Raw genomic sequence first — 226,412 nt, 5'->3', positions numbered from 1 at the left:
GTGGCGTTTGAGCAGTTACGTGAGAGTCGGGCGAGTATCAGCGACATTGCCGAGCAGCTGGGTTTTCAGGAGCCGAGTGCGTTTCATCGGGCGTTCAAGAAGTGGACGGGGGAGAGTCCGGGGCGGTATCGGGCGCGGTTTCAGAGGGGCGTGGGGGAGGCTTTCGAAAGTTGAGTCAGTCAGCGGACATCATGGCTTCGCTTCCCCTTAGCGAGGAGCAAGTCCTCGCTAAGGGGAGCAGTGATTACTTAGGTGGAACGAAGTTGTCCAGCATTCGGTTCGCCGCCAGTTCCCCCAGCATGATGACCTGCTGAAGTGCCAACAGGGTATGCCGATGGGGACCTTCTACCAATGCCGCCACGTCACCGGCCATGACACTGGCCGATGCCAAGTTCTCACACGTTTGAACCAGCAAGGTTTCATGGTCGATGTCTGGCGCGATCATAAAAATAGTGCTCGGTTTGCGTGGAGTGTTGTTCATGAGCGCTGCCGGATTGAGATAGAAATCGAGGGCGCGCTCGGCGGCCTCATTGAGTTTTTTTGAGTCGACAGACTCGTACGGCGATGCCGGATTGGTGTCCGGCGGATTGGGTGTAACTTTGAACATAGATGAAGCTCCTACTGCAGATTTTAAGGAGCCATCACCCTTGCTACCAAACGAGGGTGGCGGCCATACGCGGGTTGGTAGACCGGCTGCAATAGGAAACCCGGCGCTCACAAAGGAGCCCCACGCATGACCACCATATAAAGCCGAGCCCAAAAAAAGAGACTGCATAAGGTGTTGCCATACGGCTATTTGCAGACGGGCTACCAAACCCGATCACTGTTTTTTCAGTGACAGGGAAACGATATAGCCCACTCCATAGCCGCACAAGCCGGCGGATTCTGTCTTAACCGTAGGTAACGGCGCAAGGATTTGTAGCCTTCGGGACGTAACACTGAGTGTCTTTAAACACGCGCTGTTAAACGCGTGAAACCCTTCCAATATCTGAGGAAGCGTCCGACATTTTAGGCTGGTGTGTTGCGGCGCGGACGCACCCGCCGCCCGCCTAAATCTTGCAGGGCGCGGGTGGTGCCGAAGTGTTTTTTGAGTCGGGGTTTTTGTTCACGATGCCGGATCGATCACCGGCGGATGCCGGTATGACGTTGGACGTTGCGTCGCTTCACAGTTCAAATTTGCTGCCGGATAGCCTGCCGCACTGTCGTTAGCAAAACCTCTAGCTCTGAAGTCATGGGCTGAGCGCCAGGTAGAACAAGCCCGTTCAGGCCTATCGGGTAACGTAAATTGTATGGGGCCTTGTGAAGTCGGTTCAAACATTGAGCCCACTGCGGCAGTTCCGAAGCGATTGAGAGTCCTCCCTGATTAGACTTTTCCCAGAGCTTCTCGATGTCGTGCCTGATTGAGCGTAACTCGCCCAGAGATGTCCCGTTCTTTGACAGATAGGCTTTAAGCAAACATAAAGAACCCGGCGAAACTGGTCGGTCGATTGGGCTCGCTTGATTTGGCCCAGCCCTTCGATGTTGTGCTACTGGTGTTGCTTGATTCAGATTTCAATGCTTTTGCGATGTACGAAGCGAGTCGCGAGGTGGTGGTTACAGCCCTGACGAAGCCGGGGTCGAAAGCTCGCAATGAGCGTGGGGCCCTCGGGATCAGGCAGTTCATGGCAATAAGTTCGCAGCGCTGGCTGCGTTCGTGAGAATTAGCTCCTTTCCATGTGACATGCCCCAGCACTCAAGGCGTGCAGAACCCCGTATAGGACCTGATCTGTGAGGCGTTATGACAATTGAAAAGCAATGGGAGGATTTACTGACACCTGCTGTGATGCAGGAGCGATTGGTTTCCACATCTCTCTACATAACTGCTTTTGAAATGCTTAAAGAGTCCATCGTTGGTCGGTTGAAAGATTTCTATTGCATCGGCTTTACCGAAGATGGAATCACTACCTCGCCAGATTATGAGCTCAAAGTCCTCTCACTTAATAAAAGTCCCCTTTACGCCTCGTTGAGGTGGCTTGCGGATGCGGAAGCAATTGATCAAAAGGATGTTGACGTCTTTGACCAGCTTAAGCAGCTACGCAACTCGTTAGCGCATGAGTTGCCTGAAATCGTTTTGACGGGAAAAGATGTCGCGCTGATGGAAAAAATGCAGGATGTCATGACTCTGATGCGAAAGATCGAGGTCTGGTGGGTCGTCAACGTCGAAATATCTACGAATCCAGACTTTGATGGCACTGATATCAACCCTGATGAGATCACACCAGGCCCAATACTAATGATGCAGATAATATTTGAGGTTCTCTCTGGCAACGAAGCACTAAAGGATCACTACAAAAACAACAGATCGGCACCGTAGGTTTGAAGGCTGGTAGATAGCAGATGAGCACCGGCCCTGCTTCGAACGAATCGATAGTCTCTGAAAAAATCGGATACTTGACGGCAGTAACGCGCGCGCAATGTTCTAACTCAACCACTCCCACCCTCAAGCCGAAAGGCGCTAGTAATTATGTTGCTCTTGGAATTCGACTGATGATTTTTTTTAGGTCGAAGCCGCGCAAACGACTCTCCTCCAGCAATTCAGTAAATTGTCGCATGTAAATCAGAGCGTCAGCCTCTGAGGGTCTTTCTACGCCCTTCAGAATCAACGAGAGCATTTTCTGCATCACATCTGTCCCGTGCTGAATGAAATGCTCTTCCGTCCAACCCCGCATGTACCTGCTGGCTCGGTACCTGTGCTCTACGAAATCCTGACCTGATTTCGGAGGTGGCGGTAACGGTCGATTAATCTCGAACTTTGTATTGCTTATGTCACGGATCTGAGCATGTCTATGCCCTTGAGAGTGCGCCCAGGACTCAACGAAAAGGCTGATTTCAGCTTCGATTTTATGATGTCGAAAAGCATTAAAGCCGTTGCTGATTATGAAGGCTGGTACCTGCTTTCCTGTAGCTGCCTGTAATCGGTACGTTGTTTGAATCAATATGATGAAATCGATGTGTGAAAATCGTCCAGGATCTTTACCCCCTCCGCTTAGCCAGTAGCTGAATCTGTCTACGAGCTGAGATACAGGTATGCTCTCCAAGGTCTCGTTCAAGACTAGAAGTATCCCGGGTGTCTCTGGGTCCAGCTTGAGAAGCTTTTTGGTTGAACCGATCTGATCTTTAGCCTTCCGGCATATACCTTCGACTACAGTGGTGGCTTTTGCAAAAATCTTATTTAGATGTACCTGGCCACCAGGCATATTTTTGATGGCAGTATTAAGATCATATTCTCCAAACAACAAAGGAAAATCCTCAGATTCCATAGCGGGTGTGGCTTGAACAAAGATCTTTTCCTTGGGGTCAACTTTGAGGGTTTTCAGTTCGGTAATCGCTTTCCTATTGAAAAACAGATAATCAGCTATTTTGACATTGGGAGGTTGTTCGACATGGCCGTCCAAAGGGGTCACATGACTCTGGCTGGCAAGGAAACTGATCATCCGCTGCTCGATATCAAAATCGCTATCCATGTGCCCCTTCCTTGAAAAAATTCCTATAAAAAGATTCTAGTGCATAAAACACGAAATGGCTGGTCAAGTGCTCAACCGTTGTAGGTGGCCGATAGGAATACATGCTCAGGTGGGGTGCGCGTGAAAAGATGGTGGACCACGCGTGTAATAGCTGATATCCGCGAATGATGCAGATGACTTGATGGCAATACGGTAAGGAGAATCACTGAAATGTGATACTTACGGTTCAGCACTAAACCTTATCGGCTCCCCGCCGATAAACTTAGCAAGGACACATACCTTTTACATTCAGTCACAAATCATAGCCACCGATGCGCGCACAGCTCGGAAGGCCATTGCAAGGAGCAAAATGTACATTATAAAGAACAGTATTACAGAGAGTGATGTTCGGCCAATTATCAGTCTTGCATTGGCAAATTATGTAGATCTGGCTAATAAAGTTTTGCGCGTATCCAGTCCAACAAGCTCGCTTTGCAAAACAGTGATGGAAGCCGAAATAAATGCTTATCTACAGGACATATTAACTGGGTGCTATGGTGACCTAGGCGGTTCAATCACTGTCGCTAAAGATCAAAAAACCGGAAGTGTTTTGGGCTTTGCTCTTGGCATGCAGTCGTCGTGCCCTGAGCACTGCGGAATCAACTATACCGCCGTTCGAAGTGACGCACGTAGAAAAGGAATTTTGCGTGCGATGCTCGGCCCTTTTCAACAACGTTACACAACTGTGGATCTCAGCTGTCATCCAAAAACTGTTCCTATTTATCAGGCTTTAGGGTTTCGTGCATATGGCCGGCAGGCTGTTCAGATTTCTATGCGCTGGGGCACTCCAAGGCCTCAGAACTTCATGCCTGTAGTCAACGTCGAGTCATTCGAGCCAGTACAGCTCGCACATGCTGCTGCTTGCAGAAACGTAGCGCCAAAAGATTGGAATTCACTCAATAAGGCTCGGGAACTGCGCGTAAGTGAAATAACAGATTTTCTTGGGCGCCAGCTACCCATTCCGTATATGACTATTACCGATTAATAATGAAGGTCAAGAGTGTCGAGCGTTTTCCCTTGAGTAACTAACCTGTTTAGATTCATCGTTGCTCTGTGGTGCCAATTTTTGATACAGGTTCAGATTTTTAGGAGTTGCAGATGGATAAGAAATACATCATAGATCGGTCTAAGCTCCTACCGGGTGACATCATACTCACCGCCGAGCAAGCCCCAGTGAGCAAAATCGTTAGGATTGCCACGCTTTCTCGCTATTCTCATGCCGCCCTTTGGGTTGGTGGGACAATGATTGAGGCGACTCAAGACGGCGTGTTTTCTAAGAATGCTCAGCGGCTCATTCTCGAAAAAGCGAGCCATGCGGACGTTTATCGAAGCCGAACACCACTCACGGAAAACCGGGCTCAACAAATATGCGATTACGCACGGTCGCAAGTCGGCACCCTTTATGCCCTAGATGAAGCCATGCTAGTGCTCCCGATGCGCGTTAAGAAGCTTGGTCTGAAAGAGACCAAGCGCCAATTCTGTTCAAGGCTCGTAGCCCTCGCGTATCAGCAAAGCGGCTACGATCTAAAAAACCTTCGTCAACCTCTCTTCTGCACACCACGAATGCTTTCTGTGTGCACTGCATTTCAGAAGGTTCCCGACATGATCCGTGCGGCTACATCGGCAGAGCTTGCGTTTGCTGAAACGGATGACCCAGTGAAGAAAAATCAGGAGCATATCTTCGAGTGGCTTAATGCGGTACGCGAACTGGTCAAAGCAGATGAGGCGCTTAGTTCTGAGTTCGATATTCAAGCGGTCAATGATGTTAATGATCTCTTATATGCTCACCCAAATTTAGATGGGGTCATCACCGCACTAATCCGGTCTAATGAATATCTGACGTTTTACAATCACGACACAAAAAACGAACATTTGGCATACAGATATAACAAATTCGCAATGATTCAAATGGTAAATTCTTTTGATAATCCATTTGATTTTTTGCTGGAAGAGTTAAAAAAAGAACCTGAAATGTTTCGCCGGTTTGAAATAATGACCTTGTCGATGATTGAGAAGTACGAGGATACTGGGCTGGCCTATTTTCGCGAACACGTTACCCTATATAAAAACCTTATGACCGGCGTTCATGTGAGACTCACACACATAGCAATAGGCCTAGATTGGATTGATGAAGATGACGCAGCAGAAAGCGTATTGAAGCTAGCAGAAATGGCAGCATCAGTTATCAAAAAGGCGAAAGTTGTATTGGGTGAATAATGGGCGGATCAAATTCACGGTTTGCTAAGCTGCGCTAAAGCCATTTGTGCGGCTTCCAGGTTACCCAAGTAGTGCCCGGTGATTTCGATTTCAAAGATGTCGCGTTCAAAGGGTGGCGGTACGGTAAGTTTGTAGTTGAACAGTGCATGAGCCTGTTCCAGTTCAATTTGGGAGTCGCTCACCGGGTCGTACCAGCACTCACCGCCGAGCAACGCCGTCGCCCATGAGTTTGCACAGGAACAGGATGACGCTTTCGGTGATGCTGGTGATGAGCGAGTGGTGATCGGTTGGTCGACGAGTTCGTGGATTGTCTGGAGGGTGAGTCGCGTTATGCGCTGTTGGGTTTTTCCAACAGCATCAAGACGGCGGAGATCACGGCGAACCGGGTGTTGGATAAGATTGATCTGTCCAGGTAGTCGGTAACTCGTTGAGCTGTGCAGCGGGGCCTTTTTTGGGGCCGCTGCGCAGCCCAGCGGGAGCAAGCTCCCTCGCCACAGGTGTTTCTCGCCTGTGGAATTTCCGGCTGAAGTACCATGACGACATTGTCGCGTTCAGCGACCCTCATCTGCCGAGTCCATCACCCCATGCCTGCGGCACTTTCCCGTTTCACCTCATTGCTCGACCAGGCCCGTCGCGCCTTGCTCCTGGTCTGGGGCACCTCTCGCGGTCTGTTCCTCGGCCTGGTTCTGGCCACCCTGATCGCCGGTGTCCTCCCGGCCCTGGCCGCCTGGCTGGGTCAGCGCATCGTCGATGCAGTGGTCTTCGCCATGCAATTGCACGCGCAGCAGGGCAGTGCGCCGTTGTGGCCAGTGGTTCGTTACGTGTTGTTTGAAGCCGGCGTGCTGGCGTTGCTGTCCGGGACGCAGCGGGCGCTGTCGGTTCAGCAGTCGTTGTTGCGGGTGCAGTTGGGGCAGAAGGTCAACACGATGATTCTGGAGAAGGCCCAGACGTTGTCGCTGGTGCAGTTCGAGAATTCCGAGTTTTACGACAAGTTGGTTCGGGTGCGGCGCGAAGCGTCGACGCGGCCCTTGGCATTGGTGATGAAGTCGTTGGGGCTGATCCAGAACCTGATTGTGTTGATCAGCTTCGGCGTGTTGCTGGTGCATTTTTCGCCGTGGGCGCTGGTGTTGCTGGTGGTGGGCGCGTTGCCGGTGTTTTTCGCCGAAGCGCATTTTTCCGGGGATGCGTTCAGGCTGTTCACGCGTCGGGCGCCGGAGAGTCGGCAGCAGAACTATATCGAGACGCTGCTCTCCCATGAGGGTTACATCAAAGAGGTCAAGCTGTTCGGCTTCGCGCCGTTGCTGTTGCAGCGTTATCGCGAGACGTTCGCCCGTCTGTATACGGAAGACCGGCGGCTGACCTTGCGCCGGGATGGCTGGGGATTTGTGCTGGGGTTGCTGGGCACCGCCGCGTTTTACCTGGCCTATGCGTGGGTGGTGGTCGATACCGTCCATGGCCAAATCAGTCTCGGGCAGATGACCATGTACCTGGTGCTGTTCAAGCAGGGGCAGACGGCGGTAAGCAGCAGTTTGAGCGCCATCAGCGGTCTCTACGAGGATGGGTTGTACCTGTCGAGCCTCTACGAGTACCTGGCCGAACCGGTGGTGGCCGATGCCGGGCATCTCACGGTGGGGGCGGTGCCCGGTGATGGTTTGCGATTCGAGAACGTGGGTTTCCGTTATCCGGGTGCGAGTCGGGCCGCTCTGGAAGGCATCGACTTGCACCTTGTGCCGGGGCGCAGCCTGGCGCTGGTGGGGGAGAACGGCTCGGGCAAGACCACGCTGATCAAGTTGCTGACCCGTTTGTATCGTCCCGATCATGGACGCATTTTGCTCGACGGCAGCGATTTGCAGACGTGGGAAGAAGACGCGCTGCGCCGGCGCATCGGGGTGATTTTTCAGGATTACATCCGCTACCAGTTTTCCGTCGGCGAGAACATCGGTGTCGGCGATACGCTGGCGTTCAGCGATGAGCAACGCTGGAAAGCAGCGGCCACCGAAGGCATGGCTGCGCCGTTCATCGAGGGGCTTGATCGAGGCTACGCCACGCAATTGGGACGTTGGTTTGCCGGTGGCCAGGAGTTATCGGGCGGGCAGTGGCAGAAGATCGCCTTGTCCCGCGCTTACATGCGCCGTAACGCCGATATCCTGATTCTGGACGAGCCGACCTCGGCACTCGACCCTGCCGCGGAAGCGGCGGTGTTCGAGCATTTCAGCGAACACACCGAAGGCCGCATGACGTTGCTGATTTCCCACCGGTTTTCCAGCGTGCGCAATGCGGACCACATCATTGTGCTGGATCAGGGGGCGATCCTTGAGCGCGGCGATCACGACAGTCTGGTGGCGGCGGGCGGGCGCTATGCGCAGTTGTTCAACCTGCAAGCCCGGGGTTATCGCTAGGCCCGGCGATTTGCGGTGGTTTTGCTTTCATCAGGCCTTCGAGTGCCTGGCGATATTGGCTGCCACCCAGGCTCATGCTGTTGTTGTGCGTACCGCCGGGGATAAGCAACAGGCGCTTGGGTTCGCTGGCGGCATTGAACAGCTGCTGGCTGAACCGCGAGGGCATGAACGGATCGGCCAGGCCATGCACCACCAATAACGGCATGTCGATGTCGACGATCTTGTCGATGGAATCGAATTTCTGCGACAGCAGCCAGCGCACCGGCAGCCATTTCACCGGCAGGTTGCTGTCGGCCACTTGCGCCACGGCATCGCCCAGCGACGTGAAGGTTGACTCGATCACCAAACCGCGCACCGGGATCACGCTGTGGTCCTTTTTCGCCTGCGCCGCCAGGTCAGCGGCGAGGTCGATGGCCACCGCGCCGCCGAGGGAATGGCCGTAGATCAGGCGCTTGTTGGCGTCCGGTTGCATCGCCTTGAAGCGCTCCCAAGCGACGCGGGCGTCTTCGTAAACGCTGGCTTCCGACGGCAGGTCACCCTTGCTCTGGCCAAAGCCGCGGTAGTCGATGGCCAGCACCGAATACCCCATCGCGCGCAATTGCTCGATGCGGGACGCCTGTCCGGTCAGGTTCCAGCGCACACCGTGCAAATACAGGATCGAGGGCGCATCGCGACGCGCGGCCGGCCACCACCAGGCATGCAGGTTTTGCCCGGGCTTGAAGCCGGCAGGCTTGATATCGAATTCCTGAACGTCCTTTGGCAAACCGCGATACCAGCCGGCGGTGCCCGGCTCGATGCGGAACAGCAGCTCGCGTTCCTTGTATTTGAGTACGCCGCAACCCACGGGCAAGCCGACGACCAGCGCGGCCATGCACAGCCATGGCAGCCAGCGTCGGCTGATGCGGCTCATCAAGTTTGAAAACATGCAAAGGTCCGGAGGATGAAAAGGAAAGTTCGGGTTTTAACAGATGCGTGGGGGAGATGGGGATTAATTCGACAGTCGTGTATTACCCGATAACTAATGTGGGAGCGGCGGTGCGGCGATCCGACTTGTTCGCGAAAGCGGAGTGTCAGTCACCTCAATGCTGGATGTGCCGACGCCTTCGCGAGCAAGCCCACAATGGAATGCGTCCCCCTGTGGGAGCGAGCTTGCTCCGGGCGGCGTTCCGACGATGGGGCCATTCCTGCCTACGCATCTTCAAAGCTGTGCGCAAAGCCATTCGTCTTTGCTTCAACCTGGAAAACTGCCTGCTCACCGACGCCGAAAAGGTGCAGGCCTGCGAGATCTGCCGTGAACTGAAGGTTGCGTTCGTCAACACATCCACCGGTTTCAGCCGCAGCGGCGCCACCGTGGAAGATGTTGCGCTGATGCGCCGCACCGTCGGACCTGACATCGGCGTCAAGGCCTCCGGTGGCGTGCGCGACTACCCGACCGCCCTGGCGATGATCGAAGCCGGCGCCACACGACTGGCCACCAGCTCAGGCATCGCGATCATCGGCGGCGCACTAGCGGCAGGCGAGGGTTACTGATCAGTCCACCTGCAACACAATCTTGCCGATGTGATCGCCGGCTTCCATCCGCGCATGGGCCTGCGCCGCCTCGGTGTACGGGTAAACCTTGTCGATCATCGGCAGGCAACGCCCGGCGGCGAGTACGGGCCACACGTATTCACGCAGCTGTTCGGCGATCGAGGCTTTTTCTTCCCGTGTGCGTGAGCGCATCAGGGAGCCGGTGATCGTCGCGCGCTTGCCCAGGATTGCCATCAGATCGACGTCTTTGGCGTGGGCGCCGCCGAGAAAGCCCAGCATCACCAGGCGACCTTCCATGCCCAGTGCCGCGATGTTCTGATTCAGGTACGAGCCGCCCATGATGTCGAGGATCACGTTGACGCCTTTGGCGGCGGTTTTTTCCGCGATGACCTGGACGAAATCCTGGTCGCGGTAGTTGATCGCCTCGGCGCCCAACTGACGGATCGCCGCACACTTTTCCTCACTGCCCGCCGTGGCGAACGCCTTGACGCCGAATTCGCGGCAGAGCATCAGCGCGGTGGTGCCGATGCCGCTGGTGCCACCGTGAATCAGCGCGCGCTGGCCTTTGCTGGCGCCGCCCATGTCGAACAGATTGGCCCACACCGTGAAGAAGGTTTCCGGGACTGCCGCTGCGTGCACCCAATCCATGCCATCAGGAATCGGCAGCGTCTGGCTGGCCGGCGCGACGCAATATTGCGCGTAACCGCCGCCATTGGTCAGCGCGCAGACGTTGTCGCCGACGATGAATTCGCTGACGCCAGCGCCGATCGCCACCACTTCACCGGCCACTTCCAGCCCGGGAATCGGGCTCATGCCGGGTTTCATCGGGTACTTGCCAGTGCGTTGAATCACATCGGGACGATTGACCCCGGCGGCGTGCACGCGAATCAACACTTCGCCCGCGCCGGCCGTTGGCACCGGCTCCTGGCGCGGCTTCAACACCTCCGGGCCACCGGGCTCGGTGATTTCAATCAGGGTCATGGTGTGGGGGAGCGTCATGTTGAAGTCCTGTTGAGAAGTGTTCAGTAAGTGGGACCGCGTCTTCATGGGCAGCTCACTGCAATCAGTTGATGGCGACGATTTAGCAAACGCATGGCCTGTTCCAGCAACAGTGCAACCACAATGGCGCCCGCCGCAATCACAAACAACAACCCATGATTACCACCGCTGGCATTGAACAGCGCTGAATTAGGCTGGCGGCGCCGAGGTAAACCACGTCGCTGGCGGAACCAGTGTGCCTGGATCAATGAGGGGATCAGCTGCGTGTAGGCAAACCGCGCCAGGCTGGCGAAGATCGGCAGCCAGATCGCGCTGCGCGGGGTGGGCGATGTGCTGTGCATGGGAAACGTCCTGAGAGGTTTTACGCTTGGCCTCCAGACTATCCCGAACGCTTGATGCAGTAACGCAGCGATTTTGCGTTATGGTGATGCGAATATGCATCGGCAGGTAAACCGTATGAATTGGGATGACGCACGGGTGTTTCTGGCGGTGTGCCGAGAGTCGACGCTCAGGGGTGCGGCGCGTGTGCTGGGAGTTGATCAGGCCACCGTCGGCCGACGGATCACGGCGCTGGAAAAGTCATTGAGTGCGACGCTGTTTCTGCGCACCTCTGAAGGCTATGCGCTGACAGCCGTGGGTGAGGCGGCGCTGACGGCCGTGGAAAAAATGGAGCACTCGGCGCTGGAACTGGAGCGCCAGATTCAGGGGCTCGACGATCGACTGACCGGGCTGGTACGGGTCAGCACCACCGACTCCATGGCCATCGACTTCCTGATCCCGGCCATTGCCCGCTTGCATGCACAGCACCCCAACGTGCGCGTGCAACTGGACGCCTCCACGCAGATTCTCAGCCTGGCGAAACGCGAAGCCGACATCGCCGTGCGCAATACCCGGCCGGACAACCCGGACCTGATTGCCCGCCGCATCGCGCGCTGGCCGGTGGGGCTGTTTGCCGCTCAAGACTATGTGGATGCCCATGGCGTGCCGGCGCAAGGCTCGGCGTTCGAGGGGCATGATCTGGTGGTGTATCAGCCGTATCTGCAGGGCAACAAAGACCTGACGCTGGTTTCGGAACCGTTGGGTTGCGGACGGATCGTGGCCAGTCTGAGTTCCAGTCTGCTGGTGCGCCGATCGATTGCTGCCGGGCTCGGGGTCGGGGAAATTCCGGTGTACATGGGGGAGAGGGACGGGCTGGTCAGGCTGTGGCCGGAGCGCACGCGACCGGTGCCGTATGACGTGTGGCTGGTGACTCATGCGGACTTGCGGCATACCGCCCGGGTTCGTGCGGTCCTCGATGAAATTGTCGCGGTGTTTTCCGGTACCGGCGAATAAAAATGTGGTCGGTCAAGGCGCAGAACCTGTGGGAGCGAGCTTGCTCGCGATTGCTGATTAACATTCAACAAAGATGTTGAATGTCAGGCCGCTATCGCGAGCAAGCTCGCTCCCACAGAAAAGCCCCCTCGCTTCAAGCTTTGTGCACGCCGTCTTATGGCATTTCCGGCAGTTCTTGCGGGCGCAAATCGAACACCAGCACTTCGGCATCCACGCCATTGCTCAACGCCAGCACCTGCTCATCACGAACCCGCACCCCATCGCCTTCCTGCAACTGCACGCCGTTGAGTTCGACGCTGCCACGGACCACATGCACGTAGGCGTAGCGATTGGCGGCCAGTTCCAGCGTGGCGCTTTCCTTGCCGTCGATCAGCGCGGCATACACCCGTGCGTCCTGACGCACCTTCAGCGAACCCTTGGCCCCGTCGGGGGAGATGATCAGGTGCAGGCGCCCGCGTTTTTTCTGGGGGCTGAAGTGCTCTTGCTGATAACGCGGTTTGGCGCCGCTGACTTCCGGCACAATCCAGATTTGCAAAAAGTGCACCGGCCGCGTGGCCGAATGGTTGTATTCGCTGTGCGCCACGCCGCTGCCGGCGCTCATCAATTGCACGTCACCGGGGCGGACACCGAACCGGTGCCCAACGTGTCCTTGTGTTCCAGGGCACCTTCGAGCACATAGGAGAAAATCTCCATGTCGCGGTGCGGGTGCTGGCCGAAACCTTTACCGGCCGCCACGCGGTCATCGTTGATCACCAGCAAGTCGGAAAAACCCTGCTCTTTCGGGTTGCGGTAGTTAGCGAAGGAAAAGGTATGGAACGACTTCAACCAACCGTGATTGGCGGCGCCGCGATCGGAGGCTTTGCGAAGGGTCAGCATGATGAAATCTCCTGTGGGGACGTTGATTCGTCCGAGTGAGGAGAAGGTTAATGGTTACTGATGGATGCAATAAGTAGATGGAAATTGAAATACTGTCTCCTTCGGGTTGACAGTAATCTTCGCGCGATTGCGTATTCTTATCCGACGCCGGCGCCACACTTGGCCATAATGCACAGCACCCCTCTAATGCCGGACACAAAACCCTGTAGGAGCGTAATGCTGCTCACTTAAGCGCGACCCCTCCTACATCTGTGGTGACGGGGCTCTTGTGGCATGGGGGGTTTACCTGTGGCGAGGGGGCTTTTGTGGCGAGGGGATTTAGCGAAACGTCGCACCGCCCCGTGGGGCTGAGAAGCGGCCCCCAGCGTCCATTCTGACAGACCGAGTTGTCCGGATTTACGACTGCTGCGCAGCCGAACGGGGCGGTGCGACGTTTCGCTAAATCCCCTCGCCACAGATAAATCCCCTCACCATAGATAAGCCCCCTCACCACAGGTTTATGCTCGGCTGAACATTGTCTTAAGTGAACAGCATTTTGTAGGAGCGAGGCATGCCCGCGATATAGGTGGGTGATTCAGCAAAATGCTGTCTGACATGACGCCATCGCGAGCAGGCTCGCTCCCACAGGGATTTATAGTGGTCTTGTGATCAGTGACTGTCAGGTCCTTTTGTCATCGCCTGGCTCGCCACCCACATGCACGCCGCGGTCGTCGCCAACTTCACCGGAACGATGCACACCGCGGTCGTCGCCGACTTCTCCCGTACGATGAACGCCGCGGTCGTCACCGATTTCGCCAGCGCGATGCACGCCGTGGTCATCGCCGACTTCACCGGAACGATGCACGCCGTGGTCATCGCCGACTTCACCGGAACGATGCACGCCGTGGTCATCGCCGATTTCACCGGAACGATGAACCCCATGATCGTCACCCGGTTCGGCGTGTGTGCCACTGCGACCGGAGGAGGATGAGGCTGAGTTGCCGGAATGTCCCGAACCATGGTCGCTGCCGCTGTGACCGCTGCCGCTATTGCCGCTATTGCCGCCACTGCCGCTTCCACTGTGGCCGCCGCCATTGCCACCACTGCCGCTTCCACCGTGACCACCACCGTTGCCGCCGCCACCGCTTCCACCACTGCCGCCGCCATTGCCGCCCCCGCCGGATCCACCGCCGCCATTACCGCCACCACCGGATCCACCGCCACCGCCGCCATTGCCGCCACCACCAGATCCGCCCCCACCGCCTCCAGATCCACCGCCGCCCCCACTACCACCATCCTTGGCCTGGGCACTCGACATTCCGGACAGGCTGTCCGGGATCAATACGGTAGACGCCGACAGAACTGCGCCAATAGCTACTGCAAGTAAAAGCTTGTTGATGTGCATGTCGTTCTCCGTCTACTTATTCAGGTTGGAACGTTGATGAACAATGCAACTTGCTGCTCGATTCAATGGGTGAACACCGCAGCGCGCTGATTAATTCAGTTGCAACATGGATGAACGATGAACGGTACGACTCGACCTTGTTCCAGAGGTCAGTGAATACTCGAGGCCAGCTCGAAGATCGGGATGTACATCAGGATCACGATGACCCCGATCAGCAGGCCGATGAAGGTCATGAGCAAGGGTTCGAACAGCCGCACGAACCATTCGATCCAGCGGCTGATTTCCTCGTCGTAGAAGTCGGCGCTGCGTTCCATCATCTGCCCGAGGTTGCCGGACTGTTCGCCGGCGCGCAGCAAGCGCAGGGACACCGGGGTCACCAGGTGATTGAGTTCCAGCGCGGCCGACAGCGATTGCCCCTCGCGCACCCGTTCGCACGCCTGGTCCAGGCGCACGCGGGAGGCAGGGGTGAGCAGGCCGCGAACCATGCCCATGGCGGTGACAAGAGGGATGCCGCCCTGCAGCAGAATCCCCAGGGAGCGATAAAAGCGCGCCAGTTCGTACATGAAGATGCGTTGATGGACCGCAGGGAGTTTTTCGATCACCCGGTCGACGCCCCGGCGAAAGGCCGGTTGGCGCTGAAGGAAGCCGAGGGCGACGATGATCGCCGCCAATGTGCCGAAGAATTCGCCCTGGTGGGCGTGAAGGAACATCCCGCAGCTCATCAGCACTTGCGACAGCCACGGCAGGTTTGACCCCAGCCCTTCGAACACGAGGCTGAAGCGCGGCACCACATAACCCATTAAAAACAACACCACGCCACCGCCCACCACCAGCAACAGCAGGGGGTAGATCGAAGCGCTGACGATTTTTTGCCGGACCTCGTCCATGCGCTGGCGATAGCTGACATAGCGGCCCAGGGCATCGCCCACGGCGCCGGTTTTTTCGCTGGACTGCACCAGTGCGACGTAGAGAGGAGGGAACACCGCCGACAGCTGGGCCAACGCCTGGGAGAACGATTTTCCTTCGTACAGCAGGCGTACCAGTTCGCTCAAGGTTTTACGGGCCTGTGGCGCGTTCTCTTTTTCCGCGAGGCTTTCCAGCGCATCGATCAACGGCAGGCCCGCATTGATCAAGGTGGTCAGTTCCTGGCTGAACAACACCAGGTTGAAGGTCTCGCGCTTTTGTAAACGCAACGCGCGCCAGTGTCGCTCGGCGTGCAGGCTGACCACCCGCAAGCCCTGGTCTTCGACGATGCGCCGGGCTTCGCTGTCCCCTTGGGCCTCGACGGTCATCGAGACCACGCCGGCCTTGCCCACGGCCTTGAGATGAAAGCGCATGGTCGCCACCCCCGTCATTGCCAGCTGGTGACTTCGGCGTTTTCGCCTTCGCCGCCGGGTTGGCCGTCCTTGCCCATGGACAGCAGATCGTATTCGCCGTTTTCGCCGGGGTAGCGGTAGTTGTAGTTACGGCCCCATGGATCCTGCGGCAGTTTCTTCTGCAAATAAGGACCGGTCCATTTGGTTTCATCGCTGGGCGCCGTGACCAGCGCCTGCAAACCCTGTTCGGTCGACGGGTAATGGCCGACCTCCAGACGGTACAGATCCAGCGCCTTGCCCAGGCCTTCGATTTGCGCCTTGGCCACCTTCACTTCGGAGCGGCCCAGTTGGGCGAAATACTTTGGCGCGACGATGCCGGCCAACAGCCCCAGCACCACCAGCACCACCAACAGTTCGAGCAGGGTGAACCCGCTTTGAATACGCGGGGCGGAACGCAAACGCTGATTCATGATGGCCTCACACAGTCGGCAGAAGGGTCGCCCTGAAGGCGTATGCAATTGCCATGCTCACCCCCGGACATCCTGCTGCAACCCCTGTATTACGGGCTTTTGTGCTTTCGGCACAGTGCTTGCGTAAGGCTTGTTTACTACCGGCCATTGGGGCAATACCCCCATTTTTCGGGGCCGGGCAGGGGAGGCAAAATAATGAAAACACTCACCACTGGACTGCTCGGCTGTTTACTGCTGACGAGCGTCGCACAGGCCGATGTGTTCGTTTCCGTGGACGCCAAGGGCAGCTACGTACTGTCCAATGTTCACCGTCCCGGCCGCACCTATGAACGGGTCATTCACGAGCCCCAATCCTCGCTGGTCGGCCTCGATCAGCAGCCCCAGATGATTGCCAGACAGCCTTATGCAGAGCTGGTTTCGGCGGCCGCCACGGCCAACGAATTGCCGGCGGCGTTGTTGCACGCCGTCATCCGGGAAGAGTCGCGCTACAACTCGGACGCGACCTCCCCCAAAGGCGCCGGCGGGCTGATGCAGTTGATGCCCGATACCGCGCGGGAAATGGGCGTGAAGAATGTCTATGACCCGAAAGCCAACATTCAGGGCGGCGCCAAATACCTCAAGCGCCTGATGACCCTGTTCGACAACGACATCACCCTCGCCGTAGCCGCCTACAACGCCGGGCCACAAGCGGTGTTGAGCCGTGGCGGGGTGATCCCGCCGTTCGCCGAAACCCAGCGTTATGTGCCCAGCGTATTGCGTCAGTACCGCCGCTTGCAGGGCCTGGCCATGGATGCCCCGTTGTGATTGGCGAGTGTGGGGCACGTCCCCCAATAGTGGGGCAACAAGGACTGGGCCGAAAAGTGGGGAATAAGTGGGGAATATCCCCCGAGTTATTAAATCGTTGCTGTAAACGGCTGAAAAATAAGTGAAATTTTTATGGCATGCGGATTGCTCAAGGCATTTGTCGAGAGTTATTCCCTGTGAGCGCCCACAGCGAGGCCCGTGATCATGACCGGCAAACCGTACGCTTCGTCCTTGTTTAAAATTGCGCTGTTAGTGGTGTCGATGTTCGGCATCGAGCTGGCCGAGGCGGCCTTGCGTTGCGAGCGCAATCTGGTGGCGAACGTCGTGGCGCTGGATCAGCCGCTGATGTTCAACCGCCTCGGCGCGCAGAACGTCAACGGCATGATGTTCGCCCTGCGCCGCGACGTGGTCGACGACCACAATGTGTCGCTGGCCCAGGGCGGCACGGCAGTGCCGGGCAAAGTCTCGCTGCGGCCCGACAAGCGTCCGCGCCCCTTGGTGTTGCGTGTGGCTGCCGGCGACTGCCTGACCATCAACCTGCAGAACCTGCTGGCGTATCAGGCCAACCCCGGCTCGCACGACAGCGGCGAGGAAGAAGAGGGCGAGATTGAAGGTGAAGTCGAAATCGGTGAGGTAGACGATTTCAAAGTCGATGAGCAGGTCGCTGACCGCCATGTCGGCTTCCAGGTCAACGGCCTGCAAGCGGTCAACAGCATCGACGACATCGCCTCGTACACCGGGCGCAACGCCAATTCGCTGGTCGCCCCCGGCGGCACCCGTTCCTACACCTTGTTCGCCGAGCGCGAAGGTGCGTTCGCCGCCAGCAGCCGTGGCGCGACCTTCGGTGGTGAAGGCGATGCGGGCAACGTTGCCAACGGCCTGTTCGGCCAAGTCGTGGTGGTGCCCAAGGGTGGCCGCAGCTATCGCAACACCGTGACCGAAGAAGAAATGCGCCTGGCCAGCGCGGGTCGCACCCCGGCCGGTCAACCGATCGTCGATTACCAGGCGCGCTACCCGCAGCGCCAGCCGTGGATCCGTGAAGGCAAGGCCGGCACGCCAATCATTAACATGGTCGACGGCAATGAAATCATTTCCAGTGAAAGCGATGCGATTGTGATGGGCAGCAACGCCGATGGCAGCTTCCCGCCGTCGACCTATCCACTGGAAGCCATCGGCAAACGCAACCCGGCGATCCCGAATCGTCTGGAGCCGTTCCGCGATTTCGCCTCGCAATTCCAGGATGAAACCGCCGCGACCCAGGCATTCCCCGCTTATTGGGCGGACCCGGTCATGGCCCACGTGCTGGAGCCGACCAGCGACTCGTTCATGATCAACTATGGCTCAGGCGGCATGGGCGCCGAGGTGGTGGCCAACCGTTTGGGCGTCGGGCCGATGCACGATTGCCTGTCCTGCGCCTATGAAGAATTTTTCCTCAGTTCGCACACCGTCGGCGACGTAGCGATGCTGGTAGACGTACCGGCCAACGCCGGCCTCGAAGGCATTCTTCCAGGGCAGGTACCGCGCGCCGATCAGATCGGGGTCAAGGCGACCATGGCGCTGTATCCGGCCGAACCGTCGAACGTCAACCACAGCTACATCGGCGACTTCGTCAAATTCCGCAACACCCACAACGGCCACGAACAGCACATCTTCCACTTGCACGGCCATCAGTGGCTGTTCAACCCCAACGACGACAATTCCGACTATGTGGATGCCCAGGGCATCGGCCCGGGTGCCGGCTACACCTATGAAATCGCCAACGGTGGGTCGGGCAACCGCAACCGCGTCGCCGGTGATGCGATCTACCACTGCCACTTCTACCCGCACTTCGCCCAAGGCATGTGGAGCATGTGGCGGGTCCACGACGTGTTTGAAGAAGGCACCAAACTCGAAGTCTCTCAACAAGGTACCGACGGTTACCACAGCGAACCTTACGCATTGCGCAGCGGCAAACCGGCGGCGGGCGCCCGGGCCTTGCCCGATGGCGAAATCATTGCCGGTACACCGATTCCTGCGGTCGTGCCGCTGCCGGGCAAAGCCATGGCGCCAATGCCAGGCAAGGTCGCGGTGGTGCCGAAAATCGGCGAAACCCTGGTCGCCGCTAACGATGACGACGATGAAGAAGAGGATGACGACGGCGAACATCACGGCGGCAGCGGCGGCGCTCAAGCCATCGGTTCCCTGGCCCTGGTGGATCGCAGCGAAGCCAACCGCAATGCCGACGGCAGCCTGAAAAACCCTGGCTATCCGTTCTGGATCGGCGGCATGGAAACGTCGGTCGGCCAACGTCCACCGACCCCACCGCTGGACATGCTTGACGCGGCCAAGGCCCAGTCGTTGAAAACCAGTGGTAACGCTTTGTGGGCCAACCTCGACCCGGCGCAGTCCGGTGGTTGGGACGGCGGCCTGGGGCGTCATTCCCTGGACGGTTTCTCTGCCGGTGGCGTGGCGCGGACCATTACCACGTCGCTGGATTTCTCCAAGGCAGTGACCCGCGCCAAACCGATTTACATGCCGGAAGAGGGCACCGAAGTCGAACAGGCGGCCATGGCCTTCCACGCCAAAAAAGACCATCCAAGCTTTGCTGTGCTGCCGGGCAATCAGGTGGTGGCGCGTAACTTCCGTACCAACGGCGCCTTGCCGATTGCCGGCGCGCCGTACTACGAACCGTGCATGGATGACCGGCAAAAACGCCTGACCAGCAGCGCCGGCACCGGCGAGTTTGCCAGCGGCGAACGGATCGACGGCATGTCCTACACCGGCTCCTCGGCTTTCACCGCCGACCGTCCACGGGTCTACAAAGCGGCGAACATCCAGTTCGACGCGGTGTACAACAAGGTCGGTTACCACTTCCCGCAAGCACGCATTCTCGCGCTGTGGGAAGACGCCTGGCCGGTCATCACCAAGCAGCGTCCGCCAGAGCCTTTGGTGATGCGCATGAACACCTTCGACTGTGTGCAATACCAGCAAACCAACCTGGTGCCGGCCACCTATGAAATGGACGACTATCAGGTTCGCACGCCGACCGACGTGATCGGTCAGCACATTCACCTGCCGAAATGGGACCTGACGGCCGCCGATGGTTCGGCCAACGGCTGGAACTACGAAGACGGCGTCCTTTCCCCGGGGGCTGTGCAAGAACGCATCCGCGCGATTCGCGAGTTCAACCAGTGCGAAGGCACTGATCCTCGTGACGGCACCCCGACCTGCCCGAAAGCCAAAAATCACCCGTACTTCGGTCAATTTGGCCGGGCCGACTGGGTGGGGGCGCGCACCGCGATGCAGCGCTGGTTTGTCGACCCGGTGGTGAACGCCAAAGGTGTCGACCGTGGCCTAGGGACCATTTTCACCCACGACCACCTCGGCCCATCGACTCATCAACAGATTGGTCTGTACGCCACCGTGCTGGCTGAACCGGCCGGTTCCACCTGGTTCCACGCTGAAACCGGCGAGCCGTTATACAGCGGCGCACGTCAGGACGGCGGGCCAACTTCGTGGCAAGCGGTGGTGTCCACCGGGGACATCGACGGCGACGGCAAGAACGACAGCTTCCGTGAGTTCTTCCTCGAATACAGCGACTTCCAGCACGCCTATGAAGCCGGTGTGTACGTGGGCGCCGGCCCGAACGGCGTGCCTGATCCGCAAGCCTTCCCGGCCACCGCCGACAGCTTCCGCTACGCGATCAACCCGCCGGTGAGAAACAACGCCAGCACCTTGCTCGACGGCATCATCGAAGTGCAGGGCGGCATGGTGCCGGGTTGTCCGACTCGGCCATGCCCACAGGCGATCTCGGTCGATGACCCCGGCATGTTTGTGGTCAATTACCGCAACGAACCGCTGGCCCTGCGGGTGTACGACCCGAACAAGGTCGGCCCGGACGGCAAGCGCGGCATGCAGGCCGACGGCCTCGGCGGCGACCTGGCGTACGCCATGCAAAGCCGCACCGACCGCGCCATCCCGGCGATGAACCTGGCACCTAACCTGGTCACCGCGGCCACGGGACCAACCGGCGGCACCACGCTGTTCCCACCGCACGTCAACCGTGGCGGCGCGGAACCGGGTGACCCGTTCACCCCGATGTTGCGCACCTACACCGGTGACAACGTGCGGCTGCGGGTGCATGCCGGCGGTCACGAAGAAGAGCACAACGTGACCCTGCACGGCGTGAAATGGCTGCAAAGTGGTTCCGGCTTCGGCAACAGCTCCAACTCCGGCTGGCGCGCGTCGCAGATGGTCGGTATCTCCGAACAGATGGGCTTTAACGCGCCGGTCTCGATGCTCTCCAGTTCGGCGGCGACCACGGGGGATTACCTGTACTCGATGGACGCTTCCATTGAAGGTTACTGGAACGGTATCTGGGGCGTGATGCGCAACTACACGGCCCAGCGCAGCGATCTGTTCGCCGTGCCAAACAACCCCAAGCCAGCGGGCATGCGTAACACCGTGGCATTCGACGGTTCCTGCCCACGGATCAGTGCCAACCCCAATGGCATCGGCACCCGGCCGACCGTGCAACGCAACTATGAAGTGGTTGCGGCGCTGGCCAACGACATCCTGCGCAATCCGTTGAACCTGACCATCGGCGATCCGGCCGGCATCGGGCAACACGTGGGTGGGCCGTTGAATCCGGCGGGAGGCACCCTTGTGTTCAACTCGCGGCCGGTGAATATCCCTCAGGTCACCGTGGTCGATCCTGAAGATGGCGAAACCATCACCGTCGGCGGTCAAAGCGGCCCGTTGCATGATCCGACTGCGATCCTGTACGTGCGCAAATCCGACCTCGATCCGGTCACCGGCAAAATGAAACCAGGTGTACCGGTGGAGCCGCTGGTATTGCGCGCAGCGGCGGGTGACTGCATCAACGTCACCCTGGAAAACCGCTTGCCCGTGATCATGCCCGACCTGACCCAGACGGCCGTGATGCAAGGGCTGGTCAAGCGAGATCGCAACAATGGCCAGGGCTCGACCATCTTCACCAACAACCTGCTGCGGCCGTCGAGCCACGTGGGGCTGCACGCGCAACTGCTGGCGTACGACATTACCAAATCCGACGGCACCAACGTCGGCGCCAACCCGATCCAGACCGTGCCTCCACGCATCGGCAACAGCGGCGCGTACCCGACCCGTACTTATCAGTACTACGCCGGGCACCTGGAGCGCGAAGGCAAACCGGTGACGCAACTGGGCCGCAGTGTCGACAACATCAATGCCACAGCGGTGGAGTTCGGTGGACTGAATATCACCCCGGCGGACCTCATCAAACAACCGCAGAAAGGCTTGGGTGGGGCGATGACCATCCTGCCGGTCGGCGCAACCTGGGTTGAGGATGCGCGTAAAACCAACGCAACGGTCACGGCGCCAGGGCAGACCACTTACCGCGATTTTGCGATGGTCTGGCAGAAAGCGTTGAACATCCGCTGGGCCAACGGTCGGCCGGTGGAAGGCATTGCCGCCGAAGGCTTCGGTGTACCGACCGATCCACAGGACAACTCGAGCATGGCCATCAACTACAAGGCCGAGCCGATTTGGTTCCGCTTCGGGTTGGCGCCGGATGCGCCGTTCGGACACGCCGACGGTGCCGGTTACGGTGATGTGCCTAACGCGCACATGGCGTACAGCAATGCGCTGATCGGGGGCGATCCTCAGACACCGGTGCTGTACGTGAAACCGGGGCAACCGTTCCGCACCCACATCATGATGCCAACCGGTGGCAGCCGCGGTACGACCTTCCAGCTTGACGGTCACGTCTGGTCGGTCAACCCGTTCCAGTCGGAGAAGAGCGATACCGGCGGTTATCCGACGAATACACCAGGGGTGGGTTCGGTGCGGTTCGGTTTCAACCCGATGTCAATGTACATCGGCGCCCGCGAAAGCATCCTGCCGGCGGCGCACTTCAGCTTCATGCACCCGAGCGCCGGGGGCAGCAATGCGATACCGGGCGATTACCTGTACCGCGACTACGGCGCCTACGGCAACACCGCCGGGCTTTGGGGGTTGCTGCGGGTGACCAATGAACCAGAGCCGGCACCGTCACCGTAAAGCCAGGGATGGGGTGGTGGCTGACACCCCCCCATCCCTGTAGGAGCGAGCCTGCTCGCGATGGCGGAGTGTCAGTCACATCAATGCTGGATGTGCCGGCCTCTTCGCGAGCAAGCCCGCTCCCACAGGAACAGCACCAGCCCTGTAGGAGCGAGGCTTGCCCGCGAAGGGTTCACCTCGGTTTTGACTGGTAGCGAATGACGCCTTCGCGGGCAAGTCGGACCGCCGCACCGCTCGCTCCTACAAGGGAAAAGTGGACAAAGATCTGAAGGGGAGAGTGTTATGAACAGGACTATCGGATTCGCCGGTTTTACGCTGGTTGTCGGGGTGGCGCTGATCAGCTTCGGCGTCTGGCGCACCGCGCCGCCCAACCTGCTGAGCGAAGTCGCGCTGCCGGACACCTGGAGCAGTCAGAACCTCTCCCGTGACGGGATTTCGGTGGCGCTTGAGGTCAAGCCATTGGCCGCGGATGGCGTATTGCGTGAAGGCGAGTTTGCCGACGTGCAATTTCGCGTCAGCGACAGTGCCTCGGGCCAGCCGTTGTCGGGCGTCAATCCCGGCGCCTGGCTGGACCCGGAAACCGTCGCCGCCGACAAGGCCCAGGGCCGGGAGCAAAGCTGCAAATCCCGGGTCGGGGTCTTCCTGAAATCGAGCATCGGTGCGCGGCCGATGCTCGATTTGAACAGCTACTTCCTGTTGGTGATGAACCGCGATGCCAGTGTCTCGGTGGTCGATCCGTCGGTGTCGGTGGGCGGCATCACCAGCACCATGGCGCGGATCGACATCAAGCAACCACCGATGGATTGGGTCACGCCCAAGGACAACAAACGGGTGTTTGTCTCCATGCCGACGGCCGATGAAGTGGCGGTGATCGACAGCGAGCAATTCATAATGATCGACTCGGTCGCCGCCGGCAGCAACCCGGTGCGCGTGGCCTTGCAGCCGGACGAGCGTCTGCTGTGGGTCGGCAACAATGCCAAGACCGCCGAGCAGTCCGGCGTCACGGTGATCGACACCCGCAGCCTCAAGACCCTCAAACACCTGGCGACCGGGGCCGGGCATCACGAAATCACCTTCAGCAAAGACAGCCGTTTTGCCTTCGTCAGCAACCGCGACGACGGCACGCTGAGCATCATCGACATCGCCAGCCTGACCATCAGCAAACAACTCAAGACCGGCTCGCACCCGCTCTCGGTGGCGTACTCGCCGCTGTCCCAGGCGGTGTACGTCGCCGACGGCAAGGACGGCACCGTGACCGTGGTCGATACCGCCAGCCTCGCGGTACGGCGGGTGATCAAGATGAAACAGGGCCTGGGCCCGATGGGGTTCAGCGCGGACGGGCGTTTCGGCATCGTCCTCAACACCCTGGAAAACCAGGTCGCAGTGATCGACGCGGCCACCGACTCGATGATCCATGAGCTGGACGTGTCCGCCGAACCGTATCAAGTGGTGTTCACCAAGGCCTACGCCTACGTACGCGGACTGGCCTCGGCCAAGGTCACGATGATCAACCTCTCGTCGTTGGGAACAGGCCGCACGCCGATCAGCCAGGGCTTCGAAGCCGGGCCTCAAGCGCCACGTCTGGCCGGTGATTTACCACTGGCTTCAAGCCTGGCGGTGTCGCGGGACGACAACGCGGTTTTCGTGGTCAACCCGGTGGACAACACCACCTACTTCTACGCCGAAGGCATGAACGCGCCGATGTCCGGTTACCCCAATCGCGGGCAGGTGGCGCGGGCGGCCATGGTCATCGACCGCAGCCTGCGCGAGGTCGAGCCAGGGCTCTACAGTTCGCGGATCAAACTGCCAGTCGCCGGGCGTTTCGACGTGGCGTTCCTGCTCAACCAACCGAACATCATCCATTGCTTCACGGTGCTGGTTGAACCGGACAAGAACCTCGCAAAACTCCCAGGCGTGCCAAAGGTCGAGTTCATGCTCGACAAATCCACCGCAGCCCTCGGTAGCCCCTACACCGTGCGGTTTCGCATCGTCCAGGGCCACCAGAAGGCACAACGCAGCGGGGTCAAGGACGTTCAGGTGCGCTACTTCCGCGCCCCGACTTCCCGCGCCCAACAAGTCGCCGCCCTTGAAGTGGGTAACGGCATCTACGAAGCCCCGGTGACCCTCGACCAGAACGGCGCCTGGTACCTGCACGTGCGCGCGGCGTCCCTTGGCGCGAGTTTCGATGACAAGACCTTTGCCAGCGTTCGGGTGTTGCCCGGCGATGCCCACTGAAGAGGAAACCGACATGAACCGATTCGCACACCATGGACTGCTGACGTTCTGCCTGTTGGCCGTCGGCATCGGCCAAGCCCTGGCACACTCGGCGGATGAGCACGCCGGGCACGACATGCCGGCCAAAAGCGCCAGTTCGGAGAGCGCCCAGGTCAAATTCGCCGACGTGGCGCTGGTGGACCAGAACGGCAAACCGGTGCGACTTGAGAAAGATCTGGTGACCAACAAGATCGTGGTCATGAGTTTCATCTACACCAGTTGCACCACGGTGTGCCCGGTGGTGTCCTCGATCATGGGCAAGGTGCAGAAGCAACTTGGCGCCCGGGTCGGCGACGAGGTGCAACTGGTGTCGATCAGCATCGACCCGCAGCGCGATGATGCCAAGCGCCTCAACGACTACGCCCGCAACTTCCAGAAAGGCCCGGGCTGGAGCTGGCTGACCGGCAGCTCGCAGTCGATCAACGAAACCCTCAAGGGCCTCGGCTCTTTCAGCGGTGATTTCAAAAGCCATCAGCCGCTGATTCTGGTGGGGGACGGCAACAGCCGCCACTGGACGCGCTATTACGGTTTTACCGACCCGGCAGTGCTCACACGTGAAGTCGAGAAACTCAGCGGCCAGCGTAATGCCCACGCCAAACACACAGCCATTGCCATGGAGCACCAGCCATGAAAGCCCTCGTTTTGATCTTCCTGACGATGTGTTTTTGCGTGATCAGTTTTATGGCGTTTTCCCACGAAGGACACCAGGAGCCGGCACCGGCGGTGGCCGCCGCGCAACCGGCCAGCGGCACGCGGGATGCGCAAACCTGGTTCACCGACACACCGTTGCAGGACCAGAACGGCAACACGCTGCGCTTCTACAGTGACGCGCTGCAAAACCGCGTGGTGCTGCTGAACGTGATGTTCACCCGTTGCAACGATGCCTGCCCGCTGATCACCCGCAAGCTCAAGGAAGTCCGTGAGGTGCTGGGCGACAAGGCTGATGGCATTACCTTTATCTCCCTTACCAGTGATCCGCTGCGCGATACGCCAGCGGTACTCAAGGCTTACACCTTGAAGCAGGGCGTCGATGGCCCCCACTGGCTTTTTCTTACTGGTGACAAGGCGCAAATGGACCTTGTGCTGGGGCGCATCGGCCAGATTGTGCCGACCCCCGAGCAGCATTCAACGCAGCTGATTGTCGGTGACGTGGCCAACAAGCGCTGGAGCAAGATCCGTCCCGACGCACCGGCCGCCGCCATTGCCCAGCGCTTGCAGTTGCTGACAATGCCCGTGGCCGGTCGTTGAGCCCGCGCCATGAAAACCGCCCTCGTCCTCGGCCTGCTACTGCTTGGCGGCATCAGCCTCACCGCCAATGCGTTGCCGCTGAGCCCCAGCGAAAGCGCCGGTAAACGGCTGTACCGCGAGGGTGTGTCCGGGAGCGGTGAGCCGATCATGGCCAGGGTCGGCGCGGCGGACATGCTGCTGCCGGCCACCAGCCTGCCGTGTGCCAATTGCCATGGCGCCGATGCTCAAGGGCGGCCCGAAGGCGGGGTACGGCCGCCAGGTATCAGCTGGTCGCGCCTTTCCAGTGGTTACGGTCAGCAGCAGGTCAATGGTCGCAATTACCCGGCCTACACCGAGGGCACACTCGCCCGGGCGATCCAGGAAGGGCGTGATCCGGCGAACAATCGACTGGACCCGGCGATGCCGCGGTTCGTGCTGTCGATGAATGATCAGCGCAACCTCACGGCCTACCTCAAGCGCGTGGCCGAGGACCGTGATCCGGGGTTGACCGCCGACAGTTTGCACCTGGGCACCTTGTTACCGAGTCACGGACCGTTGAGCGAGGAGGGTGCCACGGTAGCGGCGGTGCTCAAGGGCAGCGTGGCGCGGATCAACGAGGCAGGCGGAATTCATGGCCGGCAACTGCGCCTGACCATCCTCGATCCGGGCCCGGACCGCGCCAGTGCCGAACAGGCGCTGGACCGCTTGATCGAGCAGGAACAGGTGTTCGCCCTGATCGCGCCGCTGGCACCTGCACTCGACACGGAACTGGCCACACGGCTGGAACGCGCCGTCATTCCGCTGATCGGGCCGCTCTCGCTGCAGGGCATGGCCCAGGCCAGTCGACAGATTTTCGAACCGCTGTCCGGGCTGCGCGAGCAACTGATCGCCCTGGCCGACTACGGTGCCGCCAATTTGCGCTTGCTCCAGGGGCCGACGCTGATTGTCTACCCGGATGAGCCGAGCCAACGACTGGCGGCGCAGAACCTCGGGCAGTACCTGCAAGATCGCGCCTGGCAGCACGTGCGGCTGCAGGCCTACACCTCGGCGCAGGACGAGCTGCCGCTGGGCTCGCGATCGGTGTTTTACCTGGGCAGCGGCGTCGGTTTCAGTCGCCTCGCCGAGCGCTTGCAATCGGCGGGTCAGGTGCCTTACCTGTTCGCCGCGTCGAATCAGGTGGCAGGCGACCTGTTTCAATTGCCCAGTGGTTTTTCCCGGCGGGTGTTTCTGGCTTATCCGTTCGTGCCCAGTGACTGGACGCTGGCCGGACGCCTCGCCTTGACGCAATTGCGCAAGAACCAGGGGTTGGGCGGTGAGCACGCGGTACTGCAAGTCGGCGCCTACAGTTCGATGCTGCTGCTCAGCGAAGGCATGAAACAGGCCGGGCGCGATGCCAGCCGCGAGAAACTCATCAGCGCCCTTGAAGGGTTGCATGATTTCGACACCGGGCTGACCCCGCTGATCAGCTTCGGTCCGGGCCGCCGACTGGGCTTGAGTGGTGCCCATATCGTCACCGTAGATTTACCCGACCAGCGCTTCTTTCTGGTCGCACCGTACAAACCCATTGCCGCGACACCCTGACGGGAGGCCTGATAATGAAATTCAAGACTCTGCTGATCCTGCTGACGATGTGGGGTCCCATGGCGTTTGCCAGCAATGGCCCGGCCGCCGCGCGAGTCAACGGCGAAGTCATTTCCGAGTTCCGTCTGGAGCGTTTTTTCGCCGAGTACCTGGAGGACCAGGGTCGGGCGGTGGGCAGCATTCGCAACCCCACGGCGTACAAGCAATTGCGCCAGAAAGCGCTGGACGCCCTGATCGACAAAGAGTTGCTGTGGCAAGAGGCGCGCAAGCGCGGGGTGGAGATCAGCGATGAAGTGGTGCAAAGCCAGGTCGAGCAGACGCGGCAAGCGATCGGTGGTGCCGAGGTGTTCGCCCGCAGGCTCGAAGACGCCGGTTTCGACGAAGCCACCTTTATCGAGTACACGCGCCGTGAGCTTGCGGCGCAGCAAATCTTTGCCGACCTCACCAAGGTGGCTGAGCCGGATGAAAATCAGGTCCGCGCGTTCTACGAAGAACATCGCGCTGAAATGAGCACGCCAGAGCAAATCCAGACGCGGCACATCCTGGTCAAAGTGCCTCAGGGGGCCGATGCCGCCACAGTTGAAGCAGCGCGGCTACGCTTAGAGGAGATGCGGGTGAAAATCAGCCAGGGCGAAGACTTTGCCAGCGTTGCCCGGGCCGGCTCCGAAGATGCTTCCGCCACCGAAGGCGGGGATCTGGGCTATTTTCCCCGTGGGCGCATGATGCCGGAATTCGAAGCAGCGGCATTTGCCCTGGCGCCGGGGGCCGTCAGCGCGCCGGTGCGCACACCGCTGGGCTGGCATTTGATCTACTTGCAGAACCACATGGAGGCGGTCGATGTCTCAGAAGTTCAGGGGCTTGAAATGGTTCGGGCGTACCTTGCCCGACAGCAAAAGGATCAGGCTCGTCTACGGGTTCTGGCGCAGTTGCGATCAAGCAATCGAATCGAACGGATCGACGATGATTGAAGGTTCCCCCCCAAATGTGGGGAAAGCTTCAGGGCAAATCCGAGCGCTTCCCCGCCTTTGGGGAACGGGGTTCCTGAACAAAAAGATTTTTTCATGAAAATCATAGAGATGAAGCGGCCAAAAACCGACGCTCAGTCTGGCATGAAGTGTGCGTTAGCCTAATTAAGGCGCGTACTCCCAGGCACGAATTTCGGACCTGCGGTTTCAAGGAGTCCACCTTGTTAAACAAAGTACTGGTTGTCGAAGACGAACAGCTTCTTGCCGAAAACCTCAAGGATTTCCTTCAGGCGCAAAAGCTGGAAGTCCGGATAGCACATGACGGTGCGACAGGTATCGGTGAAGCCGAACAGTTTGCACCCGATGTGATGGTGTTCGATTACCGCTTGCCCGATATGGAAGGCTTTGAGGTGCTCGATGCCGTCCGCCAGAACAGGAAGTGCCATTTTGTGCTGATTACCGGGCACCCAACCGCTGAAGTCTGTGAGCGGGCCCGGCAACTGGGAGTCAGCCATATCCTGTTCAAACCGTTTCCAATGGCGGAATTGGCCCGAGCAGTCTGTGACCTTTTAGGGATGGAGCGTGAAAACCGAACAGGCGCGAGCCCATCCGAAGGATTTGTCGAACGACGCCAGAGCAGGACCGAAAGTTTCCCGCTGCAGTTGTACGACGGCAGTTGGGTGCTGGCAGATCGTCGACGAAGTTCATCGACCTCCAAGGCACCAGACGACGGACAATTGCTCACCGGGGAGTAGTGGCGCGACAAGACGTTCCGGCATACGCCGTAATGGCCTGCCGCGTCGACAGGGCTCAAAGCCCCCGGCGTTGGAGAGCATGCCATGGACCGTCTATCCCTTGCCGTCGAACCGGCGCTGTCGGAATGTGTACCGTCGCGATTTTCCAGTGAACAGCTGGTCCAGGCCCGAGCCCGGGCAACCAGCTCCGGCGAGCGGGTTCTGGAAGCCCTCGGGGCGTTGAGCGAACTGGCCCCCATGCCCTTCATCCAGTGCCTCGGCGCTACCCTGCATTATCCGGTGCTCGACACCGACACCTTGTTTCAAGCCACCCCGGTGTTCGACCGGGTCACCCTGGCCCAATGCCTCAAGCGAGAATTCATCCTGCTGCGTCACGACGATGCGGTGATTGGCGTGTTTGCCGACCCCTTCGATACGTCGCGTCTTGCCTGGATCGATGATTGCCTGCACGGCGCGCCGCTGTACCTGGTGCATGCCGACGACCTGAAAGCCTACTTGGCGCGCCACGAAGAGAGTTTCCACGCGGTGGAATCGCTCAATGCCCAGGCCAACGCCAATATCGAAATCGATACCCTGCAAAGCCTGTCCCTGACCAGCATCAGCGAAGACGCCAGCGTGGTGGTCAAACTGGTCAACTCGACGCTCTACGACGCGCTGAAAATGCACGCCAGCGATATCCACCTGGGCACCACCGGCAGCGGTCTGGTGATCAAGTACCGGATCGACGGCGTGCTGAACAACATCAGCAAAATCCAGGGCAGCGAGTTCGCCGAGCAGGTGATCTCCCGGGTCAAAGTCATGGCCGAACTGGACATCGGCGAAAAACGCGTGCCCCAGGACGGTCGCTTCAAGATCGGCATCAGCGGTCGGCAGATCGACTTCCGGGTGTCGATCATGCCGAGCATTTTTGGTGAAGATGCGGTGCTGCGGGTCCTCGACAAACAGGACCTGGCGGACAAGGTCAGCGGCGTGCAATTGCAGGCCCTGGGCTTTGAAGACGAAACCCTGCGCGCGCTGCGCCGGCTGGCCGCCGAACCTTACGGCATGGTGCTGGTGACCGGCCCGACCGGCAGCGGCAAGACCACCACGCTCTACGCGATGATCACCGAGATCAACCACGGCGTGGACAAGATCATCACCATTGAAGACCCGGTGGAATACCAACTGCCGGGCGTCCTGCAAATCCCCGTCAATGAAAAGAAAGGCCTGACCTTTGCCCGTGGTCTGCGTTCGATCCTGCGCCATGACCCGGACAAGATCATGGTCGGTGAAATCCGCGACCCCGATACGGCGCAGATCGCCGTGCAATCGGCCCTGACCGGGCACCTGGTGTTCACCACCATTCACGCCAACAACGTGTTCGACGTGATCGGCCGTTTTACTCAGATGGAAATCGACCCTTACAGCCTCGTCTCGGCCCTCAACGCCGTGCTGGCTCAACGGCTGATCCGCCTGGTGTGCGCCAGTTGCAGTGCGCCGTGCAACCCGACCGATGAAGAACTGCGACTTTCCGGGCTCGACCCGCAAAAGGTCGATCATTACCACTTCGTCCATGGCAAAGGCTGCGGCCATTGCCGGGGCACCGGTTATCGCGGGCGGACCGCGATTGCCGAGCTGCTGCACCTGGACGACGAACTGCGGCAGATGATCGTCGAGCGCCAACCCGTTTCGAAGATCAAGGCACACGCTTGCAAACGTGGCTTGCGCCTGTTGCGCGAGTCCGCTCTGGAACTGGTGCAGGAAGGGCGGACCACGCTCGAGGAGATCAATCGTGTCACTTTTGTCTCGTGATCGTTATGTCGCCGTGCTCGGCGCCAGTGGTGTCGGCCTGGGCCAGCGCAAGGGTGGCGACACCCTGTGGTTGGGCAGCGTCGGCTTTATCGATGAAGGCTTCCATGCCTGGGCCGTCGCCCTCGAAACCCTCGACCGCTTGCTGGGTGAACACGCGCCTGCCGGTGCGGAATTGAGCGTGGTGGTCTCCGGTCACTTCAGCCGTTTCTGCCTGGTGCCCTGGAGCGAACAAATCACCAGCCCCGACGAATTGCTCGGGTTTGCCCAACTGTGTTTCGAAGACCTCTACGGCGTACCGACTCAGCCCTGGAGCATGGTGTTGTCGGCCGAACCTGCGGGTTTCGACCGGATCGCCACCGCGCTGCCGCAAGACTTGCTGGCGCGTCTGCGCAGCCTGGTCAGCGGTCGCGGCCTGCGCCTGCGGTCGGTGCAGCCGTACCTGATGGCGGCGTTCAATCACTTCGATAAAAGCCTCGATGCCGGCGACTTCCTGTTCGTGGTCGCCGAGCCGGTGCGCAGTGTCTTGCTGCTGGCCAGGGAAGGGCGCTGGACCTCGGTGCGCTCGGTGGGCAGCAGCGACAGCGATGCCGCACTGACCGCGCTGATCGGCCGTGAAAGCCAGTTGCAGGCCTCCACCAGCGAACGGCCGCTGAACGTTTACCTGCACGCTCCCGCTCGCATCGATGTGCAGCCTGACGTACCGGGTGTGCATCTGCGCACCCTCGAAGAGGACCGGACATCCGTACACGATTGTTTGTACGTCATGTCCCGGGCGGTGGCCTGACATGCGCGCCCTGACGCTCGACTTCCAGCCACGCCGCCGCTCGGGCCCATTGGGCTGGAGCCTGCTGGCGGGTGGCGTGGTGCTGGTCGTGACCTGTTTCGTCGCCCAGCAGCATGTCGCCGAACAAGCCTCGCAACAACAGGGCCATCTGCAGCACGCCCAGCGTGAACTCACGGGCGACACCGGCAGCAAAGTCACCCTGAGCCCGGCCGAGACCCGCGAGCAAGCCCAGAACCTGGCGGAAATGCGCAAGGTCTCGCAGCAACTGCGCCGGCCTTGGGAACGCCTGTTCGCCATGCTCGAAGCGATGCCGCGCGACAACATCGCCTTGCTGACCCTGACCCCGGATGCCCGCAAAGGCCAGGTGCGCATCAGCGCCGAGGCACGGGACCTGGAAGCGATGCTCGACTTCCACCGCCGCCTCGAAGCCAGCGACGAGCTCTCCGATGTGTCGCTGCTCAGCCACGAAATTGTCGTGAAATCTGCGGAACAACCGGTGCAATTCAACCTGTCGGCTAGCTGGGAGATCGGCGATGCAAATCTCTAGATTGATCGTCCACGAATACCTGCAAGGCCTTGGTGTGCCTGGCCTGGCAGGGCTGGCGATGTTGCTGCTGACGCTGGCCTGGGCCTTGGGTGGCCTGATGCCGGACTGGAACTCGCTGCAAACCCTCAGCCAGCAGACCCGCGAAGCCGGCGAGTACCTGGCCAAGGTTGAAGACGGCAGTGTTGCCGCCCCGGTGGTGCCGCAACGTCAGCTCGACGACTTCCGCAGCAAGTTGCCGTCGCAGCCGCAAGCCACCGTGGCGATCGACAAGATCTACGCGCTGGCAGCCCAGGAACACATCACCCTGGCACGGGGTGAGTACTCACTGGGCATCGACCCCAAGACGCATCTGGCCCGTTATCAGATTCTGCTGCCGGTGCGTGGCAGCTACCCGCAACTGCGACGCTTCCTGCACGCCTTGCTCGGCCAGTTGCCGGCCGTGGTGGTGGAGGACGTGGAGTTCCAGCGTAAAAAGATCGCCGACACCGACCTGGCCGGGCGGATCCGCATGACCCTTTACCTGTCGAGGTCATGATGAATACCAAACGCGTAGTGGGTTGGGTGGCGTTCTTCGGCGTAGCCGCGGCGCTGACCTGGGGGCCTGATTACTTCTTGCCGTCGGACGAAGCCGATGCGGCGGTCGCGACCGCGACGACGCCCACCAAAAGCAAAACCCGCGGCACTTTGCCGGCCGCCGCAGCCAGTGGCAAACCAGCGGCAATCAAAGACCTGAGCCCGTCCGGCGACCTGTTCGCCGCCCGCAGCTGGAAGGCTGCACCGACACTGGCCAGCGTCACCGAACAACCCGTCAACCCGACTCCGGTGGTGCAAGTCCCCAGCGTACCGCCGATGCCTTTCCAGTTCGTCGGCAAGATGAGTGACCGTTCCGACCTGCAAGTGTTTTTGCAGAACGGCGAAAAAATATACGTCGTACGCAAAGGGGATGTGATCGACGACACCTGGCGGATCGAGGGGATTTCCGACGTGGAACTCAGCTTTGTCTACCTGCCTCTGCATTTGTCCCAGACCTTGTCTGTGGGGAGCACGCAATGATCAGATCATGCCGTAATACGATAGGAGCGCTGATGAGCCTTTGCCTGTGCGCAGCGCTGGCCGCGTGCAGCTCGGCGCAGGTTGCCAAAGAGGAGGGGACCGACCTGATGGCGTCGGGGCAGTATGAAGCCGGCCTGGCCCGTATCGAGGAAGGGCTCAAGGAAAACCCTCGCAACACCGAACTGCACCTCGCCCTGACCAGCGGCCGTGCCCGTGCCGTGACGGCGTTGTTGACCCAAGGCGACATGGATCGCGCCCAGCGTGATTTCGCGTCGGCCCGCATGGCGTATAGCCGGGTGTTGACCATCGAACCCAACAACCGTCGGGCCCAGGATTCCCTGCGCCAACTCGAACACATGCGCAGTCTGGATGACAAACTCGAACTGGCCCGGGGCGACCTGCGTCGCGGCGATATCTACGGCGCCGACCGCCAGGTCAAACAGATCCTCGAGCTGGACCCCAAGAATGAAGGCGCCCTGGCGCTGCAAAGCAATATCCGTCTGGTGCAAAGCCGCAACGTGATTCCTTATCCGCAACTGCGCACCCGTCTCGACCGGCCGGTGACCCTGGAATTTCGCGACGCCAACCTGAAGACCATTTTCGAAGTGCTGTCCCAGGTCGCCGGTTTGAATTTCATCTTCGACAAGGACCTGCGCCCGGACATGAAAGCCACCATCTTCGTGCGTGACGTGCGCATCGAAGACGCCGTGGAACTGCTGCTGCAACAGAACCAGCTGCACCAGAAAGTGGTGAACGAAAACACCTTGCTGATCTACCCCGACTCGCCGCAAAAGCTCAAGGATTACCAGGAACTGGTGATGCGCACCTTTTACCTGACCAGCATCGATGCCAACACCGCGCTGAACATGATCAAAACCATGCTCAAGACCCGTGACGTGTTCGTCGATGAACGCCTCAATACCTTGACCATGCGCGACTCCGAAGACGCCGTGCGCATGGCCGAGAAACTCCTGCAATCCCAAGACCAGTCCAACCCGGAAGTGGTGTTGGAAGTGGAGGTGATGGAAGTCGCCACTCAACGCATTCTGGATCTTGGGCTGCAATGGCCGAACACCTTCGGTGTAGTCAACAGCGACGGTTCGGCCGTGACCCTGCTCGATCAACTCAAAGGCATCAACTCCAGCCGGATCACCATTTCGCCGTCGCCCCAGGCCAAGATCAACGCCCAGGACAACGACATCAATACCCTGGCCAGCCCGGTGATCCGCGTCAGTAACCGTGAGCAGGCGCGTATCCACATCGGTCAGCGTGTGCCGATCATCAGCGCCACTTCGGTGCCATCGACCCAGGGTCCGGTCATCACTGAAAGCGTCACTTACCTGGACGTCGGTCTGAAGCTTGAAGTGCAACCGACCGTGCACCTGAACAATGAAGTGGCAATCAAGATCGCCCTGGAAGTCAGTAACGCCACGCCGCTGGAGCCGACCCGCCAAGGCACGATTCCGGTTCAGGTCGACACCCGAAACGCCCAAACCACCCTGCGTTTGCATGACGGTGAAACTCAAGTGTTGGCCGGTCTGATGCGCGATGACCATGGCGCCACGGGCAACAAGATTCCGGGGCTTGGCGACATCCCCGGTCTTGGCCGTTTGTTCGGCAGCAACAAGGACACCGTCGGCAAGTCGGAACTGGTGCTCTCCATCACCCCACGCATCGTGCGCAACCTGCCGTACCAGAGCCCGTCGGACATGGAATTCCCAACCGGTACCGAAACCAGCATGCACATCCAGGCGCCTGACCGTCGGATGCAACCGCCGATTCAGAATGAGCACATCGATCGGCCGCCGGTAGCGTCCACTTCCACCCCTGTTGTCGTCGAGAAGCCTTGATCATGAACGCCTCGCAACGTGGTTTTACCTTGATCGAAGTCGTGGTGACGCTGGCCCTGATCGGCCTGCTGGCCGGCATGGCCGCGCCGCTGACCGAGACCGTGGTGCGCCGGGGCAAAGAGCAGGAATTGCGCGCAGCGCTGTACCAGATCCGCGACGCCATCGACGCCTACAAACGCGCCTTCGACGCCGGTTACATCGAGAAGTCGCTGAACAGCAGCGGCTATCCACCGAGCCTGCAAGTGCTGGTGGAAGGCGTGCGTGATGTGCGCAGCGCCAAGGGGGCCAAGTTCTACTTTTTACGCCGTGTACCCCATGACCCGCTGACGCCGGTCAAGCGTGACGACGACGGTGGCTGGGGCTTGCGCTCTTACGACAGTACGGCTCAAAACCCGCGGGATGGCGAAGACGTTTTCGACGTTTACTCCCATGCACGCGGCAAGGGTCTCAACGGCATTGCCTACCGGGAGTGGTGAAACATGCGTCGGGAAAAGGGTTTTACCCTGCTGGAACTGATGGTGGTCATGGCAATCATCGCGACCCTGATGACCATCGCCTTGCCACGCTATTTCAACAGCCTCGAAGCCTCGAAAGAAACCACGCTGCGCCAGAGCCTGTCGGCCATGCGCGAAGCACTGGATCACTACTACGGCGACACCGGACGCTATCCCGATTCTCTGGAGCAACTGGTGGAACAGCGTTACCTGCGCAATCCGCCGATGGACCCGATTGCTGAACGCAAGGACCTCTGGGTGCTGGTCGCGCCACCTGACGGCGTACCGGGCGGGGTCGCCGATATCAAAAGCGGATCCACAGGGAGGGCGCGTGATGGCAGCCTTTATTCCGAGTGGTAAGCCCGCCAACGAGGCCGGGTTCACTTACCTGGGCGTGCTGTTTCTGATCATGGTGATGGGCATGGGCCTGGCCAGTGCCGGCGAGTTGTGGTCGACCGCCTCGCGTCGTGATCGCGAACGCCAATTGCTGTGGGTCGGCACTCAATATGCCCAGGCCTTGCGCAGTTATTACCGCAGTTCGCCAGGCCTGGCGCAGTACCCGAAAGAACTTGAAGACCTGTTGCAGGACGAGCGTTTTCCAACGCCAAAACATCATATTCGCCAGCTGTACCCGGACCCGATCGGCGGTGGTGAATGGACCCTGATGCGCGGGTTCGACGGGCGCATCACCGGCCTCAACAGTCCGTCCACGGACCTGCCGCTGAAGCAGTCGGACTTCCCCAGTCAGTGGTCGGACTTCACCGGCATGGCGAGCTACAAGGACTGGCAGTTCGTGGCCGAGAAAGCCTTCCTCGATGGCGCCTCGGGCCCGGCGAACAGCCACTCCGCAGGGTCTCAGGCGGTGACGCCATGAACCGCCAATGGTTGTCGGCCCTGATCCTCGCCTGCGTGGCGATGTTCGCGAACGCTAGCGAGGAAGACGAAATGAAGGGTTTTATCGTCGATGACACGATCTCGCACATCGGCCACGACTTTTACTACTCGTTCAGTGAACGCCTGCGCGCCACCAGCCCAATGGATTTCAACCTGGTGGTGCGCGAGCGACCTTCGGCACGCTGGGGCAGCCTGGTGACCGTGGAATATCAGCAGCGACTGGTTTATCGGCGCTTCCTGCCACCGAACACCGTGGAACTCAAGGACGAGGCCTATGACGCCGCCGACTGGGTTCGCGGGCAGATTGTCCAGCGCAAGCTGGAAGCCTTGTTGCAGGACACTACGGACCTTGAGAGGGACGAATTATGAAAACGAAAACAGTCTCACGGAACCTCGGGCTCTGGTTGATCGGGCTGGGAAGTTGCAGCCTGGTGCACGCCACGGAGCTGGTTTACACGCCCATCAACCCCTCGTTCGGCGGCAATCCGTTGAACGGCACCTGGTTGCTGAACAACGCCCAGGCGCAAAACGATTACGACGATCCCGACCTGAAAAACCGCACCTCGGTGGCCGGGACTTCGGCCCTTGAACGCTTCACCAGCCAGTTGCAATCGCGGTTGCTGGGGCAGTTGCTGGACAACATCTCCACGGGCAATACCGGGAGCCTGTCCACCGACGCTTTTATCGTCAACGTCGTCGACGACTCCGGTGCACTGACCATTGAAGTGACCGACCGAGCGACCGGTGAAATTTCGGAAATCCAGGTGAATGGCCTAGCCCCTTGAAGGGGATTCGGGACGAGGGGGAGAGACGGACATGAAAAAAATAATAGCGCTGGGGTTGATGTTGGCGGCATTGCAAGGGTGCAGTTTGCGCGAGAATGTGGGGGCCGAGCAGGACACCGAGTCGCCGACCCTGACCCCTCGGGCGTCGACCTATTACGACTTGATCAACATGCCACGACCCAAGGGCCGGTTGATGGCGGTGGTGTACGGCTTCCGGGACCAGACCGGGCAGTACAAACCGACCCCGGCCAGTTCGTTCTCGACCAGCGTGACCCAGGGCGCGGCGAGTATGTTGATGGATGCGTTGCAGGCCAGTGGCTGGTTTGTGGTGCTGGAACGTGAAGGGCTGCAGAACCTGCTGACCGAGCGCAAGATCATCCGCGCCTCGCAGAAGAAGCCCAATACGCCGGTGAATATTCAGGGCGAGCTGCCACCGTTGCAGGCGGCGAATCTGATGCTGGAAGGCGGGATCATTGCCTATGACACCAACGTGCGCAGCGGCGGGGAAGGGGCGCGGTATCTGGGGATCGATATTTCCCGGGAGTATCGGGTGGACCAGGTGTCGGTGAACCTTCGTGCGGTGGATGTACGCAGTGGGCAGGTGCTGGCGAATGTGATGACCAGCAAGACGATTTACTCGGTGGGCCGCAGTGCCGGGGTGTTCAAGTTTATCGAGTTCAAGAAGTTGCTTGAGGCTGAGGTCGGGTACACCACGAACGAGCCGGCGCAGTTGTGTGTGTTGTCGGCGATCGAGTCGGCCGTCGGGCACCTGTTGGCCCAGGGGATTGAGCGGAATTTGTGGCAGGTGGCCGGGGATAATTCTTCGCCTGTTAACAATGCGACGCTGGATCGTTACCTGACCCAGAACAAGGTTGTGCCTGAGGGTGAGGAAGAGTGAGCCGAGGCGGCCTTCGGGCCGACCTGGCTTTACCTTCGATCTGAAGCTCTTGACCTTGGCGGCCTTCGGGCCGACCAGGTTCCCCCTGATGCACCCGGTCCCCTGTAGGAGCGAGGCTTGCCCGCGAAGGCGGCCTGACAGCCGGCCGATCTCCCCACAGATGTACCCAGTCCAACTGTGGGAGCTGGCTTGCCTGCGAATGCGGCCTGACAGCCGACCAATCTCCCTCAGATGTGCCCCGTCCAACTGTGGGAGCGAGCCTGCTCGCGATAGCGGCCTAGTAGCCGACCAATCTCTTTCAGGTGTACATATCCATTTCTGCGGTTACGGCCACTTATGGTTTCGCCCTTACGGCGAGTCCCTTTTTCAAACGCCAAAAAGGAACCAAAAGGCTTCGCCCCAGCGTCCGGCCCCTCGCCTAGGCTCGGCGTACCCTCGCTCCGGCATTCATCTGGGGGCATCGCCTCCGGTTGGCTTCGCTTCAACCTCCTCTCGATGTGTGCGGCTTCGCCGCACGGCGCTGCGCGCCCACCCCCCAGATGAACGCCTCCACTCGGCCTCCCGAAGGGGCGGGCAGATCAAAAGCCAGATCAAGATCAAGATCAAGAGCTGCAGGCGAGCTAACGCTCGGCCTGTTGAGTGGTGAGAAGCGCAAGGCGTACGCCGATTTATTGTAGGAGCGAGGCTTGCCCGCGAAGGCGTCCTGATAGCCGACTTGGTTTCGGTGATAGAACTCACTCCAGCAGGCCGATATATTTGCCCCACCCGAATACAATAAACATCCCAACGAACGAACACGCATTCAAGCGATAGGGAATTTCGATCCAGCGTCTTAAATGCAGTGGGAAGCGGCGAATATCCTCAAGCGCACGAGGATCGTCCAGTAAGAGTAAAGAAGGCCGTTTGCTTAGCATGGCCGTAATTAAGTTGAGCCTGTATCTGCGGCTGTAGAAACCGTATCCGTTTTCCCGACGGTAGGCCTGGATGAGGTAACAATTTTTAAGATGTGATTCCATTTCTTTGAGCTTGAAAAGTCCTACAAAAACCATAATCGCCAAGTTGATAATCGCCACAGTGAACAAAGAGATCACGACGGCTGCGTAGAGCAGTCTTGTTTCAGTCATGGGTACTCGATTCGTATAAGACTTCAGCGGTTGAATCAAGGATATGTGACAGCTTTATTTTTACTTGAGCTGCTTCGCTTCGACTTACAGGCGATGTCTTTGAATTTTTCAAACCTGAGTTCGGCTCGCAGTTTCAGGTCGCATAATTCTTTCAAACACAGGAGTCCGTCCGCTTCCTTGACTCGGCTAAACCAGGCCTGTGTATTTGGCCCAACCACACATTGCAAACATCCAGACAACGCAGAACAGATTGATGTGGCCAGGAATTACAATCCAAGGCCGCAGGTGTGCAGGAAACGTCCTCACTTCTTCAATTGCGACGGGATCTAAACGGCGCTGGTATTTGAATACCAATAGGGAATAGACCATCCCCATACTTCCTAGCCGGCTCAAGAAGCTACCGAACGGTTCAAATCGGTATTGCTTGACCAGATTCGATTTCACAAAGTGCGCCTGGCAGTCCTCTGCTTTGAAGTAGGCTGCGTATACCGATATCGCTGTGTTCACCAACATCACTGCCGTCCAAAGTAAACAAGACGCCAAAAATGCCCAGTTATGCTGACTCATGGAGCGGTAACCTGATAAAGCATTTCGCCGGAAACTTCACCGAGAACGGCCCCCCGTCTGCGGTACCGGCGATCACGGCCCCACTCACCACCAACATACAGACGAGTCCACCTAACCCTACCGTTCCAGCGCCGATCGCAGCACAGGTTGCAGGGGCAACCATAGGGGCCAGTCGGCCAGCCGCTATGCCTCCCAAAACATTGCCAGACAATTTCGAGCCCTCCACAAACTTCACTTGACGACACTCCTCTTCGCGCCCACTGCGGCAAGCCTCGCTAATTTTCATTGCCGCTGAACCTGCTCCCAGAGCTATCGCCACGTAACCACCTGTCTTCATATATTTAACGGCTTGAGAAACTGCTGAGATGTTCGTTGCGTAACCTGGTAACTGAGTTGGAGAACCTGCTTTGTTCCAATGATGAATAGTTTTTCGAGACGAAAGCCCCAACGCTCTTTTGAGCTTGGGATGATCGGCGAGTCCGAGTCCCTTGCGCACCAGAGGCCCGAATCCGGCGTCCAGTTTCGCCATCAGGCGTTTGCGTCGAGCAAAAAATTCTGGTGAATGAAGATGACGATGTTGTTGGTACTGCTCTTGATGCAGTCGCTCCAACTCTTTAAGAGTATCGCCGAGGCCTTCCAAATGACGACCGACCATAAACGTCGCCACGCCTAGTCCACCAGAAGAAATTCCCAAAAACGGCTCAATCACCTCATGGTACTCAACCATGAACGAAGCCTCTTCATCACTCAGCTCCTTGAGCGCCTCGTTAACCTTCTGCGCAGCAATCATCATCTGCGCCTCTTCACGCCGGCACATGTAATGTCGTGAATCGCTGAAGATCACCATTTGCCCCGGCTTCACGTGCTCACCCAGATGGCGATTGAGTGAACGGAATTCGCGACGTAACGCATCACTTGGCGAACTCTCATACAGCGAGCGCTCCAGCGACTCAAGGCTCATGGGCTTTTCAACAATGTGAAAACCCGACTCCGCCGGTTTGGGTTGGGTAAAGGCGTGATCTTCGACCAGATGTTGCGCCGGGGGTGGTTCGGGTTGGGTCTTGAATCCATTCCATGAGCCGCCCCCGTTTTCCGGATTGACGCGAGGCGTGACCATTGCCCAATCGCCGCTGCTCACGGCGTTGAGCAGTTTTTGCTGGTGGGCGGCCTGCATGTAGTTGGAGCTGTTGGCGCCCACGGCATTGAGCAGGTCGTCGAACCCTTGTAAGTCGTGCGGGTAGTTCAGGGCCTGGCGAAGGGCGTCGGCAGCCTGATGGCTGTCGAGTACCTGGCCGCGCTCGCCGACGAGTTGGTGTTGGGGGATGAGTTTTGTCACGCTTTGTGCCCGATCCTTGGAAATGGGGCACTTTGGCGATGGGGCTCAAGTGTGAATGCCGGAGGATTCGGTAAAACTTGTAGGGCAAGTCTGAAATCTTGGCGGCGTTTGGGGGAGGGTGGTTAGTCAGCAAGTGATGGGCGGGATTGAGGGGCCAATCGCGGGCAAGCCACGCTCCCACAGGGGATTTTCGTCGTTCACAAAATCGGTGTCCCATGGAGATCAAATGTGGGGGCGAGCTGACTTTAAGGCGACACCTCTGCATAGGCAAAAAAAAACCGCGACCCTCCCCCGAGGGCCGCGGTTTTTAACGCCTCGCGATTATTGCTGCAACACAGTCGCCCGGTTGTCAGAACCGAACTGCTGGACATTCGCCATCTGGGTCACGCCACTCTGGTCAACACTGGCAATGTTCCCGGTACCGCCCTGGGTCACGTACGCCACGTTCATGGTGTCAGCCTGTTTGACGGTGATCATGTTGTCGCTGCCATACAGCTGCGTGGTGAACGCCTGGTTGCCCGTGCCCGACTGGTCGAACTCGGTGGTGTTGCCCGTGCCGTTGGTGGTGCCCTGGGCCAGGTTGGTGGTGCCGCGCTGGTCGGCGATCAGGATGTTGTCGCTGCCGTTCTGGTCGAAGTACAGCTCGTTATAGGAATCGGCCTGGCTGATGGTGGTTTTGTTGCCGCTGCCGGTCTGGTTGGTGGTCATGATGTGGCCAACGCCATCCTGTTTGAAACTGGCGATGTTGCCGTTGCCGGCTTGTGTGACGGTCGCAACCTGGTTGCTGCCGAATTGGCCGCCCTGTTGCGGGCCTTTCCAGTTGCTGGCGTAGACCTTGTTTTCGGTACCCACGGAGGTGGCGGTCAGCACGTGGCTGTCGCCGCTCTGGTAGGTGAAGTGCACGTTGCCGGTGCCTTGCTGGTACAGCGCGAGCACCGAGCCGACGGAGTCGAACTGGTCGGCGTAGATGGCGTTGACGTCACCGACTTGCAAGACCTGGGCATAGTTGTTTTGGCCGAAGCTCTGGTCGACCACGGTTTCGTTGGTTTGCCCGTACTGGTTGACGGTGGCCTCGCTCGCGGTTTGTGCGCCTTGCCAGACCTCACTGCCGTTGAAGTCGCCGAACTGGTTGATGGTCACGATACCGCCGTTGCCATCGCGCTGGTCGCCATAGGCATAGTTGCCTTCGCCGGCCTGGTTGATGCCGATCTCGCCGCCCATGTGCGCGATCTGTTCGGCGGTGCCGTAGTTGGCGGTGCCGTACTGGATGATCGTCGCGTTGTTGGCGATGCCCAGTTGAATCTGCTCGATATTGGCCTCGTTGTTGTCACCGAACTGGAAGGTCTGGCCTTGGGTGGCTTCCTGGGTGTCCTGATAGATGAACGAGAAGTTGCCGCTGCCCGACTGTTGTTGCAGCGCCTGGTTTTCGCCCATGCCGATCGATTGGCTGGCATGGCTGGTGTTGCCGCTGCCGACCTGTTGCTGGGTGATGAGGCCGCCGTTCTCGAACAGTTGCTCACCGTAAGCGGCGTTGAAGTCGCCGACCTGATCCTGGGTGATGGTGCCGGTGGCGTTGTCTTGCACCGCCGCGGCATCGTTACCCTGGCCGAGTTGTTGTTGGGTGGCGGTACTGAACGGGGCCGCGGTCTGTTTCACATCGGCAACGTTGGCGGTACCGAGCTGGGCCTGGGTGGAAACGCTGTCGTCGGCCATCGCCTGGGCACTGACAATGACCAGTATGGCGGCGGTGAGGGGCGTCAGTTTGAACATGATGAAACCTCCAAGGGGTGCAGTGCTTTAGCGATATTGTTTAACCAAAACGCTCATGCCGTTCCCCGACTGGGTTACGGCGCTTGAAAGCCCCGTACCGGCCTGGTCGATGCGGGCGTCGTTGTTATTGCCGTTCTGGGAAATCTGCGCGCGGTTGTGGCTGCCGTTTTGGGTGATTGAGGCGGCGTTGCCAGAACCTTGCTGGGTGATCATTGCCATGAGGTCGCTGCCTTGTTGCAGGATGTAGGCTTCCTGGTTACTGCCCGACTGGACAATGGTGCCGAGCAACGATTGGCCGTTCTGTTGCAGCAGCGCTATGTTGGCCTGGCCGTTCTGGTCGATCAGCGCCTGCTGGCCAACCGGTGGAGGCAACTCACCGAGGTCGGCGGAAGGTGCCAGGTCGTCGTTCTCCATCAAATCGTCGGCGCGCACGCCTGCACTGCTGCAAAGCAGAAGCAGGCAGAGCAGGGCGGCGGTCGGCGTTTTCATGGCGTTGTCCTGTGGGAAAAGACCGGCCCCACCCACCGGATCGGCGGGTGAGGCGAGGGCTCAGTTGGCGATGACCGTCACGGTACGCACGGTGCCTTGGGAGGAGCGGATGGTCGCCGTCGGATTAGCGGACGGGATCACCGTGGTGCTGTTGCTCACCGTCAACCTCCAGCGACCGGTCACCGGCACCGTGGTGGTGCCCAGGGTGACCAGCCCGGTCGGGGTGGTGACCTGTACGGTGATGGTGTTGCCGGTGATCACCGACGAGGTGCCCGCAAAGTCCCAGGTGAAGCGGTTGTTGGAGCGGGCCGACACCGTGGCCGTGGTCACTGCGAAGGTTTCCGCAGCAGGCCGTGGCGAGACTTGCACCGTGACCGTCGCCGGCGTCGACAGGGCGCCGAAGCTGTCCCGGGCGATGTAGGTGAAGGTGGTGGTGAAGGCCGTGGTGACCGTGGCCGGTGGGGTGTAGGTGATGACGGTGCCGTCAGTGGTGACAGTGCCGCGACCTGCTGGCGGTGGGGTCAGGCTGGCGACGGTGAGCGGAACGTTGCCTTCCGGATCGGTGTCGTTGGCCAGCACGTTGATCGGAATTGCCACACCCAGGGTTGCGATGCTGTCGGCGACGGCCACCGGAGACTGGTTAGGCGACACGGTGATGGTCACGGTCGCCGGAGCGGTCGAGGCCAGGCCTTTGACGTCTTGAGCCTTGTAGGTGAAGGTCGTTGTCAGCGGTGCATTGACCACGGCAGGCGGGGTGTAGATCACCGCTGTCGTGCCGCTCAATGCCACGGTGCCTTGCCCGTCAGCCGGTGGGGTCAGCGCGGTGATGCTCAGCGGCGTGTTGCCGTCAGGGTCACTGTCGTTGGCCAGCAGGTTGAGGGTCAGCGGCACGCCGAAGCTGGTGCTGCCGGTGTCGGCGACGGAGAGCGGCGCCTGGTTCTCGCCGGTATCCGGTGCAGCACCGACCACCACGACGAGCTCGGTGTCACTGCCGCCTGCGGCGGATTTGACCGTGACGGTAGCCGGTGGCTGAGTCAGATCTGCGATGGTCAGTCGTTGCAGGGTGCCTGATTTCGACAGACGTCCGTAACCCTGAGCAACCATGTCCGGCACCGCCACTTCATCCGTGGAGGTGGCCTCGATCAGCAGGCTGTGATTGCTCCAGCTGTAACGAGCGGTCTGGATTTTCACCAGGTCAGTGAGCTTGCTCGACACCGCCGTAGGCCGGGTGGTCCCGGCCGGGTTGGTGGCGGTGACCACCACCACCGCAGGCACGGTGGCCCCCGTCAGGCGCTGGCCGAAGAACTGGCCACTGTTGTCGCCGGGCATGTTGGTCAGGCATGGCGTCTGCGGTGGTCCGGGCACAAGGGCCACGGTTTCGCGGAAGCACAGGCTCGAACCGTTGGTCGATTTGCCAAACACTTCTACCCGGGTACTGCTGGTGCCCGGGTCTGAAGCGGTGCGGCGGTAAGTGGCGCGGCCAATTTCCACCGGGGTTTGCGCACGGTTGTCGAGGACTTTGCCAGACACGGTAAAGAGGTTGGTCTGGATGGTCCCGGCAGGCCCCTGCACACGCAGGAAGTTGTTATCGAACGGGCTGCCGGTGACCGCTTCGGTGAGGTTCGGATCGCCGACGAAAGTCTCGGTGGAACCGGTGTCCGGGTTCACTTCGGTGTACGGACCGTTGACGCTGCTCAGGAATGTCCCGACCTGCCCGGCGAGGGCACCCGAGAAGTCGCCCGGTACGCCGATGCCGATGTCGCGGGTGATGTTGATCGCCCGACGGCCCGGCGTGGTGACGGTGACCGTTTCCACGCCGTACGGGTGGGTGATGGTGTAGGTCCCGGCGACAGGCACGTTCACCCGCAGACGAATCCGCGCGAAGCTTGCCTGATCGCCGTCGACAGGGTTTTCGGACGCGAATGCCGCTTCGATCGCGGCCACGTAGGCATCCACGCCATAGCCTCCGACATCGGCGATGGTGGTCTCGGCGAGGTACCAGAACGCTTCCGGTGGCCAGTTATCCGGAAACACCATCGGCTGGGTGTCGTCGAAAACCCCGGGTTCCGGATTCAGGATGCACATGTAGGACGGCGCGCCTGGTGCACCAGGCGACCGCGAGCTGGTAGCCCGCGACTGGCACAGTTCCAGCGACAGCAGATTGTTGTCCTGATACCACATCGGGAATTTCCCGGTGGCAAAGGTGTAGGGGCCGGGGTCGACGGCAGCGAGTTGCGCGAAAGCACTGCCGGACAGCGATAGAGTCAGTCCCAGGGCGTTGAGCGCCAGGCGTGGCAATTTATTCATGATGCCTCCTGATGAGGATCTGGCCATGAGTGCGTTCATTGCACGATGACCACTTCTTCGATATCGCTGCCGCCATTGGATGACGTCACTCGAACCTTGGCCGGTGGAATCGGCGAGATGCCGGTCGCCAGGGATTTCACTGCGCCATCGCCACTCAGGGCGCCGATGGCGACACCGGTGCCGGTGGTGGCGGTGAGTACCGGCGGCGAGGTTTCATCGCTGGTCGAAGCCACTACCGTGATTTGCGCGGTGCTCAAGCTGTACTGGGCGGTCTGGATCACCACCAGGTCCGTCAGTGGCATCGACAACGTGGTCGGCGTGCTGGTGGGAATGGCCAGGTGGTTGTCGGCGGTTACCACCAGGCTGCTTGGCAACGTCGGGTTGGTTGAGGACTGGGCGTACCAGCGGCCGGAGGTATCAGCCTCGGTCAGGTTCAGCGCCGGGCTGTTGCTGTCCAGGGTCACGGTGGCCGGTGGCGGCGGGGCCATGACGAACACATCCTGCTGCGCCACCGGTGCGCTTTCACCGGCCTTGCGCGAGTACGTGCTGCGCTCGGTGATCATCGGGGTTGGCCGGACCACGGTCGACAACTTGCCGGAAATGGCCATGACCGTTGTGCGCAAGTCCAGACCGTTAGGCCCTTCGATGCGGATGTAGTTGGTATTGAAAGGGCTGCCGGTGAAGGCTTCTTCCAGGTTCGGATCGCCAACGAATCGCTCGGCCGACCCGGTGACCGGGTTGGTCTCGGTGTAGGGGCCGTTGACGCTGCGCAGGAACGGGCCGATGTCACTCTTGAGTGCGCCGTCGTAGGTTTTCGGCGTGCCGATGCCGATGTCGCGGGTCATGTTGATGGCGCGAGTCCCTCCGGCGGGAACGTCAAAGATGTCGACGCCGTAGGGGTGGGTGATGGTGTAGACGCCGGCGGTAGGCACGTCCACCCGAATACGGATGCGGCCAAAACTGACCTGGTCGCCTTCTACCGGTTCTTCAGCGGCGAAGGCGGCTTCCACGGCGCTGACATACGTCAGGTCGATGCCCCGTGCGGCATCGACGATTGAGCCGTCACCGATGAACCAGAACGACTCATCGGGAAAGTTGCTCGGGAAAACGATGGGCTGCGCGTCGTCGAAAACCCCGGGGGTCGCGCCCAACAGGCACATGTAGGCCGGGGCGCCGGGTGTACTGGCAACCCGGGAGCTGACTGCCTTGGACAGGCACAGATCGAGGGTTCGGCCATGGCTGTCCTGATACCAGGCGGCGAACGAGCCGTTGGCTGGCACATAGGGACCGGGGTCTACGGCAAACAGCGCTGCCTGGGCAACACTTTGGGCTAAAGCGCTGACGACCAGAGCGGCCGCCGTTTTGGACAGTAAAGGGTGCATGAGTATTCCCTCTATCGAAGTACCTGCCCCGTAGGGATGGGTCAGTCGACAGTGGCTTTGGCAACTTCCATACCAATCTTTGGAAACGGCCGGCAGAGGCCCGCAGCGAGGGCGTGTAGCGCGCAAACGATTTCGCGGCGCCAAGGGCGCGAGCGGGCGACTGTCCCCAGCATTGGGGGTGGATGGGGGCAGTGGGGTATGTGGGGAATCGGTGGGGGGGACAAATCCCGAAGTCGGGCAAACTTTCGACATTGAGCGTAGAAGGTGACCCGATGGAGGTTTTCTAGGGAAACTCTGAAGAAGGCTTCCAAATCTGGTGAAATACCCGCCTGACACGAACACGACGGTTGAGTCACGATGAAACAGATGTCCTTCGCCAATGCCGAGTACGCCGGCAAACGTAAACAGACCCGCCGCGAGCGCTTCCTGATTGAGATGGATCAGGTCGTGCCCTGGAAGGGCTTGATTGCCTTGATCGAACCGCATTATTCGAAGGGCGACGGTGGTCGTCCGGCTTACCCACTGATGGCGATGTTGCGGGTTCATCTGATGCAGAACTGGTTCGGCTACAGCGATCCGGCGATGGAAGAATCACTCTATGAAACGACGATTCTGCGCCAGTTCGCGGGCTTGAATCTGGATCGGATTCCCGATGAAACCACGATCCTCAACTTCCGCCGCTTGTTGGAAAAGCATGAGTTGGCAGGCGGAATTTTGCAGGTCATCAATAGCTATCTGGGCGATCGTGGCCTGTTGTTGCGTCACGGCACGGTGGTCGATGCGACGATCATTCACGCGCCGAGTTCGACCAAGAACAAGGACAGGAAACGCGATCCCGAAATGCACCAAACCAAGAAAGGGAATCAGTACTTTTTTGGTATGAAAGCGCACATCGGCGTCGATGCAGAATCCGGCCTGGTGCATAACCTGGTGGGTACGGCGGCCAATGTGGCGGACGTGACGCAATTCGATCAGTTGCTGCACAGTGAGGAAACCTACGTGTGTGGCGACGCCGGTTACACCGGCGTGGACAAACGTCTCGAGCATCAGGATCGCAAGATGATCTGGTCGATTGCGGCCCGGCCAAGCCGCTATAAAAAACACGCAAAAAAGAGTCTGATCGGGCGCATGCGACGCAAGATCGAATACGCGAAAGCGAAGGTGCGGGCCAAGGTTGAGCATCCGTTTCGCGTGATCAAGCGCCAGTTTGGTTATACGAAAGTGCGGTTTCGTGGCTTGTCTAAAAACATCTCGCAGCAGACAACGTTGTTCGCTTTGTCGAGCTTGTGGATGGTGCGAAAACGGTTGATAGGTATGGGCGAGGTGCATCTGTAATGCCGGCCAATTGTCCTGAAACAGTGCAATTAGAGGAAAGAACCGTAGATTAAGGACAATAAAAGGTCTGATTTTCGCCGACTTATGATTTTTTGAGCCTCAAGTAGTGAGGACATCAAAAATCGCTGACTACTTCAGACCTTCCTTAGATCAATTTAAGAGCACGTTTACCTAAAGCAGAACTCTCATTGGCTTAGCGCCGATATCTTACTCTAAGCCCAGTGCCAACCGGCCCTCCCGTCCCAGCAATATACACCCCATACTCTTCAACATCATCTTGTATGTCAGAGGCAAGATAAGCTTCGCGCGACAAATTAGCTCTATTCTTGAACACCACCACAACCTGGTTCTGTCCATTTACCTGAATATTTTCCAATTTATCAAAAACACCAGTGCACTTTACACCAGCGCTGTTAGTAAATTTGTATAGATACTCTTTCTTCAGTACGCTTGTATTTTCGTTCATCACATAACCCTCAATTTCCATTTATAAAGGCATTAACCACTTCAACCACAGCAAGCAGTGAATACAGCCACTATTCAACATACCCACAGAGCAACTATATGGCGACAACCTATAATACACACCTGTAATTTCTGACAGTTTTTTATAGCAATTAGATATAATTGCCACTTCAAACTGCTAAAAACAAAATAAGTACTGTATTGGCTGCGCTCCTCCCCCCAAAAAATTAATTTTCGCATCTTAAGGAAGGTCTGAAATACCCACCAGCTTTTGATGCCCTCGTTGCCTGAGGCTCAAAAAACCAAGTTTGTCGGTAAATCAGGCCTCTCTTTGCTCTTAATTCATGATTATTTCCAATGTCGAACCTTTCCAGGGTAATTAGTCCGCATTACAGGCGCAGTTCACCCATACCCATCAGCCGTTTTCGAACCATCCACAGATTCGACAAGGCAAATAATGTCGCCTGCTGGACGATGTTTTTTGCTAATCCACGGAAACGCACTTTCGTATAACCAAACTGGCGCTTGATCTTTCGAAACGGATGCTCAACCTTGGCCCGCACCTGCGCTTTCGCGTATTCGATCTTGCGTCGCATGCGTCCGATCAGACTCTTTTTTGCGTGCTTTTTATAGCGGCTTGGCCGGGCCGCAATCGACCAGATCATCTTGCGATCCTGATGCTCGAGACGTTTGTCCACGCCGGTGTAACCGGCGTCGCCACACACGTAGGTTTCCTCGCCGTGCAGCCACTGATCGACCTGCGTCACGTCCGCCACATTGGCCGCTGTGCCCACCAGGCTATGCACCAGGCCGGATTCAGCATCGACGCCGATGTGCGCTTTCATACCAAAAAAATACTGATTCCCTTTCTTGGTTTGGTGCATTTCGGGATCGCGTTTGCCATCTTTGTTCTTGGTCGAACTCGGCGCGTGAATGATCGTCGCATCGACCACCGTGCCGTGACGCAACAGCAGGCCACGGTCGCCCAGATAGCCATTGATGACCTGCAAAATCCCACCCGCCAACTCATGTTTTTCCAACAAGCGGCGAAAGTTGAGGATCGTGGTTTCATCGGGAAGGCGATCCAGACTCAAGCCCGCGAACTGACGCAGAATCGTCGTTTCATAGAGCGATTCCTCCATCGCCGGATCGCTGTAGCCGAACCAGTTCTGCATCAGATGGACCCGCAACATCGCCATCATCGGATACGCCGGACGACCACCGTCGCCCTTCGGATAATGCGGTTCGATCAAGGCAATCAAGCCCCATCTCAATCAGGAAGCGCTGCGGCGGGTCTGCTTACGTTTACCAGCGTATTCGGCCTCGGCGAAGGACATCTGTTTCATCGGGGCTCAACCGTTCTGTTCGTGTGTGGTGGCTATTTCACCAAATCTGGAAGTCTTTTTCAGAGTTTCCTTAGAGGTCCTCAAGGTTAAGTCTTGAAAGCTACAGAACCTATGCCTGTGATCCACTTTTTTGGGCCTATGGGTGGCTCTGCAGGGAGCAAGCAACCTGACCCATGGGTTGTCCAGTTTTACGGCAAGAACCCTTTGCCCTTGACGGGTGCTTAATATGCCGTTGCCCGGAAGACGATTGTGTCCTCTGGACTTGTGTCCGCCTACCCGCCGAGTCATCGGTTGCTCGATGCTTCGTGGCAATAGAGGTTGACCGACTATGGCTTGCTCTGTTTCGGGTTGCAGTGGGCCTGTAGCCTCCATGGGCATGTAAGGTCGAGCCTGAATGTCGCGCCATAGTGTTTCCCACCGAACTGCATCATCGCCGCATGCGGTTTGTTGCTGCCAACGAGCGCCGAGCCCTCGGGCGCGTAGGTGGTGATGGAGGCGGCCAAATCGGCGGCGCTGACTTGTAGGATCTGGCCGGGCCTATTGACCTACCCCTTATCAAGCTTCCGCCGTCGGCGTCCGAACCATGGGCACGTGATTCGTTTGGAAGATCAATTTATAGTTGTCATACCGCTTAGCCTTGTACGTAGCCCGCCCATTTCACTATTGGGAGTAGAAGCTGCGTGTCAGCGTTTTAAACATCTCTGGAGAGCGGTTGTTTAACTGCTCGCACGGTTACGTCCTGAAAGCTACAAAACCTTGCGCCGTTGCCTACGGCTGCGCCAGAATCCCCCGGCTTGTGCGCCTTGGGGCCGCTCGGTAACTTGATACCCGTCACTGCCCTTCAGTGATCGGGTTTAGTCGCCCGCGGTTCTAGTGTGCACATCCTCTATCAGTCAGTCATTTTCCATGCCTGCGCTCGATGGTAGCTGTGCGTAGGGCGTCTTCGGGCGCGCCGGTTTGCTAGATCCCCGGTCGACTAACCTGCGTACAGCTGCCTCCCCTTACGTTTAGTCGCAAGAGGGGTGGCGCTCCACACATGGATCTAGCATATGTTCAAAGTAACGCCCAATCCGCCGGACACCGATCCGGCCTCTCCGTACGAACCCGATTCAAAGAAGCTCAATGAGGCCGCCGAGCGGGCGCTCGACTTTCACTTCCCGTCGAATGCCGACATCAAAGCCACCGCGCGAACACGCAGTACCCTGTTTTCTGTGGACCCAGAGGCTACGGCCGAAACCCTGGCGGTTTATCTGGTTGAAATACTGGCCTCGGTCGATGTGATGGTGCACCAGTTGGTGGATCATCTGGAGGGTGAGTCGCGCTACGCGCTGCTGGGTATTTCCAACAGCATCATGATGGCGGAGATCACCGCGAATCGGGTGTTGGATAAGATTGATCTGCCCAACAAGTAGATGTCGTTTGTTGTGGTGAGTGGGTAACTGATGTTGGGCTGTGAAGCAGTGCCTTTTTTAGGGCTGCTGCGCAGCCCAGCGGGAGCAAGCTCCCTCGCCACGAGTGAGATTGCACACCACCACCACGTCAATTTATTCGCCCCCATCGGTTTATGACTGATCGGGGTGATTTCTTTTGCGTGTGCTGCGACCGTATTGCACACGATGCCAGCCTGTTCCGAAATGCGACCCAAAAAGGGTGGGGGACAAACCCCGAAGTCGGGCAAACACCAGACAGTGGGCTATAACCCTATAGGGAGTTTCCGGGAACAACATCCATGACCAGTCAGTCCACAACCCTCCAGAAAGAAGAGGGCGATGTCCGCTTGAGCTCGCGCAAACAGCCGTTCAATCTGCTGCGCTGGTTCTCGCTCATCAGCATGGCGGTGATCGGCTCGGTGGCGGTCGCGCTGGGCGCGGTGTCCACGCGCTTTGTGATTACCGAAAGTGTGCAGCGCGATGCGTTGCTCACGTCCCAGTTCGTTCAAGCGATTGCCTCGGCCGAGGTTCGGCATGTCTCGATCCCTAACGTGCGGACCATGGGCGAACTGCTGGACCCGCGCAAAGACAAAGACTTTCCCGAAGTCGACCCACTGGCCAGGGCCAGTGCCCGTGGTGAGTTCCTCGACCATATCGAGCACTTGCCCGACGTGATCCTGGCCAACATTTATGCCCCTGACCGCATGGTGATCTGGTCCACCAACCCGGCACTGATGGGCACCACGATCCATGCCGACGATGACCTCGACCAGGCCTTTTCTTCCAGGATGCCGGTGTCGGCCAGTTATCACAGCGTCGACAAAAGCCGCATGGAGCAGAAGTTCGTCACGCCGCCGGACTACATCTTCATTGAGAACTACATTCCGCTGTTCGATGCCGATGGCGATACCGTCACGGCGATGGTCGAGATTTACAAGGAACCCAAAGACCTGATCGACCGCATGGAGCGCGGCCTGGTCCTGATCTGGCTGGCCACGGCCCTGGGCGGCGGACTGATCTACCTGGGTCTGTACTGGATCGTGCGGCGAGCGGCGATCCTCCTGGAGACCCAACAAAAACAACTGATCACCAATGAAACCTTTGTCGCGCTCGGGGAGATGTCATCGGCGGTTGCCCATAGCCTGCGTAATCCGTTGGCGACCATTCGCTCCAGCGCCGAGCTGGCGCTGGAGTTCGACAGTGGCCCGGCCCACAAGAACATCAACGACATCATTGGTCAGGTGGACCGCATGTCGAAGTGGGTCAGGGAATTGCTGCAGTCGTTACGCCCGCTCAACGATGAAGCCGAGCCGGTGAATCTGGTGGCGGCGTTGCATGACAGCCTCATGGCTTTCGAGCATCAGATTGCCAAGGCCGAGGTGCAGGTGGTGTTCGAGCCGAAGGAGACGCCGATGGTGTTGAGTCAGCAGGTGCAGCTCACGCAGATCCTCAACAGTTTGCTGGCCAATGCCGTCGAAGCGATGGACAGGGGCGGCACGCTGACCATCACCCTGGAGCCGACCGATACCCGAGGAATCTGCGTCGTCGTAAGCGACACCGGCAAAGGCATGAACGAAGAACAGCGCAGCATGGCGTTCCGGCCTTTCTTCACCACCAAGCAGGGTGGGCTGGGCGTCGGGCTGGTGCTGGTGAAGCGGATCATGGAGCGTTTTGGCGGAGCGGTGACTCTGGGCAGTCGTGAAGGTGAGGGCACTAGCGTCTGTCTGTCGTTCAAACGGATTCCCTGACAATGGGTATGAACTTTCCCCGTTAGCGGGTGCCAGGCCCCAGTCGTTTCTCCGATCAGGGCGCATTGGTGTTGATAAGCCATTGTTTTGCTTGTGTTATTGCTCTTGTACAAATCTGTTACAGATCTGGCGAGGTCCTTGCAAAACCACCACTACCTCCTTCACGACTTCGAGGCGGCTGGTGATGGACAGAAAAGCGCGGCATTCCTTCCAATGGTTCAGCCTGATAACGCCTCTGAGCGTCCTGCTCACTATGACGCCGGGCACAGCGACTCTGAAGACCCGTTTCAATTACCCCACCAACGCCAAGCCGAGCCCGTTGTTTGGCGCTCAGCCGTTCACTCGGCAGCGGGTGCTGTTTGAAGAATTCGGCCCGGAAAAACTCGACGCCTTTATGCGTCAACCGGAGCTGACCTTCGGCCCACAAGTGGCGGTGAAAAAATGAAACGCAGGGGAGCCGACACACCAGCGCATACGCCGCGCTCCCGCGCCTTGGGCATGCACCTGATTCTGGTCCTGGTCACTTGCCTGTTGGCCAGTCTGGTGCTGCTCGCTCGCGAAGGGGTACTGGCGCCAACGGAATCGGCGACACCCTGGGGCGGCGATTACTTCCCCAACACTCTGCTGACCGATCAGGACGGTCGGCAGGTGCGGTTCTTCGATGACTTGATCAAGGACAAAGTGGTGGTGATCAATTTCATATTTACTTCGTGCAGCGACTCCTGCCCGCTGGAAACCGCGCGCCTGCGTCAGGTGCAAACGTTGCTGGGCGACCGGGTCGGCCAGGACATTTTCTTCTACTCCGTCAGCATCGACCCACTCAGCGACACGCCCGAGGTGCTGAAGGCCTACGCACAACGCTTCAAGGTCGGGCCGGGCTGGAAGTTTCTGACCGGCGAATTCGAAGACGTCACCGATCTGCGCAAAAAACTCGGGCTGTTCATCGAAGGCGTCGACAACGGACGCAGCAAAGACCACAACCTGAGCCTGATCGTCGGCAACCAGTCCACGGGCCGCTGGATGAAAGCCTCGCCGTTCGAGAATCCGTGGATCCTAGCCGATCAGTTGGCCAACACCTTACAGAACTGGAAGAAGCCCAGCGTTGGAGAAAGTTACGCCGATGCGCCCGAGATTCGCCCGCCGAGCAATGGTGAAGAACTGTTTCGCACCCGTTGCGCGTCGTGCCACAGCTTGGGGCCGCTGGACGGGCAGGGCATCGGTCTGCGCAGCATCGGCCCAGACCTGATCGGCGTGACTCGCCAGCGCGCCCCGGCCTGGCTCAGCCGCTGGATTCGTGAACCGGACCGCATGCTCGCTGAAAAGGACCCGATCGCGGTGGAGCTGTTTGAACGTTTCGACAGAATCCCGATGCCCAACCTGCGTCTGGACGAGAACGCGGCGCAGTCAATTATGGGATTTTTGCAGGAAGAAACCGATCGTCAACAACCGCTGCAAGCGGCGCAGGTGCAATAGCGGCGAAATACTATCAGTGGAGCCGTCAACCACGATCAATGCCACCTACACTGATCGCTGACGCGGCTGAAAAGGCTTGATGCAAGTCTCCAGGACACTCTCATGCAGACGCTGGAACAACAAAAAATTCCTGCGCCGGACACACCGGCAGCACGGAAGCCGTGCCGGGGCGGACAGTTCAATCTATTGCGCTGGTTTTCCTTCGTCAGCTTTTTCATCATTGCCGCCGTGGCGGCGGGGCTCGGCTACATTTCCACGCGTTTTGTGGTCACCGAAAGCATCGAACGCGACTCCATGCTCACCGCGCAATTCGTTCAGGCCATCGGCGATGCGGAAATCCGCCATGCCTCGATCAATCCGGTCAGAACCATGGGTGAAATGCTCGACCCGCGCGATGACAACGCTTATCCCGACGTCCTTCCGACAACCCGTGCGTCTTCGCGCGGCGAGTTTCTCGATCATGTGGAGCATCTGCCGGACATTCTGTTAGCCAACGTGTATGCCCTGGATCGCACCGTGGTCTGGTCGACCAACCCGCAGCTGATCGGTGTGCGCATCGAGGACGATGATGAACTCGATGAATCCTTTGAAATGAAGGAAGCGGTGTCCACCAGTTACCACGAGATCGACGACGAGCGTCCAGAGCAGAAACTGCTGCGTGAGCCCGAGCACCTGTTCATCGAAAACTACATCCCGATGTTCAATGCCGACAAAAGCAAAGTCATCGCCATGGTCGAGATCTACAAGGAGCCGGTGGATCTGGTAGAGCGCATTCAGCGTGGCTTCAGGGCAATCTGGCTGGCGACCCTGGTCGGTGGTCTGGTCATCTACCTTGGGTTGTTCTGGATTGTGCGGCGCGCGTCCATGTTGCTGCAGAGCCAGCAGAAACAACTGATCACTAACGAGACCTTTGTCGCCCTGGGTGAAATGTCCTCGGCGGTCGCCCACAGCCTGCGCAATCCGCTGGCGAACATTCGCTCCAGCGCCGAACTGGCCCAGGAAATCGCCAGCCAGAATGCACAAAAGAACATCGGCGACATCATCAACCAGGTCGATCGCATGTCGCGCTGGGTCCGCGAGTTGCTGGTGTCGTTGCGGCCCATGAACGACGACTCCGAAACGGTGGACCTGGTGCTGGCCATCGATGACACCCTGAGTGCTTTCGACGCACTGATCAAACGCTCGAACGTGGAAGTGCGCTTCACACCGCAAACCTGTCCACCGGTCGTTAGCCAACAGGTGCTGCTCACGCAAATTCTTAATAGCCTGTTTGCCAACGCCCTGGAGGCCATGCCCAAGGGCGGCACGCTCAGTATCGAGATTGAACAGCCCCGATCCGGACAGGTGCGGATGACCTTGAGTGATACCGGCAAAGGCATGACCAAGCAGCAGCAACAGATGGTCTTCAAGCCGTTTTTCACCACCAAACAAGGAGGGTTGGGCGTTGGCCTGGCCCTCGTCAAACGAATAATGGAGCGTTTTGACGGCTCGGTCGAACTGACCAGCCAGGAGCAGGAAGGAACCCGCGTCTGTCTCAATTTCAAAGTGGCAACGGGAGGGGAATATGGAGCACAGCATACTGCTGGTCGAGGATGATGAACTCCTGGCCGAGAATATTCAGACCTACCTGGAGCGCAAAGACTTCGAGGTGACGGTCTGCCACTCGGCTGAAGAGGCGTTGAAAAAACTGGGTACGTTCACCCCTGATGTAGTGTTGACCGATAACTCGCTGCCGGGCATGAGCGGTCACGACCTGATCCAGAAGCTGCGCATCAGCGCGCCGGATCTGAAAGTGATCATGATGACCGGCTACGGCAACGTCGAAGACGCCGTGGTGGCGATGAAAGAGGGCGCTTTTCATTACGTCACCAAACCAGTGGCCTTGCCGGAGCTCAAGCTGCTGCTGGACAAGGCCCTGGCCACTGATCGAATGGAGCGCACGCTGTCGTTTTATCAGGAACGCGAGGCGCAAAAGTCAGGAGTACAGGCATTGATCGGCGAATCGGCTCCGATGCAATACCTGAAAAACACCATCGCCCAATTGCTCGACGCCGAGCGACGCATGGCCAATACCGACCTGCCGCCGGTGCTGGTGGAAGGCGAGACCGGTACCGGCAAGGAATTGGTGGCACGGGCGCTTCACTTCGACGGTCCGCGCAGCAAAGGTCCGTTCATCGAATTCAACTGCGCGTCGATCCCGTCCAATCTGGTGGAGTCGGAACTGTTCGGCCACGAGAAGGGCGCCTTTACCGACGCCAAGGACCGTCGTGTTGGCCTGGTGGAAGCGGCTGATGGCGGTACGCTGTTTCTCGACGAAATCGGTGAAATGGATCTGCTGCTGCAAGCCAAGTTGCTGAAGCTGCTGGAAGACCGGACCATCCGCCGGGTCGGCTCGGTGAAGGAGCGCAAGGTCGATTTGCGGGTGATCAGCGCGACCAACTGCAACCTCGAACAAATGGTGCAACAGGGCAAGTTCCGTCGTGACCTGTTCTTCCGTTTGCGCATTATTTCGATCAAGGTTCCCCGCCTGTATGCCCGTGGCGCAGACATCTTGCTGCTGGCCCGGCACTTCCTGGCAATCCACGGCAAACGCTATGGCAAACCGAACCTGCACTTCAGCGATCTGGCTGAAGAATTGCTGCTCAGCTACAGCTGGCCGGGCAACGTGCGTGAGTTGCGCAACATGCTTGAGCAAACCGTGCTGCTGGCTCAGAGCGATACGATTGCGGTCCATCAGTTGAACGTGTGCCTGAGCCTGGTGGATGACCCGATCATCCTGCAGGAAGCACAGCACCACGAGCCGCGTCCGGTGTACAACGGCACCGACTCGATGAACCTGCCGGAAGTCGAGCGCGACATGGTGCGCAAGATGCTCGACAAGACCGATTGGAACGTCACCAAGTCTGCACGGCTGCTGGGCCTGAGCCGCGACATGCTGCGTTACCGGATCGAGAAACTCGGCCTGGCACGCCCGGACAAACGCCAGTGGTGAGCCTTATTGCAACGTTGCCCCCTGACGGCTAAGGCATTCGAGCACGCACCGGGGGTCGAGGACTTCTTCGTTGACGTAGACCCCGCGTTCCGGATCGTAGGAGCGGATGAATACTCGAACGGAGGCATCCGCGACCGTCGGCAAAACTGAGTCGTAGAACTCATGCTGGCTGGCAATCGGGATGAAATCCTGAGGGGCCGTCGGGCTGTACGACCGAGGCGGCACCGTGCTCAGGGAGGGCGGCACCGGGTGGGCGAACGGCTGGTCGGCCCCGTAATAGTTGAAGTTGCTGCTGTAATCGGTGGTGGGTGTCAGCGTGTCGTCTGCCTGGGCGCCGGTGATGGTGGTCAGGCTAAGGGCGAACAGCAGCGTCAAATCAGTTGTTTTCATGGCAACACCTGCGAAATCGGTTTTCCCGCACTTCCCCAAGGCCATTAACTATAGCTGCCGTACGGGCACGCGTTCGCGATGCCCGGATTACAACATTCCAACAAACGCCCGATGGGGTTTCTTAGAGCACTGATCTAGACTCGTGCCGGTCAACAAAGCCCCGAACTCTGGAGTGCGCAATGGAAATGCCGACCAAAGAAAACGCCATCGCCAGCAACCGCGATGCGTGGAACGACTCCGCCCGACACCACAAAGACACCCCCGATTGGCAAGCCCTGGTGAAGGCGGTCAGTCAGCGCGATTTTTGCTGCATCGACGACACACTCCGCGGTGTGCTGGAGCAGGTCGGCGTCGATGGCAAGGACTTGGTGCAACTGGGCTGCAACAACGGGCGGGAAAGTATCTCGCTGTTTGCGCTGGGGGCTCGCAGCGTGGTGGGCGTCGACCAGTCCGAAGCGTTTCTCGATCAGGCGCGAGAGCTGGCGTCCCGCTCGCCGCATGAGCCCGAATTCGTCGAGGCCGACATTCATCACCAGCCGGCTGAACTTCATGAGCGCTTCGACGTGGCGCTGATCACCATTGGCGTATTGAACTGGATGCCGGACATCGGCGAATTCTTCCGCCATGTCGCCCAGACCCTCAAGCCCGGCGGTGCGCTGGTGGTGTACGAAACCCATCCATTCCTGGAAATGGTCGACCCCGAAGCTGCCGATCCTTATCGCCTGGACAGCTCTTACTTTCGCAGCGAGCCGTTCGTGCAGGACCAGCCGATTGTTTATGAAGGCAAAGTCGAGCAGCCGGCCGCTCCGTCCTACTGGTTCGTCCACACCCTGGGCGCAATCGTCACCGGCGCCCTCGAGGCGGGGCTGCAGATCAGCCACTTCAAGGAGTACCCGCATTCCAACCGCGAGGAACTCTATGACCGTTATGAGAAGCAGACGGCGCAGTTGCCGTTGTGTTTTACGTTGGTGGTTGTGAAGCGCTAAGAAAGGTGTCGCTCCCACTGACGCCATCGCGAGCAAGCCCGCTCCCACATTTGATCGTCGTCGAACACAAATCCTGTGTGCGCTGGAGATCTACTGTGGGAGCGGGCTTGCTCGCGAAAGCAATTTTTCAGTCGCATCAATGCTGAATTGTCCACCGTCTTCGCGAGCAAGCCCGCTCCCACATTTGATTGTCGTCGGACACAAATCCCGTGTGCGCTGGAGATCCCCTGTAGGAGCGAGGCTTGCCCGCGAAAGCAATTTTTCAGTCGCATCAATGCTGAATTGTCCACCGTCTTCGCGAGCAAGCCCGCTCCCACATTTGATTGTCGTCGGACACAAATCCCGTGTGCGCTGGAGATCCCCTGTAGGAGCGAGGCTTGCCCGCGAAAGCAATTTTTCAGTCGCATCAATGCTGAATTGTCCACCGTCTTCGCGAGCAAGCCCGCTCCCACATTTGATCGTCGTCGAACACAAATCCTGTGTGCGCTGGAGATCCCCTGTAGGAGCCTTGCCCGCGAAGGCCGCAACTCGGTCTCTCTATCAGAAATCAGGCGTTTGCCGCCGCCGTCACCACCGGCCGTCCCGGTTTGCGCAGCGGGTCCAGGCGCGAGCCTGTGTAGCGGGTTTCGCGGTGAAAGCGCCAGCGGCCGAACAGGCCGTAGACGTGGGTGACGCGACCCTGTTCGTGATAGCCCATGCGGATGTGCAGCTTCAACGCCGGGATGTTGTGGGTTTCGCAGACGTCCACTACCTTGTGGCAGCCTTGGGCGCGCATCGTGTCCCAGAGGGCGACCTGGACATCCACCGACAGGCTGGTGCCGAAATAGGCGCGGATCATTTCGCCGCCGAACTCGAAGAACTCTCCGGGTTTGACCGGGAACCAGCAGCCGTAATAGTGGCGGTCGTGGTAATCGCGCACGCTGCCCCAGATAAACCCGATAGCGTGGCCGTCATCGTCAACGTACATGTGCCCGGTGTGGCCTTCGGTCGCGAGTTCGGCCATGGTTTCGACCCGGTCGCCAAAATGCTTGGCGAAAGCGATGGCGTTTTCCGGGGTAATGGTCACCTGGCGCACACCCGAATAGGGACGCAGTTTGTGCGGCGGTACCGGGCTTATCAGGTCGCGTTCCATCCATAAAAGCTCCCAGTGGAAGAACACGTAGCGTTTCCACAGCGTGTTGAACGTGCGGCTCAGGCCCTTTTGTTTTATGCGTTCGCGAAGCTTTTTGATGATGCTCATGACGCTTTCCTTAGCCTAAGCCACGGTGTGGGTGGAAACGTTTTTTTGATGGGTATAGATCAAGGTTGCTGGTTCATGCCAAAGCGCCGGCTTTGAATATGTTGCAACCTATGTAACTCATTCGAGCGCTGCTTCACCTGTCACCAAATGGGTGTTCGCCCATAGGAAACCCGTGGAACACCTTGAAGACGCCGCTCTAGCACAAGGGTCAGCGACTCTTCTGAATGCAAATAGGCATCGCCGAAATCAGCCCCCAGCTGAGTCGGATGGGCCATGATTTCCAGCACACCGTCGGTCGGCATGGCGTCGTTACGCAGGTCCACCGGGGTGCACACATAATCCGCGGTCACACCGGCCAGACTCTGCAAACGAATATTGAGCATCGTCTTGAATACGCGCTTTGGCAGGCTCAGGTTTTGCCCCAGATTGCGCGCAAGGCGCACGGCCACACCTTGGTTCGCGGCGAAGCGGGCGACGATTTCACCGATAGGCCAAATGTTGTGAACGTGCTGATGGGAATCGATGTGGCTGGGCCGTACGCCGTTGTCCACGCAGCGTTGCCATTGGGCCTTGAGTTCCTCCAGCACCGCGTCGCGGTCCCGGCGGCTAAGCCAGACGCGGTGGCGGGGCAGGTTGAGATCGAATACCCCGTTGCGGTCGCAGAAGTTCGATCGACCCAGAATCGACTGACTCAAGGGGCGCCCGTAGGTGAGGTTGAAATGCAGGCCGATCCGGTCCTTGAGTAACGGGTGCTGGGCCATGACGCACGCCGCTTCGAAGGCCGGCATATTGGCCATGGCCGTGGCGGAACTGATCACCCCCGCCTGGAACGCACCGAGGATCACCGCGTTTTCGCACGGGCTGAGACCGAAATCGTCAGCGTTGACTATGACTTGGCGAGGCATGTTCGCTCTCCCTGTTGTTGTCGGTTGGCGGCGCCGTTTTAACCACCGCGGCGACGGGGGCCGGTGCGGCGGCAACGGCCGCTGCTGCACGTTTGGCTCGCCGTTTCTGCAGCACGGGTTTGAGCCACTGCCAAAGTCTCAGGGCCAGGCCCAACGCAAGGCCGCTGGGGCGCCAGGAATAGAAACTCCAGCGCCAGTGTTCCAGTTGCCCGGTCATGCGTTCGTGCAGTTGATGGTTGGAGTTTTCCAGGCTCACCCGCGAGGCATCGATCCAGCGCCAGTGTTCGTCCAGCCCCCAGCGAATCCATTCATCGAGCAGCACCCGACCGCTGCCCAGATCGGCGTATTGCGGCAGGAACGCCAGGTTGTAATCGTACAGCCGACCTTGCTCCAGCAACCCGAGGCGGTAGCTGATGCAGCGCCCGTCCAGCTCCAACACCACGACCCGCACCAGCCCCTGTTCGGCGAGGGCGGTGAAGGCACGGTCCATCCATTGTCGGTGGCGTTCGTCGGCGAAAATCCCGACGCCTTCATCACCTTTCCAACTGACCGCTTCGACTTCACTGATGGCCTGCAACAACGGGCCCATGGTCGACGCGTCGGGCGTGATCCGCCGAACCTGGGCGCCACACGCCGCGATGCGTTTGCGTGCGCGGCGCAGTTTGTAGCGCGGGTCGCCAGAGACTTCCTGGTGGTCCGCGTCGCTGATCACATGCACCGGCACTCGACAGCTGAGGCGTCGTTCACCGGTCGAACTGTGGGTCATCCACTCGGTCAGTGCGCTTTCTTCGCCAACAGGTTCCGACAACTCGTTGAGTTGCAGCAGGGCATGGGGCAGCTGTCGACGGATCTCGATCAGTGCCTTGCGGATATTCTCCGAGTCCGTTTTTGCGAGGAGCGCGAGGCGGTCGGCGAGGGGATAGCCAAGGTGATGCAGCACGCGAAACGGCAGCCTGCCGAAACGTTCAACGCAGGCCACCAACGGCAGGCACAAGACCAGCTCCTTGCCATGCCAGCCGAGCAACACGTGCAAGCGTTGCCCGGTTGTCAGTGTCTGTTCGGACGCGCGCATCCAGGCCAGGGTGTTGAACGGCGTGTGGTCCGTCACTCGCAGACGCAACGCTTCATAAGCCGTTGCCGGGAAGTCAGCGGCGCACAGTGAAGTGCGCCATTCGAATCGTGCTGCCATAGGGTCAGGTCACCGCTGCCGGGGCAGGTTCACGCGCCGGTTTGCGCAAGGCATCCAGGCGTGAGCCGCTGTAATGGGTTTCGCGGAAGAAGCGCCAGCGGCCAAACAGCTCGTAGACGTTCATGATCCGCCCTTGTTCCTGATACCCCATGCGGATGTGCAGCTTGAGGGCCGGGACATTGTGGAACTCGCAGACATCCACCACTGTGTTGCAGCCTTTTGCCTGCATGGCCTTCCAAAGGTTCAACTGAAGGTCCAGCGACAACAGCGTGCCCCAGTAGGCGCGGATCTGCTCGCCGCCAAATTCAAAGAACTCGCCTTCCTTCACCGGGAACCAGCAGCGGTAGTAATGACGGTCGTGATAGTTGCGCGCGCAGCCCCAGATGAAGGCCACGGTATCGCCGTTTTCATCCAGGTACATGTGCCCGGTATGACCCTCGCGGGCCAGTTCGGCCATGGTTTCCACGCGATCGCCAAAGTGACGGGTGAACGCCACCGCGTTTTGCTCGGTGATGGTCTCCAGGCGCAGCGGCGGGTAGGGCCGCAGTTTATTCGGCGGAACCGGGGTGACCAGGTCGCGCTCCATCCATAACAGTTCTTCGAGGGAAAATACGTAGTGCTTCCAGATTTTTCTGAGGGTGGCGCGCAAGCCTTTTTGTTTGATGTGGCGGCTGAGTTTCTGCAAAACGCTCATGGTATTGACTCCTGACGGCACGGGCCGTAAGTGGAGTAATGCGAGGCCCGGCCAATGACCGGCGTCGCTATTCAATTCGTGGCAATTCATGAGGTGCTCCAGCTAAGGGTAAACAGGGTCCGTCCTGGCAGCTCGAAGCTGACGCGACCGTCCTGGCAATTGAACGGCGCGTCGCGGGCACGGTTGTCGGCACCGAAATAGCGCAATGAACCGTTGGCCAGCGGGCACTGCGCCCCGGTCAGGGCCACACGCTGCAAGCGCGCACCTTTATTGACCCCCAGCAGGCTGCGTTTTACGTCCTCGCCCATGGCCAAAACGTCGACCTCGAAAGCGTCATTCTCCAGGCTCATCACGTCGCGCAGCCAATGCTCGCGGATGAACTGCTGGGCCATGCCCACAGGCTTGAGCTCGAAGGAATTCTCGCCGAGCACGCGCAACATGCCTTTGGGGTAGTTCGGTTCGTCGGCGGCCTGGAACCAGCCCAGCATCTCCAGCAAGCCGTCCTGGGACGAGTTGATAACGACCGAAGCCCACCACAACGACGCGAAGTCGGTTTCCTGATCGTAAGGGCTGAGGCTGGAACCGCTGGACATGTTGGTCTGGTCCAGCAGCAAGGCTTTGCGCGGCCGGCCCTGGGCGTCGAGGCCGACCAGGTCGGCGGCGCGACGCACGCTGTCACGGTAGACCCGTGTCGCCAGCAGGTCGCGAATCATCCATTCGTGCCAGGCCAGGGCATCGATGTTGTCGCCGGATTCGGCCAGCAAACGCTTGGCCCAATCGATGCCGCGCTTGTCGGCGGCGTTGTCGGCAAACGGGCCGTTGACCAGCCGTGAACTGGCGGGCATGGCAATGCGCACGCCGGCCTTGGCGTTGGCGGGATTGCTGCGCACCTGCCGGGCCATGCTGTTGAAGATGCTTTGGTAGCTGGCGTAGTCCGGGTAGTTAAGGTTCGGCTCGTCGGCAAAACCGATGTAGTGCGTGCCTTTGCCACCCAGAGCCCGAGTGGTCGCGAGCCAGGCGTCGAGCCCGGCGTTGCTCATGGTGTCGGCGCGCAGGTCAGCCTGACGCTGGCTCCCGGCCAATAACGTGATGTCTTGGGTAATGCCGAAGCGGTCCTGATACAACTTGCGGAAAGCGTCTTCGTAGTGCGGATTCTTCGCCGTGATGTCGACGAAACTGTAATAAGTCCCCGCCTGTGGCTTGAGTGCATCGAGCACTGCATAACTCGATTCCGGCACCTTGACGTAGGGCAGGGCGATGCCGAGATTCGGGGTCGGCCCCAGCTCTTTGTTGTGCAACGTCAACCGGACTTGGCCATCGTCCTCGCGCAGGGGCTTGAGCTGCTGCGGGTTCTGGGCGAAGAGGTTGGCGGTGCCGTCGAGCCAGAACGCCACTTTGCCGCTGCCTTGCAGGCGCAGGCGCCAGACCTGTGGCTCGGTGGCGACGGGCAACTCGACCTTATCGAATTGCCAATAGCCGCGATACGGTTTCAGCGCCAGCGCTACTTGTTTGCCGTCGCCCACGCGCTGCGCTTGCAGGGCGCTGACGCCACCGTGGAATTTGCCGGCCAGCACCGCGTGTTCACCCGGCGCCACCTTGAAGTACAGTTCATCGCCATTGCGGGTTTCGGCGCTGAAATGCACCTTGGCCGGGGCGAAGAGCGCCACCGTGCTGTCGTCGTGCTCCACCTTGTAACGACGGAAGCTGTAGCCCGGAATTTCCAGTTGATAGCTGGAGGCACTCGGCGCCAGCGGCCAGCTCTGACTGCCGCGCGATTCACTGGCAGCGATCAGGCGCTCGCCCTGAAGTTTGCCTTGGCCATCGAGCAGGTACAGGCGTTCTTCGTTGGCGTCCGCCTGCCACGCCGGTGCCCAGCGAATGGTCAAGGTGTCGGGGCGATCCGGTTGCAGGTACAGGCTGCCGTCGCGAATGTCGGCCCAACGCATGGGCGCCGCCTGAGCGCTCAGCGAGAGTCCCAGACTCAACAGCAGGGCCAGGCGTTTCATGCCGACTTCCTTTGCAGCATTTGCAGCATCGGCGCTACATCGCTGGGCAGAATGATCAGGGTTTGCCAGACCGGCACACCGCTCAACCGGCAGTACATCACCAGCAATGCGAGGGTTACCGCGACGTAGGCGATGGACGATGCCGCCGCCGCGCCGACGATCCCGTAAGCCGGAATCAACACCAGGTTCAGCGCCAAATTGAGCAAGGCGCCGAGGCCCATCAACAGCGAAATCGTGCCGGGGCGGTTTTTACCCAGCAAGTCCAGGCGCAGGATGCTCGCGTAGCACAGGCCCAGCAGACCCGGCAGCAGCGCCAACAAGGCGGGATAGGCCGGCTGATAGGCCACGCCGAACAGCGTCACGATCAGCCATTCGCCGATCACGGCCATGGTCACGCAGGCGCCGAGCATCACCGTGGCGGTCAGGCGCAAGGCCAGCGGCGTGACTTTGTCGATGCCTTCTTCCTGTTGCAGCAGGCGTTTCATCAGCGGCGTGGTCACGGCTTCCGGGACGATCAGCAGCAACTCGGCGGCGGCGCTGGCCATGGCGTAATGACCGAGCGCGGTGCTGCCGAGTAGGGCGCCGATGAACAGGTAATCGGAGCGCAGGATCACTTGCTGGAACAGCAGGTCCGGATGGCTGCGGGCGCTGTAGCGCAGCAGCTCATTCTGACTGGCGCGGTCCCACTGCAATTTCAACGGCTGATCGCGTTTGAGCCAGAACCAGCCCGCCAGCACCACCAGGCTGATGCCGGACAGCCAACTGATCAGCGCCGCTTCCAGCGCGGAGTCTTTCCACATCCAGAACAAGGCGAGAAACAACAGCAGTGGCACCAGCGATTCCATCAGGCGCAACGCATTGAATGCCACCACGCCGCCGGATGCATTGTGCAACGTCAGCAGTCCGCTCTTGAGTACGGTCAATGGCACCGCCAGCAGCAGCAGCCAGGCGAGGAGGCCCAATTGCGTGGTGATGTCGAGTTCGTTGCCGAACTCGCGCATCAGGGCGACCACCAGCAAGGTCAAAAGACCCGCCAGCAGGCAACCGAACACCAGCACCTGACTCAGCAGCAAACCCATGGGCCGCTGCTTGGCCGCCTGAAAACCCACCGCCGAGTTCAGCCCGCCACTGGTGGCAGCGCTGATCAAGTCAGGCAGGGTGCTGAGCAGGGCAAACAAGCCCCGTTCGCTCGGCCCGAGGATTCGGGCGAGCAACACGTTGCGCATCAGCCGCAAACCGATCATTGCCAGTTTGGTGCCCATGCTCAGGGCCAGATGCTTGAGGTAATGGCTGCGGCTCATGCGCGTGCCCCGCGATAAAGGCGCCAGGACAGCAGCTGCGGATTGCGCGCCACCCGTTGGCTGACGCCGAAGCGTGGCAAGTTCAAGGGATCTTCCGTGCCCCGATAAATCCCGGTGCCTGTGCCCAGGGCGAACGGAAAATCATGGTCGGCCACTTGTTCGCGCACCCGCGCATCGTTGTCGCCGTTGGGGTAGCAGTAGACTGGCAGAGGCCAGTTGCAGCTGTTTTGCAAGGCATTGCTGCTGCGGCTCAGCTCCTCATGCAAACGCTGATCATCAAGGCCGGTGAGAATCGAATGGCTGGCGCCGTGCGGGCCGAACCGCACGAGCCCCGAGGCTTCCAGCGCGCGTACCTGATGCCAGTCCAGCGCCTGGGGCAATGACTCGTCCGGGCACTCATCGGTCAGTCGATTCAGGTCAGCAGGGCTGAGGGTTTTCAGGCTGTGCAGAAAGTGCAGCAAGGCCAGGCTGCGACGCTCCACGTCCAGTGCGTCGAAGGGCACCGGCAATGGCCGACCGACCTGTTTAAGGCAATCGATCAATTGCATCCGGGCCCGTTCGCCGTGGCTGCCCCAGAGGGTTTCACCGATGCTTTCCCACCAGAACCGCTGGCGGCTGCCGATGAAGTCGGTGGAGAGAAAAATGCTCGCCGGCACCTGATATTTTTGCAGCAGGGCGAAGGCATTTACAGCGTTGTCGCGCCAACCGTCGTCGAAGGTCAGGGTGATCTTCGGGCGATCCGATCTCACCGTGCCGGGTTGCAAGATGTCCATCAACGACACGCAGTCGAAGTGTTTTTTCAGCCACACCAGCAAGTGTTCGAACGCCTTCGGCCCGACGCACAGTTCATTGCGGTGGGGCAGCTCGGCGGCCTGGTCGCTGGCCAGCACCCGGTGCAGCATCAGGATCACGCCAGCGCCTTGCAGTTGAGTGCGCCCCACCGGCGAGTTGAGGTAAAGCCAGCCACTGGTGCGTTTTAATAATTGTTTGATCGCCATGGCTCAGTCCTCTCAACGGTTTTGCTCAGGGCTCCACTGGGCGTACCGCTGCCCCCGCAGGAACTGCCACAGACCGATACTCATCCCGGCCAGGGTCACCAGAAGGAACGCGGCGAGGCGAAAGAGTTTGGGTAAACGGTGTTGCGAATCCAGCAGGCCGGCGATGGCCACGGCGTAACCGAGCAGTTGCGCGACCAGGCTCAGGCGATAGAAACCGTGTTCTTCCCACAGCCAGAAATTGCTCAGCAACAGCGGCAGCAACAGGATCGGCGCCAGTCGGCGGATCAATTTGTGGCTGATCAAGGCAATCGAATACAGGCCATGCTTCAGCGGATTGAGCAGCTCGCGGCGCTGGGCCAGGCTTTGCAAACCCCCGACGGTGACCCGTTGGCGACGGCGGAACTGTTTGTCCGCTTCATCGACGCCTTGGTCGATCACCTGCGCCTCGGGCACATAGACAATTCGCTTGAATGCCATCGGTGCGCAGGTGCTGATGAAGAAGTCATCGTTGACCTCGGCCGGGATGTCCTGGAACAACTCACGGCGCAGGGCGAGCAGGGCGCCGTCGGCGGAGACCATGCAGCCAGTGCGGTTTTCCACCCTGCGCAGCCAGCCTTCGTAATGCCGATAGAAGCTGTCGCCGATGCTCAGGCCACCGCCGGTGACCGGGATCACCATGTGCCCGGCGCACGCGCCGACCTGCGGGTCGCACAGGGGTGCAAGCAGGTGACCGAGGGTGTTACGGGACCATTGGTTGTCGGCATCGGTGAACACCAGAATATCGCAGGTGCTCAACGCAACGCCGGCATTCAGGGTCGCGGCCTTGCCCTGGCGGGGCAGGTCGAGAATGGTGATGCGTGGGTCCATGACCTTGCGTGCACAGGCCACGGTGTCATCAGTCGAACCATCGCTGGCCAGAATGATCTGCAGCGAGGCTGGCTGATAATCCTGAGCGAGCAAGGTGCGCAGTTTGTGTTCGATGTGCCGCGCTTCGTTGTGCGCGGCAATCACGATGCTGATGTTCATCGGTTCCGGCGGCGCATGGCGCCGCGAAGCAAAAAACGGCGCCAGCAGCGTCAACAGCAGCGGATAACCGAGATAGGCGTAAACCGGCAGCAACAGGCACAACCAGAAAATGAACTCAGCCACGGGCGGGCCTCCTGGCATTCCAATGACAAAGACTGAGGATGAACGCGGCACCGGCCAGTTGCAGACGCACCCAATGCAGGCCCCAGAGTTGCAGCGTCAGGCCCAGGTCACGGTGTTTCATGCTCTGGCGCATGCTCAGGGCGAGCGCGGGCAGACTGGTCACCAGCAAGAAGAACAGTGTCAGATGGACTTGGCCGTTGAGCAGGGCAAAAAGCGCCGCAATGTCCAGCACCCAGGCGGCTATCGACAGCATTGGGAAGCGCAGCAAACGCAGGCTCATGCCGTTGCTGCGCAGTAACTGCAGGTGACTGCCCTGACGCCAGAATTCCTTGCCCATCCATTCGCGCCAGCTGGCTTCATAACCCCAATGCAAGGCAACGCTCTGGTTGACCGACAGCAGGCGCGCACCGGCGTGGGAAAGGCGCATGGTGAAGTCCTTGTCCTCGCCGGTACGCAGGCTTTCATTGAAACCCCCGACCGTGTCGAACCAATGGCGGCGCATCAGCAGGTTGGCGCTGGGCAACCAGCGCACGGTTTGCACCGTTTCCGCACTGGGGCGCAACAGCCGGCGTTGCCAGGCATCGGCATACCAGGGGGCTTGCGCCGGGGTGTGCAAATCCAGTCCGAGGACGTCGACATGAACCGCAGGCTCGATTCTCAATAACAGGGTCAGCCAGTCCTCGGGCACTTCGATATCGGCATCGAGGAAGGCCAGCCATTTACCGGTGGCGACGGCAGCGCCGCGATTGCGCAAGGCGCCGATCAGCAAGCCCGGCAGCACCAGCACTTGCGCGCCCATTTGCCGGGCGATGTGCGGGCCCTGATCCTCGGAGCCGTTGTCGGCCACGATCAGTTCGCATTGCACTCCGGCGGCGATGGCGGCGCGTTGCGCAGCCAGCAGGGTCCGGGCGATGTGTGGGGCTTCGTTGTACATCGGAATGACAATGCTGATGCGGGTCATGCCTTGGCCTCCACGAGTGGGCTTTCTTCGGCTTTCAAACGCAGCACGCTGGTCAGGGCGAGCATGATCCACACGTACTTCTGGTTGGGTGCGCTGAGGAACATCAAAAACAGGGTCAGCGACAGAAAACTCATGCTCAGGTGCGTCAGCAAATCCGCCTGCTCTCGGTTGCGTCGCTGCATCCACACACGACGGGCGCGGACCAGGTTGTACAAGCCGAGGGTGAGCATGCCGACAAACAGCAGGCCGGCGGGAATCCCCAGTTCACTGAAGATTTCCAGGTAGGTGTTGTGGGCGCGGCGGTACAAGTCGCCGATTTTGCGGTTGGCCGAAAACGCCTTGGCATACCCGGTGGTGGCGTAGTGCAGCGGGAACGTCCCGGGGCCGGTGCCCAGCAGCGGGTTCTCGCGGATCATCTGGCTGCCGACCACAATGTACGAGGCGCGACGGCCGAGGGATTGATCCTGACTCTTGGCGCCGGCGCTCAAAATGCTCAAGGACTGTATGCGCTCGATGTAACCCTTCGGCATCGCATAAAGGGCCAGCGGAATCACGATCACCAGACCCAGCATCGCGAACCCGAGATGCCGTGGACGGATGCGTTTCAGCTCGGCGCGGTAGTGCCAGGCGCCAATCATCAGGCTGAGGAACAGCACCACCAGCCCCGAACGGGATTCGGTTTTGGTCATGCCGCCCAGCAGCAAAATGCAGCACCCGACCCAGAACAGCCGATGCAAAAAGTTCGGACTGCGGACCACCAGCAGCAAGGCGAGTGGCACGGCGAAGGCGATCAGCATGGCAAAGGCGTTCGGGTCTTCCAGCAGGCCTGCGGCGCGCCCCTGGTCCTGATACTTGCTGGAGAACACCGCCAGCACGCAGGTCGCCGTGACACTGAGCGTGACCAATCTGGCGAACAGGTCCATGTTCAGCTCGCGGCCGATCAGCAGGGTGATCACAAACAGCACCAGGCCGACACTCAGTTCCCGCAGATGCCCCATCGACATGGCCATGTTATCGGTGTTGATCACGCTCAGCAGGTACAAGACCATGAACCAGATCAGGTAGCGCCAGATGTTGCTGCGCAGGCGCTCGGACGGGAGCTGGTGGATGGCCAGTTGCAGCATCAGGATCACGGCCAGTGAGGCGCCGAGGAACTTGGTGCCCGACAGCGAACTGTCCTTGAAGAAACCTTCGAACGGTATCAGTGCCGCGATCCCGAGCAAGCCCCAGGCCGGTTTGCGGTAAAGCAGCGCGACACCCACCAGGGCCAGCACCGCCCCCGGCGCCAGATACGGATAAGGGCTGGCCAGCAAACCGAGGCAGACCAGGCCAAACAAACTGACGATCGAGAGCGGAAAGATCACGCGCGTGCCTCCCGTGCAGTACGGAGATAAAGTTGCGACCAGCGTTCGGCCAGGGCCTTGAGGTCGTAACGGTCCAATTGCGTACGTTTTGCGTTGTCGATCAGTTCGCGGGCCATGGCCGGTTCAGTCAACAACGAGCCGATCTGGCGGGCGAGGGCGGCGCTGTCGGCAGGTGTCGCCAGCAGGCCGTTGTGCCGGTCTTGCAGCACATCGGGAATCCCGCCGACGCCAAACGCCACCACCGGCACGCCGGCTTGCATCGCTTCGAGCAGAATCATCGGCGTGCCTTCGGTGCGCGAGCTGATCACCAGCGCATCGAGTTGCTGCCACCACTTACCCATGTCGGTCTGGTAACCCGGCAGGGTGATGCGGTTTTGCAAACCTGCTTCGTTGATGCGCGCCAGCAGCGTCTCCCGTTCCGGGCCGTCGCCGAGCATCACGGCGTCCAGTTGCGGGTGTTGCTGACAGAGTGGAATCAGCGCATCGAGAAAAAAGTCCGGGCCTTTTTCACTGCTCAGCCGTCCGACGTAACCGGCCAGCCAACGCTGGCGGTCCACGCTGTGCGGCAGCAGTCCGGTAGCCGCCGGTAAACCATTGGGAATCACTTGCAGCTTTTCCGCACGGACACTGGCCTGGCGGCACAACACGGCAATGCTTTCGGCGACGCAGACCACGCGAGTTACCGACGCGGTGCGGCACAGTTGCAAGCTCAGCCAGGTGTAGAACTTCTGCTTGCGGCTGCGCGGGGTAAAACCGTGTTGCGTAATCACCAGCGGAAGGCGCAACAACGTTGCGCCCACCCAGCCAAACAACAGGCCCTTGAAGTTGTGCGTATTGATCAACGGCCGTTCCGCCCGGCGCTGGCGCAAATGCGCGAGCAATGGCCCCAGCCCCGCGCAGCTCCGGCAGTCGACCCCCGCCTGGCGAAACCGTGCGATCAGGTCTGGCGGCGCATCGAGAAACAGCACCTGGTGCTGCCCCGGCGTCGCCAGGCAATGGTCCAGCAGCATCCGCTCAGCCCCGTAGAAGCCACCGCTGCTGAGCAAATGAATGATCGGCAGGGAAGGGATGAGCGGCGCGTTCAATTGCGCACCCAATGCACGAGGCCAGGCACGGACCAGTTGCTGTGCGGATTGGTCGGTTCCACGTTTTGATCGTTGATCACCAACAGCACCGGCAAGCCCAGTTCGTGGGTGATTTGCGCTGGGTGTTTGAAACGGTGATCAAAGAACTCACGCACATAGACCAGGGCAATCGCCAGCAAGAGACCGGTGAACAAGCCGAACGGAATGATCAGTATCGGTTTCGGGAACGCGGCTTCGGTAGGCTCATACGGCGGGCTGAGTACCCGTGCGTTGGACAGGTCGTTGTCCAGCGAGCGAGAGGTGCTGCTTTCGGCGAAGCGCTGGGCGTAAGTCGAGAACGCCGCGTGCAAGCCGTTGATCTCGGTGTCCATCTGCCGCAGCTTGCTCTGGGTTTTCTGCAACTGGTGGATGCGGTCTTTGAACTCGGCAATGCGCGCGGTTTTCTGGTTGATCACTGAACTGACAACGGCCAGGTCGGTGGTGCGCTCCTGAATCCGGTTGCTGACCACTTTCAGAAACTGCTGACGGGTGCGGGCGATTTGCTCGCGGGTCAGCAACATCGGCTCGCTGCTTGGCTGGAAGATCGCCAGGTCGTTCATGTAGCGGCTGACCTGAGTGGTCAGGGCCTCACCCATCTGTTTGATCTCGCGATCTTCAAACGCCACGTTATCCACGGTGGTGGTGAAGGTGTAGGGGAAGGTGTAGTCGTTGAGTTTGGAGTTGCTGGCAGCGGCCAGGCTGGTTTTCAGGTAGTCGAGCCAGCGTTGGCTTTGCAGCAGGCGGTCGCGGTACAGGTTGAGCGCTTGCTCCTCGGTGTTGATGGCGTTGAGGCGGAAGGTGATTTCTTCCTTTGGATCGGACGAGCCGACTTCTTCAAGCAAGGCCAGCCGAGTGCCTTCCAGGCCATCGAGCCGCACTTGGTACTGCTTCTTTTTGGTTTCGTAGAACGATTGTGGCAAGTCGATGGACTGCAGTTCCTGACGGCTGGTCAGGTAGTTCTGCAGCAAGGTTGCGACAAACTTGGTGCCTTGGGCCGGATTGTCAAAGCTGTAGATGATGGAAATCACGTTGGAGCCTGGCAGGGTCTCGATTTTCAGACTGTCCATCGCCTCTTGGGTCAGTGCATCCAGCACCGTGTCGCGCACCGGATCGGTTTCCAGGCCAAGAGTGGCTTTCACCGGGTTGATCACGTATTCGCGCAGCGGGGTGGTGACGTACTCTTTGATCGGCTGGGTCACCAGTTTGTTGAACACGCCAGGGGTGGGCGTGTACTCACCCTTGTCGCGCAACTCGCTGATGGTCTGCCGAATCAACGCCGGTGAGCGCAGGATATTGCTCTCGGTTTCCATGTCCGCCAGGGACGGTGGAATGAACGAGGCGTTCTCCTGGTTGAGGGACGTCGTGGCGTCTCCCTGGGAAAGTTTTTTGGACTGCACGATCACCTGGGCGGTGATATCGAAGCTCTGTTTGAGCATCAGCGGCAAGACCAGCGCGATCACTGCAAAGAGCAGGAAGACTCGCTTCACCAACTGCTTGTTGGCGAAGAAGATCCTGAAGAACTCGTGCAGGTAGTTTTCCTTTGGATTCATGGTCGGTCACCTGAGAGTTAGTTGCTGTCACTGTCTTTGTTGTCGACGCGGTAGCCGAAGCTGAAGCCCACGCCCTGGAACAACACCACGTCCGCCAGTTGCCGCGCGAGCTCACCGGCGCTGGCCAGTTTGGTCTTGGGCACATAGAGCATGTCGTCCGGTTGCAGGTACGCAATCTGCGACGCATCGCCCGACAAGGCTTTTTCCACGTCATAACGCACGGCCTGAACCTGGTTACCGTTGCGACGCATGATCACCACCGAATCGAGCCGCGCCTTGGTGTTGCTGCCACGGGCCAGGGTCAGTGCTTCGAGCACCGAGACCGGCCGGCGGATCGGGTAGGAACCCGGTTGGCCGACTTCGCCCAGCACGTAGATTTCATTGCCGGCGGTGGACTTGAGCAGCACGTCGACTGTCATCCGCCCCGGCAGTTGTGCGTAGCGTTTGTTGAGGAAGGTTTCCAGTTGATTGACGGTCATGCCTTGCAATGGCACGGCGCCGATTTCCGGGAAGCTTGCGTAGCCGTCGGTGCCCACGGTGATCTCCCGGCTCATGCCGGTACCCGGGTGGTTCAGGGCACTTTTGAGGTTCGCCTCTTCGCTCAGCGGGCTGAGGACCTGCACGGACAGCTGATTGCGGTTAGGCTGGAACAGCTGCTTGCGTTGGTAGACACGCTGGATTTCCTGACGCGCTTCTTCGGACGACAGCCCGGCGATTTTCACCGAGGTGTTGGCGCCCGGCAGTTCAATGGTGCCATCGGGCAGCACCAGTTGATTGCCGTTGAGCTGGCTGGCGGCAGTGAAGTTCAGGCCGACCTGGTCACCGGACTGGATGCGGTAGGCACTCGATCCGGTGGTGCTGATGCGGAAGATCACGTCCAGCACATCCTGTGGCCGCAACGTCTGTTCGACCTTGGGCATGTCGGTGGCCTGGGCATTGGCCGGCGCGGCCGTGAGGATATTCACCGGCATGTGCTGGGTTTCGGAAGTGCTGGAGCAACCTGCAAGCGGCAGCAACAGCAGGACAAGCATTTTGGCGTTCATGTCGTCATCCCTTTCTGGTTGCTTTACAGGTTTTTGTACAGCCACTTCGGCATGTAGTACTTGCGCCGGTTGAAGACGCTGCCGACCAGTTTCGCGCCGGCCTGGGTCAGGCGCTGAACCGCCGCCTGGGCCACTTCCCAGCGCGTGTCTTCAGAGCGCACGACCATGATCACGCCGTCCACCTGGGTGCTGATGATCATGGTGTCGGCGGCGGAATACACCGCGTCACCGTCGATCACCACAAAGCGATACTGACTGCCGAGCTGATCGAGCAACGGGCCCAAGAGTTCGGGTGTCAGGTGTTCGTTGCCGCGCACAAACCGGCCGTTGGGCAGGATGTGGAAGGGCAGGCTGGAGACATTCACCACGCAGTCCTGCAGCAGTGGCGGGCTCTGGGTGTTGAACAGCAGGTCGCGAAAACCGCGCTCTTTAGTCAGCCCCAACTGCTGGGTGAGGTTGGTCGCCGAATGGCTGGCATCGACCAGTAACACTTGGCCGCTGCTCATTTGCGCCAGTTGGCTGGCCAGCGCCAGGGCACTGGTGGTGGTGCCAGCGCCGGGGTTGGCGGCGGTCAGGAACAGGATCCGCAGATCAAGATCGAGCACGGTCGAAGTCAGATTGGACTCGCTCGGGTTGGCAATGCTTAGGCTTTTGGCTGATGAACCGTCCATTTAACTCGCTCCGTGGCCGCTGAACACTTTGAAGGGGGTTTTCAACAGGATCTTCAGATCAAGCAACAGGCTCTGCTCGGCGATATAGCTGAGGTCCAACTCAACGCGCTGGTCGAAGTCGATATTGCTGCGCCCGGAGATTTGCCACAGGCCGGTCATGCCGGGGTAGATGCTCAGGCGTGCAAGGTGATTGTCCTTGTAGCGGTAGGCGTTGAACGAGGTTGGGCGCGGGCCCACCAGGCGCATGTCGCCTAAAACCACATTGATCAGGTTCGGCAGCTCGTCCAGGCTGCTTCGCCGCAGGAAGCCACCGATGCCGGTGATGCGCGGATCCTTGTCGATTTTGAAATCAATCGCGTCGGCACCGTGCTTGTTCAGGTGACGCAGGGACTCCTTAAGCTCCTCGGCGTTGGCCACCATGGTGCGGAACTTGTACATGCCGAACTTGCGACCGCGGTAGCCCGTGCGTTTTTGCACGAACATCACCGGCCCCGGGCTGCTGAATTTGATCGCCAGTGCCAGGCCCAGCAGGATGGGCGAGATCATCACCAAAATCACCAGCGCACCGAAGCAGGCGACAACGCGATTGGTGCGCGACAACGTCCACGGCCGACCGCCGTCACGGCCGGTCATCCAGCCGCGACCCTGCATATGGATCGCGGTATCGAGGCGCATTCGGTGCTCCGGGTCGAGGCGCTTGTCTTGGCGCATCTGTTGCACGGGCACCGTTTTTTCATGTCCAGTCATGGAATCCTCCGCTGAAGTTCAGCCGCTAGCGGCGCGTGGGCGATAGGCAGTGGGTAGTAATCGCGGAACCAGGCGATAAAGCGCCCGAGTCCCTCATCCAGCTCGATACAAGGCTGAAATCCGGTTGCCCGAGCCAGGTCACTGGCATCGGCGCAGGTGTTGAACACATCGCCTGGCTGCAAAGGCAGCAACTCGACGAGGGCTTTTTGTCCTAGGTGTTTTTCCAGCAGCGCCAGGTAATCCTTGAGCTCAACCGGGTGCTGGCCGCCGATGTTGTAGATCCGCCACGGCGCCATGCTGCTGGCCGGGTCCGGTTGTTCGCGGTCCCATTCGGCGTTGGCTTGCGGTGGACGTTCGATCAGGCGCGTGATGCTTTCGATGATGTCGTCGATGTAGGTGAAGTCGCGCTGGTGCTCGCCGTAGTTGAACAACTTCAACGGCTGACCTTCGGCAATCGCCCGGGCAAACTGGATCGGCGACATGTCGGGCCGGCCCCAAGGCCCGTACACGGTGAAAAAACGCAGGCCGGTGCAGGGAATGCCGAACAGATGGCTGTAGCTGTGGGCCATCAGCTCGTTCGCTTTCTTGGTCGCGGCGTACAGCGACAGCGGGTGGTTGACGCCGTCCTTCACCGAGTAGGGCGTGTGCTGGTTGGCGCCGTACACCGAACTGGACGAGGCGTAGATCAGGTGCTTGACCGGGTGGTTGCGGCAGCTTTCGAGGATGTTGAGGAACCCGTTCAAATTGCTGTCGAGGTAAGCCCGAGGGTTTTCCAGGGAGTAACGCACCCCGGCCTGCGCCGCGAGGTGAATCACCACCTCGGGTTTTTCACGGACAAACAGTGCCTCGATGGCCGGACCATCGGCCAGGTCAACCGTCGCGAGCTGGAAAACGCCAACCTGCTCCTGCACCCAATCCACGCGGTCGTGTTTGAGTTGCGGGTCGTAGTAGTCGTTGAAATTATCCAGCCCGCACACGTCGTGCCCGTCGCGCATCAGCCGCAATACGCAGTGGGCACCAATGAAACCGGCCGCTCCGGTGACGAGAATCTTCATGGTCGCGGCGCCTCGGGAACGATGTGCCGCAGGCCGATGCCGCTGTAGTGCAAACCGGCCGCCGCCACTTGTTCCGGGTTGTAGAGGTTGCGACCGTCGACGATCACCCGTGAACGCAATTTGCTCGCCAGCAAGTCAAAGTCGACCACGCGGAAATTCTTCCACTCGGTGCAGATCACCAAGGCGTCGGCGTCTTCCAGGGTGTCGTCGCGGGTGGCGCACAGGTGCAAGTTATTGCGGTAGCCGTAAATGCGCCGGCATTCAGACATGGCTTCCGGGTCATAAGCCTGCACGCTCGCGCCTTCGGCCCACAGCGCTTCCATCAGGTAACGGCTGGGGGCTTCGCGCATGTCATCGGTGTTGGGCTTGAACGCCAGGCCCCAGATTGCGATGGATTTGCCGGCCAGCCCGTTGGGGAATTGCGCTTTCAGTTTGCTGAAGAGGATGTGGCGCTGACTGTCGTTGACGTCAGTGACGCTGCGCAGCAGACGCAACGGCATGCCATTGTGTTCAGCGGTGTGCAGCAGGGCGCGCAGGTCCTTGGGGAAGCACGAGCCACCAAAGCCGCAACCGGGGTAGATGAAGTGGTAACCGATGCGCGGGTCCGAACCGATGCCTTTGCGCACCGCTTCGATGTCCGCGCCCAGCAGTTCGGTGAGGTTGGCCAGTTCGTTCATGAAACTGATGCGCGTGGCGAGCATCGCGTTGGCCGCGTACTTGGTCAGCTCGGCGCTGCGGTTGTCCATGAACATGATTTTTTCATGGTTGCGGCAGAACGGCGCGTAGAGCTCGCTCAGCTGGCCGCGGGCTTCGTCGTCGTCGGTGCCGACGATGATCCGGTCCGGGCGCATGCAATCGGCGAGGGCGCTGCCTTCCTTGAGAAACTCGGGGTTGGACACCACCCGCACGTTCAAGGCGATCTTGCCGCGGCGATGCAGTTCTTCGTTGGCGGTGGCGGCCACCTGGTCCGCGGTGCCGACCGGCACGGTGGACTTGATGATCAGTGTGCGATCGGCCTCCATGTAACTGGCGATCTGGCGGGCCACATTCAGGACGTGGCTCAGGTCGGCCGAACCGTCTTCGTCGGCGGGCGTGCCGACGGCGATGAAAATCAGCTCAGCGTGTTCGACCGCATCGCTGGCCTGGGTCGTGAACAGCAAACGGCCGGCCTTGATGTTCTCTTCCAGCGTGCCGGATAACCCCGGTTCGCTGATCGGTGGCACGGCCTGTTGCAGTTGTTTGATCTTGTTCGGATCAATGTCGACACATAAGACGCGATGCCCGACATCGGCCAGTGCCGCTGCTTGTATCAGGCCGACGTAGCCCGTACCAAATACGCTCACGTCCATATTGGCGTGCCTCGTAAGACGGTTGAAAGAACTGAAATAAGACTGTCAAAAGGGGTATAGCCCAGCGCTGGGAAAACGTGTCAGCAAAATGACATGTTGCTTTGCTAGAACAGCCCCAATTTCGGGGCGATTTGCCATCAAGTGCTTGCCGCAGCTGGATTTGCCGCGGTTTTGGCAGGTTTTTCACATTTCGAAGAAAACGATAAACGGTCGTAAGGCTTGAAATACAAGGGTTACAGCCGGTCAGGTGTGTCAGATTTGAGTCAACGTTTTTTTGACGCTTTGTCGAAAAACCCGACATTTCTTGCGCTTTGATGTCCCGGTGCTAGTGTCAAAAAATGGCCGACAATCTATTGTCCAACGGACGGCCGCGAGCATCGGAAATACTATGATTCGATACCTCAAAGAACTGCTCTTGGTTCTCTATTTAGTTAAGAGCTACGACTATTACCTGGAACGCCTCAGCGCCATGGGCATCGGCTTCCCGGTGCTGCTGTTTGGCGGGATGTTTATCGCGCTGACAGTGGCGCTTTTCATGACTGCCTACATTCGCCAGACACTGCTCCGGCATGTGTTCGCCCTGGCGATGTTTGTCTCGGCGGTGTTTTTCGATGTTTATACGCGCGTCACGGCCGATTACCTGACGTACAGCAGCTTTGTGTCGCTGGTGTACTCCGGCGGGTTCATCCAGGAGGCGGCGTACCAATACCGCGACGCGATCATCAGTGGGGTGGTCGCCGGCTTGCTTCTGCTGTTTGGCATCGGGCTCAAGCCGCGTCGGCGCATGCCGTTGCCCGGTGCGTTGCTGGTGGCGGCGCCGGTGCTCGGGGTGCTGTTGCTCAGCGCGGTATTGTTCGTGCGAGCCGGCGAAGGTGCCCGCGGCCTGCCGATCATGTACACGCCGCTGGCCTATTTGAACCTCTTTACCTACGAAGCCCTGCACAACACCGTCGGCCCGCGCGAATCAGTGAGCCTGGCGCGCAACGACTCACCTCCGGGGCACGACATCGTGCTGATCATCGATGAAAGCATTTCCGGCAACTACCTGGACATCAACGCGCCGTTCGGTGTGCACAGCAACCTCAAGGAACCGCGCCCGGGGGTCGAGATCTTCAATTACGGTTACGCCGCGTCCATTGCCAATTGCAGCGCCGACACCAACATCACCCTGCGCTACGGCGGCACCCGCGCCGACTACATGCGCATCAACAGCACGATGCCGTCGATCTGGCAGTACGCGAAGAAAGCCGGCCTGCGCACCGTCTACATCGATGCCCAGCGTACCGGCGGCAACTTGCAGAACCTGATGAACGATGCCGAGAAAAAGGACATCGACGAGTTTGTGCAATTCGACCAGACCAGCGTGCGCGATCGCGACATGGCGACAGCGGCGAAGCTGATCGACCTGCTCAACGACGGTAAGCCTGAGCTGGTGGTGATCAACAAGGTGGGCGCGCATTTCCCGGTGCACGACAAGTACCCGGATGCGTTCATGGCGTATCGTCCGACGTTGCCCCGGGGGCAATTTGTCGAGATCGTGGACACCGGCAAGCGGGATGGCTTCAACGGTCAGCCGGATGACTGGGTGCTGTACCGCAATGCCTACAAGAACACGTTGCTGTGGAACGTTGGGGAGTTTTTCTCACGGGTGTTTGCCAAGGCGGACATGAGCAATGCGCTGCTGATTTACACCTCGGACCACGGGCAAGACCTGCATGAGCGGGGCAACCCCGGGTTGAATACGCACTGCGGCGGAGATCCGGTGGAGGAAGAGGGCCTGGTGCCGCTGGTGGTGATTCAAGGGGATCAGTTGCGCACACTGGATTGGCAGAAGGCGCTGACCGCGAACAAGAATCGGTCGAGTCACTACAACATCTTTCCGACGCTGTTGCAGTTGATGGGGTATGACCTGGCGGGGATCGAGGCGGTTTATGGCAAGCCGTTGAGCGTGCCGACGGCGGACGACTTTACGTTCAACTACCGGTTCAATGCGCGGCTGGGGGCCAAGCCTGAGTGGAAGTACATTGACCTGAAGAGCATTGTGACGCCGGGGCAGGCGGCTACGAGTGTGGCGGTGGGGCAGTGAGGTTATGAGGTGTCTGGGGCGGCCCCTTCGCGGGCAAGCCTCGCTCCTACAGGATTTGCGGCGTTCACAAAACCCTGTAGGAGCGAGGCTTGCCCGCGAAGAGGCCCTGCCGGTCAGAACAAATCTGAAGATTGTGCCCATCTCGTCCGGTACACCCCCGGCGCACACCCCAACCACCGCAAACACGCGCGGTTGAAACTCTGCACATCGCTGTACCCCAGCCGATCCGATATCTCCACCAACTCCAGATCCGCTGCCTGCAACAGATCCTCGGCCAGGCAACGGCGATACTCGTCCTGCAACTCGGAAAAACTCCAGCCCAAGGCCTTCAAGCGCCGCGCCGCCGTGCGTTCCAGCCAGTGATGGTCGGCGCAAAACTGCTGCCAGTTTGCGCGGGCAAGGTCCGCAATCAGATGGTCGCTGACCTGCTCCAGCAACGTCGGTTCGCTGTTGCGCCGAGTCTGCTCCAGCAGGTCCACCAGCGTTTGTTCCAGCTCATGGTTGCCCGGCGTCAACGCTGTCACAAACAACTGCGGATCGAGGCGGATCGAATGATGTGGCTGTGCCCACTTCACCGGCGCGCGGAATGCCTGTTCATGCGCCTGCGGGTTGGCGGTACGTGGCCACGCCAGACCGATCTCGATAATCGGATCACGCTCCAGCCCACTGGCGAGGAATTTGCGACGCAGCATGCTGCACAGGCTGATCACGATGTAATCGGTGGTCGACGCACAGGCTTTCAAGCTGCCGCAGTCCAGCAGCCGCAACTCGACGCCGTCATCGTCACGCACGATCTGCGCCCGGAAGTGCCCGTTGAAGAACGGAAAGAATCGCTCGAAATAATTGCAGGCGCTTTCCAGTGATGCCGCGACGTCGAACAGGTAAGTCAGGCCATTGGTGGAGGTGGAGACGAAGCGTCGGCCCGCCGCCAGACCGATCAACGGGTCGCCAGTCTGCTCCAGCGCAAACGCCCAGAAGCGACGCGAAAGGAACAACGGAATACGCATGAACGGCGCACGCAGTTCGAACAGGCTGCGGCGAAACAGGCCTTCGAGGGTTTCCCGGGCAATGCCTCGGCCCAGCAGTTCTTCGATGGCCGGCAGCAAGGTCGGCGCATAAAACGCATTGGGCACTGGTTGATGGAGCAGTGGCTGATCGCTTTTTGTCATGTAGGGCTCACAGCTTGTTTCGGGACACTGGTTAGGCTGCCCGACGTTAAGCGATTTGCCGGAGCAAGACCATGCTTGATTTACGCCAGCTCGACCTGAACCTGCTGCTCGCCTTCGACGCGATTTACCAACAACGCAGCGTCACCCGCGCGGCCGAGGTGATGTGCCTGTCGCAGCCGGCCATGAGCAACGCGCTGCGGCGCTTGCGTGAATTGTGCGGCGATCCGCTGTTCATCAAAAGCCGTCTCGGCGTGACGCCGACGCTGGTGGCGCATCGGCTGGCCGACTATGTGCGCGCCGCCCTGGAATCGTTGCGCGATGGTTTGCGCATGATTCCGGCCGCGCGGCAGAACAACCCGTTGCTGCGCATCAGTTGCCTGGACTGCCTGCAACCGGTGCTGCTAGACGCCTTGCTCGAAGCGCCGCATGCCGACTGGCAGGTCCGATACTTCCAGCCTCGCCGTCGCGATGCCTTGCAGGAACTGGCGAGCGGCAAGCTCGACATTCTGATCGACCTCGATCAACCGCTGGCCGGGCTCGCCGGTCTGCACAAGCAGGTGTTGCCGGCCGACCATTACGTGTTTGCCTACGGCGACGCGCTCAAGGAACCGCCGCGCACGCTGCAAGCGTATCTGCAGCAGCCACAGATCCAGATTTCCAGCCGTCGCGATGGCCTAAGCCCGGTGGATTTGTACCTCGGTTTGAAAAGCCTGCGCCGAACGGTGGCGGTGAATACCCAAAGCACACTGGCGGCGAAATTGATCGCCGATCGGCAGCCGTTCGGCATGAGCCTGCCGAGCCGGGTCGCCACCGTGCTGGGGTTGCAGCAAGTGCCGTTGCCGTTGGACGAACCGGTGGAGCTGAAACTGGCGCTGTACATCGAAGCCCGTTACCGCTTCGAGCGCAGCCGGGAGGAAGCGATGCATTGCCTGCTGCGTGCGCTGGGCGCGCCGCGAGCGGTGCAGTCGCTCGCACGTCGCGCCTAGTCCAAAAGCTGCACAGAACCCCTGTAGGAGCGAGCCTGCTCGCGATGGCATTGTGTCAGCCAGTGATGAGTGTGACTGACACACCGTCTTCGCGAGCAAGCTCGCTCCCACAGGGATAGCGGGGATGCGACTTTACTGCGGCCGATCCACCGCCAGCAAACGCTGGTCAACCGCCAGAACCGCATCGACCATCGCCAACGCCGCCGGTGTCAGCGAGTAGCCGGAGCGGCTGACAATGCCGTAGTGCAGTTGCAGGCCGGGGTCATCGCTGGGGACGTCGACAAAATCCAGCAGGCGGATGAGTCCTTGTTCGGCCGGTTCAGCCAGGGCTTCCATGGTCGCGATGCCGACGGCGTCGGAGTGCATCACCACTCGGCGGATCGCGTCGAATTGCGCGCATTCGACGCTGGGGTTGAAGTCCGGTTCGCCCTGCACGTCGGCCAGGATCTTGCGGATCATCGGTGGAATCCGCGTACCGACCACGGCATAGCCGAGCAGGGCACGCAGGGTCAGGTTTTTCCGTGTCGCCAACGGGTGATCGATCCGGCAGAAAAACCGCCCGCGCCGGGGTCGCAGCAGTTGCACCTGATACCGCGGATCGCCGGTGAAATAACGCGAATCGGCCACCAGGAACTCGATCTGTTGCTCGCGCAGCCACAGCGCCAGTTGTTCCCAGTCGCCGAGGTGGAAACTCGTGCGGATCGCCGGATGGGCCTGGATAAACTCTGCCAGCGCCTCGGGCACCAGCAGCTGCGCCGGATACGGGCCGCAGCCGAAATGCAACTCGCCACCCGTCAGGCCATTGTATTGGGTCAATTCGTTGTGCAATGCCTGACTGCCGGCCAGCAGGCGCCGGGCGTGTTGCAACACCAGTTCGCCCTGGCCGGTGAGGCGGAACTCGCGACTGCTGCGTTCCACCAGCGCGCAATCAAGGTCCCGTTCAAGGGTCTGGATACTGCGGCTGAATGCCGGCTGGCTGAGATTGATCGCCTCGGCGGCGCGGCCAAAACTGCGGTAATCGGCGAGGGCCACGAGGTGTCGAAGCTGGCGTAAGTCCATCATGCGTCTCCTGCATTCGGCGGATACTTTTAATGCATTTGATCGATAACACGGCGACTGGCATAAGTACAACCCTGTCTTCTCGCCGTAGCCTGCCATGCCTGATCAATCCTTCGCTTCCAGTGCGTTTACCCGAACCATTCTCAACCATGCCCGGCAGTCCGGCCTGTGCCAGGACCAGTTACTGCAGCGCGCCGGCATCAGCCTGTCGTGGCTCGACGGACAGGGTCAGCACATCCCCGCGCACCTGGTCGAACAGCTGTGGCGCGAATGCGAGCACGCGGGCGTTGCTGCCACGTTCGGTTGCGAATTGGTGAACAGCATGGCGACCACCTGTCTGCAAGGCTTGAACATCCTGCTGGACTCCGCCGCGACATTGCGTGCCAGCCTGGCCTGTTTTACCGGGTTCCTGCCACGGGTGACCAACTACGTGGTGGCCGAACTCGAAGAGGTTGACGGGCAGGCCCGACTGCACCTGCGCGCCGCCCACGGGCAGCCGCACTTTTATGGTCTGGACGCCGCGACGTTGACCTTGGTGCGCAACATCGCCCGGCGCGTCGGGCGGGCGCCGGGGGAGATGTTTGTCGGTGTCAGCCTGACACCGCAGCAAGCGGCCGGCGACTGGTTGCGCAGCGTTGGCATTGAGGTGCAAGAGGGCGCGCATCCGTGCCTGCAACTGCCGTCGGCCAGCCTTGACGAACCCTTGCTCGGTGCGAATCCGTTTCTGCATCAAAGCATGCTCCGCCACTGGCAAACCGAGGCGGCGCAACACGCTCGCAGCGACAGCCTGGACATGGCGCGGCACTGGCTGACGGCCGGTGACCAGCCGATCGAACGCATCGCCGAACGCCTCGGTTACCGCCAGCCGAGCAACTTCATTCGGGCCTTTCGCAAACAGTTCGGCATCACCCCCAAGCAGTTTCGACTGAATCTGTAAGAGCACGGCTTGCTGGCGGAAGCGATTTCACGGCCGTCTTCGCGGGCAAGCCTCGCTCCTACAGAAACTCATCGGTCTGTAGGAGCGAGGCTTGCCCGCGAAGAGGTCATCAAAGACACCGAGATGCACCGTGATGATTATTTTTTGTCGGCCATCGCTTGCGTGTAGCGGTGGATTGTTGGGCACCGTGTCCGGGCTGAGTAATCCTGACCGGAGCCTAATAATGATAAGAACAAGCTCGGCCACAGCCGCAGTCCTCCAGCGACCGCATCGGCTTGGCCACACCCGCCCGCAACCCCTTGCGCTGGCGATTCTTGCTGTCCTGACAAGTCCGAGTTACGCCACCAGTTTCGACATTAACGAAGACTGGAGCTTGTCGACCAAAACCACGTTGTCCGTGGGCAGCAGTTGGTCGACGCAGAACCCCGACAAAAGCCTGATGACCCGCGCCAATGCCCTGCAAGCCCAACGCGTGCGCGCCAACGGCAGCAGCGTCAGCGCCGACGATAATCGGCTGAACTTCGAGAAGGGCGATCCCATTTCGCAGACCTTCAAGGGCCTCACCGATTTCAGTCTCGATGGCCAGGGCCAGGGCGCGTTCATACGCTTCAAATACTGGTACGACCACGCCTATGAAACCCGCAAAGGCCGGTTCAAGGATTTTGACGATTCGGGGTGGGACGACCTGTCGAAGTTCAAGGGCTTCGAGATGCTTGACGCCTATGTCTGGAAGGATTTTCAGGTGGCCGAACGCCCGTTGACGGTGAAGGTCGGCAACCAGGTGTTGTCGTGGGGCGAGTCGCTGTTGATCCAGAACGGCATCAACGTGATCAACCCGCTGGACGTCTCGGCGTTCAACCGCCCGGGCGTGGAAATCAAGGAAGGGCAGTTGCCGGTGGAGATGGTGTCGTTCAGCTTCGGCCTGACCGACAGCCTCAACCTCGAAGGCTTCTACCAATACAACTGGCGCCCCAGCGTACTCGACGGTTGCGGCACGTTCTTCGCCAGCAGCGATGCGATCCAGAAGGGTTGCGGGCCGTTGTATCTGAGCCAGCTGCAGACCGATCAACAAATGCAGGCTGCTGGCTTGTACGCCACTTCACGAGGCAACGAATCGCCGTCCGATAACGGCCAGTTCGGCTTCGCCCTGCGCAACATGATCCACGCGCTGAACGATGCCGAAGCCTCGATCTACTTCATCAACTATCACTCGCGGCTGCCGTATTTCACCCTTGATGCGAGGAACACCAGCCTGTCAGGCACCTTTCCCGGTGGTATTCAGGCGCCGAGCTACGCAGCAGCGTTTCCGGAGAACATTCGCCTGTACGGCATCAGCCTGAATGGCGTCGAACCCAACAGCGGCATTTCCCTGGCCGGTGAGTTGAGCTATCGGCCGAACATGCCACTGGCGATCAACGCACCGGACATCAACGTCGCGGTGATTTCCGGGCCGGGCGGCAGTTCCTGGGTCGACTTGCCACCGGGGTTCAACACCAACGGCGGCAGCCGCTACGACGGCTGGGTGCGCAAAGGCGTGTGGCAGATGACCGGCTCGGCGACCCAGGCCTTCGACCACATCCTGGGCGCGACCCGTTTGAGCCTGTTCGGTGAGGCCGGTGTCGTGCACATCGACGATCTTGGCGACGAGCGTCTGGGGCGCAACGCCGCGTTCGGCCGCAGTGCGCCGCGCAACGGCACGACTTGCAACACCGTGGCCTCTGGCGTGACCAATCAGTACTGCACCGACAAGGGGTTCGCCACCGATTGGTCGTGGGGTTATCGCCTGCGCGCGAGCCTCGAATACAGCGACGTGCTGCCCGGGATCAACCTGATTCCGGCGGTCAACTGGCGGCATGACGTCTCGGGTTATTCCTACGATCCGCAAGGACCGTTTCAGGAAGGTCAGCAAGCCCTGGGCCTGAGCCTGACCGGCATTTACATGAACGATTACAGCGTGGAACTGGCCTACAACGCGTTCTTCGGTTCCAACGACTACAGCACCCTCGACGACCGCGACTTCGCATCCGTCAGCTTCAAGGCAGACTTCTAAGGAGAACCGATATGCGTATGCAATTGTGCGTGCTGGCGCTGGCCTGCACCGTCGGCCTGGCTCAGGCCAAAGGCACCGATTCCGCCGCCCTTGGCAAAACCCTGACCCCCATGGGTTCGGAAATGGCGGCCAACGCCGACGGCAGCATTCCGGCCTGGAGCGGAGGCCTGGCGAGCAACGCCGGCACCGTCGATAGCAAGGGCGGTTACAGCGATCCGTATGCCGCTGAGAAGCCGTTGTTCACCATCGATTCGAAGAACGCCGCGCAGTATCAGAAGTTTCTCAGCCCTGGGCAGATCGCGTTGTTCAAGCGTTTTCCCGACAGCTACAAGATGAACATTTACCCGACGCACCGCAGCGCCAATCTGCCCAAGGATGTGCTGGCGCAGAGCCGCGACAATGTCGCCAAAACAAGCCTGGCCGACGGCGGCAACGGCTTGCACGATTACGCCCGGGGCATTCCATTCCCGCTGCCCACCGAAGGTCTGGAGGTGATGTGGAACCACATGACCCGCTATCGCGGCGGCAGTTACGAGCGCATCAGCAGCTCGGCATTGGTGCGTGAAAACGGCGCCACCAGTTACGTGCGCAACCAGTCGCTGATCAACTTCGCGGACACTGTGGGCGGGCTGGAAACGGGCGCCAATATCCTGTTCATGTTCAAGAGCCGCGTGCTGGAACCGGCGCGTCTGTCCGGCGAAGCGGTGCTGGTGCATGAACCGATCGACCAGGTCGCCGAGCCGCGTTCGGCGTGGCAATACCTGCCGGGCCAGCGTCGGGTGCGTCGCGCACCGATGATTGCGTATGACAACAGCGCCCGTTACAGCAACGGCCTGATCACCGCCGACAACATCGACGGCTACAACGGTGCGCCGGACCGTTTCGACTGGAAACTGATCGGCAAACAGGAGCTGTTCATCCCTTACAACAGCTACAAGATTGGCAGCCACGGGCTCAAGTATGACGAGGTGATCAAACCCAATCACATCAATCAGGATCTGGCGCGTTATGAGAAACACCGGGTGTGGGTGGTGGAAGCCACGCTCAAGCCCAACGCCCGGCACATCTACGCCAAGCGCCGGTTCTATGTGGACGAGGACAGCTGGCAGATCGCGCAGTCGGACCAGTACGACAGTCGCGGAGAACTGTGGCGCAGTGGTGAACTGCACGCGATTCAGCAGTACGACCACGGCTTCACCTACAACGTGCTGGAAACCTCCTACGACCTGATTTCCGGCCGCTACTACGCCGGTGGCCTGGCCAACGAAGAGACCGAACCGATGCGCGTCGGCTTCGCTGCCAAGACCGATGATTACACCCCATCGGATTTGCGCCGCTGGGCCAAGTAACCGCGATTTCAAGCACCCCATAAACCTAATGTGGGAGCGGGCTTGCTCGCGAAGGCGTTGTGTCAGTCACCATCAAAGTTGCCTGACACACCGCCTTCGCGAGCAAGCCCGCTCCCACAGGGAACGGTGTGTGCCGATGTTTATCTACCAGGAGACCTGCCGTGCGCTACTGGATATCCGCTCTCGCCCTGGGCGCAAGCCTGGGCTCTGTTCACGCTGCAACCCTCGATCCAACCCAGGCCAGGGCACTGGCGCAAGAGGCTTACGTTTTCGCCTACGCCACCGTCGAGCACGACAAAGTGCTCACCGCCATCGCCGCCAAATTGCCGTTCAACCGGCTCTACAGCGAACCGCGATTGCTCGGGCCGCAGGACAAAAAAGTGGTGTCGCCGAACAACGACACGTTCTATTCCCGGGCCTTGCTCGACCTGCGCGGCGAGCCCATGGTTCTGCAAGTGCCAGCGGTGGAAGGGCGTTATTACAGCTTCCAACTGGTCGACATGCGCACCGACAACCTCGATTACATCGGTACTCGCGCCACGGGCAACCAGGCGGGACGTTACCTGATCGCCGGACCGGACTGGCAGGGCGACATGCCGGCGGGATTCAGCGGCTTGATTCGCTCGCCGAGTCGGCTGGTGTTCCTGCTCGGGCGCACCGAGGTCAAGGGCGAAGCCGACCAGAAAGATGCGGCAAAAGTGCTGACGGGCTATGCGCTGCAACCGTTATCCAAAACGTTCGGTGGAGCGGCGCCCGAAGCGTTGGCCCCGCTGCAATTGCCGCCGTATCAGGAGACGAAACATGGACCGGCGCAGGCGCTGCTCGGCACCTTCAATGCCTTGGCGCCGCTGCATGAATGGACACCCGGTGAACGCTCGAAGCTGCAGCGTTTCGCTGCCATTGGCGTGAAGCCCGGCGCAGCCTTCCAACCGCCGATGGACTTGATCGAAGCAATCGCTCAAGGCGCAGAGGCCGGCCGCGAACAAGTCCGTGCCGCCTCGAGCCAGCTATCGGTGGAGCAGCAGGGCTGGTTCCGCTCGCCGACCAATGTCGGCAAATTCGGCGACGATGACCTGACCCGAGCGGCGGTGGCGTGGCGCTACATCTACGCCAACGATCCGGTGGAAGCGGTCTACCCGATGGCGTTGCACGATGCGCAGGGCCAGACACTGGACGGCAGCAAAAGCTATCGCCTGCATTTCCCCGCCGGCCAGTTGCCGCCGGTGAATGCCTTCTGGTCATTGACCCTGTACGACAGCAAAACCCAATTGCTCGCGGCCAACCCGATTCAGCGTTACGCCTTGGGCGATCGCAGTCCCGGTTTGCACTACGACGCTGACGGCGGCCTGACCCTGATTCTGCAACCCACCGCGCCAGCGCAAACGCATCAGGGCAACTGGCTGCCGACGCCTGAAGGCCCGTTCAATCTGTTGCTGCGCTTGTACCTGCCCAAACCCGAAGCGCTGGACGGCAGTTATCGGATGCCGACGATCGCGAGGGTCGAGCCATGAACCTGATCTTCAGTCGTCGTCGCGTACTCGGTGGCATGGGTGTGCTGGGAGGAAGTCTGATGTTTCCACGCTGGTTGCTGGCCGCCGACGCGGACGACACTCGGGCCATCACTCGGGAGGCGTGGATCTACGCCTACCCGATGCTGATGCACTATCAGACCTTGGAAAAACAGCTGCTCAACCCTGCCGCACCGGAATACGTCGGCGGGTTCAATCGCTTCCGTCATTACAGCGAGTTGTACACCCCGAAAAACCGCGAAATCGTCACGCCGAACAACGACACGCCGTACTCCTGGGCCTGGCTGGATCTGCGCAGCGAACCGCAAGTGTTGAGCGTGCCGGCGGTCGACGATGATCGTTACTACGTTCACCAATTGGTCGACCAGTACACCCACAATTTTGCCTACATCGGCGTGCTCAGCACCGGGCGCGAGGCGGAGGACTACCTGATCGCCGGGCCTGACTGGCAAGGGCCGACACCGGCCGGTATCAAGGCCGTGCTGCGCAGCGAGACCGAGATTGTCATGGTGCTCGGGCGTACCGGTTTGAAAAATGCTGATGACTTGCCGGCGGTGCGCGCGTTGCAGCAGCACTATCGATTGCGTGCGCTGCATGAGTACACCGGCAGTCCGGCACCTGCCGCGGCGCCCGCGATTGCGTGGCCGGTGTGGGACAGCAAAACCGGGTTGGGGCCGTCGTTCATCACGGCGCTGAACCAGATCCTTACGATGTGTCCGACTCATCCATCCGAAGAGGCTTTGCGTGCACGATTCGCGCGTATCGGCATCGTGCCCGGCCAGGGTTTCGATGTCGCGGCACTACCGGTGGAAACGCGTCAGGCCTTGATCGCCGGGATTCAGGATGTGCAGGCGCAACTGCAAGCAGCGGTGAGTCAGGTTCGCACCACCCTCGGCCTGTTCGGCACCCGCGAAGCGTTGCACGGCAACACCCTCAACCGCGCCGTCGCCGCGCACGTCGGCATCTACGGCAACAGCGTGGAAGAGGCGTTTTACACCGGCACCCGACAGGACAACCAGGGCCAGCCGCTGCTGGGTGGTCGTCAGTACCAATTGCGCTTCACGCCGGGGCAGTTACCGCCGGTCAGCGAGTTTTGGTCGTTGACGCTGTATGACCTGCCAGACCGGCAACTGGTGGCCAATTCGATTGACCGTTATTGCCTGAGCAGTCGCAATCAGTTGCAAGCGGACGCGGATGGCGGGTTGACACTGGTGATGCAGCCTTCGGAACCGCCAGCGCCGAGCAACTGGCTACCTACCCCGGCGAGCGGGGCGTTTACCCTGGTGTTGCGGCTGTATGGACCGGGGCGGGAGGTGATTGAGCAAGTGTGGCGGATGCCGGTGGTTGAAGTGATTGCTGCATAACCCGCTAGACCGCTATCGCGAGCAAGTTCGCTCACACAAGGGATCGCAGCCGTACGCAAATACCAGCTTCACCATCGATCAACTGTGGGAGCGGGCTTGCTCGCGATGGGGCCAGACCAGCCGACATCGACGCCTGCTGACCCACCGCAATCGCGAGCAGGCTCACTCCTACAAGAATCGAAGCCGGACGCAAATACCAGGCTCACCGCAGATCAACTGTGGGAGCGGGCTTGCTCGCGAAGGCGGACTAACATTTAACATCGATGTCGACTAACCCAACGCTTTCGCGAGCAAGCCCGCTCCCACAGTAGATCTGTGGCGTTCACAAATCCCCTGTAAGAGCGAGCCTGCTCGCGAAGGGCGCGACGCGGTTTTCCCGCGTCACCCATTCAAGGCGTCACGATATTGAACTGCGGACTGAAGCTATCCAGGCTCGTCAGCAACTCCCCAAGTTTCTTCCCGTTCCCTTGCAACTTGATCAACCCTTTCTGCATCGCTGTCGGGAAATCCAGCTGTTTGAGGCTGATCTGTTCGAGCGTCGCCTTGCTCAAACTCACACTGGCATCCGCCGCCGGATTAAGCCCTGTACGGTGAGTCAGCACCCCATTGCGCAAGGTCAGGTTGAAATCCTTGTGCTGATCTTCAAACGTCCAGTTCAACGTCAGGTCATGGCCCACGGCCTTATCGCTGTCGAGCCGAATCGCCAGGTAATCGAAAAACATCTCCGGCGTCATCGCCCGCACCATGTCCACCGACACCGAACTGCCGGCATGCTGCGGCACGCCGCTGCGCAATTCCATCGCCCCGGTCAGGTACATGTTGCGCCAGGTCGCGTTCTCGCTTTGATAACCCAACTGCTCCAGCGCATCCGCCTGGGCGCTGCGGCCCGGCACGTTGTCGGGTTCGGCGAACACCAGCTGATTGCCCAACTGCGCCGCCCAGCGATAGTCACCCTTGGCCATCGCCGCACGCATCTTCTCGACAACCGCTGCGCCACCACCCATGGCCTCGACAGTGCGTTTGGCAGTCTCCACGGGCGGCAGCGGATTGAGGTTGGCCGGGTTGCCGTCGTAGAAACCCATGTAACGCTGATACACCGCCCGCGAGTTGTGGCTGAGCGAACCGTAGTAACCACGGGTGTACCACTTCTGGTCGAGAGCGCCGGGCAGTTTCTGCATGTTCTCGGCGATTTCCATCGGCGTCAGGCCCTGGTTCAACAGGTGCAAGGTGCGGTCGTTGAGAAACGCGTACATGTCGCGCTGATCGGCGAGGAACGTGCGAATCCGCTCACCGCCCCAGGTCGGCCAGTTGTGCTGGGCGAACAACACGTCGCTCTTGTCGCCATAACGCGCCAGGCTGCTGTCCAGGTATTGCGCCCAGGCCTTGGCATCGCGCACGGGCGCACCACGCGGAGTGAGGATGTTGTGCATCATTTGCGTGGCGTTTTCGGCCATGCACAAGGCGCGCAACTGCGGCAGGTAGAGGTTCATCTCCGACGGCGCTTCGGTGCCCGGCGTGAGCTGGAATTCCACCTCGATGCCGGCGATGGTGCGGGTTTCCAGTTCCTTGCTGATCAGGTCGGTCGGCTCGATCAAGGTGATGGTGCCGCCGGTGGGCAGGCTCTTGCCCATGCCCGAATCCACCTGGCCTTTTTCACCCCGAGGCAACAGGCTGCCGAACTGATACTGCGCGCGGCGGCTCATGGCGTTGCCGGCGTACACGTTCTCGCTCATCACGTGTTCCATGAAACCGGACGGCGCGAACACCTTGACCTTGCCGGCCTTGACGTCGGCCTCGTCGATCACCCCGCGCACGCCACCGAAATGGTCGGCATGGGTGTGGCTGTAGATCACCGCCACCACCGGTTTCTGTGGGCGGTTCTGGTAATACAGCGCCAGGGCGGCCTTGGCGGTTTCGGCCATGGTCAGCGGGTCGATGATGATCAGCCCGTCGTCACCTTCGATGATGGTCATGTTGGCCACATCGAGGCCGCGCACCTGATAGATTTTCGGGCTGACTTCGAACAACCCGGCGTGAGCGCTGAGCTGGGCCAGGCGCCAAAGGCTCGGGTTGACCGAAGACGGTGCCTGAGCCTTGTCGAGGAAATCGTAAGCCGCAATATCCCAGATGACCTTGTCGGCCGCGTCCTTGACCTGACCCTTGAACGGCGCGATCAAACCGCGACTGACCGATTCAAAATCGGTGCGGTCACTGAAAGGCAGGTGCTGCAGCACGGCGGCGTTGTTGGATGAGGTGATCGAACTGGCATCGGCCGGTACATCGGCGGCGTACACCGCTTGCGTCAGGCAAGCCGTGATCAGGCAGGCCAGCAGGCCACGAGGGCTTAAAGTGAAACGAGGCATGGCGTCTCCGTTTTTTATCGTTATGGTTAGACCAGTCTCGAGGTTAGGGCGGCGGCCGATCAGGGCAGCAATCCGCAACGGACAAAAACCATGCAAGGCCGCTATCCTTGCCCCACGCTCATCAAACAGGCTTGCCCATGCTTCAGGTCCAAGGCGTTTTCAAAAGCTACGCCACTCCGCAAGGTCCACTGCCGGTGCTGCAAGGTGTCGACCTGACATTGAAACCCGGCAGCAGCCTGGCGCTGATGGGCGAGTCGGGCAGCGGTAAAAGCACCTTGCTGCACTTGATCGCCGGGCTGGACAAGGTCGATCAGGGCAGCATCCGCAGTGGCGAGCATCGGCTGGAGCAGATGAACGAAGGGCAACTGGCGAACTGGCGCCGGACCGAAATCGGCCTGGTGTTCCAGCAGTTCAACCTGATCGGCAGCTTGCGTGTGGAGGACAATCTGGCGTTTCAAGCGCGGCTGGCGGGGCGGCATGATCCGCGCTGGCAAGCGCATCTGGTGCGGCGATTGGGGTTGAGTGATTTGCTGCGGCGTTATCCGGAGCAGCTCTCCGGCGGGCAACAGCAGCGAGTCGCGTTGGGCCGCGCCCTGGCGTCGAAGCCGAAATTGCTCTTGGCCGACGAGCCTACCGGCAGCCTCGATGAAGCCACCAGCGATGAGGTATTGAAGTTACTGCTGGAATTGCTCGACGACAGCCCGACCAGCTTGTTGATGGTCACGCATAGCCATCGAGTTGCAGCACGCCTGGCGGAAAAAGTAGTGCTGCACCGCGGCCGTCTGGCTGGCGCGGGCGAGCGCTGAGGTGCGAGTCTTTCGCGAAACGCTGCGGGCGCTGCTCAGCCATTGGCGTCTGCACCCGGTGCAATTTTTCAGTGTGCTGACCGGGCTCTGGCTCGCCACCAGCTTGCTGACCGGCGTGGAAGCGCTGAACAGTCAGGCGCGGGAAAGCTATGCCCGAGCCAGTCAGTTGATCGGCGGTGAACCCCAGGCCAGCCTCAGCGCGCCGAGCGGCGCGACCTTCTCCCAGCAAGTGTTTGTTGACCTGCGCCGCGCGGGCTGGCCGGTATCACCCGTGCTGCAAGGGCGGGTGACGCTCAAGGGCCATGAAGACCAGCGTTTGCAGCTGATGGGCATCGAGCCGGTGTCGCTGCCGGCCGGCTCGGCGGTGGCGGGGCGAACGTTGGTGATCGAGCAGATTGTCGAGTTTTTCACCCCGCCGGGCCGCACCTGGATTTCGCCGCAGACCCAGCAGACATTGGGTCTGCATGAAGGTGAACAGCCGCTGAGCGCAAGCGGCGTGGCATTGCCGCCGCTGCAGGTTCAAACCGACATGGCCCCCGGCCTGTTGCTGGTGGACATCGGCTTCGCCCAGCAGATTCTTGGTCTGCCGGAGCAACTGTCGCGCCTGCTGTTGCCCAAGGATTTCAGCGCAGCACTGCCCGATCAATACAAAGGCCAGTTGCAGCTCAAGACCAGCGGTGAAGAAAACAATCTGTCGCGGCTGACTGAAAGTTTTCATCTGAACCTCGATGCCTTGGGCTTTCTGTCCTTCGTGGTGGGTTTGTTCATCGTTCACGCCGCGATCGGGTTGGCGCTGGAGCAACGCCGGGGATTGCTCAGAACCCTGCGTGCTTGCGGGGTCAGCGCACGCATGCTGATTACCTGTCTGGTGGTTGAGCTCGGTGCGCTGGCGCTGATCGGCGGCATTGCCGGTGTCGCCAGCGGCTACCTGCTGGCCAGCGTGCTGTTGCCGGATGTGGCCGCCAGTCTGCGCGGTTTGTATGGCGCCGAAGTGGCGGGGCAGTTGAGCCTCAGTCCGTGGTGGTGGTTCAGCGGCGTGGGCCTGAGTCTGTTCGGCGCGCTGCTGGCCGGAGCCAGCAGTTTGTTGCGGGCGGCGCGTTTGCCCTTGCTGGCGCTGGCCGATCCGCAAGCCTGGCATCAGTCTCACGCACGCTGGTTACGACGCCAGGGTTGGGTCGCGGCACTGGCCGCTGTCATTGCGCTCATCGCCTTGTTCTGGGGGGACAGCCTGGCCAGTGGTTTTGTGCTGATGGCGGCGCTGTTGATCGGTGCCGCACTGGCCTTGCCGGTGGTGCTGAATATCGTCTTGAACCTGGCGTTGAGCCGCAGTCATTCGGTGCTTGGCCAATGGTTTCTCGCCGACTGCCGTCAGCAACTGCCGGCGCTCAGCCTGGCGCTGATGGCGCTGCTGTTGGCACTGGCGGCGAACATCGGCGCCGGCAGCATGACCGCCGGTTTCCGCCAGACCTTCAGTGACTGGCTCGAACAACGCCTGACCGCCGAGCTCTACATCAATCCGCAAAACCCGGCCCAGTCCCGAGAATTGCACACGTGGCTCAAACAGCAGCCTTCATTGACCGCCGTGCTGCCCAACTGGCAGGTATCGATCCAGCTACAAGGCTGGCCGGCGGATATCTTCGGCGTGATCGATCACCCGACCTATCGCCAGCATTGGCCGCTGCTGGAAGCCTTGGGCGACAACCCCTGGGACCGTTTGGCCAAGGACGATGCGCTGATGCTCAGCGAACAACTGGCCCGGCGCTTGAACGTGCGGCTCGGCGATCACTTGACCCTCCCCACGCCGGGCGGCCCGTGGTCGCCACGGATCGTCGGGATCTACGCCGACTACGGCAACCCCAAGGGCCACATTCTGGTGAACGGCAACCATCTGCTGCGCGGGTGGCCGCAGCTCACGCCCAATCGTTTCAACCTGCGCATCGACCCGGCATTGATTCCGCCATTCCTGAAAACGCTGCAAGCACGCTTCACCCTGGACGACAGCCGAATCGTCGATCAGGCGCGGCTCAAGGGATGGTCCACGCAAGTGTTCGAACGCACCTTCGCCGCCACCGCCGCGCTCAACAGCCTGACCCTGGCCGTTGCCGGTGTGGCGCTGTTCATCAGCCTGCTGACACAGAGCCAGAGCCGCCTCGGGCAGCTCGCCCCACTGTGGGCGCTGGGCGTGACGCGACGGCAATTGATGCTGCTCAACCTTGGGCAAACCTGGTTGCTGGCGGTGCTGACGCTGGTGCTGGCGTTGCCGTTGGGGATCGCCTTGGCATGGTGCCTGGACGCGGTGATCAACGTGCAAGCGTTTGGCTGGCGATTGCCACTGCGGGTGTTTCCGCTGCAGCTGTTGCAGTTGATGGGGCTGGCGTTGCTCGCGACCTTGCTGGCGTCGGCGTGGCCGCTGTATTCGCTGTATCGCACGCAACCGGCCGACCTGTTGAGGACGTTTGCGCATGAGGATTAAGGTCGCTGTCTTGTTTTTGGCGTTGTTGAGCGGCTGCGACAACTCGGCGCCTGACGATAAAGGCTTCGCCGGGCTCGGCGGTGAGGCCGCCGCGTTTACCCCGGTGGTGCCCGGTCGGGTGTTCAGCTTCCCGGTCGATCATGGGCCGCATGACGGTTTTCGCATCGAATGGTGGTACGTCACGGCCAATCTCAAGGACGATCAGGGCCGCGAGTTTGGCGTGCAATGGACGTTGTTTCGCAGTGCCTTGAAAGCTGTTTCGGAGCAACCGGGCTGGGGCAATCAGACCATTTGGCTGGGGCACGCAGCCGTGACATCGGCAACGGCCCATCACGCGGCCGAACGCTACGCCCGTGGCGGCGTGGGTCAGGCGGGTGTGAGTCTCGCGCCGTTCAATGCCTGGATCGATGATTGGCGCTTTAGCAGTCAGGGCTCCGAAGCCTTGGCGGATCTTCAACTCAGCGCTCGGGACAAGGGCTTTAGCTACCAATTGCGGCTGACGTCCACACGTCCGCTGGTGCTTCAGGGCGACAAGGGTTTCAGCCAAAAATCCGAACAAGGGCAGGCGTCGTATTACTACAGCCAACCGTTTTTCCAGGCCAGCGGCGCGTTGGAAATAGACGGCAAAACGTATCAAGTGAGCGGTCCGGCTTGGCTTGATCGGGAGTGGAGCAGCCAGCCACTGACCGCCAATCAAAGCGGTTGGGACTGGTTTTCGCTGCACCTGGACAGCGGCGAACAGGTCATGCTTTACCGCATGCGGCAAAAGGATGGCGCGCCTTACCTCACGGGCACGTGGATCGATGCCCAGGGCCAGACTCAGTTATTGCACGCCACCGACATCAGCCTCACACCGCAAGACACCACCACAGTCGCCGGGCGTGACATGCCGGTGCGCTGGTCGATCAAAATCCCCGCCAAGCACCTCGACATCACCATCACCGCGCTCAACCCCAATGCCTGGATGGATTTGCGCATTCCTTACTGGGAAGGCCCCGTGCAATTCAACGGCGGCACGGGCTACCTCGAAATGACCGGCTACTAACCCCTGTAGCAGCTGTCGAGTGAAACGAGGCTGCGAGCTCTTGATCTTGCTCCCCGCCAAATCCCCCGGAACTCCAAACGCCGGCCAAGCCTCTACCGTACGAACGCCTCGCAGGAGCTCACTCATGAGCGAAGACCTAAAACCACCCGACCTCGATGCCTGGCAGCGCCTGTTCGAAGACAAGGCCTACTGGCAGCAATCCCCCGACGCCCATTACAGCGAACTGCTGCGGGTGGCCGACGACTTGCTGGGGCAGGGCGCCATCGACCTGGAGCAATGGCAGGCCTTGAAGGCCAAGGCCGAGCAATCCCACAAAGACTCGCCCGCGGTGAACGTCGCCCAGGAAGTCAATGATCCCGAGGCCTGAGGAGAACCATCATGAAATCCCCATCACCCGACACCACAAAACACCCCGACGAACCGCGACCCCCCGGCGAAGTCGAGCGCGACAACGACGCCCTGCGCCCCACAGACCCGACCCGGCGCAAAGAAAGCGGCAAGGGCACTGAAAGAGGCGAATCCACCGCGCAAGAAACTGCAAAAACTCCCTGAACTGCGTCTATGCTGATTTGCACAGCCGGCGCTGACCCACGGGCCAGAGCCGTCTGCTGCCACCAATCACAGGGAAAGTATTGCTTATGAAACTCCACGCACTGACTAAAGCCATCACCCTCGCTACCTTGCTGTCCGCCACCAGCCTTGGCGCCATGGCTGCGGACATTCCGCTGTCTGCCGTTGTGGAAGCGGATCAGGTCACGACCAAAGTTGTCTCGGTCGATGCGGCGAATCACCGGGTCGTCCTTGAAGGGCCGGAAGGTCGTCAGGTTCATGTGCAACTGACCGACAAGGCGAAAAACCTCGCCAACCTGAAAGTCGGCGATCAAGTCGACGTCAAGGTCACCAGCGCCGTCGCCGCCTACCTCGACACGGATGTCGACAAAGGCCTGCCAGGCACTGTCGAGCGCGCTGGCGAAGTCCGTGCCGCTCCCGGCAGCGACAACCCTGGCGGCGAAGCCTACCGTCAGGTGCAGGTTCAGCTGAAAATCACCAAAATCGATTTGAAGAAAAACCAGGTGACCTTCGAAAACCCTGCCGGCCAATCCAAGACCATTGATGTCGTAAGGCCCGAAGTTCAAGCAAAACTGAAAGACCTGAAAGTTGGACAGAGTGTCGTAGTGACCTACACCGACATCCTCAAAGTGACCAGCAAACACGAAAGCTGAGTATTAGCTCTATATATTGATTGTTCTTGTACAACTTTTTTGTATAAGAGCAATCAGTTTTAACGGTCTAACTGGTGAGTTTTTTGTTGTCGTACAAATCATATTTGAAATGACATTTAATTCATGTGGTATCGATAAATTTCATGATTATGTATACGGACAACTTCCCCGACTTCAATTAAAATACTTCCCGTTCGCCCAGTGGCAGGGCTCTTTACCAGTGCAGGGATTGCCGAGGCCATTACACTGGGCGAACACCTCCTCGGGGCAATACGCACCTGCGGCAATACGTTAAGATGCGCGGCACTTTACACATCAAGGATGAAAACGGCCGCCGCCGTTCTGACACGGATGAAACCACTCTCCCTTTATCACCCGGCCCTCTACTGGCTGCGCGTGTGGCAAAAAAGACTGTTTCGGCAAATAGCCTGGCGCTTCTCCAGCCGGCAATACGCCGTTTCGATCAACGCCGAATCCCGCTTGCCCTTTCGCTACCTCAAACACACCTCCAAGCTGATTCGTAAACTCGGCAACTCCGATATTGCGCTGCAACACAACAAAGTCATCAACCTCAAACGGGCCGTGTCATCAATAAACGGCATAGTCATCGCGCCCGGCGAATACTTTTCCTTCTGTCGCTTGGTCGGCCGACCGACCCGCAAACGCGGTTACGTCGAAGGCATGGAACTGTCATTTGGTGAAGCTCGCAGCGGCATCGGCGGCGGCATCTGCCAACTGAGCAACCTGATTCACTGGATGGCCATTCACTCGCCGCTGGTGGTGGTTGAGCGTTCGAACCACAGCTTCGATCCGTTTCCTGATGAAGGGCGAGTGTTGCCGTTCGGGTCCGGGGCGGCGATTTTTTACAACTACATAGATTTGGTTCTGCATAACCCGACGGATCGGCATTTTCAGTTGAAGTTGAAGGTTGGGGAGCAGCAGCTGGAAGGGGAGTTGTTGTGTGACCGGGTGAGGGAGTATCGGTATCACGTTTATCAGGTTGGGCATCGGTTTTTGCGTGAGGGTGGGCGGGTGTTTCGGGAGAATGAGATATGGCGGGAGGTGAGGAGCAAGGGGCAGGGGAGTGAGGTGTTGGTGAGTGAGCGGCTTTATAGGAATCGGGTGGTTGTTAAGTATGAGGTTGGGGAGGGTTTATTGGCGGTGAATGGATGAAAAACGGGCAATCATAAGATTGCCCGTTTTTTGTTGTTTAAATTTGTGCCTGTAATTGTCGATCGATTTGATTCAATAAATCGCAGTTTAGCTTATAAAATAATCAAAAAATAACAGCCTAAAGAGGTAGGGGCGGATGTGGGCGTGCTTGAATAATAAGGATTTTCTTAATATTTAAGAACTTCAAGTGAGCCAATTTTTTCGGTCAATGCTAGGGTAAATGCTTCTTCCGACGCGAACTTGGACGTTTCCAGTAACTCCAAGAACCACTCTGCATTTAACGCAGAGAAAAGTTGCAGCCATTCAGCATTATTGGCCTTGTAAGCTGGGACAGCAGATCCACCCAGCCCATGTCCCTTGCTTTCAAAAAAAAGAAAATAGTCATCGGCGTAGCAATACCCGATCAACTTTGGCCACTCAGAACTATGGGGGAGCTCCGGTACAAGATCTTTTTTGGCAATTACGTAATAATTTCGGATCTTGCATTCCTGAGGTGGGCGGGAGCCGGAAAGCCAGATAAGGCATTGGGTCGCCCTGTCAGCGTCGTCCATCCGGGTCGATTCTTTTTTATCCAGCTCAATAAAGGCCCCATCCGTATCCTTAACATAGAACATCATCCAGCCCTCACGTCCTTCGTTGACGATTAAGTAGAAATGTCCATAACCTTCGACAGTGAGTGACCAACAGCCGAAAAATGCTCTCTGGTCCGAGAATTCGGTAATGGTGAAACCGGCGCGCTGAATCGCATTTTTCAGTTCCAGGTAATGCATCGGTAGGCTCCCGTCATGAAATAAATCCATTAATCTTTTTTTTCCAGAGGTCTTTATGGTTAAAGATTTTCTAGGTCGGTTGGTCCGCCATCATTAATTAGCTTTGATAGTCGACTGTTGTAAACTTCGATGTCCTGTGCGTTCGTCGTTTTGTTTATTTGTTGACGCAGATATTCCATGCATTTAGATATTTTCAGTTTTTCCTTGCTGGATATATCCCGGATTAGGTCAAATCCATTTTCCGATAAGGCCGGGATCTTTTTCCGCATATAAAAATAGCAGCCTATATTTTCGAGAAGGTCGTTTGTGTCCTCTAGACTGTTTTTTACGGTAATTACGTATTTTTCAAACGCGCTTTTTAGAATAGACACGGGGTTTTTTTGTGTCTCGAGAAAGCTGCAAAGCCCTTGCCAGTTGATGATGTGTAGTTGATTTCCCCAGTCAGGATCTCTTGTGAAATAGATGCCGGATCCTCGGAAATAGTCTGGGAATTCGTCTCTGTTTAGCGCTTTCTCAAAATTGCTGATCATTGAAGATGTTCCCAGTCATAAGAATTGGCTTCGGTTAAAGAGGGGGCTGATTTTTAAAAAAAAGGGAGCGGGTTTCTGTCATTTAAAGACTTTCAAGATCAATGGAGCAGCCGTTGCTTTTTTGTTTTTTAAGTCTTTGTTCGAATGAAAGCATTTGTAGATCTTTGGTTTTTATATCGTGCTCTTTTCTTAAAAGTCTAAATAGGCGGCCAATATTTTCTTTGCTTTTGTTGTCGAGACTTTTGATTAGGTCGTAGTTGTCGGCGGATAGAAATGGGTATTTTGGTCTTGTTATGTAATATGCTGTTATGTTGGACAGTAGACCTTCAGCGTCTTCGTAGTTTTCATTGAGGTGTCTCGCGTATTCTTCAAATATAGTCGTCAATAAGCCCTGCGCAGCTTTCTGGGTTTTAAGTACGCTGCACATTCCTGCCCAGTTGCCTACATATAGATGATCGCCCCAGTCGGATCCTCTAGCAAAGTAGATTCCATTTCCTTTGAAAAAATCGGAAATTTCATGTTGATCTAAGGCAGTTTCGAACGTGGTTTTCATTGGGTTTATTTTTCGCGCGTCTAAGTTTCTCAACAACGTCCCCACCCGCCTGTCATGGGTGATACTCTCTGATCCAATTAAAGCTATTTCTTTTGGTCCGCGTTTGGTTGCTCTCCAAAAAAAATAGCTGATGGCCTCCAATCTCCCTCGCTTGCTGCTTTACGTACTACAGTTTTTCTAAGTCAACTTTACAGCCATTTGTTTTGATTTCGGACAGGAATTGATCGAGACTTATCACGGGTTTGCCGACGTTTTTTTTGGCGTACCCACTACGAAGTATTCTAAATAGATCTCCGATTATTTTTTTGTTTGGTTTGTTAAGGTTTGATACCAAATCAAAACCATCGGCGGACATGAAAGGTGTGTCTTTTGGCATTGAGTAGTAGCAACTGATGTTTAGTAGTAAGGAGTTCGCATCTTCATAGATATTTTTCAGCGATATTAAGTATTTACTGAATACTTCAAGCAGTATTTCATTTGGGTTGTCTTTCAGTTTAAGGTGCCCGCAAAGCCCCTGCCAGTTGTTGATGTAGAGGTGGTCTCCCCAGTCAGGATCTGGGGAAAAATATTGTCCTTGACCTTTGAAAAACTCTGTGGGTTCGGTATTTTCCATTGCTAGTTGAAATTTTGTTTTCATAGAGCCTTTTTCAAACTCTCAACTCGGCTTGGACAGAAAATAGATCAGGTTCATTATCGTGAATTAAAAAAGGGGTCGGATTTATTTTCATCAGATAAAATAAATCCGTCCCCTTTTTTTTACTTTTTTCTTGTTTGTCCCGCTTGTTTGTTTGTATTTGAATTTCTGTGGTTTATTTGTCGAGTGTGATCATGTATTTGTCAGGGCTAGTCCAGCTGATCATCTTGAATTTTCCATTTAGAAGTCCTTTGTCTCTTAAATATTCAAATACTTCTGCAGGACACCACTCTCTACCATCAGAAAAATAAAAATCAAGCTCTCTTAGTTTATTAAATACTTCGGCTTTTTTTTCATCGGTTGGTGTGTTGATTTTATATTCGTTAAGATCGATATCATTTGTAAAGCCAATATCGATAAGTTTTTCTTTGGTTCTAGCCTCTAGAATTTTAACTCTGACAAAATCGCTGTCGGATTTTGTGACATAGGCATGGATTGTATTCATTTCAGTAAAATCTCTGTCATGGTAGACACACCAGGCGCATCGGTAGTGGGGATAGAATCGATTACCATCTCTGGCGCCCCTCCCGGTAGATGGTTTCCTGGGCCTTCAAATTTTTCATTACCTGCAAGTGGGCTTCTAGGCGAGCGTTCTTGGATTCCATCAATTTTTCTGATTTTAAAGCCATTCTGAAGGCTTCCTTTTTCTAATCCAAATGCGGCTTCTAAATTGAGAATTTGGTCTTTGCTCAGTGTCATTTTTCCGTTTGCTGAGAAATCTCCAACTAGATCGCTGATGCCTTTTTTGTCAGAAATAAAGGATCCGTCTCTTCCGATGCTTGGGTATTTATCCCACGCTATTGGGCTAATGTTGTACCCAACATTGTCTTCTAACATCTGAGCTTGGCGTTGTCTTGCTTGAAGAACTTTTGCGCTTGGTATGCCAGGATCACCCGAGTCTACTTTGGCTTGTGCTTCTGGGGTTTCTATTGCCCTATCGGGCTTACAACCATCTGCGCCAGGGCAGTTATTCAACCCCAACGGATCCACCCACCCCGTAGGGTTAGGCACGTACTGGTAGTTATTCAACCCACCCGCAAGCTTGATCGGGTCCGGCGTCAGATACCGTCCAGTGCCCGGATTGTAGTAGCGATGCCGGTTGTAATGTAAGCCCGTTTCCCCATCGAAGTACTGACCCTGGAAGCGCAACGGGTTGTCGATTTCGGCAATGTCGAGGGTAGCGAGGTTGCCGTAGGCGCGGTATTTCGCCGACCACATGATCTGGCCGCTGTAGTCGGTGAGTTCCTGTGGGGTGCCGAGGTGGTCGAGTTGGTAGTAGAACGGTTCGGCTTTGAGCGGGCCTTCGCCGTCGAGCATGGCCAATGGGCGGAAGGTGCCCGGTTCGTAGATGTAGCTGCGATAGCGGTTGTCAGCGCTTTCGGCGATGAGACGCTCGCCTTGCCACAGGAATTGCGTGGTGTGGCCATCGACGGTTTTGGCGATGCGGCGGCCAAAGGCGTCGTATTTGTAGGTTGCATTGCTGCCACCGGGGAGGCTGACGCCGATCAGGCGGTGTTGGCAGTCGTAACGGTACTCGGTGACGAGTTTCTGTCCGGTTCCTCGACGTTCGCGCGCCAGGTTGCCGTAGGCGTCGTAATCGTAGTGGCGGTCGCCTTGCATGAGCAGGCGATTGCCTTTGACGTTGGCCATGTTTGCGGTTGGCTGGTCGCCCTGGCCCAGGAGGTTGCCCGCCGGGTCGTGGGCGAAGCTTTCCGGGGTGGTGCCACGGACGTTGATCAGTCGGTCGAGCGGGTCGTAGTGGTAGCTGCGATTGCCTTTGCGGCTGTCATCGATGCCCGCGAGATTGCCATTGGCGTCGTAGGCGTAGCGCCGCTGGAACAGGTTGCGATCTTGCTGACCCACCGTGTGGGCTTGCAGTCGGCCTTGTTCGTCGTACTGGTATTGGCTGAGCAGCAGGCCTTGTTGACGTTGCTGCTCGCGGCCAGCGCTGAACTGGTGAGTGGTCAGGCGCGAGCCGTTAAGGTCGATGCTGCTCAGGCGACCACCGGATTGGTGGCGGTAGTCGAGTTTGCTGCCGTCGGGGAGGCGGCAGTGGCTCAGTTGGCCGAGTTTGTCGTACTCGTAACGCGTGGTGCCCCAGCCTTGGTGTTCGGTGATCAGGCGGTCTTGCAGGTCATATTCGTAGGCGAGAGGCCAATGGCCGTCGTCGACGTTTACCAGGCGACCCAGTGCGTCGTAGCTGTAGTGAATTTCTTCGCCATCGGCCAGGGTTTTTACCAGCAAGCGGCCAGCGGCGTCGCGCTGGTACTCGGTAATCAGTTCGCTGCCGTCGTCGCCAAATTCGGTTTTCTTCAGCAATTGGCCGTTGAGGTCGTACTCGTAGGCGGTGCGGCGACCGTCGAAGCCGGTTTCCTGCTGGATCAGGCCGTTGGGGTAGTAATCGAGGTGGTAGTGCTCGCCACGTTCATTTTCGATCTCGCTGAGCAACAGGCGCGAGTTGTCGTAGTGGTAACGCAGTTGGCTGCCGTCCGGGTTGATGCGGCGGCTGACCAGATGCAGGTTATCCGCATACTCGTAACGGGTGACGCGGCCCAGTTCATCGCGTTCGGCGGTGACTTTGCCGTAAGCGTTATAGGTAAACGCACGGGTTGCACCGCCGGGCAAGGTGATTTGCGCGAGGCGGTTCGCCGCGTCCCATTGATAGTGGGTGATCGCGCCGCTTTCATCCTGACGCGTGATCTGTCGGCCCAGCGCGTCGTAGCGATACTTGCGCTGGCCGCCGTCGGGCAGCTGTTCTTCGAGCAGTTGGCCAAGGTTGTTCCAGCCCAGTTGATGGCGGCTGCCATCAGGATGACGGATCTCCAGCAGACGGCCCTGGCGGTTGTAGCTGTAGTGGGTCGAGTTGCCGTCCGGGTCGATCTGTTCGGTGATGTCGCCCTGATCGTTGCGCCAGTAGGTCCAGGTGGCCGGACCACGGTTCACTACACGGACGAACCCGTGGTAGTACTCGTAAGTGGTGGGAGCGTCTTCCGGTGGAATCACCGCGACCAGTCGGCCAGCTTCGTTGTACTGGTACTCGGTGACTGCTCCGAGTGGATCTTTTTCGGCAATCAGCCGGCCTTTGTCATCGTAGGCCTTGAGGTGCTCGGCACCATCCGGGTCAACCTTGGCGACCAGTCGGGCCTGATCGTCGTGGGTGTAGATTTCTTCGCTGCCGTCGGCGTTGGTAACCGTGACGCTGCCCTTGTCATCCCAGGCGTAGTGCGCGTCCATCTGCGAGAAGCTCGCCCAGTGATGGATGCAGCGTGCCGACTTGCCTTCCTTTTCCCATTCCCAGTAGAAACTCGCGCCACCGGCCAGTTGGCGCTCAAGGATGACGTTTTGATCGTTGTAGGCGTAGCGTTCTGCCTCACCCGCTGCGTTTCGGGCTTCGATCAGGCGGTTCTGGGCGTCGTAGCCATAGGTGACCAGGGTCTGAACGGTGCTCCAGGCATCTTCCAGATTGTCCGCCGGGCTGAACTGCTGATAGTCGATGGCGACGATGTGCTTGCGGTCATAACGCACGAGGAGGGCGCGACCGGCACCGTTATCGACACGCTTGATACGCCCGTGGATGTCACGGGTAATGTGCAGGCGATTGCCGTAATCATCGCTGATGGCGATCAGCGTGGCGCCCTTGCTGTTGTAGCGGAAATGGTAGAACTGTTTGCGTTCGCCGGCCTGCGTGAGCACCAGTTCGGAAGGGTCGTCACCGATGAAAATGGCCGCTTCCGAGAGGCTGTTGGTGATCGCCGGACGCTGCGCACTTGGCAACGGAAACGTGGTGACACGGTTCTCGTGGTCGGTCCAGATGACTTCGTCTTGGTTGATGTCGACGCGTTGGGCCAAGGCATGGCTCCAGCCGTAGCCGAGGCCGCAATCGATTTCTGCGGCGCTGGTGCGATAGAGTCGCGTCCAGCTGAAGGGCAGCAAACCACCGAGCTCGCCATCAGTCAGGGTCAGCAGCTCTTCGCCCGTGACCATCGATACGGGGCAACCATTGGTGCAGGTTTTCTTGGCGCAGGTGGCGCTTTTATCATCGGGCGTCTTCGACTGCGTGGAAACGTCGTCAACCTTTTCCTTGGGGGTCAGGGTGGTCTGTTTTTCTTTCTTGCCACGCGGAAACGAAGAAGCATCTTTGACTTCTTGCTTCGGCGTATCCGTGGTTTTCGGAACCTGACTTTTTGACCCGTTGGCGGCAGCCTCGTCGATTTTAATCGCCGCTGTTTTGGTCGGCTTCATTGGCACATTCTTGGCACTGGCAATCAACGGTTTCGACACTTCAGCGTGTGCCGGCAGGCTGTGTTTGCCGCTCAACGTCATCAGTTTCGCGGCCAGTTCTTCAAGGTACTTGATGGCTGTACCGGACTTGACCGTCGATAGGGCTTTGGTGCCCACCCGTACTGCGATTCCCGCACCACCCGTGAGGCAAATGCCCAGCACCACGTTGATCAGGAACTCTGCTGCGATCGCCGTCACCACGTCGACAATGACCTGCGGAGGCAGCATGCCGACCCAGGCGACAATTGCAGAAACGTAGATGAACATCAGGGGTTCATCACTGAGGATCAATAGACCTGAAGCGATGGACTCCTTGGAGGCTGCATAGAGCTTGTCGATCTCGACGTCCGACAAGTATTTACGCAGCTTCTCAAGGTTTTCCTTCGGGTGGGCGAGCAGTTCGAACAGGCTTTTGATGTCATCCCACAGCCTGAGCAGCGCTTTCTCCAGTCCATCCATCGCTTGTTTCAACAAGATTACGGAACGGCCCATGCGATCGGCCGCCGAATAGCTGGCCCACTGTGGCTGGAACTTGCCCGACCACTCACTTTGCAACCAGCCATCCAGATTGCCGATTACGCCCTGATAGGATTCGTAGAGCGCTTTGACGTTGCTCTGGGAAACGTTGGGGAAAAAGGTGATGCGGTACATCTGGCCTTTCTTGCAACCGTCGATCACCTTGATGCCGCTGGGGCCGATGGTTGTTTCAATGGCAGGTCCGGTAACGTCGTCGTAGAGCGTGCCTTTTTTGACGGGCTCCAGTTTCACTGGCGTGTTGCCGATTGGGACGAAGCGCGCCGACTCGAACATGTGGATCAGGGTGAAGTCGCCCGCCAGGGGGCAGGTTGCGTAGGTCTCGACCGCACCTGTTTTGGTCTTGCGTTTGGTGACGCTGACTTCATTGCCGACTTTGAATGTCTGGTCGACATCCAGTGCCCAGCCAGTGAGAAAACCGTCTGCCCACTCCTTGTAATCGCTCAGGCAGTTCTTGAAGTCTTTGAGAATCAGGTTCACGTCAGGCGTTTTGGCGTCCAGCACGCGCAGGACCAAGGTACCAATCGGGGTATTCATGACGTGACTTCCTTTGTCAGCTGAGCAGCAAGACGCTCTGCCATATCTTCTGTATTGGGTTGTTGGCGAACGAAGCGCTCGACCTTGTGCCGCAAGTTACTTTCGGGGAACGCGAAGAACAGCTCTGGGCAGTCCTCACCCAGCCACTGCATCAGGTTGTCGACGACGGTGGTGTGATCTTTTTCCGCCAGCGTATCGAGCAGCTTCTGTGGCACTTCCCACCACGGCCATTTCTTCGCCGGAGGTACGGACCTTGGTCCCACCGTCAGGCTCTGTCCATTGATCAAGTACCGCTCGAACACCGGCAGCACCTCGCCAGCGCTGGCGCCCAGGCCTTCAAGAATCGGATAAATATGCCGCCCGTCCCAGAATCTGAAAAACACCTCGGTGCCATCGGGTGTACGTACTTGGGTCAAACTGCGTAGATGTTCAAACACCACGTCCGCCGTGCTGGTGGACACCGCCAGCCAACCCCAATCCTGGGCATCGGTTTCGGTAATCCATTGCAAAAAACCGGCGTTTGGCTTCAGCTCGGCGAGATAGGGCATGACTGGCTGCCAATCGGCGTAAGGCGTGCCCCCCCAGATAGGTATCAGTTCTGGTGCCATCTCTTGCTGGTAGAAGGCCTTCAGCGGCTCGGCATCGCTGGCAGCACTGACGATCAAGTAAAGGCGCTCACCTGCCTGCAACGGTTTGTCAGCAAGCCACGCCTGCGGAGTCAACAGATCAGATCGCACAAGCACCTGCCTTGCACTTCTCACACTCTTCACAAAACGGCGCATTACGTTTCAACGTATTGATCTGCGCCGGGGTCAACACCGCACCAGCCTTGTCCGCATCCGCCTGCTTCAACACCCCCGGCAACAACGGCGCAGCACCAGTCCCGCTACCCGGCCCACCCCCGGAGTTCATGTTGATCACCGGCCCGCTCAGGGTCACGCCGCCGGCATCGATTTTGATGAAGCTGCCGCCACCGATCAGGGTCAGTTCACTGCCCGCTTCGAGCACGACTTTCATGCCGCTGCTCAGGTGGATTTCCTGGCCTGCGTCGATGAACTGCCCGGTGCCGATCTTGATGTGCTGGTTCACGCCCACGGTCAGGTGGTCGTTGGCGCGGGCCTCGACTTTGCGGTCGGCGTAAACGGTGTGGTGTTCTTCGGCCTTGAATTCGCTGTAGCTGTTTTTCTCGACGGTGTCGTGGCGTTCGTTGCCTACGCGGATTTTCTGGTCGTGTTCGACGTTTTCGTCCCAGTCGCGCTGGGCGTGCAGGAAGATTTGTTCCTGGCCTTTTTTGTCTTCGATGCGCAGTTCGTTGTAGCCGCCACCGCCCTTGGAGCTGAGGGTTTTGAAGGTACTGCGGGTTTTGTTCGCCGGCAGCGGGTAGGGGACGACGTTTTCCTTGTGGTACAGGCAACCGCTGATCAGCGGCTGGTCGGGGTCGCCTTCGAGGAAGGTGACGAGCACTTCCATGCCGATCCGCGGAATGGCGATGCCGCCGTAGTGGGCGCCAGCCCAGGCGGAGGAGACGCGCAGCCAGCAGCTGGTCTTGTCGTCGGCCTGGCCTTCGCGGTCCCAGTGGAATTGCACTTTGACGCGGCCGTACTGGTCGCAGTGGATCTCTTCACCCTTGGGCCCGGTGACCACGGCGCTTTGGCTGCCGAGGATGCGCGGCTTCTTTTGCGTCAGCGGCGGGCGGTTCGGCACGTCCCACGGCGTGGCCTGGAAGCGGTTGCGGTAACCCTGGTGGAAATCGCCCTTGAGGCTGGTGGTGTCGCTGGTCACCGACTCTTCCAGCACTTGCGGCTGTTTGCCTTCGTGAAGGACTTCAGTCAACAGCCACAGGTCGTTCCATTTGGCTTTCGGGTGTTGGGTCAGGGCCAGGAAATGGCCGCTGACCAGCAACGGCTGATCGCTTTTACCTTCGGCCAACTGGAAGTCGCTGCGGTGACGTTCCAGGTTGCGCTTGGCTAAATGTTTGCCGCGCTCACGGTCGATAAAACGACCGGGGTAGTCGTAGTCTTCGAGGTCGGGCAGGGCGTCGCCGCGGTTTTCGCTTTCGAGGGTGATGCGCGGTTTCTCGAAGTCGTAGTCGCGGCGGGTGGTGCGGCTGGTACGGGTTTCCAGGCGCAGGTCGAAGCGCTTGATCACCGGGTCGTTGGCGACCATGCCGGAGTCTTGCTGATAGGCCACGGGTGCGAGTTTCGGGAACACCGTCTGGTCATCGCCGAACACCAGTTTGTGGGCCGTGGCGCTGTGCTGGAAGTGGTAATGGATACCTTCTTCCTCGCACAGGCGCTGGATGAATTGCAGGTCCGATTCATCGTACTGAACGCAGTAAATGCGCTCGGGATAGATCGCCCCGACTTTGAATTCATAGGCGTTGCTTTGGATACCGTGCTCTTCGAGGACCATGCCGATGATTTTCGGCACGCTGAGGTTCTGGAAGATGCGTTGGTTGATGCGGTGCGCGAGGTAGGACAGTTGCGGGCGCAGGGTCACCGCGTAGCGGGTCAGGCGTTTGCCGGAATCGCCCTGGGCGGCGCGATAGATCTGGCCATGGATGCCGCTGCCGTCAGGCGAAAGCTGCAAAAAGGCCGGTTTGTGCAGCAGGGTCTCGAGGTCCAGGGACGGCTGTTCACTGACCAGCTCCACCTCAAACACAAAAGGCTGGCTGATGGCTTCCCGACCTTGCAGGGAAAAAACCTGGAGATCGTTGTCCAGACCTTCGATAGTCAGGGCAAAGTGAGTTTGATTGGCCGGCGCGAACATCCCTTGTTCCTCGTGCAGTGCTGCGGCGTTGGCCAATACCGGAGAAAGGAATCAGCAGACGCAAAATTCTGGAAGGGCGAAAACAACATCGACCAGCAGAGCTGGCCGATGCTTTAGACGGTCGGCCTGACTCAGGCGACCGGCTGACGCCAGTCATCGGAACCCGAAGTACCGGATACTTCGTGGGTCCAGGTGATTTTGCGGTAGGTGAATTGCACTTCTTCCAGGTGAGTGAAGTGGGAGTTCGACGGATCCTGGCAGTTGTGCATTTTGTTGTTGATGGCGACGATGATCGCGTCTTCCAGTTTGGTGGTGTAGTAGTGCTCTTGGGTACCTTGAGCCGAAGTGCGGTACCACTGGATAACGATCTCGCTCATGCGCTCGCCGGAGGTCAGAGCAGCTTGCAGCAGTGGCGAAGCCTTGTCGTAGACCTTGGTGATCACGACTGGCTTGTGAACGCGCTGACCGGTTGGCTGGCCGGACTGTGGGTCACGCGGGATGATCACGTCGTGGCTGAAAGCCTGAACCATGACCTGGTCTTCGTGACCTTCTTGATAAGTGTTGCCAACCGAGTCGGCGGTGAATGCGCCGGCAGTGATCAGACCTTGTTTTTCGCCAGTGACGGACATGTACGCTGGAGTAGCCATGGATGTGCTCCTTGCTGAATAAAGTGAGGGTGCCCGGGAGGCGGTATCGCCCGGTGGGTGCCTGACTGTTATCAAGGTCCGTGCCAGAATCGATTCGGGTCATATAAATCAAGGGGTTGAGGCTTTTTTGAGTGGTCGCTGGAGATTTCTAAAAGCGCTGCCGCCTGAATGTGCGCAAGTTCTTGCACAGCATTGCGCAAGAACTTGCGCACTCGGCTGGAAGGCCTGACAGGCCGGGCGATCAGCGATCCTTGAGGGGCTTTTGGCACGAGTAGTGCGCAACTTCTTGCGCATCAAGGCTTTGCGCCATCACTCAAAGGCGCCCGGCATCCGGTGCAACGAATCGGCTGGCCGAGTGGTCCATAAAAACAGCGCCGTCGAGCGTCCGAACAACCCCGAAGTGGAGTGAGCACGACATGAAAATCCTGATGGTTTTAACGTCCCACGGTCAATTGGGTAACACGGGTAAGAAAACCGGCTTCTGGCTGGAAGAATTCGCGGCACCGTACTTCGCCTTCAAGGATGCCGGTGCTCAGCTGACCCTGGTCTCGCCCAAGGGTGGCCAGCCGCCGCTGGACCCGAAAAGCGACGAGCCGGACGCACAAACCGCTGCCACCGAGCGCTTTCGCAAAGACTCTGCGGCCCAGTCAGCGCTGGCGTCCACCGCTGTGTTGAGCACCGTAAGGCCCGATGATTACGACGCCGTGTTTTATCCCGGCGGTCATGGTCCGCTGTGGGACCTTGCCGAAGACAGCTATTCGATTTCATTGATCGAAGCGTTTATCAAGGCAGGAAAACCGGTCGCAGCAGTCTGCCACGCGCCGGGTGTGTTGCGTGACGTCAAGGGGGCGGATGGCCGGCCACTGGTCAAAGGCAAGCGCGTGACAGGCTTTACCAACACTGAGGAAGAGGCGGTGCAACTGACGAATGTCGTGCCGTTTCTGGTGGAGGACATGCTGAAGGAGAAGGGCGGCGAGTATTCCAAGGGCGCGGATTGGGCGAGTTATGTGCTCACCGATGGCTTGCTGATCACCGGGCAGAATCCCGCATCGTCCGAGGCTGCGGCTGAGGCGTTGTTGGCGAAACTCAAGTAAACGCAGGACTTTGTAGGAGCACGGCTTGCCGGCGAAGGCGGTTTTGAAGACGCCTTCGCTGGCAAGCCATGCTCCTACAGTTCGGTGGTGACTAGCGAATGTTCAACGCCGAAAAACACTGCTCGATCGAGCGTCGCTGCGTCTCGGCATACAGTCCCAATTCATCAATGGTCGAGCGCCCCAGCGCCTGTTCAAACGCTTGCTGGTTCGAATGCACGCCATAATTTACCTGCGCCGCATCCCCAAGGTTCGACTGGAAAATCCCCGCCGCACTGACCGGCAGAAAATCTTCATACACCAACGGTTCAACCCGCAAATAGCCGCCGCTGAGCAATTCTTCCAGCGGCAATGATTTCAGCTCATCGGCCACCAGGCCTTTCTCCGTGAGGAAGTAGCGAAAGTACGCCAGTTCCTGTTGGCGCATGCCTTCGTACGTGTCAGGGAATTCGCTAAAGTGCTGCGCCATCAACGCGTTGTAACGTGCGGCATTGCCCTTGTTCGGGAAGTCCTTCAACTCATCACGGGCAGCGTTGAGCAGGCGATCGTAAAGTGCCCGGCCTTTTGGCGTGAGCGCTGCGCCGCGCTGTTCGATTTCACCGAAGCGGGCGCTGTGGCTGCCGCGCGTCTCGGCTTGATCGGTGAAGGCGATCGGCTCGTCCAGCGCCTTGAAACTGGTCTGGCGCAGCAGGATGGGGCACTGGCGGCGGGGCGGGCCTTCGATGACGGCTTTGGGCGTGATGCCGTGGGCGGGCATTTGTGCCTGGACGATGTCGATGTCCAGGGTGCGCGGCGTCAGGTGATTGATGTGCGGGCCCTTGAACGCGACCACGTCGGCGATCAGTCGATGCTGTGCGCTGAGTTTCTGGTACTGCTCAGCGGTGACCGTGGCGCTGTGGTGCCAGCGAAAGGTTTCCAGCGCCTGTTCGACGAAGTCCTGGGCCTCTTGTTCGGTCAGACCGCCCTCGGTTTCGGCGCGCTCAATCAGTGCAAGCGCTGTCGGGGTGAAGATCTGGCGCTTATCCAGCACCGACTGGGCGAAGGCTCGCAGTTCCAGGTCTTCGATCAGTTCCAGGCGCAGCAGTGAGGTGAACACCCGGAACGGGCTGACTTGCAAGGCGACTTCGTGCACGGCGCGGAACGCGGTGGAATGCACCGGAACGCCGGCCGGGGTCAGGTCGTAATAGCCGACGGGTTGCATGCCCATCACCGCAAACAGTCGGGCGAGAGTGGCCAGTTCGTCAGCGGTGCCGACGCGAATCGCGCCGTGACGCTCCAGGTCCAGCCGCTCGATTTCGCCGGTGCTGTTCAGCTGGCGGGCCACCTGCGGATCGCTGTCCAGCACGTGACGGTTGGTGTGCTCGACCAACTTCATCAGCGCGCCGTACAGCGGCACTTCTTCGCGGTACATGTCGGACATCGCTTTGGAGAAGCGTTGGCGGATCAGGTCAGGGCTAACGAAGCTTGGGTGGCTCATGAAAAAAATTCCTGGCGCGGATGACGTAAAGGATGCGGGAAAAGATCGCAGCCTTCTGCAACGCCGACAAACGAAGTTTCTGACGGACTTCATTCTGCCAAGGACTGCTCGCACTATTGGTTACCCACAGCCCTTGTAGGAGCGAGGCTTGCCCGCGAAGCTTTTGGCGCCTTCAAAGGCCCCTTCGCGGGCAAGCCTCGCTCCTACAGGATTGGTGAGGGATTACAGGTGAGAACGGCTTTCCGAGCGCAGCGAACCGAGGAATTCCCGATACAACCGCGCGGTATTGGCCGGCTGCTCGACCATCGGCATATGGCCACTGTGGTCCCAGATATCCACGCGCAAATCAGCGATGCCTTTACTCCACACCGCCACGCTGCTGACGTCGATCAGGCGGTCTTTGTGCCCCCACAGCAACAGCGCCGGGCACTTGATGTCGGGCAGTTTGGGCTCCATCGGCGGGCTGGCACGGAAGTCGTTGAAGATTTCTTCCAGATCATCGCGACTCTGTTCATAACGCTGCGCAATAGCGTCCAGCACCACGCCGGGCACCCACGGCGGCTCGGCCATGGTCATGGCGTAGAAGCGCTGGAACTCCTCCCGTGAATGAATCAAAAACGGGTTGTGCCCCTTGGCCAAATGTCGCTCCAGGTCGCTGGGCTCGGGGGAAGTGACGCCGGCCGGATCGATCAGGGCGACGGAGGCAATCCGGTCCGGGTAATTCGCCGCCAGCCACGCCGCGATGTAGCCGCCCATTGAGTTGCCGATCACATGGACTTTCTCGACCCCGCAGACGTCCAGCAGCTGGATCATCCGCTTGGCCTGCAGAGGAATATCGTAGCCGCCACCTGCCTTGAACCCGGTTTCGCCATGGCCGGCGATGTCAGGGATGATCACCCGATAGTTGCCGACAAAGTGTCGTGCGAAGCGCAGCCAGACGTTCCTGTCGGCACTGAAGCCGTGCAGCATCAGCACACTGCTGGACGCTTCGTACGGCCCGCCTTGCCAGGTCGAGACGGTCATTTCCGTGATCGGTACGACGATCTTGTGCAGCCGATACAGCTTGGCTTCCATGGCCATACTCAGGTCATAGAGCCAGTAACCGATGGCCGGGTAACTCAGCCAGCTCCAGGCTACAAAAACCGCGATAAGGACAACCAACACAAGCATCAGGCATCTTCCTTTTACGTGATCAGGACAAAATGTGGTCGGCGGGTTTCAGTGCCCGGGTCAACCGGTGATAGCTGAAACTGAACCCCGGAAACATCGCGATCACATGACCGCTCTTGCTTTGGTACCAACTATGACAGCCCCCGGACTTCCACACGGTGCGCTCCATTTCGCGGTGGATCATCTCAGTGTAGGTACGTTCTGCCTCGGGGCGTACTTCGATGCTGCGCAAACCGTGTTCTTTCAGCGTGCGGATGCAGTCGAGGATGTAGTTCATTTGTGATTCGATGATGAACAGCGCCGAGGTGTGGCCGATGCCGGTATTGGGTCCGGTGATGATAAACAGGTTGGGAAAGTCCGGCAGGCTGGTGCCCAGATAAGCCCGCGGGTACTGCGCCCAGACGTCTTTGAGTCGGGTGCCGTTTTTGCCGGTGACCGGGTAGGAAATCACCCCGTCGGTGGCGTCGTACCCGGTGGACCAGACGATCAGGTCCAGGTCGATGTGCTGACCGTCCAGGGTGACGATGCCGGTTTCGTCAATGGAGGCGATACCCTGTTCGCGGCTGTGCAGCGTCACATTGCTGCGGCCGAGCGCCGGGTAAAGGGTGCTTGAGACAATCACTCGCTTGCAGCCGATGGTGAAGTCCGGCGTCAGTTTGCGGCGTAATTCAGGGTCGGGCACTTGGCGTTTGAGGAAGCGCAGGGCGTGTTGCTGGACCATGTGGATGGCCGGTTTCGAGTATTTGAAGGCAATCACCCGGGTTTCGAACTGCCAGTAAAGCATCCAGCGCAGCAGTTTGTACGCCGGTTTGAGGCCCAGCAGCCAACGCTGGAAAGGTCCGAAGGTGCGGTCGGCGCGTGGCAATACCCAGTGCGGCGTGCGCTGGAACACATGCAGGTGTTCGACGTCGGGGGCAATGGCCGGAATGACCTGCGCGGCACTGGCGCCGCTGCCGACGATGGCGACGCGTTTGTGGTGATAGTCGAAGGCGTGATCCCAGTTGTTTGTGTGAAAAGTCTTGCCCTGAAAGCGCTCCTGGCCTTCAAAGTGTGGGACGACGGGTTGGCTCAACGGCCCCGTCGCGTTGATCAGGAATTGCGCGTGAAACGTGCCTTTGGCGCCGGTGTGCACCGCCCAGCGTTGCCCGTCGGCGTCCCACTCGATGCGCTCGACATTGGCCTCCAGTTCGACCTTGTCCCGCAGGCCGAAGTGCTCCACCACGTACTGGGTGTAGTGGTGCAGCTCAGCCTGTTCGGCGAACATTTGCGTCCAGCGGTAAGGGGCGAAGGACAGTGAGTAGAGCGGCGAGGGCACATCGACGGCCGCGCCGGGGTAGGTGTTCTGGCACCAGGTGCCGCCAAAAAAGTCCCGTCGTTCCAGCAGGCGAAAATCGTCGATGCCTGCCTTGAGCAAATTGATCGCCGCGCACTGACCGCCAAAACCGCTGCCGATGATCAACACTTGAAAGGTTTGCATGGGCCTCCTTGTTTATCGTTGTTTATCCAACCCTTCCTTCATGTATAGCCCAAACATTACCCACATAACCCGTAGGAGCGAACGGTGCGGCGATCCGACTTGCTCGCGAATGGGGCGCTGCGGTATATCAGCTAGAACCGCGTCATCGTTCTTCGCGAGCAAGCTTCGCTCCTACAGACCGCATTGTCTTCAGGCTGCCCGCCGATGATGGCTATTTAACGTTGCCCTGATAGACTCCCAGCACACCCGCAACCCTTGTGGTGTCAGGTTCCGTTCTGTGGTGCAGAGGTCTCTATGGGAAAAACGGGAGGAAAAGGACTTTCACTGGCCAGGAGGCTTTATGCATCGCGAACCCTGGGGCTGGCCCTGGGGTTGTTGTGCGTAGGCGCGGCGATGTATCCACTCAACCCGGCGCCGTGGGTCTGGGTGGTCATGGTGTTCAATGGCGTTCTCTGGCCGCACGTTGCCTATCAATGGGCGCGTCGGGCGGAGGTGCCCTTTCACGCCGAACATCGCAACATCCTGGTCGACGCTTTTCTCGGCGGCTTCTGGGTCGCCGCCATGCAGTTCAATCCGCTGCCGAGCGCGGCGACGCTGTCCATGATGGCCATGAACAACGTGGCCATTGGCGGTTTGCGTTTCCTGCTGGTGGGCACGGTCGCACAGATTCTCGGGATCGGTGTCGGCCTGCTGATTTTTACACCGGTCTTCTTCGCGCAAACCAGTGCGTTGCAACTGTATGCCTGCTTACCGCTGCTGATTTTGTATCCACTGGCGCTGGGCTGGATCTGCTTTCGCCAGGCCACCACCCTTGGCCGGCACAAACGCGAACTGCTGGCCCTGAGCCGAACCGACAGCCTCACCGGCCTGCTGAACCATGGCGCCTGGAAAGATCAGCTTGAAGTTGAATTCCAGCGCTGCCAACGCCAGCAGCAGGGCGGGGCGATTGCGTTGATCGACATCGACCATTTCAAAATAATCAATGACACCTACGGCCACGTCGCCGGGGACATCGTGCTGCGGCAGCTGAGCCAAATGCTCAAGCAGAACCTGCGGGCGACTGATGTGGCGGGGCGCTATGGCGGTGACGAATTCTGCGTGCTCGTCCCTGACTTGCCCCTCAATAGCGCGGCGGCTGCCATGGACGCTTTGCGTGATCGCTTCGCCACCCTGGGCTACGAGCAGGACCCGGCGCTTAAAGTCAGCCTGAGCATTGGCCTGGCGGCGTTCAACCCGGCCCACACCGACGCCACCCTGTGGCTCAACGATGCCGACCAGGCGCTCTACGAAGCCAAGACCACCGGCCGCAACCGAGTCATCTGCCGCGTCGACGGCCAGCCCCAACACGAACTGCTCGACCCGGTCTGAGGCCTGCAAAAGTCCCTGTAGGGGCGAGCCTTTGTGGCGAGGGGATTTAGCGAAACGTCGCACCGCCCCGTTGGGCTGCGAAGCGGCCCCAAAATCTACTATCGCGTTTTTTCAGCCGCACCACGTTCAGCGAATTACGACTGCTGCGCAGCCGAACGGGGATAAATCCCCTCGCCACAGGGATATTCGGTGTTGGTGAAGTTGCGTTCCTACCGCGTGGGGGACCGATGATTCATCTGCGCACAACTTTCCAAGACGTTTCCTACAACGTACCCTGTTGCCGCGTTCCAGCATCGCCCCCTATAGTTCGGACTCGCGGAAAACTTCGCGAACGACCTTGGCCGGTCGGATACAGGAACGCCAGCTAACCCGACACCGTTCAGGCGATTAACGTCTGAAACATTGTGTTATGGCGGCTGTGCGCGGGACACCTCCGGGTGTGCCGGGGTCCTGTAGCCCGGTCGGCCAACCCGCGTATGGCTGCCACCTTTTTCGCTTGGCCGCGAATGGTGGTTGCTCTAACTACAGGAGTTTCACCAATGTCCGACCAAGTAATGCCCCGTTACCTCCCCATCGACACCTACGACGCCGAAAACCCGGTGCTCTTCATCAATACCCACAAAGAACTCAGCGACCTCGCCGCCTGCGCCGCGCATCGCTTTACCGTGGTTCGCGATCTGGCAGACACCTTGTCCAGCCTTGGCTTCAAAGGTATTTCCGATTGTGATTTGACGCGCGTAACCGGCGCGGTGCATCTGCTGATGCGCGAAGGGTGCGCGATTCTGGGTGTGTTTCAGGCGCGGGCGTTGCAGCGGGAGGAGGGGTTTAAAGCCGCAATATAGCGGTGTTTGAGCTGACGCTATCGCGAGCAGGCTCACTCCCACATTGGATCTCTTGTGAACACAAGTCCTGTGATCGACTGAGATTCAATGTGGGAGCGAGCCTGCTCGCGAAGAGGCCATTGCAGTCGCTACAAATACGTCAGCTGACAGCTATTCCTTCACACTCATAAACTCTTCCGCCCAACGGATGTATTCCTCAGGCTGCGTATACGTGTGAGTCAGCTCGGTAGCGCTCAAATCCGAGGCTTGGGTAAAGATCTGCCGCTGCTCGCGCAAGCTGTCGTAAGTCGCTTTGATCGCCGCGAAGTAAGCGCCGTGACCGTCAATGGTCACCCGCACGCCCAGTTCAGCCAGGCGTTTGTCGTCGCGCAGGGCCGGGTTGCCGTAGGTCACCAGCATCAACGGCACGGTCAGGTGTTCGGCGATTTTCTCCAGTTGATCGAAGTCTTGCACGCCCACCATACAAATCCCGTCTGCCCCGGCTTGCTGGTATTGCCGGGTGCGGCTGATGATTTCCTGGACCGGCAGGATCCCGGCGTTGGTACGCGCAATGATCGCCATTTCCGAGTCGACCCGGGCTTCCAGTGCCGCGCGAATCTTGCCGACGCCTTCCGCCACCCCGATCAGGTCGGTGGATTTGCGCCCGAATTGCGCTGGCAGCAGGGTGTCTTCGATGGTCAGGGCGGCGATGCCGGCGCGTTCCAGTTCGACGATGGTGCGCATCACATTGAGCGCGTTGCCGTAGCCGTGATCGGCGTCGGCGATGACCGGTAATTGAGCGACACGGCCGATGCGCGTGGCCTGTTCGGCGAACTCGCTGAGGGTGATCAAGGCAAAGTCGGGGGCGCCCAGCACCTGCAACGAGGCGACCGAACCACCGAGGATACCCACTTCAAACCCCAGGTCAGCGGCAATGCGGGCCGACATCGGGTCAAAGACCGACGCCGTGTGATAGCAGGCGTTGGAAGCAAACAGCTCGCGGAAGTTACGGCGCAAATCTTGATGAGAAAGCCTGGACATATGAGTTCCACCAATACAAAGGAATGGAAAGGCTTGAGCAAAGGTGTCAACGCCGAAGGAACAAAAGGCTATCACGCGGACGAGGGGAAGATGATGACGAATTTTGCGGGGCGGCTCAGATAGGCGCAGACCATTGTTGCTAAGGGGTTTGCCTGTGGCTAGGGACTTGTCTGTGGTGAGGGGGTTTACCTGTGGCGAGGGGGTTTAGCGAAACGTCGCACCGCCCCGTTCGGCTGCGCAACAGTCGTAAATCGCAGAACGCGGTGCGCCAGGAAAAAAGTGATGGCAAGTTTTGGGGCCGCTTCGCAGCCCAGCGGGGCGGTGCGACGTTTCGCTAAACCCCCTCGCCACAGGGTGGGGAAGGTTTCATATTACGATTACGCCGCAACAGCCTGTCGCTGTTGATTGGGCAGCGACACCGCCCGCACAGAATTACCCGGTTGCAGCTGCAGGCGTTTGGCCGTGAGTCGGTCAACGATCAGGCTGTTGCCCACCAGCCGGGCCTGGGCGGTGGTGATGCGGCAGTTTTCCAGGCGGCGGTTGTGGATCAGCCACACCGGGGCCTGCTCATCTGGCGTGCCGATGGCCAATACCAGCGGTTGGCTGTCGCGCACGGTGCGGATTCTCGCGACCGGGGCTTCGATCACCGGGCCTGCGTCGAAGATGTCGATGTAGCCCTGATGAACAAAACCTTCGGCCTTGAGGATCTTCAGCGCCGGTTCCGTGTTCGGGTGTGCCTTGCCGATGACGGCCTGGGCCTGTTCGGTGAGCAGGCAGGTGTAGAGCGGTTGGCGTGGCATCAGTTCGGCGATGAATGATTTGCTGCCCAGCCCCGACAGGTGATCGGCGTGGCTGAAATCCTTCTTGAAGAAGTGCCGGCCCAGGCTGTCCCAGAACGGTGAACAGCCGTGTTCGTCGGCGCTGCCGCGCAATTCGGCGATGAGTTTGTCGCCGAACAGGTGCGGGAACTCGGCAACGAACAGCAGGCGTCCCAAAGACAGCAACCGACCATTACTGCCATGGCGTTGATCGGGCCGCAGAAACAGCGAGCAGATTTCCGATTGGCCGGTCATTTCGTTGTTCAGGAACAGCGTCGGAATCTGCCGCTGAATACCCAGGTCCGGCGACGAACTGACCGTCAGCCCGACCCGATAGTTGTACCAGGGTTCACGCAGGCCAACGGCGCCGGCCAACGCACTGATGCCGACCACTTGCTGATCGTCATCTTCCAGCACGAACAGGTAGTCGGCATCCGCACGCTCGACCTGCTCGGCGAAGGTCCGTTGGGCCCAGCGCACCCGGTGCGTCAGGCGTTCTTCGTTGGCCGGCAGGGTGGTGAAGCCGGGGCCGGCCGTTTGCACCAGATCCATCAAGGCGGGCAGGTCGGTGATGCGAACCGGGCGGACAATCATGATGCAGCTCCTTCTTCGCGCCAGTTCGGGCGCTGTCGTTGGGCACGGGGCCGGGTGATGCTCACAGGGCAATCAGCCGGATCGGGCTGCCATCAGTGACGTTCAGGGCGGCGCACATCTCGGCGCTCAACCCCACCGGTTGCCCGGTCTGGACATTCAGCTCGGCGACGATGGCGCGATAATCCTTGAGCGCATCGTTGCTCACCAGGTAACTGCCGAGCGCATCGATGGGCGAAACCAGTTGCGCCGTGCCGGTCTGGCTTTGGGCGATGGAGAGGATGTTCGAGGTCCGTGCATACAGCGTCGGGCCAGCGTCGAACAGGTCGATGTAGCTGTTGGTTTCAAATCCCTCGCGCTCAAGAATATCGAAGGCCTCCTGGCCATCGGGGTGGATCCGGCCGATGCATTCCTGTGCAGCCTGGGGCAGCATCGGCACGTAGATTGGGTAGTGCGGCATCAGTTCGGCGAGAAAGGTCCGGCTCTGCAGACCGCAAAGCCGCTCGGCCTCGGCGTAAGGCAGGTCGAAGAAATGCTTGCCCAGCGCATCCCAGAATGGTGATTGCCCTTCATCGCTGCTGTAACCGACGATCTCGGTGATCACCGCTTCGGAAAAGCGCCGCGAATGGGCGGCAATGAACAACAAACGCGCCCGGGACAGCAACTCTGAAAACCGTGTGCGCACCAGCGCCGTGTCGATATGAAAGCCCCGCAGCAAGGTGTGGCCGCTGAGGTCCTGGCACAACGACAAGGCCGGTACACCGTGCTCGATGTTCAGCTCCCGGGAAGCGCTGGTGAAGTGACGGTTGCGCAAGCTGTAGAACGGCTCGTTGAAGCCCGCGGTGGCGAGGATCTCCGAACAACCCACCAGATGCCCGGCCACGAGATCCTCCAGCACGAAGAAATAATTCTCCGGGCCATGAACCTCAACGTCGCTCTCGAACGAGGTGCAGGAGTCGAGAATCCTCAGCCGCAGGCGTTCCGTGTCGTCCGGCAAGGACGTGACACCGACCAGACTGTCGCGCGCCAGTTGTTGCAACTGGGGCAGGTCGGTTAACTCGACTGGGCGTAAGACCAGCATGGATGTACTCCTGTATCAAAGGGTTCGGCGATGTGTCCCGAACCTGACTATCACTGTCGGTTTCCACGCATTAAATCGGCGGTCGCCTGATTTGTTGTCAGACGCCGCTCTTTTTCTTGTCAGCCGTTGCTCGGGTCGGGCAATACCGTGCTGGCGCCCAGCTTGTTGAGGAAAAACAGATAAACCAGGCCCAAGGCAATCCAGATCAGGCCAAGCTTTTGTGCATCGACGCCCATGTTGTACATGATGGCCGCGACGATGATGAAGCCAATCACCGGGCAGATCAGGTGACGGATCACTTGGCCGGACTTCTGCCGACGCCAGTAGTAATTGATGACGGTCAGGTGCAGCAACATGAATCCACTCAACGCGCCGAAGTTCACCAGCGAGGTGAGGGTGTCCACCGAGTTGATGAACAGGTAGCAGATCACCAGCGACAGCACGGCCACCAGGTAGATGCTCAGGTAGGGGGTGTTGTGTTTCGGGTGAACCTTGGCCAGCACCTTCGGCAGTTTGCCGTCCCGGGCCATGCCGAACAGCAGGCGCGATACCGCCGCTTGTGAAGTGATGGCGACCGCTACACCCCAGGCCAAAGCCGTGGCCACGCCCGTCAGGGTTGCCAGCCAACTGCCGGCGGCGATTTCAGCGATTTCATAAAACGCGGTGTCGGCGGAGGTGAAGCCCATGCCGGCCGCCAGGTCAGTGGCAATCCAGGTCTGCGCGACGAAGATCACGCCCATCACCAACAGGGTGATCAGCGCCGCCTTGCCGACGCTGCGGCCCGGGTCGCCCTTGATTTCTTCGGCAAGGGTGGAGATCGCATCGAAGCCGAGGAAGGACAACACCGCAATCGACACGGCTTGCATCAGCAGGGCGAAGTTGAAGGTTTCGGGGTTATACAGCGGCGCCAGGGTCAGCTGACCGTTGCCGCCGCCGTTGTGCAGCGCATTCCAGGCGTAGAACAGGAAGATCCCCAGCACCACCAGTTGCGCCAGCAGGAAGACAATGTTCATGCGTGCGGTGAACGTGATACCCCGAAGGTTGACGAAGGTCGCGCTGACCAGAAAGGCCAGGATGAAGCCGACTTTGGGAATGTCCGGGTACAGGTGATTCAGCGCCATGGCCGCGTACACGTAGAGCAGCGGCGGAATCAACAGGTAATCGAGCAGCATCAGCCACCCGGCGATAAACCCGACATGCGGGTTGAGGCCGCGTTGCGCGTAGGAATACACCGAACCCGCAATCGGAAAGGCCCGCGCCATGCTGCCGTAACTCAGGGCCGTGAACAGCATCGCAACCATGCCGATGATGTAGGCCAGCGGCACCATCCCTGGCGCTTCTGCGTTGACGTAACCGTACACACCGAACGGGGCGATGGGGATCATGAAGATCATCCCGTACACCACCAGGTCGGTCAGCGACAGGCTACGTTTCAACTCTTGCTTGTAGCCGAATTCTTCTATTTCCATGAAGCCCTACTCCTTGGGATGAAAGCAGCCACGAGCTGCGAGTTTGACGTGATTCTTTTACAACAGCGGTGCCAGGTAAGCGGTCCAGCGACTGACATTTTCAGGGGTGCGCAGCAGATCGTTGCGCACCTCGATCAATACCGATTCCAGTCCCCGTGCATCGCCGTGGACCGGCACGGTCATATCGCCCCGCGGGTTGATTTTGTACGGTTCATCGCCGGCAACCTTCAAGGGGTACTGGCTCAACCCGTCAATCAAGCGTTGGGCGTAGCCCTTGGCTTCACCAAACAGCACGCCGACTTCCAGCGCGCGTGGCTGGCCGTGGAAAACCGGGGTGAAGCTGTGAATGCCGACGACCCGAACCGGTCGCCCTTGTGCGATACGTTGGTCGATCAAGGTTTGCAGCCGGGCATGAAACGGTTTGAACAGGCATTCGCGGCGGTAATCGCGCGTCGCCTCGTCCAGATCACGATTACCCGGTATCTGATAAATCTCGCTCTGCGACGGGATGCTGTCCGGCGCATGGCGCGGGCGGTTGAGGTCAATCAACAGCCGTGAGTAATTGGCCGCCAGCAATGTTGCCCCGATTGCCCGGGACAGACCCTCAGCCAGTGCCAGTGCGCCAATGTCCCAGGCGATATGCTCGCGCGCCGCGTCGTGACTCAGCCCCAGGTCATTTAACCCGGCCGGGATAAAACGGCTGGCGTGTTCGCACACCAGAATCAACGGGTGCTCCGAGTCTTCGCGGCTCAGGGTGTACGCAGGCTCGGTAAAAAGACCGCGTTCAGCGGATTCAGTACAGGCGTGCATAGTGCTCACAGCGTTCGGCGGGCGACAGCTGGTCCGTCAGCGTCATTTCCTCGGTTTTAAGGGCGAAGTAGGTGTCCATCAACGCGCTCGGCAGGGCTTCGATCAGCGCCTCGCTGTTGCGCAGGCACTCGAGCGCCTGGGCAAGTGAAGCGGGCAGGGCGACGATGCCTCGGGCGTGGCGTTGTTCTTCATTCAGGGAATCGGGGACTTCATCGGTGATCGCGTTCAAGGCCAGGCGTTGCTCGATGCCCAGGCGACCGGCGATCAGCAGCGCGGCCATGGCCAGGTGCGGCGAAGCCGTGGCGTCCATGGCGCGAAATTCCAGGTTGTACTGCGCCGCCACGGATTTGCTGCCCAGGCTCACCGTCGGGCAGATCCGTAGCGCCGCTTCGCGGTTGCGCTGGCCGAGGCAGGCGTAGGAGGCGCTCCAGTGATGCGGCTGCAAACGCTCGTAGGACACCGGTGTCGGCGCGGTAAACGCGCAGAGCGCCGGCAAGTAATGCAGGATGCCGGCGGCCCAGTGCTGGCCGAGGGTCGACAGGCCATTGACGGTGCCGGCGTCGTACATCAGCGGTTGACCGTCCAGGTCCAGCAGGCTGACGTGCAGATGGACGCCGTTGCACACGGCATGCTCGGACGTCTTGGGCGCGAAGCTCACGTCCAGGCCCATCTGCCGGGCGATTTCGCGGGTGATCTCGCGCACGTTCACCGCGCGATCCGCCGCCGCCACACCGAGGGCGGGGCGGCAGGTGATTTCGTATTGATGCTTGCCGTATTCGGGCAGGAACATTTCCGGTTCGACGCCGCCGGCACGCAGGGCACTGAGCAGCCAGCCACCGAACTCGGCACCCTGACGCTGAGCCTCAAGAGAGAACGCCAGCTGATCAGCCGCGTCGCTGCTCAGGTTGAATTCATGTTCGAACGCGGCATTGACCTGCAAGCCCAACTCGGCGCGATAACGCTGCACTTCATTGCGCAACAACGTTCGCGGACAGGCGCCCCAAGGACGGCCATCGGTTTCGTTAATGTCGCCGTGGATGAAGTCCAGCGCCGGGGCCGTGGTATCCGGGCCATTGCTGACCGTCACCCGGCTGCTCAGGTCGGGAATCAGGCGCAAGTCGCCATAAGCGCCCCACGGGTTGGTGGAGGCGATGATGTCTTGCGGGGTCAGCGCGCTGTTGGCCGGCACCCAGCCGCAACCCGCCGCCCGATAGTGTTCAAGTTCGTCCGTCGGGAAAGAGCGTCCGCGGGTCACGCCGATCAGGTCGGTGGTGACGATGGTGGTCATGGGCAGCGGTGACAGGCTTTCGCTCATGGCTGCATCTCCTGCAACCGGCCGAGCACGGTCTGGGTGTCGGTGATCCAGCAATAACCCTTGATCGCGTTCATGCAGGCTTGATGACGCGCCGGCGTGTAGGTCGCACAGGCATCCTCCACCAGCGTCACCAGGTAGCCACGGTCCGCGGCGTCACGCACGGCCATGTCCACGCACTGGTCGGTGACGATGCCGGCGATGATCAGATGCCGCGTTTCAAGGTTGCGCAGCACGTAGTCAATGTTGGTGGAGTTGAACACCCCGGAGGAGGTCTTGGGCAGTACGATTTCGTTTTCTGTCGGTGTCAGGTCGTCGATGATCCGCGCCGGCGCACTGCCCTTGGGCAAGTGCATGTCCGAGAGTTTGTGGTCCAGCGAGCGGTCGCGGCCATCGGCAGTCAGGCTTTCGATGATCGTGTGCAGCACGTTTTGCCGCGCGCTGCGAAAAGCGCTGAGCAGCCGGCGTTGATTGGGCACCACCTGCATGTGGGCGCGGGTCAGGAAGTATTCGCCGTCCGGTCCGTTGAGGTGCGGGTCGAACTGCGGTTCGAGCCAGGCACGCTGCATGTCCACCAGCAACAGCGCGGTGTGATCGGCAGTGAACGGTAAGTCCCGGGGCGAACGGTGGGGGAGCGTGAACATCCTTATTTATCCTCCAGCAGGTGGGTGTCGAAGTCGGTCCGCAGGGCATCGATGCCTTCCAGGCGATCGGCCAGCTCCGGACTGCGCAGGGTCAGGCAGGCAATCAGCGCCTCGACCTGGGCCAGCGCCGGGACCATGCTGTCGAAGGCCGACAATGATTCCACCGGCGCACTGATGATCAGGTCGGCCATTTCCCGCAGCGGTGAAGCATAGATGTCAGTGAACAACACCACGCGGGCATATCGGCTTTTCGCCGCATTGGCCACGCGCAGGGCTTGTGATTGGTAGCGGCGATAGTCGAACACCAGCACCACGTCCTGGCGCTGCACATCGAACAGCCGGTCCGGCAGTTGCGCGTTGTCATCCAGGGCGAAACAGCCCGGGCGCAGCAGGCGCAAATGGTTAAGCAAATAGTTGGCGAGGAAACTGCTGAAGCGCCCGCCAAAGCAGTGAACCTGATGACGGGTATCGAGCAGCCATTCCACTAGAATCCGCACATCTTCGGGTTGGGTCAGCGCGTGGGTATCCACCAGCGCCCGATGGGTGTCCGCCAAGTAATGACTCCATGCGTCGCCTTTCTGAAGATGAGAGCGAAGTTGCAACAGGGCGCTGGGGGACCGGAGACGGTGGTCCATATCACTGAGCAGGGCATCCTGAAAATCGGCGTAACCGCTGAAACCCAGCTTTTTTACCAGTCGCACGATGGTGGGGTCGCTGACACCGGCATGTTCGGCCAAACGTGACATCGGCCCCAGCCCGTTACGCGGGTACTGGTCCAGCAAGGCGCGAATGACTTTGCGTTCCGACGGCGTAAGGTCCAGGCCGGAATCGGTGATCAGATCTCTAAGGGTGGGCATCCGGGCTCCTGCTGGATGGGTGTGTCGGTTTTGTTTCATAAATTGCTAAAACAGTATTTATGTAGCGCACGCTACATGTCTAGCAAATTTTTCCATGGTTTTCCCAACGTCAAAAATGAGGCAAAAAGCCCGTGCGCTGGGGGCTACACGGAAGTCGACAGGGCTTGTAGTCCATCGCCCACAAGGGAGTCAGAGATTGCCGAATTTCAATGGTTAAATGAACCCGCGTCCCGTCGTTGCGGATTCAAACGAAACGCCCTGGATCAAGCGTCTTGCGGCACAATTGCGTCATTATTTGCGGCATCGTGCCGTTTTCCATTTCATCGACAGGGTGATAATCCGTGCAGGCAACCCGTTTGACCCTGATGTGTCACGCTCGAACCGTCGCACAAAAATTGGCGTGTTTTCCTACGAATGAGCCGTTGGAATTTTATAGGCAATCGGCGAAGGGTTCGCGTACCCGTCAGTTTACGGGGGCGCCACGGGTGCTCTGTGGTCCGGAGTTGCGCACGCAGCAGACGGCCGAGATGTTTGGCAGTGACGTTGAAATCGTCTCGGCGCTGAGGGATTGCGACTTCGGACGATGGAACGGGGTGCGGATCAATGACCTGCAAAAGTCCGAGCCCGAGGCGCTGCAGGCCTGGCTCGACGACCCGACCTCGGCGCCCCATGGCGGTGAGTCGGTCGTGCAACTGGGTGAGCGCGTGGCGCAGTGGCTCAAGTCCCTTGAGACAACACCGGGGCATATCCTTGCCATCACCCATCCGTTTGTCATTCGCGCCGCGTTGACGCAAGTGTTGCAGGCTACGGCGTTCAACCTGATCGACGTCGAACCGCTATCGGCCATCGAGTTGCGGTTCACCGGCCGCTGGCGCCTGCGTTTGCTTGAAGGAGTCATTTGATGAAAAAGCTTCTGGTCATCGGCATCGGCGCCGGCAACCCCGACTACATCACGATGCAGGCCGTGAAGGCGCTGAACCTCGTCGACGTGTTTTTCCTGATGGACAAGGGCCAGAGCAAAGACAAGCTGATCGACCTGCGCCGTGAGATCTGCGAGCGCTACATCACCGGTCACGACTACCGTTTTGTCGAAGCCCACAGCCCGGAGCGTGAGCGCGGGGATGTGGACTACAAAACCAGTGTCGAAGATTTGAATCTTGCCAAGCAGCAAACCTTCGAGCGGCTGATCAATGAGGAAATCTCCGACGATCAGTGCGGTGGTTTTCTGGTGTGGGGCGATCCGGCGTTGTACGACAGCACCCTGCGGATTTTGCAGGCAATACTGGCCTCCGGCCGCTGCGCGTTCGAGTATGAAGTGATCCCCGGCATCACCAGCGTTCAGGCACTGGCTGCGCAGCACAAGGTGCCGCTGAATCGCATCGGCCGCTCGATTGAAATCACCACCGGCCGGCGGTTGGCGGCGGGGCAGGTGAGCGACGCCGACAGCCTGGTGGTGATGCTCGATGCCGAGGATTCCTACCATCAAGTGGCGGATCAGGAGACAAAGATTTACTGGGGGGCTTATCTGGGGACGCCGGATGAGATTTTGATCAGCGGCAAGCTCAAGGACGTGGCGGATGAGATTGAGCGGGTGCGCAAGGCGGCGCGGGTGGCGAATGGGTGGATTATGGATACCTACCTGTTGCGTAAGCCTTGAGGTAGGCGGTGTCTGGGCGGACGCCTTCGCGGGCAAGTCGGATCGCCGCACCGCTCGCTCCTACAGGTATTGCGGTGCCTTTGTAGGAGCGAGGCTTGCCCGCGAAGAGGTCCTCAAATACACCTCAAATTATGGCTTTTATCCCACGCCCAAACCGCTCCCGATACACCGAGGGCGGCACGCCCACCACCCCTCGAAACGCCACCCGAAAACTCTCCACCGAGCGATAACCACACTGGTCGGCAATCTGATCGGTGTTCTGATTCGTGCTCTCCAGCAACTCCCTCGCCCGCGCCAGCCGCTCATGCTGCAACCACGCCTTGGGCGGCATTCCTGTGGCTTCAGTAAACCGGCGCAGAAAGGTCCGTTCACTCATCGCCGCCTCACTCGCCAGTTCGCGAACCTCCAGCGGTTCATGCAAGCGCTCACGCGCCCACTGCATGACGCGGGACAAATCGCTGCGTGGCGTTGGACTGACGGGCGTAGGAATAAACTGCGCCTGCCCGCCGGTACGTTGCGGCGACATCACCAGACGCCGCGCCACCGAGTTGGCCACCTGGGTGCCGAAATCCCGCGCTACCAGGTGCAGGCACGCATCGATACCTGCCGCGCTGCCCGCCGAGGTGATCAACTGACCGGAATCGACGTAGAGCACGTCCGGGTCCACCAGGATGTTCGGAAAACGTTCGGCCAACTCAGCGGCGTAGCGCCAATGCGTGGTGGCGCCGTGGCCGTCCAGCAGGCCGGTCGCCGCCAGCACAAACACGCCGGAGCAGATCGACAGCAACCGCGCACCCCGCGCATGGGCCTGGCGCAGGGCGGCGAGCAAGTGTTCCGGCACTGGCGCGTTGCGGTCTCGCCAGCCGGGAATGATGATAGTGCGGGCGTCTTCGAGCAGATCCATGCCGCCATCGGCCAGGACCTGAATGCCGCCCATGGCGCGCATCGGGCCCTGATCCACTGCCACGATACGGTGCTCATACCAAGGGAAATCGAACTCCGGCCGCGCCAGACCAAAGATCTCCACGGCGATGCCGAATTCGAAGGTACAGAGGCCGTCGTAGGCCAGAATCGCGACCAATCCAGGGTTAGGCTGCATATGGCGGAAAGTTCCCGGTGAGTGTCTTGTACGCCACTGTAGTCGCAAGCGTTGGGCGGATAAAGTCTTCTCACACCCACTCAAGACTTTGGAGTACAGCCCATGACCAGCCTGGTCCGCACCATTCCCGCAGCACCTTCGGCCATTGCCCTGATGCACTTCAGCAACCGTCTGACCTTTGAAACCGACTGTTCCGACGTGTACAGCAGCCAACAGGCCGGCGAGGTGGACTTTGTCCTGGTGGACGTGCGCGGACCGTTGGCGTTCGAACGCGGGCATGTGCCGGGCGCGATCAACATTCCGGGACGACTGCTCACCGCCGAGGGCCTGGCGGACTACCCGACATCCACCTTGATTGTGGTCTATTGCGCCGGGCCGCACTGTAACGGTGTGCACAAGGCTGCGGTGAAACTGGCGGCACTGGGTTACCCGGTCAAGGAGATGATCGGCGGCGTGACCGGGTGGCTGGATGAAGGGTTGGAGTTGAGTGTTGCGGTGCAACGGCCTGCCACCACCGTGATCGGTTGCGAATGTTGATGTTCGGACATCGCTGAACAATTGTGGCGAGGGAGCTTTTGTGGCGAGGGGGCTTGTCGGACCGCCGCACCGCCCCGTTGGAGTGCGAAGCGCTCCCAAAATCTTCGACAGTTGCCGAGGTTTTTTGGGGCTGCTGCGCAACCCAACGGGGGCAAGCCCCCTCACCATAAAAAACCATCAAGTTCAGTGAATGTTCGAAAACGCAGACCACCACCGATCCAGCGTCGCCTGCAACCACTCATTCACGGCTGCGTAAGCGGCGCTGTCCTGTTGCCCCCGAGGCAGCGGTGATTCCTCGGCAAAGTGTTCATTAAGCGTCGCCACCGACTCCGCATTCCACTCCGGATGAAACTGCAATCCCACCCGAGTCGTCCCGACCCCATACATCTGCTGTTCACATTGCTCACTGCTGGCCAGCAATTGCGCATCGGGTGGCAGGTCGATTGCATCTTCGTGCCACTCCAGCACCTTGAGGGTCTGGCCATCGACGAACGTCACGGTGGTCCAGCCGGTTTCGGTGCGATCCATCCGCCGCACCTTCCCACCCAGACTCAGTGCCAGCAGCTGCGCCCCCAGACAAATCGCAAACACCGCCGCGCCCCGACCCAGGCTTGCCGCCAGCCACTGCCGTTCCGCTTCCAGCCACGCCGGCCCGGCGTTGGATTCATAAGGCCCACCCAACACAATCACAGGCGCCGTACTCACCGGCGGTAACTGGCCGAGGTCGGCGCGAAAGACGTTCAGCGTCAACCCTCGGGACGCTGCCCAATCGGCAATGGCGCCAGGACCTTCGGCGGGGTGGTGCTGGATCAGATTCAGTGCGGGCATCGGTGCTCTCTTGTAGTTTTTGCGTGTAGGTTTTGTCTGAAAAAAGGGCTTGTCCTACAGTCCTTGCACCGCCTTGGCGCACGCTTCAAGGGCTTTGAATCGGCCGGCCACTTTTCTATAAGTATTTGTCGCTTTAACACAATTTACCCTGTGAAAGCCGCTCTAGACTGCCGGCCACTTCGGTCTTCACCGACCGAAAGTCATTCGAAAGCTGCCAATAAAAGCCTCCGCACACAGGAGTTATAAATGAAGAAGCTAGTGATGTTTGGTGCCCTGGCACTGTCGATGTTGTCCCTGACCGCTGTGGCCGATGAAGCCAAGCCGATCCGCATCGGTATTGAAGCCGGTTACCCGCCATTCTCGATGAAAACACCCGACGGCAAGCTCACCGGTTTCGACGTCGATATCGGCGACGCGCTGTGCGAGCAGATGAAAGTGAAGTGCACTTGGGTCGAGCAAGAGTTCGACGGCCTGATCCCGGCACTGAAAGTGAAGAAAATCGACGCGATCCTGTCGTCCATGACCATCACTGACGATCGCAAAAAGAACGTCGATTTCACCATCAAGTACTACCACACCCCAGCGCGCTTCGTGATGAAGGCCGGCACCGACATCAAAGACCCGCTGACCGAGCTCAAAGGCAAGAAAGTCGGTGTGCTGCGCGCCAGTACCCACGACCGCTTCGCCACTGAAGTGCTGGTGCCGGCTGGTATCAACCTGGTTCGCTACGGCTCCCAGCAGGAAGCCAACCTGGACATGGTCTCTGGCCGCGTTGACGCGCTGCTGGCCGACTCGGTCAACCTGGACGACGGTTTCCTGAAAACCGACGCCGGTAAAGGCTTCGCTTTCGTCGGCCCGACTTACGAAGACGCCAAGTACTTCGGCGGCGGCGCCGGTATTGCTGTGCGCAAGGGCGATACCGAGCTGGCGGACAAATTCAACACCGCCATCACCGAAATCCGCGCCAGCGGCAAGTACAAGCAAGTGCAAGACAAGTACTTCGACTTTGACGTTTACGGCCAGTAATCACGCCGTGCAAAAAAGTGGCAACCGTTGACGCGGTTGCCACTTTTTTTATGCGCTCTCTCTGTTGAAATGGATATCCCTTGTAGGAGTGAGCCTGCTCGCGATGGCGATTTTTCAGTGGAAAATTTGCTGTCTGACATACCGCTATCGCGAGCAGGCTCGCTCCTACAGGTGATCTCAGTGCCTCTTATATCGGAGTTCCCATGCAACGCATCGACCATTCACTGCCCTGGAGCCACCTGGGCACCGAACGCACCCTCAGCGTTTTCCGTTATGGCGCGAGCACTCGCAAGGTCTACATCCAGGCCAGCCTGCACGCTGACGAGTTGCCCGGCATGCGCACGGCGTGGGAGTTGAAGAAGCGTCTGGCCGAACTCGAAACCCGGGGCCTGTTGCAGGGTGTGATCGAACTGGTGCCGGTGGCCAATCCGATCGGCCTTGACCAGCACCTGCAAGGCAGCCATATGGGCCGCTTCGAACTGGGCAGCGGCAAGAACTTCAACCGCTCGTTCATCGAACTCAGCGCCCCGGTGGCCGAGTTGATTGGCGACCGGTTGGGTAACGATGCGCAGGCCAACATCGCGCTGATCCGCCAGACCATGGGCCAGGTCCTGGACGACCTGCCGGCCCCGGCCTCGCAGCTGGAAGCCATCCACCGCTTGCTGTTGCGCCACGCTTGCGAAGCCGACATCACCCTGGATCTGCATTGCGATTTCGATGCGGCGATTCACCTGTATGCCTTGCCGCAACACTGGCCGCAGTGGCGATCCCTGGCGGCGCGCCTGAAGGCAGGGGTGGCGTTGCTCTGTGAAGATTCCGGCGGCAGTTCATTCGATGAGTCCTGTTCGTCGCCGTGGTTGCGCCTGGCGCGGGCCTTTCCCGAGGCAGCAATTCCGCCGGCCAACTTGGCGACGACGCTGGAACTGGGCAGCATGGGCGACACCCGGGTCGAGCAGGCCCAAGCCAATTGCGAGGCGATTCTCGGGTTCCTCGCCGAGCAGGGATTCATCAGCGGCACCTGGCCTGCTGCACCGAGCGAGTGCTGCGAAGGCATGCCGTTCGAGGGCACCGAATACCTGTTCGCGCCGCATCACGGGGTGGTGAGTTTCCTGCGTGATTCGGGTGAGTGGGTGGAGAAGGGCGATGCGCTGTTTGAGGTGGTTGATCCGCTGAGCGACCGCGTAACGACCGTACCCGCCGGGACCAGCGGTGTGTTGTTTGCGATTGATCGCGGGCGGTACACGCAGCCGGGAACGTGGCAGGCGAAGGTGGCGGGGCGTGAGGTGATTCGGGTTGGGAAACTGATTAACGATTAGCTGCGAAATCTTCGGCGCCTTACAGGGCCTCTTCGCGAGCAAGCCCGCTCCCACATTGAATCTCCTGTGCACACAAATCCTGTCTACTGCCGAGATGAAATGTGGGAGCGGGCTTGCTCGCGAAGGGGCATCAGCAGCACCACAAATCCTCCTGCTGCTCACACAGTGTTAGGCTCTCCCCCGAATCCTGCGCTCCATGAAGGAAGGTTTATGTTGAAGCTTCTCGCTCTGCTGACGTTGCTAGCCTCGGCCACCGTCCACGCTGAAACCCCGCTGCACACCGATCTGCCGCTCAAGTACCTGGAGCAGGCCAACCCCGAATCCCGCAACCAGCCCCTGGTGATTTTCCTCCACGGTTACGGCAGTAATGAGGAGGATCTGTTCGGCATCAAGGATGAATTGCCGGCGCAATACAACTTCCTGTCTGTGCGAGCGCCGATGGTGATGGAGGAGGGTAGTTACAAGTGGTTTCGCGAGAAGGGCAACGCTGCCTACAACGGTGAAACCGAGGATCTGAAGACCAGCGGCCAGGTGCTGCTGGATTTCATCGCGCAGGCGGCGAAGAAATATCACACCGAACCCGACAAGGTGTTCCTGGTGGGTTTCAGCCAGGGTGCGATCATGTCTTATGAGGTGGCGTTGCGTCATCCCGAGGCAGTGGGTGGGATTGCGGCGTTGAGCGGGCGGATTCTGCCGGTGCTGAAATCCGAGCTCAAACCGGATGAAAAACGCCAGAAGCTGGCAATTTTCATCGGTCATGGCACGGCAGACAAACGCTTGCCCTACATCGACGGCACCGAGGCCGACAGCCTGTTGCAGAGCCTGTCACTCAAGCCTGAATTTCACGCCTATCCTGGCGTCGGTCACAGCATCAGCGCCACTGAAATGCAGGATCTGAGCGCCTGGTTGCAGCGCCTCAATCCGTAAGTCTCATTTGCCAGTAACGATCTGTTTGACCAGCGTCTCGTGGCCGCCATTGTCGCTGAGGCGGGAAATCACCTGAACGATCGCCATGCGCGTGTTGGACGCGGCCATCAGTGTGGTGTCGAGGGTTTTGCCGCCGCCCTGGGTGGCGGTGCTGTCGATCTGCCGCAGCCCTAGGCCGGTACCTTTCTGGGTCAGGCTTTTTTCGCTGAGCTTGGTGAAGTCCGGCAGTGCCTTGGCTTGTTCGGTGGCAAAGTCGGCCGCAGCGGAGTCGAGGAACGGACCGTCGTTGTCCTTGACGTTGGCGCCACCGGGGATGGTGTTTTCAGCGGCGATCACCACGGTTTTAGTGGTCTCATTGGTGTACATGGTGCCCGTCGCCCCGGCAGTACCGGCAGCCGCGTCGCCGGCGGGCAACGGGTTGGCGATGAAGCCTTTGGGCAGGGTGAACTTGAACTTGCCGCCGAGCATCGAGACCTCTTGTGCAGGTGCTTTGTCGCTGGCAGTGGCCTTGGCGGCATAGGCATTCAACGCCCCAAGGCTGGCGGCCGCCGTCAGTAACAGGACAACGGCTTTTTTACTCAACAATGACATTCGGAAACTCCAGGGATGATCGCGCATTCGCCGCAATCATCCCATGGAACACGATTTGTAGCAGCTGCCGAGAACCGCCCTTGTAGCAGCTGCCGTTGTGGCGAGGGGATAAATCCCCTCGCCACAAGGTATCTACAAGAGTGCGGCGCGACGGGTAGTTTTTGATCGCGCCCAGAAACTACTGCGCCTGATTCTGCGGAAACAGGTTGCGGCGGGTTTCTTCGTCGAACTCGGCCTTCAACACCAGCTTCTCTTTCAATCCCTGCGCACGTTGGGCGGCCGGGCGGGCGCTGATTTCATCGAACAGACGCTTGACGTTCGGGTAGGCCGCCAGACCGTTCTCCCCAAGGATGTACGGCGCGTAACTGGCCCAGCCCCACAGCGCCATGTCGGCGATGCTGTAGGTGTCGCCGGCCAGGTATTGATGATCGGCCAGGCGCTGGTCGAGCACGCGGTAGTGGCGCTCGACTTCTTTGAGGTAGCGGTTTTTCGCGTAGGGCAGGTTTTCCGGTGCGTGGTGCTGGAAATGTACGGCTTGCCCCGAGAACGGCGACAGGCCGGTGGCGATGAACATCAGCCATGACAGGAGTTCGGCTTGGCCAGCGACGGAGGTCGGCAGGAAGCGCTGATGCGTTTGCGCCAGGTGCAGCAGGATGGCTTGGGAGTCGAATACGGTGGCTTCACCGTCAATCAGGGCCGGCACTTTGGCATTCGGGTTGATCGCCAGAAAGGCTGGTAAATGTTGCTCGCCCTTGAAGGTATCAACGCCGATCAATTCGTAGGGCGTTCGCAGTTCTTCAAGCAGCAGGGCAACTTTCATCGGGTTCGGCGACGGGTGGAAAAAGAACTTCATAGTGTAGGCCTCAGTCAGTGGGTTAGGAACTGAGGCTGATGGTGGGGCAAACCTGTTCGATTGACGTACGAGGTTGTTGCTCTACTTGTTCGGAATAATCGAACGTGTTGCGGGAGCTTTTCCGCTTGCTCGCGACGTGGCGATCACCGCCCCGGCAATTATCAACACCGCAGGTGCGATCAGGATCGGACTGGCATGGCTGCGTCCCACACCAATCAGCAATAACGTCGAAATCAAAGGCGCCAGGTAGGAAAGCGCCCCCAGTGTCGCCAGACTGCCGTGTTTGGTGGCGTGGTCCCAGGCAAGAAATGCCAGCCCGACCGGCCCGAGGCCGAGCACCACAATCGCTGCCCATTGGCCGGGATCAGGCCGCACCGTGGTTTCGAAGGCCAAATGACAGATCAGGCCGGACACGGCCGACATACCGCAGATCCCGCCGATAATGCTGCTGGGCACGTCGCTGAACCGACGGTTGATCACCGAATAACCGGCCCAGATCAGCGCACAGCCGAAGGCCGCGAGGTAACCGGCGATGGGCATCGAGGCCCCAGCCTCCGGGCCGTGTTGTTGCATGATGACCGCGGTGCCGGCCAGGCCCAGCAGCGCGCCGAGCATTTGCCGTTTGTGCAGCTTTTCCCCGGCCGAAAGCGCCGAGAGCAGCACCAGCAACAGCGGCCAAAGGTAGTTGATCAAGCTGGCTTCGGCTGCCGGGGCGACTTTAAGCGCAAAAAAATACAACGCGTGATAAACGAAAATGCCCACGAACCCAGTCGCCCATACCGCCCAGGGCTGTCGCCAGCTTCTGAAGCCGGCGAGCCCGCGTCGACCCAGAATCACCAGGCTTGCCACAAAGGCTATGCCGAAGCTCAGCGTCAGCAATTCAAAGGGTGGAATGCCTTCGGTGAGGGTGGTCAACAGCGCAAGGCAGGACCAGAGAATGATCGCGGCTACGCCAACAGCGGTAGCTGAGCTGGGGCTTTTTCGGGCGGAGGATACCGGGATCAAGTCAGTCATGAATGCCTCTCCATGGCAATAAGCGGTCACCATGCGGTATAGCTTGATATTGGCATCAGCTAATACCGTTCGTCTGAACTGTCAGATATGACAGGTAGACGGCGTTACCGAGGGCGAAAACAATCACGCTGAAACTTACCGGTTTTCGGTAAGTAAGGGAGTGACAAATATGCCAACGCCAAATAGGCCGTCAATCCAGAAGTCCGCCCTGGTCCTGGAACTTTCAGGAAGGAGTTGGGGGAAGTAGCCGTCGCGTACTACAAAAAAGATACCAAGTGGGTGAAGTTTGCTCGTGCAGATGTTGTGTATTACGAAAGGCCACCCGGCGAGTACACCATACGAGCCAATGCGCCGAGAGACGTTAAGGGTTCTGAGCTTGAGGTGGTTGTGTGTGATGCAGAGCATGGACTGCCACCGAATGAATGGATGTCTGATCCCGTAAAGTTTTAAGTATTTTGATGATGTCCGGAGATAACTTCCGGACATCTTTCCCGGTTTGAAATAACCAAATTTAGTAATGCGTTAAGCAATCTCTTCCTTACTTTTTGCTCCTTGATGTCCTGGACGCACAGCCAGCCGTTTCGTGATCAACAACATGGCTAACGACACACCCACTGCCAACACAAACCCGAGCCATCCCCACCTCGGCAACACCAGCGCCAACACCAGGCAAAACGCTGCGAACGAATACATCCCGGTCGCCGTCGCCCGCAGCAGCGCGGCCGTAAACGCCGGGCCGCGGGTTTGCTGGGAAAACACTGCCATCACGCTGCCGAGCACCGGGAACACCGCGAGCAAACCGCTCCAGCGTTCGCCAACGGTGCTGGCGAGTAACGTCACGGCGAGGGTTAGCAGGGCGCCAGCAATCATGCGCAGCAGCAGTTTGTCGGACTTCGGCGCCGGACCGGCAACGATGGGTTGCACGCTGGGGAACAGGTACGGCGCCGCCAACAGTGCGGTGGCGGCCGCGATCACCGAGAACACCAGCGAGGGTGGAATCAGTGAAAGCACCACAGCCACAGAGGCCCAGACCAGCAGTGAAATCGTTAACGCCCATGGCCATCCCGCCCGTTGAGCGACCTGGGCGTAGGTCACGCAGAAGGCAATCATCGCGAACATCGCTGACAACGCCGCCGTCGCTGACTGAGCGGCGAACACCTGGCCTTGCTCAATGGCAAGGAAGAACAGAATCGGCCCCACCACCACCGGCAACCCCGACAGCCAACCGGCCACGCTTGGGCCCCAGCGTTTGCCCGCAAGGGAAATCAGCAACAGAAAACCAGGAATCACCAGCAGTTTAAGCATCAACACGCACGCGTCTCCGACCTGAGTGAGGCGCCAACGTTAGCACCGCGGACATTGAATTGCTCTAGAACTTAATGGATTTTGTATACAAAGCTATCGGCCAAATAATTGTACAAATAGATACTTTGCGTATAAGTTTTTAGCAAATGCCCACGGTGAGAAGAACGCGATGATTAGCCCCCGATTTCGCCTGCACCACAGTGTGTTGTTGCTGGGATTGTTAGGCACCCAGGCCCTGGCCAATTGGCAGGAGGCACTGCCCGGCGCGCAGATCATCGGCGCCGGCGAGTTTCGGGTGTTTGGGTTTGATGTCTACAACGCCCGGCTCTGGAGTGCGGCACGGCCATTGGCGCTGGACCAGCCGTTTGCCCTGGAACTGATCTATCAACGCAGCATTTCCCGCGATGATCTGGTGCAGGCCAGTGTCGATGAAATCAAGCGATTGTCCGGCGCCTCGGTCAGCCCCGAGCAGCTCGAGCGCTGGAAGGTGCAGATGCAACAGTCGTTCGTCGATGTAAAAGCCGGCACCCGCATTACTGGCATTTATTTGCCGGGACAGGGCGCGCGGTTCTTTGTCGGCCAGCAACTGCAACACGAAGTGAAAGACTTGCAATTCGCTCGGGCCTTTTTCGCTATCTGGCTCGACCCACGTACGCGTAATCCCGAGTTGCGCCAGCAGTTGCTGGGCAGCACCAATCCTTGAGGTGCATGGCATGCTGAAGAAACTGCTGCTGGTGTTGTTCGTCTGCCTGGCCGGTTGCAGCGTTGATGTGCAGCGCTACAGCGAGCAAACCCCCAAGCTCGATCTGCCCGGGTTCTTCGTCGGGCGAGTGGATGGCTGGGGAATGTTCCAGAAACGCTCGGGCGAGGTGATCAAACGCTTTCATGTGGTGATCAACAGTCGAATGGACGGCCAGAACCTGATCATGCATGAAGCCTTTACCTACAGCGACGGCACGAAACAGACCCGCGTCTGGACGTTGTACCCTGACGGTCCAGGCCGTTGGCGCGGCACGGCCGGCGATGTGGTCGGGGAATCTCGCGGTGAGGTAGCCGGCAACGCTTTGCACTGGCGCTATGAACTCAGCCTGCCGGTGGACGACAAGATCTATCAGGTGCATTTCGACGACTGGATGTACTTGCTGGACGAAAACACCATGGCCAATCGCTCCGCCATGACCAAATTCGGCGTTGAGTTAGGCCAGGTGACGTTGTTCTTCCGCCGACACGGCGCCTGATACTTGGGCATCTGCCCCTTGGGCACACAGGCTGAAACGTCTAAGCTGCTCCCCTCTCATTTGTTTCTGGATGTGTGCGTGAAATTCAGTTTGCCCAAAGTCGCCACGGCGCCGGAAGTGGCCGGTAGCCGTTGCCGTTGACCCGTGCGCGTCGTTCTTCAAGCGGGTGCGGCGCGTTTGCTGGAGAGCGATCCGGCGGCGGAGGGTGGTCAGCGGGTGCTGTTAGTGTCTGGCGACGATGCCGAGGCGAAAGCTCAAGTAATCGGGTTGAGCGAGCGATTGGGTTTCTTCGGAATCGACCTTGGGGGATTGAGTGTCGGCGCTCGACTGGCGCAGTTTCCGGGCGGGCCGTTGCCCACGCTGAACCTGGTGAAATATGCCTGACGGCTCGGACATAAAAGAACCCGGTATGTGGCGAGGGGATTTATCCCCGCTGGAGTGCGAAGCGCTCCCAAAAAATCTTCGACTATTACCGAGATTTTTAGGGCTGCTACGCAACCCAACGGGGATAAATCCCCTCGCCACAAAAGTATCTGATTAACTCAGAAACACCGGGGGTGATACCAGACCGCGCGGTTCTTCGTGGGTCCCCGCACAGTCTGTTGAACGCTTTACGCCCGCTCGATCGCCAGCGCTACACCCTGACCACCACCGATGCACAAGGTGGCGAGGCCTTTCTTGGCGTCACGCTTGATCATTTCGTGCAGCAAGGTCACCAGCACCCGGCAGCCCGATGCACCGATCGGATGGCCCAGGGCAATGGCGCCGCCATTGACGTTGACCTTGTTCAAGTCCCATTCCAGGTCCTTGGCCACCGCCAGGGATTGCGCGGCGAAGGCTTCGTTGGCTTCGATCAGGTCCAGTTGGTCGATGGACCAGCCGGCCTTGTCCAGGCAACGACGAGTCGCGCTGACCGGGCCGATGCCCATGATCGCCGGGTCGACGCCAGCGTTAGCATACGCAGCGATTTTCGCCAGCACTGGCAGGCAGAGGGCCTTGGCTTTTTCGGCGCTCATCAGAATCACCGCAGCGGCGCCGTCGTTCAGGGACGAGGCGTTACCGGCGGTCACCGAACCGTCTTTTTTGAAGGCGGGTTTGAGTTTGCCCAGCGCTTCAGCGGTGGTACCTGCTCGGGGTTGTTCGTCAACCTGGAAGGCAACCGGATCGCCTTTACGCTGAGGAATCAGGATCGGCGTGATCTCATCAACAAAACGCCCGGCTTCGATGGCGGCCGTGGCTTTCTGCTGCGAGGCCGCGGCGAAGGCGTCTTGCTGTTCGCGGGTCAGGTTGTACTTCTCCGCCAGGTTCTCGGCGGTGATGCCCATGTGGTAATCGTTGAACGCATCCCACAGGCCATCGCTGATCATGGTGTCGACGATTTGCGCGTGCCCCATGCGCAGACCGGTGCGGGCGCCGGGCATGACGTAGTTGGACAGGCTCATGTTTTCCTGGCCGCCGGCAATGATCACGTCGGCGTCGCCGCAGCGAATCGCCTGAGTGGCCAGGTGCAACGCTTTCAGCCCCGAGCCGCAGACCTTGTTCAGGGTCATCGCCGGCACGGTAAACGGCAGGCCGGCCTTGATCGCTGACTGGCGCGCTGGGTTTTGTCCGGCGCCGGCGGTCAACACCTGGCCCATGATCACTTCATCGACTTCAGCAACGTCCAGGCCGGTTTGTGCCAGCAGCTGGCGGATCACCGCAGCGCCGAGGTCAACGGCGGAAACATTCGCCAGGGCACCCTGGAAACTGCCGATGGCGGTACGGGTGGCGGCGACAATGACGACTTCTTGCATGGAATGATTCCTCACTGAGCAGCGAACTGCATTTGCGGAACGTGATCCGGCACGATCAGTTTACCGGCGGTCTTGGCGACAATCTCCTCGACGCTGACGCCCGGTGCACGTTCCTTGAGAATGAACGCGCCGTTTTCGATTTCCAGATAAGCCAGGTCGGTCAGCACACGCTTGATGCACCCGGCACCGGTCAGCGGCAGGCTGCATTTGGACAGGAGCTTGGACTCACCGTCCTTGGACGCGTGGGTCATGATAACGATGATGTTGTCTGCGCCGGCCACCAGGTCCATCGCGCCGCCCATGCCCTTGACCAGCTTGCCGGGGATCATCCACGAGGCGATGTTGCCTTGCACGTCGACTTCAAAGGCACCGAGCACGGTCAGGTCGACATGACCACCGCGAATCATCGCGAAGGACTCGGCCGAGGAAAAGATCGACGCGCCGATACGCGCGGTCACGGTTTGCTTGCCGGCGTTGATCATGTCGGCATCGATGGTTTCTTCAGTAGGAAAGGGGCCCATGCCGAGCAAGCCGTTTTCCGACTGCAGCATGACTTCCATGCCTTCAGGGATGTAGTTGGCGACCAGGGTCGGAATGCCGATGCCCAGGTTCACGTAAAAGCCGTCCTGCATTTCGCGGGCGACGCGTTGAGCCATTTGTTCGCGGGAAAGTGCCATTGTTATTTTTCCTTCAGGTCCGGGGGCTGGGGATCACTTACGCACGGTGCGCTGTTCGATGCGCTTCTCGAACGTGCCGCAAATGACCCGATCGACGTAGATGCCAGGGGTGTGGATCTGCGACGGGTCCAGCTCGCCGGGTTCGACGATTTCTTCGACTTCGACCACGGTGATCTTGCCGGCAGTGGCGGCCAGCGGGTTGAAGTTCTGGGCGGTGTGGCGATAGATCACGTTGCCGAAATGATCGGCTTTCCAGCCTTTGACGATGGCGAAGTCACCGGTGATGGATTCTTCCATCAGGTACTGGCGGCCGTGGAATTCGCGCACTTCCTTGCCATCGGCAACCGGAGTGCCGACGCCGGTGGCGGTGAAGAAGGCGGGGATGCCGGCACCGCCTGCGCGCATTTTTTCAGCGAGGGTGCCTTGCGGGGTCAGGACGACTTCGATTTCGCCTTTGAGCAGTTGGTCTTCGAACAGTTTGTTTTCACCAACGTAGGAGGCCACTACTTTTTTGATCTGGCGGTCTTCCAGCAGCACGCCGAGGCCGAAACCGTCGACGCCGCAGTTGTTGGAAACCACGGTGAGGTCACGGGTGCCTTTGCGCTTGATCTCGGCGATCAGGTTTTCCGGGATTCCGCACAGGCCGAAGCCGCCAGCGATCACGGTCATGCCGTCTTCGAGACCTGCCAGAGCTTCCTCATAGGAACTCACGCGCTTGTCGAAACCTGCCATATGCACCTCTTTTATTCTTTGTGGGCGGCTGGCTAGCCGTAGTGGAAGTGAGTGTCGCGCTGACAAATTCATTTGTTAAGTTGATTTTTAAGGTTGATTGATAGATTAAACTCACCAATCAACCCTTGTAGGAGTGCGCCTGCTCGCGAAGGCAATCTTTAGGACGCCATCGCCGCGCACGTCGTACTCCTACAGATAACACCTGCGCCCATTACTGGAGCAATTCGCCCATGACAGTCAAGCAGATCCGCGCATTCCTGGCCGTCGCCCAGAGCCTGAGTTTCGCCGTTGCCTGCGAGCGGTTGCACCTGTCGCAATCGGCCTTGAGCCTGACCATCAAGGCCCTGGAGGAGGGGCTGGGCGGGCGGTTGTTCACGCGCAACACGCGCAACGTGGCGCTGACGGCTGAAGGCGAATCGCTGGTGCCATTGGCTCGCCGGCTGATTGCGGATTGGGACAACGCCGAGGATGAACTGCGCCAGCGTTTCACCCTTCAGCGCGGCCGCGTGACCCTGGCGGCGATGCCCTCATTTGCCGGCAATCTGCTGCCGCCGATCCTCAAGACCTTTCGCGCCCGTTATCCCAAGGTCAACGTCACGGTGAACGACGTGATCAACGAACAGGTGCTGGAAATGGTGCGCGACCGGCAGGTGGAGCTGGGGGTGGCGTTTGAACCGACGCAGAGTTCATCGCTGGAGTTCACACCGTTGTATAGGGACCGTTTTGTTGCCGTGGTACCGGACGATTCTCCCTTCGCCGAACTGCAAGACATTGATTGGCAGACCTTGCTCAAGGAGCCGTTCATCACCTTGCAGCGCCCGTCGACGGTGCGGGTGATGCTGGAAGAACACTTGCAGGCGCGGGGGATGAAGTTGCCGGTGGAGTTCGAGAGCCATCAGCTGGCGACGGTCGGGCGAATGGTGGCCAGCGGGTTGGGCGTGAGCGCCGTGCCGGCGTTGTGTGCCGGGCAGATGCGCGAGTTGGGCGCGCGGTGCATTACCTTGCGTGACCCCGTGGTGGAGCGGGCGATTGGCGTGTTGACCAAGCCTGGGGTGGAACTGTCGGCGGCGGCGCAGGCGTTGTTCGATATTCTCAAAGCCGAGAACCTCGGCGAGCGCGTTTCTATATCCTGATAACGGTCTCCTGTGGGAGCGGGCTTGCTCGCGAAGGCGTCGTGTCAGTCGACATTAATGTTGTCTGACACGACGCCTTCGCGAGCAAGCCCGCTCCCACATTGGGTGTGGTTTCCTCAGTTTTTAAGTGGTCAGGTGATGGGCCAGTAAGGGCAAAAGCTGTTCGCACGAAGCCTCTATTTTCAGATCAAGGAGGTCATCCGCCCGAGTCTTACCCAAATTAATCGCCATCAACGGCTTCCCCCGATCCGCCACCACCCGGCACAAGCGAAACGCCGAATACGCCATCAGCGACGACCCCACCACCAACAACCCCGCAGCCTGTTCCACCGCAGCCATTGCCTTGGCCGCCGTCACCTGCGCGACATTCTCGCCAAAAAACACCACATCCGGCTTCATCCGCTCACCCGCGCAATGCGGACAACGCGGCACTTGAAAGCGTGCCTCGAACGCCGCATCCAGCAGCGTATCGCCATCCGGCGCCTGCACCGCATCGACTCCGGCCAGATAGGGATTCTGCGCTTCCATCAATTGCTGAATCGAATCCCGCTCGCTGCGCTGCCCGCAGTCCAGGCACAGCACCCGGTGCAGGCTGCCATGGAGTTCGATCACGTCATGGCTGCCGGCCTGGTCGTGGAGGGTGTCGACGTTCTGGGTGATCAGCCCGCTGATCTGCCGGGTGCTTTGCAAACTGGCCAAGGCTTCGTGGGCCACGTTTGGCTGGGCCTGGCGCACGCGCGGCCAGCCGAGCATCGCCCGCGCCCAGTAACGTTGCCGTGATTCCGGGGCCGATAGAAACTCCTGATACATCATCGGTTGCCGGCCACGCCGCACGCCCTGGTTGTCGCGGTAGTCCGGAATGCCCGAAGGGGTGCTGATGCCGGCGCCGGTCAGCACCACAAACGGTTGATCGGCCATCAGCTGCTGGAGCCGATCGAGTTGTTCGCGGATGCGGCGGTCGAGCATGTTCAACACTCCGGTGAACCTTGAGTGTTTGCAGGGTAGCACTTGCCGCTTACCCCGTAGGAGCGAGCGGTGCGACGATCCGACTTGCCCGCGAAGGCGATTTCAAAAACGCCAACACGTGCAAGCCATGCGCCGCAGGTCCAGGGATTATTTACGCGCCTCCAGAATCAGGTTGAACGGCGTTTCCGTCGCCCGCCGGAAACTCTTGAACCCCGCCTCGGTGAAGACTTTGCGCAACCGCGCCTCACCGGCCTGGGCGCCGAGCCCCAGGCCGACCTCCTGGGACAACGAGTTCGGTGTGCAAATGAAGGTCGACGCGGCATAGAACAGTCGGCCAACCGGGGTGACGTTGTCGTCCAGCGAGTCGTTGGCGAACGGTTCCACCAGCAACACTGTGCCGTCCGGTTTCAGCGACTCATAGGCGTGTTTTGCCGCGCCCACCGGGTCGCCCATGTCGTGCAGGCAGTCGAAGTAGCAGACCAGGTCGTAGTCGTCGCCAGGGAAGCTTTTTGCGGTGCCCTGGAAGAACCGCGCCCGCCCGGAAACGCCACCTTCTTCGGCGCGCTGGGTGGCGACGGTGACGGACGGTGCGTGGTAGTCAAAACCGACGAACCGCGAGTCCGGGAATGCCTGGGCCATGATCACCGTTGACGCGCCATGGCCGCAGCCGATGTCGGCGACTTTGGCGCCCGCCTGCAGTTTGGCGACCACGCCTTCGAGGGCTGGCAACCACTCGGCGATCAGGTGCGCTTTGTAACCGGGCCGGAAGAAGCGCTCCGTGCCACTGAACATGCACGGATGGTGATCGCCCCAGGCCAGGGCGCCGTTACCGCGCATGGCATTGACCAGTTTGTCCTTGTCATGGAAAAACGACGCGACCACCCCGACACCGCCCGCGATGTAGACCGGCGAGTCTTCGATCGCCAGCGCCAAAGCTTGCTCTTCGGGCAGGCGGAACTGGCCGTCCTGGTGTTCCATGTAACCGGAAGCGGCGTGGGCGCTGAGCCATTCGCGCAGCAGGCGGGGGTTGCAGCCGGTTTTATCGGCGAGTGTTTCAGGGGTGATCGGCTGACTGTCGGCCATGGCCCGGTACAGGCCGAGCTCTTCGCCCAGGATGACGTTGGCGAGCATCGCCGCGCCGCCCATGTCGTTCACCAGTTTGCCCATGAAATCATTGAGTCTGGCCTCGTCCATCACGTGTGCTCCTTCAACAGGATCACTGTCCAGAGGCCTTGTTTTTCGAGGCGTTCACCCCTGGGCGGTGGTCGTGGGAATGAACAGGACGATAAGCCCGTCCTGCGTGCAGTAAGTTTAGTCCGGGGGCCGTGTGCTGCTGTCTTGAGCGACGAAAGCCCACATGTCCCAGACCGACAATTTGCGGTGTGTACTGCGCTGTATCCAGCATGGGCCCCGATACATTCCGCTTCATTCCCGGGCACTGCCGAACACAGACGAGATACAAACCTGCGATGAACTGTGACCCCGTATTACGCATTTCACCGTTAAGGGGACACCAATGAACATGCTTGCGTCTGAAACCGACCTCAAGTCTTCACCCGTCAACCACCTGCGCGTCGATCACTACACCCAAGGCATCATCGGCCCAAGCCAGCCGATGCTCGGGCCGCTCGCCGATGGCGGGACGCTGATCACCGGCACACCGCCGGGCTGCTGGGGCCCGATGATCACACCGGCGTTCGAGGGCGGCCACGAAGTGACGCAACCGGTGGCCATTGCCGGTGCAGAAGTCGGCGATGCGGTGGCAATCAAGATCAAAAGAATGCGCGTCACCTCGCTGGCGACGTCGTCCGGGGTCATGAGCTTCGTGGAGGGGCGCTACAACGGCGACCCGTTCGTCGCCAAATTCTGCTCCAAGTGCGGCACCGATCACCCGGCCAGTCATGTCGAAGGTATTGGCGAGGAGTCGATTCGTTGTAACAACTGTGGCGCCGAGGTCAGCGCGTTTCGCTTCAGCCATGGCTACGTGATCGTGTTCGACGCGCAAAACCAGGTCAGCCTGACGGTCAATCAGGAGGTCGCCAACCAACTGGCCGGCAATGCCTCTGAAATGTCGGCGCTGCCCGAGTTCGCGGCCCAGCATTCGATCCTGTCCCTGGCCCGCGCCGACATCCCCGGCGTTGCCGCGCACATGCGGCCGTTCCTCGGCAACATCGGCACCACGCCGTCCCGTGACTTGCCCGACTCGCACAACTGCGCCGACTTCGGCCAATACCTGATCAACGCGCCACACCGTTTCGGCATGACCCGCGAAGAACTGCACGCGGCCAAGACCGACGGCCACATGGACACCAACTCGATTCGCGAAGGCTGCGTCTTGATCTGCCCGGTGAAAGTGCCGGGTGCCGGTGTGTACATGGGCGACATGCACGCCCAGCAAGGCAACGGCGAGATCGCCGGGCACGCCACCGATTGCTCCGGGGAAACCGAAGTGGTGGTGGAAGTGGTGAAAAACCTCACGCTGGAAGGGCCGATCCTCCTGCAAAACCTGGACGATCTGCCGCCGATGGCCCGGCCCATGAATGCCGAGCAGCGGCAGAAAGTCCGTGAACTGGGCGAGCGCTGGGGCCAGACCGAGATCGAGCAGAGCGGCCCGATCACCTTTATCGGCAGCGGCGAGAACCTCAACGTCGCCGTAGAGAACGGCTTGAAGCGCGCCGCTTCGGTCACCGGCCTGCCGTATGACGAAGTGCTCAACCGCGCGACCATCACCGGTTCGATCGACATCAGCCGCTTGCCGGGCACCGTTCGCGTGACCTTCCTTTGCCCGATGAACGTGCTCGATCGCATCGGCATCGGCCATCTGGTGCGCGAGAAATACGACCTGGCGTAATGCCTGCCGAAGGGTCTGTACCGAAGTGTGTACAGACCCTTCGGCGATACAACCGCTGCGATTTACCGCCGGACCCGAACACAGACCCGATACACCGCTTCGGTTAACTGTGATTCCGTACTGGCAACCCTTGAGACCGACACCATGCAGACCCCCATCACCTCAGCGAAAGCGACCGTCGGGCTTGGCCTGCGTCGCGGTTTAATGAAAGACCTTCTGACCGCCCGTACCGGCGATTTCGATTTCCTGGAAGTCGCGCCGGAAAACTGGATCGGCATCGGCGGCGCCCATGGCCATGCGTTACGCGCCCTGGCCGAGCGTTTTCCGTTGTCCTGTCACGGCTTGTCCCTGTCGTTGGGTGGACCGTCGCCGCTGGATGTCGGGTTTCTGCAGGAAGTCCGCGTGTTTCTCGATCAATACAACATGCCGCTGTACAGCGAGCACCTGAGTTATTGCAGCGATGACGGTCACCTTTACGACCTGTTGCCGCTGCCCTTTACCGAAGAAGCGGTACATCACGTGGCCGCGCGGATTCGCCAGGCCCAGGACATTCTGGGTCGGCGCCTGGCGGTGGAAAACGTGTCCTACTATGCCGCGCCCCAGCAGGACATGGACGAAGTGACCTTCACCAACGCGGTACTGCGTGAAGCCGATTGCGACCTGTTGCTGGACGTCAACAATGTCTACGTCAACTCGATCAACCACGGGTTCGATCCGCAGACCTTTCTGGCGGGCATCGATTCGGGGCGGGTGGTGGCGATGCACGTGGCCGGGCACTTCGATGAGTCCGATACGTTGAAAATCGACACCCATGGCGCGTCGGTGAAACCGGTTGTCTGGTCGATGCTGGCGCAAGCGTACGCACGTTTCGGCGCGCAGCCGACGTTGCTGGAGCGGGATTTCAACTTCCCGGCGTTTTCTGAACTGGTGGCTGAATTGCAGACCATTCGCCGTTTGCAGGCCGAGGGGGTGAACCGTGGATAAGCCGAGTCTGTTTCAACAGCAAGCGGCAATGGGCCTTTACCTGCGCGATCCCGAGCACTGCGCGCCACCAAGCGAAATGAACACCGCGCGAGCCCAGGTTTACCGCGACCTGATTTTCGCCAACCTGTCGGCGCTGCTCAGCGGGACCTTTCCGGTGCTGATCAAGATTCTCGGTGATGAGCACTGGCGTTCGCTGGTACGGATTTTCCTGCGGGACTACCGCGCGCGCACACCGAAATTCGGTGAAATCGCCCAGGAGTTTGTCGAGTTCCTGGCCTCCGGTCCGCAAGCGTTGAGCGAGCGTGTGTGGCCGCCGTTCTTGGTGGAGCTGGCGCATTACGAGTGGGTCGAGATGGCATTGCAGCAGTCCGAGGCTGAGCCGTTACCGGCCAGCGATGCCGGGTTGTTGCTGGATCGACCGTTGCAGGTTTCGCCGCTGGCGTGGCCATTGGCGTATGCGTGGCCGGTGCAGTTGGTGGGGCCGGATCATCAGCCGGACGTTGCACCGCCTCAACCCACGTTATTGCTGGTGCGTCGGGCGGAGGACTGGAGCGTGAAGTTTTCCGAGTTGAGCCCGTTGGCGTGGCGGTTGTTGCAGCGCATTGAGGAGTTTCCCGAGCTGGACGGGCAGGCGCAGTTGGATGCGTTGGCGGTCGAGGCGGGGGCCGCTGGATCGCCAGAGTTTATGGCAAGTGGCACGGCGTTGTTGCGGCAGATGCACAGTGAAGGAGTGCTCGGCGTAACCGCCTGACCCACCACAATCTCCCAACCACCACTTGACCCTGTGGGAGCGGGCTTGCTCGCGAAGGCGGAGTGTCAGTCGTCAATGATGTTGCCTGACACGACGCCTTCGCAAGCAAGCCCGCTCCCACAGGGTTTAGTGGTGACTGGATACTTATTGGGCGGAGAAGAAATACCGCGTCAGGTGAAAGAAGATCGGCGCCGCAAAGCAAATCGAGTCCATCCGATCAAGCATGCCGCCATGACCTTTAATCATGGTCCCCCAATCCTTCGCGCTCAGGCTGCGCTTAATGGCGGACATCACCAGCCCACCCAGAAAACCCATCACCACGATCACCAGAGACATCAGCAGCGACTGCCAAAAACTGAACGGCGTCATCCAGAACATGCACCCGCCAATCAGCGTGGCCGACAGACCGCCACCCACCAATCCTTCCACCGTTTTCGACGGACTCACCAGCGGCGCAACCTTGTGCTTGCCGAACAGTTTGCCGAACACGTACTGCAACACATCGCTCAACTGAACGACGAAGACCAGATAAAACAGCAGCAGCGCGTTCTGACCCTTGAAGCCTTCCAGGTCCAGCAGCAACAGAGCAGGCGCGTGGCTGATGCAATAAACGCAGATCATCACCCCCCACTGGATCTTGGCCGCCCGTTCCAGGAAGGCGTCCGTGTCCTGGCTCAGCACCGCAATCGCCGGCAACAGCAGGAAGGCGTACACCGGAATCAACAGCGTGAACAGCGAATACCAATGCGTGCCAATCAACACGTATTGCAGCGGGATCAGAATGAAAAACGCCGAGAACAGCGCGTTATGGTCGCCAGGCCGGGTCGGCGTCAGGGTGATGAACTCACGCAGCGCGAACAGGGAAATGAAGCCGAACAGAATGACCGTCGCGTTCCCGCCCAGCAGGTAGGACACGAAGAAAATGATCACCATGCCCCACCAGGCATTTACGCGCTGATTGAGGTTTTCGATGGTCGAGATCGAGCCTTCTGACGTCGCTCGTTTGGCCAGTATCCGGCCGATGATCGAAGCGATGGCCAACAGGCCGGCAATGGCGCCGAAGAACCACAAAAACTTTTCATCAAGATTCATTCCGACAACCTCACAATCGCGTCACGCGCCCGATCCAGAAACACCTGTTTTTCCTCGCCGATGATCCGTTGCAGCGGGTCGCCGATACGGATCGTGCAGATGATGGGCAGCGGAACGTGTTTGCCTTTTGGCATGGAGCGATGCAGGTTTTCCAGGTAGATAGGCACCAGATCCACCTCGGGGAATGTCTCGGCCAAGCGGTACAGGCCCGATTTGAAAGGGCCGGGCAACGCCTCGGTGCCGCGCGTGCCTTCCGGAAAGATGATGATCGAATGGCCGGCGCGCACCACATCGAAAATCGGCTCCAGCACGTTGACGCCGGGCGCCGGGGTACGGTCGATCAGCACGGCATTCAGGCCTTTCTGCGAGATGTACGACAGAAATTTGTTCTTTCCCCAGTAGTCAGCGGCCGCGACCGGTTTCACGTTCACCCGGGCTTCCGGTGGCAGGGCGGCGATGATTGCCAGGGTGTCCATATGGCTGGAGTGATTGGCGAAATAGATGCGCTGGCGTGTCAGGTCCGGCGGGCTTTCCCATCGGGCCGTGACGCCGATCACGAAGCGAAGAACAGAAATCAGCGCGTTACTGATCCACATGGTGATTCCCCTTCAGCTGGCGCGAGATGGCCAGGGTTCGCGTGACGCAGGTCGCGGCGGATCCGGCCGCGATGATGACCAGCGCGATCAACAGCACGTAGTGAGTGCCATAAACGGTCGCTTCAAGCGCATTCAACACAAGGCCTGCGGTCATCACGGCCATTCGATGCTGCTTGGCCATGGGGCCCATGAAGCTCTGCTTCAGACCAATCGAGCCGCCGAACACCCTGACATACGCCGTGAGTGCCGCGGCCAACGCAGCGAACCAGCCGAGATCGGCGTAGCCGATGGCGTACCCCAGCGCGACGATCAGCAGGCTGTCGGCAATACGGTCGGGGAATTCGTTGTAAAGGCTGCCGATGTCGGATTTCTTGCCGCCCTCAATCGCCACCATTCCGTCGAAGAGATTGCACAGCAGGCGCAATTGAATGCCGACCGCGCAGAGGATCGAGCCGACAAGGCCGTTATCGATCATCAGCGCCACCGCGCCGGCGAGCGCGAAAGCGATGCTGGCGACGGAGATCTGATTGGGGGAAATGTCTCTTTTCACCAGGAGGTCGGTGATGTGTTTCGCCCAGCCCGCAGAGCGCGTCTTGATGGGCCTTCTGTTGTCATCCATTCGCCAATATCCATATAAGTGTCGGTTGCTATCGGGTGCGCGCGACTGTGTCCGACAATGTAAAGGCTTTCCTTCGCCTTTGGGTTTTCTGTAGGAGCGAGGCTTGCCCGCGAAGAACGATGACTCGGTTTTCAAGTGGAACCGCGTGACGGCCTTCGCGGGCAAGCCTCGCTCCTACACGGGTCAAATCGGTAACTTCAACTCCGCACACAATCCGCCGCCCTCACGATTGCTCAACGTCAACGATCCCCCGAGCGCCAACGCCAATTGCTGCGCAATCGCCAGCCCCAGGCCGGTGCCGCCGGTGCTGCGGTTGCGCGAATTCTCTACCCGATAAAACGGTTCCATCACGTGGGCCAGTTCGTCTTCGGCAATGCCCGGTCCGCGATCCATGACCTTCACCGACAGGCTGCCGTTTTTCGCTTCCACCTTCAATTCAGCGGCCCCGGCGAATTTCAGTGCGTTATCCGTCAGGTTCACCAGTACCCGCCGCAACGCATGCGGGCGGGTGTCGATCACCGCGCCACATTTGCCACTGAGCTGCACCTCCTTGCCCACGTCCTGATAGTCAAACACCAGGCTGTCGAGGAACGAATCCAGGTCGGTGCGGCGACTTTCTTCGGTGGCGCCGTGAACGCTGCGGGCATAGGCCACGCCTTCGCGCACCAGATGCTCCATCTCGCCGAGGTCGTTCCACAGTTTGTCTTTCTCGCTGGAGTCGTCCATGAATTCGGCGCGCAGTTTCATGCGGGTGATCGGGGTTTGCAGGTCGTGGGAAATCGCTGCCAGCAGTTGCATGCGCTCCTTCAGGTATGCGGCGATGCGCGCCTGCATCGAATTGAAGGCGATGGCGGCATGAGCGACTTCGGTCGGGCCTTTTTCGTCCAGGTGCACCGCGTGGGCGTTGGGATCAAGGTTGTCCACCGCCTCGGCGAGGCGGGTGAGGGGGCTGATAGCGATTCTGACGGCCAGCCAGGTGCAAGCGATCATCAGCGCCAACTGGCCCAGCAAGACGATGGGTAACCACGGCGACAACGGTATCATCGCTGGCCTCACGTCGATGGTCACCGGGCTGCCGTCCGCGAGTTTCAGGTGGACCTGAAAGTGTTTCTGCGCGCCGGGAATGTCCGTCACGGTCATCGGGTAATCCTTGCCGATGGCGTCTTTGATCGATGTCATCGCGATGGGCGTATCGCTCATGGCCACGCCCGGTGAGCCTTCGTCCAGCAAATAACGGTAGTTGCGGCGGTTCAGTTGTTGCAGCCAGCTCATGCGTTCTTCGGCTGGCAAGCGGTCGAGGATCGCAATGGACGTCGAGACGTCGGTTTCCAGATTGCCGAGCATGGTGTTTTTCGCGCTTTCATAACGCTCGTAATACTGCGCGCCGAAGGACAACGCCTGGGCCAGGATCAGGCAGATCAGGAAGATCAGCGACAACCGTGAGGCGAGGGTGCGTGGCCAACGAAGCGACAGGTTCATGACGGCGCACCGAGCACTTCCACTGGCAGGGAAAACACATAGCCCTCACTGCGCACGGTTTTGATGTAGGCGGGTTCGCGGGCATCGTCCAGCAAGCGCTGGCGCAAGCGGCTCACCAGCAAGTCGATGGAGCGGTCAAACAGATCGGCGTCGCGGCCCTGGGTCAGATTGAGCAGCTGGTCACGATTGAGCACCCGCTGCGGGTGATCGAGGAACACCCGCAGCAAGCGATATTCCGCGCCGCTGAGCGCGACCATGGTGCCGTCTTCATCCAGCAGGTGACGGGCTGAGGTGTCCAGGCGCCAGCGCCCGAACGCCAACAGGCGACCGCTTTCGGTGACCACCAGGTTCGGCGGCAGCATCCGCGTGCGGCGCAGTACGGCGTTGATTCGGGCGAGCAGTTCACGGGCGGCGAACGGCTTGACCAGGTAATCGTCGGCGCCCATTTCCAGGCCGATGATGCGGTCGGTTTCGTCGTTGCGGGCGGTGAGCATCAGCACCGGCGTGGCCTTGTGTTTGCCGGCGCGCAACTCGCGGCAGAGCATCAGCCCGTCGTCGCCCGGCATCATGATGTCAAGCACGATCAGGTCCACCGGCGTGGACTCAAGGAAGGCGCGCATCTGACGTCCGTCGGCGACGACCGTGGTGCGCAGGCCGTTCTTCTTGAGGTAGTTGCCTACCAGTTCCCGGATCTCGCGGTCATCGTCCACGATGAGAATGTGATCGACGTGTTCCATGGGGCCAAGCCTCTATCAATGGGGGATGTTGCGCAGTCTATCGAGCCTTGGCCCGCTCACCCGCTCCCCTTTGTATTGCAGTGTATCTGGCGTAGCGGCGGATACACGTAAACGTAAAAATGCGGTTTTCCAGGGGTTTTGTATCGCTCTGTATCAGGGGCCGACTTTGATACGTACCGATTTACACGCGGCTGTTTTCGACACAGACGAGATACCTCGCGAGCTTCTAATGGGTTCCATCGAGGCAAACCAGAACGCCTCGGCTCAATTGAACGACCTACCCATTGAAGCCTTGAGGAAAACACCATGAACACCAAAGCCGTCTACGCCGCTTGCCTGTTTGCCGCCCTGAACATCTGCACCTTGTCGGCCCGCGCCGAAGCTACTGATGTCAGCGCCAAAACCTTCACCTACGGCACCCACCTGGACATCAAGAAAGTGGTGTCGTTGAAAGAGGACGCCACGCCTTCCTGCGGGATTGTGAATGCCCAGCTGACCTACCTGGATTCCCAGCACAGCACGCAGGTGCTGGATTACCGCAAATTTGCTGACGGCTGCAACGCGGACAACTGAGTCCTTCGCTGCCTGACTGCCAACCCCCTTTGAAACAGGAAGAACACCATGAACAACGTCACCCGCATCTTGACCGCTGTTGCTTTCTCCGTAGCCGGCGCGGCTGCCCATGCCAATGCCGCTGTTGAACAGAAAAGCTGTGGCAGCGCGACCTGCTTCCAGTTGACGCCGGTGGCGGAGCAGGGCGGTCATGCCTTCCTGGCACAGGATGGTGCAAGCCGTACGCCGCAGGGCCAGCAGCTGGAAAACCAGACGGCCTGAAATTCGGACACTGTTTCGTGAACACCACCGATCCACTGTGGGAGCGGGCTTGCTCGCGAAAGCGGAGTGTCAGTCGACATTAATTTTGAATGTACTGGCCTCTTCGCGAGCAAGCCCGCTCCCACAGGGATCGGTGGTGTGTCGCCCTTCATATTTCAAGGTGATTACTATGTTTCTCATCGCTTTCCTGGGCGGCATATTGACCGTCCTCAGCCCTTGCATCCTCCCGGTCGTGCCGTTCCTGTTCGCCGGGGTCAAACGCACGCGTTCATCCATCCTGCTCACCCTTGGGGGCATGGTCCTGACCTTCGCCCTGATTTCCAGCCTGGCCGTGGTCAGCAGCGAATGGGTGGTGCAAGCCAACAACACCGGTCGCCATGTCGCCCTCATCGTGATGGCGCTGTTCGCCCTGTCGCTGGTTTCCGCCCGTGTCGGTGACTGGATGGCCCGTCCGTTCGTGGCGCTGGGCAATCGCCTCGACCCCGACATTCGCAAAATGTCCGGCCCGCTGGGTTCGGTCATGATCGGCGTGGCCACCGGTCTGCTTTGGGCGCCGTGTGCCGGGCCGATCCTCGGGGTGATCCTCACGGGTGCCATGCTGCAAGGCGCTAACGCTCAGACCAGCCTGTTGCTGCTGGCGTACGGCCTGGGCAGCGCGTTGTCCCTGGGCACCTTGATCTTCACCGGTCGCGGCCTGGTCAATCGCTTGAAAGCGTCGATCCCGGTCACCGGTTGGCTGCGTCGTGGTGCCGGTGTTGCCGTGCTGGCTACCGTGGCGGTGATTTCCACCGGTGCCGACAGGACATTGCTCGCCGGCACTTCGTCCGAAGGCGTCAGCACCCTTGAGAAAGGCGTGTTGGAAAGCGTACCGACAGTCGTCGACTACTTCGTCAGCAAGGTCAAGGCCGACTCCATGGACAACGCCCAAGGCGCCATGCCGTCGCTGTCCGGTGCCGTGCAATGGCTGAACTCGCCAGCGCTGAGCAATGACTCGCTCAAAGGCAAAGTGGTGCTGGTGGACTTCTGGACCTACGACTGCATCAACTGCCAGCACACCTTGCCGTACGTGAAGGACTGGGCGAAGAAATACGAGAAGGATGGCCTGGTGGTCGTCGGCGTCCACACCCCTGAATACGGTTACGAGCGCATCATCGACAACGTCAAGGATCAGGTCAAAGAGCTCGGCATTACCTACCCGGTGGCCATCGACAACAACTACGCGATCTGGCGCGCCTTCGACAACCAGTACTGGCCCGCTCACTACCTGATCGACGCCAAGGGCCAGGTGCGTTACACCCACTTCGGTGAAGGCGCCTACGAAACCCAGGAGAAAATGATTCAGCAACTGCTGGAAGAGACCAAGGCACCTGCGGCGTAACCCGCGAAATCAATGGCTCACTGGCTGCGCGCCGTGGGCCATTGGTTTTTTCTCCTGATTGCGCCGCCACGCTGCCGAACCGAAGATTCCAGCCAGATACCGGCATTCGAGCCGCGCACATTGACCCGGACCACCGCCGGCAACCCGGTTAGCAACATGCCCGCCAACCGCGTATCGCACGCCAGATAACCGCACACCAGACGCGTGACCGCACCACCACCGCCATAGCTCAGTTGCCGGGGACGGCGCGCCAGCACCACGTCCAGCCGCTTGCCGGTGACTGGCGTCAATCCCGGTTGAGAGCTCATGCGATGGGCGTCGCCCTGAGGGAACACCACCACATCGCCGGCCGTCAGCCGCAGCGGCGGATCGTTGCCTATCTCGACATAGCACTCGCCTTCGGTGATCAAGTGAAAGATCACCACCCGCTCTGCGCCGGGCTCCAGAAACGGTGCCGCGGTGTCGGAGTTGGGCGACTGGTAGTACCAGGGCGCAGTGAACCTGGCATTGATGAAAATCGCACCGACCAGGCGGACGACGCGCAGGGTTTGGGACAGGGCGTCCATGGTGTTTTCCCGAGCTGAGGGCTTTCCGATTGTGAGCGCGTCTGCGCCAAACGTGAATTCTCCGGACGATCGGGCAGTGTTGCCCGACGATCGGGCAGGACGGCGGCGTGCGGCAGGGCGATAGTTTGCCTACAGGGTCACTGCCGACCCTGTCATCAATAACAAGAATGAGAGGTTGCCATGCCGAAAATCGTTATCGAACGCGAGATTCCAGGTGCTGGAACACTGTCAGAAAGGGATTTGAAAGCCGCTTCGCAAAAGTCCTGCCGGGCTTTGCGCGAGTTGCCGCAGGTGCAGTGGCTTCAGAGTTATGTCACGGGCGAGAAGTTGTACTGCGTGTACATCTCGCCCAGCGAAGCGCTGATTCAGGAGCACGCCCGGCAGAGCGGTTTCCCGGCCAACCGCATTTCTCAAGTCATGAACATCATCGATCCGACCACGGCGGAATAAGCCGGGGCAGCGTTCCAACCTTACGGAGCTGACTTAATGAGTACACCCATTGATCTCACTGCCTTGAAAAACCGCCAGATGGCCTCCTGGGCCAGCGGCGACTATGCCGTGATCGGCACCACCCTGCAGATTGTCGGCGAGCAACTGGCCGAAGCCTGTGACTTGCTCTGCGACGAGCGTGTGCTGGACGTGGCCGCCGGCAACGGCAATGCGACGCTGGCCGCCGCACGCCGAGGCTGCAGCGTCACTTCCACCGATTACGTCCCCGCGCTGCTGGAACGCGGCGAAGACCGGGCCCGGGCAGAACGCCTGGACGTGACCTTCCAGGTCGCCGATGCCGAGGCACTGCCGTTCGAAGACGCGAGCTTCGATGCCGTGCTCTCGACCTTCGGTGTGATGTTTACGCCGGACCAGCCCAAAGCCGCCGCGGAACTGGCGCGCGTCTGTCGCCCCGGTGGCCGCATCGGCCTGGCCAACTGGACGCCTGAAGGCTTTGTCGGCCAGATGTTCAAGACCCTGGGCCGGCACATGCCGCCACCGGCCGGCGCGCAACCGCCCTCAAATTGGGGAAACGAAGCCTGGTTGCACTCGCAGTTCGATGAACGCAGCTTCCTGGTGCAGGTGACGCGGCGGACCTTCAACTTCCGCTACCGCTCGGCGGCGCACTTCATCGACATTTTTCGCACCTGGTACGGCCCGGTCCACAAGGCCTTCGCGGCGCTGCCTCCCGAAAGTGGCCAGGCCTTGGAAAGCGACTTGACCGGACTGATCAACAAGATGAACAGGGCGGGAGAGAAATCGTTGGTGGTGCCGAGTGAATACCTCGAAGTGGTGATCACCCGACGTTGACCAGACATCACAAAACCCCTTGTAGGAGCGAGGCTTGCCCGCGAAGACGGAGTGTCAGGCAACATATTTGTCGACTGACACTGCGCCTTCGCGGGCAAGTCGGATCGCCGCACCGCTCGCTCTTACAAGGGGAATGTGGTGTTTTCAGCAGGCTCACTCATCCAACCGCTCGGTGTACACCACCCACACGCTGCACGGCATTTTGTACAGCAGATGCTCGACCGTGCTGCCGATCAACCGGCCCAAGCCGCGATGGCCGACCCGGCCCATGACAATCACGTCGACGTCATAGGCATCGGCATAACGGGTCAGCACCTTGGCCGGGTTGCCCATGATCATGTGCCGTTGCTCGGGCGCGATGCCGTTGCGCTCGGCCAATTCGTTGAAGGCGTCTTCCTGGTAGTCGAACAGGGTTTTTGCTTTGCCCGAGGAGAAAAACGCCGAACCATTGTCGAAGCCGAACTCGTCCGCGCTGATGGATGAAAGGTCATAGGCATAGACCACATCCAGTTCGGCGTTGCAGGCACTGGCCAGTTTCGCCGCTTCGTGAAGGATCCGGTCGTTGAAGGTTTTGTAGTGATCATCGCGATGGAAGGGGTCGACCGCCGCGACGATCCGGCGTGGCAGGGCGTGAACGGCATGGCTGACGAAATGCAGCGGCACCGGGCATTCGCGCAGCAAATGCACGTCGAGCGGGGTGAACATCAGCCGCGACAGCAGCGATTCGTGCTCCAGTGCCTTGATCAGCACGTCCATCGGTTGCTCTTTGAGGTGAATCAGGATTTCTTCCAGCGGTTTTTCGACCCATGCCACCTCGGTAGTGACGTGCACGCCGATCTTGCGCAAGGGCCGGGCTTGTTCTTCGAGCCACTGACGGTGCCGATCGACGTAGCCCAGGCGCATCTGCTCCAGGGCCTTTTCGTTGACCAGGCTGGCGGTGGCCAGGCCTTCCAGATAATCGAAAGCCACGATGTGCAACGCCGCGTCTTCGGCCTTGGCCAGCGCCGCAGCCCTGTCGAAGGCGGGGCTGTGCTCCATCAGTGGCGAGGCGACCAGCATGAAGCGTGATTGACCAGACATGGCAAACCTCCCGTGGGTGAACGAAGAGACAGCGGTCATTCAATAGCCGTTCAATCCCTTAAGTATTGACCATGATCAACATCTCGTCCGGCGGCCCGGGGCAGGCGCAGTTCCATGATGATGGTGCGCTCGGCACCGTGGAATTCATCGCGGATCTTTCGAAAGCCCAGTTTGGAGTAGAAGGCTTCTGCGGTGATGGAGGAGGGGACGCGCAGTACCTCGATGTTCGCATCGGTGGCGAGGGTTTCGATCGTTGCCATCAATTGCCGGCCGAGTCCGTTCCCTTGATGGGCGGGGTCGACAAATACGCTGCGCACGACATCGTGATCAAGGCTGGCGGTGGCGATTACGCGGTGATCGATGGTTGCGACAAAGACCTGGCGCTGGGTCAGCAAAGTGCAGATGGACTCGGTGGAAAAGCTTTTCTCCACCTGCGCGATGACTTCGGGTGGGTAGTCCAGGGCATTGGACTGGCGAAGCGACTGGATGATGACCTGGCTGATGGTGGCCGCATCCGCAGGGGTGGCAGGCCTTATCTGGGGTTTCATATTGCTACTTCAATCCCTTGAACACACAAATCCCCTGTGGGAGCGGGCTTGCTCGCGAAGGCGGCGTGTCAGTCGACGATGATGTTGCCTGACACTCCGTTTTCGCGAGCAAGCCCGCTCCCACAAGGGATTCGCGGTGGTCATTTTCATTAAGCAACCTTGGCGCCGCGTGCTTTCAGCAGTTCCCGCAATACGGAACGATGGCAATGCGCCTCAACTTCGCAATAACACCCAACCGCCAGCGAGGTTTGATGGGAGAGGGCGGCCAACAGATCCAGCAACTGATTGGGCGCGGGATGGTTCATTTCAGCCTTGAACCTGCGCCTGAACGCCTCCCAGGCCTTTTCATCCTCGGCCGCTTTGGCCTCGGCCACCAGTTCCGCACTCGGCGAAAGCAGCGGTTGCCACACATCATAAAAGTCCCGACTGGCAAACTCGGCCTTCGGTACACCGCGAGGTGGGCGGCGTACCGTGCCGATCCGCAGCCCTTCATCGGGTGAGCGGGGTGAGCCGAGTCGTACGATATGGATGGCCATGCCAGGTTACTTTTGACGCGATCCGTCAAACCACTCCATCGCGGTGCGCCAGATGCAGATCCCCAGGAAGTAAGCGGACATCAGCAGCCAAAGCCCCATCACCATCGGGTTGATGACCGGATGGTTGACCACCAGCGACAAGCTGCACAGCAACCAGATGGCCGTTACGGCGATGTTGATCGGCATGAACTTGCGTACGCGGAACGGGTGCAGGAACTTCATGCGAGTCACGGTCAGCAACGCCAGGCCAATGACGGTCAAGAAGGTAATCCACGGCGACGGGGCGATGATGTACAGGCACAGGGCAACCACGTTCCACGCGGCGGGGAAGCCCTGGAAGTAGTTGTCCTTGCTTTTCATGTTGACGTTGCAGAAGCAAAACAGCGACGAGACCAGAATCAGCGATACGGTCAGCAGCAGCGTGTAGTCCGGCAACGGGATGTAGCGATAGATGAACAGCGCGGGGATGAACACATACGTCAGGTAGTCGATCACCAGATCGAGGATCGATCCATCGAAGCTGGGCAGCACCGACTGCACATTGACCTTGCGCGCCAGGGCACCGTCAAGCCCATCGACGATCAGGGCCACGCCCAGCCACAGCAGGCAGTTGGTGGCCTGGTTTTCGAGCAAGGCGAGGGTGGCGAGGAAGGCAGTGACCACGCCGGTGGCGGTAAAACCATGGGCGCCCCATGCTTTGAGCCTGGCGATGTGTAGGGTGGATATCACGGGGCGTTCTCCAAAAAGTGAAGCAAGCCAGTCATCACCCTCATCATCGAGGGCGGCGGCAAACCGGTTCGGTTGCAGGTATCGACCGGAAATCCGGGAATAAGGTTCACCGTCTGTGAATCTTAGCTGGGCCGGCAAGAAATACTCTGGATTAATCTGTGGTGCTGATCACTTAAATACGGTGCTTCAGGCGAGCAAGAACCTGTGGTGAGGGGATTTAGCGAAACGTCGCACCGCCCCGTTGGGTCGCGAAGCGGCCCTCAACGTCCGTTCAGACATACTGAATTGTCTGGATTTACGACTGCTTCGCAGCCCAACGGGGATAAATCCCCTCGCCACAGGGTTCTTGCTCGACTGAGATTGTCTCGTTTGCTTCGCCAGTCCGGTCGATTTCATGTCAGCCAAACGGTGGTGGCGCATTTGCCGGCGAGGACTATTGTTGCCTGACCGGGTCACTCCCATCGATGAGGACGTCGTCATGAACACCAGCGATTTGCTCGAACAACTTCTGCGGGGCTCCGGGGCGCAACAGGGTGGCGCATCCGCTCAGGGAGGCATCGGCGGCGGTCTGGGCGGATTGCTTGGCGGCCTGTTGGGTGGTGGCGCCGGCTCAAGCGCGGGCGGTGGCGGATTGGGTGGTTTGCTCGGTGGTCTGCTGGGCGGCGGCTCACCCATGGGCGGCGCGACCCGGACCCGCTCGGGTGGCGGCACCCACTATGCGGCCCTGGCTTCGCTCGGAATGATGGCCTTTCAGGCGTATCAGGCGTGGCAACGCAATCAGGCTGGTGCGCCGCAACAGGCACCGCGCACCGTGGATCTTCTATCCGGCCCGGAAGTCGAGGACCACAGCCATGCAGTCCTGCGCGCATTAATAGCTGCAGCGAAGGCCGATGGCCGGATCGACGACTCCGAGAAACAGATGATCAGTACCGAAATCGGCCGCCACACCGATGACCCGGAACTGCAGCAATGGCTGGACGACGAAGTTGCCCGGCCACTGGATGCTGCTGATGTGGCGCAGTCGGCGACGGATCCGGCGATTGCGGCGGAAATGTACCTGGCCAGCGTGATGCTGGTGGATGATCAGCAGGAGGCCGAGCGCAGCTATCTGGATGAACTGGCTGCCGCGCTGAAAATCGATCCGGAGTTGCAAGTGCATCTGGAACAGCAGGCCAAGAGTGGCGCGGCTTAAGGTGTGCCTGCAAAAATCAGGTTGCTTTTCCGGCCGCCTTCGCTAGCAGGCTAGCTCCCACAGTGAGATCTGCGGTGTGCACAAGATCCCTGTGGGAGCTAGCCTGCTAGCGAAGAACGTTAACGCGGTCAACCTGCAGGTTTCGGCACCAGGAAGATAACGCCATGCGCCTCGGCAATCTCCAGTATCCGGGGCAAATCCTCCGGCACTCGTAATTGATGCACGGCCGCAAAAAACTGCCCGCCACGCGGGTCGGACACCACGCCTATCATCTTCGCGGTAGGGCTGATGTTCTTGTAGGCATGGATGGAGCCCCCGGGAATATGCACATAACCTCCGGCGGAGACGGTGGTGGACTTGCCCGCCACGGTCACTTCGACCTGGCCGTCGACCACGTAAAACGCCTCGTCCCACGGATGAAAGTGCGGTGGCGGCCCTCCGCCTTGCACGCCTTCCTGGATATGCATTTCAAAGGGTTTGCTCAGATCGCCGCCCGCGAGGATCGTGATTGCCTCGCCCACGACGTTCACCGGCGCCGGCGATTGCTCGATGACGTGCACCGTTCGCATGATTGCTCTCCGAAGATGAATCCGACCCGCTGAGTATATGCCTGGCGCGCCGGCTGGACTTCGCCCCACAGGCCCGTCCGTCAGGGCAATTTCAACGCCGATTGAATTTTTTTCCGGGCAAATCGCTCTTCTGAAGTAGAGACGTGTTGATTCAGCGTCCTGCCACTGGCCTCAGACCGAGAGATGCGCCCATGACTGCCCTGACACGACTTGAATCGTGGCCCGCCCACGCACACCCGATCCCGGCCGCCGGGAGCCTGAAACAGGCCTATGAACAGCTGCTGCTGGGAGACGACCCCGAGCAACGGCGCGCACTCGCCCGGACCTTTCTCGAGGCGCAGCTCGAGCACGCCATCGACCTGCCGCAGGAAATGCCGAATGACCTGTCAGCGCTGCAATCGTTCGTCGAACAGCACAGCGTTGACGTCGCCCGCCAATACGCCGATTACCTGCAACAACGAAAAGACGGCGGGCCCCGGCAATTTTTCACCAACAAGGCGCACGCGTTGTTTTTCCTGCAAGCCGTTGCCCCGACCAAACTGGTCGACGGCGCGTGGCTGTATGGCCTGTTGCGTTATTGGCGGGACCCGCGTTTCGAAGGGCTGATTTGCACTTATCTAGAGGAGCTGGGCGACGGCAACCCGGCGCAGAACCATGTGGTTATCTACCGCAAGCTCCTTGCCGAACATGGTTTGCAAGACACTGGCGTGATTGCCGACGAACATTACCTGCAAGGCGCGATACAACTGGCGCTGGGCGAATCCGCCGATGAGTTTCTGCCTGAGGCGATCGGCTACAACCTCGGCTACGAACAACTGCCGCTGCATTTGCTGATCAGCGCCTATGAACTCAGCGAATTGGGCATCGATCCGTATTACTTCACCCTGCACGTGACCATCGACAATGCCAGCACCGGCCACGCGCACAAAGCCGTGCAGTCGGTGCTGCAACTGCTGCCGGTGGAAGGCGATCGAGAAGACTTTCTGCGCCGGGTCGCGTTGGGGTATCGGCTCAATGATCTGGGGCAGGGCAGTCGCGCGATCATCGAATCGTTCGACCTCGACGCAGAGTTGCTGAGCATGCTTGAGCGCAAGCGCCCGTTCGGCCAGCACATGCATTCCGACTACTGCCGTTTTGAAGGCAAGACCGTCAACCAATGGCTATCGGCGCCAGAGCAGTTGCCGGGCTTCCTCACCGCCCTGGAAAACAAGGGCTGGATCAAACGTCATCAAGACCCTCAAGACAGCCGTTTCTGGCAATTGATCGAGGGGGACGGCGCCGCCATGTTCGGGGTGTTCAGCCCTTATGAAAAACAGCTGCTGCATGACTGGATTGCCGGCGAATGGACGCCTGAGCGCTCAGTCACAGCGGTTCGCCGGGGCACGAGTGTCGCGACAGAACCGCCCATGTCCGACAACGACCCGGATATCCAGAGCCTGCAAACCGCGTTGGACGGGCTCGCCGCGCACGAGCAGATGCAAGTGTTGATTCCGTGGCTGTCGGCCCATCGGCATTCCCATCCTGCCGGCCTGATGGCGACGCGACGGTTTATCGAACTCAAATCCAGCCTGCGATAGGAGCACTGCATGAATCAGGAAGAGCAACTGGACGCTGCCGATCTGGCGCTGGTGCAACTGGGGCGCCGCTTGCAGGCCGATGGCTACCGGTTCATCACCCCGACGCCGCTTACCCACCAGCGGGTGAATGACCGTGCCTTCGGGCAAAACGCGCGGACCTTGCGCGATGTGTTTGGCTGGTCGCGCTCGTTCGAACCTGGCCTGCTGTCGACGGATGAACAGCGGCAGTTGCAGCAGGCGGGCGTCCTTCAAGAAAGCAACGGCCGACTGAAAAGCCGCGTGCGCTGGTCCAGCCTGGACGATCTGCTGTTCGTTCACTCGGGGTTCCCCACCGATGCGGCTGATGCGGTGTTCTTCGGCCCGGACACTTACCGTTTCGCGCAGCTGATTCATGCGCATCTACAACAAACCTTCGCACCGATAAGACGCGCCGTGGACATTGGGTGCGGCGCAGGTGTCGGGGCGATTGTGATCGCCCGCGCACGCCATGAGGCTGAAGTGCTGGCCGTCGACATCAACCCGGCGGCGCTGCGCCTGACGGCCGTCAACGCGGCGCTTGCCGAAGTCACTAACGTCACCGTCGAAGCCAGCGATGTGCTGCAGGATGTCGACGGCCATTTCGACCTGATCGTCGCCAATCCACCGTACATGGCCGACCCTGCAGAGCGTGCTTACCGCCATGGCGGTGGCGAATTGGGCGCGCAATTGTCGTTACGCATTGTCGAGCAGGCGCTGTATCGCCTGGCGCCCGGTGGTTCTTTGGTGCTGTACACCGGGGTGGCAATGATCGATGGCCAGGATCCGTTTCTGGAGGCGCTGATTCCGCGTCTGGAATCGGCAATGTTCGGCTGGACCTATCGCGAACTCGATCCCGACGTGTTCGGTGAAGAACTGCTGACCCCAGGCTATCAACGGGTCGAGCGGATTGCGGTCGTGGCCCTGATCGTTACGCGCGTCGGCCCCGGTATTGGGGGAAGCGTTGAGTCAGCAGGTGCTCCATGAACAAGAATCTGGACGATTACAACCGCATGCGCGATTTCTCGGCGACTTCAGAACCTGCCGCGAAACGTTCGGCCCGGAAAGCCGCGAAAGACCATGCCTTGCAGTTCTGTATCCAGAAACACGATGCCTCGCGGTTGCACTATGACTTTCGCCTGGAACTCGACGGCGCACTGAAGAGCTGGGCGGTGCCCAAAGGCCCTTCGCTGGACCCCAAGGTCAAGCGCCTGGCGGTCCACGTTGAAGACCATCCGATTGACTACGCCACCTTCGAGGGCAGCATTCCCGAAGGGCATTACGGCGCAGGCGACGTGATTGTCTGGGACCGCGGCGTGTGGATCCCGCAGGAAGATCCGGCCAAGGCCTATGCCAAGGGCAAGCTTAAGTTCGAGCTGCAAGGCGAGAAACTCGGCGGCCTGTGGAACCTGGTGCGCACGCACATGCCGGGCAAGCAGGAACAGTGGTTTCTGATCAAGCATCAGGACGGTGCGGCCAAACCCGAAAGCGATTACGACGTGGTCGTCGCCGAGCCGGACAGCGTGCTCAGTGACCGGACCATCGTCCCCAGGAAGGCGAAGACCGCCGACAAACCCAAACCGGTGAAGAAGCCGGCGCGCAAGGTCACGCCGAAGGAGCAGTCAGCCCAACTCACCGGCGCTCACAAAGCCAAACTGCCCGCCCAGCTCAAACCCGAACTGGCGACGCTGGTGGAGAAAGCCCCGCAGGGCGATTGGAGCTATGAGATCAAGTTCGATGGCTATCGGATCATGGCCCGCATCGACCATGACGAGGTAAAACTCTTTACCCGCAACGGCCACGACTGGACCCATAAACTGCCGAAGCAGGCCGAGGCACTGGCGTCGCTGGGCCTCGAATCCGCTTGGCTCGACGGTGAAATGGTGGTGGCGGACGAGCAGGGCGTTCCTGACTTTCAGGCGCTGCAAAATGCCTTCGAATCCAATCGCAGTGGCGACATCGTTTACTACCTGTTCGACATGCCTTACCTCAATGGCGTAGACCTGCGCGAGGTGCCGGTCGAGGAACGACGGGTCGCGCTGGCGACGGTGCTCAAACCCAACAAAGACCCGCTGCTGCGCTTCTCCGACGCGTTCGGCGAAGAACCGGAAGCCTTGCTCAACAGCGCCTGCCAGATGCAAATGGAAGGGCTGATCGGCAAGCGCCTGGGTTCGCCTTACGTGTCCCGGCGCAGCAGTGACTGGATCAAGCTCAAGTGCAAGCATCGGCAGGAATTCGTCGTGGTCGGCTATACCGATCCGAAAGGCTCGCGCAATGCCTTCGGTGCGTTGCTGTTGGGTTTGCATGACCGGGACAGCGGCGAGTTGCGCTACACCGGCAAGGTCGGCACCGGTTTTAACGAGACCACGCTCAAGCACATCTACGAACAGCTGAAACCGTTGCTGGCGAAAAAGCCCGCGGTGGTCAATCCGCCGGCCGGTTTTGAAGCCAAGGGTGTGCATTGGCTCAAACCGGTTTTGCTCGCAGAAGTCGCGTTCGCCGAGATGACCAAGGACGGTTCGGTTCGCCATGCGGTGTTCCATGGCTTGCGCGATGACAAACCCGCCGAAGACATCACTGAGGAGCGTCCGAAAGCCGTGAAAGCCCAGACCACCAAGAAAGCCGCCGCTGCCAAACCGACCGCCTCGGCGAAAAAGAAGCCTGCCAAGGCAGCGCCCGCGCCGTCTCAGATCGGCCTCGGTGCGGGCAAGGTGCGCATTACTCACCCGGATCGGGTAATAGACGCCAGCAGCGGCACCACCAAAGTGCAACTGGCGGAATATTACGCCAGCGTCGCCGAATGGATTCTGCCCGAACTCAAGGACCGGCCAGTGGCGCTGGTGCGCGCCCCGGACGGCATCGCCGGCGAACTGTTCTTCCAGAAGAATGCCGAGCGCCTGGCCATTCCCGGGATCACCACGCTGGACAAGGAGCTCACCGGCCAACCGGTGATGATCATCAACAACGCCGAAGCCCTGATTGGCGCCGTGCAGATGAGCACCGTGGAACTGCACACCTGGAACGCCACCTCGGACAACCTTGATAAACCTGACCGCTTCGTCCTCGACCTCGACCCGGACCCGGCGCTGCCGTGGAAAAGCATGGTCGAGGCGACCCAGTTGACCCTGTCGGTGCTCGATGAACTCGGGCTCAAGGCCTTCCTCAAGACCAGCGGCGGCAAGGGGATTCACCTGGTGGTGCCGCTGACTCGCAAGTTGGGTTGGGATGAGGTGAAGGACTTCAGCCATGCGATTGTCAGCCACATGGCCAGGTTGCTGCCGGAGCGTTTTTCCGCGGTGTCGGGACCGAAGAATCGTGTTGGGCGGATTTTCATCGATTATCTGCGTAACGGTCTGGGCGCCACGACCATTTGCGCCTACGCCGCGCGCACCCGCGAAGGGATGCCGGTGTCGGTGCCGGTCTTTCGTGATGAGGTGGCTGAATTGAAGGGTGGTAATCAGTGGAACATCCACAACGTGCAGGAACGCCTGGCCGAAGTGGGTGACGAACCCTGGGCGGACCTGAAGAAAACCCGGCAAGCGATCACCGCCGACATGCGTCGACGGGTCGGCATGAAAAAATAACCCCTGATTAGCCGCCCCTTTGTAGCAGCTGCCGAGCAACGCGTTGTGGCGAGGGGATTTATCCCCGTTCGGCTGCGAAGCAGTCGTGAATTAAGACGACGCGGTGCATCAGATAGACCGTGCGTTCAGGTTTTACGACTGCTTCGCAGCCGAACGGGGATAAATCCCCTCGCCACAGGGCAGCTGCTACAAGATTGCCGTTAGCGGAAAAACGCCTGCAAATCGCTGGTCAGTTTGTCGATCGCTACCTTGAAGTCTTTGGCGGTGATTTTCTGGCTGGCATTTTCCAGGGTGCTGCCAAACACCTTGCGCACAACCTTGGCCACGGTCTGGTTGTTGCTCGCATCGATAAACTCGGCCTCGATGAACAACGTGGTGTCCTGATCCCGATGCCCGCTGGCAGCGGAAACACCACCGACCACGGCCGCGACAGGCACCACTTCATACCATTTCATGCCTTCGTTTTCGGCGTTCACCCCGGTGATCGCCGAGCGCATGATCAGGGTTTTCGAACCGGCCGGTGCTGCTTTTGCGCTCGATACCACCCGGTATTTCTGGCCCAGCACGCTTTTGGCCTTGCTGGTCATGTAGTTCTGCAGTTCATCCAGGGTTTGCCGATTGACCCGCTCGTTGGGCTGCGGCGCCGGGTACAGCTCAAGCTTGTTGAACGCGACGGTGTTGTAGGCATCCGGATTCCACGACGGGCTAACCCAGCGCATAGCGGTCTCGCCGCTGGTGGTGGTGACTTGCTGCAAGTTGTTGTAGTTGGACAGGAAGCCTGAGTACTGGTCTTTTTCGGTGATTTTCGAGGTGCACCCGCCGAGCAACAGGCTGGCAAGTGCAGCGCCGATGAACAGTCTCTGCGACAGGTTCATATGCTTTCTACTCCGTGGGGGGGGCAGGGTCGGCCCGGCCAGTCCAGGCAAGAAAACCCTGGCTGAAAACCGGCTCCTTCGCGATGAGCGTAGGTTCGCCCGCCGAATTTTCCAGTCAGTCATGAACGTGTTTTCGGGTCGAGAGGCGGCGAGCAGTACCCGCCGCCCGATGACCTCTACTTGCCGACCGTGCCCGCCAGCAGCGGCGCCATCTGTTCATCGGTCAGTGCCGCCTGGACGTCCATCTTCATGATGTCGTTCCATTCCAGCACCCACTTCTGAATCGGCACCAGATCACTGGCCTCTGCTACGCCAAAACCGCTCGAACCACCGACGGCATGCCAGCGCCCGAGCATCTTGACGCCAGCAGGTGGAACGGCCCCGGTCTTGAGGAAACGCTCGATCGCCTTGTTACGGTTGTCCGAATTGATCGACCAACTGACGATGAATAACATTTGCCACCTCCTTCAACGGATTGGCACCTGTTTGTCTGTGCGCACCGGGTTGGCGCCGGGACCACGGTGACGCTGTGTCTACAGCTTCTTGCCCCTTGTGAAGGCATAGCAGCGCTTGGCCGTCTGTGTATGACCGCTGATCCTGTTAAAGGGCCTTTTCAAGGAATGGGCAACGTCGTGGCCGACACCTGTTTCACCAGCGAAACATGGGCAACGGCTTGAGTGGCGAACGAAGGAATTGGCGAGCGGTTTGCCTGAGCAGCATCCAGTGAAATCCATGATTGGGCAGGGCCGATTTCACCGTTTTAATGTAGACCCGTGGCAGGCCGAACGTCAGCAGCCCGAGGGACACATCAATGACATCGGCGCGCCGGAAGGGCTCGACGCTGAGCGCATGATCGGCAGCGTAGGGCCGCACTTTGTGGTGTTCCAGGATCAGCGCCGTCACTTCGCCGTTCAAGTGCGACAGTTGCCGGTTGGCGAGATAGTCGGTGGCCAGGCGAACCGAGGGTTCCAGGTAATCGATGGTTCCATCCGTCCAGATGCCCAGGTCATGAAACGCCGCCGCGATTTGCACGGCCTCGGAGGGCAGGTTTTCAATGCCGCTGATGGCGCTGTAGAAGTTCAGCACCCGATAAATGTGATTGCGATAACCCGGCAGGTCAGCGCCAATCGCCAAGGCATACGACGTCAGTATTTCGTCTGTCACGGGGAATTCGAGAACGAGGTTCATGGGGCTGACCTCAGGCGTCGCGCAACAGGTCGTTAGCGTTGAGAATCTCGTAGGCAATCTGCGGGCGGTTCTCGAGGCTGCGGCGGATGGCGGCCGGGATTGACTGTCGGGTTTTGCGGCACAGGCCGGGCAATTCGCCGAGACTGATGCTGATGCCGCGCATGGTCCGCACTTCGTTGAAGCTTGGGGCGATGTCCACGCGGATGCCCAGTTGTGCGTACATGCGGTTTTGCAATTTTTCCAGGTCCGCCAGGCTCTGGAGGGTTTCCAGTCGTTCGATCAGGCGTTTTTCTTCCGCGCGGGTCAGCAGCAGGATGCGCACGTCCGCGCCCGGTGTTTCCAGCAGCGGGTCACGCCCGCAGTCGCAGGCGCCGGGCGGGCAGGGTTGGCGAATCGCAGGCAGGGTTGTCATGGGGTTTAATCATAGAGCGCTCCGATCGGGTTTGCCCATAGGCTAGCCCGCGACCTTCACATTCAGTCAGAAATATCAGCCACCGGGATGATCTGCTCCTGATCGACCGACGTGCTGGTGCTGCTTTTCTTTTCCCGACGATCATTCATCCAGGTGTCCACCTGGGCGCCGAAGTCGGCCGGGGCTTTACGTCCGACCCTTCGGGCCAGGTCGAGAATGGTCTGCTGGGCGAGGGCGTCTTCCATGCGTTGCTGCGCGGTCATCATCACCGCATGCACCGAGCAATGACCTTCCACGGCCCATGTCGGCGGTGAACCGTCAAACAGCGCACAACGCTCGCGGATATCACGGCAATCGAAGATCAGCTTTTGGCCATCGATGGCGTTAACGATATCCAGCACGCTGATTTCGTCAGCCGGCCGTGCAAGCTTGAACCCGCCGCGCACGCCTTCGGTCGCCACCACCAGTTTGGCCTTGGCCAGCTTGGTGAAGATTTTCGCCAGGTAATCCAGCGGCACGCCTTGCAGCTCAGCGAGGTCGCGCACGCTCGCCTCACGGCTATCGCCGTAATCGCCTACCAGAAAAAGCAGGCAATGAATGCCATATTCAACGCCTGCGCTGTAAAGAGACATGGTTATCTCCGACTGAATGATTCGCCAATGTTACCAGCCGATGGTTGCAGGTGCAACGAGCCATCGACATCGGTTAAATCGTCTGTCTGTCCTGTGCTGCTTATAGATCATGGCTTTTGTCTGAATTATCGAGGTATCTGGATTTGTGATGGCAAGCATCGATAGAAGGTCGTTGCTTCTCGCAACTCGGATCACTATAGTCGCCGTTGTCGGCTCGGCGACGGGTTCAGCCTTTGGTCTTCTTCGGAGTTAAACAATGAAACAGCACATTCTGGTCATCGGCGCAGGTTTCGGTGGCATGTGGACGGCATTAAGCGCCACGCGCCTGTTCGACATCCATAATCATAACGACGTAGAAGTCACGGTACTGGCGCCTCAGGCCGAGCTGCGTGTACGTCCGCGTTTCTACGAGCCGAATGCTCATCAACTCGCCGCACCGATCGGTGAGCTGTTCGATGCCGTCGGTGTGAAGTTCATCAAGGGCGCCGCAGAAACCATCGATGTGCAGCAAAAACACGTTGGCTACACCGATGCGTCGGGTGCCAAACAAGTGTGCAGCTACGACAAACTCGTTCTGGCCACCGGCAGCGGTCTTGCGTTGCCCAACACCCCGGGCGTGGCCGAACATGCCTTCGACGTGGACCAGATTGAACAAGCCATCCGCTTGGAAAACCATCTGAAATCCCTGGCCAAGCTGCCAGACAGCAAGGCGCGTAACACCGTGGTGGTGGCCGGTGGCGGTTTCACCGGGATTGAAACGGCGACTGAAATGCCGGCGCGCTTGCGGGCCATCCTCGGTGACAAGGCCGACATTGAAGTGAGCATCGTTGATCGCGGTGAAAAAGTCGGTGCGTCCATGGGCAGCGAAATCGCCCAGTCGATCGCCGAAGCCAGCACTGAGCTGGGCGTGCAATGGCGCTTGAAGTCTTCGGTGGTTGCCGTCGATGAAAACGGTGTGACCCTGGCCGATGGCCAACGCATCGACGCAAAGACTGTGGTCTGGACCACTGGTGTGCGGGCCAGCTCGCTGACCGAGCAGATCCCGGCCGAACGCGATCACCTCGGCCGCCTGCACGTCGACGCGCATCTGAAAGTCATCGGCCAGGACGACATTTTCGCCACGGGCGATGTGGCTTACGCCGCGTCTGATGACATCGGTAACTACGCCCTGATGACGTGCCAACACGCCATCGTCCTGGGTCGGCATGCGGGCAACAACGTCGCCGCGCAGATCCTCGGCGTGGACCCGACGCCGTACAGTCAGCCGAAGTACGTGACCTGCCTGGATTTGGGGGCCTGGGGTGCGGTCTACACCGAAGGTTGGGACCGCCAGGTCAAACTGGTCAAGGAGGAAGGCAAGTCGCTGAAAACCCAGATCAACACCGTGTGGATCTACCCTCCGGTGGCCAATCGCAAAACGGCATGGGCAGCCGCTGATCCGCTGATCCCGATTGCCTAAATTGTTGGCATAAAAAATCCCGCTCAGGTGTTCCTGGGCGGGATTTTTGTTGTTCAGATGCGGAAGGCTTGTCGGCCTATCAGCAACCCATCGTCGGTCATCGTACAGCTAGCCAGAATTTAATTGAATAGTGGCAAAACGACCTGGCAAGACTTCTATTGGGTGATAGAAGTCTTGCCAGGAAAGGGGGCTCTGGATCACAGCTTCAGGCCAGCATCGACAACAAGGTACCTTGACGGTCCAGTTTGGCCAGGTCGTCGAAGCCTCCGACATGGGTGTCACCGATAAATATTTGCGGCACGCTGCGACGACCGCTGCGGGTGAGCATCTCCTGGAATCTGCCGGGGTCCGACTGAACGTTTATTTCCCGGGTGGCGATGCCTTTGCTGGCCAGCAATGCCTTGGCATTGCGGCAGTAGGGGCAGGTGTCAGTGGTGTAGAGCGTCACAGTACTCATGGTGTGTACTCCTCGGATTGGAGATCCGGTTCAAGCGTCGATCGCAGGGAAGTCGATCTCGGTCAGGGCCAGATTGTTGAGGTAGTTGGTCAGGGTCTGCGAGGCAATGTGGGCAACCACCTCGATGATCTTGGCGTCGGTAATACCGGCTGCACGCGCCGCTTCAATTTGCTCGTTGCTCAAGTGGCCGCGACTTTCAGTAATCTGCTGGGCCAGCGTGGCGAAGGCATTGAGTTGGCCCTGCCGGGCACTAAGGATGTCTTGTGCGGACAGCCCGACCTTGCCGGCAAACAGGGTGTGCGCCGCCAAGCAGTAGTCGCAACCATTGACCTGCGAAGTGGCCAAAAAAATGGCTTCTTTCTCAGGGGCGCTCAGGGACGTTTTGCCCAGGGCTACCGACTGTTGCAGATAGGCAGCAAGTACGGCGGGGGCATGGGCCAGTGTCTTGAAGACGTTGGGCAAGAAGCCTATTTTTTTCTGCACGCCTTCCAGCAGCGGGCGGGTGGTGTCGGTGGCGTGTTCAAGGCTCAGGGTGGTGATTCGGCTCATGGTGATGCTCCGTAGATTCAAGCTTGGTATGCGCTGGGTACGGGGTCCATGCTATTGATCAACGCTGGCCTTGAGGGTGCAAGTCGTCGAGGATATGCGACAGATCGTCCAGATATGTCCCCGGGAGTCGTTCCATGGATCGCTTGTCCACCTTGCTCACGCATTTCGGTGTCAGTGCCGGAACTTTCCACAGTGGGGATTTTTGTGGTGCCACGGCCTTTGATGGTTATCAGGCCACCGGGCACCTGCATTTGCTTCAGGCCGGCGAACTGACACTCAAACTGGCCGATGAGCGAGACCTTCAGCTCAACGAGCCAACGCTGATTTTTTTTCCGCGGCCTTATCGTCATCGGTTGTTTGCCAGCGAAGCGTCGGGCACTCAACTGGTGTGCGCCACCCTGGAATTCGACGGTGGGTCGGGCAATGCTTTGGCCGCCGCGCTGCCTGAGTACCTGGTGCTCAAACTCGACAGCATCCCGACGATGGCCGGTACGCTGGACTGGCTGTTCAGCGAGGCGTTCGGCGGCATTTGTGGTCGCGAAGCGATGATGGACCGACTGTTCGAACTGCTGGTGATTCAGTTGTTGCGGCACATTCTGACCAGCCGGGATCAGACGCCCGGCATGATGGCCGGTCTCGCCGACCCGCGCCTGGCGCGCCCCTTGAGCCTGATGCACGACTCGCCCGGCAAGGCCTGGACCGTGGCCGAACTGTCGGCGGCGGCCAACATGTCCCGCGCCAGTTTCGCCGAATACTTTCGCTCGGTGGTGGGGCAGACGCCGGTCGACTACCTGGTGAGCTGGCGGATCAGCCTGGCGCAGAAACGCTTGCGCGAAGGCAAGTCCATTGCGCTGATCGCTGATGAAGTCGGTTATGAAAGCCCCTCGGCGTTGGCCCGGGCTTTTCGTCGTATAACCGGCACTAGCCCGCGCGAGTGGGTGCAGGAGGCCAAACGCCCGCGATGACCAGCGAGCTGGACACAGCAAAACCGCGTTGACGGAAAGGCTCAGGGCGTAATGGCGGTGTATCAGCCAACATTGATACCGACTGAAACACCGCCATCATCGCGAGCAGGCTCACTCCCACAGGGATTGCGCTTTACCGGCGGGCTGTTTGGTGGGTGTGAGATAGACTCATCAACGGGCATCGAACCGTGGGAGTGGCACGTGTGGCGCATTTCAAATGGACTCGCTGATTACCGCTGCAGCGCACGCTCTCGCAGCGGGTGATCCCTTGGGTGCGCTGAACCGGGTTGCCCTACGCGACGATGCACCGGCATTGGCGCTTCGCGGTATCGCCATGGCGCAGTTGGGCGATCTGGTTCGGGCAAAGGAATTGGTGCGCAGTGCCGCGCGCGCCTTCGGTCCGAAAGCGCCAGTGGCCCGCGCGCGGTGCGTGGTTGCCGAGGCCGAAATTGCCCTGGCTTCACGAGATCTGGGTTGGCCGGTGAAAGCGCTCGAAGCGGCGCGAGTGACGCTGGAGGCGCATGGCGATGGCCTGAATGCGGCCCATGCGCGGTATTTGCAGATTCGACGGTTGTTGTTGATCGGGCATCTTGATGAGGTCGAAGGGCTGCTCGCCGAGCTTGACCCTGCGCCACTGCCACCGGCATTGCGCGCCGTTCATGAGCTGGTGGTGGCGGGGATCGCCGTGCGGCGACTCGAAACAAAAAGGGCGCGCTCTGCCCTCGAAAGGGCTCAGCGTGCTGCGTTCTACGCCGGTATTCCCGCACTGACCGCCGAGGTCGCACACGCCGCTCAAGTCCTCAACACGCCCGCAGCGCGCCTGATTGCTCGTGGTGAAGAACGCCCCCTGTTGCTGGATGAAGTGCAAGCGCTGCTCGGGTCAACATCCCTGGTGGTGGACGCGTGCCGATACGGCGTGCGCGGCGCTGGAATGTCGGTGTCCCTGGCCAAACGCCCGGTGTTGTTTACCCTCGTGCGGGCGTTGGCCGAAGCCTGGCCCGGGGATGTGGCAAGGGAAGCGCTGATCACCCAGGCCTTTCGCTTGAAGCTCACCGATGAGTCCCATCGAGCGCGCCTGCGCGTCGAAATCGGTCGACTTCGCGCGGCGCTGGATCCGCTGGCCGGTGTCAGCGCGACGAAACGCGGGTTTGCGCTGCAACCACGGGTTGCGGACGACGTTGTGGTGTTGGCGCGGCCCATCGAAGAACCGCAGGCGGCGCTACTCGCCCTCCTCGCCGACGGCGAGTCGTGGTCCAGTTCTGCGCTCGCCTTGGCGCTGAAAGCCAGTCAGCGCACCGTGCAGCGTTCGCTCGACGCGCTGGCCACCGCCGGAAAAGTGCAGGCGTTTGGTCGCGGGCGGGCCCGGCGCTGGATGACGCCACCGATGCCGGGATTCGCGACGACTTTGTTACTCACAGCGTGGGTGCCGGGTGACTAGGATCCATTCCACCCCCCCAACGAAGAGGATACAACCATGAAGCAATCATCCGCCGAAATCATCCGAGAATACGGACCCTTTCCGGGCGTCGACAGCGTGCATGGCGTTACCCATGACGGCCAGCACGTCTGGTTCGCCTCCGGAGAAAAACTCAACGCCCTCGACCCGGAAAGCGGCAAGACGCTGCGTTCCATCGATGTCGCCGCCCATGCGGGAACAGCCTTCGATGGCCAGCACCTGTTCCAGATCGCCGAGGATCGCATCCAGAAGATCGATCCATCAAACGGCCGGGTACTCGGCACCATTCCTGCGCCCGGCGGCGGCGGCGACTCAGGGCTCGCGTGGGCCGAAGGAACGCTGTGGGTAGGCCAGTATCGGGAACGCAAGATCCATCAGATCGACCCCGACACCGGCAAGATTCTTCGCACGATCGAGTCCAACCGCTTCGTCACCGGCGTGACCTGGGTGGAAGGCGCGCTGTGGCACGGTACCTGGGAAGGAGAGGAAGGTGAATTGCGGCGAGTCGACCCGAACACCGGCGAGGTGCTGGAAAGCCTCACGCTGCCAACCGGTGTTGGCGTATCAGGGCTTGAGTCCGACGGCGCGGACCGGTTTTTCTGTGGTGGAGGAAACAGTGGGAAGGTGAGGGCCGTTCGTCGGCCCGCCTCATCCTAAAACGTGAACTGACGCGAAGACCGGGGCGCGCTCTGAGCCAGCTCGATCTCCAGCAGATGCTCAACCAATACGTCATTGAGAAACCGGAACTGATCGTTGAGCCCGACCACTTCGTTGTTGAAGTGGTTCGCGGCTGCCGGTATCAGCAGCGCCTCGAATTTTTTGTCGCACACCAGAGAAAGCTCCTTGCGAGAGACGAATTCCTGCGAATAGAGGTTGTTGCCGAACACCGGGAAGCTTACGGAGAGGCTGATGGCGTGGATCATGATCTGCGCTCCTCGGCGAGGACGATGTAGGAGAAAACAGTCAGGGTAATGGCCGTCAGGGCCAGGCAGGTCAGGAGATGGATCAACATGATTTGCCCCTCCGGTGTGGGGTTGTGCCTTGGGATGGGGTGATCCTGCGCCTGGTGGTTTTTTTTGCGGAAGGCAATCATCGCGATGGTGAGTATCGACGTCGTTGATGGTGATGTTGAGGGCCCCATCGCGAGCAGGCTCGCTCCCACAGTGTTCTTCGGCGAAACACAGATTTGCGAACGACGCTAAACCCTGTGGGAGTGAGCCTGCTCGCGATGAGGCCATAAGCCGTCCATCCACCCCAAGCGAACAAACACCGCCACCTATACTCAAATAAATAGGCTTTTCGAGCACCGGGCATACCGTCCGGGGATCACTGTAGGAAACCGCGATCTTGAACCTGCGTTCGCTGATCGTCGCCGTGATGGTAGTGTTGGCGGGATGCGCCACGCCCGTGCGTGCCCCGGTGGTGGTGCCGATCGTGGTGGTGGCCGAGAGCACTTGGCGGCAGGTGGACCAGGAGATTGTCGCAGCGTCGAAATCGGCCACCGAGCAGACCAAAATCTACGCCCGTGGTGCCATGGATTACTGGCGTACCCGCGTCTACCAACTGACCGAAGAGAACTTCATTCCCTGGTTCAGCAGTTATTGGACCCAGGAATGGCTCTCGGTGAAGGTCAGCTGGTACACCCTCAGCGCTGCGGGTGAACAGGATGCCTCGGCCAAGCGCCTGGCGGCCTACCTGCTGGAGCAATACCAGAAGCGCGTGCTGGCGCCGGTCGCGGTGGAGATCGATCCTGATGCGATTCTCAGCCTGGCGACGGCCTTCTACGTGGACATTCTTCAGGAAGAACTGCAGCGAATCTCCCAGCGCCACGGCGTGCCGATGGCCCAGCTCAACGGCCGCCTGCAGAAAATTCCGGCGATTGCACTGGGCCCGCCGCCTGCTCGCGATGCGTCGTTGTATCAGGTCGTGCACACCCAACCGCTGAACACATTGCCGGCCTACGCGGCGTTGATCGAGAAGATCCACAAGGCGGGCGGCGACAGGGGCGTCGGGTCGACCGACACGGCGATGGCGCCGGTGGCCAAGCGCGCCAGCCAACGGATGGAAGCCGAAATGGCCCCTCGAGGCGCAGCCAGTGCCGTTGCTGCGGCGGCCGGAAAACTCGCGGGGGGATTGATTACGGTGGGGGTGGCGGGGATCCGCGCGATGATTCAGGCCGCCGACCGGCCGGACAGCGAGGCGCTGATTCGCAGCAGCCTGGGCAATACGTTCGACAAGGCCTGGATGAAGCTTGTGCAGAACCCGACCACCGGCGTGATGGCGGGAACGTTTTACCTGGCTGCGCAGATCGAGGGCAGCCTGGCGGGGAGTGCCGATGTACCGCCTGTCAGTTTGGGCATCGGCGCTGTCGATTGGAGCCCTGCGGAATCGACTAACCAGCAGACCGTTCCATAACCGAAGGAGAAACACCATGTCCTACGTTGATGGCTTCCTCGCTGCCGTACCCACCGCCAATCGCGAGAAATTCAAGAAACACGCCGAAACCGCCGCCGTCATTTTCAAGGAAAGCGGCGCGCTCAGCGTCACAGAGTGCTGGGGAGACGATGTGCCGGACGGCAAGGTGACCTCGTTTCCCATGGCGGTGAAACTCAAGGAAGACGAAACCGTGGTGTTCAGCTGGATCATTTGGCCCGATAAGGCCACCCGTAATGCGGGCATGGACAAACTCATGAACGATCCGCGCATGCAGTCGGACGTCAATCCGATGCCCTTCGATGGTCAGCGCCTGGTCTTTGGTGGTTTCGAAGTGATCGTGAAGGCCTGATCCCGACCAAAGGATCACTCCGCCGACGGGGTGATCCTGCAACTTTTGCGGTTGCGGATCTCACTGTCCGTCGGCCGCTCCCTCACGAACTCGAAGCGCGGCTCACCTTCGCTATAGTGAACCAGCCAGCCCCATTCCAGCTCGGACTCATCCTGGCCCGGTTTCGGTGGCATCGCCCACCATGGCTCTTTGCTGATGATTGCTCGCATGGCCCCCTCCCGTTGAATTCGGCTGGTTCAACTATAACGTGCATGTCAGGAGCTGCCAGGCATGACTGACGAATCCCATGAACCGTCCAAACGGCTGTTTTTCGCACTCCATTGCCCGCCCGAGCAACGCAAGGCCATTGCCCAGTGGCGCAGCGCACTTGAGCTGCGCAGCGGGCGCCCGGTGCCGGCGGAAAACTTCCACCTGACGTTGTTGTTTTTGGGGGCCGTGGCGGTGGCGCAAATCGGCGAGATCTGCACGGCTGCGGCAAATGTTCGCGTACAGGGTGCGCCGTTGAGGTTGGCGCTGGATCGAATGGATGTCTGGCGCAGGGCAGGGGTTCTGGTGCTGGCGCCGGAGCAGGCACCGCCGGAGTTGCTGCGTCTGGTGTATGCGCTGGAACAGGCGATGTTGCCGTTCGGGTTTGAGGATGCGCCGAAAGAGTTTCGGCCGCATTTGACGTTGATGCGCGACTATCGAGTGCCGGTGCCTGAGTCCGCGACGCCGCCCGAGTTTTTCCTGCGGGCTGATCGCTTTGTCTTGTTTGAATCCCATAAGGGGCGGTATCGGGCACTGGCCGAATGGCCGCTCGTCCCCTCATAAAAAAAGGCGCCCGAGGAGGGCGCCCGAATTCACCTGAACCGAGGAAGCCAGGTGAGGCCGTTCGTCAGAGAGGCGTGCAGCGGTGGTAAGGCGCTGCGTGAACGGAAAACAGGTAAAACCCCAATATTTGTGTCATGCCTACGTCCCCGTAGGAGCAAGGCTTGCCCGCGAAGAGGCCATCACATTCAACATTGATGGTGACTGGCACACCGCCTTCGCGGGCAAGCCTCGCTCCTACAATGGGCGCGCGCAATTACTTCCCGAGCTTCACCCGCGTCCAACCCCGGGTCATCACCCGCTGAACGCCAATCGGCATATCCGGAATGGCATACAGCGTCGCCATCACGTCTTGCGGCGGGTACGATCCCGGATCATCCCGGATTGCCTTATCCACCAGCGGCGTAGCCGCCGCGTTGGCATTGCTGTAGCCGATGTTGTTGGTGATCTCGGCGATGATGTCCGGGCGCATCAGGAAGTTCATGAAGAGGTAGGCGTTTTCCACGTTCGCCGCGTCCCGTGGGATGGCAACCATGTCGTAGAAGCTGCCGGCGCCTTCTTTCGGAATGCTGTACTCGATCTTCACCTTGTCGCCCGCTTCCTGAGCGCGAGCCTTGGCTTGCAGCACATCGCCGGAGTAACCGACCGCGACGCAGATGTTGCCGTTAGCCAGGTCGGAGATGTATTTCGACGAATGGAAATACGCCACCGAAGGGCGAATCTTCATGAACAGCGCTTCAGCTTCAGCGATCTGCCCCTTGTCCTGCGAGTTCACCGGGTAACCCAGGTAATGCAGGGCCGCTGGGAGCATTTCCGTCGGCGAGTCGAGGAAACTGATGCCGCACGCTTTCAGTTTTTCGGCGTTTTCCGGTTTGAACAGCAGGTCCCAGGAGTTGGTCGGTGCATTGGCGCCGAGCACTTCCTTGACCTTGGCCGGGTTGAAGCCGATGCCGATCGACCCCCACATGTACGGGAAGGCGTGGCCGTTATTCGGGTCGCTCGCGGAAGCGTTTTTCAGCAGCACCGGGTTGAGGTTTTTCCAGTTCGACAGCTTCGACTTGTCCAGTTCCTGATAGACACCGGCCTTGATCTGCTTGGCCAGGAAACTGTTGGACGGCACAACGATGTCGTAGCCGGATTTGCCCGCGAGCAGACGGGCCTCAAGGGTTTCATTGCTGTCGAACACATCGTAGGTCACGCGAATGCCGGTCTCGTCTTCGAACTTCTTGACCGTGTCCGGTGCGATGTAATCCGACCAGTTGTAGACGCGCAGAACCTTGTCATTGGCCTGGGCAACCGTGGCAATCGCGCCCAATAAGGACAGTGTCAGCAGAGTCCTGCCAAACATTTTCATCGGTACAACTCCAATTCTTTTTATTCAAAATCACACAGCAAAAAGCAGTGAATACAGAACCCTGTAGTAGGGGATTTACCTGTAGTGAGGAGCTTTGCCTGTGGCGAGGGGATTTATCCCCGTTCGGCTGCGAAGCAGTCGTAAACCTGTGAAACAGGTGTATCTGATACACCTAGGTTGCAGGTTGTGGGGCCGCTACGCGACCCAACGGGGATAAATCCTCTCGCCACAAAAATCCCTCTCACCACAGAAGCTCCTTCGCCACAGTTAACTCACCAGATGCACTAGGCTGTCGCTCCTGCCATTTTCTTTTCAGGTTGCTGCCACGATTCGCTGGCGGTCTGGTCCATCGCTTCCTGGATCGCACGTTTGCGGTTGGCTTCGGCGCGGCGGCTGAAGTACCAGACCATGAACGTCACGATCGAAACGGCCAACAGAATCAGACTGGCCACGGCGTTGATCTCAGGCTTCACACCCAAGCGCACCGCCGAGAACACTTCCATCGGCAAGGTCGTCGAGCCCGGGCCGGACACGAAGCTCGCCAGCACCAAATCATCCAGCGACAAGGCAAACGACATCATGCCGCCGGCCGCCAGTGAAGGCGCGATCATCGGGATGGTGATCAGGAAAAACACCTTGAACGGCTTCGCCCCGAGGTCCATGGCCGCTTCTTCGATGGACAAATCCAGCTCACGTAAACGCGCGGAGACCACCACCGCCACATACGCCGCACAGAACGTGGTATGGGCGATCCAGATCGTGACGATGCCACGCTCCATCGGCCAACCGATCAACTGCGCCATCGCCACGAACAGCAGCAACAGCGACAGACCGGTGATCACTTCCGGCATCACCAACGGCGCCGTCACCAGGCCGCCAAACAGCGTACGACCCTTGAAGCGCGTCACCCGCGTCAGCACAAACGCTGCCAACGTCCCCAGCGCAACAGCGGCAATCGCGGTGTAGCAGGCGATTTCCAGCGAGCGCACCACCGAGCCCATCAGTTGCGTGTTGTCGAGCAACCCGGCGTACCACTTGAACGACCAGCCGCCCCACACCGTCACCAGTTTCGAGGCGTTGAACGAGTAAATCACCAGAATCAACATCGGCAGGTAGATAAACGACAGGCCGAACACCAGCATCAACTTTGAAAATCCAAAACGTTTCATCCCCGTGCCTCCATCTCTTTGGCCTGGCTGCGGTTGAACAGCAGAATCGGCACAATCAGGATCAACAGCATCACCACCGCCAGGGCAGACGCCACCGGCCAGTCGCGGTTATTGAAGAACTCTTGCCACAGCACGCGACCGATCATCAGTGTCTCCGGGCCGCCCAACAGCTCCGGAATCACGAACTCACCGACCACCGGAATGAACACCAGCATTGCGCCTGCAATGATCCCGTTCTTGGCCAGCGGCACGGTGATTTTCCAGAAGTTGTTGAAGTTACTCGAACCCAGGTCAGACGCGGCTTCCAGCAGGCTCTGATCGTGCTTGACCAGGTTGGCGTACAGCGGCAACACCATGAACGGCAGATACGCATACACCACGCCGATGTACACGGCCGTGTTGGTGTTGAGGATCTCGATCGGGTGATCCGTCAGCCCGGTCCACATCAAAAAACCGTTGAGCAAACCGTTGTTGCTGAGGATGCCCATCCACGCATACACGCGGATCAGGATTGCGGTCCAGGTCGGCATCATGATCAGCAACAGCAGAACGTTTTGCGTTTCCTTGTTCGCCTTGGTGATCGCGTAGGCCATCGGGAAACCGATCACCAGGCACATCAGCGTGCTTAAAAACGCGACCTTCAACGAGCCGAAGTAAGCCGAGATGTACAGCTCATCTTGGGTCAGCAGCAAGTAGTTACCGATGTTGAGCAATAGCTGAAATTTCTGCTCGGCGAAGGTGTAGATCTCTGAGTAAGGAGGAATGGCCAGCGCCGCTTCCGAGAAGCTGATCTTCATCACCAGGAAGAACGGCAACAGGAAAAACAGGCAAAGCCACAGGAACGGAATTCCGATGACGAGCTTTCGACCACTCGGCATCAGCCGCATGAACTGCTGATTGAGTGTTTTCATGAGCGCAGTACCACGCCGCTGTCGTCTTCCCACCACACGTAGACTTTGTCGTCCCAGGTCGGACGGGCGCCACGGCGTTCGGCGTTGGCCATGAACGATTGCACGACCTTGCCGCCAGGCAGCTCGACGTAAAACACCGAGTGACCGCCGAGGTAGGCGATGTCATGCACTTTGCCTTCGGACCAGTTGTAGCGGGTGTCCGGCTTGAGGGTGCTGACCAGCATTTTTTCCGGGCGGATCGCGTAGGTGATCGACTTGTCCTGCACGGAAGTGCTGACGCCGTGACCGACGTAAATCTTCTGCTCCAGATCCGGGCTGTGAATGATCGCGTGACCTTCAAGGTCTTCCACAACGGTGCCTTCAAAGGCGTTCACGTTGCCGATGAATTCGCAGACCATGCGGCTGACCGGTGCTTCATAAATGTCGACCGGGCTGCCGATCTGCGCGATCCAGCCCAGGTGCATGATCGCAATGCGCTGGGCCATGGTCATGGCCTCTTCCTGGTCGTGGGTCACCATCACGCAGGTCACACCGACCCGCTCGATGATTTCCACCAGCTCCAGTTGCATCTGCGAACGCAGCTTTTTATCCAGTGCGCCCATCGGTTCGTCGAGCAGCAACAGCTTCGGACGTTTGGCCAGGGAGCGGGCGAGGGCCACGCGCTGACGCTGACCACCCGACAACTGATGGGGTTTGCGTTTGGCGTACTGGGTCATGTGTACCAGGCGCAACATCTCTTCAACGCGGGCGTCGATTTCGCTGGCGGGCAAGCGGTCCTGCTTGAGGCCGAAGGCGATGTTCTGTGCCACGGTCATGTGTGGGAACAGCGCGTACGACTGGAACATCATGTTGATCGGCCGTTCGTACGGCGGCATGTCGGTGATGTCCACGCCATCGAGGAAAATCCGGCCCTCGGTCGGGCGCTCGAAGCCGGCGAGCATGCGCAGCAGGGTCGATTTGCCGGAACCGGAACCACCGAGCAGGGCGAAGATCTCGCCTTGATGGATCTCGAGCGAGACATCGTCTACTGCGCAGGTTTCGTCGAATTTCTTGGTGACGCGGTCGACTTTCACCAGCACCTTTTTCGATGTCTGGTGACCTTCAAGAGCCTTCCTGTAGATGCTGGAGGCGTTTGCCATGTGAAACTCCCAACAGGTTTCAGTCGTCGGGCCAACGCGGCCTGACTTAAGAGTGGATTGCAAGCCCAAACCGTGCGATGCCAGCCAGAGCGCGGACCCTGTAGGAGCGAGGCTTGCCCGCGAAGACGGCGTGTCAGTCGACATCATCGTTACCTGATACACCGCCTTCGCGGGCAAGCCTCGCTCCTACAAGGGATTGCGCTCGCCTGATCCATACCGTTCGGGCTTATTCGGCGCCGCCGTCCTGGCTGCCGGGGTCGTACTTGTTGTTATTGCAGTGTGTTGTCATCGCGAAGGACGGACGCGCAAAGGCACGCCCGCCTGACTCGCGGGGGCAGTAAATTTGTGTTTTAGGTCAGCGGGTTTTACGCAGCGCGGCCCGTCGCCGGCACGCATCGCCGAACGCCTGGAAAATACTCAAGTAAGGCGGATTCGACAGGACCTGCCATTCCGGATGCCATTGCACGCCGACGGCAAACGCCTTGCTGTGTTCCACCGAAATCGCCTCGATCAAACCGTCCGGCGCGATGGCTTCCGAGCGCAAGCCTGGAGCCAGTCGATCAATGCCTTGGCTGTGAATCGAATTGACCATGAACTCGGCCGGCAACTCCAGCGTTTCGAACACGCCACCCGGTTGTACCGTCACCGCATGCGCCGGTGCGTATTGCACCGCCAGCTCCGGACTGTCGGCTTCCCGGTGATCGAGCATGCCGGGCAGTTCATGCACCTTCTGATGCAGGCTGCCACCGAACGCCACGTTCATTTCCTGGAAGCCGCGGCAGATGCCGAGCACCGGCACGCCCGCCGCAATGGCTGCACGCAATAAAGGAAGGGTGGTGGCGTCCCGCGCCGGATCGTGATCCGTGCCGGGGACGCTGGCCGGGCCTTGATAGTGGAAAGGTTCCACATTCGAGGGAGAGCCGGTCAGCAGCAGACCGTCGAGATGCGCGAGCACATCGTCGATTTCAGTCAGTTCGCCTAAGGAAGGAATGATCACAGGCAGCCCCAAAGCCGCGACGCTGACAGCACGCAAGTACTTGTCGCCGCTGACGTGGTAGGGGTGCAGGCCAATCTGTTTGACGCACGCAGTAACGCCGATCAATGGCTTGAATGCCATTTTTATCACCTCGAAGTTTCACACTTGAACGAGCTTTTCCGGAGCTTAGCCTTGTTGATTTTAATTAACAACTCTCATGTAAAAAATTCTAAACGCCGTGCGTCTGATCCTGAGGGTTTACGCGGTACGCAGGACTTGATTAGCACTCTCGTGCCCATAAAAGGCCCGAAAATAAAGGTTGAGCGGGCAAGTGTTCGCTATTGACTTCACTTTGCCGTTCGGGTTGACTGGGCTCGCAATAAGGTAGTGAACATAATAATTAACAGCTAATAGGTGCAAAATGTCGGTCCCTCTGCGTGCCGTTCAACTCAACGAAGCAAACGCATTCCTTAAGAAATATCCTGAGGTTTTGTACGTCGACCTTCTGATTGCGGATATGAACGGTGTGGTGCGCGGCAAGCGCATCGAGCGCACCAGTCTTCATAAGGTTTACGAAAAAGGCATCAACCTTCCGGCGTCACTGTTTGCCCTGGACATCAACGGTTCTACGGTGGAAAGCACCGGCCTGGGTCTGGATATCGGCGACTCGGACCGGATCTGCTTTCCCATCCCTGGCACCCTGAGCATCGAGCCGTGGCAGAAGCGCCCAACCGCTCAGTTGCTGATGACCATGCACGAACTGGAAGGCGAGGCGTTCTTCGCCGATCCGCGCGAAGTGCTGGCCAACGTGGTGCGCAAGTTCGACGAGCTTGGCCTGACCATCTGCGCGGCGTTCGAGCTGGAGTTCTACCTGATTGACCAGGACAACGTGAACGGTCGTCCGCAGTCACCGCGTTCGCCGGTGTCGGGCAAGCGTCCGGTGTCGACCCAGGTCTACCTGATCGACGACCTCGACGAATACGTCGATTGCCTGCAAGACATCCTCGAAGGCGCGAAAGAGCAGGGCATTCCTGCCGACGCCATCGTCAAGGAAAGCGCCCCGGCGCAGTTCGAAGTGAACCTGCATCACGTCAATGACCCGATCAAGGCCTGCGACTACGCGGTGTTGCTCAAGCGTCTGGTGAAGAACATCGCCTACGACCACGAGATGGACACCACGTTTATGGCCAAGCCGTATCCTGGCCAGGCGGGCAATGGTTTGCACGTGCACATTTCGATTCTCGATAAAGAAGGCAACAACATCTTTGCCAGCGAGGATCCCGAGCAGAACGCCGCGCTGCGACACGCGATCGGCGGTGTGCTCGAGACCCTGCCGGCGCAGATGGCGTTCCTGTGCCCGAACGTCAACTCGTACCGCCGCTTCGGCGCGCAGTTTTATGTGCCGAACTCGCCGAGCTGGGGCATCGACAACCGTACCGTTGCCGTGCGAGTGCCGACCGGTTCGCCGGACTCGGTGCGCATCGAACACCGCGTAGCCGGCGCTGATGCCAACCCGTACTTGCTAATGGCCTCGGTGCTGGCCGGTATTCACCACGGCTTGACCAACGAAATCGAGCCGGGCGCACCGGTCGAAGGCAACAGCTACGAGCAGAACGAGCAGAGCCTGCCGAACAACCTGCGCGATGCACTGCGCGAGCTGGACGACAGCGAAGTCATGGCCAAATACATCGACCCGCTGTACATCGACGTGTTCGTGGCGTGCAAGGAAAGCGAGCTGGCCGAGTTCGAGAACTCCATCTCCGATCTTGAGTACAACTGGTACCTGCACACGGTCTGACGGCTGGTGAATCACCTGTGGGAGCGGGCTTGCTCGCGAAGGCGGTATATCAGCCAACGATGATGTCGACTGACACTCCCCCTTCGCGAGCAAGCCCGCTCCCACAGGGGATTGCATTTCAAGTTTTAACTGACGATCAACTATTCCTCTGCGTCGAGTCACAACAATGACAAACACTCGCAGCGACTGGGAACAACGCTTCCAGTCCTTAACCATCGAAAGCCGCGCCTTCATCGACGGCCAATACCGCGCAGCACTCAGCGGTGACACCTTCGAATGCATCAGCCCGGTCGACGGCCGTTTCCTGGCCAACGTCGCCAGTACCGACGAAGCCGATGCGAATGAAGCCGTCGCCGTCGCGCGCCGCACCTTCGATTCAGGCATCTGGGCTAACCTTGCCCCGGCCGAGCGCAAGCGCATTCTGATCCGCTTCGCCGACCTGATCCTGGCCAACCAGGAAGAACTCGCCCTGCTCGAAACCCTCGACATGGGCAAGCCGATCAACGATTCGATGAACATCGACATCCCGGCGACCGCCAACGCGATCCGCTGGAGCGCCGAGGCCATCGACAAGATCTACGACGAAGTCGCCGCCACGCCACACGATCAACTCGGCCTCATCACCCGCGAACCTGCGGGCGTGGTCGCCGCCATCGTGCCGTGGAACTTCCCGTTGATCATGGCCAGCTGGAAGTTCGCACCGGCACTCGCCGCAGGCAACTCGTTCATCCTCAAGCCTTCGGAAAAGTCGCCACTGACTGCCATCCGCATCGCGCAGCTTGCTCTGGAAGCGGGCATCCCGAACGGCGTGTTCAACGTTCTGCCAGGCTACGGTCACACCGTCGGCAAGGCGCTGGCGTTGCACATGGACGTCGACGTGCTGGCCTTCACCGGCTCGACTGCGATTGCCAAGCAACTGCTGATCTACGCCGGGCAAAGCAACATGAAACGCGTCTGGCTCGAAGCTGGGGGGAAGAGCCCGAACGTGGTGTTCGCCGACGCGCCGGATCTGCGCGCGGCAGCACAAGCGGCGGCCGGTGCGATTGCCTTCAACCAGGGCGAGGTCTGCACCGCCGGTTCGCGCTTGCTGGTAGAGCGTTCGATTCGCGAGCAATTCATTCCACTGCTGGTGGAAGCGCTGCAAGCCTGGAAACCGGGGCACGCCCTCGATCCAGAAACCACCGTCGGTGCAGTCGTCGATCAGCGCCAACTGGACAACGTGCTGCGCTACATCCAGATCGGCAAAGACCAGGGCGCGCAACTGATCGCCGGCGGCAGCCGCACCCTTGAAGCCACCGGTGGCCTGTACGTGGAACCGGCGATTTTCGACGGCGTGACCAACGCCATGACCATCGCCCGTGAAGAAATCTTCGGCCCGGTGTTGTCGCTGATCACCTTCGACACCGCTGAAGAAGCCCTGGCGATTGCCAACGACAGCATCTTCGGCCTGGCCGCTGGCGTCTGGACCAGCAACCTGAGCAAGGCCCACACCTTCGCCCGCGGTTTGCGCGCCGGCAGCGTCTGGGTCAACCAGTACGACGGCGGCGACATGACCGCGCCGTTCGGCGGGTACAAGCAGTCGGGTAACGGTCGGGACAAATCGCTGCACGCGTTCGACAAATACACCGAACTCAAAGCGACCTGGATCAAGCTCTAATACCTCTACAGCGGCGGTCGCAGGCCATCCTGCGGCCATCGGAGAAACGTATGAAACAAACAACACATGTAAACAGCTACTACGCCGCCACCCGCAACTTCACCGGCGACTTTCCGGTGCTGGAACAAGCGGTCGATTGCGACGTCTGCGTGATCGGCGCCGGCTACACCGGTTTGTCCTCGGCCCTGTTCCTCTGCGAAGCGGGTTACAGCGTGACCGTGCTCGAAGCCGCCAAAGTCGGTTTCGGCGCCAGCGGTCGCAACGGCGGCCAACTGGTCAACTCTTACAGCCGCGACGTTGACGTAATTGAAGAACGCTACGGCGACAAAACCGCCGAAGTCCTCGGCAGCATGATCTTCGAAGGCGCCGACATCATCCGTCAGCGCATACAACATTACGACATCCAGTGCGACTACAAGCCGGGCGGCATCTTCGCCGCGCTGAACAAGAAGCAGCTCAAAGGCCTGGCCGAGCAGAAGAGCAGTTGGGAACGCTACGGCAACAAAAACCTGAAGATGCTCGACGCGGCTGACATCAAGCGCGAAGTCGGTTGCGACAACTACGTCGGCGGCCTGCTCGACATGCAGGGCGGCCACATCCACCCGCTGAACCTGGCCCTCGGGGAAGCCTCGGCCATCATCGGCCTCGGTGGCAAAATCTACGAACAATCTGCAGCGGTTGAAATCACCTACGGTGAACCGATCACCGTGCGCACCGCCAAAGGCCTGGTCCGCGCCAAGTACCTGCTGATCGCCGGCAACGCCTACCTGCCGCAAGACCTCGACAACCGCGTCACGCGCAAAAGCATGCCGTGCGGCTCGCAAATCGTTGTCACCGAGCCGTTGTCCGAGAAGGTTGCGCGCAGCCTGATCAAAAACAACTACTGCGTCGAAGACTGCAACTACCTGCTCGACTACTACCGCCTCACTGCCGACAACCGCCTGCTGTACGGCGGCGGCGTAGTCTACGGCGCCCGCGAACCGGACGACATCGAGCAACTGATCAAGCCGAAAATCCTCAAGACCTTCCCGCAACTGAAGGACGTGAAGATCGACTACCGCTGGACCGGCAACTTCCTGCTGACCATGTCCCGCATGCCGCAATTCGGCCGCATCGAAAAAAACGCCTACTACATGCAAGGCTACAGCGGCCACGGCGTCACCTGCTCACACCTGGCCGGCAAACTGATTTCGGAAATGATCCGCGGCGACGCCGAACGCTTCGACGCGTTCGCCTCGCTCCCGCACATGCCCATGCTCGGCGGCCGCACCTTCCAGGCCCCACTCACCGCCATGGGCGCCGCGTATTACGCGCTGCGTGACCGGTTCGGCATCTAAGCCCGGAGCAGATAATGTAGTAACACCACAGATCAAATGTGGGAGCGGGCTTGCTCGCGAAGGGGCCCTGTCAGTCGCCATTGAAGTGGCTGACACACCGCTTTCGAGAGCAAGCCCGCTCCCACAGGAGATCTATGGCGAGTACAAAGCTTGTATACGACCGGGACCAAACCGTGGGAGCGAGTCTGCTCGAGAAGAGGCCATCCCAATCACCTCCATTCGGCGCCATACACAGATTCCAAAAACACCACCGCCCAAATGTGGGAGCGAGCTTGCTCGCGATGAGGCCAATTCAGCCGCCATCAATCCTACCGGGCACACCGCTATCGCAAACCAGCTCACCTGCCAAAATTTCCGCAGAATTGCCGGCTGGTAATAGACCGAACAACCTTTTCACCCACCCACACATCGAACCTGCTGAGCAACACCACCAAACGTGATTTAATACCCGCCTTTCACATTTCCGGGACAGGGAAGCGGTACTTTCGCGGCCAAAAGTCGCCCGCCATCCACCCCCATAACCCTTAAGTATTTCTCGCATAAGGCTGTCATGGACACGGGCTCACGACTCAAATTAGTACGCGAAAGCTACAAACTCTCCCAGCGCGAGCTGGCCCGGCGTAGCGGCGTCACCAATGCCACCATCTCCCTGATCGAACAGAATCGCGTCAGCCCCTCCGTCAGCTCCCTGAAAAAACTGCTCGAAGGCATACCGATGTCTTTGGCGGACTTCTTCACCTTCGACCAGCCGCCGCGCGAACATCAATACGTGTTCCGTGCCAATGAACAGCCGGATCTTGGGCGTCATGGGCTGCGGTTGTTGTTGATTGGCGCTTCGGTACCGAGCCGGCAGATGCGCTTGTTGCGCGAGCAATACGCGCCGGGGGCGAGTTCGGGGGAAGAGCCGATTGTGCATTCGGAAGGGGAGGAGTGTGGGCTTGTCACTCGTGGGACGGTTGAGCTGACGGTTGATGGACAGATCAGTGTGCTGAATGCCGGGGATGGGTATTACTTTCCGACGACGTTGCCTCACAAGTTTCGCAATATCGGCCAGGATGAGGCGGAAATCATCAGCGCCAATACTCCAGCCAACTTCTGATCTCAAAATGGACACTACCCTGTAGCAGTTGCCGAAGGCTGCGTCCGCGGCCACCATCCATGCCAAATGGAAGCACCCGCTACAGGGTTTAAACAAAGTAAATGGACTTCACTTCATGACTACACACCGCATCCGCCCCCTCGCACTCTGCATCTTCCATCACGATGGCAAGATACTGGTCAACGAAGCGTATGACCCCATTACTGGAAAGCCATTCTTGCGCCCAATCGGTGGCGGAATCGAGTTTGGCGAAACCAGCGCCCAAGCCGTAATACGTGAAGTCGATGAAGAACTCGGTTTATCCATCACCGATGTTCGCTTACTCGGCACACTCGAAAACATCTTCACCTTTGCCGGCACGCCAGGGCACGAAATCGTGCAGGTCTACGATGCGAAATTCGTGGATGCCAGCGTCTATGAACGGCCCCACTTGAACGCTCAAGAAAGCGATGGTGCTGCCTTTATTGCAAAGTGGCTGCCGCTCGACAGTATTGCTGGCGATACACCGCTGGTTCCTGTCGGGTTGTACGAGCTGCTGAAGAAGGTTGCACTGTTGGACTGATGTTTGATCATTAGCCATGCCGCTGTTTAGCTTATCAATCGCCAGGATGCGATCACTTTTTCAAGGAACGAAAATGACAAACGCTGATGCCGACGCCGTTGAGGGCCCGACGATCAGTAACGGAATAGATGACAGCGCTCAATCGGTCAGCGCGCTCAAGGCATAGGCAGTGATAACCGATCCAGAGCACAGCCGTTGGCCGGTGACTGCTTAGCCTGAAAGAGTCGAGCTCTGGAATCCAGATCAACGATGTTGATCTGGCAGCCGCTCATGACATTGGGGCCATCGCTGATGCCACCCTTGATCACATAGCGGGCGCCCGGCATGAACTCACTGACAAAATCGACCGTGCATCTGCGGTTTCCGCTGGCTCCGCCCTCCAGCACCAGGTGGATCGGTTTACCCGCTTCGATAGCTCGAAAACCTTCGGGTTTCGAAGGGTGCCCACCGCTGACCGAGAATAGTTCCCGAGCGGGTGTCACGGGTACCGACCTTCCGTACTTGCAGGCCGTGGTCGGCGCTGCGCTAAGGGTCAGGTAGTTGCGACGGTTGGTTAGTGCGTCCATTTCACTGCGAATCTGCGCTTGGGGGGCATTGGCAGGGGTTTCGTATTGCGGGATCGGCGAGCAACCCGTAATCAGAAGCAGGAGCGAGCCTGAGTACACCGGTTTCATGGGGGGTTCTGTCCGTAGCGGTTTGAGGTGGGCACTCTAATACTATTTGTTGAAAGTGAAAAAATAGATCTGGTCCCTTTTTTCCATGTCGCCCTGTCAGGTGTAGGCCAGCAGTCGACCGCAGAGCACCACGCTGATCCATAACATAATCGAAAAAATCGCCTGGATTTTCGCTATTCCAGGCGCCGCGGTGTCGGTGTTCCACCGGGCTACTGAACGGAAGACACCCACGTGAAAAAGAGCCGCATTGAGGCCCGCAATACCGATCAAGCAAAGCTTCAGAATAAAAACGCCGTTGGATGCGAAGTCGTGCGGATGTGCTGAAAACATCATCAGCCCAGCCGGGACTATCAATAGCAGGGCCGCTACTCCCCATGTCAGGAGGTGACGAGCCAGTGCCGTCACCGGAAGACCTTTCGACAGCCCGAGAACCCTCAGGTCGAACATGACGACAGAGCCGACAAGCACCACGAAACCAAGGATGTGAACCACCTCGACTATCGGATACAGCCATATTTCGCTTCGCATGGCCGACCCGAGTTGCGAGTCACCCACATAGTCCAGCCAGCCTTCCAGACCCGATCCACCGCTGGTGCCAGTTGATTGCATCAGCGTAACTCAGTGGTTTTGTTGTCGACCGTGATGCTTTCTGCGCGCAGTTCATCGGGTTTGTTGCGATTCTGATAGCCAACCACCATAGCCCGCTTGCCGACAGTCAGCATTTCCCTGGAAAGACCACGGTTCTCCATGCGCGATGGTGGCGCCAGCACGACGTTCCAGGTCTTGTCGTCAGTCTTCAGGCGAACAAACCCATGCGGGTGGGAATAACCGGATTCCTCGATCGTTCCGTCCAGCTGCAAGGTTTTGCTCGAGTCGTACTCACTCCAGCCGTGATGAGCGAACACCGCCGATGCCACCAGTAACGATGAGAATCCAAGGGACCCCAGCAAGCGCTTCATGATGCGACCTCCTGTTACGGATCATTGATGACCGTCAGCCCGTTCTGATCAGGAGCGGTCAATCCAGAGAATCTATAAAAATAGTACAAAATCGTGACGTGAGGAGGCAGGGACGGCTTCGCCGTCCAGCGGGAGCAAGCACCCTCGCCACGGAGGCTGGTTTCTCGGAAAGGGAAAAAGGGGACGCATTTATTTCCCTCTTCAAAATTGACAACCCGGATCATCCAAAACACTATCGATCCATGACCTACATTTGCAGCATGAACATGATGTGCTCCTCCATGACCGCCTCTGGCGGGCCGTGAGGTCACGCGTTCACAGGATTTGACGTAGTTACCCAAGGCCCCGCCAGAAATGGACGGAGTTTTTTAGTTCTCCGTCCACAAATGGCTAAAGGAGAATGAAATGTTCGAGATCAGACGCGCCCAGCCCAGCGATGCCCAAACGGCATTCGATATCCGCCTTCAAGCGATACGGCACCAATGCATCGGCGCTTATACCGCAGAACAAATGCTTGCCTGGACGGCCGGAGCCGCCAAGGACGGGTACAGCGACCTTATGGAAAAACACTTTTACCTGGGTTGTATTCAGGGTGAACCGGTGGCGACAGGGATGCTTGATCTGGAGAACAGTGAAATCGGCGCGATCTTTGTGCTGCCAGGTTTCATGGGGCAAGGCATCGGCGTGGGAATCCTGAACTACCTTGAAAACCGGGCGCGGGAACTGGGGCTGAGGGAAGTCAATCTGGACGCCACATTGAACGCCGCTGACTTTTACCGGCGCTGCGGTTTCGTTGGTGACGAACCTGCTATTTACCATTCGCCCTCCGGGCTTCAACTGGCTTGTGTTCCTATGGTGAAAGGGCTTTTTTAGGCTAGACAGGGTTGATTGCTTGACCGACGGCAGACTCGGGGGGGCTCGTGCAGGCCGAAATATTCCTGATTGCCACGATTGACAGCCCTAACGACTTGTAGGAATTTAGCCGCCCGCAGGTAAGGAATATCTGCTGACGGCCAAAAAATGGCCGTTATTCACCACACAAGGGATTGTCTATGCAGGGTTCAAACACCGTTGCTCAACAGGTGTGCGGTCAGCTGGTGCATGAGCATCAGAACATCGCGCACATGAACATTGCCCAGCAAATCCTAGGATGCTTGTTTCAACGTCGTAACCTTGCCCCAGGGCAGGATCACGAACTTTCGTTACAGGTACTGGAACCCCATCTAGCGAAGGTAATGCAAGCGGTCGAGAGTGGTCGCAAGGTCGAAATGGTCTTGCCAGCCTTTCCCGGCAAGTCGCCCAGCCGCAAGAAAACCCTCAGCCATCTGCCTGATCTTGCGGAACATCATGCAATCGACGAGTTACATCGCCTGTGCAAGGAGATCCAGGAGATCTACGCACCGGGGGCGCTGATTCATATCTGCTCCGATGGCTATGTATTCTCTGACCTGGTGCATGTTCCCGATACGGATGTCAAAGCCTACACCGATGCTATCCAAGACTACGCCGAACAGCATTATCCCGGCACGTTCGCCCATTTCGACCTCAGAGATGCCTATCCTCCGCTTGATTGTCTGGACGCCATGCGTGAGGAGATGATGATCGAACATGGCCAGTCTTTGGTCTTGTTGCAGCAGCGCTTCAAGGATGATCCGCACATGATGTTGATGTACTGCGGCATCCATCGCTTTCTTTCCGAGGATTACTCGGGGCTCAAGGTATTCGCTGGCATGAGCCTTAATGCGGTGAAGAAAGTTGCCAAACCGGCCTCGCAGCGGGTGATCCAGCGCAGTGAAGCCTGGAGTGCCCTGTTACAGGCGCGCTACCCGCATTGCCTGCGCCTGTCGATTCACCCGCAACTGGCGGTCTCGACGAAGATCGGTATCCGGTTGGTGCCAACCAGTGATCTGTGGCGCACGCCCTGGCATTCGGTGGCCATCAAGCGGCGGGGTGTGGTCACGCTCGAAAAACGCAGCAATGTCGATGAGCGCTACCATCGCCTGGTGTTCCGCAAAGGGCGCCCTTGTCACTACGCCAGTGCTCAATGATGGCGTCTCGGTTGCGGGTGGAAGCCGTACTCTTCGATTTGGATGGGACCTTGGTCGACACCTTGCCTGACATCACCTGGTGCCTGAACCAGGTGTTGCTCGAACAGGGTTGCCCGGCGCTGACTGCGGAGACAGTGCGGGGTTATATCGGCGGTGGGGTCACGGCGATGATCGAGCGGGTTGCCACGCAGTTTGGTATCGCCGATGCGGTCGCTCTGCACCAGCGTTATGTGACGCTATACCAAAACAACCTGGTTCAATTTTCCCGGCCATTCAGCGGTGTGCTTGCCTTGCTTGAAGGTTGTCGCCAGCTACAAGTGCCGCTGGCAATCGTGACCAACAAGACCGAGGAAATGGCCCGGCAAGTAGCTGATGCACTGCTTCCACAGAATACCTTCGGAACAATTCTGGGGCATCGCGCGGGCAGGGCGCTCAAGCCTGAGCCGGAGGTGGCATGGGAAGCCGCCCAGCGATTGTCGGTTGATCCGCAACGCTGTTTGTTCGTCGGTGACACCGAGATCGATCTGAAGACCGCCCGTGCTGCAGGCATGTACTCGGCGGCGGTCACTTGGGGGTATGGCCTTACCCCTACATTGCAGGCCCAGGCCCCAAACTTCTGCTGCGAACAGCCGGCCGGGTTGCTGCGCATTCTGCAGCAAGTCTGCGGTACAGCGCATGTGTTCACCGATCATGGCGACACCGTTAAATCCTATTGATACACACACTCTCAAGGAAGTTGTTCTATGGAACATAGAGACGCATGGATCGCTGCCGTCAGCGATTTGCTCGCTGGTTATCTGCTCAAAGGCACCGATGATTGTTTCGACACACAAGGCAGGGCGCATCTCGCGCTACGCCTGGGGCATTGCTTCGATCAGAGCCTGCCGGTGCGTCTGGTACTGCCAGGCTTTCCCTGCAAGTCGCCAAACGCCATTGACCAGACATTCGGCGTGCTGCCGGACTACGGCGAGGTCATCGCCATCGAACGCCTCGACCAGCTCGGCCAAGCCATCGCCGCGCTGCACGCACCGGGTTGTGTGGTGTCGATCCTCAGTGACGGCACGACATTCAATGACATCGTCGGGGTGGCCGACGACGTTCGCGAGACCTACAACCGGGCTTTGCGTGAACTGTGCACCACCCATACGATTCAGTGGGTCAGCATGGAAGACCTGTTCCCACAGGCCCAAAGTGCCGAGTCGGTTCGCGCCAGCCTGATCAAGCAGGCCCGTCTGCCCTGGAAAAACCTTGGGGAACTGATCGAGCAGAGCCGGCACGATGAATCCCTCAGCCAGGCGCATGACGACCTCTGCAGTCACCTCTACAACGACCTGCGTTTGTGCCGTGAAGACGGGCAGAGCGAGGACGAGTACCTGCAGCAAATCAATTTCAAAGCCTTCCAGATGATGTTTCGCGGGCAGGCATTGAATGCGGCAGTGGATCGTTTCTTCGGCGATGACATTCGATTGTCGGTCCATCAATACAGCAATGCCGGGCCCAAATTCACCTTTGGCTTGGCCGAAGGGCTGACTCGTGTCGACAGCCCCTGGCATGCCGTGCCGGTGTGCAACATCGATGGCAGCCAGAGCCTTCGCGCACGCGCCCAGGTCGACCTCGACCACCATGTGCTGGTCACCTGGCAGGGGCGGCCGTGGCTCTTCCACCAAACGGAAAATCCGCAGGCCAAAGGCTTCGAATACGAACTGCAAAAACTTCCGCTCTTTGGCCTGGTGGTGCGAGACCCGTTGGGGCAGGGTTTCGAACGACTGTCCACGGGCCTGCTGGAAGCACTGGTGGAAACCTTTGGTTTCGTCTGCCTCAAGGGCTGTCGCTTCGACGACCAGGACAGTTTTGCTCGCAGTTGCGAACGCTTCGGCACGCTGTACGAATGGGCCTTCGGCGCCGTGCATGTGGTCAAACCCGCGGACAAACCGCAAGGCGTGGTGCACTCTCTGGAGAAAACGCCTTTGCACTGGGACCTGAACATGCTGCCCGACAGCGACGCACAGGTTCAGCGCAACCCGAAATTCTGCGCCAGTAAATTCATGCTGTATTGCAAGACCGCGCCGCAGCCGGGCGAGGGCCAGACCACCATCGTCGACAGCCGAAACGTACTGCGAAAAGTCGGGCAGCAAGTCGCCCGGCAATGGCAGTCGGTGAACATCACCTACTACACCAAGATGACCTACTTCGGTGGCTCGCCGCGCATGTACAGCCTGGTGGATCATCACCCCCGCAGTGGCGAACTCATCCTGCGTTACCAAGAGGGCACCGACTCGACACTGCAGACCCTGAGCCAGTCTGTGCAGGACCATGACGAGGAGGCTCAGCAAGTGTTGCTCGAACAGGTCAACGCGCTGGTTTACGACCCGGACTGCCTGATCGCCCATCAATGGAGCGAGGGTGATCTGGTGCTGATCGACAACTATCGAACGCTGCACGGTCGACTGCCGATGTCGCCGGCTTCTTCGTCGCGCGAGTTGTGGCGGGTGCAGGTTTACTGATCGCTGTTGTCATGGTGGCCCTGAAGACAGGGCCTTCTTCGAGACCTTTTCCGATCACTGCGCGATGAAGTGACGAATCGCTTGAACAGTCTGTGTTGGCGCTTCTTCCATCAGCCAATGTCCCGCCCCTCTTCGGAATCACCACTTCGGTGACCTTATTCGCCGCATTGCGCATCACGATCGCTTTATGGGTGCCAAAGGAGTTTTCGCTGCCGATGGCCCACACTGGCATCGTGAGCCGCGTCGCCATCAAAGCCTTGTTGTCCAACTCATTCTGACGAATGCTGCGGAACTGAGCGAAGGCTGCGCGCATGGCGCAAGGGCGGGCATAAAGCGTGACGTAATGCTGACGGGTTTCTTCATCCACCTTGCTGGAATCGCTCGCGAACTCGTTCCAAAGGCTAAAAACCCGCAGCCATGCGGGTTTTTTTCGACTCGAATTTGGTCACTGATTCTTGGGTGTATCAAACCCACGCTGCTCAATCACCCGAAACACATCGCTCACATCCTGGACCATGATCCGGGCGATGTTGGTGACGGTGTTGATGTCGTGTTCGGCGTAGTCGGGGAGGCTGGTGCAGGCCATGAGGTTGAGGTATTTGAGGACGGCGTTGAGGCGTTCGCTGAGGCAGTTGTGGAGTTCGCGCAGTGGGGCTTCGTAGTCGATGAGCAGGACGGGGTAGTCGGTGGCGATTTGGGACATTGGGGTGAAGCGGCGGGGCGGGTTGTTCATGGTCATAGGTAGGTCTCTATTAAGGTAAATAGAAGCGCCACCTTTTTGCTGCGAAACAATTGGGTGGCAGCTGTACGCGGGTTCGCAGACCGAGAAATGACCTACACCCGGCAGACTCGAAAGTCTCCCACGCACAACCGCCATAAAATGAAACGCGGGCGAATTTTGCCAGATTTTTCATTCGACGGTTAAGGCCATCTCTTGTTTGGGCTGCGAAACCCTATCGCTAACTGCGGTCAGCGACGGGTCGAATATAGGGGGCGATTTTTGAGTCTGCAAACGGGCTTGTAGGACGGAAAACGAGGTAATTGGCTGATGTCGGAGGCAGCATCCGGCTGGGTAGATGGCGTCAAATCAGAATGTGTTTAGTGTCAGATGGACCGTGTGTGCTGGATTTGCGGCTGCTGCGCAGCCGGACGCAGGCTTCGCCAGCTGCTCCAGGGGTTTGTGTTGTTTAAAAGTTTGGCGGGGTTTGGGGCCGCTTCGCCGCCCAGCGGGAGCAAGCTCCCTCGCCACGGAGGGTGGTTTCCTACACGATTTTCGGAAGGGAAAATCAAAAGATTTTGGCTTTTGGCAGCCCCCCACGTGGGTCGGATGGCCAGAAACAACAAAGCCCCGAATCATCGGGGCTTTGTCATTTTGAATTGTGCAGTTTCCAAATCGTTATCGCGGACCATCCGACATCATTGTCTAGCCTGCGGCGAATGCGGGTTGTGCTCAGTGTGTTTCGGACCTGCCAATGCCCACGCCACCACCCCAATCAGCGGCACAAACACGATCACCACGATCCACAAGAGTTTGTTGCTCGATTTGCCTTCCGCTTTACGCACTCGGTTGATGGCCCATAACTCGATCAGCAAAAGAACGGCTGTGAGTACGATCCAGATTGTTTCGATTTGCATTGGTCACCCTCCAGATAGTCTTTTTGTTAGGTGGGTGAGGCTGGGCAGGGTTCATTAAATTTTGGATTTTGTGGGTGGGATGTAAGCGGGGTTGGTTGCGGGCTCATCGCGGGCAAGCCCGTTCCAAAGGGGGATTTTTAATAACTGTAAACGATTCAAGGCTGGCATGTTTATAGCCAATGAATATGAATAACTGTCATTTCCTACAGCTGTATCTTTATTTTTATTTAGTTAGTTTTTGTGAGATGCACGCTAAGTCGCTGCTGCGTTATAAAAAATAGGATATCAATTATGACAACAGTTAAAAGTATTCAGAAAGACGATGTGGAGCTGACCGAACCAACAGCGAATGGAGACTGGAAGGCGAAATTCGAAATTGAATTATCTGATCGTGAATTTTCACCCATTGGGAAATTTAAAATTAATGGCCGCTTTACAAGTGAAGGTCAACGATATTTTTATGGTTTCAATCCGGAGGCAGCGCCTAATCATTGGGTGTTTCGTTTGGATTTCAGTCATTTCAATTTTCAGGCCGGTGTTGATTACAAGGTAGGGTCTGGAGGTTTTGGGGCGCTGTTCGTCCAAGGCGGTAGCGAGATGATAAGTGGAGGCACTATTGTCGAAGGCACGATGCGAATCAAGGACATGGATTCTGATAAAGGTATCGTCAAGGGGGAATTTATAAAAGTGAAAACCGAAGGGGGGCGCCCTGACGGCACTGTTATGGACCCGGCATATGCTAAAAGTATTAGTTTTGAAACCGTGCTTGAGAAGGTTGAGATTTAACCTATTCAAGAGATCGTGAATTTGAGTGAAGCAATGTTCCTTGGGTGAAGTGGCGGAGCTAACGACTGATATTTGCAAACCGCCACATAACGAAGAGCGGGGACCGTTTACGATTGTTTAAATCGTAGCAGTCCCACTTGCCTATAGGCTATTGGCGAGTTTTCCGGTTGAGAGGCGGCGTTTGTAGGCGGTGTCGCGGTTGGCCAGCCAGTAGTAGAGCGGGGAGGTGATCAGCAGGCCGACCAGCCAGGACAAGTCAGCGCCGTTGATGTGCTCGGAGATCGGCCCGACATACAGCGGCGTGTTCATAAACGGAATCTGCACCGCAATCCCGATCGCATACGCCAACAGCGCCTGCGGGTTGTACCGGCCATAGATCCCGCCGTCGACCTTGAAGATCGAGCCGATGTCGTACTGACCTTTGTGAATCGCATAGAAGTCGATCAGGTTGATCGCGGTCCACGGCACCAGCACCACGAGCAGCACCAGCACCATGTCGACGAAGTGGCCGATGAAGTTGGCGGAGGCGCCGACGGCGGCGAAGCAGCAGGCGGCGAGGATGACGACCGAAAGCACGGCGCGGCTTTTGGCGGTGGGGATCCAGCGGTAGGCGAAGGTCTGGATCAGGGTGATCAGCGACAGCACGGCGCCGTAGAGGTTGAGGGCGTTGTGGCTGATGACGCTGAGCAGGAACAGCACGAGCATCAACGGGCCGATGGAGCCGGTGGCGAGTTTGACGGCGTCCATGGTGTCCATGCCGACGGGCGTGGCGAGGACGGCGACGGCGCCGAAGATGAACGAGAGACTGGAGCCGAGGACGGTGCCCAGGTAGGTCGTCCAGAACGTTGCGGCGACGGGCACGTTGGCCGGCAGGTAGCGCGAGTAGTCGGAGACGTAGGGCGCGAAGGCGATTTGCCAGAGCGCGGCCAGCGACACGGTGGCGAGCCAGCCGGAGATGTTGAAGCTGCCGCGGGTGAGGAAGTCGGCGGTTTGCACGTGGGTGAAGATGTAGCCGAAACCGAGCACGATGCCGGCGCCGAGCACCCAGGTGCCGATGCGGTTGAGCACGTGGATGAAGCGGTAGCCGATGATGCCGATGATGCCCGAACCGAGGGCGCCGATGACGATGCCCACCGGCACCGGGACGCTGTCGACGACGCCGTGCAGGGATTTGCCGGCGAGGACGATGTTGGAGGCGAAGAAGCCGATGTACATGATGCCGGCGATCAACACCACCAGCAGCGCGCCGAGGGAGCCGAACTGGGCGCGGCTCTGGATCATTTGCGGAATGCCCATCTGCGGGCCTTGCGCAGAGTGCAGCGCCATCAGCACGCCGCCGACCAGGTGGCCGACGAGGATGGCGACGATACCCCACACCAGATTGAGGTGGAATATCTGCACGCCGAGGGCGCCGGTGACGATGGGCAGCGGGGCGATGTTGCCGCCGAACCAGAGGGTGAACAGGTCGCGGGTTTTGCCGTGGCGATCTTCGGGCGGCACGTAGCCGATGGTGTGTTTTTCGATGAGCGGGGCGGCGGTTGTTGCTGTGGTAACCATGACGGACTCCAAGGCATTTTGAGTACGTGGACGTACTTCGGTGAGCGCCGCACGGGGGCGACGCTTTTCTTGTTGGAGTTGATGATGTGCGGTGGGGGCGGATAGATAAATTAGTAAGATTGTGGGTATAGACGTTAAAAAATGTATGTCGCCGGGTAGCCGAAAAACCTGTGGGAGCGAGCTTGCTCGCGAAGGCGGAGTGTCAGGCAACATCATTGTCGACTGACACTCCGCCTTCGCGAGCAAGCCCGCTCCCACAGGGATTTTTGGGTGTTCAAATGCATTTTGATTTAGCTGATCGATAGCAGCATCCGTTGCAACATGGCGTCGCACGCGTTGAGTTGTTCGAGGCTGACAAATTCGTCGGGTTTGTGGCCCTGGTCCATGCTGCCGGGGCCGCAGACGACGGTGGGGATTCCGGCGGCGTCGAACAGGCCGCCCTCGGTGCCGAACGCCACAGTGCCGAACTCCCGGGAGCCGCAGAACATGGCGATCAACTCAGCCGCTTCGCTGTGCGCATCGGTGGCCAAACCGGGATACGCCGACAACTGGCTAAATCGAATCTCGCTTTGTTCACTCACCGCACGCATGCGCGGTAGAACCTGCTGCTCGGCATAGGCCTTCAATGCCTGCGCAACCTCACTCGGATCATGCGAAGGCAACGCGCGGATTTCGAAGTCGAAGCGGCAATCGGCGGGTACGATGTTCAACGCTTTGCCACCGGAAATCACCCCGGTCTGCACGGTGCTGAACGGCGGATCGAACCGTGCATCGTGATGCTCGGGCGCTTTCAGGCGGTTGCCGATCCGCCCCAGTTCACCGATCAGCTCAGCGGCATATTCGATGGCGTTGACCCCGAGCGGCGCATACGCCGAATGGCACGCCTCGCCATGAATATCGCAACGCATCGCCAGTTTGCCTTTATGCCCGAGCACCGGTTTAAGTTTGGTCGGTTCACCAATGATGCACAGCATCGGTTTGACCGACCGTTGCTCCAGCTCCGCCAGCAACGAGCGCACGCCGAGGCAGCCGACTTCTTCATCGTAGGACAGCGCGATGTGTACCGGCAGCCGCAGCGTGGCATTCACCAACGACGGAACAAGGGCGAGCACGCAAGCGATGTAGCCTTTCATGTCCGCCGTGCCGCGACCGTACAACTTGCCATCGCGCTCGGTGAGTTCAAACGGCGCAACCGTCCACGGCTGGCCGTCGACGGGCACTACGTCGGTGTGCCCCGACAGCACGATGCCCGGTCGATCCGCCGGGCCAATGGTCGCGAACAGATTGGCCTTGCTGCGCTGCTCGTTGTAGACCAGTTCGCAAGGCACGTCGAAACCCGCGAGGTAGTTGCGGACGAACTCGATGAGGTGCAGGTTGGATTCGCGGCTCGTGGTGTCGAACGCCACCAGGGTTTGCAGCAAATCGCGGCTGCTGCTCATCGGTCGTCTCCGGCGACGCCGTAGCCCGGGGATTTGTCGGGGGCGAGGGCGCGGTCGATGTAGTCCTGCACTTGTGGGCGGTAAGCGTCCCAAAGTTTTTCCAACTGGCCGATGGGATTTTCGTCAGCCCAGTCGACCCGCAGGTTGATGATCGGCCAGGTCAGTTCACCGACCACCACCATCGCCGCCGAATGCACCGGCCCGGCTTCGCCACCGGCGGCGATGGCGGCTTTCATAGCCGCGAGCAAGCGGTCGGCGAGTTGGCCTTCGCCGTGTTCGAAGGCCTCGACCATGGCCTCAATCACCGCGCGGTCCGCGAGCATGTTGCCAGCGGCGACGCATTGCTCACCGGACACGGCGTTGTGGTTGCCGAGAGTTTGCGCGCCGCTGAAATGGGCGGTCTGGCCGAGGTGGTCAATCGCAGTGATCTGCCGGTATTGGCTGTAGCCGTTGCGGGTCAGGACTTTGTCCAACGCCTCGGCAGGGGCGAGGCCTTGCTCCATCAGGGCGAGGACTTCCGGGCCTAACGACGGCAGGGTGATGTTTTGTGTGGACACGGCGCCGACACCCGGCAGCAGCCACGGGCAACGGGCGCCGACGGCGATGCTGGAGGAACTGATCGCAATGCCGAACTGACCGGTTTCGGGGCAACGGGCGGTGATGGAGAAGGTCATGGTTTTGCTCCTTGGGTTGCCTTGGAGAGTGTGGTGCCTGGGCGGGCCTCTTCGCGAGCAAGCTTCGCTCCTACAGAGGATCGGGGTCGTGCATGAAACAGAGATCTAACGTAGGAGCGAAGCTTGCTCGCGAAGGCCGCGACTGGGTCTTGGCTGCTTACTCAGGAATCACCGCAATCACATCAATCTCCATCAACCACTGCGGCTGCCCGAGTGCCGAAACCACCAGCCCGGTAGAAATCGGAAACACGCCCTTCAACCACTTGCCCACTTCCTGATACACCGGCTCGCGATACCGCGGGTCAATCAGGTAAGTCGTGGTTTTCACGATGTGGCTGAGGTCGCTGCCAGCCTCTTCCAGCAACTGCTTGACGTTGCGCATGGCTTGCTCGGTTTGCGCGCGCGGGTCACCCAGACCCACTAGTCTGCCCTCGAAATCAGTCCCGACCTGGCCACGAACATAAACGGTGTTACCGGCGCGGACCGCTTGGCACAGGTCGTTGTCCAGGCTCTGGTTCGGGTAGGTTTCCTTGGTGTTGAACATGCGAATGCGGGTATGGGTTGGCGTGGACATTTGAAGCTCCTGAAAAGAAAAAGGCTTAGGCACTGACCGTGGTTTTATGGGCGACCGGGGCCTGTTCAGCCTCGCGTTGCGCCGCATCGTGGTAGTCGAGATAAGAGCGCTGAATGGCGATGTGATCAGCCACGTACTTGGCGTCATGCCAGACACCCCAGATGAACGAAGAGCCGCGACGGGACTGCCACGGCAGGCCGAGGAAATACACACCAGCCTCGCTCGATACGCCGCGCTGATGCTGCGGCTTGCCGTTGTTGTCGAAGGCATCAACCTTGAGCCAGCTGTAATCCGTGGCAAAACCGGTGGCCCAGATGATCGAGGTCACGCCGACCTTGGCCAGGTCGAGTTTAAGGATCGGGTGGGTGACGCACTCCGGATCTGGGAACGCGTGGCGCGCTTCAGGTTCTTCCGGCAGGTCCAGGCCATTGCGTTCGATGTAGGCGTCGGCAGCATTCAGCAGCGCCAGATAGTTCTCATCGCCACGTGCAAGGTTGTCGGCCAGATTCGCCTGGAACGTCGCCACGCCATCGTTGAACGATTGAGTCAAACCGACCAGCGTCATGCCGCGATGAGCCAAGCCACGAAAGTCCACCGTGCGGCCGCCATGGGCACCGCTCACCGCGATGGTCACGTGCTCCCGACCCGGTTTCATCGCCGCTTGATCCCACTCGCCCAGCACACCCAGCCACCAGCAGAAATCACGGTTGCGATAAGCGCGAGGCGGGCGGTCGTGGGCGCCGACTGAGAGGTAAACCTTCTTGCCGGCACGCTGCAATTCATCGGCAATCTGCACACCGGACGAACCCGCGCCAACCACCAGCACCGCGCCATCAGGCAGTTGCGCCGGGTTGCGGTAGTCGGCCGAGTGGATCTGCATGAACGGCTGATCTTTCGGCGCAATCGGCGGGATGACCGGACGCTGGAAAGGCCCGGTGGCAGCCACTACGCGGTTGGCCTCGAACACGCCTTCAGAGGTTTCAATGGTGAAGCCCGGGCGACCGATGTTGCGCTCGACTTTCAGCACGTCCACGCCGGTGCGGATCGGAGCGTTGAACTTCTTTGCGTAGGCTTCGAAGTAATCGGCTACGCGTTCTTTCGGGGCAAACTCATCCGGGCTGAGGTCGTCAAAATCAAGCCCTGGAAAACGGTCGTGCCACGCCGGACCATTCGCCACCAGCGAATCCCAGCGTCCGGTGCGCCAGCGCTCGGCAATGCGATTGCGCTCCAGCACCAGGTGCGGCACGCCGAGTTTGCTCAGGTGTTCACTCATGGCCACGCCAGCCTGACCGGCGCCAACAATCAGCGTATCTGTTTTTATTTTTTCAGTGGTCATCTCAATACCCTTCGAAGTTGGAGTTAGGTCGCGAACGACCTGCCATTTCTTGGGTTCAAGACTAGGGATGACCCTGGTATCGGTAAAATATTATTAAGCTGGCATTTGAGTATAAATAACTGAGGCAGAGCGCTTTCTGGCGTTCCATCAAGGCGCGTGGATACGCCATAGTGGCGCTGCGGGTTAACATGGCGCCTTATCAAGGCAATAGACAACCGGTTCGGTAACGTAATGGAGTGGGGCCAGCATTGATCGAACGACGCCAATTTAGCGGAGGCATGAAGGGTAAAAACCTTCGCTATCTGAATGAACACCCCGATGGGACCCAGCAAACGGTTCGCGCGGGATTCCTGCTGCTCGAACATTTCTCGCTGCCCGCGTTCACTCAGGCGCTGGATACGGTCATCACGGCCAATCTGCTCCGACCTGACTCATTCTCTTCACGGACATTCGGCTTGAATGCAGGCGAAGTCGTCAGCGATCTGGGCCTGGTCATCCGGCCCGATGCGCGCATCGATTGTGCAGCGATAAAAGCGCTGGACCTGCTGGTGATTTGCGGCGGCTACAGGACAGAACTCAAGGCCAGCGAAGGCTTGATCAGCCTGTTGAGGACGGCATCAGACCAGGGCGTCAGTCTGGCCGGGTTATGGAACGGAGCATGGTTCCTGGGGAAGGCCGGTTTGCTGGACGGTTACCGTTGCGCGATTCACCCCGAACATCGCCCCGCGCTCGCGGATTTCTGCAAGGCGACGCAGGTCAGCAGTGAGCCCTACATCATTGATCGAGACCGACTGACGGCGTCCAGTCCTTCCGGGGCATTCCATATGGCGCTGGACTGGATCAAAGGACTGTACGGTAAAGCGCTCGTCGAGGGGATCGAGGACATCCTGGCCTTCGAGGAGTCCCGCTACCGACGCATCAAGCCGACTGAAAATGTCTGTGTGAGTGCGCCCTTGCGCGAGGTGGTGAAGCTGATGGATGCCAACCTCGAAGAGCCTTTGGAATTGGAGCAGCTGGCGGTTTACGCCCGCCGTTCCCGTCGACAACTCGAGCGTTTGTTCAAGGAGCAATTGGGCACCACACCGCAACGGTATTACATGGAATTGCGGATCACCGAAGCGCGGCGGCTGCTCCAGCATACGGAGTTGTCCCAGGTGGACGTGCTGGTGGCGTGTGGGTTTGTGTCACCGAGCCATTTCAGCAAGTGCTACAGCTCGTATTTCGGCTACAGACCTTCCAAGGAAAAGCGACTCGTCAAATAAGAGTCGCTCGCCCACAGAAACCCCAACTGTTAATGAAATGCTGTTCACTTAAGACAATGTTCAGCCGAGCATAAACCTGTGGTGAGGGGGCTTATCTATGGTGAGGGGATTTAGCGAAACGTCGCACCGCCCCGTTCGGCTGCGCAGCAGTCGTAAATCCGGACAACTCGGTCTGTCAGAATGGACGCTGGGGGCTGTCGTGGTCAACTAATTCCGGACACCTCGATAGGTGATTTCGACGCCATCTCCCGTTCGTAAACGGTCGGTGGCAGATACCCGAGTTTCGAGTGCAGCCGCTCGTTGTTGTAAAACCCAACGATGTATTCAGTAATGTCACGTATCGCTTCGGCGTGGTTGGCGTAATCGCGCCGCCATACCCGCTCCATTTTCAAGCTCAGGAAGAAGCGCTCCATCACTGAGTTGTCCCAGCAGTTACCTTTACGGCTCATGCTTTGCTGCATGTCATTTCTTGCCAGCAGGGATCTGTAGCTCGCGCTCGCGTACTGGCTGCCACGATCCGAGTGCGCGATCAGGCCCGGTGGCGGTTGACGCTGAGCAACCGCCAACTGCATTGCACTGCACACCAGCTCAGCCGGCATGTTCGGGGCCATGGACCAGCCCACTATCTTGCGTGAGAACAAGTCCAGCACCACGGCCAGGTACAACCAGCCGCTACGGGTCCGAATGTAGGTAATGTCTGCCACCCAGGCCTTGTTCGCTGCCTCGGGTTCAAATTGGCGATTCAGCACATTCTCGGCAATCGGCAGGTTGTGTTTGCTATCGGTCGTGTGCACAAACTTACGCTTCCAGGCCGAACGCAGGCCATTGGTACGCATCAAGCGGCGGATCTTATAAAGGCCTATTTCTATGCCCTTGGCGCGTAAAGCTTTACGCAACGGGCGACTGCCATAGCAGCCGCCACTCTTGGCAAACGACGCCTTGAGCTGAACCGTGATCGGACAAACCGATGCCGGAACTTCAGCGCGCTTGTTGGCCTCGTAGAAACCGGATCGACTAATACCCAGTAGCCGACAGACATGCGCCACCGAATAAGCCTTCTGTTGCAGCTGCCGAACCAATCGGTACGTTACTTCAGCTCGCGGGCAAAGAAGGCAGTAGCTTTTTTTAATACATCGTTATCCATCTTGAGCTGGCGGTTTTCTTGCTCCAACTGCCGAATACGCTGCTGCTCGGACGTCAGCGGTTTGCCCATCCCGGCCTGTCCCAACTGCTCGGCCTCGTACTGCTGTACCCAGCGCCGAACGGCCGTATCACCGATATTAAGATCACGACAAACCTGTGAAACGCTCAGGCCCTGATCCTTGATCATCTTCACGACTTCCAGCTTGAAGCTGTCGTCGAATGTTCTGCGTTTGTCGGTCATGAAAATCTCCTCGATAGATGCATTTTCCACCTATCGAGGTGTCCGGGGAAATTAGACCACTACAGGCCGCTTCGCAGCCCAACGGGGCGGTGTGCGACGTTTCGCTAAATCCCCTCGCCACAAAAGCCCCCTCGCCACAGGTAAACCCCCCATGCCACAAGAGCCCCGTCACCACAAATGTAGGAGGGGCCGCGCTTAAGTGAGCAGCATTACAACCATTAATGCATCTTGCTATGGTCAGCCATGCCGAGTGCCCGGGCTTCGGCCTGCACTTCAATCGTCTCTTTCTCGCCCTTGGCGTTTTCCACGGTCAGGGTCAGGGGGACTTTATCGCCTTCCTTCACCTGCGCCGTCAGGTCCATCAGCATCACATGGTAGCCGTGGGGATCAAAGCTCACCGGTTTGCCGGCCGGCAGCGCGACGGACTCGACCTGACGCATGCTCATCACGTCGTCTTTCATGGTTGATTGGTGGATTTGCACGGTTTTGGCGACGGGCGACTGCACGCTGAGCAGCTTGCTGTCGCTGTCGGCTTGCAGGGTCATGAACGCGCCAGTCGACGGCTGGCCGGCCACTGTCGCGCGGACCCAGGCGTCGTCCACTTTGGTTTGCGCCGATACCTGCCAGGCCATGCCGATCAGGGCGCAGCCCAGGAGCAGTTGTTTGGCACGTCGCGAGAAAGCGGTGTTTGCGTGGATCGAATTCATTAGCAGACTTCCATGACGGTGAGCAGGTCTTCTGCGCACTCTTGAGCGGTAAGGGACGCGGATAGCCCCAGGCGCAGGTTGCCCCGGGAGTCGAAGACGTAGCTTGTCGCGGTGTGGGAAAGGGTGTAGGTCGAACCGCTCGGGATCTTTTCGAAGAACACGCCAAACTCTTTGGCGGTGGCGGCGGTTTCTTCCAGCGTGCCGTGCAACGCCTCGAAGCTCGGGTCGAATGATTTGACGTAGGCATCGAGCATTTGCGGGGTGTCGCGTTCGGGGTCGAGGGTGATGAAAATCACCTGTAGCTTCTCGCCGTCGCGGCCCATCAGTTTCTTGGCTTGCGCCGCACGGGCCAGCGTTGTCGGGCAGACCGCCGGGCATTGGGTGAAACCGAAGAACACCATCGGCATCAGGCCGCGATAGCTGGTGAGCATCTTCGTCTCGCCCTGGGCGTCTTTCAGCTTGAAGGTACGTCCCATGATCTTGTCGCTGAGGTCCTTGCCGTATTTGAACGACAGCTTGGGGCTGTCATCGCAGCCGGCGAGCAGGCCAAGACTCAACAAGCCCATACCGCGCAGGACCGTGCGACGGGTAAACAACGTACTCATGGAAAAGCATTCCTGTGTTGCGACGTGAAATCTGCAGCGCCTGATGAGTCAGACGAAAAAAACGCGTGGATATTAACAAACTGTGACCGTGCTTCGCTCATTGTTGGACGAGGGGCTGTTTTGGTACAGGTGCAGGAAGCGCAAAAAACTACGGATCAGCAGAAAAACGCAGACCACTGACTTCCCGGCCTTAACGCGATCCCCAGTAGCAGCTGGCGAACTGTGGTGAGGGGATTTATCCCCGTTCGACTGCGCAGCAGTCGTCAATCCTGTACATGCGTGTTGGAATGAACTGCTGGGGCCGCTTCGCAGCCCAACGGGGATAAATCCCCTCACCACCGTTCGCCAGCTGCTACAGGGTATGCGGTGCGGTTGATGGCGGGTATTGGACACATTGCCACGCGGACACATTCCAGATACATAAGTGCGCTTTCATGGTCCCGTCCCCCATCATAATGAGAGCGTTGCCATGTTCCGCAAACTGCAGCAAGCCGCCCGACTTCTCAGCCAGAGCGCGCGTTTGATGATCGGCGTCCCCGATTACGACAATTACGTCGCCCAGATGGCGCTCAAACACCCGGAAGAACCGGTTATGAGCCATTCGGCGTTTCTTCGTGAGTGTCAGGAAGCTCGCTACGGCGGCAAGCAATGCACGACGCGGTGCTGCTGAAAACCGCTTGAAACGCGGCAATCCGCACAATATCTTCGCCATTGCGTTACGGCTGCTAAGCTTCGACGTTGCAGCGTCCGAGCCTTTGCGGGATCGGGCGTTGAGCGTGGCCATGGAGTACGACTTCAGTATCAAAATCCACTTCAACAGGGGTGGCGAGCGATTGTCGATAACCTGCACGGAGGCAGGCAATGGTGATCAAGCACGTTGGCAATGCGAGTGCCGAGGGTGTTCCCGAGCCACTTGATCGTGAAGAGATGGAACGGGTGCTGGCGCTGCTGCTGGCCAGTCCGGTGTTTGCGAAGTCCAGGCGGATGGGCAGCCTGTTGCGTTTTATGGTCGATCACGACCTTCAATTTTCCAACATCCCGCTCACCGAGCACGCCATCGGCATTGCGGTGTTTCGCCGTGACCCGGCGGTTTACTGCACGGGCGACGATCCGGTGGTGCGCGTCCAGGTGGGCCGGTTGCGGCGCAAACTCGCGATACATTACGCCACCCAGGGCCAGCAGGACCCGGTACGTCTGAACATTCCGGCTGGTTGTTATCGGCTGGCTTACCAGCGACTCAGACCCAAAAGCCTCGCGACTCGCCATCCTGTCCTGCAGATTCAGCCGTTTACCTGTATCACCAATGACGGTGATGACTTTACCCGGGGCTTGTGTGAAGAGTTGAGCTGCCGGCTGTTCGAGTCGTTCGAGCAGACGCAAAGCCAAGGCAACCACGTGTTGATGAAGGTGCCGCGAAACAGCGTTAAAGCACTGGACGTTGTGCGGGCCGGGCGCGGTAACTATTCCCTTGAGGGCAGCGTGCGGGTGGAACCGAGCCGTGTCCGGGCATCGTTGCGCCTGATTGATGTCGCTCAGGGCCGGATCCGCTGGTCAGAGCAGTTCGATCGCAATCGCCCTTATGGCATTGCTACCCAGGAAGATCTGGCGGAGTCCATTTGTCGGTCGTTGACGGGCTATTTCGCCCGGGGTGGGGGGGACGTTTCCTGAATAAAAGGGGCAACCGCAAGGTTGCCCCCGGTGTGACGGTTACACCGTTTTCCATTCCCCTTCTTCGTAGAGGCGGGTTGCGTTGTTATCGAAGGTCAGGTCGATTTCGACGGCTTTTGACCGTGAGGTGCTGAACATGGTGCTGGTTTGCACGTTCTGTTCGAACCATACAAGAATGGACTCCTTAGGCGTCAGGGCGGTATCGCCGGTGACCACCTGCGCCGCGGCAACGTAGATGGGGGTGCTGACCTGTGTGCCGTCAATGCCGGTGGACAACTGGTTGATGCCGGGGTGGATCGGACCGTAGTTGTTTATCAGCGTGATGGACGTATCAGGGCCACCGGTTACCGCCGAACCCAGCAGGCCTTCTTCGCTGAGTACAGACTGTTGTCCCAGACCAATGCTGACGATGTTCGTCGCGACCTGGACCGCTACATTAGCCTGAAAACTGTTCGACCCGAACAACTGATACTGGGGCGTCCAGCTGAAACCGTTGTTGCTCAAATACTTGTCATAGGATTGCCAGACGACGTTGTAGGCTTCGGTACCGACCTTTTTCGCAAAGCACAGCTTGTATTTGGACTGTTTGAGTAAGGTCAGATCACCGGCTGCGATCTCTATCGTGACTGACTTTTGAGTGGCCGCCAGGGTCGACGTCAGCACCTTGCTGTAGTCCGACGTTTTCAGAGCCGTGGGGGCAACACCCTGGAACGATTTGAGGGCCTCTTGCACATCATTGTGAAGTTGCAGAGCTTGTTTGCTTACAGCGCTCGACTTACTCATGGCTTTCCTCTTCCTTGGTTGTGTTAGGCAATCAATGGGCAGCGGGCAGCGAATCCGACAAGTGATCGGGCAGCACCCCCTAAACACATTGACGGCTTCACATTAGGCGCAAGATTCAGGGTGGCGAAGTGTCTTGGCGTTACAGCGGGGAGGGCGGTTAAATCGGCAAGGTAACAGCCTGCGTAACCGGGTTGTATCAAGGAATATTGCGAGGTGAAACAGCGGGGCGGCCGTGCGACCGCCCCACATTGGCCTCATGCAGCCGGGCTACTCACCTTCGCGTCCGCCCAGACGAAGTTCCAGCTGGTTCGTTTCCCTTTGGCAATGTTGATCAGGTTGTTCTCATAAGTAGTGTGATTGACCGTGCCGGTGTAAGTCAGTTTCCGGGCCGCATTGGTCCCGGTGACATCCCCGGGTTTGCCGCCAGAGTCGGTCATGGCCTTTTTCATATCGGCTTCCGACGGGGCACTGCTCTGATTTTTTTCAACGGTTACGAAACTCATGGTGTCACCTCTTCCGTGATGGGGGGATCGGCGGACTGCAGGCCGGCACTTTTTTCGTCCCGGCCCACACACCGAAGCCAATACTCTATTGGCCTGCCGCGCATCGCAGAAGTGACAACACGGTCGGTAAGGTAACAACGCGGATACAGAAAATAGAGCGATGTAACGGCTACGTATCAGCCCGCGACATCACTTCGCTTTCCAGTGACCACCACCCGATTCGCAATCGATCTTCGATTGGTTCAAGTGTTCCGCACCGTAGTAATACGTGGTGACTTGGGCGTTCTCGGGAATATTGAGCGACTTGCTGTTCTTGTCCTTGCTGGTGGAGTGGGGGTTGGCCAGGGACTCTTGAGTCAGCGTCGCGATGCAGGTGGCCTGATACTGATCGTCGCACTGTTCGACTTTTTTCTTGGTGCTGGTGAGCATTTCCTTGCTTTCGTTGCTGCACGACCAATCGATGGCGTTCACCGGCATACCTTCGTACTCATAGCAGCTATGGGACTCGACCACCGGGACGGAAGGGCTTTGGGATCGGGTCAGGACGTCACAGCCTTCAGCGAATGCCAGCGCGGGACTCAGGCTGGCGAGCAGAAACAGCAGTCTACGTTTCATCGGGATTTCCTCTCCAATGGCGCCGCTCGTGATCAAAGATTGGCGCTGATAGGGTTTCGAATACGTGAAGAGGCGCGGGGTTCAATTCGTTTTTTGATTTGACGGGGTGGCTGCTTCGCAGCCCAACGGGGCGATGCGGCTGCGCAGCAGTCGTAAACCTGTGCACACGGTTTTCCTGATGCACCGCAGCGCCTGACATCACGACTGCTTCGCAGCCGAACGCAGGCTTCGCCAGCTGCTACACAGGTCGAGTTGCGGCTCTACTGCGCAATAAACTCGCGAATCGCCTGAATGGTCTGCGTCGGCGCTTCTTCCATCAGCCAATGTCCCGCCCCCGGTATCACCACTTCCGTCACCGTGTCCGCCGCGTTGCGCATCACGATCGCTTCGTTATTTCCAAAGGATTTCTCACCGCCGATGGCCAGCACCGGCATCGTCAGTTTTGTTTTCATCGACGCTTCGTTGTCCACCGCAAATGTCGCCCGCCTGGGTCTTCTTGTCGTAGCCACTATCCGGGATCGAGGACAAGCCCATGCCACGCAGGTCCGGCACCACGACGGTGTGGTCCTTGGCCAGATCAGCTGCCAGTGGCGCCCACATGTCGCCGGTGTCGCCGAAGCCATGCAACATCACCACGGCGGGGCCTTTGCCGCCGACGCGCACATGAATCGTGGCGCCTTCGACCGGGATGTCCTGAACTCGAAAACCGGCAGGAAAGGGCGTCACCCCGGCATGGGCCGGGATGCTCAATGCAAGCAAAAAAGCGCTCAACAGGATACGGATCATCACGGTGCCCCCGTCAGTCCCCGGGGAAGGAACCCCGAAAGCAATGTGGATGAGCGTAGACCGTTTGATCCGTAGAAGGAGTGCCCTCTCGTTCGCACGAGAGGGCAGGTGCCGACCTCAGGTGTGATGAATCTCCCGGTCCTTGGTTTCCGGCATGAAGAATATGCCCAGAACGGCCGTCATCACGGCGATGACGATCGGGTACCAGAGGCCGTAGTAGATATCACCCGTGGCCGCCACCATGGCGAACGCCACCGTCGGCAGGAAGCCGCCGAACCAGCCGTTGCCGATGTGGTAGGGCAGCGACATCGAGGTGTAACGGATGCGCGCCGGGAACAGCTCCACCAGCCAGGCTGCGATCGGGCCGTAGACCATGGTCACGTAGATCACGAGGATGGTCAGGAGTAGCAGCACCATCGGGTAGTTGGTCTTGGCCGGGTCGGCTTTCTCGGGGTAGCCGGCTTCTTTGAGCGAGGCACCGAGGGAGGCGGTGAAGGCATCGTTCTTGGCTTTGAAGTCGGCGGCCGGCATGCCGGTGCCCTCGAAGCTCTGGATCACCTTGTCACCGATGCGCACCTGCGCGACGGCACCCGGTTCAGCCTTCTCGTTCTTGTAGGGGATGGCCCGCTTCGCCAGAACGGTCTTGGCGAGGTCGCAGGAGCTGGTGAATTTGGCCTTGCCCACCGGGTCGAACTGGAACGAACACTGGTCGGGATCGGCGATCACCGTGACCGGGTTCTTCTCCTGCGCGACGAACACGTCGGGGTTACCGTATTGGGTCAGCGCATGGAAGATCGGGAAGTAAGTCAGCGCTGCGATAATGCAGCCGGCCATGATGATCCCTTTGCGGCCGATGCGGTCGGACAGGCTGCCGAAGATGACGAAGAACGGCGTGCCGATCAGCAGCGAGCCGGCGATCAGCAAGTTGGCGGTCTGCGGGTCGATCTTCAGCGTTTGCAGCAGGAAGAACAGCGCATAGAACTGCCCCGTGTACCAGACGACGGCCTGGCCGGCAGTGCCGCCGAGCAGGGCCATGATCACGATTTTGAGGTTGTCCCAACGGGCAAAGGATTCCGTCAGCGGCGCCTTGGAAGACTTGCCCTCAGCCTTCATTTTCAGGAACACCGGCGACTCGCTGAGCTGCAAGCGGATGTACACCGAGATGATCAGCAGCAGGATCGACAGCAGGAACGGAATCCGCCAGCCCCAGGCCTCGAAGGCTTCGGTGCCGAGGATGGTGCGGCAAGCAAGGATCACCAGAAGCGACAGGAACAGCCCGAGGGTCGCCGTGGTCTGAATCCACGAAGTGAAATAGCCCCGCTTGCCTTTCGGCGCATGCTCGGCGACGTAGGTCGCCGCACCGCCGTACTCACCACCCAGGGCCAGGCCTTGCAACAGCCGCAAAGTGATCAGAATGATTGGCGCCGCCACGCCGATGGTCGCGTAGCCGGGCAGGAAGCCCACGATGGCGGTGGAGATACCCATGATCACAATGGTGATGAGGAAGGTGTGTTTGCGCCCGATCATGTCGCCCAGTCGGCCGAACACGATGGCCCCGAATGGACGCACCGCGAAGCCTGCGGCGAACGCGAGCAGCGCGAAGATGAAGGACGTTGTCTCATTGACGCCAGCGAAGAAGTGCTTGGCGATGATCGCGGCCAGGGAGCCGTAAAGGTAAAAGTCGTACCACTCGAACACGGTGCCCAGGGACGAGGCGAAGATGACCTTGCGCTCCTCCTTGGTAATGCCGTGGTGGGGCGCGCTGCCCGTGGAAGTGTTGTCGATTGCGGCCATGAGTCTTCTCCGTCGTTCTTGTTTTAGGCCGGAGTACCTCATTACCTGTTTGCCGCACCCAGGCCCTTGGGCTGATGTCGTCGGATTACGGATTGCGCGAAGCATGCACACAGGTTGACGGCCTCGCATCGCTGCAAGGTTTCATGAAGCATAATCGGCTTCGCGCAGATATCCACTCGACATCACGCTTAGCCGCTGGATCAGGTGGCGAGTCGGGCCGCAGGGCTCAGTTCGCAACCATTCGTTTAATCAATAATCACCATCAAGGAATGCGAGTTCAGTTTTTTTGTCATGAGAGGAGGATAGCGTCATACCAAAGTCGCCTCTGAAGGAACCTGCGCGATGAGAATGTCTACCTTGCTGGCCCTTGTCGCTGTATTGACCGGCAGTGTTGCCGCCACCGTGCCGGCCTACGCGGCTGACCCGTCCTGCCATTTCCTTCCGGTGGCCGACAGCACCGCCAGCTTGCAGCACACTCAATCGGTGGGCGTGCTCTACAGCGAAAACACCCTCAACACGATCGAATACCTTGAGCAGTACCATTCTGTCGCGCTGAACGGCGCGAAGAACCCGGCGCTGGATTCGCGTATCAGCAACGCCTTCGTCAACAGCTCCGATCCGAAACTGGCGATCAACTGGCTGATGGTCTCGCTGCAAAAACAATTCGCCTCAGTGACCGTCTACGACAATCTCGACGCAGTGGTGCAAGCCCACCCGGATGTGGTGGTGATGCTGGACACCTACAGCCGTCTGGTGTCCAAGCGCAACAACCAGGTCGAGGCGCGTTTCCTGGCCAAGTTCTACGACTCGAATTTGCAATACATCGGCAAGGCCGAAGGCTCCCGTGAACAACAGATGCCTTCGGTCTGGGTGCACGGCAAAGCTGCCCCAGACATTGCCGCGCAGATTGACCGGCAAAACGTGGTGCAGGTGAATGCGTTGAAGCAGTTTGATGCGTCGTTGAAGGCGCTGGTGACGTCTGGTAACGGGGCGCAAGTCGCCAGCAACTGACGCACATTCAAGGTGATCCGTTAAGCCGCCAAACCTTGTGGCGAGGGGGCTTGCCCCCGTTGGGTCGCGCAGCGGCCCCCAAACCTGCAACCGCGTTAATTCAGAAAAAACGCGTGCACAGGATTACGAATGCTGCGCAGCCGAACGGGGGTAAACCCCCTCGCCACAGGGTGTTGGTGAATTCCTCACATCGAGGTCTGACCGCTCCCTCTGTGAGGAAGGCCGGCCAGATGATTCTCAGATTTATTCAAGCGCCACGCTCATCAGGAGGCGCACAACCTCGGTTTCCACAGCGCCTTCGTCGCCACTCTCACAAAAGGCCGCACAACTCGCCGTGCGACTGCCATCAATGCAGCGGTAGACCGCAACGACGCTGCCCGGTCCGGCTCCGGTGTGACCACTCAAGGTGACGCCACCCTCCACCTTGCCCTGCATCAAACCGAGGCCGTAACCCGGCGCAATCCAGGGACGTCCCGCAATCGGTCCGCCAAGCGTGCGTGCCGTTTGCATCTCCCGCAGCAATGATTGCGGCAACAGATGCCCGCCCAATAAACGATCCAGACACAGAACCGCGTCAGCAAGCGGACCGACCAGCAATCCGTGATAGACCCAGCGCGGGTCGTAATTCGCGGTCACGCCCATGTTGATGCTCTCCAGATCGGCTCGCGTCGTTGCAAGGCGCACGCGCGATAAACCGAGAGGGGAGAACACGCGTCGCGTCAGTGCTTCCTCAAGTGCGAGGCCTGTCACGCGTTCAATGAGTCTGGCGACGAACAGGTAGCCCACGTTCGAATATCGCCAACCGTCTCCCGGTGCGTAGCGCAACCGGGCGGCATCAAGCCGTTGCAGCAATTCATCGGCTGACCAAGGTGTCTCATGGTGGGCTACGGCGGTGTGGTATTCGGCGAGCTCATCGTAATCCGCCAGCCCCGCTTCATGCCGCAAGAGTTGGCGCAGGGTGAACGGACCTTCATGCACAACATCGTCCAGACCGATCAATCCATCACGCACCAGCGACAGCGCCGCGGCAGCCAGAACCGTCTTGGTAAAACTCCACCACGGCACCGTTACGTCGGGCTGGTCTGGCGTGAGTAATGAACCGTTTGAGACAAGGGTGAAATGCATTTGGAGACTGCTCTGGATGGAGGCGTCGGGGGAGTTTGCCAGAAAACAAAACCGCGATTGTGTTTGTGCAACGCTTTGGCTAATCTCGCACAAACACGCAAAAGCAGGCATAAACATGCAAGATCAGCATTCGGCTACCGAGCTTCCTTCCGTCCGCCGGCAGAAAATCCTCCTGATCCTCGAACGCGACGGCAAGGTCATGGCCTCGGAATTAAGCCAGCATTTCGCAGTTTCAGAAGACACCATTCGCCGCGATCTGTCGGAGCTGCACAGCGCCGGCCTGGTGCAACGCGTCCACGGTGGCGCGCTGCCTCGTCCCAAGGACACCGGCAAGGATTACTTCACCCGCGTCGGCGAAACCGATGAAGTGAAAACCCACCTGGCACAACTCGCCTCACGCCGCGTGCAAAATGGCCAGATTGTGATGTTCGATTCCGGCAGCACCACCCTGCAGATCGCCCGGTCGCTGCCTTCGGACATTTGCATCACGGCCATCACGGCGTCGCCGATGATTGCGATCACGTTGGCGGAATACAAAGGCGTCAAGGTGATCCTGACCGGTGGCCAACTCAATCCGGCGACGATGTCTGCCAGCGGGCATGAAACCTTGCGGCTGATCCAGTGCATCAAGGCTGATCTGCTGTTCACCGGGGTTTGCGCGATTCACCCGGGCGTCGGCATCAGCTCGCTGCATTTTGATGAAGTGCCGGTCAAGCAGGCGATGCTCGACAGCGCTTCCCATGTGGTGGCCGTGACCACGGCCGACAAACTCGGGGCGGTGGAGCCTTTCGTGGTCGCGCCGTGCAACCGCGTGCATACGCTGATTACCGAGCAGCACGTGGCGTCGGGCGATGTCGGGGATTATCGGAAACTGGGGATTGAAGTGGTGCAGGCTGACGCGTGAAGCGAAGCCTGCACGCAAAGGTGCAGAACGCTAAACCAGATATTTGTTAAACCAGGCTACTGTCCTGTCCCACGCAAGCTTCGCCGCGGCTTCATCGTAGCGAGGCGTGGAGTCGTTATGAAAACCGTGATTACAGCCTGCGTAAATGAACGCCTCGTAGGTTTTGCCCGACGCTTTCAGCGCTGTTTCATAGTCCGGCCATCCTTCATTAATGCCCTTGTCCAGTTCGCCGTAATGCAGCAGCAGCGGCGCCTTGATTCTCGGCACATCTTCGGCCTTTGGCTGACGGCCATAAAAGGGCACGGCGGCCGCCAGTTCCGGGTAGGCCACAGCGGCCGCATTGGAGACGCCACCGCCATAGCAGAACCCGGTGATACCGACTTTTCCCGTGGTCTTGTCATTTTTCATCAGCCACTCAATGGCGGCAAAGAAGTCATTCATCAGTTTTTCGGGATCGACAGTCGCCTGTAGTTCCTTGCCTTTGTCGTCGTTGCCGGGATAGCCGCCCACTGAACTCAGGCCATCGGGGGCGAGTGCAATAAAACCTGCTTTGGCGACTCGCCGGGCAACGTCCTCGATGTAAGGATTGAGCCCGCGGTTTTCATGCACGACCAACACCGCCGGCACCTTGCCCGTGGCTTTGGCCGGGCGCACCAGATAGCCGCGGACATTGCCGTGGCCCTTGGGCGAGGGATAGGAAATGTACTCGGCGAGAATGTCCGGGTCGGTAAATTCAACCTGTTCGGCGAGCGCGTAGTTCGGGCTCAGGGCGGCGAGGAGGGCACTGGCCGTCAAACCGCCCAGGGTGAACAGCGCGGCTCGATCAAGAAACTCGCGCCGGTTGATCTTGCCATGGGCGTAGTAGTCGTAGAGCTCAAGCAGTTCCGGGGCGAAGTCTTTGGCGGTGAGACGATCCATGGGGGCGCTTCCCGTTGGTTCAGGATGTGAATCAGTAAAGCAGTGTTTGGCGCACTGATTCAGTTTTCGAAGCAGGACGCCAGGAAACTCATCACCGCCTGCACTGACGGGGTGTGCCGGATGTCGCTGTGGACCACCAGCCACACTTCACGCGTAAGCCCCGCGCCCACGGTCTCCATCGCTTGCAAGCCGTAGTGCTCGCCAAGAAAGCACGGCAATGCCGCAATGCCGCAACGCCGGTGCCTGCCCGGGCAATGGGCGTGATTCTTGGGGTGGTGTTTGCGTCGGGGTTGGTGTCCGGAACGGGGCAATCTTCGGCAGTGAAGGTTCGCGGGGGGGCTGGCAGATAAACCCGCCTGATCCCTTCGCCAATTTCCCCGATAACGCAATTTCTGTAATTGGATGGACTCGCCCAAGCCGAGGCGTCAATGCGCCACGATGGCAGTCTAAACAGCCAACGATAGCGAGGGCGAGTCCATGAAAAAGCATACTTCGATTGATCAATCCCTGTCTTCTTCCGATTTGTCGGCCTGCACAACCGTGGCGGTGGTTGGTGATGATGTTCGTACTCAGCATCTGGTGCAGCCGTTGGTGTCGTTGCTGACTGAGGGGTTGATGGCGGGGGGCAGTTTGACAGTCTGATTTCAGGTCTTGTCGCACCACGTAGCAAAGATTGCTCCCAGGATCATCGCAATAGATAACGTGTGGAACAACCAAACCCTCCAAGGCTTTATTGCTTCAATCACAAGTTGCTTGCCGATTGGACCTGTTTCTTCAGAGGCCATTTTTACAGCTTCACCAAACCTATGGAGCTCTTTCTGTGAGAAGAGGATGACCCATTGATTAGCTACTGCAAAGATAAGGTAACTGATCGCAATCAACAGGTATGTTGAGTCTGACCACTTCGCCTTGTCACTCCCAATCGTGTAGCCCAGCACAGCAATAGAGATGACCTGAAAGTAGGCCCAGAGTTTATGAACACTGTCGCTTTGCTTCTGGTAGATATCGAATGCGTCTTTGAATGAAATATCCGTCACGATCTAACACTCCTGTGCCACGTTGCTTGCCACAACCCGGGCAACTCGCCCGGGCATGGACAACAGATTTAACTGGCGCTTAACGCCCGCCCACCACCATATGACTAAACGGCGCCACATACGCCTGCAACGTCACCAACCCACCTACCAGAATCGCCAGGATGATGGAGTGGAAGAACACATAGCGCAGAATCTCCCCTTCATGCCCGTACCAGCGAGTTGCCGTGGAGGCGACCACGATCGACTGGGCGTCGACCATTTTGCCCATGACCCCGCCGGAACTGTTGGCCGCGGCCATCAACACCGGGCTGATCCCCAATTGTTCGGCGGTCACCCGTTGCAAGCCGCCGAACAGTACGTTGGAAGCCGTGTCGGAGCCGGTCAAGGCTACGCCGAGCCAGCCGAGGAGGGTGCCGAACATGGGGTAGAAGATGCCTGTCGCGGCGAAGGCCAGGCCCATGGTGGCGTCGAGGCCCGAGTAGCGAGTGAGGAAGCCGAGCGCGAGCATGGCCACGATGGTGATGAGTGAGTAACGCACCACCCACAGCGTTCGCAGGTATTGGTGGATCAGTTGCGGGATGGAATATCCCATCAGCAGTCCGCCAAGAATCGCCGCCAGCAAGATGCCGCTACCGGTGCTGGTCAACCAGGTGAATTTGTACACCGCCTCTTCGGTTTTAACCGCAGGCACCACGGGGGGCACCTTCTCGATCTGCTGGTGAATGGTGGTGAAGGTTACGACCGGGGCGAAGATCGGGTTCGCTTCGCGCATCGGTTTGCCCTGTGGATCGAGCTTGGCCGAGTTGGTGGCCGGATCGATCGCCGGGCGGGTGTCGAACATGTTTTTGAAGCCTTGGGTGCCCCAGGCGAAGACGAAGACCGTGAGGATGATCCACGGCATCCACGCGCGCATTACAGCCGGTTTGGCATCGCTGGCAAAGGTCGCACTGGCTTCGGGTTTATGTTGATGCTCCTCTTCGATTTTCGAGTTGTCGACGCGTCCGGACAGGGCGGCCGAGGTGTGTATCGTGGCCGGTTTCCAGACCTTGAGGAAACCGGTCAGGCACGCCATGGAGATCAGCGCGGCGATCACGTCCACCAGCATCGGCCCGTGGTAGTTGGACACCAGGAATTGCGGCACGGCGAAACTGACCCCGGCGACCAGGATGGCCGGCCAGATTTCCAGCATCTTGCGCCAGCCGGCAAAGGCCCAGATCAACCAGAACGGGACGATCACCGAGAAGAACGGCAGTTGCCGGCCGACCATCATCGACAGCTCCATTTCATCCAGCCCGGTAACTTTGGCCAGCGTGATGATGGGCGTGCCCAGCGCACCGAATGCCACGGGCGCGGTGTTGGCAATCAATGCCAGGCCGGAGGCGGCCAGCGGCGAGAAGCCCAACCCGATCAGAATCGCCCCGGTCACCGCCACCGGCGTGCCGAACCCGGCAGCCCCTTCGAAGAAAGCGCCGAAGCAGAAGGCAATCAGCAGCAGTTGCAGGCGTCGATCGTCAGTGATGCGCGCCAGGGAATCCTGCAGCACTTTGAACGAGCCGTTCTCGGTGGTCAGCCGATGCAGGAAGATGATGTTGAGCACAATCCAGCCAATCGGCAGCAGGCCGTTGGCGGCGCCGTAGAGTGCCGCCGAGCCGGCCATGTTCGCGGGCATGCCGAAGGCAAAGATTGCGATCAATAGCGCTGAGCCAAGGGCCAGCAAGGCCGCCAGATGCGCCTTGATATGAAAGAACGCCAGGGATGCCAGCATCACCACCACGGGCACCGCCGCCATGATGGTTGAAAGCACCGGGTTACCGAAGGGGTCGTAGATTTGCTGCCAGACCATGTTCCACCTCTGCTTTTTATTGTTGGTAGTGCAGGCCCCGGGCGGGGTTGGTGGGATGGAGTATAGGTGGCATTACGCCGCTGTCCCGGGAGGTTCGTCGCGGGCGATCAGCGCCGCAAAATCTGGGTAATCACCCATCCCGACACCCACCCTCGCCACAGGGCAGGTGCTACAGGTGCCAGGATTCAATTTCAATCGGGTGTGCTGGCCCTCGACATGATTAGCGACATGAACAAGATTCGGCGTGCGGGTTTTACCGAAGTCGTCAACAATGAGGGGATCATGATCAACGCGTTGAAACGGCTTGCACAGAAGGGGGTTATTCCCGGTTAACCCGTTACTCGGCTATCACCGACGAGAGGAATGCAGCAATGACTGAACGCCATGAGGAATACAAGGAAACGCTTTCCAACGGATGCAGGATCGAGGTGAAAGCCGAGATATTAAAAGACGGCTCTCTGAAGATGTTCATCGGTGTCTACCGGCCGGATGGCTCGGTCATTGAGGAGGACAATCACCCGTCCCCGCATCTGTTGGACATGGAGGCGGCTTTGGAGTGGGCAATCGAAAAAGCCAAAAAAATCGGCGACAGCCAACATACGTTGTAAGAGCGGTGAATCACCGCTCTGTCCATCGCCCTTACGGCGTGCCGAACATGGCTGTCCAGTAAATCCCGGCGTCACTCTTTGGATCAACCGCATAGGCAGCGCCCAGTTCGCGGAATTTCGGGTTCATCAGGTTGGCGCAATGCCCGGCGCTGGCCAGCCAGCCATCGACGACCTTGCGCGGTGTGTCTTGCCCGGCGGCGATGTTCTCGCCGACCTCCTGATAGTTGTAACCCGCCAGCTCGGCGCGATCGCCCGGAGTGCGGCCGTCGCGGTCCTTGTGGTCGAAGAAGTTGTTGTTGGCCATGGACCGGGTATGCGCTTCTGCCGCGGCCGCCAGTGTGGCGTTCCAGGCCAGCGGTGTGGTCGCGGCAAACGGTTGACCACCGCACTGACGAGGTTGCGCGCGGGCGGTGTTGAGCATTTCGAGGAGCTTCTGGCCTTCCGCCGCGGCGTCACCCAGGCGCGCAGTCAATAGCGGTCGCGCGAGCACAATGCGCCAATCGCGTCCCTCGTGGCTGACACCGACGTCGATGAACTGCGGATTCAACACCACCTGGCAGAAGCTCTCCTTGATGGCCGTTATGGCGGACTGCGCATCACGCGGCCCGGACAAGGTGATCGCCTGCACGTTGACAATCGGGTACGACGCCCGGGCCATGGCCTGCTGCAAATCGACGGGCCCGCTGGGCGATAAAACCAGACGCGCATCGCTCGTCAGCGGTGGCAATTCCGGTGACGCCTGGCCAGCGCAGCGTTGCGACTGGCTGCGGTAAACGTTGATCGATTCGACCAGCTGCGTCTCTTCGGTGGCCATCGCGGTGGCGGTGAACACCAGACCCAATGACAACGCGGCAACATGCAAAACGGATGACGGAACGCGCATGGAAATCCTCCTTGAACTGAGTGCGTCCATGATGCGCGATTTCACCCCATGCCGCGCAATGCCTTTTTGCAGATTGTTGCACGCCTGATGAAATGATTTGGCTACTACACTGAAGCCAAGTCGCCAATGGGCGCTTCCCTCGACGCCATACAGAGTGTCTCCATCATGTTCCTCAAATGGTCAGTTACGTTTCTCGCCATTACCCTTCTCGCCGGTCAGGCCATCGCCGACGACCAGCAGCAAAAAAAAGAAGTAGCCGAAGACAAGGCCCAGGTGCTTGAGCACAAAGCCGCGGAGAAGGGTGGCGATCTGCCCGTACCAAAATCCGAGGCGATCACCCAGTCCGAAGTCCAGGCCGTCGATCCCGCCGGCAAGTCTCCACTGGACGATGCGATCACCTGCATGGCCCGCTCCATCTACTGGGAAGCCAAAGGCAAGAACACCACCGACATGCAAGCGGTCGCCAGCGTGGTGATGAATCGCCTTGGCCACGCCGGTTTTCCCGACACGGTGTGCGCGGTGGTCAAGCAAGGTTCCGAAACCAGGAGCTGCCAGTTTTCGTGGTGGTGCGACGGGCGCCCGGACACGGTCCAGGAAGAAACCCAATATGCTCAGGCCAAGGAAATCGCGCGCAAGGCGCTGAACAAACAGCTACCGGATATCACCCGTGGCGCGATGTATTTCCATGACCGCACGGTGAAACCGGACTGGTCCAGGGAGTACACCAAAACGGCTGAAACCGGGATGTTTCGATTTTACAAGCCGCATGATGGGTCGGCGAAGTAAGGTCCTGTGTTTTAGGGCGTTCGATGGAACGCCCATGCTGTTCGCAGGCCCGCTGTTCACCCGCCAGATGGAAGTCAGCATCCGCATGCATGCCCTGGAATCGGCTTGTTTCGCGGTGAACTCGATGGCGTGGTTGTACCCGGAACAGCAGGCGCAAATCATGGCCGACACCGGTTGCGAGATCGGCTCGATCTCCGGCGGTTGCTACACCGCGATCATCGATCCTCAAGGTGAAGTCGTCGGTGCACTGACCGAAGGCGAGGGCGAAGTGATCGCTGACATTGACCTGTTCCAGATCGAAATCCGCAAACGTCAGATGGACGGCCGCGGTCACTAGAGCCGTCCGGAAATACTGAGCCTCAACATCGACCGTACACCGCATCGGCATGTTCACGAACGCAACGATCAGCCGAAGCTGGGCGGCATTCCGACGAAGGGGCCATCACAGGCGCAGACAAAAAAA

General features: G+C 59.4%; 214 protein-coding genes and 10 pseudogenes (1 of these 224 running past the window's edge). 102 read left to right on the top strand and 122 right to left on the bottom strand.

The genetic code is table 11. The features are described 5' to 3' along the window. On the top strand, positions 1-174 hold the 3' end of the coding sequence (locus ACYZTM_RS04265) for an AraC family transcriptional regulator (protein WP_461987260.1). It extends 858 nt beyond the left edge of the window; only the last 174 of its 1,032 coding nucleotides appear in the window; its start codon lies beyond the left edge, outside the window; its stop codon occupies positions 172-174. A gap of 70 nt (positions 175-244) precedes the next feature. On the opposite strand, the gene ACYZTM_RS04260 is transcribed toward ACYZTM_RS04265, so the two are convergent. Then, positions 245-607, bottom strand: coding sequence for a DUF6124 family protein (locus tag ACYZTM_RS04260; protein ID WP_461987258.1), 363 nt, complete (start codon positions 605-607; stop codon positions 245-247). A gap of 1,170 nt (positions 608-1,777) precedes the next feature. Here ACYZTM_RS04260 and ACYZTM_RS04255 point away from each other — a divergent pair. Next, positions 1,778-2,353, top strand: coding sequence for a hypothetical protein (locus ACYZTM_RS04255; RefSeq protein ID WP_461987256.1), 576 nt, complete (start codon positions 1,778-1,780; stop codon positions 2,351-2,353). A 148-nt stretch (positions 2,354-2,501) separates the two neighbouring features. Here ACYZTM_RS04255 and ACYZTM_RS04250 read toward each other — a convergent pair whose 3' ends face one another. Continuing rightward, complete coding sequence (locus ACYZTM_RS04250; protein WP_461987254.1) at positions 2,502-3,503, bottom strand: hypothetical protein; 1,002 nt, start codon at positions 3,501-3,503, stop codon at positions 2,502-2,504. A 349-nt stretch (positions 3,504-3,852) separates the two neighbouring features. On the opposite strand from ACYZTM_RS04250, the gene ACYZTM_RS04245 reads away from it, so the two are divergent. Then, positions 3,853-4,527: an N-acetyltransferase gene (locus tag ACYZTM_RS04245; RefSeq protein WP_461987252.1), complete on the top strand. Its 675-nt coding sequence runs from the start codon at positions 3,853-3,855 to the stop codon at positions 4,525-4,527. A 113-nt stretch (positions 4,528-4,640) separates the two neighbouring features. Then, on the top strand, positions 4,641-5,759 hold the full coding sequence (locus tag ACYZTM_RS04240; RefSeq protein WP_461987250.1) for a YiiX/YebB-like N1pC/P60 family cysteine hydrolase: 1,119 nt from the start codon (positions 4,641-4,643) through the stop codon (positions 5,757-5,759). Positions 5,760-5,773: 14 nt separating this feature from the next. Here ACYZTM_RS04240 and ACYZTM_RS04235 read toward each other — a convergent pair whose 3' ends face one another. Then, positions 5,774-5,941, bottom strand: coding sequence for a hypothetical protein (locus ACYZTM_RS04235; RefSeq protein WP_461987248.1), 168 nt, complete (start codon positions 5,939-5,941; stop codon positions 5,774-5,776). Positions 5,942-6,031: 90 nt separating this feature from the next. On the opposite strand from ACYZTM_RS04235, the pseudogene ACYZTM_RS04230 reads away from it, so the two are divergent. Continuing rightward, positions 6,032-6,175 (top strand): annotated as a pseudogene (locus ACYZTM_RS04230) (DUF6124 family protein); the annotation flags it as partial. 168 nt (positions 6,176-6,343) lie between these two features. Further along, positions 6,344-8,158, top strand: a complete 1,815-nt coding sequence (locus tag ACYZTM_RS04225) for an ABC transporter ATP-binding protein (protein WP_461987246.1) — start codon at positions 6,344-6,346, stop codon at positions 8,156-8,158. Here ACYZTM_RS04225 and ACYZTM_RS04220 read toward each other — a convergent pair. Beyond that, positions 8,130-9,083, bottom strand: a complete 954-nt coding sequence (locus ACYZTM_RS04220; RefSeq protein ID WP_461987244.1) for an alpha/beta hydrolase — start codon at positions 9,081-9,083, stop codon at positions 8,130-8,132. The two genes, ACYZTM_RS04225 and ACYZTM_RS04220, sit on opposite strands and share 29 nt — an antisense overlap. Positions 9,084-9,394: 311 nt before the next feature. Here ACYZTM_RS04220 and ACYZTM_RS04215 point away from each other — a divergent pair. Continuing rightward, positions 9,395-9,688 (top strand): annotated as a pseudogene (locus ACYZTM_RS04215) (deoxyribose-phosphate aldolase); the annotation flags it as partial. Here ACYZTM_RS04215 and ACYZTM_RS04210 read toward each other — a convergent pair. Next, positions 9,689-10,687 carry an NAD(P)H-quinone oxidoreductase gene (locus ACYZTM_RS04210; protein ID WP_131059644.1) on the bottom strand — a complete coding sequence of 333 codons (999 nt, stop codon included), beginning with the start codon at positions 10,685-10,687 and terminating at the stop codon, positions 9,689-9,691. 44 nt (positions 10,688-10,731) lie between these two features. Beyond that, a pseudogene (locus ACYZTM_RS04205) lies at positions 10,732-10,875 on the bottom strand (MFS transporter); the annotation flags it as partial. Between the two features lie 268 nt (positions 10,876-11,143). Between ACYZTM_RS04205 and ACYZTM_RS04200 the strand changes: the two are divergent. Further along, on the top strand, positions 11,144-12,019 hold the full coding sequence (locus ACYZTM_RS04200; protein WP_131059645.1) for a LysR family transcriptional regulator: 876 nt from the start codon (positions 11,144-11,146) through the stop codon (positions 12,017-12,019). 154 nt (positions 12,020-12,173) lie between these two features. On the opposite strand, the gene ACYZTM_RS04195 is transcribed toward ACYZTM_RS04200, so the two are convergent. The 5 genes and pseudogenes from ACYZTM_RS04195 to gspG all read right to left on the bottom strand — a co-directional run bounded on the left by ACYZTM_RS04195 (position 12,174) and on the right by gspG (position 16,065). Continuing rightward, positions 12,174-12,620, bottom strand: a complete 447-nt coding sequence (locus ACYZTM_RS04195; RefSeq protein WP_461989098.1) for a pirin family protein — start codon at positions 12,618-12,620, stop codon at positions 12,174-12,176. After that, a pseudogene (locus tag ACYZTM_RS04190) lies at positions 12,600-12,895 on the bottom strand (pirin family protein); the annotation flags it as partial. The gene ACYZTM_RS04195 and the pseudogene ACYZTM_RS04190, both read right to left, overlap by 21 nt. Before the next feature lie 658 nt (positions 12,896-13,553). Then, on the bottom strand, positions 13,554-14,279 hold the full coding sequence (locus ACYZTM_RS04185; RefSeq protein ID WP_461987241.1) for a hypothetical protein: 726 nt from the start codon (positions 14,277-14,279) through the stop codon (positions 13,554-13,556). A gap of 149 nt (positions 14,280-14,428) precedes the next feature. After that, positions 14,429-15,616, bottom strand: a complete 1,188-nt coding sequence (locus ACYZTM_RS04180) for a type II secretion system F family protein (protein ID WP_131059648.1) — start codon at positions 15,614-15,616, stop codon at positions 14,429-14,431. 14 nt (positions 15,617-15,630) lie between these two features. After that, positions 15,631-16,065, bottom strand: coding sequence for a type II secretion system major pseudopilin GspG (gene gspG, locus ACYZTM_RS04175; RefSeq protein WP_131059649.1), 435 nt, complete (start codon positions 16,063-16,065; stop codon positions 15,631-15,633). A gap of 195 nt (positions 16,066-16,260) precedes the next feature. On the opposite strand from gspG, the gene ACYZTM_RS04170 reads away from it, so the two are divergent. From ACYZTM_RS04170 to ACYZTM_RS04075, 20 genes are all read left to right on the top strand, one after another. Next, on the top strand, positions 16,261-16,869 hold the full coding sequence (locus ACYZTM_RS04170) for a lytic transglycosylase domain-containing protein (protein ID WP_131059650.1): 609 nt from the start codon (positions 16,261-16,263) through the stop codon (positions 16,867-16,869). A 204-nt stretch (positions 16,870-17,073) separates the two neighbouring features. Further along, positions 17,074-22,908, top strand: a complete 5,835-nt coding sequence (gene mnxG, locus ACYZTM_RS04165; RefSeq protein ID WP_461987238.1) for a manganese-oxidizing multicopper oxidase MnxG — start codon at positions 17,074-17,076, stop codon at positions 22,906-22,908. Positions 22,909-23,190: 282 nt separating this feature from the next. Further along, a complete protein-coding gene (locus tag ACYZTM_RS04160) occupies positions 23,191-25,143 on the top strand; it encodes a cytochrome D1 domain-containing protein (protein WP_461987236.1) in 1,953 nt (650 codons plus the stop codon). 13 nt (positions 25,144-25,156) lie between these two features. Next, positions 25,157-25,813: an SCO family protein gene (locus tag ACYZTM_RS04155; RefSeq protein WP_461987234.1), complete on the top strand. Its 657-nt coding sequence runs from the start codon at positions 25,157-25,159 to the stop codon at positions 25,811-25,813. Further along, positions 25,810-26,430: an SCO family protein gene (locus ACYZTM_RS04150; RefSeq protein WP_131059654.1), complete on the top strand. Its 621-nt coding sequence runs from the start codon at positions 25,810-25,812 to the stop codon at positions 26,428-26,430. The genes ACYZTM_RS04155 and ACYZTM_RS04150 overlap by 4 nt, the downstream gene beginning before the upstream one ends. Before the next feature lie 9 nt (positions 26,431-26,439). Further along, positions 26,440-27,990 (top strand): cytochrome c/ABC transporter substrate-binding protein, encoded by a 1,551-nt coding sequence (locus ACYZTM_RS04145; protein WP_461987232.1) that lies wholly within the window; start codon positions 26,440-26,442, stop codon positions 27,988-27,990. 14 nt (positions 27,991-28,004) lie between these two features. Then, positions 28,005-28,958 (top strand): peptidylprolyl isomerase, encoded by a 954-nt coding sequence (locus ACYZTM_RS04140; RefSeq protein WP_461987230.1) that lies wholly within the window; start codon positions 28,005-28,007, stop codon positions 28,956-28,958. A 218-nt stretch (positions 28,959-29,176) separates the two neighbouring features. Continuing rightward, on the top strand, positions 29,177-29,710 hold the full coding sequence (locus tag ACYZTM_RS04135; protein WP_131059657.1) for a response regulator: 534 nt from the start codon (positions 29,177-29,179) through the stop codon (positions 29,708-29,710). Between the two features lie 84 nt (positions 29,711-29,794). Continuing rightward, positions 29,795-31,501: a GspE/PulE family protein gene (locus ACYZTM_RS04130; RefSeq protein ID WP_461987228.1), complete on the top strand. Its 1,707-nt coding sequence runs from the start codon at positions 29,795-29,797 to the stop codon at positions 31,499-31,501. Beyond that, on the top strand, positions 31,482-32,285 hold the full coding sequence (locus ACYZTM_RS04125) for a hypothetical protein (protein WP_131059659.1): 804 nt from the start codon (positions 31,482-31,484) through the stop codon (positions 32,283-32,285). The genes ACYZTM_RS04130 and ACYZTM_RS04125 overlap by 20 nt, the downstream gene beginning before the upstream one ends. A gap of 1 nt (position 32,286) precedes the next feature. Further along, a complete protein-coding gene (locus tag ACYZTM_RS04120) occupies positions 32,287-32,832 on the top strand; it encodes a PilN domain-containing protein (protein WP_461987225.1) in 546 nt (181 codons plus the stop codon). Further along, positions 32,819-33,367 (top strand): GspMb/PilO family protein, encoded by a 549-nt coding sequence (locus ACYZTM_RS04115; RefSeq protein WP_461987223.1) that lies wholly within the window; start codon positions 32,819-32,821, stop codon positions 33,365-33,367. Before ACYZTM_RS04120 ends, ACYZTM_RS04115 begins: the two co-directional genes overlap by 14 nt. Next, positions 33,367-33,885 (top strand): hypothetical protein, encoded by a 519-nt coding sequence (locus tag ACYZTM_RS04110; protein ID WP_461987221.1) that lies wholly within the window; start codon positions 33,367-33,369, stop codon positions 33,883-33,885. Before ACYZTM_RS04115 ends, ACYZTM_RS04110 begins: the two co-directional genes overlap by 1 nt. Then, positions 33,882-35,735, top strand: a complete 1,854-nt coding sequence (locus ACYZTM_RS04105; RefSeq protein ID WP_461987219.1) for a secretin N-terminal domain-containing protein — start codon at positions 33,882-33,884, stop codon at positions 35,733-35,735. The genes ACYZTM_RS04110 and ACYZTM_RS04105 overlap by 4 nt, the downstream gene beginning before the upstream one ends. Positions 35,736-35,737: 2 nt before the next feature. Next, positions 35,738-36,211 carry a type II secretion system protein gene (locus tag ACYZTM_RS04100; RefSeq protein ID WP_131059664.1) on the top strand — a complete coding sequence of 158 codons (474 nt, stop codon included), beginning with the start codon at positions 35,738-35,740 and terminating at the stop codon, positions 36,209-36,211. 3 nt (positions 36,212-36,214) lie between these two features. After that, positions 36,215-36,589 carry a type II secretion system protein gene (locus ACYZTM_RS04095; protein ID WP_131059665.1) on the top strand — a complete coding sequence of 125 codons (375 nt, stop codon included), beginning with the start codon at positions 36,215-36,217 and terminating at the stop codon, positions 36,587-36,589. Beyond that, positions 36,564-37,103, top strand: coding sequence for a type II secretion system protein (locus ACYZTM_RS04090; protein ID WP_461987216.1), 540 nt, complete (start codon positions 36,564-36,566; stop codon positions 37,101-37,103). The genes ACYZTM_RS04095 and ACYZTM_RS04090 overlap by 26 nt, the downstream gene beginning before the upstream one ends. Then, positions 37,100-37,492: a curli production assembly/transport protein CsgE gene (csgE, locus tag ACYZTM_RS04085; protein ID WP_131059667.1), complete on the top strand. Its 393-nt coding sequence runs from the start codon at positions 37,100-37,102 to the stop codon at positions 37,490-37,492. The genes ACYZTM_RS04090 and csgE overlap by 4 nt, the downstream gene beginning before the upstream one ends. Further along, complete coding sequence (locus ACYZTM_RS04080; RefSeq protein ID WP_109632931.1) at positions 37,489-37,908, top strand: curli assembly protein CsgF; 420 nt, start codon at positions 37,489-37,491, stop codon at positions 37,906-37,908. Before csgE ends, ACYZTM_RS04080 begins: the two co-directional genes overlap by 4 nt. Before the next feature lie 31 nt (positions 37,909-37,939). Beyond that, complete coding sequence (locus ACYZTM_RS04075) at positions 37,940-38,806, top strand: CsgG/HfaB family protein (RefSeq protein ID WP_131059668.1); 867 nt, start codon at positions 37,940-37,942, stop codon at positions 38,804-38,806. A gap of 734 nt (positions 38,807-39,540) precedes the next feature. Here ACYZTM_RS04075 and ACYZTM_RS04070 read toward each other — a convergent pair. The 7 genes from ACYZTM_RS04070 to ACYZTM_RS04040 all read right to left on the bottom strand — a co-directional run bounded on the left by ACYZTM_RS04070 (position 39,541) and on the right by ACYZTM_RS04040 (position 47,781). Next, a complete protein-coding gene (locus tag ACYZTM_RS04070) occupies positions 39,541-39,930 on the bottom strand; it encodes a hypothetical protein (protein ID WP_461987213.1) in 390 nt (129 codons plus the stop codon). Positions 39,931-40,116: 186 nt separating this feature from the next. Continuing rightward, entirely contained in the window at positions 40,117-40,497 is a 381-nt protein-coding gene (locus ACYZTM_RS04065; protein WP_131063482.1) for a hypothetical protein, read from the bottom strand. After that, complete coding sequence (locus ACYZTM_RS04060; RefSeq protein WP_461987211.1) at positions 40,484-41,833, bottom strand: hypothetical protein; 1,350 nt, start codon at positions 41,831-41,833, stop codon at positions 40,484-40,486. Before ACYZTM_RS04060 ends, ACYZTM_RS04065 begins: the two co-directional genes overlap by 14 nt. 321 nt (positions 41,834-42,154) lie before the next feature. Then, the gene (locus tag ACYZTM_RS04055) at positions 42,155-43,603 is read right to left on the bottom strand and encodes a curlin (RefSeq protein ID WP_461987209.1); all 1,449 of its coding nucleotides are present in this window, start codon (positions 43,601-43,603) and stop codon (positions 42,155-42,157) included. Between the two features lie 27 nt (positions 43,604-43,630). Beyond that, on the bottom strand, positions 43,631-44,092 hold the full coding sequence (locus ACYZTM_RS04050) for a curlin (RefSeq protein WP_461987207.1): 462 nt from the start codon (positions 44,090-44,092) through the stop codon (positions 43,631-43,633). Positions 44,093-44,152: 60 nt separating this feature from the next. Continuing rightward, entirely contained in the window at positions 44,153-46,399 is a 2,247-nt protein-coding gene (locus ACYZTM_RS04045) for an Ig-like domain-containing protein (RefSeq protein WP_461987205.1), read from the bottom strand. 35 nt (positions 46,400-46,434) lie between these two features. Continuing rightward, a complete protein-coding gene (locus tag ACYZTM_RS04040; RefSeq protein ID WP_131063487.1) occupies positions 46,435-47,781 on the bottom strand; it encodes a hypothetical protein in 1,347 nt (448 codons plus the stop codon). A 357-nt stretch (positions 47,782-48,138) separates the two neighbouring features. On the opposite strand from ACYZTM_RS04040, the gene ACYZTM_RS04035 reads away from it, so the two are divergent. Further along, the gene (locus ACYZTM_RS04035; RefSeq protein ID WP_461987203.1) at positions 48,139-49,116 is read left to right on the top strand and encodes an IS5 family transposase; all 978 of its coding nucleotides are present in this window, start codon (positions 48,139-48,141) and stop codon (positions 49,114-49,116) included. Positions 49,117-49,309: 193 nt separating this feature from the next. Here the strand turns inward: ACYZTM_RS04035 and ACYZTM_RS04030 are convergent, their stop codons facing one another. From ACYZTM_RS04030 to ACYZTM_RS04020, 3 genes and pseudogenes are all read right to left on the bottom strand, one after another. Further along, complete coding sequence (locus ACYZTM_RS04030; RefSeq protein ID WP_461987201.1) at positions 49,310-49,582, bottom strand: hypothetical protein; 273 nt, start codon at positions 49,580-49,582, stop codon at positions 49,310-49,312. A gap of 388 nt (positions 49,583-49,970) precedes the next feature. After that, positions 49,971-50,927: pseudogene (locus tag ACYZTM_RS04025) on the bottom strand (IS5 family transposase). Positions 50,928-51,253: 326 nt separating this feature from the next. Beyond that, a complete protein-coding gene (locus tag ACYZTM_RS04020; RefSeq protein WP_461987199.1) occupies positions 51,254-51,430 on the bottom strand; it encodes a hypothetical protein in 177 nt (58 codons plus the stop codon). 546 nt (positions 51,431-51,976) lie between these two features. On the opposite strand from ACYZTM_RS04020, the gene ACYZTM_RS04015 reads away from it, so the two are divergent. The 6 genes and pseudogenes from ACYZTM_RS04015 (at position 51,977) to ACYZTM_RS03990 (ending at position 58,570) form a co-directional block, all read left to right on the top strand. Then, the gene (locus tag ACYZTM_RS04015; protein WP_461987197.1) at positions 51,977-52,339 is read left to right on the top strand and encodes a DUF6124 family protein; all 363 of its coding nucleotides are present in this window, start codon (positions 51,977-51,979) and stop codon (positions 52,337-52,339) included. A 317-nt stretch (positions 52,340-52,656) separates the two neighbouring features. Next, positions 52,657-54,105 carry an ATP-binding protein gene (locus ACYZTM_RS04010; protein ID WP_461987195.1) on the top strand — a complete coding sequence of 483 codons (1,449 nt, stop codon included), beginning with the start codon at positions 52,657-52,659 and terminating at the stop codon, positions 54,103-54,105. A gap of 184 nt (positions 54,106-54,289) precedes the next feature. Further along, positions 54,290-54,523, top strand: a pseudogene (locus tag ACYZTM_RS04005) (hypothetical protein); the annotation flags it as partial. Positions 54,524-54,546: 23 nt separating this feature from the next. Further along, complete coding sequence (locus ACYZTM_RS04000; RefSeq protein ID WP_461987193.1) at positions 54,547-55,578, top strand: SCO family protein; 1,032 nt, start codon at positions 54,547-54,549, stop codon at positions 55,576-55,578. 102 nt (positions 55,579-55,680) lie between these two features. After that, complete coding sequence (locus ACYZTM_RS03995) at positions 55,681-57,174, top strand: sensor histidine kinase (RefSeq protein WP_131062616.1); 1,494 nt, start codon at positions 55,681-55,683, stop codon at positions 57,172-57,174. Continuing rightward, positions 57,143-58,570: a sigma-54-dependent transcriptional regulator gene (locus tag ACYZTM_RS03990; RefSeq protein WP_131062617.1), complete on the top strand. Its 1,428-nt coding sequence runs from the start codon at positions 57,143-57,145 to the stop codon at positions 58,568-58,570. The genes ACYZTM_RS03995 and ACYZTM_RS03990 overlap by 32 nt, the downstream gene beginning before the upstream one ends. A 3-nt stretch (positions 58,571-58,573) precedes the next feature. Here the strand turns inward: ACYZTM_RS03990 and ACYZTM_RS03985 are convergent, their stop codons facing one another. Continuing rightward, complete coding sequence (locus ACYZTM_RS03985) at positions 58,574-58,960, bottom strand: hypothetical protein (RefSeq protein WP_131062618.1); 387 nt, start codon at positions 58,958-58,960, stop codon at positions 58,574-58,576. A gap of 179 nt (positions 58,961-59,139) precedes the next feature. On the opposite strand from ACYZTM_RS03985, the gene ACYZTM_RS03980 reads away from it, so the two are divergent. Beyond that, positions 59,140-59,946: a class I SAM-dependent methyltransferase gene (locus tag ACYZTM_RS03980; RefSeq protein ID WP_461987190.1), complete on the top strand. Its 807-nt coding sequence runs from the start codon at positions 59,140-59,142 to the stop codon at positions 59,944-59,946. 547 nt (positions 59,947-60,493) lie between these two features. On the opposite strand, the gene ACYZTM_RS03975 is transcribed toward ACYZTM_RS03980, so the two are convergent. The 17 genes from ACYZTM_RS03975 to ACYZTM_RS03895 form a co-directional block, all read right to left on the bottom strand. After that, a complete protein-coding gene (locus tag ACYZTM_RS03975; protein ID WP_131062620.1) occupies positions 60,494-61,186 on the bottom strand; it encodes a GNAT family protein in 693 nt (230 codons plus the stop codon). A gap of 140 nt (positions 61,187-61,326) precedes the next feature. Then, on the bottom strand, positions 61,327-62,091 hold the full coding sequence (locus ACYZTM_RS03970; RefSeq protein WP_461987187.1) for a ChbG/HpnK family deacetylase: 765 nt from the start codon (positions 62,089-62,091) through the stop codon (positions 61,327-61,329). Beyond that, positions 62,063-63,280, bottom strand: coding sequence for a GNAT family N-acetyltransferase (locus tag ACYZTM_RS03965; protein ID WP_461987185.1), 1,218 nt, complete (start codon positions 63,278-63,280; stop codon positions 62,063-62,065). The genes ACYZTM_RS03970 and ACYZTM_RS03965 overlap by 29 nt, the downstream gene beginning before the upstream one ends. A 4-nt stretch (positions 63,281-63,284) precedes the next feature. After that, on the bottom strand, positions 63,285-63,974 hold the full coding sequence (locus tag ACYZTM_RS03960) for a GNAT family N-acetyltransferase (protein ID WP_131062623.1): 690 nt from the start codon (positions 63,972-63,974) through the stop codon (positions 63,285-63,287). An 86-nt stretch (positions 63,975-64,060) separates the two neighbouring features. Beyond that, the gene (locus tag ACYZTM_RS03955) at positions 64,061-65,980 is read right to left on the bottom strand and encodes a hypothetical protein (protein WP_461987183.1); all 1,920 of its coding nucleotides are present in this window, start codon (positions 65,978-65,980) and stop codon (positions 64,061-64,063) included. Next, positions 65,977-67,281, bottom strand: a complete 1,305-nt coding sequence (locus ACYZTM_RS03950; protein ID WP_131062625.1) for a lipopolysaccharide biosynthesis protein — start codon at positions 67,279-67,281, stop codon at positions 65,977-65,979. The genes ACYZTM_RS03955 and ACYZTM_RS03950 overlap by 4 nt, the downstream gene beginning before the upstream one ends. Next, positions 67,278-68,279: a polysaccharide deacetylase family protein gene (locus tag ACYZTM_RS03945; protein ID WP_461987181.1), complete on the bottom strand. Its 1,002-nt coding sequence runs from the start codon at positions 68,277-68,279 to the stop codon at positions 67,278-67,280. The genes ACYZTM_RS03950 and ACYZTM_RS03945 overlap by 4 nt, the downstream gene beginning before the upstream one ends. A 12-nt stretch (positions 68,280-68,291) precedes the next feature. Continuing rightward, a complete protein-coding gene (locus ACYZTM_RS03940) occupies positions 68,292-69,428 on the bottom strand; it encodes a glycosyltransferase (protein ID WP_461987179.1) in 1,137 nt (378 codons plus the stop codon). After that, positions 69,421-70,389 (bottom strand): glycosyltransferase family 2 protein, encoded by a 969-nt coding sequence (locus ACYZTM_RS03935; protein WP_461987177.1) that lies wholly within the window; start codon positions 70,387-70,389, stop codon positions 69,421-69,423. Before ACYZTM_RS03935 ends, ACYZTM_RS03940 begins: the two co-directional genes overlap by 8 nt. After that, on the bottom strand, positions 70,386-71,753 hold the full coding sequence (locus ACYZTM_RS03930; protein WP_131062629.1) for an O-antigen ligase family protein: 1,368 nt from the start codon (positions 71,751-71,753) through the stop codon (positions 70,386-70,388). The genes ACYZTM_RS03935 and ACYZTM_RS03930 overlap by 4 nt, the downstream gene beginning before the upstream one ends. After that, positions 71,750-72,838, bottom strand: a complete 1,089-nt coding sequence (locus ACYZTM_RS03925) for a glycosyltransferase family 4 protein (protein WP_461987175.1) — start codon at positions 72,836-72,838, stop codon at positions 71,750-71,752. Before ACYZTM_RS03925 ends, ACYZTM_RS03930 begins: the two co-directional genes overlap by 4 nt. Further along, positions 72,835-74,427, bottom strand: a complete 1,593-nt coding sequence (locus ACYZTM_RS03920) for a GumC family protein (protein WP_461987173.1) — start codon at positions 74,425-74,427, stop codon at positions 72,835-72,837. Before ACYZTM_RS03920 ends, ACYZTM_RS03925 begins: the two co-directional genes overlap by 4 nt. Positions 74,428-74,444: 17 nt before the next feature. Continuing rightward, positions 74,445-75,470 carry a polysaccharide biosynthesis/export family protein gene (locus ACYZTM_RS03915; protein ID WP_131062632.1) on the bottom strand — a complete coding sequence of 342 codons (1,026 nt, stop codon included), beginning with the start codon at positions 75,468-75,470 and terminating at the stop codon, positions 74,445-74,447. A 23-nt stretch (positions 75,471-75,493) separates the two neighbouring features. Next, on the bottom strand, positions 75,494-76,141 hold the full coding sequence (locus tag ACYZTM_RS03910) for a CpsD/CapB family tyrosine-protein kinase (RefSeq protein WP_131062633.1): 648 nt from the start codon (positions 76,139-76,141) through the stop codon (positions 75,494-75,496). Next, a complete protein-coding gene (locus ACYZTM_RS03905) occupies positions 76,142-76,888 on the bottom strand; it encodes a sugar transferase (protein ID WP_131062634.1) in 747 nt (248 codons plus the stop codon). It abuts the gene before it with no gap. Further along, positions 76,885-77,943 (bottom strand): NAD-dependent epimerase, encoded by a 1,059-nt coding sequence (locus ACYZTM_RS03900; protein ID WP_131062635.1) that lies wholly within the window; start codon positions 77,941-77,943, stop codon positions 76,885-76,887. The genes ACYZTM_RS03905 and ACYZTM_RS03900 overlap by 4 nt, the downstream gene beginning before the upstream one ends. Continuing rightward, complete coding sequence (locus ACYZTM_RS03895) at positions 77,940-79,292, bottom strand: UDP-glucose dehydrogenase family protein (protein ID WP_461987169.1); 1,353 nt, start codon at positions 79,290-79,292, stop codon at positions 77,940-77,942. The genes ACYZTM_RS03900 and ACYZTM_RS03895 overlap by 4 nt, the downstream gene beginning before the upstream one ends. A gap of 388 nt (positions 79,293-79,680) precedes the next feature. On the opposite strand from ACYZTM_RS03895, the gene ACYZTM_RS03890 reads away from it, so the two are divergent. After that, the gene (locus ACYZTM_RS03890; protein ID WP_461987167.1) at positions 79,681-81,378 is read left to right on the top strand and encodes a sulfatase-like hydrolase/transferase; all 1,698 of its coding nucleotides are present in this window, start codon (positions 79,681-79,683) and stop codon (positions 81,376-81,378) included. 113 nt (positions 81,379-81,491) lie between these two features. Here the strand turns inward: ACYZTM_RS03890 and ACYZTM_RS03885 are convergent, their stop codons facing one another. After that, positions 81,492-82,547: an AraC family transcriptional regulator gene (locus tag ACYZTM_RS03885; protein ID WP_461987165.1), complete on the bottom strand. Its 1,056-nt coding sequence runs from the start codon at positions 82,545-82,547 to the stop codon at positions 81,492-81,494. Positions 82,548-82,618: 71 nt separating this feature from the next. On the opposite strand from ACYZTM_RS03885, the gene ACYZTM_RS03880 reads away from it, so the two are divergent. Further along, positions 82,619-83,533 (top strand): LysR family transcriptional regulator, encoded by a 915-nt coding sequence (locus ACYZTM_RS03880; RefSeq protein ID WP_131062639.1) that lies wholly within the window; start codon positions 82,619-82,621, stop codon positions 83,531-83,533. A 132-nt stretch (positions 83,534-83,665) separates the two neighbouring features. Here the strand turns inward: ACYZTM_RS03880 and ACYZTM_RS03875 are convergent, their stop codons facing one another. Next, positions 83,666-84,595 carry a LysR family transcriptional regulator gene (locus ACYZTM_RS03875; protein ID WP_256656997.1) on the bottom strand — a complete coding sequence of 310 codons (930 nt, stop codon included), beginning with the start codon at positions 84,593-84,595 and terminating at the stop codon, positions 83,666-83,668. Positions 84,596-84,689: 94 nt separating this feature from the next. On the opposite strand from ACYZTM_RS03875, the gene ACYZTM_RS03870 reads away from it, so the two are divergent. From ACYZTM_RS03870 to ACYZTM_RS03850, 5 genes are all read left to right on the top strand, one after another. After that, positions 84,690-85,529 (top strand): AraC family transcriptional regulator, encoded by an 840-nt coding sequence (locus ACYZTM_RS03870; RefSeq protein WP_461987162.1) that lies wholly within the window; start codon positions 84,690-84,692, stop codon positions 85,527-85,529. A gap of 223 nt (positions 85,530-85,752) precedes the next feature. Further along, positions 85,753-87,579: a DUF1302 domain-containing protein gene (locus ACYZTM_RS03865; protein ID WP_461987160.1), complete on the top strand. Its 1,827-nt coding sequence runs from the start codon at positions 85,753-85,755 to the stop codon at positions 87,577-87,579. 11 nt (positions 87,580-87,590) lie between these two features. After that, positions 87,591-88,928 (top strand): DUF1329 domain-containing protein, encoded by a 1,338-nt coding sequence (locus tag ACYZTM_RS03860; RefSeq protein ID WP_131062643.1) that lies wholly within the window; start codon positions 87,591-87,593, stop codon positions 88,926-88,928. A gap of 161 nt (positions 88,929-89,089) precedes the next feature. Then, the gene (locus tag ACYZTM_RS03855) at positions 89,090-90,439 is read left to right on the top strand and encodes a DUF1254 domain-containing protein (RefSeq protein ID WP_461987158.1); all 1,350 of its coding nucleotides are present in this window, start codon (positions 89,090-89,092) and stop codon (positions 90,437-90,439) included. After that, positions 90,436-91,821, top strand: coding sequence for a DUF1254 domain-containing protein (locus ACYZTM_RS03850; protein ID WP_461987156.1), 1,386 nt, complete (start codon positions 90,436-90,438; stop codon positions 91,819-91,821). Before ACYZTM_RS03855 ends, ACYZTM_RS03850 begins: the two co-directional genes overlap by 4 nt. A 389-nt stretch (positions 91,822-92,210) precedes the next feature. Here the strand turns inward: ACYZTM_RS03850 and ACYZTM_RS03845 are convergent, their stop codons facing one another. Next, the gene (locus tag ACYZTM_RS03845) at positions 92,211-94,184 is read right to left on the bottom strand and encodes an alkyl/aryl-sulfatase (protein ID WP_461987154.1); all 1,974 of its coding nucleotides are present in this window, start codon (positions 94,182-94,184) and stop codon (positions 92,211-92,213) included. Positions 94,185-94,321: 137 nt separating this feature from the next. Between ACYZTM_RS03845 and ACYZTM_RS03840 the strand changes: the two genes are divergently transcribed. The 7 genes from ACYZTM_RS03840 (at position 94,322) to ACYZTM_RS03810 (ending at position 100,904) form a co-directional block, all read left to right on the top strand. Next, positions 94,322-94,990 carry an ABC transporter ATP-binding protein gene (locus ACYZTM_RS03840; protein WP_131062647.1) on the top strand — a complete coding sequence of 223 codons (669 nt, stop codon included), beginning with the start codon at positions 94,322-94,324 and terminating at the stop codon, positions 94,988-94,990. Between the two features lies 1 nt (position 94,991). Next, positions 94,992-97,463 (top strand): ABC transporter permease, encoded by a 2,472-nt coding sequence (locus tag ACYZTM_RS03835; protein WP_461987152.1) that lies wholly within the window; start codon positions 94,992-94,994, stop codon positions 97,461-97,463. Further along, on the top strand, positions 97,453-98,508 hold the full coding sequence (locus tag ACYZTM_RS03830; RefSeq protein WP_461987150.1) for a lipocalin-like domain-containing protein: 1,056 nt from the start codon (positions 97,453-97,455) through the stop codon (positions 98,506-98,508). Before ACYZTM_RS03835 ends, ACYZTM_RS03830 begins: the two co-directional genes overlap by 11 nt. 124 nt (positions 98,509-98,632) lie before the next feature. Continuing rightward, a complete protein-coding gene (locus ACYZTM_RS03825; RefSeq protein WP_461987149.1) occupies positions 98,633-98,875 on the top strand; it encodes a hypothetical protein in 243 nt (80 codons plus the stop codon). 11 nt (positions 98,876-98,886) lie between these two features. Further along, on the top strand, positions 98,887-99,060 hold the full coding sequence (locus tag ACYZTM_RS03820) for a hypothetical protein (RefSeq protein ID WP_461987147.1): 174 nt from the start codon (positions 98,887-98,889) through the stop codon (positions 99,058-99,060). A gap of 86 nt (positions 99,061-99,146) precedes the next feature. Then, entirely contained in the window at positions 99,147-99,731 is a 585-nt protein-coding gene (locus tag ACYZTM_RS03815) for a hypothetical protein (protein WP_461987145.1), read from the top strand. Between the two features lie 351 nt (positions 99,732-100,082). Further along, on the top strand, positions 100,083-100,904 hold the full coding sequence (locus ACYZTM_RS03810; protein WP_461989097.1) for a VanW family protein: 822 nt from the start codon (positions 100,083-100,085) through the stop codon (positions 100,902-100,904). Between the two features lie 167 nt (positions 100,905-101,071). On the opposite strand, the gene ACYZTM_RS03805 is transcribed toward ACYZTM_RS03810, so the two are convergent. The 9 genes from ACYZTM_RS03805 to ACYZTM_RS03765 all read right to left on the bottom strand — a co-directional run bounded on the left by ACYZTM_RS03805 (position 101,072) and on the right by ACYZTM_RS03765 (position 112,219). Continuing rightward, a complete protein-coding gene (locus ACYZTM_RS03805) occupies positions 101,072-101,674 on the bottom strand; it encodes a hypothetical protein (RefSeq protein WP_461987143.1) in 603 nt (200 codons plus the stop codon). A 59-nt stretch (positions 101,675-101,733) separates the two neighbouring features. Continuing rightward, positions 101,734-102,204 (bottom strand): hypothetical protein, encoded by a 471-nt coding sequence (locus tag ACYZTM_RS03800; protein ID WP_461987141.1) that lies wholly within the window; start codon positions 102,202-102,204, stop codon positions 101,734-101,736. An 82-nt stretch (positions 102,205-102,286) separates the two neighbouring features. Then, positions 102,287-102,898, bottom strand: a complete 612-nt coding sequence (locus ACYZTM_RS03795) for a hypothetical protein (RefSeq protein WP_461987139.1) — start codon at positions 102,896-102,898, stop codon at positions 102,287-102,289. Between the two features lie 25 nt (positions 102,899-102,923). Next, entirely contained in the window at positions 102,924-103,394 is a 471-nt protein-coding gene (locus tag ACYZTM_RS03790) for a hypothetical protein (protein WP_461987137.1), read from the bottom strand. Positions 103,395-103,566: 172 nt separating this feature from the next. Next, positions 103,567-103,896: a hypothetical protein gene (locus ACYZTM_RS03785; RefSeq protein ID WP_461987135.1), complete on the bottom strand. Its 330-nt coding sequence runs from the start codon at positions 103,894-103,896 to the stop codon at positions 103,567-103,569. Next, positions 103,893-108,803, bottom strand: coding sequence for an RHS repeat-associated core domain-containing protein (locus ACYZTM_RS03780; RefSeq protein WP_461987133.1), 4,911 nt, complete (start codon positions 108,801-108,803; stop codon positions 103,893-103,895). Before ACYZTM_RS03780 ends, ACYZTM_RS03785 begins: the two co-directional genes overlap by 4 nt. Continuing rightward, on the bottom strand, positions 108,800-109,540 hold the full coding sequence (locus ACYZTM_RS03775; RefSeq protein WP_461987131.1) for a DUF4123 domain-containing protein: 741 nt from the start codon (positions 109,538-109,540) through the stop codon (positions 108,800-108,802). Before ACYZTM_RS03775 ends, ACYZTM_RS03780 begins: the two co-directional genes overlap by 4 nt. Continuing rightward, on the bottom strand, positions 109,530-111,572 hold the full coding sequence (locus ACYZTM_RS03770; RefSeq protein WP_461987129.1) for a type VI secretion system Vgr family protein: 2,043 nt from the start codon (positions 111,570-111,572) through the stop codon (positions 109,530-109,532). Before ACYZTM_RS03770 ends, ACYZTM_RS03775 begins: the two co-directional genes overlap by 11 nt. Before the next feature lie 131 nt (positions 111,573-111,703). Continuing rightward, positions 111,704-112,219 (bottom strand): Hcp family type VI secretion system effector, encoded by a 516-nt coding sequence (locus ACYZTM_RS03765; protein WP_054051032.1) that lies wholly within the window; start codon positions 112,217-112,219, stop codon positions 111,704-111,706. A 416-nt stretch (positions 112,220-112,635) separates the two neighbouring features. Here ACYZTM_RS03765 and ACYZTM_RS03760 point away from each other — a divergent pair, with 416 nt between their 5' ends. After that, positions 112,636-113,313 carry a type 1 glutamine amidotransferase domain-containing protein gene (locus ACYZTM_RS03760; RefSeq protein WP_131063336.1) on the top strand — a complete coding sequence of 226 codons (678 nt, stop codon included), beginning with the start codon at positions 112,636-112,638 and terminating at the stop codon, positions 113,311-113,313. A 91-nt stretch (positions 113,314-113,404) separates the two neighbouring features. On the opposite strand, the gene hglS is transcribed toward ACYZTM_RS03760, so the two are convergent. The 3 genes from hglS to ACYZTM_RS03745 form a co-directional block, all read right to left on the bottom strand. Then, positions 113,405-114,787: a 2-oxoadipate dioxygenase/decarboxylase HglS gene (hglS, locus tag ACYZTM_RS03755; protein WP_461987126.1), complete on the bottom strand. Its 1,383-nt coding sequence runs from the start codon at positions 114,785-114,787 to the stop codon at positions 113,405-113,407. A gap of 222 nt (positions 114,788-115,009) precedes the next feature. Next, a complete protein-coding gene (locus tag ACYZTM_RS03750; RefSeq protein WP_461987124.1) occupies positions 115,010-115,957 on the bottom strand; it encodes an alpha/beta fold hydrolase in 948 nt (315 codons plus the stop codon). A 22-nt stretch (positions 115,958-115,979) separates the two neighbouring features. Beyond that, positions 115,980-117,434 (bottom strand): flavin-containing monooxygenase, encoded by a 1,455-nt coding sequence (locus tag ACYZTM_RS03745; protein WP_131063333.1) that lies wholly within the window; start codon positions 117,432-117,434, stop codon positions 115,980-115,982. A gap of 294 nt (positions 117,435-117,728) precedes the next feature. On the opposite strand from ACYZTM_RS03745, the gene ACYZTM_RS03740 reads away from it, so the two are divergent. After that, on the top strand, positions 117,729-118,802 hold the full coding sequence (locus ACYZTM_RS03740; protein ID WP_461987121.1) for a diguanylate cyclase: 1,074 nt from the start codon (positions 117,729-117,731) through the stop codon (positions 118,800-118,802). A 539-nt stretch (positions 118,803-119,341) separates the two neighbouring features. Then, entirely contained in the window at positions 119,342-119,644 is a 303-nt protein-coding gene (locus ACYZTM_RS03735; RefSeq protein ID WP_461987119.1) for a hypothetical protein, read from the top strand. Between the two features lie 150 nt (positions 119,645-119,794). Here ACYZTM_RS03735 and ACYZTM_RS03730 read toward each other — a convergent pair whose 3' ends face one another. From ACYZTM_RS03730 to ACYZTM_RS03695, 8 genes are all read right to left on the bottom strand, one after another. Continuing rightward, positions 119,795-120,664, bottom strand: a complete 870-nt coding sequence (locus ACYZTM_RS03730) for an isocitrate lyase/PEP mutase family protein (protein WP_131063163.1) — start codon at positions 120,662-120,664, stop codon at positions 119,795-119,797. A 377-nt stretch (positions 120,665-121,041) separates the two neighbouring features. After that, positions 121,042-122,076: an arginine N-succinyltransferase gene (astA, locus tag ACYZTM_RS03725; RefSeq protein WP_131063164.1), complete on the bottom strand. Its 1,035-nt coding sequence runs from the start codon at positions 122,074-122,076 to the stop codon at positions 121,042-121,044. A 61-nt stretch (positions 122,077-122,137) separates the two neighbouring features. Further along, the gene (locus ACYZTM_RS03720) at positions 122,138-123,154 is read right to left on the bottom strand and encodes an arginine N-succinyltransferase (RefSeq protein ID WP_461987116.1); all 1,017 of its coding nucleotides are present in this window, start codon (positions 123,152-123,154) and stop codon (positions 122,138-122,140) included. 119 nt (positions 123,155-123,273) lie between these two features. Further along, positions 123,274-124,623, bottom strand: coding sequence for an APC family permease (locus tag ACYZTM_RS03715; RefSeq protein WP_461987114.1), 1,350 nt, complete (start codon positions 124,621-124,623; stop codon positions 123,274-123,276). Positions 124,624-124,680: 57 nt separating this feature from the next. Next, positions 124,681-125,433 carry an N-formylglutamate amidohydrolase gene (locus tag ACYZTM_RS03710; protein ID WP_131063167.1) on the bottom strand — a complete coding sequence of 251 codons (753 nt, stop codon included), beginning with the start codon at positions 125,431-125,433 and terminating at the stop codon, positions 124,681-124,683. Further along, complete coding sequence (locus ACYZTM_RS03705) at positions 125,417-126,748, bottom strand: glutamine synthetase family protein (RefSeq protein WP_461987112.1); 1,332 nt, start codon at positions 126,746-126,748, stop codon at positions 125,417-125,419. Before ACYZTM_RS03705 ends, ACYZTM_RS03710 begins: the two co-directional genes overlap by 17 nt. Further along, positions 126,745-127,389, bottom strand: a complete 645-nt coding sequence (locus ACYZTM_RS03700; RefSeq protein WP_131063169.1) for a cysteine hydrolase family protein — start codon at positions 127,387-127,389, stop codon at positions 126,745-126,747. The genes ACYZTM_RS03705 and ACYZTM_RS03700 overlap by 4 nt, the downstream gene beginning before the upstream one ends. 2 nt (positions 127,390-127,391) lie before the next feature. Continuing rightward, on the bottom strand, positions 127,392-128,246 hold the full coding sequence (locus ACYZTM_RS03695; protein WP_131063170.1) for a MurR/RpiR family transcriptional regulator: 855 nt from the start codon (positions 128,244-128,246) through the stop codon (positions 127,392-127,394). 341 nt (positions 128,247-128,587) lie between these two features. Between ACYZTM_RS03695 and ACYZTM_RS03690 the strand changes: the two genes are divergently transcribed. Next, positions 128,588-129,148 (top strand): histidine phosphatase family protein, encoded by a 561-nt coding sequence (locus ACYZTM_RS03690; RefSeq protein WP_461987109.1) that lies wholly within the window; start codon positions 128,588-128,590, stop codon positions 129,146-129,148. Beyond that, complete coding sequence (cobF, locus tag ACYZTM_RS03685; protein ID WP_131063172.1) at positions 129,148-129,903, top strand: precorrin-6A synthase (deacetylating); 756 nt, start codon at positions 129,148-129,150, stop codon at positions 129,901-129,903. Before ACYZTM_RS03690 ends, cobF begins: the two co-directional genes overlap by 1 nt. Positions 129,904-130,027: 124 nt before the next feature. On the opposite strand, the gene ftrA is transcribed toward cobF, so the two are convergent. Further along, positions 130,028-131,002 (bottom strand): transcriptional regulator FtrA, encoded by a 975-nt coding sequence (gene ftrA, locus ACYZTM_RS03680; RefSeq protein WP_461987107.1) that lies wholly within the window; start codon positions 131,000-131,002, stop codon positions 130,028-130,030. 102 nt (positions 131,003-131,104) lie between these two features. Here ftrA and ACYZTM_RS03675 point away from each other — a divergent pair, with 102 nt between their 5' ends. After that, entirely contained in the window at positions 131,105-131,539 is a 435-nt protein-coding gene (locus ACYZTM_RS03675) for a rhodanese-like domain-containing protein (RefSeq protein WP_461987105.1), read from the top strand. 183 nt (positions 131,540-131,722) lie between these two features. On the opposite strand, the gene ACYZTM_RS03670 is transcribed toward ACYZTM_RS03675, so the two are convergent. Further along, complete coding sequence (locus ACYZTM_RS03670) at positions 131,723-132,367, bottom strand: type 1 glutamine amidotransferase (RefSeq protein WP_461987103.1); 645 nt, start codon at positions 132,365-132,367, stop codon at positions 131,723-131,725. Positions 132,368-132,613: 246 nt separating this feature from the next. Here ACYZTM_RS03670 and ACYZTM_RS03665 point away from each other — a divergent pair, with 246 nt between their 5' ends. The 3 genes from ACYZTM_RS03665 (at position 132,614) to ACYZTM_RS03655 (ending at position 135,636) form a co-directional block, all read left to right on the top strand. Next, on the top strand, positions 132,614-133,393 hold the full coding sequence (locus ACYZTM_RS03665; RefSeq protein WP_131063176.1) for an ABC transporter substrate-binding protein: 780 nt from the start codon (positions 132,614-132,616) through the stop codon (positions 133,391-133,393). A gap of 203 nt (positions 133,394-133,596) precedes the next feature. Then, on the top strand, positions 133,597-134,709 hold the full coding sequence (locus ACYZTM_RS03660) for a succinylglutamate desuccinylase/aspartoacylase family protein (protein ID WP_461987100.1): 1,113 nt from the start codon (positions 133,597-133,599) through the stop codon (positions 134,707-134,709). A gap of 210 nt (positions 134,710-134,919) precedes the next feature. Continuing rightward, complete coding sequence (locus ACYZTM_RS03655) at positions 134,920-135,636, top strand: alpha/beta hydrolase (RefSeq protein WP_131063178.1); 717 nt, start codon at positions 134,920-134,922, stop codon at positions 135,634-135,636. A gap of 3 nt (positions 135,637-135,639) precedes the next feature. Here ACYZTM_RS03655 and ACYZTM_RS03650 read toward each other — a convergent pair whose 3' ends face one another. The 4 genes from ACYZTM_RS03650 to ACYZTM_RS03635 form a co-directional block, all read right to left on the bottom strand. Then, positions 135,640-136,227 (bottom strand): DcrB/PsbP domain-containing protein, encoded by a 588-nt coding sequence (locus tag ACYZTM_RS03650; RefSeq protein WP_461987098.1) that lies wholly within the window; start codon positions 136,225-136,227, stop codon positions 135,640-135,642. 178 nt (positions 136,228-136,405) lie between these two features. Beyond that, positions 136,406-137,080, bottom strand: a complete 675-nt coding sequence (locus ACYZTM_RS03645; protein ID WP_461987096.1) for a glutathione S-transferase family protein — start codon at positions 137,078-137,080, stop codon at positions 136,406-136,408. 81 nt (positions 137,081-137,161) lie between these two features. Then, positions 137,162-138,094, bottom strand: a complete 933-nt coding sequence (gene yddG, locus ACYZTM_RS03640) for an aromatic amino acid exporter YddG (RefSeq protein WP_461987094.1) — start codon at positions 138,092-138,094, stop codon at positions 137,162-137,164. Positions 138,095-138,616: 522 nt separating this feature from the next. Then, positions 138,617-139,405, bottom strand: a complete 789-nt coding sequence (locus ACYZTM_RS03635; RefSeq protein ID WP_461987092.1) for a hypothetical protein — start codon at positions 139,403-139,405, stop codon at positions 138,617-138,619. Between the two features lie 163 nt (positions 139,406-139,568). Between ACYZTM_RS03635 and ACYZTM_RS03630 the strand changes: the two genes are divergently transcribed. From ACYZTM_RS03630 to ACYZTM_RS03620, 3 genes and pseudogenes are all read left to right on the top strand, one after another. Then, positions 139,569-140,102 (top strand): chalcone isomerase family protein, encoded by a 534-nt coding sequence (locus ACYZTM_RS03630; RefSeq protein WP_461987090.1) that lies wholly within the window; start codon positions 139,569-139,571, stop codon positions 140,100-140,102. A 10-nt stretch (positions 140,103-140,112) separates the two neighbouring features. Beyond that, positions 140,113-140,637 (top strand): DUF3833 domain-containing protein, encoded by a 525-nt coding sequence (locus tag ACYZTM_RS03625; RefSeq protein WP_131063184.1) that lies wholly within the window; start codon positions 140,113-140,115, stop codon positions 140,635-140,637. A 171-nt stretch (positions 140,638-140,808) separates the two neighbouring features. Then, positions 140,809-141,021 (top strand): annotated as a pseudogene (locus ACYZTM_RS03620) (NADP oxidoreductase); the annotation flags it as partial. 227 nt (positions 141,022-141,248) lie between these two features. Here ACYZTM_RS03620 and ACYZTM_RS03615 read toward each other — a convergent pair. From ACYZTM_RS03615 to ACYZTM_RS03605, 3 genes are read right to left on the bottom strand one after another with little or no spacing between them, the layout of a single operon-like run. Then, positions 141,249-142,430: an acetyl-CoA C-acetyltransferase gene (locus tag ACYZTM_RS03615; protein ID WP_461987087.1), complete on the bottom strand. Its 1,182-nt coding sequence runs from the start codon at positions 142,428-142,430 to the stop codon at positions 141,249-141,251. A gap of 11 nt (positions 142,431-142,441) precedes the next feature. Next, the gene (locus tag ACYZTM_RS03610) at positions 142,442-143,107 is read right to left on the bottom strand and encodes a CoA transferase subunit B (protein WP_129443353.1); all 666 of its coding nucleotides are present in this window, start codon (positions 143,105-143,107) and stop codon (positions 142,442-142,444) included. 33 nt (positions 143,108-143,140) lie between these two features. Beyond that, positions 143,141-143,839 (bottom strand): CoA transferase subunit A, encoded by a 699-nt coding sequence (locus tag ACYZTM_RS03605; protein WP_131063187.1) that lies wholly within the window; start codon positions 143,837-143,839, stop codon positions 143,141-143,143. Between the two features lie 230 nt (positions 143,840-144,069). Here ACYZTM_RS03605 and ACYZTM_RS03600 point away from each other — a divergent pair, with 230 nt between their 5' ends. After that, the gene (locus tag ACYZTM_RS03600) at positions 144,070-144,972 is read left to right on the top strand and encodes a LysR family transcriptional regulator (protein WP_131063188.1); all 903 of its coding nucleotides are present in this window, start codon (positions 144,070-144,072) and stop codon (positions 144,970-144,972) included. 123 nt (positions 144,973-145,095) lie between these two features. On the opposite strand, the gene ACYZTM_RS03595 is transcribed toward ACYZTM_RS03600, so the two are convergent. After that, positions 145,096-145,938, bottom strand: a complete 843-nt coding sequence (locus tag ACYZTM_RS03595; RefSeq protein WP_131063190.1) for an NAD-dependent protein deacetylase — start codon at positions 145,936-145,938, stop codon at positions 145,096-145,098. Positions 145,939-146,085: 147 nt separating this feature from the next. Continuing rightward, the gene (locus ACYZTM_RS03590) at positions 146,086-147,132 is read right to left on the bottom strand and encodes a class I SAM-dependent methyltransferase (RefSeq protein ID WP_461987084.1); all 1,047 of its coding nucleotides are present in this window, start codon (positions 147,130-147,132) and stop codon (positions 146,086-146,088) included. A 322-nt stretch (positions 147,133-147,454) separates the two neighbouring features. Here ACYZTM_RS03590 and ACYZTM_RS03585 point away from each other — a divergent pair, with 322 nt between their 5' ends. The 3 genes from ACYZTM_RS03585 to ACYZTM_RS03575 all read left to right on the top strand — a co-directional run bounded on the left by ACYZTM_RS03585 (position 147,455) and on the right by ACYZTM_RS03575 (position 150,524). Continuing rightward, positions 147,455-148,789 (top strand): acetamidase/formamidase family protein, encoded by a 1,335-nt coding sequence (locus ACYZTM_RS03585; RefSeq protein WP_461987082.1) that lies wholly within the window; start codon positions 147,455-147,457, stop codon positions 148,787-148,789. A gap of 144 nt (positions 148,790-148,933) precedes the next feature. Beyond that, entirely contained in the window at positions 148,934-149,773 is an 840-nt protein-coding gene (locus tag ACYZTM_RS03580) for an HvfB family MNIO-type RiPP peptide maturase (protein WP_131062326.1), read from the top strand. Then, the gene (locus ACYZTM_RS03575; RefSeq protein WP_131062325.1) at positions 149,766-150,524 is read left to right on the top strand and encodes an HvfC family RiPP maturation protein; all 759 of its coding nucleotides are present in this window, start codon (positions 149,766-149,768) and stop codon (positions 150,522-150,524) included. The genes ACYZTM_RS03580 and ACYZTM_RS03575 overlap by 8 nt, the downstream gene beginning before the upstream one ends. Positions 150,525-150,668: 144 nt before the next feature. Here ACYZTM_RS03575 and ACYZTM_RS03570 read toward each other — a convergent pair whose 3' ends face one another. The 5 genes from ACYZTM_RS03570 to ACYZTM_RS03550 all read right to left on the bottom strand — a co-directional run bounded on the left by ACYZTM_RS03570 (position 150,669) and on the right by ACYZTM_RS03550 (position 155,047). Then, entirely contained in the window at positions 150,669-151,616 is a 948-nt protein-coding gene (locus ACYZTM_RS03570) for a phosphatidate cytidylyltransferase (protein WP_461987079.1), read from the bottom strand. Continuing rightward, on the bottom strand, positions 151,613-152,212 hold the full coding sequence (locus ACYZTM_RS03565; RefSeq protein ID WP_461987077.1) for a lysophospholipid acyltransferase family protein: 600 nt from the start codon (positions 152,210-152,212) through the stop codon (positions 151,613-151,615). Before ACYZTM_RS03565 ends, ACYZTM_RS03570 begins: the two co-directional genes overlap by 4 nt. Then, positions 152,199-152,831, bottom strand: coding sequence for a CDP-alcohol phosphatidyltransferase family protein (locus ACYZTM_RS03560; protein ID WP_461987075.1), 633 nt, complete (start codon positions 152,829-152,831; stop codon positions 152,199-152,201). Before ACYZTM_RS03560 ends, ACYZTM_RS03565 begins: the two co-directional genes overlap by 14 nt. A 183-nt stretch (positions 152,832-153,014) precedes the next feature. Continuing rightward, a complete protein-coding gene (locus tag ACYZTM_RS03555) occupies positions 153,015-154,310 on the bottom strand; it encodes an ATP-binding protein (protein WP_131062321.1) in 1,296 nt (431 codons plus the stop codon). Then, entirely contained in the window at positions 154,307-155,047 is a 741-nt protein-coding gene (locus ACYZTM_RS03550) for a response regulator (RefSeq protein WP_282382256.1), read from the bottom strand. Before ACYZTM_RS03550 ends, ACYZTM_RS03555 begins: the two co-directional genes overlap by 4 nt. Positions 155,048-155,353: 306 nt before the next feature. Here ACYZTM_RS03550 and ACYZTM_RS03545 point away from each other — a divergent pair, with 306 nt between their 5' ends. From ACYZTM_RS03545 to ACYZTM_RS03535, 3 genes are all read left to right on the top strand, one after another. After that, positions 155,354-155,620 (top strand): DUF2790 domain-containing protein, encoded by a 267-nt coding sequence (locus ACYZTM_RS03545; protein WP_461987072.1) that lies wholly within the window; start codon positions 155,354-155,356, stop codon positions 155,618-155,620. 48 nt (positions 155,621-155,668) lie between these two features. Continuing rightward, positions 155,669-155,881 (top strand): hypothetical protein, encoded by a 213-nt coding sequence (locus ACYZTM_RS03540; protein ID WP_461987070.1) that lies wholly within the window; start codon positions 155,669-155,671, stop codon positions 155,879-155,881. 169 nt (positions 155,882-156,050) lie between these two features. Then, on the top strand, positions 156,051-157,259 hold the full coding sequence (locus tag ACYZTM_RS03535) for a cytochrome c biogenesis protein DipZ (protein ID WP_461987068.1): 1,209 nt from the start codon (positions 156,051-156,053) through the stop codon (positions 157,257-157,259). Between the two features lie 74 nt (positions 157,260-157,333). Here ACYZTM_RS03535 and ACYZTM_RS03530 read toward each other — a convergent pair. Next, positions 157,334-157,825, bottom strand: a pseudogene (locus ACYZTM_RS03530) (cupin domain-containing protein); the annotation flags it as partial. Between the two features lie 180 nt (positions 157,826-158,005). Between ACYZTM_RS03530 and ACYZTM_RS03525 the strand changes: the two are divergent. Together ACYZTM_RS03525 and ACYZTM_RS03520 are read left to right on the top strand one after the other, a co-directional pair. Further along, on the top strand, positions 158,006-158,275 hold the full coding sequence (locus tag ACYZTM_RS03525) for a DUF4242 domain-containing protein (RefSeq protein WP_131062317.1): 270 nt from the start codon (positions 158,006-158,008) through the stop codon (positions 158,273-158,275). A 36-nt stretch (positions 158,276-158,311) separates the two neighbouring features. Then, on the top strand, positions 158,312-159,124 hold the full coding sequence (locus ACYZTM_RS03520; protein ID WP_131062316.1) for a class I SAM-dependent methyltransferase: 813 nt from the start codon (positions 158,312-158,314) through the stop codon (positions 159,122-159,124). A gap of 153 nt (positions 159,125-159,277) precedes the next feature. Here the strand turns inward: ACYZTM_RS03520 and ACYZTM_RS03515 are convergent, their stop codons facing one another. From ACYZTM_RS03515 to pcsA, 4 genes are all read right to left on the bottom strand, one after another. Continuing rightward, positions 159,278-160,204 carry a universal stress protein gene (locus tag ACYZTM_RS03515; RefSeq protein ID WP_461987065.1) on the bottom strand — a complete coding sequence of 309 codons (927 nt, stop codon included), beginning with the start codon at positions 160,202-160,204 and terminating at the stop codon, positions 159,278-159,280. Between the two features lie 50 nt (positions 160,205-160,254). Next, positions 160,255-160,752, bottom strand: coding sequence for a GNAT family N-acetyltransferase (locus ACYZTM_RS03510; RefSeq protein WP_461987063.1), 498 nt, complete (start codon positions 160,750-160,752; stop codon positions 160,255-160,257). A 149-nt stretch (positions 160,753-160,901) separates the two neighbouring features. After that, complete coding sequence (locus ACYZTM_RS03505; protein WP_131062313.1) at positions 160,902-161,288, bottom strand: DUF488 domain-containing protein; 387 nt, start codon at positions 161,286-161,288, stop codon at positions 160,902-160,904. Between the two features lie 6 nt (positions 161,289-161,294). Further along, positions 161,295-162,017 carry a phosphatidylcholine synthase gene (gene pcsA, locus ACYZTM_RS03500; RefSeq protein WP_131062312.1) on the bottom strand — a complete coding sequence of 241 codons (723 nt, stop codon included), beginning with the start codon at positions 162,015-162,017 and terminating at the stop codon, positions 161,295-161,297. 478 nt (positions 162,018-162,495) lie between these two features. Between pcsA and ACYZTM_RS03495 the strand changes: the two genes are divergently transcribed. Beyond that, the gene (locus ACYZTM_RS03495) at positions 162,496-163,209 is read left to right on the top strand and encodes a tellurite resistance TerB family protein (RefSeq protein ID WP_461987060.1); all 714 of its coding nucleotides are present in this window, start codon (positions 162,496-162,498) and stop codon (positions 163,207-163,209) included. Positions 163,210-163,337: 128 nt separating this feature from the next. Here ACYZTM_RS03495 and ACYZTM_RS03490 read toward each other — a convergent pair whose 3' ends face one another. Beyond that, positions 163,338-163,778, bottom strand: coding sequence for a cupin domain-containing protein (locus tag ACYZTM_RS03490; protein WP_131062309.1), 441 nt, complete (start codon positions 163,776-163,778; stop codon positions 163,338-163,340). Between the two features lie 191 nt (positions 163,779-163,969). Here ACYZTM_RS03490 and ACYZTM_RS03485 point away from each other — a divergent pair, with 191 nt between their 5' ends. From ACYZTM_RS03485 to ligD, 3 genes are read left to right on the top strand one after another with little or no spacing between them, the layout of a single operon-like run. Next, positions 163,970-165,355, top strand: a complete 1,386-nt coding sequence (locus ACYZTM_RS03485) for an iron-containing redox enzyme family protein (protein ID WP_461987058.1) — start codon at positions 163,970-163,972, stop codon at positions 165,353-165,355. 9 nt (positions 165,356-165,364) lie between these two features. After that, complete coding sequence (locus tag ACYZTM_RS03480; RefSeq protein WP_461987056.1) at positions 165,365-166,357, top strand: methyltransferase; 993 nt, start codon at positions 165,365-165,367, stop codon at positions 166,355-166,357. After that, a complete protein-coding gene (gene ligD, locus ACYZTM_RS03475; protein WP_461987054.1) occupies positions 166,354-168,954 on the top strand; it encodes a DNA ligase D in 2,601 nt (866 codons plus the stop codon). Before ACYZTM_RS03480 ends, ligD begins: the two co-directional genes overlap by 4 nt. 200 nt (positions 168,955-169,154) lie before the next feature. Here the strand turns inward: ligD and ACYZTM_RS03470 are convergent, their stop codons facing one another. The 5 genes from ACYZTM_RS03470 to ACYZTM_RS03450 all read right to left on the bottom strand — a co-directional run bounded on the left by ACYZTM_RS03470 (position 169,155) and on the right by ACYZTM_RS03450 (position 172,061). Continuing rightward, positions 169,155-169,829 (bottom strand): DUF3313 domain-containing protein, encoded by a 675-nt coding sequence (locus ACYZTM_RS03470; RefSeq protein WP_461987052.1) that lies wholly within the window; start codon positions 169,827-169,829, stop codon positions 169,155-169,157. Between the two features lie 176 nt (positions 169,830-170,005). Continuing rightward, entirely contained in the window at positions 170,006-170,284 is a 279-nt protein-coding gene (locus tag ACYZTM_RS03465) for a DUF3303 domain-containing protein (protein ID WP_131062304.1), read from the bottom strand. 193 nt (positions 170,285-170,477) lie between these two features. After that, positions 170,478-171,017 carry an HD domain-containing protein gene (locus ACYZTM_RS03460; protein ID WP_461987049.1) on the bottom strand — a complete coding sequence of 180 codons (540 nt, stop codon included), beginning with the start codon at positions 171,015-171,017 and terminating at the stop codon, positions 170,478-170,480. A gap of 10 nt (positions 171,018-171,027) precedes the next feature. After that, the gene (locus ACYZTM_RS03455; protein WP_461987047.1) at positions 171,028-171,429 is read right to left on the bottom strand and encodes a hypothetical protein; all 402 of its coding nucleotides are present in this window, start codon (positions 171,427-171,429) and stop codon (positions 171,028-171,030) included. Between the two features lie 62 nt (positions 171,430-171,491). Beyond that, complete coding sequence (locus tag ACYZTM_RS03450) at positions 171,492-172,061, bottom strand: RrF2 family transcriptional regulator (protein WP_461987045.1); 570 nt, start codon at positions 172,059-172,061, stop codon at positions 171,492-171,494. A gap of 256 nt (positions 172,062-172,317) precedes the next feature. On the opposite strand from ACYZTM_RS03450, the gene ACYZTM_RS03445 reads away from it, so the two are divergent. Further along, a complete protein-coding gene (locus ACYZTM_RS03445; protein WP_461987043.1) occupies positions 172,318-173,520 on the top strand; it encodes an NAD(P)/FAD-dependent oxidoreductase in 1,203 nt (400 codons plus the stop codon). Between the two features lie 205 nt (positions 173,521-173,725). On the opposite strand, the gene grxC is transcribed toward ACYZTM_RS03445, so the two are convergent. Both grxC and ACYZTM_RS03435 read right to left on the bottom strand, forming a co-directional pair. Further along, the gene (gene grxC / locus ACYZTM_RS03440) at positions 173,726-173,977 is read right to left on the bottom strand and encodes a glutaredoxin 3 (protein WP_461987041.1); all 252 of its coding nucleotides are present in this window, start codon (positions 173,975-173,977) and stop codon (positions 173,726-173,728) included. Positions 173,978-174,007: 30 nt separating this feature from the next. After that, positions 174,008-174,526, bottom strand: coding sequence for a carboxymuconolactone decarboxylase family protein (locus ACYZTM_RS03435; RefSeq protein WP_461987039.1), 519 nt, complete (start codon positions 174,524-174,526; stop codon positions 174,008-174,010). Positions 174,527-174,660: 134 nt separating this feature from the next. On the opposite strand from ACYZTM_RS03435, the gene ACYZTM_RS03430 reads away from it, so the two are divergent. The 3 genes from ACYZTM_RS03430 (at position 174,661) to ACYZTM_RS03420 (ending at position 177,604) form a co-directional block, all read left to right on the top strand. Next, positions 174,661-175,491, top strand: coding sequence for an AraC family transcriptional regulator (locus ACYZTM_RS03430; RefSeq protein WP_461987037.1), 831 nt, complete (start codon positions 174,661-174,663; stop codon positions 175,489-175,491). 217 nt (positions 175,492-175,708) lie between these two features. Next, complete coding sequence (locus tag ACYZTM_RS03425; protein WP_461987035.1) at positions 175,709-176,929, top strand: helix-turn-helix domain-containing protein; 1,221 nt, start codon at positions 175,709-175,711, stop codon at positions 176,927-176,929. A 36-nt stretch (positions 176,930-176,965) separates the two neighbouring features. After that, on the top strand, positions 176,966-177,604 hold the full coding sequence (locus ACYZTM_RS03420) for a Vgb family protein (protein ID WP_461987033.1): 639 nt from the start codon (positions 176,966-176,968) through the stop codon (positions 177,602-177,604). Here the strand turns inward: ACYZTM_RS03420 and ACYZTM_RS03415 are convergent. Further along, positions 177,601-177,870 (bottom strand): hypothetical protein, encoded by a 270-nt coding sequence (locus ACYZTM_RS03415; protein ID WP_461987031.1) that lies wholly within the window; start codon positions 177,868-177,870, stop codon positions 177,601-177,603. The genes ACYZTM_RS03420 and ACYZTM_RS03415 overlap by 4 nt on opposite strands. A gap of 424 nt (positions 177,871-178,294) precedes the next feature. On the opposite strand from ACYZTM_RS03415, the gene ACYZTM_RS03410 reads away from it, so the two are divergent. Both ACYZTM_RS03410 and ACYZTM_RS03405 read left to right on the top strand, forming a co-directional pair. Further along, complete coding sequence (locus ACYZTM_RS03410) at positions 178,295-179,362, top strand: hypothetical protein (RefSeq protein WP_461987029.1); 1,068 nt, start codon at positions 178,295-178,297, stop codon at positions 179,360-179,362. A gap of 16 nt (positions 179,363-179,378) precedes the next feature. Then, the gene (locus tag ACYZTM_RS03405; RefSeq protein ID WP_461987028.1) at positions 179,379-179,732 is read left to right on the top strand and encodes a DUF1428 domain-containing protein; all 354 of its coding nucleotides are present in this window, start codon (positions 179,379-179,381) and stop codon (positions 179,730-179,732) included. Positions 179,733-179,746: 14 nt separating this feature from the next. Here the strand turns inward: ACYZTM_RS03405 and ACYZTM_RS03400 are convergent, their stop codons facing one another. Beyond that, a complete protein-coding gene (locus ACYZTM_RS03400; RefSeq protein ID WP_131062293.1) occupies positions 179,747-179,941 on the bottom strand; it encodes a hypothetical protein in 195 nt (64 codons plus the stop codon). Between the two features lie 61 nt (positions 179,942-180,002). Between ACYZTM_RS03400 and thpR the strand changes: the two genes are divergently transcribed. After that, a complete protein-coding gene (gene thpR / locus ACYZTM_RS03395) occupies positions 180,003-180,542 on the top strand; it encodes an RNA 2',3'-cyclic phosphodiesterase (RefSeq protein WP_461987026.1) in 540 nt (179 codons plus the stop codon). Between the two features lie 253 nt (positions 180,543-180,795). Here the strand turns inward: thpR and ACYZTM_RS03390 are convergent, their stop codons facing one another. The 5 genes from ACYZTM_RS03390 to ACYZTM_RS03370 all read right to left on the bottom strand — a co-directional run bounded on the left by ACYZTM_RS03390 (position 180,796) and on the right by ACYZTM_RS03370 (position 186,229). Continuing rightward, positions 180,796-181,893, bottom strand: coding sequence for a polyamine ABC transporter substrate-binding protein (locus tag ACYZTM_RS03390; RefSeq protein WP_461987024.1), 1,098 nt, complete (start codon positions 181,891-181,893; stop codon positions 180,796-180,798). 284 nt (positions 181,894-182,177) lie between these two features. Continuing rightward, on the bottom strand, positions 182,178-183,062 hold the full coding sequence (locus ACYZTM_RS03385) for an ABC transporter permease subunit (protein ID WP_131062290.1): 885 nt from the start codon (positions 183,060-183,062) through the stop codon (positions 182,178-182,180). Next, entirely contained in the window at positions 183,059-183,940 is an 882-nt protein-coding gene (locus ACYZTM_RS03380; protein ID WP_165557495.1) for an ABC transporter permease subunit, read from the bottom strand. The genes ACYZTM_RS03385 and ACYZTM_RS03380 overlap by 4 nt, the downstream gene beginning before the upstream one ends. Positions 183,941-183,969: 29 nt before the next feature. After that, positions 183,970-185,112 (bottom strand): polyamine ABC transporter ATP-binding protein, encoded by a 1,143-nt coding sequence (gene potA, locus ACYZTM_RS03375; RefSeq protein WP_131062288.1) that lies wholly within the window; start codon positions 185,110-185,112, stop codon positions 183,970-183,972. A gap of 355 nt (positions 185,113-185,467) precedes the next feature. Next, positions 185,468-186,229: a gamma-glutamyl-gamma-aminobutyrate hydrolase family protein gene (locus tag ACYZTM_RS03370; RefSeq protein WP_131062287.1), complete on the bottom strand. Its 762-nt coding sequence runs from the start codon at positions 186,227-186,229 to the stop codon at positions 185,468-185,470. A 280-nt stretch (positions 186,230-186,509) separates the two neighbouring features. On the opposite strand from ACYZTM_RS03370, the gene ACYZTM_RS03365 reads away from it, so the two are divergent. From ACYZTM_RS03365 to ACYZTM_RS03345, 5 genes are all read left to right on the top strand, one after another. Further along, positions 186,510-187,886, top strand: a complete 1,377-nt coding sequence (locus ACYZTM_RS03365) for a glutamine synthetase family protein (protein ID WP_131062286.1) — start codon at positions 186,510-186,512, stop codon at positions 187,884-187,886. Positions 187,887-188,052: 166 nt separating this feature from the next. Next, positions 188,053-189,543 (top strand): aldehyde dehydrogenase, encoded by a 1,491-nt coding sequence (locus ACYZTM_RS03360; RefSeq protein ID WP_461987020.1) that lies wholly within the window; start codon positions 188,053-188,055, stop codon positions 189,541-189,543. Between the two features lie 50 nt (positions 189,544-189,593). Next, positions 189,594-190,880 (top strand): NAD(P)/FAD-dependent oxidoreductase, encoded by a 1,287-nt coding sequence (locus tag ACYZTM_RS03355; protein WP_131062284.1) that lies wholly within the window; start codon positions 189,594-189,596, stop codon positions 190,878-190,880. Between the two features lie 550 nt (positions 190,881-191,430). Further along, positions 191,431-191,979, top strand: a complete 549-nt coding sequence (locus ACYZTM_RS03350) for a cupin domain-containing protein (RefSeq protein ID WP_007946335.1) — start codon at positions 191,431-191,433, stop codon at positions 191,977-191,979. 115 nt (positions 191,980-192,094) lie between these two features. After that, complete coding sequence (locus tag ACYZTM_RS03345; RefSeq protein ID WP_461987018.1) at positions 192,095-192,541, top strand: NUDIX hydrolase; 447 nt, start codon at positions 192,095-192,097, stop codon at positions 192,539-192,541. A gap of 155 nt (positions 192,542-192,696) precedes the next feature. On the opposite strand, the gene ACYZTM_RS03340 is transcribed toward ACYZTM_RS03345, so the two are convergent. The 3 genes from ACYZTM_RS03340 to ACYZTM_RS03330 all read right to left on the bottom strand — a co-directional run bounded on the left by ACYZTM_RS03340 (position 192,697) and on the right by ACYZTM_RS03330 (position 194,174). Further along, positions 192,697-193,215 carry a hypothetical protein gene (locus tag ACYZTM_RS03340; protein WP_461987016.1) on the bottom strand — a complete coding sequence of 173 codons (519 nt, stop codon included), beginning with the start codon at positions 193,213-193,215 and terminating at the stop codon, positions 192,697-192,699. Between the two features lie 96 nt (positions 193,216-193,311). Beyond that, the gene (locus ACYZTM_RS03335) at positions 193,312-193,824 is read right to left on the bottom strand and encodes a DUF6644 family protein (protein WP_461987014.1); all 513 of its coding nucleotides are present in this window, start codon (positions 193,822-193,824) and stop codon (positions 193,312-193,314) included. After that, the gene (locus tag ACYZTM_RS03330) at positions 193,824-194,174 is read right to left on the bottom strand and encodes a DUF6152 family protein (protein ID WP_131062280.1); all 351 of its coding nucleotides are present in this window, start codon (positions 194,172-194,174) and stop codon (positions 193,824-193,826) included. Before ACYZTM_RS03330 ends, ACYZTM_RS03335 begins: the two co-directional genes overlap by 1 nt. Positions 194,175-194,579: 405 nt before the next feature. Between ACYZTM_RS03330 and ACYZTM_RS03325 the strand changes: the two genes are divergently transcribed. The 4 genes from ACYZTM_RS03325 (at position 194,580) to ACYZTM_RS03310 (ending at position 198,726) form a co-directional block, all read left to right on the top strand. Then, a complete protein-coding gene (locus ACYZTM_RS03325) occupies positions 194,580-195,047 on the top strand; it encodes a GNAT family N-acetyltransferase (RefSeq protein WP_131062279.1) in 468 nt (155 codons plus the stop codon). Positions 195,048-195,226: 179 nt separating this feature from the next. Beyond that, positions 195,227-196,222, top strand: coding sequence for an isocyanide synthase family protein (locus ACYZTM_RS03320; RefSeq protein WP_131062278.1), 996 nt, complete (start codon positions 195,227-195,229; stop codon positions 196,220-196,222). Then, positions 196,222-196,938 (top strand): HAD family hydrolase, encoded by a 717-nt coding sequence (locus ACYZTM_RS03315; RefSeq protein WP_131062329.1) that lies wholly within the window; start codon positions 196,222-196,224, stop codon positions 196,936-196,938. Before ACYZTM_RS03320 ends, ACYZTM_RS03315 begins: the two co-directional genes overlap by 1 nt. 27 nt (positions 196,939-196,965) lie before the next feature. Then, complete coding sequence (locus ACYZTM_RS03310; RefSeq protein ID WP_461987010.1) at positions 196,966-198,726, top strand: isocyanide synthase family protein; 1,761 nt, start codon at positions 196,966-196,968, stop codon at positions 198,724-198,726. Positions 198,727-199,171: 445 nt separating this feature from the next. Here the strand turns inward: ACYZTM_RS03310 and ACYZTM_RS03305 are convergent, their stop codons facing one another. Then, positions 199,172-199,465, bottom strand: a complete 294-nt coding sequence (locus tag ACYZTM_RS03305; protein ID WP_461987008.1) for a fructose-bisphosphate aldolase — start codon at positions 199,463-199,465, stop codon at positions 199,172-199,174. 677 nt (positions 199,466-200,142) lie between these two features. Then, the gene (locus ACYZTM_RS03300) at positions 200,143-200,361 is read right to left on the bottom strand and encodes a PLD nuclease N-terminal domain-containing protein (RefSeq protein ID WP_461987006.1); all 219 of its coding nucleotides are present in this window, start codon (positions 200,359-200,361) and stop codon (positions 200,143-200,145) included. Positions 200,362-200,652: 291 nt separating this feature from the next. On the opposite strand from ACYZTM_RS03300, the gene ACYZTM_RS03295 reads away from it, so the two are divergent. Next, the gene (locus ACYZTM_RS03295; protein WP_461987004.1) at positions 200,653-201,147 is read left to right on the top strand and encodes a hypothetical protein; all 495 of its coding nucleotides are present in this window, start codon (positions 200,653-200,655) and stop codon (positions 201,145-201,147) included. Between the two features lie 141 nt (positions 201,148-201,288). Here the strand turns inward: ACYZTM_RS03295 and ACYZTM_RS03290 are convergent, their stop codons facing one another. The 5 genes from ACYZTM_RS03290 to ACYZTM_RS03270 form a co-directional block, all read right to left on the bottom strand. After that, positions 201,289-202,704, bottom strand: coding sequence for a purine-cytosine permease family protein (locus tag ACYZTM_RS03290; protein ID WP_461987002.1), 1,416 nt, complete (start codon positions 202,702-202,704; stop codon positions 201,289-201,291). 290 nt (positions 202,705-202,994) lie between these two features. Continuing rightward, entirely contained in the window at positions 202,995-204,143 is a 1,149-nt protein-coding gene (gene argE, locus ACYZTM_RS03285; protein ID WP_461987000.1) for an acetylornithine deacetylase, read from the bottom strand. After that, the gene (locus ACYZTM_RS03280) at positions 204,140-204,817 is read right to left on the bottom strand and encodes a DUF1028 domain-containing protein (RefSeq protein ID WP_131062270.1); all 678 of its coding nucleotides are present in this window, start codon (positions 204,815-204,817) and stop codon (positions 204,140-204,142) included. Before ACYZTM_RS03280 ends, argE begins: the two co-directional genes overlap by 4 nt. Positions 204,818-204,974: 157 nt before the next feature. Then, positions 204,975-205,391, bottom strand: coding sequence for a RidA family protein (locus tag ACYZTM_RS03275; RefSeq protein ID WP_008038953.1), 417 nt, complete (start codon positions 205,389-205,391; stop codon positions 204,975-204,977). A 25-nt stretch (positions 205,392-205,416) separates the two neighbouring features. Beyond that, positions 205,417-206,727 (bottom strand): flavin-containing monooxygenase, encoded by a 1,311-nt coding sequence (locus tag ACYZTM_RS03270; protein ID WP_461986996.1) that lies wholly within the window; start codon positions 206,725-206,727, stop codon positions 205,417-205,419. A 278-nt stretch (positions 206,728-207,005) separates the two neighbouring features. Here ACYZTM_RS03270 and ACYZTM_RS03265 point away from each other — a divergent pair, with 278 nt between their 5' ends. Further along, on the top strand, positions 207,006-207,989 hold the full coding sequence (locus ACYZTM_RS03265; RefSeq protein WP_461989096.1) for a GlxA family transcriptional regulator: 984 nt from the start codon (positions 207,006-207,008) through the stop codon (positions 207,987-207,989). Between the two features lie 203 nt (positions 207,990-208,192). Here ACYZTM_RS03265 and ACYZTM_RS03260 read toward each other — a convergent pair. The 3 genes from ACYZTM_RS03260 to ACYZTM_RS03250 form a co-directional block, all read right to left on the bottom strand. Further along, positions 208,193-209,373 (bottom strand): IS3 family transposase gene (locus ACYZTM_RS03260; RefSeq protein ID WP_461983481.1). Its coding sequence is split into 2 segments (ribosomal slippage): positions 208,193-209,121 and positions 209,121-209,373, totalling 1,182 coding nucleotides; the frame shifts between segments, so codons are not numbered across the junction. A gap of 218 nt (positions 209,374-209,591) precedes the next feature. Then, the gene (locus ACYZTM_RS03255; protein WP_461986994.1) at positions 209,592-210,080 is read right to left on the bottom strand and encodes a copper chaperone PCu(A)C; all 489 of its coding nucleotides are present in this window, start codon (positions 210,078-210,080) and stop codon (positions 209,592-209,594) included. Beyond that, positions 210,080-210,685, bottom strand: a complete 606-nt coding sequence (locus ACYZTM_RS03250; protein ID WP_131063533.1) for an SCO family protein — start codon at positions 210,683-210,685, stop codon at positions 210,080-210,082. The genes ACYZTM_RS03255 and ACYZTM_RS03250 overlap by 1 nt, the downstream gene beginning before the upstream one ends. Positions 210,686-211,154: 469 nt before the next feature. Between ACYZTM_RS03250 and ACYZTM_RS03245 the strand changes: the two genes are divergently transcribed. Both ACYZTM_RS03245 and ACYZTM_RS03240 read left to right on the top strand, forming a co-directional pair. Further along, positions 211,155-211,355: a YbdD/YjiX family protein gene (locus ACYZTM_RS03245; protein WP_461986992.1), complete on the top strand. Its 201-nt coding sequence runs from the start codon at positions 211,155-211,157 to the stop codon at positions 211,353-211,355. A 191-nt stretch (positions 211,356-211,546) separates the two neighbouring features. After that, positions 211,547-212,353, top strand: coding sequence for a hypothetical protein (locus ACYZTM_RS03240; protein ID WP_461986990.1), 807 nt, complete (start codon positions 211,547-211,549; stop codon positions 212,351-212,353). A gap of 39 nt (positions 212,354-212,392) precedes the next feature. On the opposite strand, the gene ACYZTM_RS03235 is transcribed toward ACYZTM_RS03240, so the two are convergent. The 5 genes and pseudogenes from ACYZTM_RS03235 to ACYZTM_RS03215 form a co-directional block, all read right to left on the bottom strand. Continuing rightward, positions 212,393-213,136 (bottom strand): hypothetical protein, encoded by a 744-nt coding sequence (locus tag ACYZTM_RS03235; protein ID WP_131060130.1) that lies wholly within the window; start codon positions 213,134-213,136, stop codon positions 212,393-212,395. A 254-nt stretch (positions 213,137-213,390) separates the two neighbouring features. Then, complete coding sequence (locus ACYZTM_RS03230; RefSeq protein WP_131060131.1) at positions 213,391-213,639, bottom strand: hypothetical protein; 249 nt, start codon at positions 213,637-213,639, stop codon at positions 213,391-213,393. Between the two features lie 189 nt (positions 213,640-213,828). Then, positions 213,829-214,254, bottom strand: a complete 426-nt coding sequence (locus ACYZTM_RS03225) for a hypothetical protein (RefSeq protein ID WP_131060132.1) — start codon at positions 214,252-214,254, stop codon at positions 213,829-213,831. A gap of 260 nt (positions 214,255-214,514) precedes the next feature. Continuing rightward, positions 214,515-215,040: pseudogene (locus ACYZTM_RS03220) on the bottom strand (alpha/beta fold hydrolase). A gap of 117 nt (positions 215,041-215,157) precedes the next feature. Beyond that, entirely contained in the window at positions 215,158-216,834 is a 1,677-nt protein-coding gene (locus ACYZTM_RS03215) for an MFS transporter (RefSeq protein WP_131060133.1), read from the bottom strand. 342 nt (positions 216,835-217,176) lie between these two features. Here ACYZTM_RS03215 and ACYZTM_RS03210 point away from each other — a divergent pair, with 342 nt between their 5' ends. Continuing rightward, positions 217,177-217,845: an ATPase gene (locus ACYZTM_RS03210; protein WP_461986987.1), complete on the top strand. Its 669-nt coding sequence runs from the start codon at positions 217,177-217,179 to the stop codon at positions 217,843-217,845. 243 nt (positions 217,846-218,088) lie between these two features. Here the strand turns inward: ACYZTM_RS03210 and ACYZTM_RS03205 are convergent, their stop codons facing one another. Continuing rightward, complete coding sequence (locus tag ACYZTM_RS03205) at positions 218,089-218,970, bottom strand: serine hydrolase domain-containing protein (protein ID WP_461986985.1); 882 nt, start codon at positions 218,968-218,970, stop codon at positions 218,089-218,091. A gap of 115 nt (positions 218,971-219,085) precedes the next feature. On the opposite strand from ACYZTM_RS03205, the gene ACYZTM_RS03200 reads away from it, so the two are divergent. Beyond that, the gene (locus ACYZTM_RS03200; RefSeq protein WP_461986983.1) at positions 219,086-219,874 is read left to right on the top strand and encodes a DeoR/GlpR family DNA-binding transcription regulator; all 789 of its coding nucleotides are present in this window, start codon (positions 219,086-219,088) and stop codon (positions 219,872-219,874) included. Between the two features lie 30 nt (positions 219,875-219,904). On the opposite strand, the gene yghX is transcribed toward ACYZTM_RS03200, so the two are convergent. Both yghX and ACYZTM_RS03190 read right to left on the bottom strand, forming a co-directional pair. Beyond that, positions 219,905-220,792: a YghX family hydrolase gene (yghX, locus tag ACYZTM_RS03195; protein ID WP_461986981.1), complete on the bottom strand. Its 888-nt coding sequence runs from the start codon at positions 220,790-220,792 to the stop codon at positions 219,905-219,907. A 59-nt stretch (positions 220,793-220,851) separates the two neighbouring features. Then, the gene (locus ACYZTM_RS03190) at positions 220,852-221,103 is read right to left on the bottom strand and encodes a hypothetical protein (protein ID WP_461986979.1); all 252 of its coding nucleotides are present in this window, start codon (positions 221,101-221,103) and stop codon (positions 220,852-220,854) included. Positions 221,104-221,269: 166 nt separating this feature from the next. Here ACYZTM_RS03190 and ACYZTM_RS03185 point away from each other — a divergent pair, with 166 nt between their 5' ends. Beyond that, on the top strand, positions 221,270-221,434 hold the full coding sequence (locus ACYZTM_RS03185; protein WP_461986977.1) for a hypothetical protein: 165 nt from the start codon (positions 221,270-221,272) through the stop codon (positions 221,432-221,434). Between the two features lie 2 nt (positions 221,435-221,436). Here ACYZTM_RS03185 and ACYZTM_RS03180 read toward each other — a convergent pair whose 3' ends face one another. Both ACYZTM_RS03180 and ACYZTM_RS03175 read right to left on the bottom strand, forming a co-directional pair. Beyond that, positions 221,437-221,829, bottom strand: coding sequence for a hypothetical protein (locus ACYZTM_RS03180; protein WP_461986975.1), 393 nt, complete (start codon positions 221,827-221,829; stop codon positions 221,437-221,439). 79 nt (positions 221,830-221,908) lie between these two features. Further along, positions 221,909-223,672, bottom strand: coding sequence for an L-lactate permease (locus tag ACYZTM_RS03175; protein WP_461986973.1), 1,764 nt, complete (start codon positions 223,670-223,672; stop codon positions 221,909-221,911). A gap of 66 nt (positions 223,673-223,738) precedes the next feature. Between ACYZTM_RS03175 and ACYZTM_RS03170 the strand changes: the two genes are divergently transcribed. Both ACYZTM_RS03170 and ACYZTM_RS03165 read left to right on the top strand, forming a co-directional pair. Further along, entirely contained in the window at positions 223,739-224,005 is a 267-nt protein-coding gene (locus tag ACYZTM_RS03170; RefSeq protein WP_131060143.1) for a hypothetical protein, read from the top strand. Positions 224,006-224,043: 38 nt separating this feature from the next. Next, positions 224,044-224,280: a hypothetical protein gene (locus ACYZTM_RS03165; protein WP_131060144.1), complete on the top strand. Its 237-nt coding sequence runs from the start codon at positions 224,044-224,046 to the stop codon at positions 224,278-224,280. A 31-nt stretch (positions 224,281-224,311) separates the two neighbouring features. Here ACYZTM_RS03165 and ACYZTM_RS03160 read toward each other — a convergent pair whose 3' ends face one another. Next, positions 224,312-225,163, bottom strand: coding sequence for a CAP domain-containing protein (locus ACYZTM_RS03160; protein ID WP_131060145.1), 852 nt, complete (start codon positions 225,161-225,163; stop codon positions 224,312-224,314). A gap of 165 nt (positions 225,164-225,328) precedes the next feature. On the opposite strand from ACYZTM_RS03160, the gene ACYZTM_RS03155 reads away from it, so the two are divergent. Continuing rightward, positions 225,329-225,949 carry a cell wall hydrolase gene (locus ACYZTM_RS03155; protein WP_461986970.1) on the top strand — a complete coding sequence of 207 codons (621 nt, stop codon included), beginning with the start codon at positions 225,329-225,331 and terminating at the stop codon, positions 225,947-225,949. A 31-nt stretch (positions 225,950-225,980) separates the two neighbouring features. Continuing rightward, a pseudogene (locus tag ACYZTM_RS03150) lies at positions 225,981-226,367 on the top strand (nitrilase-related carbon-nitrogen hydrolase); the annotation flags it as partial. Positions 226,368-226,412: the final 45 nt, after the last annotated feature.

It is taken from the genome of Pseudomonas sp. MDT2-39-1 (assembly GCF_054898085.1).
The sequence above is the reverse complement of the archived record's forward strand: the minus strand, read 5'-3'. Positions and strand labels throughout refer to the sequence as shown.

Excerpts from the sequence above, each read along its gene's own strand:
- ACYZTM_RS03695 (WP_131063170.1), bottom strand. The coding sequence starts at position 128,246 with ATGCCCACCCTTAGAGATCTGATCACCGATTCCGGCCTGGACCTTACG.
- ACYZTM_RS03615 (WP_461987087.1), bottom strand. The coding sequence starts at position 142,430 with ATGCAAGAAGTCGTCATTGTCGCCGCCACCCGTACCGCCATCGGCAGT.
- ACYZTM_RS03710 (WP_131063167.1), bottom strand. The coding sequence starts at position 125,433 with ATGCACGCCTGTACTGAATCCGCTGAACGCGGTCTTTTTACCGAGCCT.
- ACYZTM_RS03705 (WP_461987112.1), bottom strand. The coding sequence starts at position 126,748 with ATGAGCGAAAGCCTGTCACCGCTGCCCATGACCACCATCGTCACCACC.
- ACYZTM_RS04245 (WP_461987252.1), top strand. The coding sequence starts at position 3,853 with ATGTACATTATAAAGAACAGTATTACAGAGAGTGATGTTCGGCCAATT.
- ACYZTM_RS03945 (WP_461987181.1), bottom strand. The coding sequence starts at position 68,279 with ATGGCGATCAAACAATTATTAAAACGCACCAGTGGCTGGCTTTACCTC.
- ACYZTM_RS04040 (WP_131063487.1), bottom strand. The coding sequence starts at position 47,781 with ATGCACCCTTTACTGTCCAAAACGGCGGCCGCTCTGGTCGTCAGCGCT.
- ACYZTM_RS03160 (WP_131060145.1), bottom strand. The coding sequence starts at position 225,163 with ATGCGCGTTCCGTCATCCGTTTTGCATGTTGCCGCGTTGTCATTGGGT.
- ACYZTM_RS03470 (WP_461987052.1), bottom strand. The coding sequence starts at position 169,829 with ATGAACCTGTCGCAGAGACTGTTCATCGGCGCTGCACTTGCCAGCCTG.
- ACYZTM_RS03715 (WP_461987114.1), bottom strand. The coding sequence starts at position 124,623 with ATGGAAATAGAAGAATTCGGCTACAAGCAAGAGTTGAAACGTAGCCTG.
- ACYZTM_RS03670 (WP_461987103.1), bottom strand. The coding sequence starts at position 132,367 with ATGCCCGCACTGAATCTGATCCAGCACCACCCCGCCGAAGGTCCTGGC.
- ACYZTM_RS03850 (WP_461987156.1), top strand. The coding sequence starts at position 90,436 with ATGAACCTGATCTTCAGTCGTCGTCGCGTACTCGGTGGCATGGGTGTG.
- ACYZTM_RS03870 (WP_461987162.1), top strand. The coding sequence starts at position 84,690 with ATGCCTGATCAATCCTTCGCTTCCAGTGCGTTTACCCGAACCATTCTC.
- ACYZTM_RS03345 (WP_461987018.1), top strand. The coding sequence starts at position 192,095 with ATGACTACACACCGCATCCGCCCCCTCGCACTCTGCATCTTCCATCAC.
- ACYZTM_RS03800 (WP_461987141.1), bottom strand. The coding sequence starts at position 102,204 with ATGATCAGCAATTTTGAGAAAGCGCTAAACAGAGACGAATTCCCAGAC.
- ACYZTM_RS04145 (WP_461987232.1), top strand. The coding sequence starts at position 26,440 with ATGAAAACCGCCCTCGTCCTCGGCCTGCTACTGCTTGGCGGCATCAGC.
- ACYZTM_RS04075 (WP_131059668.1), top strand. The coding sequence starts at position 37,940 with ATGAAAAAAATAATAGCGCTGGGGTTGATGTTGGCGGCATTGCAAGGG.
- ACYZTM_RS03250 (WP_131063533.1), bottom strand. The coding sequence starts at position 210,685 with ATGAGTACGTTGTTTACCCGTCGCACGGTCCTGCGCGGTATGGGCTTG.
- ACYZTM_RS03300 (WP_461987006.1), bottom strand. The coding sequence starts at position 200,361 with ATGCAAATCGAAACAATCTGGATCGTACTCACAGCCGTTCTTTTGCTG.
- ACYZTM_RS03230 (WP_131060131.1), bottom strand. The coding sequence starts at position 213,639 with ATGAGTTTCGTAACCGTTGAAAAAAATCAGAGCAGTGCCCCGTCGGAA.
- ACYZTM_RS03665 (WP_131063176.1), top strand. The coding sequence starts at position 132,614 with ATGAAGAAGCTAGTGATGTTTGGTGCCCTGGCACTGTCGATGTTGTCC.
- ACYZTM_RS04255 (WP_461987256.1), top strand. The coding sequence starts at position 1,778 with ATGACAATTGAAAAGCAATGGGAGGATTTACTGACACCTGCTGTGATG.
- ACYZTM_RS03200 (WP_461986983.1), top strand. The coding sequence starts at position 219,086 with ATGCAAGATCAGCATTCGGCTACCGAGCTTCCTTCCGTCCGCCGGCAG.
- ACYZTM_RS03235 (WP_131060130.1), bottom strand. The coding sequence starts at position 213,136 with ATGAGTAAGTCGAGCGCTGTAAGCAAACAAGCTCTGCAACTTCACAAT.
- grxC (WP_461987041.1), bottom strand. The coding sequence starts at position 173,977 with ATGAGTACTGTGACGCTCTACACCACTGACACCTGCCCCTACTGCCGC.
- ACYZTM_RS03355 (WP_131062284.1), top strand. The coding sequence starts at position 189,594 with ATGAAACAAACAACACATGTAAACAGCTACTACGCCGCCACCCGCAAC.
- ACYZTM_RS03505 (WP_131062313.1), bottom strand. The coding sequence starts at position 161,288 with ATGGCCATCCATATCGTACGACTCGGCTCACCCCGCTCACCCGATGAA.
- ACYZTM_RS03565 (WP_461987077.1), bottom strand. The coding sequence starts at position 152,212 with ATGTGGATCAGTAACGCGCTGATTTCTGTTCTTCGCTTCGTGATCGGC.
- ACYZTM_RS03255 (WP_461986994.1), bottom strand. The coding sequence starts at position 210,080 with ATGAATTCGATCCACGCAAACACCGCTTTCTCGCGACGTGCCAAACAA.
- ACYZTM_RS03485 (WP_461987058.1), top strand. The coding sequence starts at position 163,970 with ATGACTGCCCTGACACGACTTGAATCGTGGCCCGCCCACGCACACCCG.
- ACYZTM_RS04090 (WP_461987216.1), top strand. The coding sequence starts at position 36,564 with ATGGCAGCCTTTATTCCGAGTGGTAAGCCCGCCAACGAGGCCGGGTTC.
- ACYZTM_RS03730 (WP_131063163.1), bottom strand. The coding sequence starts at position 120,664 with ATGTCCAGGCTTTCTCATCAAGATTTGCGCCGTAACTTCCGCGAGCTG.
- ACYZTM_RS03335 (WP_461987014.1), bottom strand. The coding sequence starts at position 193,824 with ATGCAATCAACTGGCACCAGCGGTGGATCGGGTCTGGAAGGCTGGCTG.
- argE (WP_461987000.1), bottom strand. The coding sequence starts at position 204,143 with ATGAGCAGCAGCCGCGATTTGCTGCAAACCCTGGTGGCGTTCGACACC.
- ACYZTM_RS03905 (WP_131062634.1), bottom strand. The coding sequence starts at position 76,888 with ATGACTGGACATGAAAAAACGGTGCCCGTGCAACAGATGCGCCAAGAC.
- ACYZTM_RS04050 (WP_461987207.1), bottom strand. The coding sequence starts at position 44,092 with ATGAAAACGCCGACCGCCGCCCTGCTCTGCCTGCTTCTGCTTTGCAGC.
- ACYZTM_RS03900 (WP_131062635.1), bottom strand. The coding sequence starts at position 77,943 with ATGAAGATTCTCGTCACCGGAGCGGCCGGTTTCATTGGTGCCCACTGC.
- ligD (WP_461987054.1), top strand. The coding sequence starts at position 166,354 with ATGAACAAGAATCTGGACGATTACAACCGCATGCGCGATTTCTCGGCG.
- ftrA (WP_461987107.1), bottom strand. The coding sequence starts at position 131,002 with ATGCAGCCTAACCCTGGATTGGTCGCGATTCTGGCCTACGACGGCCTC.
- ACYZTM_RS03760 (WP_131063336.1), top strand. The coding sequence starts at position 112,636 with ATGAAAATCCTGATGGTTTTAACGTCCCACGGTCAATTGGGTAACACG.
- ACYZTM_RS03450 (WP_461987045.1), bottom strand. The coding sequence starts at position 172,061 with ATGTCTCTTTACAGCGCAGGCGTTGAATATGGCATTCATTGCCTGCTT.
- ACYZTM_RS03265 (WP_461989096.1), top strand. The coding sequence starts at position 207,006 with ATGAAGGGTAAAAACCTTCGCTATCTGAATGAACACCCCGATGGGACC.
- ACYZTM_RS03955 (WP_461987183.1), bottom strand. The coding sequence starts at position 65,980 with ATGAAACGCCTGGCCCTGCTGTTGAGTCTGGGACTCTCGCTGAGCGCT.
- potA (WP_131062288.1), bottom strand. The coding sequence starts at position 185,112 with ATGGCAAACGCCTCCAGCATCTACAGGAAGGCTCTTGAAGGTCACCAG.
- ACYZTM_RS03720 (WP_461987116.1), bottom strand. The coding sequence starts at position 123,154 with ATGCTGGTCTTACGCCCAGTCGAGTTAACCGACCTGCCCCAGTTGCAA.
- ACYZTM_RS03735 (WP_461987119.1), top strand. The coding sequence starts at position 119,342 with ATGTCCGACCAAGTAATGCCCCGTTACCTCCCCATCGACACCTACGAC.
- ACYZTM_RS03310 (WP_461987010.1), top strand. The coding sequence starts at position 196,966 with ATGGAACATAGAGACGCATGGATCGCTGCCGTCAGCGATTTGCTCGCT.
- ACYZTM_RS03330 (WP_131062280.1), bottom strand. The coding sequence starts at position 194,174 with ATGAAGCGCTTGCTGGGGTCCCTTGGATTCTCATCGTTACTGGTGGCA.
- ACYZTM_RS04155 (WP_461987234.1), top strand. The coding sequence starts at position 25,157 with ATGAACCGATTCGCACACCATGGACTGCTGACGTTCTGCCTGTTGGCC.
- ACYZTM_RS03845 (WP_461987154.1), bottom strand. The coding sequence starts at position 94,184 with ATGCCTCGTTTCACTTTAAGCCCTCGTGGCCTGCTGGCCTGCCTGATC.
- ACYZTM_RS04210 (WP_131059644.1), bottom strand. The coding sequence starts at position 10,687 with ATGACGCTCCCCCACACCATGACCCTGATTGAAATCACCGAGCCCGGT.
- ACYZTM_RS03790 (WP_461987137.1), bottom strand. The coding sequence starts at position 103,394 with ATGAAAACAAAATTTCAACTAGCAATGGAAAATACCGAACCCACAGAG.
- ACYZTM_RS04240 (WP_461987250.1), top strand. The coding sequence starts at position 4,641 with ATGGATAAGAAATACATCATAGATCGGTCTAAGCTCCTACCGGGTGAC.
- ACYZTM_RS03405 (WP_461987028.1), top strand. The coding sequence starts at position 179,379 with ATGTCCTACGTTGATGGCTTCCTCGCTGCCGTACCCACCGCCAATCGC.
- ACYZTM_RS04110 (WP_461987221.1), top strand. The coding sequence starts at position 33,367 with ATGAATACCAAACGCGTAGTGGGTTGGGTGGCGTTCTTCGGCGTAGCC.
- ACYZTM_RS03185 (WP_461986977.1), top strand. The coding sequence starts at position 221,270 with ATGAAAAAGCATACTTCGATTGATCAATCCCTGTCTTCTTCCGATTTG.
- astA (WP_131063164.1), bottom strand. The coding sequence starts at position 122,076 with ATGATTGTCCGCCCGGTTCGCATCACCGACCTGCCCGCCTTGATGGAT.
- ACYZTM_RS03630 (WP_461987090.1), top strand. The coding sequence starts at position 139,569 with ATGATTAGCCCCCGATTTCGCCTGCACCACAGTGTGTTGTTGCTGGGA.
- ACYZTM_RS03920 (WP_461987173.1), bottom strand. The coding sequence starts at position 74,427 with ATGAATCCAAAGGAAAACTACCTGCACGAGTTCTTCAGGATCTTCTTC.
- ACYZTM_RS04160 (WP_461987236.1), top strand. The coding sequence starts at position 23,191 with ATGAACAGGACTATCGGATTCGCCGGTTTTACGCTGGTTGTCGGGGTG.
- ACYZTM_RS03270 (WP_461986996.1), bottom strand. The coding sequence starts at position 206,727 with ATGACCACTGAAAAAATAAAAACAGATACGCTGATTGTTGGCGCCGGT.
- ACYZTM_RS03165 (WP_131060144.1), top strand. The coding sequence starts at position 224,044 with ATGACTGAACGCCATGAGGAATACAAGGAAACGCTTTCCAACGGATGC.
- ACYZTM_RS03770 (WP_461987129.1), bottom strand. The coding sequence starts at position 111,572 with ATGTTCGCGCCGGCCAATCAAACTCACTTTGCCCTGACTATCGAAGGT.
- ACYZTM_RS03740 (WP_461987121.1), top strand. The coding sequence starts at position 117,729 with ATGGGAAAAACGGGAGGAAAAGGACTTTCACTGGCCAGGAGGCTTTAT.
- ACYZTM_RS03545 (WP_461987072.1), top strand. The coding sequence starts at position 155,354 with ATGAACACCAAAGCCGTCTACGCCGCTTGCCTGTTTGCCGCCCTGAAC.
- ACYZTM_RS03875 (WP_256656997.1), bottom strand. The coding sequence starts at position 84,595 with ATGATGGACTTACGCCAGCTTCGACACCTCGTGGCCCTCGCCGATTAC.
- ACYZTM_RS03425 (WP_461987035.1), top strand. The coding sequence starts at position 175,709 with ATGGACTCGCTGATTACCGCTGCAGCGCACGCTCTCGCAGCGGGTGAT.
- ACYZTM_RS03460 (WP_461987049.1), bottom strand. The coding sequence starts at position 171,017 with ATGAACCTCGTTCTCGAATTCCCCGTGACAGACGAAATACTGACGTCG.
- ACYZTM_RS03225 (WP_131060132.1), bottom strand. The coding sequence starts at position 214,254 with ATGAAACGTAGACTGCTGTTTCTGCTCGCCAGCCTGAGTCCCGCGCTG.
- ACYZTM_RS03510 (WP_461987063.1), bottom strand. The coding sequence starts at position 160,752 with ATGAAACCCCAGATAAGGCCTGCCACCCCTGCGGATGCGGCCACCATC.
- ACYZTM_RS03390 (WP_461987024.1), bottom strand. The coding sequence starts at position 181,893 with ATGAAAATGTTTGGCAGGACTCTGCTGACACTGTCCTTATTGGGCGCG.
- ACYZTM_RS03415 (WP_461987031.1), bottom strand. The coding sequence starts at position 177,870 with ATGATCCACGCCATCAGCCTCTCCGTAAGCTTCCCGGTGTTCGGCAAC.
- ACYZTM_RS03865 (WP_461987160.1), top strand. The coding sequence starts at position 85,753 with ATGATAAGAACAAGCTCGGCCACAGCCGCAGTCCTCCAGCGACCGCAT.
- ACYZTM_RS03660 (WP_461987100.1), top strand. The coding sequence starts at position 133,597 with ATGCAACGCATCGACCATTCACTGCCCTGGAGCCACCTGGGCACCGAA.
- ACYZTM_RS03830 (WP_461987150.1), top strand. The coding sequence starts at position 97,453 with ATGAGGATTAAGGTCGCTGTCTTGTTTTTGGCGTTGTTGAGCGGCTGC.
- ACYZTM_RS04105 (WP_461987219.1), top strand. The coding sequence starts at position 33,882 with ATGATCAGATCATGCCGTAATACGATAGGAGCGCTGATGAGCCTTTGC.
- ACYZTM_RS04070 (WP_461987213.1), bottom strand. The coding sequence starts at position 39,930 with ATGACTGAAACAAGACTGCTCTACGCAGCCGTCGTGATCTCTTTGTTC.
- ACYZTM_RS04140 (WP_461987230.1), top strand. The coding sequence starts at position 28,005 with ATGAAATTCAAGACTCTGCTGATCCTGCTGACGATGTGGGGTCCCATG.
- ACYZTM_RS03765 (WP_054051032.1), bottom strand. The coding sequence starts at position 112,219 with ATGGCTACTCCAGCGTACATGTCCGTCACTGGCGAAAAACAAGGTCTG.
- ACYZTM_RS03385 (WP_131062290.1), bottom strand. The coding sequence starts at position 183,062 with ATGAAACGTTTTGGATTTTCAAAGTTGATGCTGGTGTTCGGCCTGTCG.
- ACYZTM_RS03365 (WP_131062286.1), top strand. The coding sequence starts at position 186,510 with ATGTCGGTCCCTCTGCGTGCCGTTCAACTCAACGAAGCAAACGCATTC.
- ACYZTM_RS03515 (WP_461987065.1), bottom strand. The coding sequence starts at position 160,204 with ATGTCTGGTCAATCACGCTTCATGCTGGTCGCCTCGCCACTGATGGAG.
- ACYZTM_RS03245 (WP_461986992.1), top strand. The coding sequence starts at position 211,155 with ATGTTCCGCAAACTGCAGCAAGCCGCCCGACTTCTCAGCCAGAGCGCG.
- ACYZTM_RS04035 (WP_461987203.1), top strand. The coding sequence starts at position 48,139 with ATGAAACAGATGTCCTTCGCCAATGCCGAGTACGCCGGCAAACGTAAA.
- ACYZTM_RS03340 (WP_461987016.1), bottom strand. The coding sequence starts at position 193,215 with ATGAAACCGGTGTACTCAGGCTCGCTCCTGCTTCTGATTACGGGTTGC.
- ACYZTM_RS03550 (WP_282382256.1), bottom strand. The coding sequence starts at position 155,047 with ATGGAACACGTCGATCACATTCTCATCGTGGACGATGACCGCGAGATC.
- ACYZTM_RS03595 (WP_131063190.1), bottom strand. The coding sequence starts at position 145,938 with ATGCTCGACCGCCGCATCCGCGAACAACTCGATCGGCTCCAGCAGCTG.
- ACYZTM_RS03965 (WP_461987185.1), bottom strand. The coding sequence starts at position 63,280 with ATGGCAGCACGATTCGAATGGCGCACTTCACTGTGCGCCGCTGACTTC.
- ACYZTM_RS03240 (WP_461986990.1), top strand. The coding sequence starts at position 211,547 with ATGGTGATCAAGCACGTTGGCAATGCGAGTGCCGAGGGTGTTCCCGAG.
- ACYZTM_RS04010 (WP_461987195.1), top strand. The coding sequence starts at position 52,657 with ATGACCAGTCAGTCCACAACCCTCCAGAAAGAAGAGGGCGATGTCCGC.
- ACYZTM_RS04095 (WP_131059665.1), top strand. The coding sequence starts at position 36,215 with ATGCGTCGGGAAAAGGGTTTTACCCTGCTGGAACTGATGGTGGTCATG.
- ACYZTM_RS03880 (WP_131062639.1), top strand. The coding sequence starts at position 82,619 with ATGCTTGATTTACGCCAGCTCGACCTGAACCTGCTGCTCGCCTTCGAC.
- ACYZTM_RS03610 (WP_129443353.1), bottom strand. The coding sequence starts at position 143,107 with ATGGCACTTTCCCGCGAACAAATGGCTCAACGCGTCGCCCGCGAAATG.
- ACYZTM_RS03480 (WP_461987056.1), top strand. The coding sequence starts at position 165,365 with ATGAATCAGGAAGAGCAACTGGACGCTGCCGATCTGGCGCTGGTGCAA.
- ACYZTM_RS03970 (WP_461987187.1), bottom strand. The coding sequence starts at position 62,091 with ATGCCTCGCCAAGTCATAGTCAACGCTGACGATTTCGGTCTCAGCCCG.
- ACYZTM_RS03645 (WP_461987096.1), bottom strand. The coding sequence starts at position 137,080 with ATGAAGTTCTTTTTCCACCCGTCGCCGAACCCGATGAAAGTTGCCCTG.
- ACYZTM_RS03205 (WP_461986985.1), bottom strand. The coding sequence starts at position 218,970 with ATGCATTTCACCCTTGTCTCAAACGGTTCATTACTCACGCCAGACCAG.
- ACYZTM_RS03175 (WP_461986973.1), bottom strand. The coding sequence starts at position 223,672 with ATGGTCTGGCAGCAAATCTACGACCCCTTCGGTAACCCGGTGCTTTCA.
- ACYZTM_RS04130 (WP_461987228.1), top strand. The coding sequence starts at position 29,795 with ATGGACCGTCTATCCCTTGCCGTCGAACCGGCGCTGTCGGAATGTGTA.
- ACYZTM_RS04100 (WP_131059664.1), top strand. The coding sequence starts at position 35,738 with ATGAACGCCTCGCAACGTGGTTTTACCTTGATCGAAGTCGTGGTGACG.
- ACYZTM_RS03605 (WP_131063187.1), bottom strand. The coding sequence starts at position 143,839 with ATGGCAGGTTTCGACAAGCGCGTGAGTTCCTATGAGGAAGCTCTGGCA.
- ACYZTM_RS04055 (WP_461987209.1), bottom strand. The coding sequence starts at position 43,603 with ATGTTCAAACTGACGCCCCTCACCGCCGCCATACTGGTCATTGTCAGT.
- ACYZTM_RS04250 (WP_461987254.1), bottom strand. The coding sequence starts at position 3,503 with ATGGATAGCGATTTTGATATCGAGCAGCGGATGATCAGTTTCCTTGCC.
- ACYZTM_RS03435 (WP_461987039.1), bottom strand. The coding sequence starts at position 174,526 with ATGAGCCGAATCACCACCCTGAGCCTTGAACACGCCACCGACACCACC.
- ACYZTM_RS03455 (WP_461987047.1), bottom strand. The coding sequence starts at position 171,429 with ATGACAACCCTGCCTGCGATTCGCCAACCCTGCCCGCCCGGCGCCTGC.
- ACYZTM_RS03585 (WP_461987082.1), top strand. The coding sequence starts at position 147,455 with ATGAACATGCTTGCGTCTGAAACCGACCTCAAGTCTTCACCCGTCAAC.
- ACYZTM_RS03915 (WP_131062632.1), bottom strand. The coding sequence starts at position 75,470 with ATGAACGCCAAAATGCTTGTCCTGCTGTTGCTGCCGCTTGCAGGTTGC.
- ACYZTM_RS03370 (WP_131062287.1), bottom strand. The coding sequence starts at position 186,229 with ATGGCATTCAAGCCATTGATCGGCGTTACTGCGTGCGTCAAACAGATT.
- ACYZTM_RS03980 (WP_461987190.1), top strand. The coding sequence starts at position 59,140 with ATGGAAATGCCGACCAAAGAAAACGCCATCGCCAGCAACCGCGATGCG.
- ACYZTM_RS04080 (WP_109632931.1), top strand. The coding sequence starts at position 37,489 with ATGAAAACGAAAACAGTCTCACGGAACCTCGGGCTCTGGTTGATCGGG.
- ACYZTM_RS04220 (WP_461987244.1), bottom strand. The coding sequence starts at position 9,083 with ATGTTTTCAAACTTGATGAGCCGCATCAGCCGACGCTGGCTGCCATGG.
- ACYZTM_RS03820 (WP_461987147.1), top strand. The coding sequence starts at position 98,887 with ATGAAATCCCCATCACCCGACACCACAAAACACCCCGACGAACCGCGA.
- ACYZTM_RS03590 (WP_461987084.1), bottom strand. The coding sequence starts at position 147,132 with ATGGACGAGGCCAGACTCAATGATTTCATGGGCAAACTGGTGAACGAC.
- ACYZTM_RS03490 (WP_131062309.1), bottom strand. The coding sequence starts at position 163,778 with ATGCGAACGGTGCACGTCATCGAGCAATCGCCGGCGCCGGTGAACGTC.
- ACYZTM_RS03745 (WP_131063333.1), bottom strand. The coding sequence starts at position 117,434 with ATGCAAACCTTTCAAGTGTTGATCATCGGCAGCGGTTTTGGCGGTCAG.
- ACYZTM_RS03625 (WP_131063184.1), top strand. The coding sequence starts at position 140,113 with ATGCTGAAGAAACTGCTGCTGGTGTTGTTCGTCTGCCTGGCCGGTTGC.
- ACYZTM_RS04030 (WP_461987201.1), bottom strand. The coding sequence starts at position 49,582 with ATGAACGAAAATACAAGCGTACTGAAGAAAGAGTATCTATACAAATTT.
- ACYZTM_RS03155 (WP_461986970.1), top strand. The coding sequence starts at position 225,329 with ATGTTCCTCAAATGGTCAGTTACGTTTCTCGCCATTACCCTTCTCGCC.
- ACYZTM_RS03750 (WP_461987124.1), bottom strand. The coding sequence starts at position 115,957 with ATGCTTGTGTTGGTTGTCCTTATCGCGGTTTTTGTAGCCTGGAGCTGG.
- ACYZTM_RS03280 (WP_131062270.1), bottom strand. The coding sequence starts at position 204,817 with ATGACCTTCTCCATCACCGCCCGTTGCCCCGAAACCGGTCAGTTCGGC.
- ACYZTM_RS04045 (WP_461987205.1), bottom strand. The coding sequence starts at position 46,399 with ATGAATAAATTGCCACGCCTGGCGCTCAACGCCCTGGGACTGACTCTA.
- mnxG (WP_461987238.1), top strand. The coding sequence starts at position 17,074 with ATGACCGGCAAACCGTACGCTTCGTCCTTGTTTAAAATTGCGCTGTTA.
- hglS (WP_461987126.1), bottom strand. The coding sequence starts at position 114,787 with ATGAGCCACCCAAGCTTCGTTAGCCCTGACCTGATCCGCCAACGCTTC.
- ACYZTM_RS04195 (WP_461989098.1), bottom strand. The coding sequence starts at position 12,620 with ATGAGCGCCGGCAGCGGCGTGGCGCACAGCGAATACAACCATTCGGCC.
- ACYZTM_RS03995 (WP_131062616.1), top strand. The coding sequence starts at position 55,681 with ATGCAGACGCTGGAACAACAAAAAATTCCTGCGCCGGACACACCGGCA.
- ACYZTM_RS03540 (WP_461987070.1), top strand. The coding sequence starts at position 155,669 with ATGAACAACGTCACCCGCATCTTGACCGCTGTTGCTTTCTCCGTAGCC.
- ACYZTM_RS03290 (WP_461987002.1), bottom strand. The coding sequence starts at position 202,704 with ATGGTTACCACAGCAACAACCGCCGCCCCGCTCATCGAAAAACACACC.
- ACYZTM_RS03420 (WP_461987033.1), top strand. The coding sequence starts at position 176,966 with ATGAAGCAATCATCCGCCGAAATCATCCGAGAATACGGACCCTTTCCG.
- ACYZTM_RS03895 (WP_461987169.1), bottom strand. The coding sequence starts at position 79,292 with ATGGACGTGAGCGTATTTGGTACGGGCTACGTCGGCCTGATACAAGCA.
- ACYZTM_RS03825 (WP_461987149.1), top strand. The coding sequence starts at position 98,633 with ATGAGCGAAGACCTAAAACCACCCGACCTCGATGCCTGGCAGCGCCTG.
- ACYZTM_RS03805 (WP_461987143.1), bottom strand. The coding sequence starts at position 101,674 with ATGCATTACCTGGAACTGAAAAATGCGATTCAGCGCGCCGGTTTCACC.
- ACYZTM_RS03675 (WP_461987105.1), top strand. The coding sequence starts at position 131,105 with ATGACCAGCCTGGTCCGCACCATTCCCGCAGCACCTTCGGCCATTGCC.
- ACYZTM_RS03380 (WP_165557495.1), bottom strand. The coding sequence starts at position 183,940 with ATGCCGAGTGGTCGAAAGCTCGTCATCGGAATTCCGTTCCTGTGGCTT.
- ACYZTM_RS03555 (WP_131062321.1), bottom strand. The coding sequence starts at position 154,310 with ATGAACCTGTCGCTTCGTTGGCCACGCACCCTCGCCTCACGGTTGTCG.
- ACYZTM_RS03320 (WP_131062278.1), top strand. The coding sequence starts at position 195,227 with ATGCAGGGTTCAAACACCGTTGCTCAACAGGTGTGCGGTCAGCTGGTG.
- ACYZTM_RS03960 (WP_131062623.1), bottom strand. The coding sequence starts at position 63,974 with ATGAGCGTTTTGCAGAAACTCAGCCGCCACATCAAACAAAAAGGCTTG.
- ACYZTM_RS03210 (WP_461986987.1), top strand. The coding sequence starts at position 217,177 with ATGAGAATGTCTACCTTGCTGGCCCTTGTCGCTGTATTGACCGGCAGT.
- ACYZTM_RS03465 (WP_131062304.1), bottom strand. The coding sequence starts at position 170,284 with ATGTTATTCATCGTCAGTTGGTCGATCAATTCGGACAACCGTAACAAG.
- ACYZTM_RS03350 (WP_007946335.1), top strand. The coding sequence starts at position 191,431 with ATGGACACGGGCTCACGACTCAAATTAGTACGCGAAAGCTACAAACTC.
- yghX (WP_461986981.1), bottom strand. The coding sequence starts at position 220,792 with ATGGATCGTCTCACCGCCAAAGACTTCGCCCCGGAACTGCTTGAGCTC.
- ACYZTM_RS03580 (WP_131062326.1), top strand. The coding sequence starts at position 148,934 with ATGCAGACCCCCATCACCTCAGCGAAAGCGACCGTCGGGCTTGGCCTG.
- ACYZTM_RS03860 (WP_131062643.1), top strand. The coding sequence starts at position 87,591 with ATGCGTATGCAATTGTGCGTGCTGGCGCTGGCCTGCACCGTCGGCCTG.
- ACYZTM_RS04185 (WP_461987241.1), bottom strand. The coding sequence starts at position 14,279 with ATGCACATCAACAAGCTTTTACTTGCAGTAGCTATTGGCGCAGTTCTG.
- ACYZTM_RS03985 (WP_131062618.1), bottom strand. The coding sequence starts at position 58,960 with ATGAAAACAACTGATTTGACGCTGCTGTTCGCCCTTAGCCTGACCACC.
- ACYZTM_RS03295 (WP_461987004.1), top strand. The coding sequence starts at position 200,653 with ATGACAACAGTTAAAAGTATTCAGAAAGACGATGTGGAGCTGACCGAA.
- ACYZTM_RS04015 (WP_461987197.1), top strand. The coding sequence starts at position 51,977 with ATGTTCAAAGTAACGCCCAATCCGCCGGACACCGATCCGGCCTCTCCG.
- ACYZTM_RS03325 (WP_131062279.1), top strand. The coding sequence starts at position 194,580 with ATGTTCGAGATCAGACGCGCCCAGCCCAGCGATGCCCAAACGGCATTC.
- ACYZTM_RS04225 (WP_461987246.1), top strand. The coding sequence starts at position 6,344 with ATGCCTGCGGCACTTTCCCGTTTCACCTCATTGCTCGACCAGGCCCGT.
- ACYZTM_RS03650 (WP_461987098.1), bottom strand. The coding sequence starts at position 136,227 with ATGTCATTGTTGAGTAAAAAAGCCGTTGTCCTGTTACTGACGGCGGCC.
- ACYZTM_RS04120 (WP_461987225.1), top strand. The coding sequence starts at position 32,287 with ATGCGCGCCCTGACGCTCGACTTCCAGCCACGCCGCCGCTCGGGCCCA.
- ACYZTM_RS03535 (WP_461987068.1), top strand. The coding sequence starts at position 156,051 with ATGTTTCTCATCGCTTTCCTGGGCGGCATATTGACCGTCCTCAGCCCT.
- ACYZTM_RS03570 (WP_461987079.1), bottom strand. The coding sequence starts at position 151,616 with ATGAATCTTGATGAAAAGTTTTTGTGGTTCTTCGGCGCCATTGCCGGC.
- ACYZTM_RS04170 (WP_131059650.1), top strand. The coding sequence starts at position 16,261 with ATGAAAACACTCACCACTGGACTGCTCGGCTGTTTACTGCTGACGAGC.
- ACYZTM_RS03815 (WP_461987145.1), top strand. The coding sequence starts at position 99,147 with ATGAAACTCCACGCACTGACTAAAGCCATCACCCTCGCTACCTTGCTG.
- ACYZTM_RS03780 (WP_461987133.1), bottom strand. The coding sequence starts at position 108,803 with ATGAATACCCCGATTGGTACCTTGGTCCTGCGCGTGCTGGACGCCAAA.
- ACYZTM_RS03275 (WP_008038953.1), bottom strand. The coding sequence starts at position 205,391 with ATGTCCACGCCAACCCATACCCGCATTCGCATGTTCAACACCAAGGAA.
- ACYZTM_RS03445 (WP_461987043.1), top strand. The coding sequence starts at position 172,318 with ATGAAACAGCACATTCTGGTCATCGGCGCAGGTTTCGGTGGCATGTGG.
- ACYZTM_RS04260 (WP_461987258.1), bottom strand. The coding sequence starts at position 607 with ATGTTCAAAGTTACACCCAATCCGCCGGACACCAATCCGGCATCGCCG.
- ACYZTM_RS03910 (WP_131062633.1), bottom strand. The coding sequence starts at position 76,141 with ATGGACGGTTCATCAGCCAAAAGCCTAAGCATTGCCAACCCGAGCGAG.
- ACYZTM_RS04200 (WP_131059645.1), top strand. The coding sequence starts at position 11,144 with ATGAATTGGGATGACGCACGGGTGTTTCTGGCGGTGTGCCGAGAGTCG.
- ACYZTM_RS03560 (WP_461987075.1), bottom strand. The coding sequence starts at position 152,831 with ATGGATGACAACAGAAGGCCCATCAAGACGCGCTCTGCGGGCTGGGCG.
- ACYZTM_RS03990 (WP_131062617.1), top strand. The coding sequence starts at position 57,143 with ATGGAGCACAGCATACTGCTGGTCGAGGATGATGAACTCCTGGCCGAG.
- yddG (WP_461987094.1), bottom strand. The coding sequence starts at position 138,094 with ATGACTGACTTGATCCCGGTATCCTCCGCCCGAAAAAGCCCCAGCTCA.
- ACYZTM_RS03950 (WP_131062625.1), bottom strand. The coding sequence starts at position 67,281 with ATGAGCCGCAGCCATTACCTCAAGCATCTGGCCCTGAGCATGGGCACC.
- ACYZTM_RS03400 (WP_131062293.1), bottom strand. The coding sequence starts at position 179,941 with ATGCGAGCAATCATCAGCAAAGAGCCATGGTGGGCGATGCCACCGAAA.
- ACYZTM_RS04065 (WP_131063482.1), bottom strand. The coding sequence starts at position 40,497 with ATGAGTCAGCATAACTGGGCATTTTTGGCGTCTTGTTTACTTTGGACG.
- ACYZTM_RS03215 (WP_131060133.1), bottom strand. The coding sequence starts at position 216,834 with ATGGCCGCAATCGACAACACTTCCACGGGCAGCGCGCCCCACCACGGC.
- ACYZTM_RS03495 (WP_461987060.1), top strand. The coding sequence starts at position 162,496 with ATGAACACCAGCGATTTGCTCGAACAACTTCTGCGGGGCTCCGGGGCG.
- ACYZTM_RS03525 (WP_131062317.1), top strand. The coding sequence starts at position 158,006 with ATGCCGAAAATCGTTATCGAACGCGAGATTCCAGGTGCTGGAACACTG.
- ACYZTM_RS03700 (WP_131063169.1), bottom strand. The coding sequence starts at position 127,389 with ATGTTCACGCTCCCCCACCGTTCGCCCCGGGACTTACCGTTCACTGCC.
- ACYZTM_RS03810 (WP_461989097.1), top strand. The coding sequence starts at position 100,083 with ATGAAACCACTCTCCCTTTATCACCCGGCCCTCTACTGGCTGCGCGTG.
- thpR (WP_461987026.1), top strand. The coding sequence starts at position 180,003 with ATGACTGACGAATCCCATGAACCGTCCAAACGGCTGTTTTTCGCACTC.
- ACYZTM_RS04000 (WP_461987193.1), top strand. The coding sequence starts at position 54,547 with ATGAAACGCAGGGGAGCCGACACACCAGCGCATACGCCGCGCTCCCGC.
- ACYZTM_RS03360 (WP_461987020.1), top strand. The coding sequence starts at position 188,053 with ATGACAAACACTCGCAGCGACTGGGAACAACGCTTCCAGTCCTTAACC.
- ACYZTM_RS03975 (WP_131062620.1), bottom strand. The coding sequence starts at position 61,186 with ATGAGCATCATCAAAAAGCTTCGCGAACGCATAAAACAAAAGGGCCTG.
- ACYZTM_RS03520 (WP_131062316.1), top strand. The coding sequence starts at position 158,312 with ATGAGTACACCCATTGATCTCACTGCCTTGAAAAACCGCCAGATGGCC.
- ACYZTM_RS03885 (WP_461987165.1), bottom strand. The coding sequence starts at position 82,547 with ATGACAAAAAGCGATCAGCCACTGCTCCATCAACCAGTGCCCAATGCG.
- ACYZTM_RS03315 (WP_131062329.1), top strand. The coding sequence starts at position 196,222 with ATGGCGTCTCGGTTGCGGGTGGAAGCCGTACTCTTCGATTTGGATGGG.
- ACYZTM_RS04180 (WP_131059648.1), bottom strand. The coding sequence starts at position 15,616 with ATGCGCTTTCATCTCAAGGCCGTGGGCAAGGCCGGCGTGGTCTCGATG.
- cobF (WP_131063172.1), top strand. The coding sequence starts at position 129,148 with ATGAAAAAGCTTCTGGTCATCGGCATCGGCGCCGGCAACCCCGACTAC.
- ACYZTM_RS03305 (WP_461987008.1), bottom strand. The coding sequence starts at position 199,465 with ATGACCATGAACAACCCGCCCCGCCGCTTCACCCCAATGTCCCAAATC.
- ACYZTM_RS03600 (WP_131063188.1), top strand. The coding sequence starts at position 144,070 with ATGACAGTCAAGCAGATCCGCGCATTCCTGGCCGTCGCCCAGAGCCTG.
- ACYZTM_RS03935 (WP_461987177.1), bottom strand. The coding sequence starts at position 70,389 with ATGACCCGCATCAGCATTGTCATTCCGATGTACAACGAAGCCCCACAC.
- ACYZTM_RS03655 (WP_131063178.1), top strand. The coding sequence starts at position 134,920 with ATGTTGAAGCTTCTCGCTCTGCTGACGTTGCTAGCCTCGGCCACCGTC.
- gspG (WP_131059649.1), bottom strand. The coding sequence starts at position 16,065 with ATGAATCAGCGTTTGCGTTCCGCCCCGCGTATTCAAAGCGGGTTCACC.
- ACYZTM_RS03785 (WP_461987135.1), bottom strand. The coding sequence starts at position 103,896 with ATGAATACAATCCATGCCTATGTCACAAAATCCGACAGCGATTTTGTC.
- ACYZTM_RS04150 (WP_131059654.1), top strand. The coding sequence starts at position 25,810 with ATGAAAGCCCTCGTTTTGATCTTCCTGACGATGTGTTTTTGCGTGATC.
- ACYZTM_RS03430 (WP_461987037.1), top strand. The coding sequence starts at position 174,661 with ATGGATCGCTTGTCCACCTTGCTCACGCATTTCGGTGTCAGTGCCGGA.
- ACYZTM_RS03890 (WP_461987167.1), top strand. The coding sequence starts at position 79,681 with ATGATTCGATACCTCAAAGAACTGCTCTTGGTTCTCTATTTAGTTAAG.
- ACYZTM_RS03840 (WP_131062647.1), top strand. The coding sequence starts at position 94,322 with ATGCTTCAGGTCCAAGGCGTTTTCAAAAGCTACGCCACTCCGCAAGGT.
- ACYZTM_RS04115 (WP_461987223.1), top strand. The coding sequence starts at position 32,819 with ATGCAAATCTCTAGATTGATCGTCCACGAATACCTGCAAGGCCTTGGT.
- csgE (WP_131059667.1), top strand. The coding sequence starts at position 37,100 with ATGAACCGCCAATGGTTGTCGGCCCTGATCCTCGCCTGCGTGGCGATG.